Origin of the sequence: Pseudothioclava alba (genome assembly GCF_033100795.1) — a bacterium.
Taxonomy (GTDB): Bacteria; Pseudomonadota; Alphaproteobacteria; order Rhodobacterales; family Rhodobacteraceae; genus Pseudothioclava.
The window spans coordinates 91,425-314,087 of record NZ_JAWLVI010000001.1 but is presented as its reverse complement, the minus strand read 5'-3'; the positions used below and the strand labels follow the sequence as shown (position 1 = coordinate 314,087).

The window sequence follows — 222,663 nt, the reverse complement described above, 5'->3', positions numbered from 1 at the left end:
GTGATCGTGGGCACCTCGACGCCCGATTTCACCTTCCCCTCTGTCGCGACGATGGTTCAGGCCGGTCTGAACATGCGCAACGGCTTCGCCTTCGATGTGCAGGCGGTTTGCGCGGGCTTTGTCTTCGCGCTGGCGAACGCGAACGGGATGATCCTTTCGGGGCAAGCCAAGCGCGTCATGGTAATCGGTGCCGAGACGTTTTCGCGCATCATGGACTGGACCGATCGCGGCACCTGCGTTCTGTTCGGGGATGGCGCCGGGGCACTGATCCTCGAGGCGCAGGACGGCACCGGATCGACCGAAGATCGCGGCATTCTGGCGACCGATCTGAACTCGGACGGGCGCTACCGCGAGTTGCTTTATGTCGATGGCGGCGTGTCCACCAACGGCCAGTCGGGCCACCTGCGGATGCAGGGGAATCAGGTCTTCAAACACGCCGTGCAAAAGCTTGCCGAAACCGCGCATCACGCGCTGGAAAAGGTCGGGCTGTCGGGCGGAGATGTCGATTGGATCGTGCCGCATCAGGCGAACCTGCGGATCATCTCGGCCACGGCGGAACGGATGCAGGTGCCGATGGAGCGCGTGGTTGTTACCGTGCAGGACCACGGCAACACCTCGGCGGCCTCGATCCCGCTGGCGCTGTCGGTGGGCAAGCAGCGCGGCCAGATCAAACCGGGTGATTTGCTTGTGACCGAGGCCATCGGCGGCGGGCTTGCCTGGGGTGCGGTCGTTCTGCGCTGGTAATTCACCAATCTGACATATCAAAAGTGCCTTGCAAGCCATTGATATTGACTCGGGATTTGCGATGCCCCATCGTGGGTGCGTGTAATCCGGGGGGATGATATGACGAACAACACCTTGACCCGCATGGACCTCAGCGAGGCTGTGTTCCGCGAAGTGGGTCTGTCGCGTAACGAGTCGGCGCAGCTTGTCGAAAGCGTTCTGCAGCATATGTCGGACGCGCTTGTGCGCGGAGAAACCGTGAAAATCAGCTCTTTCGGCACGTTTTCCGTGCGCGAGAAGTCGTCGCGCATGGGGCGTAACCCCAAGACTGGCGAAGAAGTGCCGATCAGCCCGCGCCGCGTGCTGTCGTTCCGGCCTTCGCATCTCATGAAAGACCGCGTCGTCGAGGGCAACGCGAAGTAACGGAGGCGGCCCATGGCCAAATCTGCCGACGCCTTCCGGACGATTTCGGAAGTTTCAGAGCTATTGGACGTGCCGACCCATGTGCTACGGTTCTGGGAAAGCCGGTTCACGCAGATCAAACCCGTGAAGCGGGCGGGCGGGCGGCGCTATTACCGCCCGGCGGATGTCGAGCTGATCGCCGGTATCCGCAAGCTTCTGCACGAGGACGGGATGCCGATCCGCGAGGCGCAAAAGCTGCTTAAGGCCGAGGGCGTGCGCCATGTGGCGGCGCTTGGCAACCTTGAGGGCGATGCGATACCCCCTGCCGCCACCACGCCAGAGCCGCCCGCCATGCCCGCGCCAGACCTTTCGCCGCAATGGCCCGAATCCGCCACGCCCGAGCCGGAAACCGCGCAGGACAGCCCCTTCCCGCCCGACCCCGAAGATCTGCCGGAACAGGACGCCCCGGTTTCAGCGGGCAACTGGTCACAGCCCTCGCTTTTTGGCGAGGACGCGCCCGAAGCTCCGATGGCGGAGGATGTGTCTCACGAGGCCGCGCCTCGCTCCGAGGTGGTGAGTCTCAAACTGACAAAACCAGCGCCGAAGGAAAAAGCCGCCCCCACCACGGGCAACCGTCTGCGCGCGCTGACGCCGGACCTCTTTGATGCCGCCGGGATCGAGACCCTGCGCGCGCAGAAAAAGCGCCTTTCGGCCTTGCACGACAGGCTTCTTGCGCCGCCGCAGCAGTTGCAAGACTGACGCCCCTGAAACGAGTGGACGGAAAATGCGTTTTGTTGCTTGCACCTGCCCCCGCCTTGCGCCTATATGCGCCTCGTCGGGCCGTGGCGCAGCCTGGTTAGCGCGTCCGTCTGGGGGGCGGAAGGTCGCGAGTTCGAATCTCGCCGGCCCGACCATCTCGAAAACGCCCATCCCGTTTCGCGGGGTGGGCGTTCGCATATCCAAGGAGAGCTGAGCCATGATGCTGGGTGTCCTGCCCGATTCCGCCCTGAAAGAGATGATCGCGCGGGACGAGATTACCGCCAGCGAGCCGGTTATCCCCGAACAGATCCAACCCGCCAGCCTTGACCTGCGTCTTGGCCGCGTGGCCTACCGCGTGCGCGCCTCCTTTCTTGCGGGCAAGGGCCGCCGCGTCGAAGCCCGTCTTGCGGAATTCGAGATGCACCGGATGGACCTGTCGAATGGCGCGGTGCTGGAAAAGGGCTGCGTTTACCTTGTGCCGCTGATGGAGAGCTTGGCGCTCCCCCCCGGTCTGACCGCAGTCGCGAACGCCAAAAGCTCGACCGGGCGGCTGGACCTTTTGACCCGTGTCACCACCGATGACGGGACCGAGTTCGACCGTATCCCCGAAGGCTATGTCGGCCCGCTGTATGCCGAGATCTGCCCGCGCAGTTTCTCGGTGCTGGTGCGCCCCGGGATGCGGCTGAACCAGATCCGCTTCCGCGCAGGGCAAGCCGCGCTGACGGATGCCGAACTGAAGGCGCTCCATTCCGCCGAGCCGCTGGTCGATGGCGAGGCGGTGATCGACCACGGTCTTGGCTTCTCGGTCGATCTGAAACCGGCCGAGGGCGACCTTGTCGGCTACCGCGCGAAGCCCCATACCGGCGTGATCGACCTTGACCGGATCGCGCATTATCCGGCCTCGGAGTTCTGGGAAGAGATTCGCACCACCGACGGGCGCATCATCCTTGATCCGGGCGCGTTCTATATTCTGGTGTCGCGCGAAGCTGTAACCATCCCCCCCGATTTCGCCGCCGAAATGGCCCCCTATCTGGCGATGGTGGGCGAGTTCCGCGTGCATTACGCAGGCTTCTTTGATCCCGGCTTCGGGCATGGCGCGGCGGGCGGGCATGGCTCGCGGGGCGTGCTGGAGGTGCGCTGCCACGAGGCGCCGTTTGTGCTTGAACACGGGCAGGTTGTCGGGCGTCTGGTCTATGAACGCATGGCCGACCGCCCCGAGCGCCTGTATGGCGCGGACCTCAAGTCCAACTATCAGGGCCAGGGGCTAAAACTGGGCAAACATTTCAAAGCGGGCTGAGCAAGCCACAATCAGGCGCCTTCGGGCGCCTTTTTTGTCACCTAAAATAATAACCGATTTATTCACTCAGGTATTGACCGCGCGCCGCGAATCCTGTTTAAGCGCGTCAATATCCGAGTAAAGGAGTCAAATATGACTGCGCGCATTCTTCTGGCCTCTACCCTTCTGGCCGCCACCCCCGCCCTTGCCGACGTGAATGTCTATTCGCACCGCCAGCCCGAGCTGGTCGAGCCGCTGTTCAACGCCTTCACTGCGCAAACCGGCATCGCTGTTAACGTCGCTTTCGTTGACAAAGGTCTTGTCGAGCGCCTTGTGGCCGAAGGCTCGCGCTCGCCTGCCGATCTTGTGATGACGGTCGATATTGCGCGGCTCAATCAGGTGGTCGAGGCTGGCGTGACCCAAGCGGTTGAGGATGCCGCCCTTCTGGCCACCATTCCGCCCGCCTTCCGAGACCCGAACAACCAGTGGTTCGGCCTGACCACCCGCGCGCGCATCGTCTACGCCTCGAAAGAGCGCGTGGCGGATGGCGAAGTGACAACCTACGAAGATCTGACCGATCCGAAGTGGCAAGGCCGCATCTGCACGCGCTCTTTCACCTCGGATTATAACGTCGCGCTAACGGCGGCCTATCTGGCCCACCACGGTGAAGAGGCCACCCGCGCATGGCTTGAAGGCGTCAAAGCCAACCTCGCGAAAAAGCCCGAAGGCAACGACCGCTCGCAGGTGAAATCCATCTGGGCGGGCGAGTGTGACATCTCGCTTGGCAACACCTATTACATGGGCCAGATGATGGCCGACCCCGAGCAGATCGAATGGGCCAACTCGGTGCGCATCACCTTCCCGACCTTCGAGGGCGACGGCACCCATATGAATATCTCGGGAGTGGCGATGACCAAGGCCGCGCCGAACAAGGCCGAGGCACTGAAGTTGCTGGAGTTTCTGGTCTCCCCCGAGGCGCAGGAAATCTACGCGGAAACCAACCACGAATTCCCCGTGCGCGAGGGCGTGAAGCGCTCGGATCTGGTGGCAAGCTGGGGCGAGTTTGCGCCCGACAGCCTTGGCCTTGTCGATGTGGCGGCATTGCGTCCCGCAGCTCTGAAGCTGATCGAAGAAGTGAACTTCGACGGCTAAACATCTGGTATCAAACAAAAGCCCCGGAAAAATCCGGGGCTTTTTTCATGCCGCGACGACAGACAGGCGGGGCGGCACGCCGATCCGCACCATCGGATGCGCGGCAAACCTTTCAATTTCATGCGCGAACCGGCGCTGGAGGCGCACCGCGACCAGCGGATCAAACGCCGCCACCGGAGCGGTTTGCGGCAGGCGCGCGTGGAACTGCATCAGGCGGCGGATCTGGCGCGCGGGCGGCGTAACGCCATCTGCATATAGCCGCTGGAGCATCGCCAGCCCCGTCTCGGGCAGTTTGCGCACCGGCACCGGCGCAAGGTCCAACGCCGCCCCCGGAGCCAGTGCCTCGGCAGCCTCGGCCAGCGTCACTTCGCCCGTCAGCAAGATCAGCTCGCGCGGCTGGAAGGCCGCCACGATCTCGGAAATTGCCTCGATCCAGCCGCGTTGACGCTCGGCCAAGGCGGGCGCCAAATCGGCAAACGGCGCGACAGATTGCGCAGCGGCGAGGTCGCGCCACAGATGCGGATAGATCGCCTCGTAGCCCGGCAGCGGAATCACCAGCCGCCCCACGGGGCCGTTGATCTGCTCTTTAAAGGCCCGCGCCCGCGCGCCACAGCCGATGAAGAACCGCTCCAGCCCCTGCTCGGCCGAGCCGAAAACCGCCGCATCCAGATGCAGTCCGCCATGCGCCCCCGGCCCTAAAACCGGCTCGCCGTGGCCTGCGCGCCGCAGCGCCTTGCGCCCCGTGGAAAGGCTGCGCGCCAGCGCAGACATCAGCGGCGCGGTCATCGGCGTCGAAAGAAAGATATGATGCTCGGATCTGCCCATCCTTGCCCCCAATTGTTTCCGGGATTAGCCCGTGTCTTTAACCAAACTCTGACAATCAAATGTGGCCAAGTTAGGGCGCGCGTGTGGCTGGACATCGACGCGCAGGCTTGTCACTCTCGGCCCCGGACAGGAGGCTTCATGACGCGCAAAATCATTATCGACACAGACCCCGGCCAGGATGATGCGGTGGCCATTTGTCTGGCGCTGGCCAGCCCCGAGTTAGAGGTTCTGGGGATCACCTGCGTCGCGGGCAACGTGCCGCTGCCCCTGACCGCGCTGAACGCACGCAAGGTTTGCGAGCTGGCGGGGCGGCCTGACATCAAGGTCTTTGCGGGCTGTGATCGCCCGCTGGAACGCCCGCTTGTCACGGCGGAATATGTGCATGGCAAGACCGGCCTTGACGGGATCGAGTTGCCCGCGCCCACGATGCCCCTGCAAGACACCAACGCGGTCGAATTCATCATTCAGACGCTGCGCGAACACCCCGCCGGGTCGGTCACGCTGTGCCCCCTGGGGCCGCTCACCAATATCGCAACCGCGCTTCAGCGCGCCCCCGATATTGCGCCGAAGATTGCCGAGATCGTTCTGATGGGCGGGGCGTATTTCGAGGTTGGCAATGTCACTCCGGCAGCGGAATTCAACATCTACGTCGACCCGCAAGCCGCTGATATTGTGTTCAGATCAAGGGTTCCGCTGGTCGTGATGCCGCTGGATGTGACGCATCGGGCGCTGACCACCCGTGCACGGATCGAAGCCTTCCGCGCCCTTGGCACCCGCGCGGGGCAAGCCGTCGCAAGCTGGACTGATTTCTACGAACGCTTCGACATGGAGAAATACGGCTCGGACGGCGCGCCTTTGCATGACCCCTGCGTTATTGCCTATCTGTTGCAGCCTGCGCTCTTCACGGGGCGGCATGTGAATGTGACCGTTGAGACCGGATCGGAGCTGACCCTTGGGATGACCGTCGCGGACTGGTGGTATGTGACCGACCGCCCGGCAAATGCGATGTTCATGGGGCAGATCGACGCCGACGGATTCTATGCGCTTCTGACCGAACGGATCGCGCGGCTTTAGCCTTGGGCCACGGGGTCGTCCGCCCTATATCGGGAACAGGAGGCGCGCATGACCGCCAAATTCGATAACAGCTACGCCCGTTTCCCCGCGCGTTTCTTTGCCCGCCAGATGCCTGATGCCGCACCCGCTCCGCAGCGGATAGCGGCGAACGGGGCGCTGGCCGAGAGGCTGGGGTTTGGCGGCGATTGGATCGCTGGTCCCGAGGGGCTGGCGATGACCTCGGGCAATGCTATGCCCTCGGGTGCCGAGCCGCTGGCGCAGGCCTATGCGGGCCACCAGTTCGGCGGTTGGGTGCCGCAGCTTGGCGACGGGCGTGCGGTTTTACTGGGCGAGATCATTGCCCCCGATGGTGCCCGCTTCGACATTCAGCTCAAGGGGTCTGGCCAGACACCGTTTTCGCGGCGCGGCGACGGCAAGGCGTGGCTTGGGCCGGTTTTACGCGAATATGTGGTCTCCGAGGCGATGGCCGCGCTTGGTATTCCGACAACGCGCGCCCTGGCGGCGGTCCTGACCGGCGAGGCGGTCTACCGCGACGGCTTTGCCCGCCCCGGCGCCATTCTGACCCGCGTGGCCAGCAGTCATATCCGCGTCGGCACCTTCCAGTATTTCGCCGCGCGCGAAGACACCGAGGCGCTGCAATTGCTGACCGATCATGTGATTGCGCGCCACTACCCGCAGGCCGAAACGCCGCTGGAATTGCTCACCGCGGTCGTCGCGGCGCAGGCGCGGCTGATCGCGCGCTGGCTCTCGGTCGGCTTTATCCACGGCGTGATGAACACCGACAATATGTCCATCTCTGGCGAGACGATAGACTACGGGCCTTGCGCCTTTATGGACCATTATCACCCGTCCAAGGTGTTCTCCTCGATCGACGCCTATGGTCGCTATGCTTACGGCGCGCAGCCTCAGATTGCCGCCTGGAATCTGGCGCAGTTTGCGTCATGCCTGTTGCCGCTGATGGGCGAGCGCGAGGCCGCGATCGAGGCTGCAACCATCACCATCGGAGGCTTTACCGAGGTGTTTCAGGCCGAGTGGCTGGCGCTTTTCGGGCGTAAGATCGGGATTACGGCCCCGCGCCCCGAGGATCGCGCCCTGATCGAGGATCTGCTGAACCGCATGGCGGTGGAGCGCGCCGATTTCACCCGCACCTTCCGTGGCCTCTCAACAGGCACCGCGCGGGCCGAATTCACCGAGCCTCTGGCCTTTGACCAATGGTCCGAACGCTGGCAGACCCGCCTTGCCGAAGAGAGAGACCCTGAGGCGGTGATGGCCACCGCAAACCCCGTCCGCATTCCACGCAATCACCGGATCGAAGCGATGATCGCCTCCGCCGTGGAGGACGATTTCGCGCCGTTCGAAACCCTGATGGCCGCGCTGGCGGCCCCATTTGATCCCGCCCCCGAATTCGCCGCATTCGAGGCCGCCCCCCGCCCCGACGAAGCCGTCGCGCGCACCTTCTGCGGGACGTGAAATGACGCTGCGGATTGCCTCGTATAACCTGCACAAATGCGTGGGCACGGATCGGCGGCGCGATCCGGCCCGCGTGCTGGAGGTCATCAACCAGATCGGCGCGGATGTCATCGCGCTGCAAGAGGTGGACCTGCGCCTTGGGGCGCGCCCTGCCGCCCTGCCCGCAAGTCTGATTGCGGCGCAAAGCGACTATATCCGTCTTGAGGCGCACCCGCGCACTGGCCCCGACAGCCTAGGGTGGCACGGTCAGGCGATCCTGGTCAAACGCGGAATGCGCGTGCTGTCGATCGACGGGCTGACCTTGCCGGGGCTGGAGCCACGCGGGGCAATTGTCGCGCGGGTCTCGGCCGAGACCGGCCAGCCCTTCACGCTGATCGGCGCGCATCTGGGGCTGCGACGGATGGATCGGCGCGCACAATGGCGCAAGATCGCGGCGGAACTGGCCTCGGCGGCGCCCGCGCCCGCGCTGGCCATCGGGGATTTCAACGAATGGCAAAACGCGCGCGGCTTCGAAGCGCTGACGGGCTTTCACGTCCACTCGCCGGGCGCCACCTATCCCGCCCGCCTGCCCTTTGGCAAACTGGACCGGATCGTCACCTGCGGGAGGCTGCGCATCGTGCATATGGGCGTGTTTGACAGCCCGCTGGCGCGGCGCGCCTCGGATCACCTGCCGATCTGGGCCGATTGCGCGGGGATACTCACGCCCGCACGCCCCTTGCGCGGGTAATTGTCACTGGCACAATCGTCCCCTTTACGCGAGCTGCCACGCGGTCTAGGTCGCGTGTAGGGAGAGCCGTCAATTCGGGGTAAATACATGGAAAACCTGCGCGGAAGCCTATTGATGGTGCTCGCGATGGCGGGCTTTGCGCTAGAGGATATGTTCGTCAAATCCTTGTCCTCGCGCCTGCCCGTGGGCGAAGTTCTGGCGCTTTTGGGGGCGGGCGGCGCGACGCTGTTTGCCGCCTTTGCGATTGCGCGCGGGGATCGGCTGATCTCGCGCGATCTGATCGCAATGCCGGTGTTTCTGCGCAATCTGACGGAGCTTATTGGCACGATGTTCTTTGTCTGCGCGATTGCATTCACGCCTCTGGCGCAGGCCTCGGCCATCTTGCAGGCGACGCCCTTGGCGGTGACGCTGGGGGCGGCACTGTTTCTGGGAGAGCAGGTCGGCTGGCGGCGCTGGCTTGCGATTACCGTGGGCTTCGTCGGCGTGATGATCGTTGTGCGTCCCGGCACTGACGGGTTTTCGGTGCTGTCGCTTCTGGCGGTGGCTTCGGTCGTCGGGCTGGCGGCGCGCGATGTGGTGACGCGGCGCATCCCGAAAACCATCTCGTCAATGCAGCTTGCGACCTATGGCTTTGCCTCGGTCGTCCCCGCAGGCGTATTTCTGGTCTGGGTCAATGGCACCCCTGCCCTGATGCCCGCCTCGCGCGACTGGCTGGAGCTTCTGGGCGCAATCCTTGTCGGCACGGGCGGCTATTATTCGCTGATCGCGGCGATGCGGATTGGCGAGGTCTCGTTCATCACGCCGTTCCGCTATACGCGACTGTTGTTCGCCCTTGTCATTGGCGCGGTCGTCTTTGCGGAACCGGTGGACAGCACGACGCTCATCGGTGGCGCAGTCATCGTGGCGTCCGGCATCTACACGCTTCTGCGTGAGGCGCGGCTGAAACGACGTGCCCGTGCGGTCATTCCAGACAGCCTCTCACGCCCAGGCAGCTAAGCGCGCACAACCCGACACAAAAAATTCGCGCAGTTGCGGCGCTAACAAAGGTGTTTGCGCTAACAATCCTCTTTTCGTGCGGGTTCGCGCGGGCTATAGACCCTCACGGCCCAACCACGCAATTAGCGAAACCAAGGGAACGCCCATGAGCACCATCATCGACATTCACGCCCGCGAAATTCTTGACAGCCGCGGCAATCCGACCGTTGAGGTCGACGTTATCCTCGAAGACGGCACCATGGGCCGCGCGGCGGTGCCCTCGGGCGCCTCGACCGGCGCACACGAGGCCGTCGAGCGCCGCGACGGCGACAAATCGCGTTACATGGGCAAGGGCGTTCTGGACGCCGTGATGGCCGTGAACGGCGAGATCGCAGAGAACCTTGTCGGCGAAGACGTCACCGAGCAGGTCGAGATCGACCGCATGATGATCGAGCTGGACGGCACCGAGAACAAAGGCCGCCTCGGCGCGAACGCAATTCTTGGCGTGTCGCTGGCCTGCGCGAAAGCCGCCGCCGACTACACCACGCAGCCGCTTTACCGCTATGTCGGCGGCACCTCGGCCCGCGTTCTGCCGGTTCCGATGATGAACATCATCAACGGCGGCGAACATGCCGACAACCCGATCGACATTCAGGAATTCATGATCATGCCGGTGTCCGCTGGCAACATCCGCGACGCGGTGCGCATGGGGTCTGAAGTCTTCCACACGCTGAAGAAAGAGCTGTCTGCGCAGGGTCTGTCGACCGGGCTTGGCGACGAAGGCGGCTTTGCGCCGAACCTTTCTTCGACCACCGCCGCGCTGGACCTGATCCTCGCCTCGATCGAAAAGGCTGGCTACAAGCCGGGCGAAGACATCTACCTTGCGCTGGATTGTGCCTCGACCGAGTATTTCAAGAACGGCAAATACGAGATGAAGGGCGAAGGCCTTTCGCTCAGCTCGGAAGAGAACGCCGAATACCTTGCCAAGCTTTGCGCCGCCTACCCGATTATCTCGATCGAGGACGGCATGTCGGAAGACGATTGGGAAGGCTGGAAAATCCTGACCGAGAAACTGGGCGACAAGGTTCAGCTGGTGGGTGACGATCTGTTCGTGACCAACCCGCGCCGTCTGGCCGATGGCATCAAGCAAGGCGTGGCCAACTCGATGCTGGTGAAAGTGAACCAGATCGGCACGCTGACCGAAACGCTGGAGGCCGTCGATATGGCCCACCGCGCGCGCTACACCAACGTCATGTCGCACCGCTCGGGCGAGACCGAGGATGCGACCATCGCGGACCTTGCTGTTGCCACCAACTGCGGCCAGATCAAGACCGGCTCGCTGGCGCGCTCGGACCGTCTGGCGAAATACAACCAGCTTATCCGCATCGAGGAACTGCTGGGCGAAACCGCGATCTACGCGGGCCGCTCGATCCTGAAATAAGCCGATTTCAAAGCGTTACAAAAAGGGGCCTTTCGGGGCCCCTTTTTCATGCCGCATCTGCATCTGCGCCCAAAGTCGGGTCGGTCGTAAGACGCGACCCACCTTGGTCCCGATAGGCGCGCGCACGCCTGCCGCCTACCCTCCTGCGCAGCGCCGCAACGAGCGCATATAAGGGAGGGAAACATGAACCTGATTACCGCATTGGCGATTTCCATCGGCACTTTGGCCGCGCTCGCCACCTATCTTTGCCTTGGAACGGGGCTTGGCCTGCAGGTTTGGGCCTTGTTCATCGGCTGGGGCGCCTATTACCACACCGGCGGCAGCGCCGAGAGCCTGACGAAATGCGCCATCAACCACGCCTGGGGTGCCGTCGTGGCGACCATTGCGCTTTTCGTTGTCGCAACCGTTGGCGGCTCGGTCGCGGTGACTTCGGTTATCGTTGGCGTCTCGGTCGTGGGGCTGGTGCTTGGCGCGCATATCCCGCTTCTGGCGACGATCCCCGCCGCCGTTTACGGCTACGCCTCGACTGCGGCCTTCTGCCTGCTGACCGGCGTCGCCATCGGCGATCTGGCCGCATCGGTGCCCGCTGCCGGCATGGTTCTGGCCTCGCTGATCGTGGGCAACGTCTTCGGGTTTGCCTCGGAGAAAGGCGCGGGCGTGCTGACCAGGCCGCAAAAAACCGCCGAAGCCTAAGGCCCAGGCTTCCGGCCCGAACCTCTTGCTACCCTGTTTGGGCCGGAACCGCCCGGGCGCCTAGTCCGGGCGGGAGACCTGCCCGCCGCCGACTTGCGCCGCCACCCCCGTGGTCATCGGCCCCGAGGTCGGCAAGCCGCGCACCACACGCGCCGCCAGATGGGCGAAGGCCTGCGCCTCAAGCATATCCCCATCCAGCCCAAGATCCTCGACCGGCGCGACCTCGCAGGGCAGCCGCCGAGCCAGTTCAACCATCAGCGCCGCATTCAGCCGCCCGCCGCCCGCAACATAAACCGCCTGCGGAGGGTACGGGAAATGCTCGGCCCCGCGCGCCACCGAGGCCGCCGCAAACGCCGTCAGCACCGCCGCCGCATCGGCATCGCCCATCCCTGCCACCCACTCCATGACCGCGTGAAAATCATTCCTGTCCAGTGACTTGGGCGGCATTTTAAAGAAATACGGATGATCCAGAAAGCGCGAGACCAGCGCCTCGTCCACCCTCCCTTTTTCCGCCAGCTTGCCGCCCTCGTCATGCGACTTACCGCGCCGCACCTGCATCAGGTCATTCACCGGCGCATTGGCGGGACCAGTGTCAAACGCCAGAATCGCGCCCTCAGTGTCGGGACCGGGCAGCGCGGGATCAAGCCAGGTCACATTCCCCACGCCGCCAAGGTTCAGAAACACCACCGGATCGGAAAGACCCGCATATTTCGCGCAGGCAAAATGGAAATAGGGCGCAAGCGGCGCGCCCTGCCCACCCAGTTCAACGTCGGACGAGCGGAAATCCCACACCACCGGCACCCCCAAATAGGCCGCCAGCACCGCGCCATTCCCCGCCTGATGCGTGCCCCGCCCGCGCGGATCATGCGCAAGGGTCTGCCCGTGAAAGCCAATGTATTCGGGGCGGAAATCGGGGTGATCCGCGATCATGCGGGACAGCAGCTCGGCATGGGCGGCCTCGATAACCTCGGCCGCCTCGTCAACGCCCGCCTCGCCCGGCCAACGCCCAAGGGCTGCGCGCAAGACCGCCCGCTCACCCTCGTCATAGGCGCGATAGCCCACCGGCCCGAACCCTTCGATCCGGTGCCCGTCGGTCAGCACAAACGCCGCATCCACCCCGTCCAGCGAGGTTCCCGACATCGTTCCCAGCACCCATTGAGATTTGCGCATCGTCATGGCTTCCCCTTGCCCTGCCTGACCGATATAGACATGGGCGACAAGAAGGGACAAGCACGATGACCTACCATCCGAAATCAGACTTCATGCGCGTGATGATCGAGCGGGGCTTTCTGGCCGACTGCACCGACTATCAGGGGCTGGACGAGGCTTTGGCCAAAGGCACCGTGCCCGCCTATATCGGCTTTGACGCGACGGCGAAGTCGCTTCATGTCGGCTCGCTGATCCAGATCATGATGCTGCGCTGGCTGCAAAAGACCGGCCACCAGCCGATTACGCTCATGGGAGGCGGCACCACGAAGGTGGGTGACCCCTCGTTCCGTTCGGACGAACGCCCGCTTCTGGGACCGGAACAAATCGACGCGAATATCGCGGGCATCAAGCAGGTCTTCGCGAAATACCTTGATTACACCACCGAGGCGCCGAACAAGGCGCTGATGCTGAACAATGCCGAATGGCTGGACGGGCTGAACTACCTTGATTTCCTGCGCGATATCGGGCGGCATTTCAGCGTCAACCGGATGCTGTCGTTCGAAAGCGTAAAATCGCGCCTTGATCGCGAGCAATCGCTCAGCTTCCTTGAATTCAACTATATGATTTTGCAGGCCTATGACTTCCTGGAGCTGAACCGCCGCTACGGCTGTCTGTTGCAGATGGGCGGCTCGGACCAGTGGGGCAATATCGTCAACGGTATCGATCTGACGCGCCGTGTGCTTGACCACGAGATTTACGGCCTGACCTCGCCTTTGCTGACCACCTCGGACGGCAAGAAGATGGGCAAGTCGCAAAACGGCGCGGTGTGGCTGAACGAAGATATGCTCTCGGCCTATGAGTTCTGGCAGTTCTGGCGCAATACGACCGACGCCGATGTTGGCCGGTTCCTCAAGCTTTACACCGAGATGCCGCTGGATGAATGCGAGCGTTTGGGCGCGCTGGAAGGCTCCGAGATCAATGCCGCCAAGATCATCCTCGCCAATGAGGTGACGGCGCTGTGCCACGGGCGCGCCGCCGCCGAGGCCGCCGAGGCCACCGCGCGCGAAGTCTTTGAAAAGGGTGGCGTGGGCGATGACCTGCCAACGCTGAGCCTTGGCGCGGACGAAATCGGTGACGGGATTTCCTTTGCGCAGCTTGTCGTGCGCTCGGGGCTGGCGAAATCGGGCAAGGACGCCAAGCGCCTGATCGGGGAAAACGCGGTCAAGGTGAATGACGAAACCTGCGCCGATGCGGGCCGGATGTTCACCGCCGCAGACCTGTCCCCGCCGCTGAAGCTTAGCGCGGGCAAGAAACGCCACGCTCTGGTGGAACTGGCCTAACAAAAAGGCGCCCCTTGGGGCGCCTTTCCTTTATCCGACAAAGGGTTACCCCTTATTCTTCAACCGTCGCGGAAACGATATAATCGGGGTCATCGCGCACGACACCGTTCATTGCCGACGGGCCTTTCTTGATCTGATCGACCACTTCAAGCCCCTCCAGAACATGCCCGACGATCGTGTATTGGCCGTTCAGATGCGGTGCCGCTTCATACATGATGAAGAACTGCGAGTTGGCCGAATTCGGGTCCATCGCCCGCGCCATCCCGACCATGCCACGCTCGAACGAGCGGGTCGAGAACTCTGCCGGAAGGTCGTCATAATCCGACGCCCCGACACCCGCCATCTGGAGCTGGCCACCATTACGCTTGCCGAACTGCACATCGCCGGTTTGCGCCATGAAGCCCTCGATCACGCGGTGGAATACCACGTCATCATAGGCGCCTTCCTTGGCAAGCTGCACGATCCGCGCGACATGCTTGGGGGCGACGTCGGGCAAAAGGTCGATCACGACCTTGCCCGAGGCGCTCCCGCCGATTTCCAGCGTCAGGTTCGGACCGGCAGTATCCGCAACGCCCGATCCTTCGGCCAAAGCCCCCGTCCCGACCAGCGCAATCAGCGCCGAGGCAACAAACTTACGCATCGGCAGCCACCTTGACCGAGACCATGCGATCGGGGGATTTCGGCGGCTCGCCGCGAACGATTTTGTCGACATGCTCCATCCCCGACACGACGCGACCGTAAACGGTGTATTGGCCGTTCAGGAAGTGGTTGTCCGCGAAGTTGATGAAGAACTGCGAGTTGGCCGAGTTCGGGTTCATCGAGCGCGCCGCGCCAAGCGTGCCGCGATCATGCGGAATGCGCGAGAACTCTGCCGGAAGATCGGGGTATTGCGAGCCGCCCGTGCCAGCGCGGCCCGGGTTGTAATCCTTTTCCATATTGGCGTTTTCCACGTCGCCGGTCTGGGCCATGAAGCCGTCGATGACGCGGTGGAAAGCCACGTTGTCATAGGCGCCATCGCGGGCCAGTTGCTTCATCCGCTCGCAATGCTTGGGCGCGATGTCAGAAAGCAGTTCGATGACCACGGGGCCGTCTTTCAGCTCGATGATGATGGTGTTTTCGGGGTCCTTGATCTCGGACATAGGGTATCCTCCAGATGAATTGCGAGGACATTAGGCAAGACGCGCGGGATTCGAAAGCCGAAAACCCCGATCTGACGTTGACGCCCCCCTCGCATCGGGGCAAGTTTGCGTGAGCTGCGAGGCGGACGGCCCTGCCCTCGTGCGCTGCCAACTTCAGGAGATATGCGAATGGCTTGGAAAACGCTCGACGAGATGGATCTTGCGGGCAAGGTGGTGCTGACCCGTGTCGACATCAACGTGCCCGTCGAAGACGGCAAAGTGACCGACACGACGCGGATCGACAAGATCGTGCCCACCGTGAAGGATATTCTGGCAAAAGGCGGCAGGCCGGTGCTTTTGGCGCATTTCGGCCGCCCGAAGGGCAAGGTCGTGCCCGAGATGAGCCTTGCGCCGCTGGTTCCCGCGCTTGAGGCCGCTTTGGGTGTGTCGGTGAACTTTGCCACCGATTGCATCGGCGGTCCGGCCAAGCAGGCGGTTGCCGCGCTTGGCGAGGGCGAGGTGCTGCTCTTGGAAAACACCCGTTTCCACGCGGGCGAAGAAAAGAACGACGCAGAACTCGCGGCCTCGATGGGGGCGCTTGGCGAGGTCTATGTGAATGACGCGTTTTCGGCGGCGCACCGCGCCCATGCATCGACCGAGGGCATTGCGCATATCCTGCCCGCAGCCGCAGGTCGTCTGATGGAGGCGGAACTCAAGGCGCTTGAGGCCGCACTTGGGGCGCCCGTGCGCCCGGTGACCGCTGTCGTCGGCGGGGCCAAGGTCTCGACCAAGCTGGACCTTCTGGGCAACCTCGTGACCAAGGTCGATAACCTTGTGATCGGTGGCGGCATGGCCAACACCTTCCTTGTGGCGCAGGGCGTGGACGTGGGAAAATCGCTGGCCGAACACGACATGGCCGACACCGCCAAAGAGATTTTGGCCAAGGCCGATGCGGCGGGCTGCAAGATCGTGCTGCCCTCGGACGTGGTTGTCGCGCGCGAGTTCAAGGCGAATGCCGCAAACGAAACCGTTGCGGCGGATGCCTGCCCGTCGGATGCGATGATTCTGGACGCTGGTCCCGAGGCCGTGGCCGAGATCGCGCGCACCTTCGAGGCGTCGAAAACGCTGATCTGGAACGGCCCGCTCGGGGCTTTCGAGATCGCGCCCTTTGATACGGCCACCAATGCCGCCGCCGCCAAAGCAGCCGATCTGACCGAGGCGGGCAAGCTGACCTCGGTCGCAGGCGGAGGTGACACGGTCGCGGCGCTCAACAAGGCGGGCGCAAGCGCGAAATTCACCTATATCTCGACCGCCGGGGGCGCCTTCCTTGAGTGGATGGAGGGCAAAACCCTTCCCGGCGTCGCGGCGCTTGAGAAAAACTGATGCATGGGCGGCCTTTGGGCCGCCTTTTTCCTTTGCCCTGTTAGCGTTACCGCAATTGAACGCCTGCGCGCGAACGGCTATCGGGGGGAAGAGCGGGCCGAAAACGCCCATGACCCAAGACAGTTTCGAGGATCATTCCATGTCGAACGCCAAACAGACCGAACAGATGCAAAAAGGCGCCGGTTTCATTGCCGCCCTTGACCAGTCGGGCGGCTCGACGCCGAAAGCTCTGCGCCTTTATGGCATAGACGAGAGCGCCTATTCGAACGAGGTCGAGATGTTCGACCTGATTCACCAGATGCGCGCGCGGATCATCAAATCCCCCGCCTTCACTGGTGATAAGGTCGTTGGCGCGATCCTGTTCGAACAGACGATGGACCGCGAGATCGACGGCACCCCCACCGCGACCTACCTTTGGGAAACCCGCGGCGTTGTGCCCTTCCTGAAAATCGACAAGGGGCTTGAGGCCGAGGTCAACGGCTGCCAGTTGATGAAACCGATGCCCGAGCTGGACGCTCTGCTTGCACGCGCGGCTAAGGCTGGCATCTTCGGCACCAAAGAGCGTTCGGTCATCTCGGCAGCGAATGCAGACGGGATCAAGGCGGTTGTGGCCCAGCAGTTCGAGGTTGGCGCACAGGTTCTGTCGCATGGCCTCGTGCCGATCATCGAACCCGAGGTGACAATCTCGATCACCGACAAGGCCGAAGCCGAGGCACTTCTGCGCGATGCGATCCTTGCCGCACTGGATACTGTTCCGGCGGATAAGCAAGTGATGCTCAAGCTCTCGCTGCCGAGCGAGGCGAATTTCTACAAGCCCCTCGTGGACCATCCGCGCGTGATGAAGGTTGTGGCTCTTTCGGGCGGGTATTCGCGCGACGACGCCAACGCGATGCTGGCCCAGAACTCCGGCATGATCGCGTCGTTCTCGCGCGCTCTGACCGAAGGGCTGTCGGCACAACAAACCGATGCAGAATTCGATGCGATGCTCGGCTCGGCCATCGACAGCATCCACGCAGCCTCGATCGCGGGCTGATCCGCCCTGCCCTGAACTTTGAACGCCCGCGCCGAACCCGCGCGGGCGTTTTATCAAAAGAAATCGGCCAGATAGCCCTTTTCGGGGATTCACATTTCGAATCACCTGTGGCATGATTCATGCTAGACGCCCGCAAGAGGCGCAAAGGCAGGACAGACAGGCATGCGCAAACGGCCCCAATTCGGACCGCTGGTTTTTTTCTCACTGGCACTCGTGCTGTGCGGATATTTCGCCTTCGCGGCGATCCAAGGATCTTACGGGATTTTCCGCCGCGTCCAGATCGACGCCGAGATCGAAACCCTCGCGGCCGAGCGCGACGCCCTGCGTGCAGAGGTCGAGAAAATGGCCAATCTGACGCATCGCCTCTCGGACAGCTACCTCGACCTCGATCTTCTGGACGAGCGCGCACGCGACGTTCTGGGCACGCTGCGTTCTGACGAAATCGTTATCCGCTAAGCCCCGCGCCACCGCCGCAGCCAGCCGCCCGATGGGCGGCTTTCGTCGTTTCACACGCTGCGGAAACCTTTGGATTGCAAGAAAACGCGTGATGCGCTATTAGATGGTTTAACGTTGAACTATCTGGCCAGACCGGGAGGGCGCCACCATGGCTGCACGGAAGGGAGAAGCGGCGAAATCGACCGCAAAACCCAATGTTTCAAAGGAAGAACTGCTTTCCTATTATCGCGACATGCTGCTGATCCGCCGCTTTGAAGAGAAGGCAGGGCAGCTTTACGGCATGGGGCTGATCGGGGGGTTCTGCCACCTGTATATCGGTCAGGAAGCCGTTGTGGTGGGCCTTGAAGCCGCAGCCGAGGAAGGCGACAAGCGCATCACCTCGTATCGTGACCACGGGCATATGCTTGCCTGCGGCATGGACGCCAAGGGCGTGATGGCAGAACTGACCGGCCGCGAGGGGGGCTACTCTAAGGGCAAGGGCGGCTCGATGCATATGTTCTCGAAAGAGAAGCATTTCTACGGTGGTCACGGCATCGTCGGCGCGCAGGTTCCGCTTGGTGCGGGCCTCGCCTTCGCAGACAAGTATAACGAGAACGGCCGCGTGACCTTTGCCTATTTCGGCGATGGCGCCGCCAACCAGGGCCAGGTCTACGAGACCTTCAACATGGCCGCGCTTTGGAAGCTGCCGGTGATCTTCGTGATCGAGAACAACCAGTATGCAATGGGCACCGCGCAGCGTCGCTCGACCTCGACCCCCGATCTGTATACGCGCGGCGAAGCCTTTGGCATCAAAGGCGAGGTTGTTGACGGGATGGACGTTCTGGCCGTCAAGGCCGCCAGCGAACGCGCCGTGGCCCAGTGCCGCGCGGGCGATGGCCCCTATATTCTTGAGGTCAAAACCTACCGTTACCGTGGCCACTCGATGTCGGACCCGGCGAAATACCGCACCCGCGAAGAAGTGCAGAAGATGCGCGACGAGCGTGACGCGATCGAACACGTCCGCGAGCTTCTGCTGACCGGAAAGCACGCGACCGAAGACGACCTCAAGGCCATCGACAAAGAGATCAAGGCCATTGTGAACGAAGCCGCCGAATATTCGAAAGAGAGCCCCGAGCCCGCGCTTGAAGAGCTCTGGACCGACATTTACGCAGACGCCTGAGGGGGAGACAAAACAGATGGCTACCGAAATTCTCATGCCCGCCCTCTCCCCCACGATGGAAGAAGGCACGCTGGCGAAATGGCTGAAAAAAGAAGGTGATACGGTCTCGGCCGGTGACATCATCGCGGAAATCGAAACCGATAAGGCGACGATGGAATTCGAAGCTGTGGACGAAGGCGTCCTTGGCAAGATCCTGATCGCCGAAGGCACCGCCGGTGTGAAAGTGAACACCCCGATCGCTGTTCTGGTGGAAGAGGGCGAAAGCGCCGATAGCGTGGCTGCGGCCCCTGCGGCAACAGCGGCCCCCGAAGCCCCGGCAGCCGCTCCGGCAGTCGCGGCGGCACCCGCCGCAGCCCCCGTTGATCGCTCACCCGACTGGCCCGAAGGCACCGAGATGAAAACCATGACCGTGCGCGAGGCTCTGCGCGAGGCCATGGCCGAAGAGATGCGCTCCACCCCCGAGGTCTACCTGATGGGGGAAGAGGTTGGCGAATACCAGGGCGCCTATAAAATCTCGCAAGGGCTTTTGGATGAATTCGGCGAGAAGCGCGTGATCGACACCCCGATCACCGAGCACGGCTTTGCCGGTATCGCCGTGGGGTCTGCCTTTGGTGGTCTCAAGCCCATCGTCGAGTTCATGACCTTCAACTTCGCGATGCAGGCGATCGACCACATCATCAACTCTGCCGCCAAGACGCTTTATATGTCGGGCGGCCAGATGGGATGCCCGATTGTGTTCCGTGGCGCGAACGGCGCGGCAGCCCGCGTGGGTGCGCAGCACTCGCAAGACTACGCTGCATGGTATGCGCAAATTCCGGGCCTCAAGGTCGTGCAGCCCTATTCTGCTGCTGACTGCAAGGGTCTGCTGAAAACCGCGATCCGCGATCCGAACCCGGTGATCTTCCTTGAGAACGAAATCCTTTACGGTCGCTCGTTCGAGGTTCCGGTTCTGGACGATTTTACCATTCCGTTCGGCAAGGCCCGTATCTGGCGCGAAGGCTCGGATGTGACGATTGTCTCCTTCGGGATCGGCATGGCACACGCGCTTGAAGCGGCAGACAAGCTTGCCGCCGAGGGGATTTCGGCCGAGGTCATCGACCTGCGCACCCTACGCCCCATCGACTATGACACGGTTCTGGCCTCGGTGATGAAGACCAACCGCTGTGTCACCGTCGAAGAGGGGTTCCCCGTTGCCTCGATCGGGAACCATCTGAGCGCGGTCATCATGGAGCGCGCCTTTGACTACCTCGACGCGCCGGTCATCAACTGCACGGGCAAAGATGTGCCGATGCCCTACGCGGCCAACCTTGAAAAGCTCGCGCTGATTACCTCGGACGAGGTGGTCGCCGCGGTCAAGCAAGTCACCTATCGTTAAGGGAGAACGTCTTATGGCAACCGAAATTCTGATGCCCGCGCTCTCGCCCACGATGGAAGAGGGCACGCTGGCCAAGTGGCTGGTAAAAGAGGGCGATACCGTCAACTCGGGCGACATCATTGCTGAAATCGAGACCGACAAAGCGACGATGGAGTTCGAAGCGGTGGACGAAGGCGTGATCGGCAAAATCCTGATCGCCGAGGGCACCTCGGGCGTGAAGGTCAACACCGCAATCGCCGTGCTGCTCGAAGAGGGCGAGGACGCTTCGGCGGCGGTGACGCCCGCTGTCGCTCCGGCTGCGGCGCCCAAAGCCGAAGCGGCGGCCCCTGCCCCCGCACCGTCCGCAGCCCCTGCACCGGCAGCGCCCAAAGCCGCTGGTGGAGAGCGTATTTTCGCCTCGCCGCTCGCGCGTCGCATCGCCGCTGAAAAAGGGCTTGATCTGGCGGGCATCGCTGGCTCTGGCCCGAAAGGCCGCATCGTCAAAGCGGATGTCGAGGGTAAGACCGCAAGCGCCGCTCCTGCCCCCGCAGCTGCCGCGAAAGCAGCCCCCGCACCCGCGACCGGCCCCTCGGCCGATATGGTTGCGCGCATGTATGAGGGCCGCACCTACGAGGAAGTCACCCTCGACGGGATGCGCAAGACGATTGCCGCGCGCCTGACCGAGGCCAAACAGACGATCCCGCACTTCTACCTGCGCCGCGAGGTTTCGCTCGACAACCTGCTCGCCTTCCGCGCGCAGTTGAACAGCCAGCTCGAAGGGCGTGGCGTCAAGCTTTCGGTCAACGACTTCATCATCAAGGCCTGCGCACTGGCGCTGCAACAGGTGCCGGACGCCAACGCCGTCTGGGCGGGCGACCGTGTGCTCAAGATGAAGGCCTCGGACGTGGCCGTTGCCGTGGCCATCGAGGGCGGGCTGTTTACGCCGGTTCTGAAGGACTCCGAGGCGAAGTCGCTTTCCGCGCTGTCGAACGAGATGAAAGATCTCGCCAAACGCGCCCGCGACCGCAAGCTGGCCCCGCATGAATACCAAGGCGGCAGCTTCGCGATTTCGAACCTCGGCATGTTCGGCATCGACAATTTCGACGCCATCGTGAACCCGCCGCATGCCGGTATTCTGGCTGTGGGCGCTGGCGTGAAAAAGCCTGTGGTCAAGGCCGATGGCTCGGTCGGCGTGGCGACGATGATGTCGATGACCATGTCGGTCGATCACCGCGTCATCGACGGCGCGCTTGGCGCGCAGCTTCTGGCGGCGATCGTCGAGAACCTCGAAAACCCGATCGCGATGCTGGCCTGACCGGCCGAATTGCAGCAGAAAAACAACCGCCCCGCAGATGTCCTGTGGGGCGGTTGTTTTACAAGGAATTTGTTGATGGAGACGGACCTATTCTACGGATAAACCGACGTCAGTTTTCAATCCGATGCGAAGCGGGCAATATACTCCGCAGACTGTATGTGACCAAACTTGCGGGCCTCTTCCTCGGCCGTAGCATCATCATCACACAGGGTCGTAATGCTGCGATCTGCACCTGCGACCAACAGCATATGCATTGATCTTTCATCATCATTTAGCGCAGCCAAATGCAGAGGCGTCCAACCATTGATGCCCCTTTCGTTGATATCAGCACCGGAAGCAATCAACGCCCCCAAAATTTGATACTTTTCCTCACTGTCCCGGTTGTCGATGCAGGCGAGAACAGGCGGATATCCATCCGTGGACTCAGGCCGCAGATTTACGCCTTTCTCGATCATCCAATTTACCACCGAAACGCGCCCACAATATATGGCCCGCACTATCCAAGGTGTACCGAAGTATCCATCCCAGTGTTGCGGAAAACTATCTACAACCTGAGATGCGAATTCGAGCTGTTCCAGATCACCCGCGGAAAGCCATTCTCCAATCTCGAGCATCTCTTTATAGGCGGGGTCGTCGGTCATCTTATATCCGTGATCGAACCAGTCTTTCCTAGCCAATGTCAGACCTCCCACCAAAATGAACTCACAAAATTTAGCCTATTTTGCCATAGCGTTTTCTGAAGCTCTACCCCTCGCCCATAGCGCCGCCTCCACGGGAGCCGTCCGTTACAAAACCTTCACTTGGCGGGCGTCACATTATTTATTATTCCATGAAATATGGAAAAAGAGATTCCCGACCAGTTGTCCACCCTCGGCCACCCGCAGCGACTCGCGATTTTCCAGCTGCTGATGCGCCGCTACCCCGATCGCGTTCCGGCCGGGGAGATCGCTTCGGCGCTCTGCGTCAAGTCGAGCACCATGTCCACCTACCTGTCCGCACTGACGCGGGACCAATTGGTGGACCAGCAGCGGGCGGGCACGTCGCTTCTCTACTCGATCAACATGACCACTGTGCAACGGCTGTTCGGTTATCTGTTCAGCGACTGCTGCCGTGGCCGTCCCGACATCTGCATGCCTTTCAGCACAGGAACCACCCCCATGTCTGACCGCAAATACAACGTTCTCTTCATCTGCGTAGGCAATTCCGCGCGGTCTATTTTTGCCGAGTCGATCCTGCGCAAGGCTGCGGGCGACCGGTTCGAGGCTTACTCGGCGGGAACCCGCCCCGGATCGCAGCTCAACCCCTTCGCGGTGCAGGTCCTGCACGACAAGGGGCATGACGTTTCCGTCCTGCACTCGAAGGGCGCGTCCGAGTTTTCCCGCCCCGACGCGCCGCATTTCGACTTCGTCTTCACGGTCTGCGATCAGGCCGCGAATGAGGAATGCCCCGCTTGGGAGGGGCAACCGGTCAGTGGTCATTGGGGTATGTCGGACCCGGTTAAGGTTGAAGGCTCCAATGCGGAAAAGGCGCTGGCCTTCCAACAGGCTTACGGGGCACTCAAGCACCGGATCGATGCCTTTGTCGCCTTGCCGATCGACACCCTGAACCGCATCGCACTGCAACAAGCCGTCGATGACATCGGCCGCATCAGCCCCGAGACACTGGCATGACCTCGGGGCGCCTGACCGATCAGACAAACGAGGCGACTACATGAGTATTTTCGAACGCTACCTGACCGTCTGGGTCGGGCTGGCAATGATTGCCGGCGTCCTGATCGGCCAGAGCGCACCCTGGCTGGTGCAGGCCATTGCTGCGACCGAGGTCGCGAGCGTGAACCTCGTCGTGGCGGTACTGATCTGGGCCATGGTCTACCCGATGATGGTCGGCGTGGACTTCGGCGCGGTGGCCGGTGTCGCGCGCCAGCCAAAGGGGCTCCTGGTGACGCTGGCGGTGAACTGGCTGATCAAGCCCTTCACCATGGCGCTTCTTGCCGTTCTGTTCTTCGACCATGTCTTCGCGCCGCTGATCTCACCCGAGGATGCCGCTCAATATACGGCAGGGCTGATCCTGCTGGGCGCAGCGCCCTGCACGGCGATGGTCTTCGTCTGGTCGCAACTTACCAAGGGCGATGCCACCTACACGCTGGTGCAGGTCTCGGTGAATGATCTGGTCATGGTCGTGGCCTTCGCGCCGATCGTGGTCTTTCTTCTGGGCGTGACGGACCTCTCAGTGCCCTGGGAAACGCTGGTGCTGGCCACCATACTCTATGTCGTCCTGCCGCTCGCAGCCGGTCTGATCACCCGCCGCAAGCTTGGTTCCAAAGCGGCGATCGATGCGTTCTCGGCCCGCGTGAAGCCTTGGTCCGTGGTCGGATTGATCGCAACCGTCGCCATCCTCTTCGGGCTTCAGGGGGAAACGATCCTCGCCAAGCCGACGGTGATCCTGCTGATCGCGGTGCCGATCATCATTCAGAGCTACGGCATCTTCGCCCTGGCCTACGGGGCGGCCTTCGCTCTCAAGGTGCCGCACCGGATCGCCGCGCCCTGCGCCCTGATCGGGACGTCGAATTTCTTCGAGCTGGCGGTTGCCGTTGCCATCTCGCTTTTCGGCCTGAACTCCGGCGCGGCGCTGGCCACGGTGGTCGGCGTCTTGGTCGAGGTGCCCGTCATGCTGTCGCTCGTGGCCTTCGCCAACCGCACCCGCGCGCACTTTCCCGCCTCTGCGGCATGAGCATCGCCATCCCTCACAATCCGGACTGGGCACATCCCGCAATGTCCTGGCATTTTTTCGGGCGACAGGCGAAGAGCCGGTCGTCATCGAATATCTGAAAGAAGGTTGGACGCGCCCTCAACTCCTGGCGCCATTCGCTGCGGCAGGGCTGCTCGCCATTCCGAACCAGTCCTCGGTTGCCAAGGCTTGGAACGAATTCGAAGAGAACGGGCGGATGAAACCCTCGCCCTATTACGACCGCATCGTCGACGTGATGGAAGAGCTGGTGAAGTTCACCCTTCTGACGCGCGACATCCGCAATCATCTGGTCGACCGCTATTCCGAGCAGAAAGAAAGTCATCCCGAACTGTCGGCACAGGTGAACCCCAAGACAATCTAATGCGACGGTGGCAGAAATAGATGTTGACGCCCATGAGATTTGGCGCGCATCTATTTCCATGAACATCGAAACAGCTTCCTGCCAACTCCACGCCCTCGGCAACGCGACACGTCTGCGCATCTACCGGACACTCGTGCACGCCGGGGACAGCGGCGCTCCGGTTGGTCGCGTGCAGGACACTCTTGGGCTTCCGGCATCGACCCTGTCGCATCATCTGAAAAAGCTGCTTGATGTCGGTCTGATCCGCCAGGAGCGCAGCGGTAACACGCTCCACTGCCACGCCGAATATCCTGCGATGAAGGCATTGGTGGGTTTCCTGGTCGACGAGTGCTGCACGGATGAGGACGCATCAGGCAAATGACTCTGTCACGCGCAAAAGTCGTGTCATCGCTCGGGACCGTCCAGATTTTTACCTGGGGCAGCAGCTATTACTTGCTGGCACCTCTGGCTGGTAAGATCGCAGAAGATACCGGATGGGGTCATGCCCTGATTTCTGCCGGGGTATCGGTTGCCTTGCTCATGTCAGGCTTGGCCGCCCCAAAAGTTGGCCACTGGATCGGCCAGAGCAGCGGAAGAGCGGCCCTCAGCCTCGGTTGCGCCCTCATGGCCATTGGTCTGTTCCTTCTCAGCATCGCGCACGCCCCTTGGGTCTATCTGCTCGCCTGGAGCATCCTCGGTTTCGGGATGGCTGCCGGGCTCTACGACGCCGCCTTCTCCGTCCTGGGTGCAGCCTATGGACGTGATGCGCGATCGGCGATCACGCAACTGACCCTCTGGGGCGGCTTTGCCAGCACCGTTTGCTGGCCGCTTTCGGCTTGGCTGGTCGAAAGCATCGGTTGGCGCTCAACTTGTCTGGTCTATGCTGGCATCCACATCTTCGGAACACTGCCCCTTTGCTGGTGGGCCTTGCCGCACGCTTCCGCGGCGCACACAGCAAGGGCGGATGAACCGGTGCGGCAATCGGAAGTTGGCGTTCGCCGTGCTGATATCAGGTTCCTCTGTATCGTCATCGCAGGCGTCACGCTGACTCTTCTTACGACCATCTGGTCCATTCACATGGTGACGATCCTGACGACCGGGGGCTACACCACGGTCGCAGCGATCGCGGTTGGGACTCTGATCGGGCCATCCCAAGTCGGTGCCCGCGTCGTCGAAATGATGGGAGGGGGCCGACATCACCCGCTATGGACCATGCTTGCAGCGACCATGCTCGTTTTCGTCGGCTTCCTGGGCCTGCAGATGGGATTTCCGGCTGCCGCCGCTCTCGTCGCATACGGGGCCGGAAATGGACTCTGGTCCATCGCGCGCGGCGCTCTTCCTCTCGCGCTTTACGGTCCAGAGCAATATGCGGCACTGATGGGGCGTTTGGCGCGTCCGATGCTGTTGGCTGGCGCAGCCGCCCCGACGCTTGGGGCATTGCTCATTGACAAGGTTGGTGCCGAAACGACGATGGCCCTGCTTGCCGTAACTGCCATCCTCCCATTCTCGATGGCGCTGTTGATCCATGTGGACTTGATGCGGAAGCGGCGTATCGGAGAATTCCTATAGCGGATGCTCGACGCAATCGGTCCTATGTCGCAGGAGTTAAAAATGCCGCGGATGCTAAAAGCTCTGGGCCGAGGCAGGAACCGTAACCGGCGCTGTTTTCGAGTTCTCGCTGGAGGATCGCCACCTGCTGCGATCCATTGACCGTTTTGTCGAGTTGAGCAGTGTCCGTGCCCACCTTGTTGATTTCTACAGTCACACCGGCCGCCCATCGGTCGATCCCGAGTTGCTGATCCGAATGCTTCTGGTCGGATAGGCGGACTTCGCGTGGGATGCAGAAAACGATCAATACATCAGCCCCGAAAGACACGAGCTGAAGCAGTTCCGCCGGAACTATTCCGCCCCGAACCGAGGGCCGACGGGCAAGGGCATCGCAAAATATCGTTGCCTGAAGCTCACCTGCCAAGTCTGCCCCGCAAAGTCACGCTGCTGCCCGCCAGGTCGCCCGCGACATCGCCAAGACCAGGCAATACGTCATCTCAATGCGCCTGCGCAAAAAGGTCGAGATGCTCTTTGCTCACCCCCAACGCATCCTCGGCCTCAGCCTCCTCCGATTACGTGGCCCATGCGGTGCAAATGATGAATTTCTGCTTGCCGCAACCGCCCAAAACCTCCGCAAACTGGCCAAGATCTTTCCAGCACCGCAGCAAACGCGAAAAGCGTGACAGGAAAGACGCTTACGCCAAATTCAGAACAGCTGTTTCTGCGCTCGCAAACACGCGTTTTCAACAGGATTGGTGGGAAGCTGCCATTATTCTATCAGCCCTTACCCTCCGATCTCGCGTTCATCACCCTACCCCTTCGCGCCGATCTCGCGCATGTCGCGGTCGTGCATCAGGATCTCGCCGTGTTTTCTTTGGCTTAGAAGCTCGCGCGCTTTGGCGTATTCGGGGTCGTTCCAGAACATCAGGCAGCCGTTGCAGCCGCGCCCGCAGCAGCCTTCGACGCCCTTGCGCGAGGTGCGCCCGCGGGTTTCCATCGCCTCGGTGCCAATCGCCTCTTGCAGCTGTTCGACCTGACGGCGGTAGGCGGTTTCGCGGCCCGCTTCGCCCATCTCGATCTTCTGCGCGGTGCGGTCCAGCTTAAGCCGGCGCCATTCGTCCTCGGCCAGCATCGCCTCTTTGCGCACGATGGTGAAGGGCGGGAAGGCGCGCTTCACGGCCTCGGGGTCTTCGCGATCAAAGGCCGAATAGGGAATGAAAATCTTGTCGCCCCGGCTGCCGAAAACGCTTTCATGCGCTTCTTCAGGTTTGCCATCAAGATAGAATTCATAAAGCCGCAGCAGCACCGGTTCGGCGTTCGGATCGGGCGGCAGGAACTCCATCACATCGCCCGCATCCATCCGGTTTTTGAGCGCCAGAACCATGCCGTCGTCGCGGGTTTCCGAGATCACGCCCGCAAATTCCCACGGCGCGATGGCCTTGGTGTGGTCGTAGTTATGGGCGAAGTTCTGCAAGCGCCCCTCGTGGAAGGCGATAGTGTAGCCGCGGTTCGACACGGCATCCAGTTCACGCAAATACGGCTCGGCCGACCAGTTTTCCGGATCGCGATACCATGCATCAATCGCGCGCCGATAGGCCCGCGCCACCGTCGCCACATAGAACGGGCTTTTGTTTCGCCCCTCGACCTTGAGGCTATCGACCCCGATCCGCAGCAGATCGGCCAGCTTCGGCATCAGACACATATCCTTGGAGTTCAGGATATACGAGCCGCGCGCGTCTTCCTCGATCGGCATCAGCTCGCCGGGTCGGGCGCCCTCTTCGAGCACAAATTCAAAGAGTTCAAGGTTTTCTTCGGTCAGCGGCAGTTCCTTGATCGTGCCGTCCTTGAGGCGCATGTGCACCTTGTATTGCCAGCGGCACGAGTTGGCGCAGTTGCCCTGGTTCGCACCGCGCTCGGCCATGAAATTGGACAGCAGGCAGCGCCCCGAATAGGTCATGCACATCGCGCCATGCACAAAGCTCTCAAGCCGAATGTCCGGGCAATGCTCGCGGATTTCGGCCATCTCGGCGAAGGTCACTTCGCGCGCCAGAACAACCAGCTCGGCACCCTGATCCTTCCAGTAGTCCACCGTCAGCCACGAGCAGACATTCGCCTGCGTCGAGATATGCAGGTTCAGCTCGGGCGCGTGCTTGCGCAGGAAGTTAAAGACGCCGGGGTCAGCCACGATCACACCATCGGGGCGGATGTCGCGCAGCGTTTCAACGTAGTCCGCCAGCTTCGCGATGTCCTTGTTATGGGTGAACAGGTTCAGCGTCAGATAGACGCGCACGCCATGCGCATGGGCGAATGTGATGCCCTTTTTCACATCTTCTAGCGAGAACTTGGACTTGGTGCGCAGCGACATATCGGGCGTGCCAAGATAGACCGCATCCGCCCCGTAAAGCACCGCGACCTTGAGCCGTTCAAGCGAGCCCGCCGGCATCAGCAATTCGGATTTGCGCGTGATCTGGTCTTTCATGGCAGCCCCCTTCGCGCCGCGCATGGGCGGCATTTCCTGTTCGCCCGCGCGCCATACACCATTGACGCGCCTGCGTCCAATCCTGCGGGGGTTACTTGCCGTAATAGTCGCGGAACCAGGCGACGAATTTGGCGATCCCGTCGCGCACATCGGTTTGCGGCCGATAGCCGGTCAGGCGCTGCAGAAGCGAGGCATCCGCCCAGGTTGCCGGAACATCGCCCTTTTGCATCTCCATATAGTTGCGCGTGGCCTTTACCCCGACCGCATCCTCGATCGCATCGACGAAATCCAGAAGCCGCACCTTGTCGGAGTTGCCGATATTCACCACGCGGTAGGGCGCGACGGGCGAAAGGCTATCGCCTTCAGGGATCTCCTCGCCCTCGGCGGGGCGCACGGGCGGTGTGTCGATCAGCAGGCGAATACCGCGCACGAGGTCTTCGACATAGGTGAAATCGCGGAACATATCGCCGTGGTTATAAACGTCGATCGGGCGCCCTTCGAGGATCGCATCGACAAACTTGTACAGCGCCATATCGGGGCGCCCCCAAGGCCCGTAGACGGTAAAGAAGCGGAACATCGTGGTGGGGATATTCCACAGATGGGCGTAGGAATGGCCCATCGCCTCGGTCGCTTTTTTAGTGGCAGCATAAATGGTTAGCTGCGTGTCGGCCTTGTCGGTTTCGGCATAGGGCATCTTGGTGTTCGCGCCGTAGACAGACGAGGTCGAGGCCATCAGAAGGTGGTCAACCTCGTGGCGGCGCGCGGCCTCCATCACGTTGAAGGTGCCGACCACATTGGCCTCGATATAGGCGCGGGGTTGTTCCAGCGAATAGCGCACGCCAGCCTGAGCCGCGAGGTGCACGATGATGTCAGGCGCGAATTCATCGACCATCGCGTCAAAGGCGGCCAGATCCTCCAGCATCGCCTCGGTCGCGGAGAAATTAGGCGATTGCATCAGCATCTGGTGACGGCGCTGTTTCAGCGAGACATCGTAATAATCGGTCATCCCGTCGAAGCCATGCACCCGGAACCCCTCGCGCAGCAAGAGCGCGCTGAGGTGATAGCCGATAAACCCGGCCGAACCGGTGACGAGAACCTTCTTCATAATCTCACGCTCCTACCTGCCTGATGCCTGCGCTATGCCACAGGAATGGCGCGCTGCCAATGCGTCAGACCCCGTCGTCGGGCGGCGCAAAGCTGTCAGACCCCGCACGGTTCCAGCGCGAGAGGAACCCGAAGCCCACATCCTCGCCGCGCAGCAAGAACCCGACAGGTTGATAGGGATAGACCTCGGAGCCGACCACCATATCGCGGTCTTTCTCGCGCACGAGCAGGTGGTGGGGCAGGAATTTGCCAGGGTGGTCCAGCCCCGCCGCCCCCGTCATCTCGGCCAGCGCCTTTAGCGTGTTGCGGTGGAAATTATAGACCCGCTCGGCCTTGACCGGGACCACAATCGCGCGCTGGCGGGCGGGATCTTGGGTCGCGACCCCCACGGGGCAGCGGTTGGTGTGGCACGCCTGCCCCTGGATACAGCCGATCGCGAACATGAACCCGCGCGCCGAGTTCACCCAATCCGCGCCAAGCGCGATGATGCGGGCAATATCGAATGCGGTCACCAGCTTGCCCGAGGCACCGATACGGATTTTGTCACGGATCGCCGCGCCGCGCAGCGTGTTATGAACGAAGGTCAGCCCCTCGACCAAGGGCATCCCGATGTGGTTCGAAAACTCCAAGGGCGCCGCGCCCGTGCCGCCTTCTTTCCCATCCACCACAATGAAATCGGGCAGAATACCGGTTTCTAGCATCGCCTTGACGATACACATAAATTCGCGCCGATGCCCGACGCAAAGCTTGAAGCCCACGGGCTTACCGCCCGACAGATCGCGCAGCTGGCCGATAAACTGGCACAGACCAAGCGGCGTATCAAAGGCGCTGTGCGCCGCAGGTGAAATACAATCCGTCCCCACCGGAACACCCCGCGCCTCGGCAATTTCGGGCGTGACCTTGGCGCCCGGCAGCATCCCGCCATGCCCCGGCTTTGCCCCTTGGCTGAGCTTGATCTCGATCATCTTGATCTGCGGATCATTGGCGGTTTGCGCAAATTTCTCGGGCGAGAACTGCCCGTCCTCGGTCCGGCAGCCAAAATAGCCCGAGCCAACCTCGTAGATCAAATCGCCGCCCTGACGGTGATAGCGGCTCACGCCCCCCTCGCCCGTATCATGGGCGAACCCACCCTTGGCCGCGCCCATATTGAGCGCCGAAATTGCATTTGCAGACAGAGCGCCAAAGCTCATCGCAGAGATATTATACAACGAAATATCATAGGGTTGCGTGCAATCCGGGCCGCCCACAGTGATGCGGAAATCGTGGTTCGTGATATGCTTGGGCTGCACCGAATGGGTGATCCACTGATAGCCCGAGTCATACACCCGCTGCCGCGTGCCGAAGGGGCGCGCGTCTTCCACATTTTTGGCGCGCTGATAGACGATCGAGCGTTCCTCGCGCGAGAAAGGTTCCTCGTCCTGATCGCTTTCGATCAGATACTGGCGGATTTCGGGGCGGATCCCCTCGAACAGAAAGCGCATGTGGCCAAGCACCGGATAGTTGCGCAACACCGCATGGCGCGTCTGGAGCATGTCGGAAACGCCCAAGACCCCGAGCGCGCCAAAAATCACAACGCCCATCCAGAACCAGGGGCTGAAAACCACGCAAACAGCGGAAATCAGCGCCAGAAGCACCGCGAGAACCAAAGGAAGATAGCGGGAATATTGATGCAGCATCTGACACCTCTTCGCTCAGCCGAACCCGCCGTCATGCTGGCAGGAAACTATTCACATCAGATGAACAGCTTACCGCGCTACACGCTCATGTCGAGGGGGGGTTAGCTGCACCTGTTTTTGCGATTGAACCGGATCGAGGAAATCAGCGCAAACAGGATCAGCCCCGCCCCCAGAAGCCCCGTAATCAGCTCGTGCACAGGTTGGAGCGTCTGCACGAACATCACGACCGAGAGGATCAGGATCGACCAGAACGCTCCGTTTTCAAGAAAGCGGAACTCGGCCAGCGTGTTGCGCTCGACCAGCATGATTGTCATCGCGCGCACATAAAAGGCACCGATGCCAAGACCGATAGCGATCAAAAACAGGTTCGGCGTCAGCGCGAAAGCCCCGATCACCCCGTCAAAGCTGAACGAGGCATCCAGCACCTCAAGGTAGAGAAACGCGCCGAAACCGCCGCGCGCGGCCTCTTTCATCAGCACGCCACGGTCAAGGATCTGGCCCAGAACCTCGACGCCCAGAAATGTCACCAGCCCCGCGACCGAGGCAAACAGGAAGCTGTGACTTTCATGCGCGGGCAGAACGGCGGTGAACACCATCACAATCGCCAGCACAAAGGCGACCTCCAGCCCGCGCACCGAGGCGCAGGCGCGCAGCCGCCGCTCCAGCGCCTTGATCCAGTCCACGTCCTTGCCTTCGTCGATGAAATAGGTCAGCGCCACCATCATCAGGAAGGCGCCGCCAAACCCCGCGATCGAGACATGCGCCCCCGCGATGATCCGCGCGTATTCGGCGGGCTTCGAGACCGCCAGATCAATCGCCTCGAACGGGCCGATATGGGCCGCGATCACCACGATCAAAAGCGGGAACAGCACACGCATCCCGAAGACCGCGATCACGATCCCCCATGTCAGAAAGCGGCGCTGCCACAAAGGGTCCATCGTCTTAAGCTTATTGGCGTTGACGATGGCGTTATCGAACGAGAGCGAGATCTCCAGCACCGCCAGAACGCCCGCGATAAACAGGAACGACAGCGCGCCGCCAAGCGTGCCGGAATAGCTCCACCCCAGCCATGCAGCAAGCGCGAGTCCAAGCACCGTCCAGATCAGCGGCCAGCGAAAATAATGGATCATGGCCCGCCCCTTCCAGCACGACACCGGCCCGAGATAGGAAAGCACCCCGCGCACCACAAGCCCCGCGCGCCCGTCATGCGCGCCCGTGACCTTCGCGCAACATCACTCACGCAGCCCCGCCGCGCGAAGCCACCCCTCGACGCGGTCGCGGTTCACGCCGAAATCCGAGCGCCCGTAAACCAGATGCCCCGAGACATGCAGGCGCTCCTCCGCAACCCAGATATTCGTGACATCAGGAAAGCCCCAAAACGGCGTGCGGGTGACAAGGCTGATATGTCCCGCGCCCACCTCGCCCGCCAGAACGCGGGTGCGGGGTGCTGCCTGCGCGATGGCAACCACAGACGTTAGCGCGGCTTGCGCATCAGGCACGGCCAAAACAGCGGTAAAGCCGCCCTTTTCGGGCCAGTCGCCCGCGGTCTCTGGGCCGGACACGCGATGCAATTGCGCCGCGTCCAAGGGCGCAAACCGCACCCATGCCTCGCCCACCAGCACCAGAGAAACCAGTGCCAGCACGCCGATGATAAACAGAACCACCCTCATCCGCGCCGCGTCCAGCCGTAAAGCGCGATCAGCTCCATCGCGACATGGGCGCCCGCAATCGCCGTGGCCCCCGTCGTGTCATAGGGCGGCGAGACCTCGACCACATCGCCGCCGACAAGGTTGACCCCCGCAAGCCCGCGCATCAGGGCCGCCGCCTGCCAGCTTGCCAGACCGCCCCAGACCGGCGTGCCGGTGCCGGGCGCGAATGCCGGATCAAGGCAATCGATGTCAAAGGTGATATAGGTCGGTCGATCCCCCACCACCGCGCGGATGCGCGCAAGCGCCGCCTCGACCCCCTGCGCATGGACCGAGGGAGCGTCGAGGATCGTCACCCCCAGCGTATCGGGGTTGTCCGTGCGGATGCCGACGGAAACGGTCGTCTCGGGCAGAACGACGCCCTCTTTGATCGCCTTATACAGAAACGTTCCGTGGTCGATCCGCGCAGGGTCGTCATCGACCCATGTGTCCGAATGCGCGTCAAACTGGATCAGCGCGACGGGACCGAACTTTTCGGCATAGGCGCGCAGGATCGGCAGGGTCAGGAAATGGTCGCCGCCAAAGGTCACGCTACCCGCGCCCGCGGCGAGTATCCCCGCGATATGCGCCTGAACGCGGGCGGGCACCTCGGCCACATTGGCGTAGTCAAAGGCCATATCGCCATAATCCACGATGTCGAGCGTGCTCATCGGATCATAGCCCCAGCCGTAAGGCGCATCGAACGCCTGAAGCGCGCTCGCCTCGCGGATCGCGCGCGGCCCGAAGCGCGCACCCGGCCGGTTCGTCACCGCCTGATCGAAGGGAAGCCCCGTCAGCGCCAGATCGACGCCCGTCAAATCCTTGGTATAGCGCCGCCGGAAGGCACTCAACGCCCCACCGAACGCATTTTCAAAAGCCAGCCCGCGCTTATCCTCGCGGGTAAAGGCCATATCGACCTGCGTCTTTGCATCTTCCAGCGCCATCGGGCACTCCCCTTTCCAAAGGCTTTCCCGATTGCTGGCCTGCCCGCCCGTCCGCGTCAAGAGGCGGCAGAGCCAGACATGCGACAGCGCGCCACATCTAGAATTATTCTAATTCTGATCCAGATCAAATTCCTCACGCCCCCATGATTTTAGAAAGATTCTACCTTTCGGAGCCAACGGAGGATTTTCTCATGAAACGGTATAGCGCTGCGACCCTTTTTGCATCGGTGGTCTTAGTAACCCCCGCCCTTGCAGATGATGCAGCCCTGCGGGAAACGGCCAAAGATTTCTTTGAGCCGATCCCGCTTCAAGCCCCCACGCTTGAAAACAACGTCATCACCCGCGACCGCGTCGACCTTGGGGCCAAGCTCTTCTTCGATCCGCGTATGTCGAAATCGGGGCTTTTCTCGTGCCAGTCGTGCCATAACGTCGGGATCGGCGGTGTGGACGGGCTGGAAACCTCGGTCGGGCACGGCTGGCAGGCAGGCCCGCGCAACGCGCCGACCATGCTGAACGCGGTGTTCAACGTGGCCCAGTTCTGGGATGGGCGCGCGCCCGACCTTGCCGAACAGGCCAAAGGGCCGGTGCAGGCAGGCGTCGAGATGAACAACACGCCCGATAACGTCGTGGCTACGCTGAAATCCATGCCGGGCTATGTCGAGGGGTTCGATGCGGCCTTCCCCGGCCAGCCCGACCCGATCAGCTTTGACAACTTCGCCCTTGCGATCGAGGCGTTCGAAGCAACCCTCATCACGCCGAACTCGCGCTTTGACCAGTTCCTGATGGGCGAAGACGGCGCGCTTACGGATCAGGAAAAGAACGGCTTGCAGCTTTTCGTCGATACCGGCTGCGCGTCTTGCCACGGCGGGATCAACTTCGGCGGGCAGGATTACTACCCCTTCGGCGTGGTCGAAAAACCCGGCGCCAATGTTCTGCCCGAAGGTGACAAGGGCCGCTTTGCGGTCTCGGAAACGGCGGATGACGAATATGTCTTCCGTGCCGCCCCGCTTCGCAACATCGCGATCACCGCGCCCTATTTCCACTCGGGCAAGGTCTGGGATCTGAAAGAAGCCGTGTCGATCATGGCCAACTCGCAGCTTGGTGCAGAGCTGAGCGAGGCGGAAGTCGATGACATCACCGCCTTCCTGACGACGCTGACCGGCGAGCAGCCGGAGGTCGTGCACCCGACCCTTCCGGTGCGGACCTCCACGACGCCCCTGCCCGCACCGATGTAAGAAAACGGCAAAGGCGGGGCCAGCACCCCGCCTTTGTCATTCATTCCGGCTGACAGATCTCGCCGCGTGCTATCGCCAGAAGCGTGCGCCCGACCAGCCCCGCGATCAGCACCGCCAGCACCACAAGCAGCCCCGCCCCAAGCGTAAGATGCACGCCTGAATGGGCGTTCTCCGCATAAAGCAGCGTCGCAATCGTCAGCGAGGCGACGGGAAAGCTGAGCGCCCAGAACGACATCGCAAACGGCAGCCGCAAGATGCGCGGCAATTGCACGGCTACCAGCGCGGCGAACAGATAGCCAAGCGACAAGAGGATATGGGCGAAAGCGTCCACCTCACCCACCAGCCGCAGCCAGGCGACAAAGGCCACCGCAGGCGGCGCAACCATAATCACCAGCGTCGGCTGCAAGCGCCCGGGCAGCGGGTCATGGAACACCAGCCGGTTGAACACCAGCGTCAGCAGAACGACCCAGAACATCATCCCCGCCGAGAAGAACAGCCACGAGATCTCAACAAAACCAAGCTGCGCCCCCGCGACAGGCACAATCACATTCCCCACCGCCGGAATGAACCAAGCGGGGTTCAGCGCCCCGTGCTGAAAGCTGCGGGTGCCAATCCAGTTCGACACAATCGCCAGCGTCAACGCCCCTTGCAAGCCCGTTCCGACCATCCACAACGCCAGCGCCGCAGGCTTTGATATCGTCAGCAGAGCGGTCGCCAACAGGAGCATCGAGACCGATGCCGTCGGATAAAAGCTAAGCCGCACCGGATGGTTCCACTCGGCCTTGACCGCGTGCCATTGCCGCATCGCTTTCGCCGCATATCCGATTGACACCAAAGAAAAAACCAGAACCGTAATCCAGAAACCAACCAGATACAGCCCTTTCGGCAGCCCCAGAACTGCCTCCCCCGCGCGTAGCGCAAGCGTGAACCCGCCAAGCCCCATTGTGGTGGCGAAAAACGTTATCGGGAAATGTTCGAGCCGGCTATGCGCGGGCGCATCCGGCGTCTGATCGAGGCTTGTCATCTGGGTGATCCTGTAATTCACATTCAATTCACGGAATATATTTGATTTCCAGAAAACGCAAACGCGACAAATTGTGCATCTGGGATATCTGATCTGGGTCAAATCCCCGCGCGCCGCTATGCTGTAGAAAGGGCGCAACAAAAAGGACAGCCCCCATGCGATTGACGACCCGCACAAATCTGGCCATGCGCGTGCTGATGTTCTGCGCAGTTAACCCCGAGAAAACCGTGCGAAAGCATGAGATTGCGGATGCCTGCAATGCCTCGGAAAACCACCTTGCGCAGGTGGTCAATACGCTGGCGCAGCGCGGGTTTATCGCGACTCAGCGGGGTCGCTCGGGCGGATTGCGGCTTTCGCGGCCAACCTCTGAAATTTGCGTAGGTCAGGTGCTGCGCGCCTTCGAGGCGGACCTGCCTTTTGCCGAATGTTTCGATCTGGAAACCAATACCTGTCCGCTGCACGAGGCGTGCATGTTCCGCGATGCGCTAATGGACGCGCTTGAGGCATTCTATGCAACTTTGGATCGCAAGTCATTGAAAGACCTTGTGGAAAACAACGAGGCGCTGGAGGCACTGCTGCAACTTCCCTCGGCGCGGTCGATCCCGATCTGCGGCGCGCGCGCGCGGCCACCACAGCTTGAGGCCGCGCAATAGACAGACTTGCTTTTGGCCTGACCAACGCGTCATGATGCCCCAAAGAGCGGGAGCATCATGACGGAATTGACCACAATCAAAGGCATTGGCCCTGCGATGGCCGAAGGGCTGATCCGCGCGGGCATCCCCGATGCCGAAACGCTGCGCAAGATCGGCGCGGATGCGGCCTATGCGGCCAAGTTGCGCGCGGGCATCCGCCCCCATTTCATCGCTTATTACGCCCTCGTCATGGCGCTTCAGGGGCGCCCGTGGAACGATTGCAAGGGCGCCGAGAAGGCCGCATTGCGCAAACGCTTTGACGCGCTCACATCCGGTGCCGGCCCGTCTGAAACGGAAAAGGGCCACCTCCGGCTGGAGGCGGCCCTTTCTGAAATCGGGCTTATCCGGAAGGATTAGCCGACGAGCTCGAGGCCCGAGAAGAAGAACGCGATTTCCTGAGCAGCGGTTTCCGGCGCATCCGAACCGTGGACCGAGTTTTCGCCAACCGACAGAGCGAACTCTTTGCGGATGGTGCCTTCGTCAGCCTGGGCCGGGTTGGTCGCGCCCATGACTTCACGGTTTTTCAGGATCGCGTTTTCGCCCTCAAGAACCTGCACGACGACCGGCTCGGACGCCATGAATTCGCACAGTTCGCCGTAGAAGGGGCGCTCTTTGTGGACTTCGTAGAACTTGCCAGCCTGTTCCATCGACAGCTTGATGCGCTTTTGTGCGACGATGCGCAGACCAGCTTCTTCGAATTTGGCGTTGATCTTGCCGGTGAGGTTGCGCTTGGTTGCGTCCGGCTTGATGATCGAGAGCGTGCGTTCGGTGGCCATGTCAGTGCCCTTTCCATAAAGGGGCGGCCCCGCCGCCCGCGTTTTATATTCTGGCGCGCTGCTATCACGGGTCTGTAACGAAGAAAAGACCCCGTGTCGGGACCATCCGCGCACAAACGCGAAACCCCGCTTGACGCGTCGCGCGCGCTCGGGCAAGCCACGCCCATGCTCAGGATCACCGACATCACATTCGCGATCGAAGGCCGCCCCCTGTTCGAGGGCGCGTCCGCCACCATTCCCAACGGCCACAAGGTTGGCCTTGTGGGGGCGAACGGGGCTGGAAAAACCACGCTATTCAAGCTGATCCGTGGCGAATACGCGCTCGAAAGCGGGGCGATTTCTCTGCCGATGCGCGCCCGCATCGGCGGTGTCGCGCAAGAGGTGCCATCGTCCGCCACCAGCCTTCTGGACACGGTTCTGGCCGCCGATACCGAGCGTGCGGCACTTCTGGCCGAGGCTGAGACCGCCCATGACCCTGCCCGCATTGCGGAAATCCAGACGCGGCTCAGCGACATCGACGCATGGTCCGCCGAGGGGCGGGCATCCGCCATCCTCAAGGGGCTTGGCTTTGACGCCGAGGCGCAGCTTCGTCCCTGTTCGGATTTCTCGGGCGGCTGGCGGATGCGGGTGGCGCTTGCCGGTGTTCTGTTCGCGCAGCCCGACCTTCTGCTGCTGGACGAACCGACCAACTATCTGGACCTCGAAGGTGCGCTCTGGCTTGAGCAATATCTCGCGAAATACCCCCATACGGTGATCGTGATTTCGCACGACCGCGATCTGCTGAACCGCGCGGTGGGGTCGATCCTGCATCTCGAAGAGCGCAAGCTGACGCTCTATCAGGGCGGTTATGACACCTTCGCCCGCACCCGCGCCCTGAAACGCGAGGCACAGGCGGCAGCGGCGAAAAAGCAAGAGGCACGGCGCGCCCATCTGCAAAGCTTTGTGGACCGTTTCAAGGCCAAGGCAACCAAGGCCGCGCAGGCGCAATCGCGCGTGAAGATGCTGGAAAAGATGGTGCCGATCACCGCGCCCGAAGAGGCGGCAAAGCAGGTCTTTACCTTCCCTGAGCCGGAACAGCTTTCGCCGCCGATCATCGCGCTCGATGGGGCATCGGTCGGCTATGGTGAGCGGGTGATCCTGCGGCGGTTGAACCTGCGGATCGACCAGGATGACCGGATCGCCCTGCTGGGCCGCAATGGCGAAGGAAAATCCACCCTTTCCAAGCTGTTAGCCGCCAAACTTGAAGTAATGGATGGCAAAATCTCGCGCTCGACCAAGCTGCGGATCGGTTATTTCGCGCAGCATCAGGTGGACGAGCTGGACCTGAACGCAACGCCCTTGTTGCACCTTCAGCGCGTCCTCCCCGAGGAAGGCCAGGTCAAGCTGCGCGCCCGTCTGGCGGGGTTTGGCCTTGGTGCGGATCAGGCCGGAACCGAGGTGCGCAAGCTCTCGGGCGGGCAAAAGGCGCGGCTGTCCTTGCTGCTGGCGACCTATGACGCGCCGCATCTGTTGATCCTCGACGAACCGACGAACCACCTTGACATCGAAAGCCGCGAGGCGCTGGTCGAGGCGCTGACCGCCTATTCGGGCGCGGTGATCCTTGTCAGCCACGACATGCACCTTCTGGGGCTGGTGGCGGACCGGCTTTGGCTGGTCAAGGGCGGCGCGGTCGCGCCCTATGCGGGCGACCTTGAGGCCTACCGCGCCGAGCTTCTGGCAGGCGACCCCGAGGACAAGCCGAAAAGCGAGGCCAAGCCCAAGCCCGCCAAGCCCGGACGCGAGGCACTGCAAGCGCTGCGCTCCGAGGTCCGCAAATGCGAAGATCGCGTGAACAAGCTCTCGGAAATGATTGAAAAGCTTGACGCAATTCTGGCTGATAGCGCGCTTTACGAGGCCGGCAAAACCGCTGAAGCCGAGAAGTGGATGAAGAAACACGCCGAGGCGCGCGAGGCGATGGACCGCGCCGAGGCGCTTTGGATGGAAGCGCTGGAGAAGCTGGAACTGGCGGAAGCGGGTTAAAGCCTGCGCGTGAGACGCGCGGCCTTGCGGGCGCGCTTGGCCAGTTCGCGGGCGTTTTGCGCCTCTTGCCGTTCGGCCTCGGTCATCTGTGCGGGTGCCTTGCCTTTGCCCGCGGCAAGGTCGATGCCCTTGTTCACACCCCAGTTCACCCCGCGCCGCAGCAATATCCGCAGCACCATATTGATGATCTGATTAAGGTTCATCCGCCCCTACCCCTTACTCTTCAAACAGTTGCGCCTGATCGTCGGCCTCCGCCTCGTCGTCGTCATCCTCGCGGCCCGGCATCAGGCGCGCATCCAGAAGCCCGGCCTGACGCAGCTCTTTCAGCCCCGGCAGGTCGCGCGCGCTTTCAAGGCTGAAGTGGTCCAGAAACTCTTGCGTCACGACAAATGTCACCGGACGGCCTGGTGTCATGCGGCGGCGGCCAAAGCGGATCCACTCCATCTCCAACAACTGGTCGATGGTGCCGCGCGACACCGCCACGCCACGGATTTCCTCGATCTCGGCGCGGGTGACGGGCTGGTGATAGGCGATGATCGCCAGCGTCTCGATCGCGGCGCGCGAAAGCTTTTTCTCTTCGACCGTTTCCTTTTGCATCAGAAACCCAAGGTCGGGCGCGGTGCGGATCGCCCATGCCTCGTTGATCTGCATCACACGCACGCCGCGCCCGTCATAGCGTTTGCGCAAGTGTTCAAGCGCGGCTTTGGGATCGCACCCATGTGGCATACGTTCTTCCATCTCGCGCAGCGTCACAGGCTCGGCCGAGGCAAAGAGGATCGCCTCCACCATCCGTTCCTGTTCGGCCAAAGGCGGCGCCTCGAACAGGCTGTCGCGCACGGGTTTGTCGTCGGTCGTGTCGGTCATTGCTTCCTGCGGATCGAGATCGGTGAGAAGGTTTCGCTTTGCCGGATCTCGATCTGGCCCTGTTTGACCAGTTCCAGAGAGGCGGCAAAAGTGGCTGCGGTGGCCGAGCGGCGGCGTTTCGGGTCGCGGCCCCAGCCCTCGGGCAGATAGCTGACGATGTCGGTCCATTCGCCCGCGAAACCAATCAGCCCGCGCATCCGGTCCAGCGCCTCTTCCATCGTGAAAACATTTGTGCGGTCAAAGGCATAGGGGCGGAACTCGTCACGGGTGCGAATGCGGGCATAGGCCTGCATGATGTCCAGAAGCGAGGCAGTATAGGTGATCTTGCGCACCCGTTGCACCTCTTCGGAGAGGCCACGGACGAACACATCGCGCCCCAGCCGGTCGCGCGCCATAAGCTGTGCCGCCGCCTCGCGCATCGCCTGCAGGCGCTCAAGCTGAAACGCCAGGTGCGCGGCCATATCCTCGGCCGAGGGGCCGTCGGCCTCGGGGTCGGGCGGCAAGAGAAGCCGCGATTTCAGGAACGCCAGCCAGGCCGCCATCACCAGATAGTCAGCCGCCAATTCGATCCGCAACTGCTTGGCGCGTTCGACGAAACCCAGATATTGCTCGGCCAGTTGCAGCACCGAAATCCGCCGTAGATCGACCTTTTGCGTGCGCGACAGCGTCAGCAGCAGATCGAGCGGACCTTCGAACCCGTCCACATCGACAATCAGCGCCTCGGCCTCAAGCCGTTCGGCAACGCTTTGCGGCTGGAAAAGAGTGTCGGGTTCGGCCATGGCTCCTCGCGCTTAGCGACAGGCCCCAAGTTCGGCCTCAAGCGCCGCTATGTCAATGGTTTCGGGCGGTTTGCGTAGGGCAAGCGCACGATCCGCGCGGATTTGCGCCGCCTGCCCCATCTGGCCCGCCTCGGCCACGATGGCCTCCATCTCGGGCAATTCACCGTTGCAGTGCAAAACCAGATCGCAGCCCGCCGCCAACGAGGCCCGCGTGCGCGAGGTCAGATCGCCCGAGAGCGCCTCCATCGAGATGTCATCGGTCATCAACAGCCCGTCAAAGCCGATCTCGTCGCGGATCAGCCCGATCATCCGCGCGCTTTGCGTCGCGGGCGCATCATCCAGTGCGGTAAAGCGGATATGCGCGGTCATGCCCATCGGCAGATCGGCCAACGCCTTGAAGGGCGCGAAATCACTGGCGGACAGCTCGGCATGGGTGGCCTCGACCACCGGCAGGTTCTTGTGGCTGTCGGCGGTGGCGCGCCCGTGGCCGGGGATATGCTTGATGATGGGCAGAACGCCGCCCGCCAGTAATCCTTCGGCACTGGCGCGGGCCGCGTCAATCACCACCTCGGGCTTGGTGCCGAAACAGCGGTTTTGCAAAAACGGATGGGTCAGCGGCCCCGCTATATCGCAGGTGGGTGCGCAGTTCACATCAATGCCGACCGCGCGCAACTCATCAGCAATAATCCGGTAGCGCAGCCAAAGCGCCCGCGTCCCCAGATCCCCCGCTGCGGTCAGTTGCTCCAAGGGCGGCAACCACTCGCGCCAATGGGGCGCGCGCATCCGCTGGACGCGGCCACCCTCTTGGTCGATCAGAACGGGCGCGTCCCGCCCCACAGCCTCACGTAAGGATGAAGTAAGGCGCGCAACCTGTTGGGGATTATCGATATTTCTGGCAAAAAGGATAAACCCCCAAGGGTTCGCCTCGCGGAAAAACGCGGCCTCTCGCGGGGTCAGCTCCAGCCCCTCGCAGCCGAAAATCGCGGCCCCTTGCGCCATAGCTTAGCGCACCTGAGCCGGAATACAGTTGGTCCGCTCGGCCTGAAGCGCGGCACAGAAACGACGCGCATCCGAGACATCGGCAAAGCCCTCGACGCGCAGCCGGTAGAAGGTGCGCCCACCCGAAGCGGCCTCCTGGATGATCCGTTTTTTGCCGTTCATCAGCGCGTCAAAGCGCGCGGCGACACGGGTCCATTCGGCCTTGGCATCGTCAGGCGTATCGAAGGCGCCAAGCTGCACAAGGCGCGTGCCAGCCGCCAGCGTGGTCGGGTCAACGTCGATCGAACCGCCGACCGACCCGCCGCCCATTGCAGCAGCAACCGCCAGCGCAGCCGCCTCGGCCGCCAGATCGCGGCGCGGATGCGGCAGCGGGAAGGGAGAGACCGTCACACCCGGCACAGAGGTCGCGACAACGTTGGGCGCCCCCGCATCAGGGGCCTTGGCAGTCAGCACATCCTCTTCGGTGGCAGGCACGGTATAGGCCACCTCGATCGGCGCATCGCTTGCCGCCTCGACCAAAGCCTCGTCAACAGCCGGACGCGAATTTGCGATCAGCCCCATGACACCCATCGGCAGATCTTCGTCACTCAGCCCCATCGCTTCGGGCGCAAGCACCACCTGATCGGGCGCAGCCGCAGCCGTTCCGGTTCCGGCGACATCATTGACGGAAAAGCCCACATGCTGCGCGAATTCACCGCCCGGATCGGCAGGCGCAATCCGCGCCGGCCCTTCGGCGGCGCGCACCACCGGCACCCCCGAAATATCGCGCACAGCCAGCTTGTAGCCCCAGACCACCAGCCCCAGCATCAGCGCGACCGACGTTGCCGCGCCCGCAAGATTGATCCAGCGCTGCATCGGCACAGGCGGCGCGCCATGGGGCGCCTGCTCTGCGTATTGCGGATGACCGAAATGCTGATGGGGCGCGGATGCGCCCTCATAGCCATAGCCCCCGCCGGTGCGGTAATTGATGCTCGCCATATCTGCCTCGCCGCCGGTTCTCCGGCTTGTCTGCCTCGGGTCCGGCGCGGCGCGCTTTAGCGCATCTCTTCTGCCGGAGTTACGCCCAGAATACCAAGACCTGCGGAAATAACAACGGCGCAGGCGCGTGCGAGGGCGATTTTCGCCGATGAGGCGGCCTCATCCCCCTCTTGGTAGAAGCGCAGCGATGTTTCCTCGTTGCCACGGTTCCACAGCGCGTGCAGATCCGACGCGATTTCATAGAGGAAGAACGCGATCCGGTGCGGCTCGTTCGCGCGGGCCGCGATTTCGACGTGGCGCGGCCATTCGGCAACCTTCTTGGCCAGCGCAAGCTCTGCCTCGTGGGTATTGCCCGACAGATCCGCCGAGGCCAAACGAGCATCCGACATATCCCAGCCCGCCTCGGTCGCCTTGCGCAGAACCGAACACACCCGCGCATGTGCGTATTGCACATAGAACACGGGGTTGTCCTTGGATTGCTCAAGCACCTTGTCGAAGTCGAAATCCAGCGGCGCGTCGTTCTTGCGCGTCAGCATGTGGAAGCGCGTCACATCGGCGCCCGCCTGCTCGACCACATCGCGCAGGGTAACAAAGGTGCCCGCGCGTTTCGACATTTTGAAGGGCTCGCCGTTCTTGAACAGCTTGACCAGCTGGATCAGCTTGATGTCAAGCGGCACGCGGTTCTCGGACAGCGCGGCAACCGCGGCCTTCATCCGCTTGACGTAACCACCGTGATCGGCGCCGAAAACGTCGATCAGCATGTCAAAGCCGCGCTCGACCTTGGTCCAGTGATAGGCGATGTCGGGTGCGAAATAGGTCCAGGCACCGTCCGATTTCTTCACCGGACGATCGACGTCATCGCCAAACTGGGTCGATTTGAACAGCGTCTGCTCGCGCTCTTCCCAATCCTCGGGCAGCTTGCCTTTCGGCGGCTCAAGGACACCTTCGTAGATCAGGCCAAGGTCTTCAAGACGCTTCAACGCGGCCTCGATCTGGCCCGTGCCATAAAGCGACTTCTCGGAATAGAAGACATCCATCTTCACGCCCAGAAGCGCCAGATCCTCGCGGATCATGTCCATCATGGCTTCGGTCGCGAATTCGCGCACATCGGCCAGCCAGTCCTCTTCGGGCTTGTCCAGGAGGCTTTGCCCGTATTTCGCCTTCAGCGCCTCGCCCACGGGGATCAGGTAATCGCCGGGATACAGCCCTTCGCGGATTTCCGGCTCCAGACCGTTGGCCTCGCGGTAACGCTCAAACGCCGAGCGCGCCAGCACGTTGACCTGCGCACCACCGTCATTGATGTAATACTCGCGCGTCACATCGTAGCCCGCGAAATCCAGAAGCGACGCCAGCGCATCGCCAAAGACCGCGCCGCGCGTATGGCCGACATGCATCGGTCCCGTCGGGTTGGCCGAGACATATTCCACATTGACCTTCACGCCCGCGCCAAGCGCGGCACGGCCAAAATCCTTGCCCGCAGCCAGCGCCGCACGGGTCACATCGGCCCAGACAGCCGGATCAAGACGCAGGTTGAGGAACCCCGGCCCCGCCACCTCGGCGCTGGTGATGCGCGCGTCAGCCGCCAGCTTCGCAGCCAGTGCCTCGGCAATATCACGCGGCTTGGCGCCTGCGGGCTTCGCCAGCACCATCGCGGCATTGGTGGCCATATCGCCGTGCAGCGCGTCGCGCGGAGGCTCAACCGCCACGTTCGAATAGTCGAGGCCCGCAGGCAGCGCGCCTTCGGCCACAAGGTCATTCAAAGCGGTAAGGACCGCGTCGCGGATATCAGCAAACAGGTTCATAGGTCAGGATCCTTTGTTGCCGCCTCCCTGCCAGAGCGGGCGCGCGGCGTCAACAGGGATGGCGGCGCGCCCTAGCCCGCCGCCGTTTTGGGCGGCAAAAGCGCGACGATGCGCGCGCCAGCCTCGGCCCGCAGGCTCTCGCGGTCGCGAACGAAACGCAGCGCGCCATCGGGTTTGATCCGCAAAACGGGGACCGCCAGCGGGCGTTCGGCGGCCCATGTCTCGGCGGTGTATTCCCCGGACAGGCCCGTAACCCCAAAGCGCCAGCCCTCGACAACCCGCGCCTCAAGCTGGTCAAAGGTCAGCCCGCCGCCAAAGGGACGCCCGCCCAGTTGCGTGGGCAAAGCATGGCGCGGGCGGTCGTCGCGGGCGCGGGCAACCTGCCAGACGGCCTCGCGCCCGATTTCGGGGCCGAAATCGGTGGCGACCAGCGTGTTGTAGGCGTCATTATCGGTCGCGGCGAGGACGGTGCCATAGGTGATCAGCGCGACCATATCCTCGGCCGCCTCGCCCAGAATGTCGCCGTAAAACGTATCTACTCCCGCCGCGCGCGGGCGGATCAGATGCGCGTGGTTCGGGTCGCTGAGCAAGACGGGAACACCCGCCTCTTTCAGCGCGACCCCCAGCCCCGTGGTGAAGCGCGAGCCACCCACGATCAGCAACCCCGGCGCAGCCTTGGACGCCAACCCAAGCGCGCGCCCAAGCGGCGCCAGCGAGAACCCGTGCAAGACCACCGTCACCAGCACCAGCGCAAAGGCCAAAGGCCCGATCCGCGCGCCATCCGCAATGCCAGCTTCGGCCAGACGCTGGCCAAACAGCCCCGCCACCGCCACCAGCACAACGCCCCGCGGGCCGGTCAGCGCGATAAACAGACGTTCGCGCATCGGCAGCCTGGAGCGCATCAGCGACACCAGCACCGTTACAGGCCGCGCGATCAGAACAATCGCCGCCACAAAACCAAGCGCGCGCCAGTCGAGCGTGCGCAATTGCGCAACCGATAGCTCCGCCGCCAGCAGGATAAACACCCCCGACACCAGCAGCACGGTTGCATGTTCCTTGAACCGGCGCAGCTCGGTCATCGAGGGCAGATCGGCATTAGCAATCACCAGCCCCATCACCGTCACCGCCAGAAGCCCGCTTTCATGCAGCACATGATCGGCCAGCGCAAAGACCACCAGCAGCGCCACAAACAGAACCGGCACCTTCATGAACTCGGGCACGCGGGCGCGCCTGAAGGCCCAGGCCGTGCCAAACCCCGCTATCAGCCCAAGCACCGCCGCAAACCCGATCCCAAGCGCCAGATCCAGCAGCGCCGATCCAAGCGTGTGCCCCGCGTGCAAAACCAGCACGACCTCGAAGGCCAGCACGGCGGCCAAGGCGCCAATCGGATCGTTGACGATTGCCTCCCATTGCAGCAGCTGCGCAGGCCGCCGCGCCAGCCGCGCCGAGCGCAGCAAAGGCGCAATCACGGTCGGCCCTGTCACAATCATAATGCCGCCAAAAACCGCCGCCGAAGCCCAGCTTAGCCCCGCGACATAAACCAGCACCAGCGTCGAAGTCAGCCAACCAAGCGGCGCGCCAATCACCACAAGGCGCATCACGCCCTCTTTCGCATCCCCCAGCCGGTGCAGGTCCAGCGACAGCCCGCCCTCGAACAGGATCACCGCCACCGCCAGCGAGATCAGCGGCCCCGTCAGCGCCCCAATGTCGCGCGCAGGAACGAACAGCCCCGTCACCGGCCCGACCAGCAATCCCACCGCCAGCATCAGCACAATCGCAGGCAGCCTAAGACGCCACGCAAGCCACTGCGCCCCCACCCCGCACAGCCCCACAAACGCAAATGCCGCCACCGGATCAAGCGCTTGAACTGTCGCCATCATCCATGCCCCCTCGTTACCACACCCGCAGGAAGGCAGCATCCGCGCCCGGACGCAACCCCTACATGGCGCCCCCAAAAGCGCGAACGCACGGGTTTATTGACGTTTTTGTCGCAATGCAGTAGGTCACGCGCACCGCAATCCGGCGGCTTAACGGGGCGCCCGAAACCTTGCGTCCCTTGGAACCCCCGCGGCCCGACGCCGCCACACAGGACGCACATGACCAAATTTTCCGACCTCAACCTTAATCCCAAGGTTCTGAAAGCCATTGAAGAAGCGGGTTACGAGACGCCGACGCCGATTCAGGCGGGCGCCATCCCCCCTGCCCTCGAAGGCAAGGACGTGCTCGGGATTGCCCAGACGGGCACCGGCAAGACGGCCTCTTTCACGCTGCCGATGATTACCCTTCTGGCCCGTGGCCGCGCCCGCGCGCGGATGCCACGCTCGCTGGTCCTGTGCCCGACGCGCGAACTGGCAGCTCAGGTTGCGGAAAACTTCGACGTCTACGCCAAGCATACCAAACTGACCAAGGCGCTGCTCATCGGCGGTGTGTCATTTGGCGAGCAGGACAAGCTGATCGACAAGGGTGTCGACGTGCTGATCGCGACGCCCGGCCGCCTCTTGGACCATTTCGAGCGCGGCAAACTGATCCTGACCGACGTGAAAGTCATGGTCGTGGACGAGGCCGACCGGATGCTCGACATGGGCTTCATCCCCGACATCGAGCGCATCTTCCAGCTCACGCCGTTTACGCGCCAGACATTGTTCTTCTCGGCCACGATGGCGCCCGAGATCGAGCGCATCACCAACACCTTCCTGCACACGCCGACCCGGATCGAAGTGGCCCGTCAGGCGACGACCTCGGAAAACATCACGCAGCGCCTGATCGAGGTGACGCCCGCGCGGCGTGACCAGACCGCCAAGGCAAAGCGCGAGTTGCTGCGCTCGTTGATTGCGCAAGAGGGCGAGGCCTGCACCAACGCCATCGTGTTCTGCAATCGCAAGGTTGACGTGGACATCGTGGCGAAATCGCTGAAAACGCACGGTTTCAACGCGGCCCCGATCCACGGCGATCTGGACCAGTCGCAGCGGATGCGCACGCTGGACGCCTTCCGCGATGGCAGCCTGCAAGTGCTGGTCGCCTCGGATGTGGCGGCGCGCGGGCTTGATATTCCGACCGTGAGCCATGTGTTCAACTACGACCTGCCCAACCACGCCGAGGATTACGTCCACCGCATCGGGCGCACGGGGCGCGCAGGCCGCAAGGGCGCGGCTTTCTCGATCGCGACGCCCTCGGACGAAAAATACCTGACCGCTATCGAAAGCCTTGTCGGCAACCCGATCCCGCGCGGCGAAACTCCCGAAGGGTTCGAACTGTCGGAAGCGGCGAAAAACGCCCCGCGCCAGCGCGATGACGACAAGAAAAACGGGCGCGGGCGCGATGGCCGCCGTTCGGGCCGTGGCCGCGATCGCGACCGCGAGCGCGCCTCGAAGCGCGAGGAAACGCCCTCCGTCACCGAAGTGGTGGCCGTGGCCGAGCCGGAAACCACCCTCGTTGCGACGCCCGAGCGTGAAGAACGCCCCGCGCCGCAACCGCGCCGGGATCGCGGCCCCCGTGGCGGGCGCGGCAACGGGCGCGATCCGGTTGTCGTCGGCATGGGCGACCATGTGCCGGACTTCCTGAATATTACCTTCCGCTCGGTCAAAGTGACCGAGGAGGACAGCGCCGACGAGGCTCCCGCACCAAGTGAAGACAGTGCGGACGCCTGACATCAAAAACGCCTGCCGCTAGAATCGGCAGGCGTTTTCCTTTGTGCCTCGGTCAGGCGGCAAACAGCCGCAATTGCTGATCGAAAAGCCGCATCCCCTCGGGCAGCAAATCCACCCGCCGCCCACCAAGGCTCCAGCGGATCGCCATCCCCTGCACCAGTGAAATCAGCAGAACCGCCGCATCCTCGACCGGCAGATCCGCGCGCAACGCTCCAACGTCGCGCAGCGCTGAAAGGGTCGCGACCAGATGCGCCTGATAGGCGTGCATCACCCCCTGCACCGCGTCGCGCAGCCCCGGATTCTCGACGTTCAACTCGCGCGAATGCAGGATCAGCGGCAGCGCGGGCGAGGCATGGATCACACGGAATTGCGCCTCGACCAAGGCGCGCAACCGCGCCTGCGGGTCGGGCTGCGCCGCCGCTACCGCCTCCCACTCCGCATGGAGCCGCGCGCTGACATCCGCCGCAACCGCCAGCCACAAATCGGCCTTCGTCGGGAAGTGGCGAAAAATCGCGGGCTGAGTGATGCCGACCCGATGCGCCACGTCATTCGTCGTCAGCCGGTCCGGCCCGATCTCATCGGCAAGCGCCAGCACCGCCGAGATAATCTTGGCCTTGCGGTTTTCGGCTGACATGCGTTTGGCCATGTGTTGCCCCTTTAGTTATCCATTGATAACTATCATCACCTGCGCTATCTCACAAGCCAAAGTGTATTACCAAAAGGAGTCGCTCCGATGCCCACCCCCACCGGATATTCACGCACCCAGATCATTCTGCATTGGGTCGCGGTTCTGCTGATCGCGCAGCAATATGTTTTCGGCGATGCCATCGGCCATGCCTGGCGCAGCTTCAAGGACGGTCAGGAGATCGCCTTCAACCCGCTGATCCTTGCCCATGTCGCGGGCGGCGCGGTGGTTTTGCTGCTGACGCTGTGGCGCCTCAGCCTGAAAGCCAAGCTGGGTATCCCCGCTGAAATCGGTGACAACGCCCTGCAAAACCTGATCGCGAAAGTGACGAAACTGGCGCTTTACGGGCTGATGCTGCTCATGCCGATCAGCGGCTCGCTGGCGTGGTTTGGCAATGTCGACATCGCAGCCACGGCCCATAACGTGCTGAAAGTGCTACTTCTTGCGCTGATGGCGCTGCATGTGGTCGGCGCGCTGTTCCACCAGTTCGTGCTGAAGGACAACCTGATGGACCGGATGCGCACACCGCGCTAAGCCAGCCAGTCCACCGCAATCAGCCCGCGCAGGCTGTTGCCCGCAAAAATCGCCCGCGCGGTCGCAAGATCGGCGGGCGTAATTACGCCCTCCTGCCAACCGTCGCGAAGCAGGGTTTCGCGCAGCACACCGGGCAAAAGCCCGCACGCCAGCGCAGGCGTCACGCGCCGCCCCTCCGCCAATTCTGCAAAGACCGAGGTGATCGTGCCCTCGCATATCTCGCCGCGTTCATTGAGGAAAAACAGCTCGTCTAAGCCTGCAGGCAGCGCCGCCCGCGCCGCGTCATAAAGCGCGCGCTGCGTGGTTTTGACCCCAAGCCAGTCGTCGCCAGAGTTCAGACGCGCGTCAGCCAGCCCCACCCGCCAGCGCGCAGGCGTCGCCCCCAAGGCAGCACTGGTCAGATCAAGCCCGCCGCCCGCATCCAGCGTCAGGCGGCAGCGCAAGGGATGGTCCGCCTCGATGCCCGCCACAATCGCCTCTGCCCGCGCCCCATCCAGCGCAAAGCCAAGCCGAGCCGCCGACGCGCGCAGCCGCGCCAGATGCAACGGCCAGCGCCGTGCGCCCTCCTCCGGCCACCAGCCGAAGGTCTCGATCAGACGGGTTCCGTCGGGGATAGTTGCGCAAAACGGCTTTTCCATAGCGCCTCTTCATATTCTGCGGGGGCGGTGCTGTCCCAGACCACGCCGCCGCCCACATTCAGCACGCCCTGCCCGTTCTCGACCAGAAGCGTGCGGATCGCCACGTTGAATTCGGCGCGCCCGTCTGGCGCGGCCCAGCCGATTGTGCCGCAATAGACCTCGCGCGGGAAGGGTTCGAGATCGGCCAGAATTTCCATCGCACGCAGCTTCGGCGCGCCAGTGATAGAACCGCAGGGAAACAGCGCCTGAAATATCTCCGCCAGCCCCGCGTCGGGACGCAGCCGCGCGCGCACGAGGCTCGTCATCTGGTGCACGGTGCGATAGCTTTCAATGTGGAACAGTTCGGGCACATGCACCGATCCGGTTTCCGCCACGCGGCTTATGTCGTTGCGCAAAAGATCAACGATCATAAGGTTTTCCGCGCGGTTCTTCACGTCATTTTGCAGCCAGTCTCGATGCGCCTGATCCTCGGAGGGCGTCTGCCCGCGCGGCATCGTGCCTTTCATCGGGCGGGTCTCGATCATCCGGTCCGCGGCCACACGAAAGAACAGCTCGGGAGAGCGGCAAAGGATGTCGGGCAGCCCCGCGTCCTGACGCACCAGCGCGCCGTGGCCCACGGGTTGATGCGCGACAAGCGCCGCATAAAGCGCCTCGACCGGGCCTTCGGCCTGACAGGTCACAGGGAAGGTGAGGTTCGCCTGATAAATATCGCCCGCACCGATGTAATCATGCACCGCAGCAAACGCCTGCGCGTAACGTTCGCCCAACCATTGCGGCGCCAATGCACCAAGATGACCGCCCGCGGGGGGAAGCTGCGCCGCCACCGACGGCCCAGCATATACCCCAAAGCGGATCAGCGGCAAACGCCGGCCCTCGGGCATCCGCGCGTGCAGACGCGGCTCCAGCGCATAGCCAAGTTCGTAGCTGGCATATCCAGCGACCCAATGCCCCTCGGCGCGCGCGCCATCCAGCGCGGCCAGCGCGGGCGCGACCTCTTCGATGCGATGGGCCTCGATCAGCCGCAGCGGATCGGCAAACGCCGCTGCTTCAGACCCTTCCGGCCCGCGATCAAAGCGGATCTCCACCAGCGAACCTCCTCGCGCAGTCATTCTCTCGCCCCTAGTAGTGGCAGCCACGCACCAGAGCAAGATAGCGCGATCATGCCAGAGCCCCTTGCATCGGGGCGCACCAGAACCGACACTTCCGCGACAGCCACCGAAGGACAAAACCGATGATCGGATACCTGACCCTGATTTTCACCTGCCAGCTACTTGGCGAACTGACGGTCCGGCTGTTGGGCCTGCCCCTGCCCGGCCCAGTTGTGGGGATGGTGCTGCTATTCATCTTTTTGCTGCTGCGTAAATCCGTTCCCGAGGGGCTGGATCAGGCCTCGGGTGGGCTTTTGAAGGCGATGTCGCTTTTGTTCGTGCCGGCCGGAACGGGGGTCATGCTGCATTTTCGCGCCTTGGGAGAGGCGCTTGTTCCCCTCGGGCTTGCGCTTGTGGTTAGCACGTTCCTGACGATCCTGGTGACCGCGAAGATGATGCAGTGGCTCACGAAGGGGAATGCCGATGAATAACCTTCAGGACACATGGGTTTATCTCAGCGCCTCGCCGCTGTTCCACCTGACGCTGACGCTTTTGGCGTTTCAGGCCGCGAACTGGCTGTTCGAGAAAGGCGGGCGCAAGCCGTGGCTGAACCCCGTTCTCGGGGCCGTGCTGGTTGTCGTTGCGGTGCTGACGCTGACGGGCACCGATTACGCCACCTATTTCCAGGGCGCGCAATTCGTGCATTTCCTGCTTGGCCCCGCAACAGTGTCGCTGGCGGTGCCGCTTTATCGGCAATGGCATCGCGTGCGCCGCTCGGCCGTGGCGATTATCGCGAGCCTCCTTGGCGGGTCGCTGGCCGCGATCCTCTCGGCGGTGGGGGTGGCGTGGGTTACAGGGGGCGCGCCCGAGATCCTTGCCTCCATCGCGCCGAAATCTGTCACTGCCCCCGTCGCGATGGCGATCTCTGAACAACTGGGCGGGCTGCCCTCGCTCACCGCCGTTCTGGTGATTGTTACAGGGATTTTGGGGGCGATGTTCGGGCCGATGGTGCTGAATCTTGCGGGCGTGACCGACTGGAGCGCGCGGGGTCTTGCCATCGGAACAGCGAGCCACGGCATCGGCACCGCGCGCGCCTTGCAGGTGAACGAAACGGCGGGCGCTTTTGCGGGGCTGGCGATGGGGCTGAACGCGCTGGCGACGGCGCTTTTGTTGCCGCTGCTTTGGGGAATGCTGTTCTAAAAACTGGGCGGTGTGCAGGCGCTAACCACGCGGCAGGGGGCTGCGCCCGCATTGCGAAACCTGTGCGGCAGGTGGCTTTCGAACGCATAGGCATCACCCGGCCCCAGCACTTTGCGGCTGCCATCCACCGTCACCTCAAGCCGTCCCGAGAGCACCAGCCCCACCTCCTCGCCGGTATGGCTGAGCGGCGTGCGGCCCGTGTCGGCGCCCGGCTGATAGGTCTCGTCCAGCATTTGCAGCGCGCGCCCCGCCCCGCTTTCCCCGATCTGCCGATAGGAAACCCGTCCCTTGCCGATCTCGCGCAGCTCTTCGGCGGCAAAGAAATAGCGTCGCGGCGCCTCTGGCTCGAAGGCGAAAAACTCGGCCAGCCCGACCGGCAGCCCGTCCAGAATACGCTTGAGCGCCCCGATCGTCGGATTAGTGCGCCCCGATTCAATCAGCGAGATCGTCGAATTGGGCAACCCCACGCGACGCGCCAGTTCGCGCTGCGAGACCCCGCGCGCAATCCGCAACAACCGCAGCCGCCCGCCAACATCAACCTCCATCGCGCCCTCCGTTAGGGGTGTTCAGTAATTCGCAACACTGAACATCACATCATTATTTTTCAACCCATTACGCCAACAAGATAAAGGATTGTTTGATTCAGGGGAATAGGGCGAAATAGCGAAAACCGGTATCACCCAAGGAATTCGCCCATGCTTTCGAACGATATGCGCCATGTGACCGAGGCCGACCGCGCCCATGTCTGGCATCACCTTTTGCAACACAAATCGCTTGAGACAAGCGACCCGCGGATCATCGTGCGTGGCAAGGGGATGCGGGTCTGGGACCAGCATGGGAAAGAGTTTCTGGACGCGGTTTCGGGTGGGGTCTGGACGGTAAACGTGGGCTACGGGCGCGAGAGTATCGCCAACGCCGTGCGCGACCAGCTGATCGAGCTGCCCTATTTCGCGCAAAGCGCGGGTTCCATTCCGGGCGCGATCTTTGCCGAGCGCCTGTTGGAGAAAATGCCGGGGCTGAGCCGCGTCTACTATGCGAACTCGGGGTCCGAGGCGAACGAGAAGGTGTTCAAGATGGTGCGCCAGATTTCGGCGCGGCTGCACGGCGGGAAGAAGTCGAAAATCCTGTTCCGCGAGCGCGACTACCACGGTGCGACCATCGCCACCCTTGCCGCCTGCGGCCAGCCCGAGCGCGCGCTGCAATACGGTCCCTTCACCGATGGCTTTGTCGAGGTGCCGCACTGTCTGGAATATCGCAAGCAATGGGATGTCGAAGACTACGGTCAGCGCGCGGCGGATGCGATCGAAGAGGTCATCCTGCGCGAAGGCCCGGATACCGTCGGCCTTTTGTGCCTCGAACCCGTCACTGCGGGCGGCGGCGTGATCACCCCGCCCAAGGGCTATTGGGAGCGCGTGCAAGAGATCTGCCGCAAGTATGACATTCTGCTGCATATCGACGAGGTCGTCTGCGGCATGGGGCGCACGGGCGAATGGTTCGGCTATCAGAACTACGGCATCAAACCCGATTTCGTGACGATGGCCAAGGGCGTGGCCTCGGGCTATGCGGCGATTTCGTGCACGGTGACAACCGAAGCCGTGTTCGAGCAGTTCAAGGACGCCTCGGACCGGCTGAGCTACTTCCGCGACATCTCGACCTTTGGCGGTTGCACTGCCGGCCCCGCCGCCGCGATCGAGAACATGCGCATCATCGAGGACGAGGGGTTGCTTGCAAACACCAAGGCGATGGGTGCGCGGATCACCGACAACCTGCGCGGGCTGATGGAAAAGCACCGCGTCATCGGTGATGTGCGGGGCGCGGGGCTGTTTGCGGGCGCCGAGCTTGTAACCGACCGCACCAGCAAAGAGCCGATCCCCGAAGCGCTTGGCCAAAAGGTCGTGGCCGAGGCGGCCGCGCGCGGCGTGCTGATCGGCATCACCAACCGCTCGCTTACGGGGTTCAACAATACGCTGTGCTTCAGCCCCGCACTGATCTCGACGCCCGACGACATCGACCAGATCACCGAAGCCGTCGATAGCGCCCTGACCTCTGTCTTCGGCTAAAGAAAAAGGCCCCCTTCGGAAAGAAGGGGGCCAGTCTCGTCGATCAGGCTCATTCATTGACCGCCCGAGCCATTCTTTGCCTGGGCCTTCTCGACGTCCGGGACGAGCGCACCCGCCCCCGATCCCTTTAGTTCAGGCGCACGGGCTCGCCCGCGCAAAGCAGCGTCACCGTGGTGCTGGCGCCCTGCATCCGGATGTCGGTCACATCCAGCGGACGGCGATCCAGATCACCGCCCCAGACCTCGATCGAGGCGCCCCCGAAGGTCGCGTCAATCACCGAGGCCAGCGCCTCGCCCGCAAGCTCTGCCTCGATCCCGCCGGGGATCCGTTGCATCGCCATCGGCTGCACGCGCTTGTTTCCGACAATAAGCTCCATCGGGAGCCTCCTTTCCTTATGGCCCGCGGGTCTGCGCGCAGGCCCGATCCCTTAGCTGCACCCAGACGTCGCGCCGCAGGTGTTGCACTTCATGCAGGTGCCGTTGCGCACCAGCGTGTAATTGCCGCAATCGCCGCAGGCCTCGCCCTCATAGCCCTGCATCTTGGCCTTGGTGCGCGCGTCCATCGTCACAGCCCCCGAGGCGACCGAGGTCGAGCAAGCCGCTGCCGCTTTCGCGGTCTCGGGCACCAGCGTATTGAGCGCCGTCACCGGATCGGCCGCGCCCCCGAAGGCCACAGCCCCTGCCCCGCCTTGCAGCACCACAAGCTCTTGCGGCAGGCGCTTGCGCAGATAGCCGGTCGAGGAAATCTGACGCAGCACCTCAAGCGACTTCGACGCGGCCGCCTCGCTTGGCGCCTCGACGTTGCGCTTGCCCTCGTCCTTGCCGCCGCCCAGATCGTCGAACGACGCGCCTTGCGGTTTGACATGCGCCAGATCGGTGCGATCGAGGTAGGAAATCGCCAGCTCGCGGAACACATAGTCAAGGATCGAGGTCGCGTTCTTGACCGAGTCATTGCCCTGCACCATGCCGGCGGGTTCGAACTTGGTGAAGGTGAAAGCGTCAACGAACTCTTCCAGCGGCACGCCGTATTGCAGGCCCACCGAAACTGCGATGGCGAAGTTGTTCATCATCGCACGGAAGCCCGCGCCCTCTTTGTGCATGTCGATGAAGATCTCGCCAAGCGCGCCGTCATCGTATTCGCCGGTGCGCAGATAGACCTTGTGCCCCCCCACAACCGCCTTTTGCGTATAGCCCTTGCGGCGCGAGGGCAGCTTTTCGCGGTGGCTGCGGACGAATTCCTTGACGATCACCTTCTCGATGATCTTCTCGGCCAGCACCTGCGCCTTTTCCTGCGGCGTGCCGGTGGCAAGGATTTCCTCGGCCTCTTCATCATCCTCGATCAGTGCCGAAGCGAGCGGCTGCGACAGCTTCGAGCCGTCACGATACAGCGCATTCGCCTTGATGCCGAGCGACCACGACAGCTCATAGGCCGCCAGCGTTTCCTCGATCGTGGCCGAGTTCGGCATATTGATCGTTTTGGAAATCGCGCCCGAGATGAAGCTTTGCGCCGCCGCCATCATGGTGATGTGGCTGTTGACCGACAGGTAACGCTTGCCCTTCTTGCCGCAGGGGTTGGCGCAATCGAACACGGTCAGATGCGCGGGGTCCAGATGCGGCGCGCCTTCCAGCGTCATCGTGCCGCAAACATGGTCGTTGGCCGCGTCGATCTGCGCCTTGGTGAAGCCAAGATGGCGCAGCATGTCGAAGCTCGGATCGTTCAGCTTTTCGGCCGGAATTCCCAGCGTTTTGGTGCAGAACTCCTCGCCCAAGGTCCACTGGTTGAACACGAAGCGGATGTCAAAGGCAGTCGGCAGCGCCGCGTCGATCTTCTCCAGCTCGCGCGGGCCGAAGCCGTGGCCGATCAGCGCGGTGGTGTTGATGGCGGGGCAATTGCCGATCGAGGCATGGCCGACCGCATAGGAGATGATCTCTTCGATCTGTGCCGAGCCATAGCCTAGCGCCTCAAGCGCGCCCGGAACCGAGCGGTTGATGATCTTGAAATAGCCGCCGCCAGCAAGTTTCTTGAACTTCACCAGCGCGAAGTCCGGCTCGATGCCGGTGGTGTCGCAGTCCATCACAAGGCCGATGGTGCCCGTCGGCGCGATCACCGAGACCTGCGCGTTGCGGTAGCCGTGCTTCTGGCCAAGCTCCAGCGCCTCGGTCCAGGCGTCCTTGGCCAGTTCAACCAGAGCCGGATCGGGGCAGTTTTCGTGGTCAAGCGGCACCGGCAGCACGTCCAGCCCCTCGTAGCCCGAGGTCTGCGCAAGGGCCGCGGCACGGTGGTTGCGGATCACGCGCAGCATGTGGTTGGCGTTTTTCGCATAGCCCGGGAAGGCGCCAAGCTCTGCCGCCATCTCGGCCGATGTCGCATAGGACACGCCCGTCATGAGAGCAGTCAGCGCGCCGCACAACGCGCGCCCCTCGTCCGAGTCATACCCCAGCCCCATGTTCATCAACAGGCCGCCGATATTCGCATAGCCAAGGCCAAGCGTGCGGAAATCATAGGACCGCTGCGCGATTTCCTCGGAGGGGAACTGCGCCATCGTCACCGAGATTTCCAGCGTCACCGTCCAAAGCCGCGTCGCATGCATATAGCTTTCGGCGTCGAACTTACCGTCCTTGAAGAAGGTCAGCAGGTTCATCGAGGCAAGGTTACAGGCCGTGTCATCAAGGAACATATATTCCGAGCACGGGTTCGAGCCGCGGATCTCGCCATCCTCGGGGCAGGTGTGCCACTGGTTGACGGTATCGTGGAACTGGATGCCCGGATCGGCGCAGGCCCAGGCGGCATGGCCCACCTGATCCCACAGCTCGCGCGCCTTCACGGTTTTCGCGACCTTGCCGTCGGTGCGGCGGATCAGCTCCCAATCGGCATCGTCCTTGACCGCCTTGAGGAACGCATTGGTCACCCGCACCGAGTTGTTCGAGTTCTGGCCCGACACGGTGACATAAGCGTTCGAATCCCAGTCGGTGTCATAGGTCGGAAACTCGATGCTGGCATAGCCTTGGCGGGCGTATTGCAGCACACGGTTGACATAGGTCTCGGGGATCATCGAGCGTTTTGCGCTACGGATCGCCTCTTTCAGCGCAGGGTTCTTTGCCGGATCGACCGAGCCCTCGTCCGAGCCGTCAAAGGCGCGGATTGCCTCGAAAATCTTGTTCAGCTCGCGCTCGTGCATCTTCGAGCCAGCCACCAGTGAGGCGACCTTCTGCTCTTCGATGACCTTCCAGTTGACGAATTCCTCGATGTCGGGGTGATCCATGTCAATGATCACCATCTTGGCCGCCCGGCGCGTGGTGCCGCCCGACTTGATCGCGCCCGCCGCACGGTCACCGATTTTCAAAAAGCCCATCAGGCCCGACGATTTACCGCCCCCCGAGAGCGCCTCGCCATCCGCGCGCAGCGACGAGAAGTTGGTGCCTGTGCCCGAGCCATATTTGAACAGGCGTGCCTCACGCACCCACAGGTCCATGATGCCGCCCTGCCCCACCAGATCATCGCGCACCGACTGGATAAAGCAGGCGTGCGGCTGCGGGTGTTCATAGGCCGAGGCCGATTTCGTCAGCTTGCCGGTTTTGAAATCGACGTAGTAATGCCCCTGCGACGGGCCGTCGATGCCATAGGCCCAGTGCAGGCCGGTGTTGAACCATTGCGGAGAGTTCGGCGCGGCCATCTGCTCGGCCAGCATGAAGCGCATCTCGTCATAATAGGCGCGCGCATCGGTCTCGGTGGAGAAATAGCCGCCCTTCCAGCCCCAATAGGCCCAAGCGCCCGCCAGACGGTCGAACACCTGCTTGGCCGAGGTTTCGCCGCCGAACCGTTCGTCCTCGGGAAGTTTGGCCAGGATGTCTTCGTCAGGGACCGAGCGCCACAGGAACTCGGGCACGCCCTTTTCACGCACCTTCTTCACCGCCGCCGGAATGCCCGCTTTGCGGAAGTATTTCTGGGCGAGCACATCGGACGCCACCTGGCTCCAGCCTTTCGGCACCTCGACGGCCTCGTTGCGGAAGACGATCTTGCCGTCAGGATTGCGGATTTCCGAAACGGTGGTGGTAAATTCGATCTCGCCATAAGCTGCGGATTTTGCCGAGGTGAACTTGCGTTCGATTTTCATCTGCCCAGTCCCATAACTTTAAATCAACTTGGGCCGTGGACGGCAGGCACAGGAAAACCAGCCCCGAAAATCGAGGAGAGCCGGAGTGATCGAGGAATCGGCTGTTTGACTGGCTATGTCCCGCGCCCGCCATCGCCACTATATCTGGTGGCTTCACGGCTGACGAGACACAACCTGACGTAGGTTGCAAACGTGGTCAACAAATCTTTGACGCCGGAAACCCTGATTTTTTTGTTGACGCTTTCGGGGGTTGAAAAGGCTTTATTAACACTTCGATTCCTCCACATTGCGCCCTGTGGATAGATGCTGCACAGCCGCATCCCAAATCCCTTTATCTACAAGGCACTGCTGCGCTGCGGACCTGTTTTCTCCGCAAGACTATCCACAGACAGCCCGAAACACCCGCATCTGGCAGGAGTGACCGAAGGGCGCACCCGAGATATACTTAAGACACCCGCCATGAATGCCCAAATTTTAGGCACACCCACTATGCGCGGCGACTCGGGGACGAATCTGCACCACAGATCAGCAAACTTGCCGCGCGGATACACTATATATAGCGATAGAAGGAGAATGGTCGGGGCGGCGAGATTCGAACTCACGACCTACTGTACCCAAAACAGTCGCGCTACCAGGCTGCGCTACGCCCCGACGGTGCGCCCTCTCTATACGAAACAGCGGGGCAAGGGAAAGCCCTCATTCGCACGCAATCGCAGCCGTTTCGGCGGAGACCTCTGGATGCGCAAACGCGGCCCCCTTGGTGATGCGCAATTGCTTCGCCAGACCGCCGTTGATCTCAAGCACAAACCGCGCCGGCGCCCCGGACGGCAGCGGCGTCAGATCGAAGGGGCGCGCGTTTTCCTGCATCCCGACCAGCACACCGCGCGCATCGAAAAACAGGATGTCGAGGGGGATGATCGTGTTCTTCATCCAGAACGCGCGCGGCTTTTCGTCCGGATAGACAAACAGCATTCCCGACAGCCGCGGGAGTTTCGCGCGCTGCATCAATCCGCGTGCGCGTTCTTCTTCGGTGCGGGCAAGTTCGACCTGGAAGCGCGCTATCCCTGCCGGATAGCGCAGCGTCACATAATCTGTCTGACAAGAGATGGCGGGCGGAGCAACGGACAGCTGGTCCGCGCTCGCAACCCAAAGCGGGGCGACGGAGAGCCCCACTGCAACCGCAAAAGCGGCGGCAACCGCGCTTAGTCTTCGCTGCGCAGCGCCGAATCCCAAGACAACACCTGTGCAGCCATGCGGCCGCGCTTACCATCTACAACCCTAAGGCTCACCGCCTCGCCCGGAGCCAGATCGGCAAAACCGGAGCGGCGCAACACTTCCATATGAATGAACACATCTTCCGAGCGCGAGAACACATTGGCAAAGCCAAAGCCCTTGCTCTTCTCGAACCACTTCACCCGCGCCGGCTCCAGCGGCAACGCGAGAATTTCCTCGAGATCGGTTTCCGCAAGCGATTCAATCGGCGCGAGCTGATCTGCCTCGGGCGGTTCGATCGACAGAACCTCGACCGCCTGCACACCACGCGCAGTCGCCTGAGACATCACTTCGATCAGAGAGTTATCCGCAACCGACGACTGGCCGAAGTTGCGTAGCACATTTGCGTGAAGCAGGATGTCAGACCCACCTTCGGGGTCGATGATAAATCCGAATCCTTTGACCGGGTCGAACCATTTCACCCGACCGACGACTTTCACGAGCTTATGCAAATCTTGTTGCATGCCTATTTCCCATTCAAACAGCGCGCCCGTCCGTCGCCCCCCGGCCGCGCTCACATCACTACGCTTTCAGTGTCACACCATATCGGAAAGGATCAAGAGGAAAAGTAAGGTTTTCCTTACCTCTTCGTTTCACGAAGCGTGAAATATACGAAAGAACCGGAAAGTGTCAGGGGTTCAGGCGCGAAATAACCCATTGGTCAGTTGACGTTTCGCGGCTCCAGCGGAAGCGGTCGTGCAACCGGAACGCCCCGTCTGCCCAGAACTCGATTTCCAGGGGCGTGATCCTGATGCCGCCCCAGAACGGCGGGCGCGACGGGTTCGGCCCCTGCTTTGCGGTGACTTTCGCGACCTCCGCCATCAGTGACGCGCGCGAAGACAGCGGCTGGCTTTGATGCGAGGCCCACGCCCCCAGACGTGATTTCAGCGAGCGGGAGGCATAATAGGCATCCGCCTGCGGCCCCTCCTCTTTTTCGCAAATCCCGCGCACCCGCAGCTGACGGCGCTGGCTTTTCCAATGCATCACGAATGCGGCCTTGCCCGCGTGGTCGATCTCTTGCGCCTTGGCAGAACCGTAATTCGTATAGAAGACAAACGCCCCGCCCGAGGGTGCGTCGATATGCTCGATCTCTTTCAGCAGAACCATGCGCGCATTGGGCATCCCCTGCGCATCGACCGTGGCCAGCGCAATTGCGTTCGGATCGTTGATCTCGGTCTCGCTGGCCGCATCCAGCCAGTCTTGCGCGATGCGGAACGGGTCACTGCCTGCGAAAATACCGGTTCTGTCGCTCATTGGTGCCTCCTTGGTTGTGCCATAGATAGGCCGCCCGCGCGGATCAGGCCAGAGCGAAGAACGCCTGCGCCTCATGAACCGAAGTCTTGATGCGCCCCGCGCTTTCCCTTAAAGCTTTCGCACTTACTTTAGGGAAACGGGGAAGTTTCATGTCGAACAACCTGATGGCGGGCAAACGCGGCCTTATTATGGGCCTTGCGAATGACAAATCTATTGCCTGGGGGATCGCGAAAACGCTTGCCGATGCGGGCGCCGAGCTTGCCTTTTCGTATCAGGGCGATGCGCTGAAAAAACGCGTCGAGCCGCTGGCTGCGCAGCTTGGATCGGATTTCCTGGTCGAATGCGATGTGTCGGACGGCGAGTCGATGGATGCGCTGTTTGCGGAAATCGAGAAACGCTGGGGCAAGATCGACTTCCTCGTCCATGCGATCGGCTTCTCGGACAAGGCCGAGCTTCGCGGGCGCTATGTCGATACCTCGCGCAGCAATTTCGCGATGACGATGGACATCTCTGTCTATTCCTTCACCGCAGTTTGCGCGCGCGCCTCGCGCCTGATGTCCGAGGGCGGCTCGCTTTTGACGCTGACCTATTACGGCGCCGAGCAGGTCATGCCGCATTATAACGTGATGGGTGTGGCCAAGGCGGCGCTTGAAGCGTCGGTGAAATATATCGCCGAGGATCTGGGCAAGGACGGCATCCGCTGCAACGCGATCTCGGCTGGCCCGATCAAGACGCTTGCCGCGTCGGGCATCGGTGACTTCCGCTATATCATGAAGTGGAACGAGCTGAACTCGCCGCTGCGCCGCAACGTCACGCAAGAAGAGGTCGGTAAGGCCGCGCTTTACCTCTTGTCGGATCTCGGCTCTGGCACGACGGGCGAAAACCTGCACGTTGATGCGGGCTATCACGTTGTCGGCATGAAGGCGGTGGATGCGCCTGACATCGACGTCGTCACGGGCCGCAAGGAGTAACCCATCATGAGCCTCGCCGCCTTTGCTGCGATCTATTTCGTGCATCTGGCGGCGGCCATTTCGCCGGGGCCAGCCGTTCTGCTGGCCGCGCGCACCAGCCTGCGTGAAGGCTTTGGTCGCGGCGCATGGCTGGCGGTGGGGATCGGGCTTGGCGCCTGCATCTGGGCGGTCGCGGCCTTCTTCGGGCTGGCGGTTCTGTTCAAACTTGCGCCGCCCCTGCTGACCGGCCTGAAATATGTGGGCGCGGCCTATCTGCTCTATCTGGCCTATAAGATGTGGCGCCACGCCCCCGAGCCGATGTCGATGGACATCCCCGAAGGCCATGCCGCGCGCTCGCGCCTTGAGCTGGTCTGGCTTGGCATTGCGACCCAGCTTGCCAACCCGAAACCGGCGGTGTTCTTCGGCACGATCTTTTTGACCTTCGTGCCGCCTGCCGCGCCGGTCTGGGTCTATCTGGTGATCCTCGGGATCATCTTCTTCAACGATGCGGGCTGGAATGTGATCGTCGCGCGGATTTTCTCGCTCGAACGCACGCGGCGCGGCTATCTTAACCTGAAAACACTGATCGACCGGGTTTTCGGCGGGCTTCTTGGGATGCTTGGCCTGAAACTCGCACTGGACTGAGGAGAGACGGGATGACCGAATTCCTGCCCCACGAAAAAGGCTTTCACGTCAGCTGGGACCAGCTTCACCGCGACGCCCGCGCGCTGGCGTGGCGTCTGGATGGCAAAGGCCCGGATGATGGCGCGTGGAAGGCCGTTGTCGGGATCACACGCGGCGGGCTTGTTCCGGCGGCGATTGTGGCGCGCGAGCTGGACATCCGCGTCGTTGATACGATCTCGGTGAAATCCTACTCGCACCAGACCCAACGCGAGGCGATGGTCACCAAACAGCCTCAGGCCGATCTGATGGGCGACGGCACCGGTATTCTGGTCGTGGACGATCTGGTCGACTCGGGTAAAACGCTGGAGTTGGTGCGCAAGCTCTTCCCGAAGGCGCATTTCGCCACCGTTTATGCCAAACCCAAAGGCCGCGAGCAGGTGGACACCTTCATCACCGAGGTCAGCCAGGATACCTGGATCTTCTTCCCGTGGGACATGGCGCTGCAATACGTTCAGCCCTATCGCGGCACGGATTGATCCCTACCCTAAGAAAATGTCTTATGCGCCCCGATCTTCGGGGCGTATTCATTTGGGGCCGCGAAAGCGGCCTGCCCCGCGCAGAATTGATGCTCCTTCGTGCGGGGCGCGCGCGCCAAGCCTTGCGGCCATCCTGCCAAAGCCCTAAACACCCCGAAACGGCCTGAAATTGCGGGAGGAGCCCCTATGTCCAATAAGCTGCGCAGCCACGGCAAAAGCGCGATCGTCTGGGTTCTTCTGGCGATGCTGGTTCTGGGTCTCGGGGGCTTTGGCATCTCGAATTTCGGCGGGCGTCTGGCGGCGATCGGCTCGATCGGGGAAACCGATGTGACGGTCAACGATTTCGCCCGCGCGATGCGCAACCAGATGAACGCCGCCGCCCAGAACACGGGCCGCCCGATGACGCTGGACGACGCCCGCGCGGTGGGTCTTGACCAGCAGGTGAAGGCTGCTTTGTTTGGTGAGGCCGCGCTGAACGAGGCCGCGCGCCTCATCGGCATTTCCGCAGGCGATCAGGAGCTGCACAAGGAAATCACCAGTGCTGAGGCGTTTCAGGGGCTGGACGGCAAATTCGACCGCGAGACCTATCGCCTGACGCTGCGCCAACAGGGCTTTACCGAGGCACAGTTCGAAACCAATCTGCGTCAGGACATCGGCCGCTCGATCCTGCAAGGCGCGGTCGCTTCGGGCATTCCGGCGCCCTCCGCCGCCTCTGACGCCTATCTTGGCTTTATCGGTGAGACCCGCGATCTGGTCTGGGCCGAAGTGACGCAAGCCGATCTGACCGAGGCTCTGCCCGAGCCGACCGAGGACGAGCTGACCGCCTTCCATCAGGCACATTCCGATGCCTTCACCGCACCCGAAACGCGCCAGATCACCTATGTCTGGCTGACACCCGCGATGCTGCTGGATCAGGCATCCCCCGATGAGGCAACGCTGCGCGCCACCTATGACGCCCGCATCGACGACTATGTGCAGCCCGAAAAGCGCATCGTTGATCGCTTGGTCTATCCCTCGGCCGAAGAGGCCGCCGCCGCGAAAGCCCGCGTTGACGCAGGCGAAGCCACCTTTGCCGATCTGGCCGAGGCGCGCGGCCTGACGCTGGACGATACCGATATGGGCGAGGTCTCGAAGGCCGAGCTTGGCGCGGCAGGCGCGGCTGTGTTCGGTCTTGATGCGCCGGGCGTCGTTGGCCCGATCGACACCGATCTCGGCCCTGCGCTGTTCTCGATGAACGTGATTATCGCGCCGCAAGAAACCACCTTCGAGGAAGTCCGCGACGAACTGGCCGCCGAGGCCGGAAACGACCGCGCGCGCCGGATGATCGGTGATATGACCTCGGACCTTGAGGACCGTGTCGCGGGTGGATCGACGCTGGAACAGATTGCCGAAGAAACCGACATGCAGCTTGGCTGGATTTCGCTTGGGCCGAACAGCGAAGAGAAAATCGCGGGCTACGAGGAATTCCGCTCGGTGGCCCGGAAAGTCACGCAAGAGGACTTCCCCGAGCTGGCCAACCTGCCCGATGGCGGCCTTTTCGCGCTGCGCCTTGACGGCGTCACCGCAGCCGCGCTGATCCCGTTTGACGTGGTGCGCGATCAGGTGGCCGCAGCCTGGCGCGCCGATCAGCTTGCACAACGCAAAGCCGCCCGCGCCGAAGAGATTGCCGCCGGACTGTCGGCAGAGACCGCGCTTGGCACAACCGGCATGATCGTGACCAAAGTGACCGCGCTCAATCGTGGTGGCTTTGTCGAAGGCGCGCCGATGGGCTTTGGCGAGCAGGTCTTCGCGCTGGCCGCTGTTGGCGATGCAATCGTTGTGTCGGATGGCGAGACCATCGCTGTCGCGCAGCTTGTCTCGATCAATCCGGTCGATGCAGCAGATCCGAAGAACGCACAGATCCGCACCATGGTCGACACGCAGCTTGCGCAATCGCTTGCCGGCGATGTTCTTGATTATTACGCACGCGCCATTCAGGCCGAAGCGGGGCTGAGCCTCGACACGGCTGCGATCAACGCTGTGCTGTCGCAGATGCAGTAAGGAGGCCCGCGTATGGTAGCTCTGTCCCCCTCCTTCGAGGCGTTCGAGGCGGCCTGGACCAAAGGCGAGAACCAGCTTGTCTACGCGCGTCTGGCCGCTGATCTGGACACGCCGGTTTCGCTGATGCTCAAGCTCGCGGATGCGCAGAAAAACTCGTTCATGCTTGAATCCGTCACCGGCGGCGAGGTGCGCGGACGCTACTCGATCATCGGCATGAAGCCCGATGTGATCTGGGAATGCCGGGGCGAGGCCGCGCGGATCAACCGCAATGCGCGTTTCGAAGAGGTCTACGAAGACCTGCCCGGCCATCCGTTCGAAAGCCTGCGCGCCCTGATCGCTGAAAGCCGGATCGAGATGCCGGACGACCTGCCTTCGGCTGCGGCGGGGCTTTTCGGCTATCTGGGCTACGACACGATCCGTCTGGTCGAGCATCTGCCAAATGTGAACCCCGATCCGATCGGCGTGCCTGATGCGGTGCTGATGCGGCCTTCCGTCGTGGCGGTTCTGGATGGCGTCAAGGGCGATGTGATCCTTTGTGCGCCCGCGTTCCAGGGCTCGGGGCTGTCGGCCCGCGCGGCCTATGCACAGGCCGCCGAGCGCGTGATGGATGCGCTGCGCGATCTGGACCGCGCGCCCGCGCAAAGCCGCGATCTGGGCGAGGCTGCGCAAGTGGGCGAGATGCGCTCGAACTTCACCAAAGAGGGCTATATGGCCGCGGTGGAGAAGGCCAAGGACTACATCCGTGCGGGCGATATTTTTCAGGTCGTCCCCGCGCAGCGCTGGTCGGCAGATTTCCCGCTGCCGCCGTTTGCGCTTTACCGCAGCCTGCGCCGGACGAACCCCTCGCCGTTTATGTTCTTCCTCAATTTCGGTGGTTTCCAGATTGTCGGTGCCAGCCCGGAAATCCTCGTGCGGCTGCGCGAGAACGAGGTGACGATCCGCCCGATCGCAGGCACCCGCCCGCGCGGCGCGACACCGGCCGAGGACAAGGCGCTGGAAGAAGACCTGCTCTCGGACAAAAAGGAACTGGCCGAACACCTGATGCTTCTGGATCTGGGGCGCAACGACGTGGGGCGCGTGGCCAGGATCGGCACCGTCCACCCGACCGAAAAGTTCATCATCGAGCGGTATTCGCACGTCATGCATATCGTCTCGAACGTGGTGGGCGAATTGCGCGACGATCAGGATGGGCTGTCGGCGCTGCTGGCAGGTCTGCCAGCGGGCACCGTTTCGGGCGCGCCCAAGGTCCGCGCGATGGAGATCATCGACGAGCTGGAACCCGAAAAGCGCGGCATCTATGGCGGTGGCGTCGGCTATTTCGCGGCCAATGGCGAAATGGACATGTGCATCGCGCTGCGCACGGCGGTGGTAAAGGACCAGACGCTTTACATCCAGGCCGGTGGCGGGGTTGTCTTCGACTCCAGCCCCGAAGGCGAATACGAAGAAACCGTCAACAAATCCAAAGCTTTGCGCAAAGCAGCCGAGGATGCGGGGCTGTTTGCACGCGGCAATAACTGACCCGCTTAAGGCGACATGAAAACGCCCGCCATGATCGGATCATGGCAGGCGTTTTTTTCATTTCGCGGGCTTATTCGTCGCCCAGAACCAGCCCCGAGGCGGGCGCCAAGGTCACCACCCCTTCGGCGGCGGGCAGCCATTTCTGCAAGCCCGAAACGCTTTCGGGCCAGCCGCTAAGCATCACCGCGACCTGCCCGTCACGCTGCGCCTCAAAGGCGGCGCGCCCAAGCATCCGCTCGATCACGGTGTCGCGGTCGCGCGCGGCGTCGATCTCACGCCACAATTCGATATGCGGCACGCCCGCGCCTTCAGCCAGTTGCGCCGCCGCATTCAGCCCCTTTTGCTGCGTGATCAACCCCAACCCCTCGCGCGCGAGCACCGCGACCATCGCCTGCGCCAGCGGGCGTTTGTTCTGGAACACCGATTTCGGCCCGTCCATGATCGCAATCGCCTCGGGGATTTGCTGGCGCCACGCCTCGACAGCGACCTCTACATCGGTCGGGACGGCATTGGCGGGCAGATCCGAGGCGAGAATTGCAACCTCCAGCCCTGCGCGGCGATAATCAGCAGCCGCCTCGCGCGCATCGGGGCGCGAGGGATCAATCGCCACGGTCACCGGCGCACCAAGCGCTTTGAGGGTCTGCGGATCAAGCCCGCCCGCCGCAACGCCGACATCCACAAGCACCACCGAGAAAAGCGGCCCGCCATCCGTCGAAAGGAAATCCGTCGCATAGCGCTGCAAGGGCGATACCGTTTCCGACACCGGCTCCGTTTCCGGCTCCTCCGCTGTGGCATCCCCGATCCGCGGCAGGCGGTTGGTCACAATCGCGGGGTCGGCGCTTAAGCCGCCCACCTCTTGGCCCATCGGTTTGCTAGGCTCCTGCGCCGAGAACACGCGCGGCATTTCGGCAGCATCGGGCAGCCCGGCAGGCAGCTCGAGCGGTTTCTCCGACGGCAGCCCCAGCACAGCCGCGTCAGTCTCATTCAGGTCGGGCTGCTCGGGTGCGGTCACTTCGCCCGCCATCTGACGCGCAGCCTCCTCGGCGGACACGACCGAGCCATCGGGCATCAGCATTTGCGATCCATCCCCCAGAACAATCGGCATCTGGTCAGGGCTATCCGGCGCAGGCGCGATGTCCGGCTCGTTTGGGGTAACGACTTCGACCTCGGCAGAGCTGGCACTCTCTTCCACCCCGCCAAGCTGCGGCACCGTTACCTCACCGGGGGGCGGCACAGGCACCGGAGCCTCTGCCTCGGGCGGGGTCTCCATCGCTTGCGCGGGCGCCTCGGTCATCGGCTGGGGTGCGGGCTCTGGCACGGCTTCGGGGCGCGCGGCGGGGGCGGTATCGGCAATGGCAATCCGGTCGGGCGTATCCTCGGGCGGCGCAACACCGGGGGCCGAAGGGGCCGCAAGTGTCGGCGCCTGCGGCGGCGCGGGGCGTGCGGGTGCGGTATCGCCCTGTCCCTTGGCAAACTCGGACCCCGCCGGAACCTCGACAATCGTCGGAGCTGCCGCAACGGGTTCAACCTTCGCAGGCATCCGCGCGGCAGACAAGGCCGCCGCCAGATGCGCACCGGGGGTCTCGGGCAAGGGCAGCACCAGCGACATCGCCCCCAGACCAAGCGCAGCCAGCACGCCCCCCGTTCCAAAACCAGCGATCACACCACGCATCTTCTGCCTGCTCCCTCGGTTTCTTTGCCCATTTCCGCGCCCTTCGCGGGGCTTTCAGCCCTTGACCCCGACGCAGGGCTCTGACCATCTATAGCGCGACGAATTTTCCGGTTCACCCCCAAATGCCGGAGACAGCCCCGAAAAGCCCATCCGGGCCAAAGACGAAAGCCGAGAGCCATGCTTCTGCTCATCGATAACTATGACAGCTTTACCTACAACCTTGTCCATTACTTTGGCGAGCTTGGCGCGGATGTGAACGTCGTGCGCAATGATGCGCTTGATGTGCAAGAAGCGATGGGCATGGGGGCCGAAGCGATTGTGCTCTCGCCCGGGCCTTGCGATCCGGCGCAGGCGGGGATCTGCCTGCCGCTGACGCTGGCGGCTGCCGAGGCGGGTGTGCCGCTTTTGGGGGTCTGCCTTGGCCATCAGACGATTGGTCAGGCATTCGGCGGCAAGGTCGTGCGCGCGGGCGAGATCGTGCACGGCAAGATGGGCGAGATCATCCACGAAGGCAAAGGCGTGTTCCGCGGCCTGCCCTCGCCCTTCCTTGCGACGCGCTACCACTCGCTGGTGGTCGAACGCGAGACCCTGCCCGACTGCCTTGAGGTCACCGCCTGGCTTGAGGATGGCACGATCATGGGACTGCGTCACAAGACGCTTCTGATCGAGGGCGTGCAATTCCACCCCGAGTCGATTGCCTCTGAACACGGCCATCAGATGATCCGCAACTTCCTCGAAGAGGCCAAGGTAAAGGTGAGCGCATGAGCGACTTGATGAAACCCCTGATTTTCGCGGCCTCCGAAGGGCCGCTCAGCCGCTCGCAGGCGGAAGAGGCGTTCGGGTTGCTGTTCGAGGGTCAGGCGACGCCCGCGCAAGTGGGCGGCTTTCTGATGGCGATGCGCGCGCGCGGCGAGGCCGTGTCGGAATACGCTGCCGCCGCCGCGACGATGCGCGCGAAATGCGTGCCCGTCAAAGCCCCCGAAGGCGCGATGGATATTGTCGGCACCGGCGGCGACGGGATGGGGACGCTGAATATCTCGACCGCGACGGCCTTTGTCGTGGCGGGCGCAGGCGTGCCGGTCGCCAAGCACGGCAACCGCAATCTTAGCTCGAAATCGGGTGCGGCGGATGCGCTTGGCGCGCTTGGGATCGAGGTGATGAAGGGCGCAGAAACCGTTGAGCGCGCACTCGCCGAAGCCGGGATCGGTTTCATGATGGCGCCGATGCACCATCCGGCGATGAAACATGTGATGCCCGTGCGCCAAGAGCTTGGTTGCAAAACGATTTTCAACATCCTCGGGCCGCTGACCAACCCTGCTGGCGTCAAGCGGCAGCTGACCGGCGCTTTCGCGCCTGACCTGATTTACCCGATGGCCGAGACGCTGAAGGATCTGGGGTCGGAAAAGGCGTGGCTCGTGCATGGCGAGGACGGGATGGACGAGATTTCCATCACCGGCCCGACCTCGGTTGCGGTGCTCGAAGATGGCAAGATCAAGGGGCGCACCATCCACCCCGAGGATGCGGGGCTGCCCGTTCACCCCTTGCGCGATATTCTGGGCGGTGCACCAGCCGAGAACGCCGCTGCCCTGCGCGCTCTTCTGGAAGGCGCGACGGGGGCGTATCGCGATGCGGTTCTGTTCAACGCCGCTGCTGCGCTGATCGTGGCGGATAAGGTTTCCGACCTGAAATCGGGAGTCGAACTGGCTGCGGAAAGCATCGCTTCGGGTAAGGCGTTGCACGCGCTCGATACGCTGGTTCGCATCTCGCAGGAGGCCCAATGAGCAATATCCTCGACAAGATCAAAGCCTATAAGCTTGAGGAAATCGCCGCCGCCAAAGCCGCGCGTCCCTTGGGCGGGGTCGAGGCAGAGGCCCGCGCGCAAGACCCCACGCGGGGCTTTGCCAAGGCCTTGGCCGCAAAGGCAGAAACCGGCTACGGGCTGATCGCCGAGATCAAGAAAGCCTCGCCCTCCAAAGGGTTGATCCGTCCCGATTTCGACCCGCCCGCGCTGGCGCGCGCCTATGAGGCAGGCGGAGCGGCCTGCCTGTCCGTGCTGACCGACACGCCCTCGTTCCAGGGCGCGCCCGAGTTCCTGCGTGCCGCCCGCAGCGCCTGTTCTCTGCCCGCGCTGCGCAAGGATTTCCTCTATGACACCTATCAGGTCGCCGAGGCCCGCGCCTGGGGGGCAGATTGCATTCTGATCATCATGGCGTCGGTCGAGGATGCGCTGGCGGTCGAGCTTGAGGATGCGGCCTTCGGTTGGGGCATGGATGTGCTGATCGAGGTCCATGACCGCGCCGAGCTGGACCGCGCGCTGAACTGCCTGAAGTCCCCGCTTCTGGGGGTGAATAACCGTAACCTCAAGACCTTCGAGGTAACGCTGGATGTTACGCGCGAACTGGCCCCCGCAATCCTTGACGCGGGTCGCGATCTGGTTTGCGAAAGCGGGATATTCACGCCCGCCGATCTGGCCGATATGGCCGCTGTCGGCGCGCGCCGCTTCCTGATCGGCGAAAGCCTGATGCGCCAGACGGATGTTGAAACCGCCACCCGAACCCTGCTGGAGGTCGCATGAGCCTGACCCATTTTGACGCGCAGGGGCAGGCCCATATGGTCGATGTCTCGGACAAAGCCCATACCGACCGCGTGGCCGTGGCCGAAGGCGCGGTGATGATGCGCCCCGAGACGCTGGACTATGTGCTGCAAGGCACCGCCAAGAAGGGCGATGTACTGGGGATCGCGCGGATTGCGGGGATCATGGCGGCGAAAAAGACCTCGGATCTGATCCCGCTGTGCCACCCCCTGCCGATCACCAAAGTCGCGCTTGAGCTGACGCCTGACCCCGATTTGCCCGGCGTGCGGATTTCCGCGACCGTCAAAACCTCGGGTCAGACCGGCGTCGAGATGGAGGCGTTGACGGCGGTCTCTGCAGCGGCGCTGACCGTCTATGACATGCTCAAGGCGGTCGAGAAGTCGATGCAGATCGGCGGCATCCGCGTAACCCTGAAAGATGGCGGCAAATCAGGCCGTTACGAAGCATAACGAAGGTAGAAAAACAATGATTTCGGTGGAAGAGGCGCTGGCATTGGTTCTGGATCTGGTCGCGCCGCTCGGGTCCGAAAGCGTGCCGTTGCGGGCCGCTTTGGGCCGCGTGATGGCCGCGCCTGCCAAGGCTCGCCTGACACAGCCGCCGTTTTCTGGCTCTGCGATGGATGGCTACTGGCTGGCATCGGCGGACCACCAGCCGAATGCCACGCTGGCGGTTATCGGGGAATCCGCTGCCGGGCGCAGCTTTGGCGGAACGCTTGGCGCGGGTCAGTGCGTCCGCATCTTCACCGGCGCGCCCGCGCCCGCCGAGGGCGGCATCGTCGTGCTGCAGGAAAACGTCACCCGCGAGGGCGAGACGATCACCCTTGGCGCCGATCTTGATCCGCGCGACAACATCCGCCCGCGCGGTCAGGACTTTGCCGAAGGGCAAGAGTTCCACCCTGCTCGCCCGCTGACTGCCGCCGATCTGGGGCTTCTGGCCGCGATGAATGTCGCAAGCGTCGAGGTCCGCCGCCGTCCCGAGATCGCGATCATCTCGACCGGCGACGAGCTGGTGATGCCCGGAGAAGCCCCCGGGCCGGATCAGATCATCTGCTCGAACAACTTTATCGTGGGCGCCCTTGCTGAAGCTGCAGGTGCCACCGTGCGGATGTTGCCGATCGCGCAAGACACGCATGAAAGCCTGCGCACGGTTTTCGCGCTGGCCGAGGGCGCCGATCTGGTGCTGACCTCGGGCGGGGCTTCGGTTGGCGAGCATGACCATGTGGGCGAAGTCGCGGCAGAACTGGGCCTTGAGCGCAGCTTCTGGAAGCTTGCGATGCGCCCCGGAAAGCCCCTGATGGCGGGGCGTATGGGCAAGGCCGCGATGCTCGGCCTGCCGGGCAATCCGGTCTCTGCCGCCGTTTGCGCGCATCTGTTCCTGATCCCGATGATCCACCGGATGCTGGGGCTGGACGCGGGCCACCAGACGCGCGCCGCCGTTTTGGGCCGCGACACCGGCCCCACCGGCCCGCGCACCCACTACATGCGCGCGCGGCTGACCGAAGGCGCGGCCCTGCCGGTGATCACCCCCTTCGACAATCAGGATTCCGCCATGCTCTCGGTTCTGGCCGAGGCAGACGCGCTTCTGATCCGTCCGCTTGGCGATGGTCCGCGCAAAGCAGGTGACGAGGTGCAGTTTATCCCGTTACGCTAAGCCCGAGTTGACACGAAAGCGGAACAGCATTAGAACATCAAGTGAACTCTTGATGGTTTTCTTCGCGAGGATAGTCTCATGTTGACGCGCAAGCAGATGGAATTGCTGGAATTTATCCAAAAGCGGATGGCGAAAGACGGCGTTCCTCCTTCGTTCGACGAAATGAAGGACGCGCTGGATCTGCGCTCGAAATCGGGCATCCACCGGCTGATTACGGCACTGGAGGAACGCGGCTTCATCCGCCGCCTCGCCCATCGCGCGCGCGCCATTGAGATTGTGAAGCTCCCCGAGGCGCTGGAGGCCAAGGGGGCGCGCACGGGCTTCGCGCCCAAGGTGATCGAAGGCGACAAGACCGACCCGCCGCGCGGCGCGATGACGATCGAGGCCGCAGGCGCGCTTGAACTGCCGGTGATGGGGCGAATTGCCGCCGGTGTGCCAATCGAAGCGATTTCCGAGGTGTCACACCACGTCGCCGTGCCGGGGTCGATGGTGTCGGGCCGGAGCGAGCATTACGCGCTAGAGGTCAAGGGCGACTCGATGATCGAGGCGGGGATCAATGACGGCGATGTTGTCGTGATCCGCTCGCAAGGCACGGCTGATAACGGCGATATTGTTGTGGCTTTGGTCGAGGGGCACGAGGCGACGCTCAAGCGCTTCTACCGCCGCAACGGGATGATCGCACTTGAGGCCGCAAACCCCGCCTATGAAACGCGCCTTCTGCGCGACGATCAGGTCAAGGTTCAGGGCCGCCTAGTCGGGCTGATCCGCAGCTATTGACGCCCCCAAGGACGCGCGCCCGCGCTCTCGGTCGCGGTCAGCCAGCGCCCGTCGGGCATCAGGGCGGACGCCCCGGTCTTATCCAGCCGACGCTTGTCCCACAGGTCGCAACCTGACCAGTCCCCGCGCGGCGCATAGCGGTTCATCACCACAATCGCGCCGCCAGCGCAGGTTTCGGGCAGGTGATCCTCGGCGGTTTTTCCTGTCAGATGCACCACGGTGCGCCCGTTGAGGCTTGCCCGACGCAGCGCCTTTTCTCCGCTGAACCCCGCCCGCTTTGCAGCCCTTTCCGGCGCGGTCGCATCGCCATCCGCCTCTAGCCAGCGTCCCGCAACAAATCGCGCCACGGGTTTCGACAGCGTTAACCCCTCGGCCCCGCGCAGGGCGATAAGCTCTCCTTCGGGCGCGAGCAACAAATCTGGGCGCGGGGCGTAACCCCATTTCAATAAAGCGAAAATCAGCGCGGCAACCGCCCCCCCGCGCAGCACACGCCCGCCCAGAATTGCCCCTGCCGCCGCCAGAGCCAACACGGGCAGCACAAACCACGGCGGCGCGGGCACCGCAAAGACCGCGCCTTCCAGCCCCGCGACCATCTCGGCCACCCAGAGCATCCACGCGATGCCCTTGCCCATCACCCAAAGCGCCGCCCCTGACAGGCCAAGGGGCGCCAACAACCCCGCCAGAACGCCCGCAGGCATCACAACCGTCCCCATCAAGGGCACCGCCAGAAGGTTCGCCAGCAACCCGTATTCCGAAACCCGATGGAAATGCGCCGCCGTAACCGGCGCGGTCGCCAGCCCCGCCACGACCGAGGTCAGCACCAGCATCGCCACTGGCCGGATCACGCGTGGGATATGGGGCGCGACGCGCGACCAATGTTCAAACGCCACGATAAGCGCGACAGTCGCCGCAAAGGACATCTGGAACCCCGGCTCGACAAGGCTTTCGGGACGCCAGAGCAGGATCAGCAATGCTGCCAGAGCCACCGTCCGCAGGCTGATCGCGCGCCGATCCAGCATCACCGCCACCAGCATCACCGCCGCCATGATAAAGGCGCGCTGCGTCGCGACCTGCGCCCCTGCGACCCAAAGGTAAACACCCGCCGCGATCAGCGCCAGAACCGCCGCGATTTTCTTGACCGGCCAGCGCAACGCTATGGGTGGCACAAGCGCCAGCCCATAGCGCACCAGCCCGAAGACAAAGCCCACCACCAGCCCCATATGAAGCCCCGAAATAGCAATCACATGAAACAGGTTCGAATCGCGCATGATCTGGCGGGTTCGCTCGGAAATCCCCGAGCGGTCTCCGGTCAGAAGCGCCGCCGCGACCGCGCCCTCCTGCCCTGCAAGCCGCGCCTGAACCGCCGCAGACAGGCGCAAGCGCAACCGATACCCCGCCAGCAAGCGGTCATTCTCCGCCGCAGGCGCAGTAATCAGAACCGGCGCGCGGGTGTAGCCCAAACCACCAAGCTCCTGAAACCATGCGAGACGGCGGAAGTCGAACCCTTCGGGCGAGGCCGGACCGTTGGGGGGCTGCAAATGCGCGGTCAGCATGACGCGTTGTCCGGGGTCGGGCAACGCGGGTTGATCTCCGTAAAGCGCCACGCGCACCCGTGCAGGCGTAACCTCCGTCGCCACTGTGGGGAGATAGACCCCGTCCAGCGTCAGGCGCGGCGCATCCTTGGCCGAGCGGTCGATCGCGACAACCCGCCCCTCGACCGGCCCGTAATACCGCCCCTCCAGCACCGGCGCGGCTACCGATTGCGCGCGCAAGGCGGCCAGCAAAACCCCAAGCATCATCATCGCCAGAACCGCCGCCGGAAGCTGCCCCCAAACTGCGCCGCGCGCCCAAGCCCAAAGCGCAAGCAGCGCGACACAGGCCAACGCCATAAGCGCCCCGATCTCCGGCTCGACGGGCAGTGCAAAATACCCCCCGATTCCGCAGCCAAGCCCGATGGGCAGCCACAGCACCAGATCGGCGCGCGCCGCCGCCAGCGCACCCGACACGCGCCAAATCCACTGAAAAGGGGAATTTCCCGCCCGTAACGGCGCGACCTGCCCTCCGCCCGCTGTTCCCACGCTTGTTTCTCCGCGCAAGGCTGCTTATGCATCCACCCGAGAAAGCCTACGGGCTTATGGTTTCCGAAAGGTTAATGCGCCTTGGCAATCCCTAAGAGGCGTTAAGAAAGGCTGCCCCATGAGCGACCAGATCGTCACCCGCTTTGCCCCCTCGCCGACCGGCTATCTGCATATCGGCGGCGCGCGCACGGCGCTGTTCAACTGGCTTTACGCCCGTGGCCGTGGCGGCAAGTTCCTGCTGCGGATCGAGGATACCGACCGCGAACGCTCGACCCCCGAGGCGACGGCAGCGATCCTGAAAGGGCTGGACTGGCTGGGTCTCGATTACGATGGCGAGCCGCTAAGCCAGTTCGCCCGCGCACCCCGCCACCGCGAAGTGGCCGAGGCAATGCTGGCCGCTGGCCGCGCCTATAAATGCTTTGCCACGCAAGACGAAATTCAGGCCTTCCGCGATGAGGCCCGCGCCGACGGGCGCTCGACCCTTTACCAAAGCCCCTGGCGCGACGCAGATCCTTCTACCCACCCCGATGCACCCTATGCCGTGCGCCTGAAAGCCCCGCGCGACGGCGAGACCGTGATCCGCGACGAGGTGCAGGGCGAGGTCACGATTCGCAATGACCAGCTGGATGACATGGTTTGTTTACGCTCTGATGGTACGCCGACCTATATGCTGGCTGTTGTTGTCGACGATCACGATATGGGCGTGACCCACGTCATCCGCGGGGATGACCACCTGACCAATGCCGCGCGTCAGATCCAGATCTATAACGCGATGGATTGGGCGGTGCCCGTTTTCGCGCATATCCCGCTGATCCACGGCCCCGATGGCAAAAAGCTGTCGAAACGCCACGGCGCGGTCGGGCTTGAGGAATATCAGGCGATGGGCTACCCGGCGTCTGGCATGCGCAACTATCTGTGCCGCCTTGGCTGGAGCCACGGAGACGACGAGTTTTTCACCGATGCGCAAGCGACGGAATGGTTTGACCTGAAAGGAATCGGTCGCTCTCCGGCGCGTCTCGATTTCAAAAAACTCGAGAATATCTGCGGCCAGCATATCGCCGCGACAGACGATTCCGCGCTTTTGCCTGAAATTGAGGCATTTCTTGCTGCGGCTGCACGGCCCGCTTTGACCGAGGCGCAGCGTCGTATGTTGGCGGATAGTCTGTTTTGCCTGAAGGATCGCGCCAAGACCTTCCCAGATCTCCTTGAAAAGGCTCACTTTATCTTTGCGGAACGCCCCTTGGAAATCGAAGAGAAGGCGCTCAAAAACCTTGATCCAGTATCCCGTGGTATACTGAAAGAATTGACTGTGCAGTTGCAAAATGTTAGCTGGACGCGAGACGAGTTGGAGGCGGCCGCGAATGGTGTCGCCGAGGCGCATGAAATTGGCTTCGGCAAGCTCGCTGGCCCCTTGCGTGCCGCTCTTGCGGGGCGTGCAGCAACTCCCAGCGTCTTCGATATGATGCTGGTTCTGGGCAAAGAGGAAAGCCTCGCCCGGATCCAGGAGCAGGCGGCCTGAGGCCTGGTCGCCGGTGCCCACCCGGGGATGGCCCCGGACGGACATTCCCGGCGCGGCCCCGCCGGACTAGAGAGAGGGACTGCCATGGCTGATAACAGAACCGCAACGCTCACGTTTGACGGCAAGACGATCGAACTTCCGATCCTGTCGCCGAGCGTCGGGCCGGATGTGCTTGATATCCGCAAACTTTACGCTCAGGGTGACGTATTCACCTACGACCCGGGCTTTACCTCGACCGCGGCTTGCGACTCGGCGATCACCTATATCGACGGCGACAAGGGCGAGCTGCTGTATCGCGGCTATCCGATCGACCAACTGGCCGAGAAGTCGCATTACCTTGAGGTTTGCTATCTGCTGCTGAACGGCGAACTGCCGAACCGCCAGCAGATGGAGGATTTCGAGTTCCGCATCACCCGTCACACCATGATCCACGAGCAAATCCACAACTTCTTCCGTGGGTTCCGTCGTGACAGCCACCCGATGGCAACGATGGTGGGTGTGGTTGGCGCAATGTCGGCCTTCTATCACGACAGCCTCGACATCAACGATCCGTGGCAGCGTGAGGTTGCCTCGATGCGCCTGATCGCGAAACTGCCGACGATTGCGGCGATGGCCTATAAATACTCGATCGGCCAGCCCTTCGTTTACCCGCGCAACGACCTCGATTATGCGTCGAACTTCCTGCACATGTGCTTCTCGGTTCCGGCCGAGCCTTATCATGTGGAGCCTGCGCTGGCCAAAGCGATGGACCGTATCTTCACGCTCCACGCCGATCACGAGCAGAACGCCTCGACCTCGACCGTGCGTCTGGCCGGTTCGTCGGGCGCCAACCCGTTCGCCTGTATCGCGGCTGGTATCGCCTGCCTCTGGGGTCCGGCCCACGGCGGCGCAAACCAGGCTTGCCTTGAGATGCTGCGCGAGATTGGCACCGTCGATCGCATCCCCGAGTTCGTGGCCCGCGCGAAAGACAAGAACGATCCGTTCCGCCTGATGGGCTTCGGTCACCGCGTCTACAAGAACTTCGACCCGCGTGCGAAGGTCATGAAGGAATCGGCAGACGAGGTGCTAGAGCTTCTTGGCGTCCACAACAACGAGACGCTGCAAGTCGCTAAAGAGCTTGAGAAAATCGCGCTTTCGGACCCCTACTTCGTCGAGAAGAAGCTGTATCCGAACGTCGATTTCTACTCGGGCATCATCCTTGAGGCGATGGGCTTCCCCACCTCGATGTTCACGCCAATCTTCGCGCTCTCGCGCACCGTCGGCTGGATTTCGCAGTGGAAAGAAATGATTGGCGATCCGGCGGGCAAAATCGGCCGTCCGCGTCAGCTGTATACCGGCGAGACCATGCGCGACTACACCGACGTGGACGCCCGCTAAGGCTGCCTACAAAAGATCGAAAGGCCGGGTTTTTCCCGGCCTTTTCCTTTTAACAGAACGGGTTACACGCCAGAATGAAAGCACCGATCCGCTATCGCCCGCATCATTTTCTCTGTTCGCTCGGGTTTGAGGGAAAGGGCTACTCGCCCGATTTTACGGCGAATATGACGGCAATTGTGATGGGCAGGCTGCGCGTCCAAGACGGTGAATCGGCGCGGATCGTGGTCGTGACCGAGGCGGACGACATCTGCACGCCCTGCCCCTCGCGGCGCGGAAACAGCTGCGAGAGCGCGGGCAAGATCGAGGCGCTGGACGCGGCCCATGCCAAAGCCTTGCGGTTGAACGAGGGCGATGAGCTAAGCTGGGGCGAGGCGCTTGACCGGATGCGCGCCCTGCCCGACACGATCCTCGATGACATCTGCGGCCCATGCCAGTGGCGCGGATTTGGCATGTGCACGGCCGCCCTGAAACGGTTGAAAAGCCTGTAGCGCAACAAAAAACGCCGCCCCCAAAGGAGCGGCGTTTTCGTTTTGAAGTCGCTAACTTAGCGCTTGGCCAGAACCGACCAGCCGCCCGAAACCAGCAGAGCCGCCAGCACCGCTTTCACAGCGTCGCCCACGAGGAACGGAGCCATCCAGCCCGACACCAGCTCGGGCATGGTTTTGCCCATAACCGCCGCCGGATAGGCAAGGCCCGGAACATAAAGTGCAACCGAAGCGACAAGGCCAACCAGCGTCAGGCCGATCATCGACTTGATGCCGCGATCTGCGGCGGCGCCTGCGATTGCGACCATCATCAGGAAGCCGAGCAGGAAGCCAGCGGTCGGGCCAAAGAACGACGCGGTCGAACCGCCATTTGCCAGAACCGGCAGGCCAGCAAAAGCCTCGGCCAGCCATGCAGCGACGGTCACAAGACCAAGGCGCGAGCCGAAGGTCATGCCGATAGCCAGAACAGCCAGCGTTTGCAGCGTCATCGGGACCGGGAACATCGGCACCGAGATTTGCGAGGCGGTCGCCAGAACCGCCGTCCCGCCCAGAACCATGGCGGCGCGGGCAACGATCGAGTTGGAGGGCACAAGAGCCTTCGAAAGAGTCATGATTTGGACCTGTCCGTTGGTAAATCCGTCAGGCGCTATTTGCGCCAGCTTGCCCCAGTATGTCAACGTTATGACGCCTTGTCATGCGCGATATTGCAAACTTACCTAGCGTCGTATTTCGCTAATTTGCAAACCTGCCGGACTGCGCGTCTCGTCGCACCCGCACGCGCCCTCTTGCGCGAGGCTTTACGCTCTGCCAAAGACCGTTTTCATGAGCACAGTGACCACACCCGCCCCGCAAGACACCAAGAAAATCGCCCTGATCACCGGCGCGTCGCGCGGGCTTGGATCGGCTTTGGCCGAGGAACTGGCCAAGGCGGGCTGGCATGTGATGGCGGTCGCGCGCACCGTCGGCGCCTTGGAAGAGCTGGACGACCGGATTCAGGCGGCCGGCGGCACAGCGACGCTGGCGCCACTGGACATCAATGAGCGCGAGCAGATGGAGCATCTGGCGAGTTCTGTCGGCGCGCGTTGGGGCGGCGTCGATTTGTGGCTGCACACGGCGATTCACGCAGCCCCCCTGACGCCCGCTGGCCATATCGACAAATCCGACATGGAGCCGTCGATCAAGCTTAATATCGCGGCCACAGCGACACTTATCCCGCTGATCGAGCCGCTTTTGCGCGCGAAATCCGGCACCGCCATGTTCTTTGACGACGACCACGCAGGCGAGAAATTCTTTGGCACCTATGGCGCCACCAAAGCCGCGCAAATTGCGCTTGCCCGTAGCTGGCAGCGCGAGAGCGAAAAGATCGGTCCGCGTGTCATCATCGACTCCCCCGCGCCGATGCCGACCGCTGTGCGCGCGCGCTTTTTCCCCGGCGAGGACCGCTCGGCCCTGACCGACTGCCGCGTCGAGGCCGCGCGGATCGTCGCCTCGCTGTAACCCTGTTGCCGACAAGACTCGCACCGGGCGCGAATCGCGCCCGATGAGCTTTGCGCTTTACCCGCCCCGACCGCCCGCGCTAATCAGGCAGGGAACGTAATTTTCGGGGGTCTCATGCGCATTCTCATCACGAACGACGATGGTATCAACGCACCGGGGCTTGAGGTTCTGACCGAAATAGCGACCGATCTGGCGGGCCCCGAGGGCGAGGTCTGGACCGTCGCCCCCGCGTTCGAACAGTCGGGGGTGGCGCATTGCATCAGCTATACCCACCCGATGATGATCGCCCGCCTTGGCGAGCGCCGCTTCGCCGCCGAGGGCAGCCCTGCCGATTGCGTGCTGGCCGGCCTTTACGATGTGATGGCCGAGGCGCGCCCCGATCTGGTGCTTTCGGGCGTGAACCGCGGCAACAACGCCGCCGAAAACGCGCTCTATTCGGGCACCTTGGGCGGCGCGATGGAAGCCGCGTTGCAAGGCGTCCCCGCGATCGCCCTGTCGCAATTCATCGGCCCCGAGATCGTCCACGCCCCCGATATGTTCGAGGCCGCGCGCGTCCACGGCCCCACCCTTGTCCGCAAGATATGGGAGAACGGCATCTGGGACGATGGCGATTACCGCGTGTTCTACAACGTCAACTTCCCCCCCGTTCTGGCCCAGAATGTCAAAGGCACCCGCGTCGGGCCGCAGGGCTATCGCCGCGACAGCTTCTTCTCGGTCGAGGCGCATCATTCGCCCCAAGGCAAGCGGTTCTTGTGGATCAAAGGCGGCCCGCAGCATGAACCGACCGCAGCGGGCAGCGACGCAGCGCTGAACCTTGAGGGATATATCTCGGTCACACCGATGCGCGCCGATCTGACCGCGCATGACCTGCTTGGCGCGCTGAAGGATCGCATCGAATGACGGACGAGCCGGATATTCCGCTCAGCGCCGAGGAACTGGCCGAGCGCAAGATGCGCTTTTTGTTCAGCCTGCGCTCAAAGGGAATTACCGACGCGCGCACGCTTGGTGCGATGGAGCGGATAGACCGCGGGCAATTCGTGAAGGGGCTTTTCGCGGATCGCGCCTATGAGGACATGCCGCTGCCCATTGCTTGCGGGCAGACGATCTCGCAGCCCTCGGTCGTGGCACTGATGACGCAGGCGCTGGCAGTTGGCCCGCGCGACACGGTGCTGGAGGTCGGCACGGGCTCAGGCTATCAGGCGGCGGTTCTGTCTTGCCTCAGCCGCCGCGTCTACACCGTTGATCGCCACCGCCGCCTTGTGCGCGAGGCGGAGGCGCTGTTTTCGCGCCTTGGCCTGCCCAATATCACCGCGATTTCCGGTGATGGCTCGCGCGGGCTCCCGGATCAGGCGCCCTTTGATCGTATAATCGTGACCGCCGCCGCCGAAGACCCGCCCGGCCCCCTGTTGTCGCAGCTCAAGATCGGCGGTATCATGGTTGTGCCTGTCGGGCAGTCGGACGCGGTGCAAAGCCTGATCCGCGTCACACGCACCCAAGAGGGTTTCGATTACGAAGAGTTGCGGTCTGTTCGTTTCGTTCCTTTGGTTGAAGGTCTGGCTGCCGACTGACCACATAGCGAATGGTCCGGTAAACAGGGCCAGAAAACGAGAGGACGAGCGGAGAGATGATGAACCGGACAAGCGTATTGCGGCTGCTGGCCGCCTCCAGCGCCCTGATGGGACTGGCAGCCTGTGACCCGGACGGCACCTTTGATGCGGATCTGCGCAACTGGGGCCAGATCGGCTTTGATACGACCGATGCGGCGCGGCAAGCCAGCGCGAGCCGCCCCTCCCCAGATGCGCGCGGCGTGATTTCCTATCCCGGCTATCAGGTCGCGGTCGCGCGCAGCGGCGACACTGTGCAATCCGTCGCTGCCCGCGTGGGCGTCGATGCGCAAACGCTGGCAAGCTATAACGCGGTCGCCCCGAATGCGACGCTGAACAAGGACGAGGTTCTGGCCCTGCCCGTGCGTGTCGCCGAGCCCGCAACCAACGCTGGCGCGATCCAGTCGGGCGAGGTCGATATTACCTCGCTCGCAGGGGCCGCGATTGACCGCGCGGAGACGAGCCAGCCGAAAGCCTCGACCACCGCGCCGAAGCCCACGCCTGTGCAGGGCAAACCCTCTGGCCCCGAACCGATCCGCCACAAGGTCGCACGCGGCGAGACCGCCTATTCCATCGCGCGCTATTACAATGTGCCGGTGCGCAATCTGGCCGACTGGAACGGCCTGCCCGCCGATCTGAGCGTGCGCGAGGGCCAGTTCCTGCTGATCCCCGTCGCCAATGCCACCCCGCCGAAAGCTGCAGCCACCGCCCCCGGTGACGGTTCGACCACGCCCACCCCGCCGTCAGCCGCGAAACCCCTGCCCGCCGAGGTGCCGCCCAAAGCCTCGGCCCCCGTCGACAAGACGGCAGCACCGGATCTTGGCAAGCAGGTCACGGCCTCGAAGTCCAAGCTGGAAATGCCGGTCTCGGGCGCGGTGATCCGCCCCTATTCCAAGGGCAAGAACGATGGCGTGGATCTTTCGGCCACTCCGGGCGCGGCCGTCCATGCCGCCGAGGCCGGGACCGTCGCCGCGATCACCAAAGACACCGAGAACGTGCCGATCCTTGTGCTGCGCCATGCGGACGGGTTGCTGACGGTCTACGCCAATATCGACGCGATCACCGTGAAGAAAGGCGACAGCGTCAAGCGCGGCCAGAGCATCGCGAAAGTGCGTAACAGCTCGCCGGGCTTCATCCACTTCGAGGTGCGACAAGGCTTCGAGAGCGTCGATCCGATGCCGTATCTGCAATAAGGAAAGGGGCCGCGAAGGCCCCTTTTTCATCGCTTACAGGCTAATGCCACGCCGCCCTGCCAGATCGGTGAAATACTGCCACGCTACCCGGCCCGAGCGACTGCCGCGGGTGTGATACCACTCGACCGCTTCGGCGCGCATGTCTTCGGGCGAAATATCGACACCGTGCGCTTGACAATAGCCCTCGATCATCGCGAAGAACTCGTCTTGCGAACACGGGTGGAAGCCCAGCCACAGCCCGAAGCGATCCGACAGAGAAACCTTTTCCTCGACCGCCTCGGCAGGGTTGATCGCGGTGGAGCGCTCGTTCTCGATCATGTCGCGCGGCATCAGGTGGCGCCGGTTCGAAGTGGCGTAGAAGATCACATTGCGCGGCCGCCCCTCGATCCCGCCATCCAGAACCGCCTTGAGCGATTTGTAATGCTGGTCATCATGGCTGAACGACAGGTCATCGCAAAACAGGATAAACCGCGTATTGGGCGCCGCGCGCAGATGCGCCAGCAACCGCGACACCGTCGGCAGATCCTCGCGCGACAGCTCGACCAGTTTCAGGTTCGCCCCTTCGGCCAAAGCCGCCGCATGGACCGCCTTTACAAGCGAGGATTTCCCCATCCCGCGCGCGCCCCACAGCAGCGCATTATTCGCCGCAGCACCCCGCGCGAATTGCAGCGTATTGGCCAAAAGCGTATCGCGCGACCGGTCGATGCCCTGCAGAAGCGACAGATCCACCCGCGAGACCTCGGGGACAGGCACCAGACGATCGGGCGCGGTTTGCCACAGATAGGCGTCGGCCGCATCAAAATCGGGCGCGGGCAAGGGTGCTGGGGCAATCCGCTCCAGCGCTGCGGCAATCCGGTTCAATGCGGCCTCGTTCATGCCTTGTCCTCGTCTTCGTCGAATTCGGATTCAAGGTCTTCATCCTCGAACCACGTCCCTTCCGCGATCATCCGCTTTTTGCGTGCCGCCTCGATGCGGGCGACAAGCTGGATCGAAATCTCGTAAAGACCATAGACGACGGTGAACAGGATCACCTGCGAAATAACATCGGGGGGCGTTGCGACCGCGGCCACGACCAAAATCGCCACCACCGCATATTTGCGCACGCCCGCCAGACCGGCCGAGGACACCAGCCCCGCCTTGCCCATCAGCGACAGCAGCACGGGCAACTGGAAACATATCCCGAAGGCCATCACGAATTTGATCGTCAGCGACAGGTATTCCTGAACCGAGCCCTGGAACCCGATCGCCGCCATTTCATTCGCCGCATCCGCCGCATCAAGCCCGCCTTGCTGGAAGCCAAGGAAAAAGCTGAACGCCATCGGCAGAATGATGAAATAGGCAAACGCCGCACCAAGGAAGAACATCACCGGCGAGGCCAGAAGGAAGGGCAGAAACGCGTTCTTTTCGGATTTATACAGCCCCGGCGCGACAAAGCGCCAAAGCTGATAGGCAATCACCGGGAAAGACAGCGCGAAACCGCCAAGGAAAGAGATGTTGATCGCGACGAAGAAGCCTTCCTGAAGCTTGATCAGGTAAAGCCCGCATTGCTGCCCGCGATCGGCCAAAGCCAGACAGATCGGCTGGGTCAGGATGTTGAAGATCGGATTCCAGAAGCCGTAGCAGATCACCATCGCCACCACGAAAGCCGCGAGCGAATACAACAGCCGCGTGCGGAGTTCCGCCAGATGCTCGATCAACGGGGCCGAGCTGTCATCCAGATGCTCTTCGGCGCTCATACGTCACCCTTTTTCGCGGCAGGTTTCCTGGGGGCGGCCTTTTTCGGGGCGGCAGGCTTTGCCGCTGCCGGTTTGGCCGCCGGAGCCTTCTTCGCCGCAGGTTTGGCCACAGCCTTCTTTGCTGCGGGTTTGCGCGGCTCGGGTTCGCCCGCAAGCTCGTCAGCCGAAGGCGCATTCGAAGCCGGCGAGACCGAGGCGAGCTTGGGCTCCCATTTCTCGAACTTATCGGTCGCCTTTTCCAGCGCATCAAGGCCGAGCGATTTTTTCGACGCCAGCCCCTTGAGATCGTTCAGGTTGCTGGCCGCGTCCTTGATACCGCTTTCATTGGCCGCGTCCTCCATCGCGCGCGAAAACTCGCGCCCCATCGCACGGGCCTTGGCGGTCAGCCGCCCGAGCGTGCGGAACATGCCGGGCAAATCCTTTGGCCCCACCACGATCAGCGCCACAACGCCGATCAGCAGAAGCTCGCTCCAACCGATATCGAACATGAGTGTCCAGCCTTTCGTGGCACCTCAGGGGGCCGGGCGCCCCCCGCAATCCGCCGTTCGGATCAGGCTTTGTCTTTTTCGTCCGCGGGCGTCACGTCGCGCGCGTTCGCCGCTTCCTCGATTTCCTTGGTCTCTTCTTTCACGCCCTTCTTGAAGGCGGTGATGCCTTTGCCGACCTCGCCCATCAGCGACGAGATCTTGCCGCGCCCGAAAAGCACCAGCACCACGACAGCGATCAGAAGAAGCCCCGGAAGGCCGATGTTGTTAAGCATGTTTCTCTCCCCGTTGCGGGTTTCCCCCGCCGGTTGGTTATTCTGCCTTACCATTTAAGAAAAGCTGAGGCCCATTCAAAGCCCCAATCGACAAAACCACCCGAAATTTCGCGTGATCCCGGCACCATCTTCGCCCTTGCGCCAGCGCGCGGCGGTTGCGATAGCTGTCAGATGAACTGGCTCGAGTATCTCAATGCGTTTGTGACGCTTTTCGTGGTGGTGGACCCGATCGGTCTGGCGCCGCTTTTCCTTGCGCTGACCCAGGGCATGAGCCGCCCCGAGCGCCGCCGCGTGGCCCTGCGTGCGGTCATGATCGGCGCGGTGCTGCTGACGCTGTTTGGCCTCTTGGGCGACAAGCTGTTGCAGACCATCGGCATTTCCATGCCCGCCTTCCGCATCGCGGGTGGGGTTTTGCTGTTCCTGACCGCGCTGGACATGCTGTTTGAACGGCGCACGCAGCGGCGCGAAGGCCAGCAGGTCGACCCCGAGCACGACCCCTCGGTCTTTCCGCTGGCGACGCCCCTGATCGCAGGCCCGGGCGCGATGGCCACGATGATCCTGCTTGCAGGCGCGCCTGACGCGGACGCCATGCATATCGCGGCGATCCATCTGGTGATGCTCGGCGTTTTGGCCGGCGTGTTCTTCATGTGCATCCTCGCGACCTTCACCGAAAAGCTGCTGGGACGCACCGGCATCATGGTGGTTACGCGGCTTTTGGGGATGCTTCTGGCGGCGCTGTCGATCCAGTTCATTCTGGACGGGATGGCGGGGGCCGGGCTTTTTTCCCCGTGACAAAACGGGGGCCGCCACCCATATCGGGGAAAGGAGGCACCATGGACAATTTCGACACTGGCCGGCTTATCTATCTGATCTTGCTGCTGATCGCGGTTGGCGGCTATGTCATCAACGCGGTGTTCCGCTCCCCCCGCCGCTCGGCGCAGCATCTGCTGATCTGGGCGTTCATTTTCATCGGGGTCATGGGGGCGGTCGGGCTGTGGAAAGATGTCTCCAACACGATGATGCCCCGCCAGTCGGTGCTGGACAACGGCACGATCGAGACCCCTCTGGCGCCGGATGGCCATTACTACCTGACCGCAACCATCAACGGCGAGGACATCCGCTTCATGGTGGATACCGGCGCCTCGGATATTGTGCTCACGCGCGAGGATGCGGCCCGCGTCGGCATCAACCCCGCCACGCTGAGCTTCTTCGGGCAGGCGCAAACCGCGAACGGTGTGGTGCAGACCGCGCCGGTGCGGCTTGAGACGCTGGTGCTTGGCCCGATCCATGACCGCGACATCCGCGCTATCGTGAACGGCGGCGCGCTGGAGACCTCGCTTCTGGGGATGAGCTATCTGACGCGGTTTGCGAAGGTGGAACTCTCGCGCGATCGGCTCAAACTTGAACGCTAGGTCTTGGCATTGCCGCGAGGCCGCCTTTTTTCCGCCCCAATTGGAAAGTTAGTTAACCTTCGTAAACAGGAGGTTTCCCATGCCGAGCTTCGACACTATCGCCCTTGCGATCATCGCCTTTGTCGCCATCCGCGAAGCCGTCCGGCTCCTCGCCCCCGCGCGCGATACGCAAAACACCTGAGACCCGTCAGCCGCGGATCAGCACCGCCAGATCCGCCACATTCGTGCCCGTGCCGCCCGTCATCAGCAGCGCATCAGCGGCCATAAGCGCGGGATAGGAATCATTCTCGGCCAAAGCCGCCTCGGGGGAAAGTCCCGCCAGACGCATCCTCTCAAGGCTATCCGGCCCGACCACACCGCCCGCCGCATCTGTCGGCCCGTCGCGCCCGTCGGTCCCGCCCGACAAGAACACCCAGTCACCGGAAATGCCCGCCGCCTCGGCCGCGCAGGCGACCCGTAGCGCAAGTTCCTGATTGCGCCCGCCTCGCCCCTTGCCACGCAGCGCAACCGTGGTTTCGCCTCCGAAAACCAGCACCTCGCCAGAAGCCATTTCCGCAAGTAACGCGGCGATCCGCGGGGCCAGATTGTCCACCCGGCCAGCAAGCGCAAACGGCCCTTCTTGCGCCCCCGCCCGTAGCATCGCCGCAACCGAAAGCGCGTTGCCGCCGATCAGCACATTTTGTGCGGGCGCGGTGGGTCGCACGGCCTCGGCACCGGACAGGCGGGCCTGCACAGCGGCTGGCAGTTTTGTCCAGATGTCGAAATAGCGGCACAGATCTGCCGCCTCGTCCACACTGCCGATCCGCCCGACCGTCGGCCCCGAGGCGATCACCCGCAGATCATCGCCTGGCACATCCGACAGGATCAACGCCGTCACAGGGGCCGCAGTGTGTGCGCACCACCCCCCGCCCTTGAGCCGCGACAGATGCTGGCGCACAAGGTTCATCTGCACAATATCGGCCCCCGACCCCAGCAACGCGCGCGCGACCTCGGCCTTGTCGGCAAGCGTCACGCCCCCGACCGGCGCGACCGCCAGCGCCGAACCACCCCCCGAGATCAGCGCCAATAGCCTGTCTGCGGGCGTAAGTGCCTCAAGCGTTTCAATAATCGCGCGTCCCGCCGCAAGGCTTCCCTCGGCCGGAACAGGATGATCGCCCGCGATGACCCTTATCCCGTCGGGCGCCGATGCGGGCATATTCTCGGGATTGGTCACCACCAGAATCGCCGCCTCGGGCAGAGCCTCGCGCGCAGCCTGCGTCATCGCCAAAGCGGCCTTGCCAAGCGCGACAATCTGCCACCGCCCGCCAGCCCCCGGCGGATCGGTCAAAACCTCCGGCAGCGCAGCACGCACACCCCGCGCGGGGTCCGCCGCTGCGACCCCCGCCCGAAACAAGGTTTCCGCCCGTTTTCTCAATTTATCCACGCCCGCCTCCCCCTTGCTGGCACTTTGACTATCCACGCGGGCGCGTTTCTGCGCAAGCCGTCCGGCGTGCGGGCATGAAAAAGCGCCCGCGAGGCGAACGCGGGCGCCAGTTCGACGCTTCGGGTGGAGAGCCAAAAAGCGCCAGAGGTCCGGGGCTTGCCGCCCCGGTCAGGGTTAGTTCGACTGCGCCTCGATATAAGCGATCACGGCAGCAATATCCTCGTCCTTCTTCAGCCCCGCGAAGGACATCTTGTTCTTCGGGATAAAGTTTTTCGGATCTTGCAGATAAGCCGCAATATTCGCCTCGTCCCAGACCAGACCTTCGGCGGCCTTGTCCTTGAATGCAGGCGAATACTTGAAGCCCTCTTCCGAGCCAGCCGCGCGCCCGACCAGACCGTTCAGCACCGGGCCGACCTTGTTGACCGCGCCTTCACCGACCTGATGGCAGGCCTTGCACTTCTTGAAGACCTTTTCGCCCGCCGCAACCAGCGCGGGATCGACCGCCGGAGCAGCCTCGGCCACCGGTTCTGCCGCAGGTTCAGCAGCAGTCGCCTCTTCGGCAGGCACATCGCCCTCGCCCAGATCGGGCGTCACATCCAGAACCGCCGCGCGCATGGTGATCTCGACCGTTTCCTTGCAATTCTCCATGCAGCGGGTGGTGAAGACCGGATATTCGCTTTCCGCGCGGTCATCGACGATGAAGCCACCGGCATTCGGCATCTCGACCTCAAGGAAGTTCTCGTTCGACAGAACAAAGTCATCTTCGACGAGGTTGTTCGAATACAGGATGTAGGCGACGATTGCGTAGGTATCATCGACCGAGAGCGACTGCGCATTGCCAAACGGCATCGAGCGGTGCGCGTAATCCCACACCGTCGAGAGATGGGGCCAGTAGGAGCCCACCGTCTTGACCGGGTCCTTGTTTGCCAGTGTGCCATCACCGCCAGCAAGTTTCGGCCAGTTATCAACGCCTTCCGCAAATTCACCGTGGCAAACCGCGCAATTATCCGAGAACAGCATCTCGCCATCCTCGACCGAGCCGGCCCCGGGCGGCAACCCGGTGCCATCGGGCGAGACATCCCAGTTCCATGCCGCGATTTCCTCGGGCAGCGCCTCGCGGCCAAGGCCGGTCTTTTCGGCGAAGGCAGGGCTCGCCAGCGGCGCAATAAGTGCCGATGCGATCAGAAGATTACGAAACTTCGACATTCTCTGCCTCCCCGTTCGATTTGACCCACCAGGTCTGGATGCAGTTGTTGTGATAGACCGAGTTCTCGCCGCGAATTTCGCGCAGGCTGTTCTTGGTCGGCTGGACGTAGCCGGTGTCATCGACCGCGCGCGATTGCAGCAGCATCTCGGAGCCGTCCCACTCGACATCCAGATAGAACCGCGTGAGAGCCTTGTCCTGTCCGGGGTTGGCCAGACGGGCCTCGCGCCATGTTTTGCCACCATCAATCGACACATCAACCGCCGCGATCGCACCGCGCCCCGACCATGCCAGACCGGTGATGACCAGCGGCCCCGGCCCGTGTTTGATCGGCGATTGCGGCGAGGGCGAGGTGACAACGGATTTCGCATCCATCACCCATGTCCACTTGCGCGCCGTGCCATCAGCCAGCGTGTCGGTGTATTTCGAGGTCTCCTCGCGGCTCTCCACCGGGCCTTCCATGACCTCGACGCGGCGCAGCCACTTTACCCACATATTGCCTTCCCAGCCGGGCACACACAAACGCACCGGATAGCCGTGCTCTTTGCGCAGCGCTTCGCCATTGGCCTTGAACGCGACAAGCACGTCGTCCATCGCCTTTTCCAACGGCATCGAGCGCCCGTTCGACGAGGCATCTGCGCCTTCGACATAGACCCACTTGCCCTCGGGCTTGACGCCGGCCTCCTCCAGAAGCGTGCGCAGCGTGACGCCCGAGTATTCCATGTTATGGATCATGCCGTGGGTGAACTGCGCGCCGTTCAGCTGCGCGCCCGCCCATTCCATGCCCGTATTCGCCGCGCATTCAAGGAAATAGGTGCGGTTCACACGCGGGAACCGCTCAAGATCTTCGTAGGTAAACACCAGCGGCTTGTCGACGAGGCCGTGGATCATCAGGCGGTAGTCCTCTTTCGCCAGCTCGATCGCGCCCGAGTGGTGGCGCTCGAACGCGCAGCCAGCCGGCGTAATCGTTCCATCAAGCGCGTGGATCGGCGTAAAGTTGATCGAGGAAATCACATCCGCCGTCAGCCAGCCGACATTGCGGCGCACGACGTCGTCCTCGAACCGGATCGGCAGGCCGTAGGGCGTGGCATCCACCCCGTCGCCCCAGCCCTGCGCCCAGGGCTGCACGTCGGTAATCAGCGGGTCGGGGGTGCCAGCGGCTTTCGCTGCCCCGGCGCCAGCCGCCAGCGCCCCCGCAGCCGCGCCCGCGCGCAGAAAGCCACGGCGGTTCAGCGCGAGGTCGAGCGAGTGATCGGGCGGTGTTGCGCGGTCCTTCTCGTTCATTGTCTTCTCCTTGAACTTCAATCTCTTGCGAGAAACTTCTGATGTGACCGGCGTCAGACGCCGCTCACCACAACCGAGTTATTCGGGGTCAGCTTGACGGTGCCGATCTTGCGCACATGATCCTCGATCACATCCCAGATCTCCGGCCCTTCCGTGCCCTCGTTGACCGAGGCCCATCCCGCCACGACATAGCTGCGCGCGGGGTCGATACCGGAGCCGTCCTTCAGAAGCGTCATGTTCGATACACGCTGCCCGATCGGTTTCGAGACGTCGATATGGTAGCCCATGCCGCCGATGCGCACCATGTCCCCGCCCTGCTGATAATAGGGGTCGGTGTTGAAGATGTTGTCGGCCACATCTTCAAGGATCGTCTTGATCGTCTCGCCGGTCATCTCGGTGCGATAGCAAGCACCATAGGTCATCGAGGTGACGTTCAGAATATCCTCGCGGGTGATGTTGTCGCCCGGCAGAAGGGTCGTGCCCCAGCGGACACCCGGCGACATCGCGATTTCGGCGTCGCGCTCGGAGAGCATCGCCTCGCAGATCAGGTCATCCCAGGTGCCGTTGAAGTTGCCCCGGCGATACAGCAGGCTCTCGGTCTGGCCCACCACCTCTTCGAGTTGCTCCTTATAGGGCGCGCGGTCATTGTCGATCAGCGCTGCCATATCGGCGTCGGGCGCAATCACATCCGAGAAGATCGGGATCAGCTTGTGCCGGAAGCCCATCATCCGCCCGTCGCGCACATCCAGATCAAGGCGGCTGACGAATTTGCCATTCGAACCGGATGCAATCAGAATGGTATCACCCACGATCACCGGCTCGGGCACAGCATCGTGGGTGTGGCCGGTCAGGATCACGTCGATCCCTTTTACGCGTGCGATCATCTGGCGATCCACGTCAAAGCCATTGTGCGACAGGCACACGACCAGATCGACACCCTCGGCACGGACCTCGTCGACGACTTCCTGCATACGATCTTCGCGGATTCCGAAGGAATAGTCGGGGAACATCCATTTCGGGTTCGCGATCGGCATATAGGGGAAGGCCTGCCCGATCACGGCGATACGCACGCCGCCACGTTCGAAAATCTTGTAGGGTTCGAAGGCCGGCTCATCCCATTCGACGTCAAAGATATTCGCGCCAAGGAACGGGAAGGGCAGCGCGTCGACGATCTCTTTCACGCGGTCCTGACCGAAGGTCCATTCCCAGTGCGAAGTCATCGCCTCGGTGCCAAGCTGGTTCATGATGTTGACCATGTCCTGCCCCTTGGTCAGCAACGAGGTCATCGAGCCATGCCACGTATCGCCACCATCCAGAAGCAGCGCATCAGGGCGATCCGCACGGATGGATTTCACCACCGTCGCGACGCGGTCCATGCCGCCCATCTTGCCGTAGGATTTCGCCAGATCGACGAAATTATCATACGTCAGCGCATAGGCCTCGGGCGAGTTCGTCTTGAGATTGAACATATCAAGGAACTCTTTGCCGACCACATGCGGCGGGCGGCCTTTGGCATCGCCAACGCCAAGGTTGATCTCGGGTTCGCGGAAATAGATCGGCTTGGCCTGCGCGTGAATATCGGTGATGTGGATCAGCGTGACATTGCCGAAGGTATCAAACTCGAGCAACTGGTCTTGCGTCAGCGATTGCTGCGCCATGGCCCGCGACCAGCGCGACAGCCCCGTGCCCCCCAGAATGGTCGAAGCCGCAAGGCTTGCCTGAATAAATTCCCGCCGGGAAATCATGCCAACTTCTCCTTTTCACGCCTGAACAGCGCTTCGTAAGCCGATGTATTGCCTGATAAATCCTGACACATAGCGATATATGAATGCGACAGGACCGAAAAAACGGGAGCCGGACAAACCAGCCCCCGCGAAAGTGGTTACGGACGGACGCCCGCGCCTTCGATCTCAAGGCCCAGACCGCGCGAGGCGACGTAAAGCTCCAGCTCGCGGAACTCCTGGCTGCCGGGGCTAAAGGTCTCGGCGCGCGTGTCGCGGATACAGCCCTTGAAGCGGTTGTGGATCGACACAACGCCTGCGGTTTTCAGGCGATAGGTCGGGAAGCCCGAGATCTGCCCCTGGCTCAGGTGGTCGGCGCGGATATTGTTGCCGTAGTTCTCTTCGTGGCAATTCGCGCAGCTCAGCTCAAGCTGGCCATAGCGGGTGTAGTACATCTCTTTGCCACGCTTCCAGAATTCTTCGGCCGGGCCGTCGATCTGCACCGCAACCGGCATGCCGCGCGATTGCATCGAGATCGCCGTGATCATGTTGTTCATCGGCTTCTTATCAAAGCCCCAGGCGTCGGCGCCCATGCGGGTGGTGCGGCAATTGTCGATGTAATCCTCAAGCGACCAGAGCTGCCCCGCCTCGTTGACCTTCGGCATCGCGGCGCGCACGCCCTTCATGCCTTCGGCCATATCGCCGTGACAATCGGCGCAGGATTTTCCCTCGGAGCCATCGGCAGTGGCCCACGCCTCTTCGCCCGCTTCCGCAAACAGCAGCATCGGGTTGTCGAAATCGTCCATCTGCATGGCGCGGGTTTCGGGGGTGCGGAACAGCCAGCCCGAATAGACCGTGTCCAGATGCCCTTCCAGATGGGCGGCGGCGGGGGCTTTGGTGACGATAGTCACCTCGTCATTGACGACGAGTTCGTCCTCGACCGGATCGGCCGAAGCGGCGCCGAAACCGATAGCCAGAGCGGCCATCGCGGCAAATGTTGTGCGGCTCATGCGCTGCATCATTGAAATCCTCCCTGAGTGTCCCCCGCGCCCCAGTCTCTCCCCAAGGGCGCAGGTCTGTCTTGGATGGTGCGCTCCCACGCACCCCCCTCAATCGGGGGAATGGCCTCAGGCCACGGCGATGGCTTTGGTCTCTTTGTAGACAGAGCCGTCGTCGTCATACCAGGTGAACTGGAAATCGCCCGCAGCGTCCACCTTGGCGGTGAATTCGAAATACGGGTTGGTCGAGATCGCAGCTTCCAGCGTCACGTCGATCACATTCTGACCGTTCAGATCGCAGGTCAGCCGGTTGATGATCGAGCGCGGGATGACGTTGCCGTCCTTGTCCTTGCGCTGGCCCGATTCCATCGGGTGCGTGATCAGACATTTGATGGTGATGACCTCGCCCGACTTTGCGGATTTCGGCACTTTCACGCGCGGTTTGACATTATCTGCCATGATATATTCTCCTCGAAATCCTCAGATCAGCCGCCGCAGCCGCCGATGGTCACTTTGACGGTTGCCGATGCGCGCTTGAAGCTGCCGTCAGCCATTTTGGCGACCGCGACGACATCTTGCGTTTTCGACAGACGGATGCGGGTGGACGCGGATTGCGAGCCAGCCGCAGGGCCGAAGTTGAAGGTCACAACCGCGGGCGTCGGGTTGCCGGTTGCGAAAATCACGATCGACACGGCACCGGGCGCATCCACGCCAACCGGAACGCCGTTGCCGTTTTCAGCGATCTCGGGCGCGTCCAGCTTGATACCATCCGCCGAGGTTTCGGCACCGCCGGTGAAGGCCGCGATCGCATCGTCCGCAGCGCTTGCCATGGCCGCGAAAGGCACCATCGAGGCGGCTACGCCACCCATCGCAAGCACCAGCGCGTCACGTCTTGAAAGGTTCATCCTTGTCTCCTCTCGGGTTTCTCTTGTCGCGCCTGTGATCACTCTTTGAGCGTCATCAGGAAGGCGACCACATCTTCGACCTGCTGTGCGGTCAGAATGGGCGAAAGCTCGGCCTTGGGGGCTTTGCCGGTATAGGCGTCACCGGGGCGGATATAGGGGCCGGTCTTATACATGCCCGGCATCACCGTGCCCTCGAACGTGTGCTTGGCATCGACAACGATCCCGCGCAGCTGCGCTTCCGACCAGCGGTCAGCGGCGCCGTTAAGTTCGGGGCCGACATTGCCCTGAAAATCCGCTTTGAGCGCCGAGACCGCATGGCAGGCAACGCAATTCCCGAGCGGGCGGGTCGAGGCGACCTTTGCCCCCTCTTCGGCATTTCCGGCGACACCGGTCAGCGACTCTGCGACAGAGCCGTCGTCTGCGAAACTGACCGCCGTGGGGGCGATTTCGGCGAATGCCGCGCTCGCGACGAATATGGCGGAACAGGCCACCGCAATATGGCTTTTCATAGAAGACCTCCCTCTTCTTCTCCCGAATCCATTTGTAAGCGAGTGCGACAGATTGGCGCAATAGATAAATTCAAATATTCGAATACCTATGCTGCAGCGCAGAAGAGACCCTACGTCAGACCTTCAGGAAAAAGTCGGGCGCGCGGCGGAAAAGTAGATTAACTTTATCAAGTATATGTTTGTTTTAGCTTCTATTTCGCGTTCATTCTGTCAGCGACATATTTCTGGAAGTTCACACCGCTTTCATAGCCATGCTCTTGCACCCAGGTCAGCAAAGCCCCCGTCGTCCCTTTCCCGAAAGCTCCGGGCATCTGGGCGACGGCAGCGCGATTGGCGGGGGTGCCCTCTTCGACGGACTCGGGGAAAAACATCATCGTAGGCGTGAACATCACCCCCCATTTCATCGCCATCTCTTTTTCGCGCAGGGTCTCGCCGTCGAAGTCCGTCACCTCGATATCGCCGAACAGGTTCATCTGCACGACGAAGTAGCCCTCCTCGATCTGCTGCCGGATGGCGGGGTCGGAATAGACCTCTTCGTGCATCTTGGTGCAGTAGATGCAGCCGCGCTGTTCCCAGATCAGCATGAGGCGTTTACCTTCGGCATTCGCCTCGGCCAGATCCTCTTTCATGTCGCGGAAGGTCTCGCGGAACCACGGTTCCTTGTGCAGGCCGTCCTCACCAAGTTCAGAGGCCGAGAGCGGCAGCGCAAGACCAAGAACGGTCAGCGCCGACAGAATGAATTTACGCATTTCCAAACTCCTTCATCATCACCCGAGCGACGTAATATTCGGGAAAAGCCGGATCATGAGATCGGCCAGATAACCCATTCCACCGGTTGCGATGAGAATGGCAAAAATCAGCAGCATGACCCCCATCGCCTTTTCGACATAGGCAAGCTTGGCACGGTGGCGCGCCATCAGGGCAAGGAAGGGCCGCGCGAACAGGGCCGCCAGCACGAAGGGCGCGGTCATGCCAACGCCATAGAAGAACAGTAGCAGCCCGCCCCGCGAAATATCCCCCATCCCCGACGCAACCATCAGAATCGCCGCCAGCGCCGGTCCGACGCAGGGCGTCCAGCCAAAGCCGAAGGCCAGCCCCATGACATAGGCGCCGAACAGCGTGCTAGGGTCGGTTTTCGCCTCGATCCGCGCCTCGCGGTAAAGGAACGGGATACGCATGATGCCCAGAAAATGCAGCGCAAAGATTGCCAGCACCGCCGCCGCCACATAGGACAGCGGGCCCATCCAGGCGCGGAAAGTCTGCCCTAGCGCCGTCGCGCCCATCCCCATCAGCATGAAGATCGTCGTCACACCCAGGGCAAAGGCCACCGCCGAGACGAACAGGCGCCGCTGCGCGCCGGGCGCGATCTGCCCGTCTCCGCGCAGTTCGGCCATCGAAATCCCCGCCATATAGGACAGGTAGAACGGCACCATCGGCAAGATGCACGGCGTCAAAAAAGACAGAAGGCCCGCCAGCAGCGCGCCCCCGAATGTCGGGTCCAAGATCATTTGTCCTCCCTCGGGGCTCCCTAAGCGGATCGATTCCTTGATCCGCACCCCTGAACATATTACGATCTTTATATGTAATAGCGGGTCCGTCAATCATGAGCTTGGTCTTTCTTTCGCGCATCGCAGTCATCCTCGCCTTTGTCATTGGACTGGGTGGCGCAATCGCGCAGGCTACCGAGGCGCCCTCGCCCGCCCCCTTCCGCCTTGTGATGGTCGAGCAGGACGGCTGCGCCTATTGCGCGCTCTGGAACAAACAGATCGGCCCGATTTATCCCAAAACACCCGAAGGATTGCTGGCGCCGCTGGAGCGCGTGCACCTGCGCTCGGACTGGCACGAAGGGCTTGAAATCGGCCCCGCGCCGGTCTTCACCCCGACCTTCGTGCTGATCTCGGAGGGGCACGAGGTCGGCCGGATCGAAGGCTATCCGGGCGAGGATTTCTTCTGGGGATTGCTGGGGATGGCGCTACGCGACGCAGGTGCCCTGCTTCCCCTCGTCCAATAGTCCGACAGGGGCGCGATAGGCTTTGCCTTTCGAATCGGACATGCTATTGCAACAGGACTTTAACAGTCGGGCTGAAGGCCTGACCGATGCGGCACAAGGGATACACAGGTTCGATGTCACCCGACGGCAGAGAAGCGCCGATGGAAAGCGGAGCACCCGATCAGGCAAACTGCGCGACGATCGACGCGGAGGAGCTTTTGGGGCGCGCGCGCGATGCGTCGAACCTGCTCAAGGCGCTGGCACACGAAGGCCGGCTGATGATCCTGTGCCATCTGACTTCGGGCGAAAAATCGGTGACCGAGCTGGAAAACCTGCTCGAATCGCGTCAGGCTGCGGTCAGCCAGCAACTCGCGCGGCTGCGCCTTGAAGGGCTGGTCAGCCATCGCCGCGACGGCAAAGCGATCTACTATTCGCTCAGCGACCCACGCGCACGCAGGGTTGTGCAACTCGTCTACGAGATGTTTTGTTCTCAGGATTGATTTTTTGCGCCCTCAGGGAGAACGGGGCGCCCATAGGGGGGAAACCGCATGGAGACTGTGCCGGTTGAGCTGATCGCCACACTCGTCGGGCTGATCGGTGGTCTTGTGTTGGGCCTCGCCGCGAGGCTGGGTGATTTCTGCACGCTTGGCGCCCTGGAAAGCGCAGCCTACGGGCGCGACCAACGCCGCTTGAGGCTCTGGGGCGTGGTTCTGTCGGTCGCGATTGCGGGGGCTTTCGGGGCCGAGGCTTTGGGCTACGCCGATCTGACGCAGACCTATTATCACTCGATCGAATGGATGCCCTTGGCGTCGATCGTCGGCGGGCTTGTGTTCGGCTATGGCATGGCGCTTGCAGGGAATTGCGGCTTTGGCGCGCTGGTGCGCTTTGGCGGCGGAGATCTGCGCTCGATGGTGGTGGTCGTGGTGATGGGGATTTTCGCCTTCGTCACCCTGTCCGGCCCGCTGGCCCCGCTGCGCGCGATGCTGTTCGCGCAAGAACCTGCATCCGGCGCACAGGGCATCGCGCATTGGCTTTCGGCCAGAATGGGGGTCTCGCCGCTGATGATCGCCCTGCCAATCGCCGCACTTTTGCTGATCTGGGCGCTGTCCTATCGCCCGCTGCGCACCGACCTGCGCCGCGTTGTCTGGGGTGTGGCCGCGGGTCTGGCGGTCGTCTGGTGCCTTGTTGCGACCAGCTATCTGAACGCCGAAAGTCTTGGCACTGTCGCGATCGAAGCCCCAAGCTTCACCGCACCTCTGGGCCGCACAATCCTCTATTTCATGACATCGACCGCAGGCGGGCTGACCTTCTCGGTCGGTCTGGTTGGCGGCGTGCTGGCAGGGTCGTTCCTTGGCTCGGCGATCCGCGGCCTGTTCCAGTGGGAAGCCTGCGACGACCCGCGCGAGCTTGGCCGCCAGGTCACGGGGGCGGCGCTGATGGGCATCGGCGGCACGGTGGCTCTTGGCTGCTCGGTCGGGCAAGGCGTGTCGGCCATGTCGGTTCTGGCCTTCTCGGCCCCCGTCACGCTGGCGGCGATCATCGTCGGCGGCCTTCTGGGCCTACGCCATATGATCCACGGCTATCTGCCAAACTGATCCAGCAACGGATACAAAAGAAAACGCCCCGAAACCGGGGGCGTTTTTGTTTGCGCGGATCGGCTGATCAGGTTTTGAATATCCGATAAATCGCAGGGATCACCAGCACCGTCAGCAGCGTCGAGGTCAACAGCCCGAACAAAAGCGAGATCGCAAGCCCCTGGAAGATCGGGTCGGCCAGAATGACCACCGCGCCGATCATCGCCGCGACTGCCGTCAGCAGGATCGGCTTGAAACGGATGGCGCCAGCCTCGATCAGGATGTCGATCTTGGTCTTGCCGGTCTCGTCCGCGTGGCGGATGAAATCGACCAGCAGGATCGAGTTGCGCACGATAATCCCTGCCAGCGCGATGAAGCCGATCATCGAAGTCGCCGAGAACGGCGCGTCAAAGATCATATGGCCCAGCATGATGCCAAGGAAGGTCAGCGGGATCGGCGTCAGGATCACCAGCGGCAGGCGGAACGAGCCGAACTGCGCCACCACAAGGATGTAGATGCCCAGAAGCGCCACACCGAAGGCCGCGCCCATGTCGCGGAACGTGACCCAGGTCACCTCCCATTCACCGTCCCATAGCAGAGTGACCTTGCCCTCGTCGGCGGGCTGACCATGCAGGCTGATTTCGGGCTTTTGGCCCTCGGCCCAGTCGATGCCGTCAATCGCGTCACCCACGGCGATCATACCGTAAAGCGGCGCCTCATAAGCTCCGGCCAGTTCAGCCGTGACCATCTCGGCTTCGCGCCCGTTGTGGCGGAAGATCGGGAAGGAGGCTTTCTCTTCGCGCACGCTTACCACGTCGCCAAGTTCAACCACGCCACGCGCGCCGGGCAAAAGGTTTGCAGGGATCGGGGTCGAGAGCGTCGCCTCATCCATCACCTTCGCGCCTTTGGCCCGCTCCATCACGATCGGCAAAGGCGCACGCCCCTCGCCACGATGCGAGTAACCAACGGTGGTCGAGCCGTTCAACAGGCCAAGCGTATCGAATACATCACCCTCGGAAACCTGAAAGAAATCAAGGTCATCCGAATTGGTCGTGGCGCGCAGGCGGCGTGCCTGCTGGCCAAAGCTGTCGTCCACATCCACGATGAACGGCACGCTTTCAAAGGCTTCGCGGATCTTCGCGGCCGAGGCACGACGGGTTTCCGCGTCGGGACCATAGACCTCGGCCAGAAGGGTCGCGATCACCGGTGGGCCGGGCGGCGGTTCGACCGTTTTCAGCGAGGTGCCCTCGGGCATCTCGATCTGGTTGATCAGGTCGCGAACCTCCAGCGCAATCTCGTGCGAGCTGCGCTCGCGTTCGCTCTTGGGCGACAGGTTGATCGAAACTTCGCCCTGCCACGGATAGGCGCGCAGATAGTAGTGGCGCACCAGACCGTTGAAATTGAAGGGCGAGGCCGTGCCCGCATGGGTCTGCACGCTCACCACCTCGGGCAGGCGCGTGACCACCTGGGCCACACGCTGCGCGACCATATCGGTGGTCTCGACAGCGGCGCCTTCGGGCAGGTCAATCACCACCGCCAGTTCCGATTTGTTATCGAAGGGCAAGAGCTTAACCGTCACGTCCTTGGTATACAAAAGCCCGAGCGAGCCGAACGACAGCCCCGCCGTGATCAGCAAGAACATCCCCGCCGACCATTTCGAACGCAGCACCGGACGGGCAACCTTCGCATAAATCGCCCCCAGCTTGCCGCCGTGTTCATGCGAACCATAGGTATCGTCATGACCATGCGCCGACATATCCGCGCGGCCCGCGATCTTTACCATCAGCCACGGCGTGATAATTACCGCCACGAAGAACGAAAAGATCATCGCCGCCGAAGCATTCGCCGGAATCGGCGACATATAGGGCCCCATCAGCCCCGACACGAAAAGCATCGGCAGCAGGGCCGCCACAACCGTCAGCGTTGCAACAATCGTCGGGTTACCGACCTCGGCCACAGCGGCAATCGCCTTGTCGACGCGGCTCCCCGGCCCTTTCATCCCCCAGTGCCGCGCGATATTTTCGATCACCACAATCGCATCATCCACCAGAATACCGATCGAGAAGATCAGCGCAAACAGCGACACACGGTTGAGCGTGTAGCCCATCACATGCGCCGCAAAGAGCGTCAGCAGGATCGTCACCGGAATCACAATCGCCACCACGATGGATTCGCGCCAGCCGATTGCAAACAGAACCAGCGCGATGATCGACACCGTCGCCAGACCAAGGTGGAACAGCAGTTCGTTGGCCTTTTCGTTGGCAGTCTCGCCGTAGTCGCGGGTGATCTGCACCTCGATGCTTTCGGGGATCAGCGAGCCATGCAACTCTTCGACGCGGTGGAGGATCTGCTCGGCCACGACCACAGCGTTCGCCCCTGCCCGCTTGGCAATCGCCAGCGTAACGGCGGGCGCGCGGTGCAGGTTCAGGTCAGCATCGCGCGCGACATTCGCCACGATATGTTCCGTTGTATCCGGCACATAGGACACCGTCGCGACATCGGCCACATAGACCGGGCGGCCATCGCGCGCGGTCAACAACAGCCCCGCGATCTCGGCCGGAGCGGTCAGGGTTTCCCCCGCCACCAGATCAATCTGCTCACCCTTGTCGCGCAGCTTGCCGGTCGAGAAAGACCGGTTCGCCTGTTGCACCTTATAGCTGAGCTGTTGCAGCGTAATGCCATAGAGCGCGAGCTTTTCGGGGTCCGGCTCAATCCGGATCACCTCACGCGCCTCGCCCACCAGATAGGTCAGGCCGACGTTCTCGATCTTGGTGACTTCGGTCTGCAATTCACGCGCAATCCGCGTCAGGTCATTGGCGGGAATATCCATCCCCTCCTTGCCCGACAGCGTCAGCGACACAATCGCCACGTCATCAATGCCACGGCCCACGATCATCGGCTCGGGGATGCCCCGCGGGATACGGTCCATATTCGCGCGCACCTTTTCATGCACGCGCAGGATCGCCGCATCCGACGAGGTGCCCACGATAAACCGCGCCATCACCAGCGCGTAATCGTCCGAGGTTTGCGAATAGACGTGCTCGACCTCGTTGATCGAGGTGACGATCGTCTCCATCGGCTCGGTCACAAGCTTCATCGCGTCTTCGGCCTTCAGCCCCGGCGCCTGAATGTGAATATCCACCATCGGAACCGAGATTTGCGGCTCTTCTTCACGCGGAAGCGAGACCAGCGCCACAAGACCCACGGCGAGCGCCGCAAAGATCATCAGCGGCGTCAGCGCCGATTGGATAAAGGCGCGCGTCAGTTTCCCCGCGATCCCGAGTTTCGCATCGGGGGTGCCGTGTTCAGTGCTCATGGGAAACCACCGTCTCGCCGCCTTGCAGCCCCGTCAGAATCTCGACCATATCGGTGCCATCAACCACGCGATGCCCGCCCGGAATAACCGCGCGTTCGACACGGGTGCCGTTTTCCTCGACCAGCACGAAATCAAGCCCCGAATGCTGGCGAACCAAAGCCGCCGGAACTTCGACCGCCTCGCGCGAAGCCATCGGCAGGCGCACCAGAACGCGGGCGTTCACAAAGCTTGAATCCAGTTCTGCGACCTCAACATCTGCGACAACACGCCCATTCTCGATCGTCGGATAAACCTTGGCCAGCGTGCCTTGTTTGTCCCCTTTAGGCGTCTCGATGGTGATCGTGTCGCCTTCATGGAGCGCGCCTGCGTGGCGTTCCGGCACCGCGAGCGTCAGGAAAAACCCGCCACCGCCCACGGTCGCGACCGGCTCTCCCATCATCACGACGGCACCTTTCGCCACCGGAACCGACAGCACCCGCCCCGAGATCGGCGCCAGAACCTGCCCCTCGGCCGCCTGTTGTTCGACCACGCGACGCTGCGCCTTTTGCGCCTCGATCTGGCCGGTCACAACATCGACCTGCGTGCGCAACTGATCCAGCCGCTGCGTCGTCGTCACGCCGCGTTTCAGCAATTCCTCGCCGCGCGTCAGCTCGGTATTCGCATTGGAAAGCTGTGCGTTCAGCGCTTCAAGTTGGGCATCTATCGCATTCAACTGAAACGCAATTTTTTCATCCACGATCTGACCGAGAACTTGGCCCGACTGCACCTGCACGCCCTCGGCAACAACCAGATCAACCAGCGTTCCGCCCAAGCGCGCACGCGCCGCGATGGTATCCTTCGCCTCGACCGTCCCGAAGACGGATTTCCAGTCAGTGACCTCGGTTTTGGCCACCTGATAGCTCTCCTGGGCCAAGGCCGCGAACGGCAAGCCAAGCGCAATCAGCGCGAGCGGCAGGATCGTGGATTTCATCTGTCTCGTTCCTTCCTTCCGGCGAAGTGTCGGGAGTAACATTCCGCTTTTTGAATGTGTGCACATCTACTCAAAATTCAACCCACTAGCAAGCCTTTCCGCCTTGATTTGCATCAGAGCGCGCGCGGGGCTTTCATGGCGGATGGTGATGCGTTAAAGCGTCAGATACAAGAGACGAGGTTCCAAGATGCACGATATCCGCGCGATCCGCGAAAACCCCCAGGAATTTGACACGGCCCTGACGCGTCGGGGCGCGGAACCGCTGTCGTCGCAAGTGCTTGCGCTTGACGAGGCCCGCCGTGCCGCGATCCACGCAGCCGAAACCGCGCAAGCCGCACAGAACGCCGCCTCCAAGCAGGTGGGCGCGGCCAAAGCCTCGGGTGACGAGGCCGAGTTTGAACGCCTGCGCGCGCTGGTGGCCGAGAAAAAGGCCGAGGTGGCGACCATGCAGGCTGAAGCATCGGCCAAGGATGTCGAATTGCGCGACATTCTGCTGATGATTCCCAACAGCCCGCTGACCGAAGTCCCGCAAGGCGCGGACGAGGACGAGAACGTCGAGATTTCGCGTTGGGGCGAGCCGCGCGCGTTCAACTACAAACCGAAAGAGCATTTCGAGCTTTCGGGCGTCGGCTCCGAAATGGATTTCGAAACGGCGGCCAAGCTGTCCGGCTCGCGTTTCGTGGTGCTGCGCAATGGCGTGGCGCGGGTGCACCGCGCGCTGGCGCAATATATGCTCGACCTGCACGTCGACCAGCACGGGCTGACCGAGAATATCACCCCCGTTCTGGTGCGCGACGAGGCGATGCTTGGCACCGGCCAACTGCCGAAATTCGCCGAGGACAGCTATCAGACCACGAATGGCTGGTGGCTGATCCCCACCGCCGAAGTGACGCTGACGAACTTTGCCTCGGGCGCGGTTCTGGATGATGCCGCCCTGCCCCTGCGCATGTGCGCACATACCAACTGCTTCCGCTCCGAGGCAGGGTCTGCGGGCAAGGATACCTCGGGGATGCTGCGCCAGCACCAGTTCGAGAAGGTCGAGATGGTCACCATCTGCCGCCCCGAAGACCACATCGCGGAACACGAGCGCATGACCGATTGCGCCGAAGCCGTGCTCAAAGGTCTGGACCTGCCCTTCCGCCGCATCGTGCTGTGCACCGGCGACATGGGCTTTGGCGCGCAAAAGACCTATGACCTTGAGGTCTGGCTGCCCGGACAGGACAAATACCGCGAGATTTCCTCGGTCTCGACCTGCGGCCAGTTTCAGGCGCGCCGCATGAATGCGCGCTTCAAGCCGGCAGATGGCGGCAAGCCCGAGTTTGTGGCGACGCTGAACGGTTCGGGGCTTGCGGTCGGGCGCTGCCTGATCGCGGTTCTGGAAAACGGTCAGGAAGAAGACGGCTCGGTCACGCTGCCGACGGCGCTTCACCCCTATCTGGGCGGCAAGACCCGCCTGGTCGAAGGGCGTCTGGTCTAAGCGCGACACAGCGTATCGGGGCGCCCCTGCCCCGATCCCTCCGTCAACCATCGGGGGTATTATCCCCACCTGCCGCACTTCGGACGGCGGGGCGATGACTTGCGGTTAATTTTCTGTTACCTTCTGCGGGTGCTGCTCGCCCAACCCAGGAGGTTCCGATGCCCCGGACCCAGATCCCGAATGCGCGGCAAATCCTTGCCATGCCGCGCGATGCCTTGCCTGATCTGATCACCACCCTGCGCGCCAACCGCTGCCTGTCTCCGATGATGGAGCGGCTGAACGACGGGCTTTTGTCTGACGATGACGACCGGCGCCTGCGCTCAAGCGCGGCGCTCGATCGTCTGGGGTTCCTCTGCGACGCGTAAGCCGCGCGGATTACGCGTCGTTACTTTTGCGGGTTCTGCGCACTGCGGCCGCATCTTTGCGCGCGGCGTGCTTCTTGGCATCGACGTGTTTTTTCAGACGCGACGGGATAGATTTTTTCTTGTCTTTATAAGGGTTTGCCTTGCCCTGATCGCGCAGATAGATGCGGATCGGCGTGCCCGGCATATCGAAATCCGCGCGCAGCCCGTTAATCAGGTAACGCTCATAGCTTTCGGGGATTTTATCCGTGTGCGTTGCCTTGATCACAAAGGCTGGCGGGCGCGTTTTCGCCTGCGTGATATAGCGCAGCTTGATCCGACGGCCACCGGGAGCGGGCGGCGGGTGCGCCTCGGTCATGGCCGAGAGCCAGTTGTTCAGCTTGGCGGTCGGCACACGGCGGTTCCAGACCTCATGCGCCTTGAGAATCGCGGCATGGAGCCGGTCCAGCCCCTTGCCCGTCTTGGCCGAAACCGTCACCAGCGGCGCACCACGAAGCTGCGGCAGCAGGCGCTCGAACGACTCGCGCAGCTCTTTCAGCTTCTCGGGCTTGTCCTCTTCGAGATCCCATTTATTCGCCGCCACGACAACCGCGCGGCCTTCGGTCTCGGCGAAATCGGCGATCCGCAGGTCTTGCGTCTCGAACGGGATGTTCACGTCCAGCAGCACGACCACGACCTCGGCAAAGCGGACCGCGCGCAGACCGTCCGCGACCGACAGCTTCTCAAGCTTGTCACTGACGCGGCCCTTTTTGCGCATCCCCGCCGTATCCCAGATCCGCATCGGCGTGCCCATGTAATCGGCCGTTACCGAGATCGCATCGCGGGTAATCCCGGCCTCGGGGCCGGTCAGCAGGCGGTCTTCGCCAAGGATCTTATTGATAAGGGTCGATTTCCCCGCATTCGGGCGGCCGATCACAGCCAGTTGTAGCGGCTTTTCAAGGGTGGGTGCCTGATAGACGCCCTCTTCCTCGGAATCCTCTTCGATCTCGACATCGACCTCGGGAATATCGGCCGCACGCTTTTCCGCGAACTCGTCAGCCAGGGGTTTCAGGACCGTATACAGGTCATCCAGACCCTCACCATGTTCCGCCGAAATGCGCAAAGGCTCGCCCAGACCAAGGCTCCACGCCTCCAGTGCACCGGCCTCGCCCGCGCGGCCCTCGGCCTTGTTGGCGGCCAGAACCACATGGGCGTTCTTGCGGCGCAGAATATCGGCGAAAATCTCGTCAGCGGGCGTGATACCGACGCGTGAATCCACCAAAAACAGGCAGATGTCGGCCTCTTCCACGGCGCGCTCGGTCAGGCGGCGCATCCGTCCCTGAAGGCTGTCATCCTCGGCCAGTTCCAGACCCGCCGAGTCGATCACGATGAATTTCAGATCGCCAAGGCGCGCGTCACCCTCGCGCAGATCGCGCGTCACGCCCGGCGTGTCATCGACCAGCGCAAGGCGCTTGCCAACCAGACGGTTGAACAGGGTCGATTTGCCAACATTCGGGCGGCCGACAATGGCCAGAGTAAAGCTCATGACAGCCTCCATAGGGTGCGGGCGAGAGATTCGAGCCGCCCCCTCTACACTGGTTTTCCCTTAACGGAAAGCCAGAAGCTTGCCGTTATTGGTCGGGACATACAGCACCCCGCCCGCAACAACCGGGCTGGTGGCGGCGCCACCGGGCAAATCCACCTCGGACAAAAGCGCGCCGGTCTTCGGGTCGAACACCCGCAGCCGATCGTCAGACGAGGCCACGAACAGCTTGTTCCCCGCCAGAACCGGACCAAGATGGGCGTGGATTTCCTGCTGCTTCTTGATCTTGTCTTTCAGATAATAGGGCAGAGCAACCGACCAGATTTCCTCGCCCGTGGCCGCGTCAAGCCGCACCAGATGCGCCTCGTCCGAAACAAGGAACACCGAACCGCCAGCAACCTGCACCGGCGCGGTCGCGCCTTCGGTCGCGGTCCATTTGCGTTCGCCCGAGGCCAGATCAATCGCCGAAACCTTCCCCGCCGAGGTCGCCGCATAGATCGTGTCACCGACAATCACCGGATCGCCCGTCACGTCGCGCACAGACGCATAGCCCCGCCCCGGGCGCTGCCCCGGAACCGAGGATTGCCACAGTTGCAGCCCGCCTTTTTTCAGCGCCGCAACCAATTGCCCGCCCGCATAGGGGAAGATCACCGACTTGCCGCTGACCGCAGGCGCGGAAACGCCGGTCATTGCCGAGGGTCCGGGGGCCGCGTCAAGCTGCCAGATCACTTTGCCGTCGCTCTCGCGAAGCGCCCAGGACGAGCTGTCGCGTGCAACCACATAGACCATCCCGTCCGAAACCGTCGGCGCACCGCCGACCGCGGTGCCGAACTTCTGCCGCCACGCCACCTTGCCCGAGGCCGCATCCAGCGCGACCAGCTCGGCAAAGCCGGTGGTGACAAAAATCTTGCCATTCGCGAAGGCCAGGCCACCGCCCGAAGCATCGTCGGCATTGTCGCTCGCAGGCGTCAGATCGGCCTGCCAAATCGTCTGCCCGTCGGTGCCGGTCGCGGTGACGCGCGCGCGGCTATCAAGGGTAAAGATGCGCCCGCCGGCCACGACCGGCGTCGCGGTGATCCGGTGGCGGCGATCCGCGCCCTGCCCGATCTCGGTCGCCCACTGAAGCGCGGTGCCAGCCCCGATCGCGGCATTGACCAGCGCATGATCGGCCCCGCCTGCACGCTGCGCCCAATCAGCGTTCGAGACCTGCGCCGGCAAGGACAGCGCGACATCCCGCGCCGGAGCCTCTGCCGCGACCTCGCCCGCAAGCACATCGCGCGGGTCGATCCGCTCGCCCTGCAGGATGATCTCTTTTTCGCAAGCCGCCAGCGTGCCCGCCATGCCCAGAACAGCAATCGCGTGGATCAGTTTCACCGCTCTTGTCCCCCGCCCTTCTTCCGACGCTCAACGCGCCTTCACAATTATTGCGCCGACGGATCGGCCCCAAGGGCCACCATCAACTCAGATGCGCGTTGTTGCAAGCCCGGCGTGGTGCCTGCCTCGGCCAGAATCTGCGTCAAAAGCGCGATCGCCGCATCCTGATTGCCCGCCGATAGCTCTGCCAATGCCTGCTGCTCCATTGCCAGCGGGCGATAGGGCGCGCCGGGCACGGCCAGCTCGTCCAAAAGCGATGCGCGCGCAGCGGCATCCATCGTGTCTGCGCCAACCAGAACGGATTTCAGCTTGGCCAGATCCGACAGGCTTTTGGGCAGGCTTGCGTCATTCGCGACAGGGGCCAGCGCAGCCACCGCACCGGCACTGTTGCCCGCCATCTGCATCCGGCCCGCTTCCATCATCGCGCGGACGGCTTCTTGCGCACCCGGCTCGGCGGCAATAGCCCCGACCGCTGCCAGCGGATCTTCGGCGCTCATGGACGCCAGCATCGCATCACCGAACCCTTCGGCCTTGGCGCGCTCCTGCGCTTTGGTCCATTCGGTCCAGGCCGCGCCCCCCACGATCCCCAAAATCGCGACAACCCCGATCCAGCCATAGCGGCGCATCAGGGCAAACAGGCGGTCGCGGCGGACCTCTTCGGTGACTTCCTCGATGAAGCTGTCGGTTTCGCTCACGCGTGGCACCTTTCGTCTGGCCCCTCGGGGCGCGATTGTCTTGCGAACCTCTTACATGGGATGCGGCCCAGTGCCAAGGCCGCCGAGGCCCGCACACCACGCCCTTCGCGCGCGCACAGAATATTTCACAAGATATACCTTGAGTGCGCCACATGCCCGCCCTATTTTGAACCGCATCGTTCACTCTATTTCCACGCGGGTCCACGCGGCCCATCGCTGCAAGAGGTCGCCGCCCGATGAAGATTGTTCCCGTCGTCAATGCCATTCTGGTTACGAGTGCGCTTTACCTGCTGGTGTTCGAGCGCGACCGGCTGATGAGCTTTGCCGGACAAGACGCCCCCGCCCCCGAAGAGCAGGCCGCGCCCGCCGCCGTCGAAGGCGCCGTGGCAGTGCAGGTGCTGGCTTCGCAGGCGAAAGCCGTCGATCAAGGCGTTCTCGCCCGTGGCCAGACCGAGGCCGCGCGCCGTGTCGAAGTGCGCGCCGAAACCACCGGCAGCGTGACCACCGCGCCCTTGCGCAAAGGCACCTCGGTCGCAGCGGGCGATACGCTGTGCCAGATAGATCAGGGGACGCGGGCCGCGTCTCTGGCCGAGGCCGAGGCAAAACTCGTCGAGGCGCGTATCAACGCCAACGCCGCCGAGAAGTTGCAACAGGGCGGGTATCGCTCGGACAGCGCGGCGGCAGCGGCCAAGGCCGGCCTGCAAGAGGCCGAAGCCGGCGTGCTGGCCGCGCAAAAGGAAATCGACCGCACCACGATGAGCGCGCCTTTCGCGGGTATTCTGGATGACGACAGTGCCGAGCTTGGTGCGCTTCTGACCGCAGGAAGCCTGTGCGCCACGGTGATCGCGCTCGACCCGATCAAGCTGGTGGGCTTCGTCCCCGAGACCGAGCTGGACCGGATCGAAATCGGCGCGCTGGTTGGCGCGCGGCTGGCAACGGGGCGCGAAGTGGCGGGGCAAGTGACCTATGCTTCGCGCTCGGCCGATACGCAGACCCGCACCTTCCGTATCGAGGCGGAACTGCCCAACCCCGACCTATCTATCCGCGAAGGTCAGACAGTCGAGATGATTATCCGCGCGCAGGGCACGATGGGGCATTTCCTGCCCGCCTCGGCAATGACGCTGAATGACGACGGCACGCTTGGGGTGCGCCTTGCGGTGGACGGGGTCGCCCGCTTCGCGCCTGTTTCCCTGCTGCGTGACACCCGCCAGGGCGTCTGGATCACCGGCCTGCCCGACACCGCCGACGTCATTGTCGTCGGGCAGGACTATGTGACCGACGGCACCCCCGTCACCGCCCATCCCGCGCAAGATGTTCCGGGCTTCGGGGAGAGCGCGCAATGATCGCTATCGTCGACTGGGCCGCCGAGCGCGCCCGGATGGTTCTGGCCTTTGTGGCCATGACCATCATCGCAGGGATGACCGCCTATATCGGCCTGCCGAAAGAGGGTGAGCCGGACATCGAAATCCCGATGCTCTTCGTCTCGGTCCCCTTCCCCGGTATCTCGGCGGCGGATTCCGAAAAGCTGCTGGTGCAGGTAATGGAGACCGAGCTGTCGGACCTTGAGGGGTTGGACAAGATGTCGGGCATCGCGCGCGAGAATTACGCGGGCCTTATGCTTGAATTCGACTTCGGCTGGGACAAGACCAAGATCATCGCCGATGTGCGTGATGCGATGAATACCGCCGAGGGGAAATTCCCGTCGGGCTTCGAGAAATACTCGATCAACGAGATCAATTTCTCGGAGTTTCCGGTCGTTATCGTCGCCCTGTCCGGCAATGCGCCAGAGCGGACTTTGATTAACCTTGCCAAGACCTTGCAAGACGATCTTGAGGGGCTGGAGCCGGTTCTGGATGCGACCCTTGCGGGCCACCGCGACGAGATGCTCGAGGTCCAGATCGACCCGCTCAAGCTGGAAGCCTATAATGTCACGGCAGGCGAGCTTATCAATGTGGTTCAGGCCAATAACCAGCTTATTGCAGCGGGCGAGGTCGAAACCGACGCGGGCGCGTTCTCGGTCAAAATCCCCGCGTCGTTCGAGACCGCCGAGGATGTCTACCGCCTGCCCGTCAAAGTGAATGGCGAGCGCGTGGTGACGCTTGGCGATCTGGCCGACATCCGCCTGACCTTCGAGGACCGCACCGGCACCGCGCGGTTCAACGGTGAAAGCACGGTCGCGCTGCAGGTGGTCAAGCGCAAGGGCTATAACATCATCGACACGGTCAACCTTGTGCGTGAAACCGTGGCAAAGCGGCAAGCCGACTGGCCCGAGCCTTTGCGCAACGCCGTCAACGTCGGCATCTCGCTGGATCAGTCAAAGACCGTGGGCGCCATGGTCAGCCAGCTAGAAGGCTCGGTCCTGACCGCCATCGCGCTGGTGATGATCGTCGTTCTGGCGACGCTTGGCACGCGCTCGGCGCTGCTGGTGGGCTTCTCGATCCCGACATCCTTCCTGCTGACCTTCCTGCTTTTGGGCGGAATGGGGGTGGCGATCTCGAATATCGTGATGTTCGGCCTGATCCTTGCGGTGGGGATGCTGGTCGATGGCGCGATCGTGGTGGTGGAATACGCCGACAAGCGCATCTCCGAAGGCTCCGGCCCGATGCACGCCTATACCGAGGCCGCCAAGCGCATGTTCTGGCCAGTGATTTCCTCAACCGCAACAACGCTTTGCGCGTTCTTGCCGATGCTGTTCTGGCCGGGCGTGCCGGGCGAGTTCATGGGGATGCTGCCGGTCACGATCATCTTTGTGCTCTCGGCCTCGTTGATCGTGGCGCTGATCTATGTGCCGATCGTGGGGGGCGTCGCGGGCCGCCTGTCGCGGCGTCTGGACCAAGGCGCGCGCGTGATCGAGCATTGGCCCTACTGGCTGCGCGTAGCACTTGCGGTTGTCTCGATGGCGCTGGTGTTCCTTGGCGCGATGCTGATGCTGAACCCCGGCTATCTGTCGGGCGAACGCCTGCCCTCGGGCAGCTTTGCGGCCTCGGTTCCCGGTGCCGTGCTGTTTCTCATCGCGACGCTGCTAAGTTCAATCACGCTGACAGCCGCCAAACCGAAACGCGCGCCCCGCCCCATCGACGCGGGCTACAAGCGCCGCCCGTTTGGCCATGTCATTTCTTTCATCGTCGGTAATCCGGTGATGCCCGTGATTACCTTTGCCGCGATCATCGGCCTCGTGTTCGCGACCTTCGGCTATTACGGCAAGAACAACTACGGGACCGAGTTCTTCACCGATTCCGAGGTCGAGCAGGGCATCGTCTACATCCGCGCGCGCGGCAACCTGAGCCTTGCCGAGAAGGATACTTTGGTCAAACGCGCCGAAGCGGCGGTGATCGGCACCGAGGGCGTAGCGGCGGTGTTTTCCTTTGCGGGCGAAGGCGGGCTGAACCAGAACACCGGCGGCGCGGTAGCCCCGCGCGACACCATCGGTCAGGTTCAGGTCGAGATGGTCCGCTGGGAGGACCGCAAGGACCGCCCCGATCTGAAAGGCGCGTTGGTGATGGATCGGGTGATGGAGAAAATCCACCAGATCCCCGGCATCAAGGCCGAGTTTCTGGCACAGGACCGCGGACCATCGTCGGGCAAGCCGATCCAGCTTCGCCTGAAAGGGGACAGCTTTGTGCAGCTCGACAAGGCGGTCGAATACCTTGAAGAGAACCTAGTGAAATTCAAGGGCGTCACCGCGATCGAGGACACGCGCCCCCTGCCCGGCATCGACTGGAAGATCGACGTCGATGTGACCCGCGCGGGTCGCTACGGCGCCGATGTGGCGACTGTGGGCGGCATGGTGCAGCTGGTCACGCGCGGGATCTTGCTGGACACGATGCGGGTCGACAGCTCGGACGAGGAAATCGAGATCCGCGTCCGCCTGCCCGAGGAAGACCGGCTGCTGTCTACCCTCGACACGCTGAAGGTGCGCACCGCGCAAGGCCTTGTGCCGCTGGCGAATTTCGTCACCCGCACGCCCGAGCAAAAGCTGGGCCGGATCGACCGGATCGACCAGAAACGCTATTACGATGTGAAGGCGGGCGTGCTGGAGGGGCTGACCAATGACGACGGGCAGCCGATCAATGCGAACGAACGAATCGCCGTCATCGACACCTGGCTGAAAACCGAGGCCGTTCTGCCTGCGGGGGTCGAGTTCGAGTGGTCGGGCGATATGGTCGAACAGGCCGAGAGTCAGGACTTTCTGGCCAAGGCTTTCGCGGGCGCGCTGGCGCTGATGTTCGTGATCCTGCTGGCGCAGTTCAACAGCTTTTACAACGCGGTGCTGGTGCTGCTGGCGGTGATCCTGTCAACGGCGGGTGTGCTCTTCGGGATGCTGGTGATGGCGCAGCCCTTCTCGATCATCATGACGGGGGTCGGCATCGTCGCGCTGGCGGGGATTGTGGTGAACAACAACATCATCCTGATCGACACCTATCAGGAGTTCGAGCGCTACATGCCGCGCCTCGAAGCCGTGATCCGCACCGCCGAAGCGCGCCTGCGCCCCGTCGCGCTGACTACGATCACCACGATGGCGGGCCTCTCGCCGATGATGTTCGGCCTGTCGCTGGACTTCATCAACGGGGGCTTCTCGATCGACAGCCCGACCGCGCTTTGGTGGAAGCAGCTTGCGACGGCGGTGGTCTTTGGCCTTGGCACGGCGACGGTGCTGACGCTGGTTCTGACGCCCGCGCTTCTGGCGCTGCGCATCTGGTTCAACGCGGGCTCCTATCGCTCGATCAAGGCGCTTTCGGCACTGATGCAGGGCACGGATTCGCAAGCCTCGCGTGATCTGGCGCTGGAGCGCGCGGCGCGCAAAATGTCGGGAACGGAAGTGATCTGGATGGACGAGGCCGACCTGCCTGCCCCTCTGAAAACGGTTGATCGCGCCGCCGAATAAGCGGCGCGATCAGGTCTTTTATTCGGCTGCCTCGACGGCTTCGGCCTCTTCTGCGGATTGGCGCGCCCACATCTGCGCATAGCGCCCGCGGTGCGCCAAGAGCTCGTCATGGCGCCCGCTTTCGACCACCTCGCCCTTCTCCAGCACCACGATGCAATCTGCATCCACAATCGTCGACAGCCGGTGCGCGATGGTGATCACCGTGCGCCCCTTGCCCATCGCTTTCAGGCTGGTCTGGATGTCGCGCTCGGTCTGGGTATCCAGCGCCGAGGTTGCCTCGTCCAGCAGAAGGATCGGCGGGTTCTTCAGGATCGTGCGGGCAATGCCGACACGCTGCTTTTCACCGCCCGACAGTTTCAGCCCGCGCTCACCCACCGCCGTTTCATAGCCCTCGGGCAGGCTCATCACGAAGTCATGGATCTTGGCGGCCTTGGCGGCGGCGATGATCTCGTCCTCGGAGGCATCCGCGCGGCCATAGGCGATGTTGTAGCGGATCGTATCATTGAACAGCACGGTATCTTGCGGCACCACGCCGATCACGCCATGCAGGCTGTTTTGCGTCACATCGCGCAGGTCTTGCCCGTCGATGCGAATGGCGCCGCCCGTCACATCGTAGAACCGGAACAACAGCCGCCCGATGGTGGATTTGCCCGACCCCGACGGGCCGACAAGCGCAACCGTCTGCCCCGCCGGAACCGTCATGGAAATGCCTTTCAGGATCGGACGCGCCGCATCGTAGTGGAACTCGGTCGCGTCGAACGCGATCTCTCCGCCCGTCACGACCAGATCGCGGGCATCGGGGGCATCCTTGATCTCGGCGGGCTGGTGCAGCAGGTCGAACATCTCGCCCATATCGACCAGCGCCTGCCGGATCTCGCGGTAGACCGTGCCAAGGAAGCCAAGCGGCATGGTGATCTGGATCATGAAGGCCTGCACCATGACGAAATCACCGACCGTCAGCGTCCCCGCCTGCACCCCCATCGCCGCCATCACCATCACCGTCATCAGCCCCGCCGAGATAATCAGCGCCTGCCCGAAGTTCAGGAAGGCCAGCGACTGGCCGGTTTTCACCGCCATCGCCTCGTAGCCCACCATCGAGGCATCATAGCGTTCAGCCTCGCGGGCGGAGGCATTGAAATACTTGACGGTTTCATAGTTCAGAAGGCTGTCGATGGCCTTTTGGTTGGCCTGCGTATCGGCCTCGTTCATCTGGCGACGGATCGCGACGCGCCATTCGGTCACTTTGAAGGTAAAGGCCACATAGGCCCAGATCGTCAGCACCACCGCCAGCGCATAGCGCCAGTCGAAGGCGACGAAAAAGATCACCGCCACCATCGACAGTTCCAGGATCAGCGGACCGACCGAGAACAGCATAAAGCGCAAAAGGAAATCGACCCCCTTCACACCGCGTTCGATAATGCGGCTAAGCCCGCCGGTCTTGCGGGTGATATGGTAGCGCAGGCTGAGGCGGTGGATATGCGTAAAGGTCTCAAGCGCGAGCGAGCGCAGCGCGCGTTGCGCCACGCGCACGAAAAGCGCATCACGCAGTTCGCCAAAACCCACCGTCATCAGCCGCGCCACGCCATAGCTGATCGTCAGGAAAATCGCGCCCAAAGCCAGCGCCATCGCGCCCTTTGCCTCGCCCGCCAGCACGTCGACCGCCTGTTTGTAGATAAACGGTGTCGAGACCGAGATGATCTTGGCCGCAACCAGCGCGCACAGCGCCAGCACGACGCGGCGCTTCACCCACGGCGCCTCCGAGGGCCAGAGGTAAGGCAGCACCGCACGCAGCGTGCGCGCACCCCGCGCGCGCTCATCCGGGCCGGGTTTTCCGCCGACAGTAATCTGGGAGGGGGCCATGCATCGCCCTTTCGTATCATTCGCGCAATAGGAAACAGGCGCGAAGAGCCCCTCGCGCCTGCGGTTAAAATAGGTGTGCTTTCGGTGCTCTGCCAGCCCTATTCGGGTAAATCGAACACCTGCCCGGGATAGATCAGGTCCGGGTCGCGGATCTGGCTGCGGTTAGCCTCGAACACACGGACGTAGAGGAAGCCATCGCCGTAGGTCTCGCGGGCGATGGCCCAAAGCGTGTTGCCACGCTCGATGGTGATGCGGCGCACACCGGCGGGCGGCGGTTGATCTTGCTGGTCGGCAGGCACGGCCACCGCGGTGATAGCACCGCTTGCAGCACCGCTGACACCGGCCTGCCCCTCGGGTGCGGGTTGCCGCGCGGGGGCGGTCTGCGCCAGCTCTTCAGCCGCGCCCGTCACCTGCGTTTCGGCCCGCGCGATCACCTTGCCCGCCGCGTCCAGCGCATCGACGCGCAGGACATGCGCACCCGCGCCGATTTTCGGCAACTCAATCCGCCAGCTTCCATCGGGCGCAGCCGCCGCCAGCCCGACCTCGGCGTTATCCAGATAGGCCCGCACAAGCGCGCCTTCGGGCGCACCACGCCCCGAGATCACGCCACCGTCCGTCAGCGCCCCTTCGGCCAGCGTGTCGATCACCAGCTGCTCCGAGGCGCCCTCCAGCACCCGCGCGCCCTCGGCATCGGCCACAACGACCGGCGCCTGAATATCCGACGCCGCCACGACGATGCTTTCGCTGCCCTCGCGCGCAACACCATCCTCGCCCGTCACCCGCAGCGTCAGCATCCGGTCAACGATTGCGGCACCGGCATCCAGAAGTGCTGTGTATTCGCCGCTCGACGAGGCCCGCGCCTCGCCCACCTTCTGGCCATCGACCAAAAGCTCGACCAGCGCATTCGGGGTCGCCTGCCCTGCAACCACCATCGAGCCGTCCTGCTCGGCGCGGAACAGATCGAATTTCGTGGGGGCCAGATCGGCAACGATTTCAGCAACCGCTTCGGCCTGTTCCGAAACCCCGGCCACAACCTCTTGCGCCGCAGCTTCCGCGGGCTCCACTGCGGTTTCGGTCACTTGCCCGACCGCAGCGGCGACCTCGGCGGCAGCCTCCGCAACGGGCGTGGCCGCTTCGCCAATCGCCTGTCCGGCCTCTGCCGCAGCCGCCTCGACCGCAGGCTCCACCGCAGCGATGGCGGCAGCAGGTTCGGGGGCCGGAGCCGTTTCTTCTGCCTTGGTTTGCGCCGCCACAGGGGCCGGAGCCTCCGGCTCCCCCCCGCCATCGCGGTCGATGAAAAACCAGCCCAGAATGATGACCGCGACCAGCGCAACCCCACCCGTCAAGACCTTGGTCTTTTGCGACCCAGTATCGCCCGATGCCTCGTTCATCTTCGTTCCTTATGTCATATACGCGTCACGCGCCTTGAGGCACACTAGCAACGCAGCTATCACCACTCAAGAACCTGTGAATAGAACAAAAGGATGCCCCCAATGACCCAAGTGCTTCGTTCGGTATGTGTGTATTGCGGGTCGCGGGCGGGCCAGCGCCCCGCCTATACCGAAGCCGCGCGGGCAACCGGCACTATGCTGGCCACGCGCGGCTGGCGTCTGGTTTACGGCGCGGGCGATGTCGGGCTGATGGGCGAAGTGGCCCGCGCCGCGCAATCGGCCGGCGGCGCGACCTTCGGCGTTATCCCCGACCACCTGTTCCCGCGTGAGGTCGGCAAGCGCGATCTGTCGACCTTTATCGTCACCGAAAACATGCACGAGCGGAAAAAGGTGATGTTCATGAACTCTGACGCGACGGTGGTCCTGCCCGGTGGCGCAGGGTCGCTGGACGAGTTCTTCGAGGTGCTGACATGGCGCCAGATCGGCCTGCACAAGAAACCGATCTTCCTTTTGAATACCGATGGTTACTGGGCACCGCTCATGTCACTTCTGGACCATATCATCGCCGAAGGTTTTGCCGATGCCAGCCTGCGTGACATCGTCGTGCTGGCCGATGACGTCCCCGCCCTAGAAGCCGCGATCGAGACCGCGTTCGGTTAACGCCGAAAGCGCAGCGTCACAGCCGTATAAAGCGCGATGGCCAGCCAGATCAGCACCAAAGCCGCGACATGCCACGTCGTGACAGGCTCCAGAAACACCAGCGAGGCGGCAGCAAACTGCAAAGTGGGGTTGAGGTATTGCACCAGCCCCACCGTCGCCATCCGCACCCGCTGCGCCGCGTAAGAAAACATCATCAACGGCCCGCCGGTCATCACCCCCGCGAACGCCAGCATCGCCGAGCTTTTCAGATCATCGCCGAAATGCACCCCCGGCTCGCCGTGGTAATACCACAACACGCCAAGTGCGAACGGAGCCAGCAGAATGGTCTCGCTCAGCACCGAGGTCGCCGAACCAACCGAGAGCCGCTTTTTGAAAAGCCCGTAGGTTCCGAAAGTTACCGCCAGCCCGAGCGAAATCCACGGGGTCACGCCAAGCCCCACCCCAAGCACCGCAACCCCGACTGCAGCGATTCCGACAGCCAGCCATTGCGCACGGGTCATGGTTTCGCCAAAGGCAGCCCGCCCAAGCAAAACCATCAGCAGCGGAAAGATGTAGTATCCAAAGCTTGCTTCGATCGCGTGGCCATTATGAACGGCCCAGATAAAGCCGAACCAGTTGGCCGAGATAACCGCCGCCGCCGCGAACACGCGCAAAACCAGCCGCGATCCCAGCAATTGCGCAGTCAGCGCCAACCGCCCTTTGGCCAGCTGCACCAGACCGATAAAGACCATCGACCACAGCGTCCGGTGCGCCAGAACCTCAAGCGGAGCGACGCCCGACAAAGCCTTGTAGTAGATCCCGGACAGGCCCCAGACCACACAGGACAGGACCAGCACCCAAAAGCCTTTTGCTGCATCGCTCATCGCGTCTGACCTGTTTCTCAGCCCCTAAAAAAAGCCCGCCTGACGGCGGGCTTCATCATCTCTATCGCAGCTCGGATCAGAGGCGCGACGCAACGTTTTCCCAGTTGACCAGCTTGTCGAGGAAGTTGGTCAGGTAAGCCGGACGCTTGTTGCGGAAATCGATGTAGTAGGAGTGCTCCCACACGTCGCAACCCAGAAGCGCGGTCTGGCCAAAGCACAGCGGGTTCACGCCGTTTTCGGTTTTCGTGACCTTCAGGCCGCCGTCGGTGTCTTTCACCAGCCAGCACCAGCCCGAGCCGAACTGGCCCGCGCCCGCAGCGGCGAAATCGTCCTTGAATTTCTCGACCGAGCCGAAGCTTTCAACAATGGCTTTTTCCAGCGCGCCCGGCATGACCTTGCCGCCCGGACCCATCATTTCCCAGAACTGGGCGTGGTTCCAATGCTGGGACGCATTGTTGAAGATACCGTTTTGCGCAACCGCGCCAGCCTGGTAGGTGCCCTTGACGATGTCCTCAAGCGACTTGCCTTCCCACTCGGTGCCAGCGATCAGCTTGTTGCCGTTGTCGACATAGGCCTTGTGGTGCAGGTCGTGGTGATACTCGAGCGTCTCTTTCGACATGCCGAGATCGGCCAGAGCGTCGTGGGCATAAGGAAGATCGGGGAGTTCGAAAGCCATATCAAATGTCCTTTTATGGGTGTTCGCGTTTTCACATCCTATAGAAGGGCGCGGCGCGCCAAGGTCAAGGGCCGAGCCCCACAACCTTAGAAATCTTCTAGTTTTTCTTGCGCTCTTCGGCGGCGGCCTTCATCCGGGCCAGAAGCTCGGCCTTGGTCTCGCTTTTGCCGAAGGGGTTTTTCGCGCTGCCTTTGGCGTTGTGTTCGCTGTGGCGCGGCGCGTTCGAGCCCTTTTTCGGCACACCGTGTTTGGAATAATCAACCATGTCGCATTCTCCTGCTTTGCCCAAGAGATGCCCGAGCGCCCTGCCATTGGCAAGCCATCCGCAAAAGAAAGACCCCGAGGCCCAAACCTGACCGAAGTGCGGGATTGGAAAATCCTTCGGTCAGGCCATAAGGGCCTCGGGGCTTTGGGGCCGAAGCCCCGTGGTCCGGTCAGGAAATCTCGCCGCCTTTGCGCGAAGAAACCTCGAGCAACCCGAACATATAGCTTGCGACCGAACGGAAGCAGACCAGCGAGAGTTCCTCCGGACCAGAACGCCACAATGCAGCGGCGACCTGTGCGGCCCGCGTGCGACGCATCTCGCCCGCGGCCAGTTTCGGGAAATCGACGGGGCTGAGCTTCATCAGAACCTCATCCGCCTTCGCGCCCGAAACGGTAAACATGGCCCGCGCATCGGACACATTCGTCACCAGCGCGTGCTCTTTTGCCAGTGCCTCGGCGAGGGTTGCAGCGGTCGCAGCAGCCTCGTCATAGGCACAGATCAAGAGCAGTTCATCGGGGCTCATCCATGCGATCGCACGGGCCTCCCCCTCTTCGATCCGGCGCAGCGCAGGAACCGGAAGCCCCAGAGCCTTGAGCGCCTTTGCCAGCCCTTTCGAGGCCAGATCCGCGCGGATCGTGATCATGCCTTTGAGGCCAGCTTCGGCCACACGGGCGAAACCTTCAGCCGATTTGCCGTTCAGCGGCGAGACTGCGTTAGACATCCTGCTTCTCCCCTGCCTTGTCATAGAAGACCGCATCGACGATGCGCGCCTTGATTACCTTGCCCTCGTCGGCGGGGAAGTCGAGAACCTCGCCCATCCGGTCGGGACCATGCTTGACCAGACCCATCGCGATCCCCTTGCCAAGCGTCGGCGAATAGTAGGTCGAGGTCACGCGACCTTGCACATTGCGCTGGCCATTCGGGTTATGCCCCTCGGCCACCGCATAGACGCCATCGGGCAGAACCGAACCATCAAGCGTTTCCAGACCCACCAGTTTCCAGCGGCCGGGATCGGTCATGTGGCTGCGGGCCTGAGCGCGCTTGCCAAGGTAGTCCTCTTTCTTCTTCGAGATCGCCCAGCCAAGGCCAAGATCCTGCGGGATCACGGTGCCGTCGGTTTCGTCGCCGATCATGATGAAGCCCTTTTCGGCGCGCATCACGTGCAGACCTTCGGTGCCGTAGGGCATCACGCCGAACTCTTCGCCGGCCGCGTTGAGCGCCTCCCAGAAGGCCGCACCTTCGTTCGCCGGAACCGCGATTTCGTAGCTCAGTTCGCCCGAGAACGAAATCCGGTAGATCCGCGCGTTGAAGCCGCCAAGCACGCCGTCCTTGAAGGTCATGAACGGCAGCGCCTCTTTCGAGACATCCATCCCGCCCAGTTTTTCAAGCAGCATCCGGGCTTTCGGGCCGACAACGGCGACCTGCGCGAATTGCTCGGTCAGGTTGGCAGTATAGACCTTCCAGTCCCACCACTCGCATTGCAGCCAGTCTTCCATCCAGCCGTGGATACGATCCGCCCCACCCGAGGTGGTGTGGCACAGCCAGGTATCCTCGTCGATGCGCACGACCACGCCGTCGTCCGACAGGAAGCCGTTTTCGTTGCACATCAGACCGTAGCGGCATTTGCCGATGCCAAGGGTGCTCATCATGTTGGTGTAGAGCATGTCGAGGAATTTCCCCGCGTCCGGCCCTTTCACCACGATCTTACCCAGCGTCGAGGCATCCAGCAGACCCACGTTCGTCCGCGCGTTCAGGATCTCGCGGTTGACTGCCTCGCGGTGGGTTTCGTTGCCACGCGGATAGCAATAGGGGCGACGCCACTGGCCGACCGGCTCCCAATGGGCGCCACGGGCTTCGTGCCATGCGTGCATCGGCGTGCGACGCAGCGGCTGGAACAGCTCGCCCCGTGCCTCGCCGGTGATCGCGCCAAAGCTGATCGGCGTGTAGGGCGGGCGGAAGGTGGTGGTGCCGGTTGCCGGAATGGCCCGGCCAAGCGCATCAGAAAGAACCGCCAAGCCGTTGATATTCGACAACTTACCCTGATCGGTAGCCATGCCGAGCGTGGTGTAACGCTTGGTATGTTCGACCGATTCATAGCCCTCGCGCGCAGCCAGCTGCACGTCCGAAACCTTCACGTCGTTCTGGTAATCAAGGAAGCTCTTGAAGCGCAGCGCGGGCGGAGCACCTGCGGGCATAACCCAGACCGCCTCGATCGGGGCTTCCTCTTCCGAGGCGGCACCGATGCCAAAGCTGCCCATGATCTGCGACAGACCCAGATCACCATTGGCCGCGCCCACGATCTGCACCATCGCCTGACCGTCTGCACCCGTTGCCGGGCGGGTCTGGTCGGGGCGGAACATCGCGTTTGCCTCGTCCCAGTTCAGCTTGCCGCCGCAATGCGACCACAGGTGAACGATGGGGGACCAACCGCCCGACATCGCGACGCAATCGCAGGCGATCTCGTTGACGACAGTGCCCTCGCCCGCCTGACGGCAGATTTCGACCCCAGTGACCGACTTGCGGCCCTTCACCTTGGCGATGCCGTGGCCGGTCATCACCTTGACGCCACGCGCCTTGACGGCGGCGATCAATGCGCTGTTCACATTGTCACGCGCATCGACAACGGCCGGAACCTCAAGCCCCGCATCCAAAAGCGCGAGTGCCGTGCGATAGGCGTCGTCGTTGTTCGTGACGATAACCGTGCGCTTGCCCGGAGCCACAGCCCAGTTCACGACATAGTCGCGCACGGCAGAGGCCAGCATCACGCCCGGAATATCGTTGCCATAGAACGACAGCGGGCGTTCGATCGCGCCGTTGGCCGCAATCGTCATCTTGGTGCGGATGCGCCACAGGCGGTGACGCGGGCGGCCATCGCCGGGCGTCGTGTCGGCAACGCTTTGGTAGCCGACGATATAGCCGTGGTCATACTGGCCCGACATCATCGTGCGGGTCATCAGCGTGACGTTGTCCATACCTTCCAGCGCCGCAACAGCATCGCGCACCCAGCCTTCGGCATCATGGCCGTCAATCTGGCCGCCATCGACAACAGCGCGGCCACCCCAATGGGCGGTTTGCTCCATCACGATCACGCGCTTGCCAGCCTTGGCTTCGCGCAGCGCCGCGGCCAGACCCGACACACCGCCGCCCGCGACGACGACGTCACAGAAGGCATAGGCCTGTTCATAGCGGTCCGGGTCTGCCTCTTTCGGCACGGCGCCAAGGCCCGCCGACTGACGCACGATCGGCTCGAACAGGTGTTTCCACGCAAAGCGCGGGAACATGAAGGTCTTATAATAGAAGCCCGCCGGAAGCAGCCGGTAGAACTTGTCGTTGATCTCACCGACGTCGAACTCAAGGCTCGGCCAGTGGTTTTGCGACTTGGTCACCGCGCCCTCGAACAGCTCGGTCGTGGTGGTGCGCTGGTCGGGTTCAAAGCGGTCGCCCTGCCCCAGACCGACAAGCGCGTTCGGCTCTTCCACACCGCTGGCGACGATGCCGCGCGGACGGTGGTATTTAAACGAGCGGCCGACCATCGTCTGGCCCGCGCCCAGAAGGGCCGCCGCCAGCGTATCGCCCGCAAAGCCCTGCATGGACTTGCCGTTAAAGCTGAAGGAAAGCGGTTTCTTGCGGTCGATCAGACGCCCGCCGGTAGAAAGACGGTGGCTCATTTGTAGCCCTCCCAATCGGGGCGGCGCGCCTTGACGGCGGCAATGACATCAGGATGCGGGACGGAGTTCTGCGCCTTGTAGGTGCCGAACACTTCAAGCGTGGCGGTGCAGCGTGCGGCGAGGAACCACTTGCCGCAGCCATAGGCATGGCGCCAGCGTTCGAAATGCACGCCCTTGGGGTTTTTGCGCGCGAACATATAGCCTTCGAAGTCGGTGTCCGAAGAGCCGGGACCAAAGCGTTTCAGATGCGCTTCGCCGCCCGGAGCCAGTTCGGCTTCTTCACAATCGACGCCGCAATAGGGGCAATGGAGTATCAGCATGTCAGCGGGCCTTCTTGCTGGAGGGCATCGAGGCAACGCGCCCCTGTCCCTCGGAATGGTTCGTCCAGTTCAAGCGAAGAGCGGTCATCAGTGCGCCACCCCTGCCGCGACGCTTTCGTCGATGAAGCGGCCTTCGATAAAGCGGTTCAGGCCGAAATCGGCAGCCAGCGGCCCCGGTTCGCCCTTGGCGACCAGCTCGGCCATCGCCCAGCCGGACCCCGGGATCGACTTGAAGCCACCCGTCCCCCAACCGCAGTTGACAAAGATGTTTTCAACCGGCGTTTTCGACAGGATCGGCGAGCGGTCGCCGGTCATATCCACGATGCCGCCCCACTGGCGCAGCATCTTGAGGCGCGAGATCATCGGGAAGGTCTCGACCAGCGCGCGGACGGTCTCTTCGACATGGTGCCAGGAGCCGCGCTGCGTGTAGTTGTTGAAGCCGTCGGTGCCGCCACCGATAACCATCTCGCCCTTATCGGATTGCGACATATAGCCGTGCACGAGGTTCGCCATCACGACCACGTCCATGCAGGGCTTGATCGGCTCGGACACCCACGCCTGAAGCGCTGCGGATTCGATCGGCAGGCGGAAGCCCGCCATTTCGGCCAGAACCGAGCTATGCCCCGCAACGACCATCGCCAGCTTGCCGCAGTCGATTGAACCTTTGGAGGTGTCAACGCCGACAACCTTGCCGTTTTCGGTGCGAACGCCGGTCACTTCACATTGCTGGATGATGTCCATCCCCATGTTCGAGCAGCCGCGCGCATAGCCCCAGGCCACCGCATCGTGACGCGCGGTGCCGCCGCGCTCCTGATAGAGCGCACCCAGAACCGGATAGCGCGGCCCGTCGATATTGATGATCGGCACAAGGTCTTTGACCTCGTTGCGCTCGATCCAGCGGGTTTCGACGCCTTGCAGGTTGTTGGCGTAAACCGTGCGCTTGTAGCCGCGCATCTCGTGCTCGGACTGGGCCAGCATCAAAAGGCCGCGCGGGCTGAACATGACGTTGTAGTTCAGATCCTGCGACAGATCTTCATAAAGGCCACGGGCCTTTTCATAGATCGCCGCCGAGGGGTCTTGCAGATAGTTCGAACGGATGATCGTGGTGTTACGGCCCGTGTTGCCGCCGCCAAGCCAGCCCTTCTCGATCACGGCGACATTGGTGATGCCGTGGACCTTGCCAAGGTAATAGGCGGTCGCAAGCCCGTGCCCGCCCGCGCCGACCACAACCACATCGTAGCGCTTCTTCGGCTCGGGGCTTTTCCAGGCGCGCTCCCAACCGGCGTGGAAGCGCATCGCCTCCCGCGCCACCGCAAACATCGAATAGCGTCTATTGCCCATCGTCTGGCCCTCTGCTGCAAGTCCTGTCCGGTGCACGAATCTACCCTATCGCGCCACGGAACTGTTCTCTTTGTTGATGGACCCTGTCGCACGCAGAATTCTACCCCGAAGCGGCATACCACGGAAAAAACCGACATTGAGGCGCGACAATGCGCCCGCTCACGGCCTTGAGACTTTCCCAGCCGCGCGAACTCGCCTAAACGGGGCCAGAACATAGGAGACGTCATGCTGTTCTGGACCCTGATTGCCGCCCTTGTGGTGCTTGTTGCCGCGCTTTTCGTGCTGGCTCTTGTCCGCCGCCAACCCGAGGCCGCCCCGACTGCCGCGTATGACATGCAGGTCTATCGCGACCAGCTTCGCGACATCGAGAAAGACGCGGCGCGCGGCGTGATGGGCACCGAAGAGGCCGAACGCGCCAAGCTGGAGGTTTCGCGCCGGATGCTTGAGGCCGACCGTGAAGCAAAAGCGACCGAAGGCGCGACCCGCCCGCCGAAAGGCGCTTTGGCGGTTGGCCTTGGCCTGATCGCCTTGGCGCTTGGTGGATCGTTCTTCCTGTATGCCCGACTGGGCGCGCCCGGCTATCAGGACATGCCGATGGCCGAGCGTTTTGCCATGGCCGACGAGATCTATAACGAGCGCCCCGACCAGCCCACCGCCGAAGAACAGGCCGCCGAGGCCCGTGGCCCCCTGCCCGAACCCGACGCGCAATTCACCGATCTTATGGCGCGCCTGCGCCAGGCCGTCGAGGACCGCCCGAACGATCCGCGCGGACTGGAGCTTCTGGCGCGCAACGAGGCCGCTATGGGCAATTTCCGCGCCGGATGGGAAACCCAGCAACGCCTGATCGACGTCAAGGGCGATGCGGCGAGCGCGAATGATTACGCCTCTCTGGGCGAGTTGAAGGTGATCGCGGCAGGCGGGCTTGTGACGCAAGAGGCCGAAACCGCCTTCGCCACCGCGATGGAGAAAGACCCGCGCAACGGTCTAGCGATGTATTACCTTGGCCTGATGATGGCACAAAACGGCCGCGGCGACCGCGCCTTTGACATCTGGGATACGCTTTTGCGCCTCTCGACCGAGGACGAGCCGTGGGTGCCGATGATCCGCGCCAATATCGACGATCTGGCCTGGCTTGCGGGCGAGCGCAACTATACCCAACCCGCCGCCAAAGGCATTCCGGCAACGCTGGCCGACATTCAGGCCGCCGCCCGCGCACCGATGCCGCAAGCGCGCGAGATGATGCTGCGCGACAAGCTAGAGGCGCTGAATGCCAAGATGGCTGGCTCGGGCGGCCCTGTGGGCGATTGGGTTGTGCTGATCTCGGGGCTGAAACTGCTGGGCGAGGAAGACCGCGCCGCAGCCCTCTTCACCGAAGCCCAAAGACATTTCGAAACCTCGCCCGAGGCGATGGACGCGCTGCAACGGGCGGCGGATGGCGAAATCCCCGGCACCGACGGGTTGAAAGGCCCGACCGCCGAGCAGATGCAGGACGCCGCCGAAATGAGCGACGCGGACCGTCAGGAGATGATCCTTGGCATGGTCAACGGCCTCGTGGACCGGCTTGAGACCGAGGGCGGCTCGGGCGCGGAATGGGCGCGCGCGGTGATGTCGCTGTCCACGCTGGGTCAGGCAGACCGCGCGGCGGATCTTTACGCCAAAGGCAAGACCGCACTGGCCGATGACGCGGCCGCCCTTGCGGCCCTTGAAGAGGCGGCGCAAAACGCCGGCCTGTCGCAGTGATCTGCCCTGACATCGAAAGCTTCGCCGCAGCCATCCCGCGTATGGGCGCGGTGGCGGGGCTTGACCTTGGCACCAAAACAGTCGGCGTTTCCGTCTCGGATGCGCTGCGCTCGGTCGCGACGCCGCTGACCACAATCCGCCGCACCAAGTTCACGCAAGACGCCGAGGCATTGCTGAAAATCGTGGCGGAGCGTGACCTTAAGGGGCTTGTCCTTGGTCTGCCCCTGAACATGGACGGTTCCGAAGGCCCGCGCTGCCAATCGACCCGCGCCTTCGCCCGCAATCTGGAAAAGCTGACCGACCTGCCGATCACCTTCTGGGACGAACGCCTCTCGACGGTGGCGGCCGAACGCGCCATGCTTGAGGCCGACATGAGCCGCAAACGTCGCGCCGAGGTCATTGACCACGTCGCGGCCGGGTTTATCTTGCAAGGCGCCCTCGACCGTCTGGGCTATCTGGGACAAGGCCAATGAACGACGACATCTGGAAGCGGCAGGAAATCGAAAGCCCCTGCATCAAGATTTGCGCCATCCATCCGGTCGAGAAAATCTGCGTCGGCTGCTATCGCACCGGACCGGAAATCGGCCAGTGGTCGCTGTATGACGCCGAGACACGCCGCGCGATCATGGCCGACCTGCCCGCCCGCGCGCCCCGCCTGCGCAAGCGCCGCGGGGGGCACTCGACCCGCGTCAGCGAATAATCACCGCCCCTGACGGCGCGCCATAAAGGCCAGCCGCTCGAACAGGTGCACATCCTGCTCGTTCTTCAAAAGCGCGCCATGCAGACGCGGCAAAAGCGACGCGCCTTCGCGTTTCAGATCTTCGGGGTTCAGGTCTTCGGCCAGAAGCAGTTTGAGCCAGTCCAGCACCTCCGAGGTCGAGGGCTTTTTCTTCAGCCCCGGCGTCTCGCGGATTTCATAGAACTGCGTCAGCGCCTCGGTCAGAAGCGCGGGCTTGAGGCTCGGAAAATGCACATCGACGATCTGCTTCATCACCTCGGCATCAGGGAATTTGATGTAGTGAAAGAAGCAACGGCGCAAAAACGCGTCGGGGAGTTCTTTCTCGTTATTCGAGGTGATGATGACCACGGGCCGGTGGCGCGCGCGGATCGTCTCGCCGGTCTCGTAGACGTAAAACTCCATCTTATCAAGCTCTTGCAGCAGGTCATTCGGAAACTCGATGTCCGCCTTGTCGATCTCGTCGATCAGCAGAACAACCTTTTCATCGGCCTCGAAGGCCTGCCACAGCTTGCCCTTGCGGATGTAGTTTTTCACGTCATTCACGCGTTCGTCGCCAAGCTGGCTGTCACGCAGACGGCTGACGGCATCGTATTCATAAAGCCCCTGCTGCGCCTTGGTGGTGGACTTGATGTTCCACTCGACCATCCGCAGCCCTAGCACCTCGGCCACCTGACGGGCCAGCTCGGTCTTGCCGGTGCCGGGTTCGCCCTTGACCAATAGCGGACGCTCCAGCGCCACCGCCGCATTGACGGCCAGCGTCAGATCAGGGGGAGCGACGTAATCTTTGGTGGATTGGAACCGCAAGGGAGCCTCCGTTTTCAAGTAGCGGCGCCACCCTAGCCGCCCCCCAGACCCGCCGCAAGCAGCGCCCTGCCTTGGGGTAACCTTGACGCAGCGTGAAAGCAGGGCGTGACATCCCTTCCCGCATGGGGTAAGTGAGCGCCCGAGAAAGTGCCACAACGGGGCGTGTTCTGGCCCCGCTCATTTCGTGGCACGTCAGAAAGGGCAGTAATGAAAGCCGAATCTTTCCTTCCCGACGATTACCGTCCCGCCGAGGACGAACCGTTCATGAACGATCGTCAGCTCGAATATTTCCGCCGCAAGCTTCAGGCGTGGAAGCACGAGCTTCTGGAACAATCCGCTGAGACGCTTGAAGGTCTGGCCGAATCGGCGCGCAACGTGCCTGACATCGCCGACCGTGCATCGGAAGAAACCGACCGTGCGCTGGAACTGCGCACCCGTGACCGCCAGCGCAAGCTGGTCTCGAAGATCGACGCAGCACTGCGCCGCATCGACAACGGCGAATACGGCTATTGCGAAAAGACCGGCGAGCAGATCTCGCTCAAGCGTCTGGATGCGCGCCCGATCGCGACGATGACGCTTGAGGCGCAAGAACGCCACGAGCGCCGGGAACGGGTCCACCGCGACGACTGAAACAACCCGTCTGGTTGATTTCGCTCAAGGACAGGACAACGCCGGCGCCGCCAAGGTGCCGGTGTTTTCGTTTGGAGGAACCTCGAAGTGCTGATCGGAAAACAAATCACCGTTCTGGGGGCTGGCGTTGCAGGGCTGACGGTAGCGCGGGCTTTGGCGCTGCGCGGGGCGGATGTCACGATTTTCGAACAGGCCGAGGCAATCCGCGAAGTGGGGGCCGGTTTGCAGATTTCCCCGAACGGCGCGCGTGTGCTCCATGCGCTCGGGCTTGGGGATGCGTTTGCGGCGGCTGGTCCGCGCGCCGAAGCGGTCGAGCTGTGGGACGGCGAGACCGAGACCCGCGTCGCGCGTCTTGATCTGGCACGCCACAAGCCGAATGACGAATACCGCTTTCTCCACCGCGCCCGCCTGATTGATTTTCTGGCCGAAGGTGCGCGCGACGCAGGTGTGCATATCCGGTTGCTGCAGCAGGTCGATGCGGTTGACCTTTCGGGGCCGAAGCCGCGCCTGACCACGCATCAGGGCGCCGAACTTGAGACCGATTTCCTGATCGGCGCGGATGGGCTTCATTCCAAGGTGCGCAAGGCGCTGAACGGCGATGCGACACCGTTTTTCACCAATCAGGTCGCATGGCGCGCGCTGGTGCCGGCCCGCGATGATGAACCCAATATCGCGCAGGTGTTCATGGCACCGGGGCGGCATCTGGTCAGCTATCCGCTTGGCCATGGGCTGCGCAATATCGTCGCCATCGAGGAGCGCCGCCGCTGGGTCGAAGAAAGCTGGACGCTGCACGACGACGCGCTGTCAGTGCAGGCCGCGTTCGAGCATTTCGGCCCCACCGTTCAGGCATGGCTGGATCAGGTCGAGAACCCGTGGCTTTGGGGGCTGTTCCGCCATCCGGTCGCGCAGCACTGGTTCGGGCGCAATGCCGTCATTCTGGGCGATGCCGCGCATCCGACGCTGCCGTTCCTTGCCCAGGGCGCTGTCATGGCGATCGAGGACGCATGGGTGCTGGCACAAAGCCTTGCAACGCATGACAGCACCTCCACGGCGCTCGCCGCCTATCAGGCCGCGCGCCGCCCGCGCACCTGCGACATCGTCGAGGCAGCAAACCAGAACGCGCGAAACTATCACCTCTCGGGCGTAAAGCGCATGGTCGCCCATCTGGGCCTGCGTGCGATTTCGCACCTCGCGCCCGCCAAGTTGCTGGGGCAGTTCGACTGGGTCTATGACCACGACGTGACCAAGGGCTAGCCCGCCCCCCTCAGAGCGATTGCAAGGCGCCCAAAGGCAGGATAAAGCCTCGCGCATGACAAACAGAGCCGCTCTCCCGCCCGAAATCGCCCGCCGCCGGACTTTTGCGATCATCTCGCACCCCGACGCCGGCAAGACCACGCTGACCGAAAAGTTCCTGCTTTTCGGGGGCGCGATTCAGATGGCCGGTCAGGTCCGCGCCAAGGGTGAGGCACGCCGCACGCGCTCGGACTTTATGAAGCTCGAACAGGATCGCGGGATTTCGGTCTCGGCCTCGGCCATGTCGTTCGAATATCACGACTACCGTTACAATCTGGTCGACACCCCCGGCCACTCGGATTTCTCGGAAGATACCTATCGCACGCTGACTGCCGTTGACGCGGCCATCATGGTGATCGACGGGGCGAAGGGCGTGGAAAGCCAGACGCGTAAACTGTTCGAGGTGTGCCGCCTGCGCGACCTGCCGATCCTGACTTTCTGTAACAAGATGGACCGCGAAAGCCGCGATACGTTCGAGATCATCGACGAGATTCAGGAAAACCTGGCGATCGACGTGGCACCTGCTTCGTGGCCGATCGGTATGGGCCGCGATTTTCTGGGCTGCTACGACATCTTGCATGACCGCCTTGAACTGATGGACCGCGCGGACCGCAACCGCGTGGCGGAATCGATCAAGATCGACGGTCTGGACGATCCGAAGCTGGCCGATCACATCCCCGCCGATCAACTGGCCAAGCTGCGCGAAGAGCTGGAGATGGCGCGCGAACTGTTGCCCGCCTTCGACCGCCAATCCTTCCTTGAAGGCCATATGACGCCGATCTGGTTTGGCTCGGCGATCAACTCGTTCGGCGTGAAGGAACTGATGGACGGGATCGGCGAATTCGGCCCCGAACCGGAAGTCTTTAAAACGCTTGAGCGCGAGGTCGCCCCCGAAGAGAAAAAGGTCACGGGCTTTGTCTTCAAGGTGCAAGCCAATATGGACCCCAAGCACCGCGACCGCGTGGCCTTCGTGCGCCTTGTCTCGGGGCATTTCGAGCGCGGGATGAAGCTTTTGCATGTGCGGTCGAAAAAGCCGATGGCGGTGTCGAACCCGGTGCTTTTCCTCGCCGCTGACCGCGAGCTGGCCGAAGAGGCCTGGGGCGGCGACATCATCGGCATCCCGAACCACGGGCAATTGCGCATCGGCGACGCGCTGACCGAGGGCGAGACGCTGCGCTTCACAGGCATCCCGTCCTTCGCGCCCGAACTGCTGCAATCGGTGCGCGCGACCGACCCGATGAAGGGCAAGCATCTTGAAAAGGCGCTGATGCAATTCGCCGAAGAAGGCGCGGCCAAAGTGTTCAAGCCCGCCATCGGCTCGGGCTTTATCGTGGGCGTCGTCGGCGCGCTGCAATTCGACGTGCTCGCCTCCCGGATCGAGATCGAATACGGCATCCCCGTGCGGTTTGAGCCGTCGCAATTCACTTCGGCCCGCTGGGTGCAGGGCGACAAGGCAATCGTGGAAAAACTGGTGAACGCCAACAAGCAGCACATCAGCACCGACCACGACGGCGACATCGTCTTCCTGACCCGCCTGCAATGGGACATCGACCGCGTCGTGCGCGACTACGAAGGCGTGCGGCTGAGCGCGACGAAAGAGATGATGCAGTGACGGCTTTGGGCCACCCCTGCCCCGATTTTGGGACAGAGGTGGCCTGATCGCCTTCGGACTCGCGCGCGGTCGCCAGCGCTGCTAGGGTCGCGCCAAACCCGAGGAGATCGCCCATGACACCGCTTCCATCCGATCTGACCACGCTTCTGTGCCATCAGGCGAACGCGCCCGAGGGGATCACTTCGGTCGAGGCGCTGGCCGATTTGTGGCTGGCGGACCACCGCGAAGATCCGGGCGAGGATGCGGGCGAGCCGGTCTGGTCGGACCTGTGTGTCTTTGAACTCGACGCCCACCCCGAAGAGCTTTTGGCCTTTTGCCTGCGCGCGATCCGCAAGGCCGAAAACGGTTGGCAGGTCGGGCTGATTGCGGCCGGCCCCTTAGAGGAACTCCTGGGCGCGCATGGCCCCGCCGTCATCGCCCGGATCGAGGATCAGGCACGCCGCGCGCCGCGCATCGCCTATGCGCTGACCGGCCTTTGGCAGCCCGAAGACTGCGCCCCCGACGTCTGGGCGCGGATCGAGGCCGCCCGCACCCCGATGATGGATCGCGGGCTTGACGCGGGCGCGCCCTTGCCGCCCGCCTAAGCCTGTGGGTCGATCAGCCGCCCATATTCCTGAATAGCGAAGCGGTCGGTCATCCCCGCCACATAGTCCAGCACCACCCGCGCCAGCGCTGTGCGCCCGGATTCGGTCGTCAGATCGCCGCCCATCATGCGCGCGCGCGTGACTTCGTCCTGCCAATCATCGGGCAACAGCTCGGGGCGTTCCAGAAACAGCGGGAAAAGCGCATTCACCATCCCGGTCACCCGCTTGCGTTCCTCAACCACACTGGGCGCGCGATACATGCGGGTAAACAGGAAGCTCTTGATTGCCTTGATGTTTTGGTAAAGCGGCTTCGAGAAGCGGATGATCGGCCCCTCCATCGCGCGGATGTCATCGACGCTTTGCGGGTTAAGCGAGATCAGCCGGTTGGTCGCCACATGGATCACATCCTCGACCATCACGCCAAAGACACGCCGCAAAGCCTCGTGCCGGCGGCGCATCGGGTCGATATTGGTATAAATCCGGTCAACGGCGGCGAAACATTCGTCGATCGTCGGCAGCTCGCACAGGTCGGCTTCGGTGAACAGGCCCGCGCGCAGACCATCATGCAGATCGTGGTGATTATAGGCCACATCATCCGCAACCGCCGCCACCTGCGCCTCGGCGGACGCATTGGTTTCCAGCTCCAGATCCCACATCGCGTCAACCTCGGCCAGCGCATAAGGCAGCAATTCGCGCGTGGGCGCGGTATGCGATCCGCCGCTGTCCGAGATCACCGGGCCATTATGTTTTGCAATCCCTTCAAGGGTTTCCCAGGTCAAGTTCAACCCGTCAAAGTCGGCGTAATGCTTTTCCAGCCGCGTCACGATGCGCAAAGCCTGCGCGTTGTGGTCAAACCCTCCGTAGGGCGCCATCAGCACATGCAGCGCGTCCTCGCCCGTGTGGCCAAAGGGCGGGTGGCCAAGGTCATGGGCCAAAGCCACCGCCTCGGCCAGATCGGTGTTCAGCCCCAATGCCCCCGCGATCGTGCGCGCGACCTGCGCCACCTCGATCGTATGGGTCAGCCGCGTGCGGTAATAATCGCCCTCGTGTTCGACAAAAACCTGCGTCTTGTGCTTGAGCCGCCGGAAGGCCGAGGAATGGATGATCCGGTCGCGATCGCGCTGAAACGGCGAGCGGAAAGTCGAATAATTCTCGGGGCAAAGCCGCCCGCGGCTCGCCTCGGGGTGGCAGGCATAGGGTTTAAGCGTCACTGGACCTGTCCTCACATCCAAATCGTCGGGGGCGCCTTGTTGCGCCTCTTTCCCCCTCTATATAGGATCGGGACGCAAAGAACAGGTGAACCATGTCTCTGACCCTGCCCCCCAAAGTAACCGAGCGCGCTTTTGCGCGGCTGGCCGAAATCAATGACGGTGCCGACGCCCCCAAAGCGCTGCGCATCGCGGTCGAGGGCGGCGGCTGCTCGGGGTTCCAGTATGACATGCAACTGATTGACGAGGCCGACCCCGCCGACCTGATCCTCGAAGGCGCGGGCCAGCGCGTGCTGATCGACCCGATCTCGCTGCCATTTCTGGAAAACGCGGTGATTGATTTCTCGGACGAGCTGATCGGCGCGCGGTTTGTGGTGAACAACCCCAACGCCAGCGCATCCTGCGGTTGCGGCATCTCGTTTTCGATGTGACTTCCCTTCGCGCGACACGCCCCCTATCAAGACGCAAAGGGAGACGCCCATGAAAATCGCGACCTTCAACATCAACGGCATCAAGGCCCGCTTCGAGGCGCTGCAAGACTGGCTGCGCGAGGCGGAGCCGGATGTGGCGCTGTTGCAGGAGATCAAGTCGGTGGACGAGGGCTTCCCGCGCGAGATCTTTGAGAACATGGGCTATCACGTTGAAACCCATGGGCAAAAAAGCTTTAACGGCGTCGCCATCCTGTCGCGTTACCCGCTGGAGGATGTGACCCGCGGCCTTCCGGGCGACGAAAGTGACGAACAGGCGCGCTGGATCGAGGCCACGGTTGTGGGCGACCGGGCCGTGCGCGTTTGCGGGCTCTACTTGCCGAACGGCAACCCCGTGCCGGGGCCGAAATACGACTACAAACTTGCCTGGATGGAGCGGATGCGCCTGCGCGCGGCCGATCTGTTGGCGAGCGAAGAGCCGGTGGTGATGGCGGGCGATTACAACATCATCCCGCAAGACGAAGACGCCGCCAAGCCCGAGATCTGGCACGAGGATGCGCTGGCGCTCCCCGAAAGCCGCGCGGCCTTTCGCCGTATCCTGAACCTTGGCTACACCGAGGCCTTCCGCACCCGCGAACCGGCGGCGGGGCAGTATTCGTTCTGGGATTATCAGGCGGGCGCATGGCAGCGAAACAACGGCATCCGCATCGACCACCTGCTGCTTAGCCCGCAAGCCGCGGACCTGCTGCGCGAGGTTGGCATCGACAAGGAAATCCGTGGCCGCGAAAAGCCCTCGGATCACGTGCCTGTCTGGGTCCGGCTGGACGCTTAATCGCGCTTTTTGCGGAAGATCGTATCGCGCCCGACCCGCGCAAGCAAATCCGCTCCGGCCTCGGTCCCGAAATGCGGGCGGTGTGCAAGGTCCGGCAAACGCTCGGAAATTGCGGCGCTCAGTTCTTGCGGCAAAAGCGACAGCGTCGCCTCACTGACCAGCAGGCTTTCGCACGGAATCCCCTCGGCATAGACAATCTCGTGTTGGTCAAAAACCAAGGCGTAATAATCGACATAGCCGCCCTCACGCCGCCAGACATGCTCGCCATCGACCAGATGCTTGGCCTGCACCAGAATTTCCGAGGTATCCGCCAGCCGTTTTGCCCCGCGCCGGTAAAGGAAAATCCGGTGATGAGGCGAAACGACCAAGTCGCCCTCATTACCCAAGGTGCCCGCCGAAATCACCACCGGCGCAAAAGAGCCAAGCGCGCGCATCGTCGCCTTCGCGACCATCCGCAACTCGCGCGGGCCGGAATCGCGGGTCAGCACACGGTCCCCGGGTTGAAGCGTCTCGATCGGGCGCTGCGCCCCGCCCGCAAGGGTAATCATCGTGCCGGTGGTAAAAGCCACACAAACCAGATCAGAGAGCCGCACCTCGCCCGGGTCTTCATGCGCCTCGAGCAACGTATAGTCGATGCGATGGCCGACCGGCGACAGCGGCAAGGCGAACAACGCCGCACTTGCCTCGTGCCGGATCAGCAGGATGTCCACCTGATCGCCCTGCGGGTCCATGAACACATGGCGCGCGACAAGCGCTATCCGGTCTCCCACCGCACCAAAGCCCGACCCTGCCGCAAGATGCTGATTGCCCGCCCCCTGTGTCAGCACCAGCCTGACCGGCGCGGCATCGGGTTCCAGTTGATAAACATCGCCCGGAAGGCACAGCCCCGCCTCGTCCAGCCCGTCGCCCTGATTGGCGCCAGATGTCACCCAGAACAGATCCGCGTCATAGACGTGAACGATCTGGGCCGGCAGGACACGATCATCGGACATAGGCGAAACGACCTCGCGGGCTACAGATAATGGCGACATTGAAGGAAACTGTTTGAAACGGGGTTAATCAGGTCATTCCCCCTGCGTCAAGGCTCTGCCCCCGATGCCTTGCGCTAACATCTTCACCCTGTTATCCAGCCTCATCCTGAGAAATTTGATCGGAAAACCGCGTGTCCAGCCCTGCCCAATCCGGACTGCCCCCGGCGCCCCGCCTAGAAGTGCACAACCTCAAGCGCCTGTTTGATGGGCAGATGGTGGTGGATGATGTCTCATTCTCGATTCCTGCGGGGCAAGTGACCTGCCTTCTGGGGCCATCGGGCTGCGGTAAATCGACGACGCTCCGGATGATCGCGGGCGTTGACATGCAGGACTCGGGCAAGATTTTCGTCGATGGCGCGCTGGTCTGCGACACGGTGTTTCGAATCCCGCCAGAGCGTCGCGCTATCGGCTTGATGTTTCAGGATTTTGCGCTGTTTCCGCATCTGTCGGTCGCGGATAACGTGGCGTTTGGCCTGAAAGGCGACAAGGCGGCAAAGCGCGCGCGCGTGGCTGAATTGCTGGAGCGCGTGCATCTGTCGAAACACATCGACAGCTTCCCACATGCGCTCTCGGGCGGCGAGCAACAGCGCGTCGCACTCGCCCGCGCGCTGGCACCAAGCCCGCGTATCCTGTTGATGGACGAGCCCTTCTCGGGGCTGGATGAACGCCTGCGCGACGGTATCCGCGACGAGACGCTGGCGCTGTTAAAAGAAGAAGGCACCGCTGTTCTTCTGGTCACGCATGAACCGCACGAGGCGATGCGGATGGCGGACGAAATCTTGCTGATGCGCGGCGGAAAAATCGTGCAGCGCGGCGCGCCCTATAACCTGTATAACGCGCCCATCGACCGTGCGGCAGCGGCGTTCTTCTCGGATGTCAACGTGATTGCCGCCCGCGTCGAGGGGGCGCTGACGAAAACCGCCTTTGGCGATTTTCTGATGCCGGGCCATCCTGATGGCACGGCGGTTGACATCGTGATCCGCCCGCAGCACCTGAAAATCGACTTTGATCGCGCGGGCCGTGGCCCCAACCCCACCCCGCAAGACGGCACGCCCGCACGCGGCGTGGTCGAGCGCGCGCGGTTCATGGGGCGCGAAAGCCTTGTGGAATTCCGCATGGATTTCGACGGCTCGATACTGCGCACCACCGTGCCAAATGTCTTTCTGCCCAAACCCGGCACGGCGATGTGGCTGATGATCCGCCGCGACCGCTGTTTTGTCTTTCCAAAGAAGGGCTAAGGCCGCGCAATATCCCGCATGACGAATTCTCTATTCGGGGTGTCGTTTGCAGGCTTTGACTTGTCGCCTACTCAGCCTAGAAAAGCTCTAAGAAACGGGAGAGCGCAATGAGCGACGACGCATTGGTAATTTTCACGCCTTCGGGCAAACGGGGCCGTGTGGCCAAGGGCACTTCGGTCCTCGAGGCCGCACGCAAGCTGGGGGTCGACCTCGACTCGGTCTGCGGCGGGCGCGGGATTTGCTCGAAATGTCAGGTCGCTCCGGGTGTGGGCGAATTCCCCAAACACGGGCTGACGGTTGCCGAAGATGCGCTGTCCCCGATCAATGCCGTTGAAGAACGCTATGACCGCGTGCGTGGCCTGAAACCGGGCCGCCGCCTTGGCTGTCAGGCCTGTGTGCAGGGCGACATCGTGATCGACGTGCCGCCCGAAAGCCAGGTCCACAAGCAGGTGATCCGCAAATCCGCCACCGAGCGCGCGATGGAGATGGACCCGGCCACCCGCGCCTTTTTTGTCGAGGTGCCCGAACCCCGCATGGACGACCCGAAAGGCGATTTCGAACGCCTCGCCCGTGCCTTGGAGGACGACTGGGGCATCGAGGGGGTCGAGGCCGATCTGTCGGTGCTGCGCAAGCTTCAGCCCGCGCTGCGCAAAGGCGGCTGGAAAGTGACCGTGGCCGTCAATGACGCGCGTGACGGCAACCGCCCGCGTATCGTGCAAATCTGGCCCGACTACCGCGACGCGCCGCTGTATGGCCTTGCGATTGATCTGGGCTCGACCACCATCGCGGGCCATCTGGTCGATCTGACCGACGGGCGTGTGCTGGCCTCGGGCGGGGTGATGAACCCGCAGATCCGCTTTGGCGAAGACCTGATGAGCCGCGTCTCATATTCCATGATGAACGCAGGCGGTGCGGATGAAATGACCGCCGCCGTGCGGGCTGCCCTTGGTGATCTGGCGGCATCTTTGGCCGAAGAAGGCAGCATTGGGCCTGACGAGATCGTCGAGGCGGTCGTCGTGTGTAATCCTGTGATGCACCACCTTTTGCTGGGGATTGATCCGGTAGAGCTGGGTCAGGCACCGTTTGCGCTGGCGACCGGCACCGCGCTGGACATCGCCGCGACCGAGATCGGCATGGGCAACCTTGCCCCCGCCGCGCGCAGCTACATCCTGCCGCTGATCGCGGGCCATGTGGGTGCGGATGCGGCCGGTGTGGCGCTGTCGGAAGCGCCCGAAACCCGTGACGAGCTGTCGCTTATCGTCGATGTCGGCACCAACGCCGAGATCCTTCTGGGCAACCGCTCGCGCGTGCTGGCCTGTTCTTCGCCGACCGGCCCCGCGTTTGAAGGCGCGCAAATCTCGTCGGGTCAGCGCGCTGCCCCCGGCGCGATTGAACGCATCGAGATCGACCCCGTCACGAAAGACCCGCGCTTCCGTATCATCGGCAACGAGCACTGGTCGAATGAGCCGGAATTCGGTGATCCGCAAATCACCGGCATCTGCGGCTCGGGCATCATCGAGGCGGTCGCGGAAATGCGTATGGCAGGGCTTTTGGATGGCTCTGGCCTGATCGGCTCGGCCGAGCAGACCGGCACGCTGCGCTGCCAGCCGATGGGGCGCACCCATGAATATGTGATCCACGACGCCTCGCCCGATGGCCCGCGCATCACCGTGACCCAGGGCGACATCCGTGCGATTCAGCTTGCGAAATCGGCGCTTTACGCGGGCGCGCGCCTGTTGATGGACGAGATGGGTGTCGAGACGGTGGACCGCGTGGTTCTGGCGGGCGCCTTTGGCGCGCATATCAGCGCGAAACACGCGATGGTTCTGGGGATGATCCCCGACGCGCCGCTGGCAAATGTCAGCTCGGCGGGGAATGCAGCAGGCACCGGCGCGCGCATGGCGCTGTGCTCGGTCAAGGCGCGGCGCGGCATCGAACAGCAGGTGCGCCGCATCACCAAGATCGAGACCGCGATCGAGCCGCGTTTCCAAGAGCATTTCGTGGCCGCGAACGCCCTGCCCCACGCGACCGCCCCCTTCCCCGAGCTGTCGAAAATCGTCACCTTGCCGGATGTGAACTTCAACACTGGCGGCGGCGATGATGGCGGTCGGCGGCGTCGGCGGCGCGGCTAAGCGTCGCCCCTCGCGCAGGGGCAGCGACATTTCGCGCCCGCAGGGTTATCCTGCCTCCGGTGGAATACAGGAGGCAGGTATGACCGACAAAATTGTGCAACTCGGACCGATCGACCCCGAAAAACAGACCTCGCCGATCACTGACGAGCAAGCCACGGGTGAAGCACAGGAACGTGCGCCGTGCTGGTATAACAGCCAGCAATTCACTCAGGGCGCGCGCGTTTGCGGCGGTGGGCGCGTGATCGTGTGCCAGCAAAACGGCACATGGTGGAACACGCATGAGAAGTGCTGACAAAAACCCGCATTCCGGCGCTTGACGCCGGAGCGCGGGAGCCTTATCTGTCCGGCCACAGGCGGGTATGATGTAATGGTAGCCTGTCAGCTTCCCAAGCTGAACGCGCGGGTTCGATTCCCGCTACCCGCTCCAGATTTCCTTAAATCTATCGAATTGCACCGCCCCGAAGGGGCTGGGACTTATTTCGGCTTAGGCCGCCGCGGTTTCGCCGGCCAGCTTGCGGATGCGTTCGACCATCGCGCGCAACCCGTTCGAGCGCTGCGCCGACAGGTGCTCGTTCAGGCCAAGGCGCGCAAGTTCCGCCCCCGCATCGACCTTGATGACATCCGTGACGCGCAGCCCCGAATAAAGCGCGTGCAGCACCGCAATCAGGCCTTGCACGATCATCGCATCCGACTCACCGTCGAAATCAAACCGCGCGTCCGGACCCTGCCCTTCGATCCGCGGCAACAGCCAGACCTGGCTTGCGCAACCCTCAACCTTGATCGCGGGCACCTTCACCGCCTCGTCCAGACGCGGCAGTTCCTTTCCCAGTTCGATCACATGGCGGTAGCGGTCCTCCCAATCCTCCAGAAATTCGAAGGTCTCGGCGATTTCCTCGAAAGCCTCGGTGGCCATTGGTGTCTCCTTTGCCAATCTTGCCCCCTGCCTAGCCTTCCTGCGCGCGCGGGTCCAGACGCGGCTTTTCAAAACCGCGCCGATAGGCTACCCAAGAGGCGGGCGTGATGGTGCGCCCGCAGATCTCGGAGACCCCATGCGCAGCCCCCTTCTTGTGACGCTTGTTCTGGCTACCTCTGTTTCGGCCTGCGGCTTCAGTTCCTCCAAGCTCAACCCGTTCAACTGGTTCGGCAAAAGCGAAGAGGTCACGACGCTGGAACCCGAAGAGGGCTACGCCAAAGCGAAGGGCGATTTCCGCGTTCCGGTGGCGCAGGTGACGGCGCTGGACGTGAAGCAGACGCTGTCGGGGGCGATTATCTCGGCCACGGGGCTTCAGCCGACGCAGGGCTGGTGGGATGCGGAACTGATCGCGAAGAACGGCGGCACGCCCGAAGATGGCGTCCTGACCTATCGCTTCGTGATAGCCGAGCCGGACCCGCTTGCGCCTGCCGCGACGCGCGTCTCGACGCCGCAATCGCGCGAAGTAACGGTGGCGACCTATATCACCCGAACCAAGCTCGAAGGTGTGCGCAGCATCGTTGTCGAGGGCGCCGCGAACGCACGCTCGGTCCGCCGCTGATCGCTTAAGTCCTTTCTGCAACGGGAACGATCTGCGCTTTCCAGCGACGGATCAGGTCGTCGCGGCGCTTTGGGTATGTCTCCTCCAAAGCGGTCAATGAGCTGATCCTGTCAGTGCGGAAGTGACGGAAATCATTTCGTAATTCGCACCAAGCGGCAACAACCCGCGCCTGATCGAAAAACGCCAGAAACAGCGGCCAGATCACCCGTTCCGAGGGATCGCCCGCCTGATCCGCATAGTGGATCAAGAGCTTGCGGCGCTCCCGGATCGCACAACGCAGCGGGCGGCTGTCAAACCTTTCGGGCGCGCGCTTGTTGAAAGAGATCGGGCGAAGCGCATCGTCCAGCACGACGGGGCGCAAATCGGGCGGGGCCACCGAGGCCAGCTTTGCCACCAGGTCGCGCGCGGCGGATGCAAGCGAAGCATCCCCTTGCCCGGCCACCCAAGCAGCCCCAAGAGCCGCCACCTCCAGCTCGTCGATTGTCAGCATCAGGGGTGGCAGATCATATCCCTGATCCAGCACATATCCCGTCCCCGCCTCGCCGCGGATCGGCACGCGCTGCGCCACCAGTTCCGCCATATCGCGGTAAAGCGTGCGTAAGGAAACCTCCAGCTCATCCGCCAGCGCCCGCCCTGTTACCGGAGCCTTCCGCGACCGCAGTATCTGGATAATCTGGAACAAGCGCTCGGTTCTGCGCATTTTTCACCCCTTACAGACTGCTGACACAACGCTGTCAGCAGGGCACATTTATCAAGCTCTGGTAAGAGTAAACACGCAGGAGAACAACATGGAGAGAACCGGAAGCTGCGCCTGTGGCGCCATTCGTTTCAAGGTCACGGCCCCCTTTATCGGCAGCGGCGTCTGCCACTGCACAGATTGCCAGAAGGCCTCGGGCGGTGGGCCGAACTATGTGGCGCTTGCCCCGCGCGGCGCGATCACGCTTTTGTCCGGCACACCGAAGCGGTTCCAGAAGGCCGGAGATAGCGGGCAGCCTGCCACGCGGCTGTTTTGTGGCGATTGCGGGACGCCCCTGTGGAGCGAGCCTGCCGAGATGCCCTTCATGCCGGTCAAGCTTGGGGCGCTGGACGATAGTTCTGGCCTTGAACCGCAAATGCAGATCTATACCGGCTCCGCGCCCGCATGGCACCGGCTTCGCGATGACATCCCAGCCTTCGAGAAATCCCCGCCGATGAAACCCGCTGAAGGCTGATAGCCCTGCCCAACAAAACAAAGGGGGCGGCCGAAGCCACCCCCAAATCGTCGCCTGAAAGCGTGACGCCTTAGGCCAGAGCGATGTTGACCGCGGACTCGCGGCCATCACGGCCTGCTTCCAGATCAAAGGTCACAGCCTGACCGTCGTTCAGCTGACGGATGCCCGAACGCTCGAGCGCCGAGATGTGAACGAAAACGTCCTTACCGCCGGTTTCCGGTGCGATAAAGCCAAAACCTTTGGTCGAGTTGAACCATTTCACGGTGCCATTTGCCATCGTGGTGTCTCCTTAAATTATGCTATCCACACAGCGCGATAGCCCGGCCTAGAGTCGTCATATGATCTACTGAGGCCGCAAGGAAACAGAAGTCTTTAGAAGATGCTTAGCATGGCCTACCTAGTCGCTTGCGCGCATAAATTCAAGGGCTATTCCCTCACGCCCTCTTCTCCCACCGCATGTGCGCGTAATTTCGCCACATCAGCGATCATCGCGATGCTGCCCGAGATCGAGACGCCATAGGCCTGCAAGCGTGAGAAGCCGCGGCTCAGGCTTTCCGGCCCCATCCCCAGCATCCCCGCCAGCAGAAACTTGTCGACGGGGATCACCACATCGCAGGCCACAGCTTCAGGCGGCGTCAGGTCAAGCAGGTAGCTCGCAATCCGCTGCGTCGCCGTCTGCGCCTTGATCTGCGCGATCTCGCCGCTCAGGCGGGTGATATGGTCCAGAGTCGACGCAAGAAACGGGCCGATGATCTCGGGGTTGTCCAGAACCGCACGGCGCAAGAGCAGGCTGTCAAGGCAGATCAGCTGACAATCAGTGACGCATTGCGCCGAAACCGGATAGGGATCGAGGTTCAGCGCCGCAGGCTCGCCGAAACCCTGCCCGCGCCCATAGACGCCGACCACCACCTCGGCGCTGGTTTTCGAGATGCGGAACAGCTTGACCTGCCCCTCCAGCACAACAAAGGCCGTTTGCGCAGGCTCGCCTTGATAGAACAGCGTCGCCCCGCGCTTGAAACTGCGGATATGCGCCTGCTCCAAAAGCGCGCAACACACGTCCTCGGGGAGGTTTCCCAGCAGCACATTCTCGCGGATGATACCGCAAATATCGGGGAAATGCTTTGCATCCATAGGGCGTCACCGGAACGGTCTGGTGTGTCAGAGTGCTGCGGGGAAAATAATACTATCACAACGTGACAGAAGGAAAGCCGCCACCACCGGCATCGACCGGCGTCAATACAGATCACGGGCAGCAAGAGCGCACCGGACATTAATAAAAATCAACGGGATACAGAACTGATATAGAATAATTCCAGAACGACACCCTTGTCCACGCAAAGGTGGTATGACCCTGCGTCAAATCGCAAGATCACCTAAGCATCGGGCGTCTCAGACAACGAGCACCCGCACCGCGCCACCCTTTGCGCTCAGCGCAATCTCGCCCGAGGCCAGACGCAGCGCGTCCTTACCGAAGACCTCGTGCCGCCAGCCGGTCAGAGCCTCGACATCGTGTTTGCCCGCCGCGATCCGGTCCAGATCGGACGCCGAGGCAATCAGCTTGGCCGCGACACCGGCCTCGCTGCTTTTCGCCTTGAGCAGCACACGCAGCAGATCGGCCAGCGCGGTATTCACCTGCAGTTGCGCGTCATTCGAGGGCACCTTGGGCAGCGCCTCTTGCGGCACCGCCTGCCCCTCTTTCACCGCCTGCAAGATGCCGTCAGCGATGTCGCCACGGCGTGCCTCGCGCAGCAAAAGCCGCGACTTGCCCAACTCATCCAGCGAGGCCGGACGGGTCGAGGCCAGCTCCAGGAGCGCATCGTCCTTGAAAATCCGCGAGCGCGGAATGTTCTTGTTCTGCGCATAACCCTCGCGGAAACGCGCGAGTTCCCGCACCACGGCCAGAAACCGGCCCGAGTTGGTCCGCGTTTTCACCCGCAGCCACGCGTCTTCAGGGCGGTTGATATAGGTCTCTGGGTTCAGCAGGATCGCCTCTTCCTCTTCGACCCATGCGTCGCGGCCGGTTTTCTTCAACTCGGCAGCAAGGAATTCGTAGATCACGCGCAGATGCGTCACATCGGCAATCGCGTATTTCAGCTGTGCCTCGGTCAGCGGGCGGCGCGACCAGTCGGTAAAGCGCGAGGTTTTATCAAGGTTCTGGCGCGCGATCTTTTTGACCAGCGTCTCATAGCCCACCTGTTCGCCAAAGCCGCAGACCATCGCCGCGATCTGCGTATCGAACAGCGGATCGGGGAAGACGCCCGCCTCGATGAAAAAGATCTCGAGGTCCTGCCGCGCCGCGTGGAACACTTTGACTGTGTCGGTATGGCGGAACAGATCGTAAAGCGGCTCAAGCGACAGACCATCCGCCAGCGGGTCGACCAGAACCGCGTCGCCCGCATCCTTGCCCTCATTCGGCAGCGCAAGCTGCACAAGGCAGAGCTTGGACCAATAGGTGCGTTCGCGAAGGAATTCGGTATCTACGGTGACGTAGGCTTTGGTCTTGGCCTTCGCGCAGAATTCGGCGAGGGCGTCGGTCGTGGTGATCGTTTTCATGCACGCTTCCTTGGGCGCGGGGTCATCCCGCTGTCATATTCCCTTTAAGGCTGCGTGCACAGAAAGGAAAGCCCCGCGTCACCGCCCAAAGCGATGCGACGCGGGGGCAATCTGGGTCAGACGCCAAGGAACTCCAGATCCTCTTCCGGTGCATCGGCGGTTTGGACCTCTTCGGGCACCGGCACGGCGGGCATCTCGAACCCGTCGTAAAGGGTCACGATGTCGGACGCGCCCCAACCGACCAACGTCACGCTGTCATTGCCACTAAACCCGATCACGGCATTACCGTCCTCGTCGTCGTCCAGCGTCCAGTCGTCGGCGGCACCATCGGTCAACGAATGTCCGCCGATCATCAGCGTGTCCTGATCCGCGTCGAAATCCTCGATCACCGCATGGGCCTCGAAACGGTCGTCATCCTCCCCAAGGCGCAGGTCGAACCGGTCCGCCCCCGAGCCGCCCGACAGCACATGACCGCCACCTTTGGCGAGGCTGGCAACAAGGGTGTCGTCCCCCTGCCCGCCCTGCAATTCGGTCGTGCGCTTGCCGGCGTAAAGATAATCGTCCCCGCGCCCACCGATCAGAGTGTTCTCGCCATTGCGCGAATACATGATGTCATCGCCTTCAAGCCCGTTCGCAACATAGGCCGTGCCGTCGATATACATGGTCTCGGCGTCGGAGGTGCCAAAGATGCTTGCGTTGGCAGCCAAAAGCGCCTTGCTGCTCAGCCCTTGGAAGACAACCAGATCCGGGTCGCCGCTTTCATTCGCGATCGAGAGCGTCGCATCCCCCGCCGCATTATTTTCCAGCAGCATATTGGACGGCAGCTCGTGCGGATTGATCACCTGTCCGTCGATCTCAAGATGATCGCTGTTCGGATCGAAGTCGCGGATCAGGGCCGTTGCAACCTTCGCGTTGCCCCCCGCCCCGAACAGCGCGAAGGTGTCATCGCCCGCCCCGCCGGTCATGTCTTGCGTCACGTCTTTGGTCATGACGGCCCGCAGATCGTCCGATCCCTCGCCGCCATCCAAAACACCGCCACGCGCGCCGAGGACAAGCGCGTCGTCCCCCTCGCCACCGATCAGCGTATCGCCAACGCCAAATGCCAGGATCGTGTCGTTGCCAGCCAGACCGTTGACCGACACCGCATCGTCTTCGACACGGATGTAATCGTCACCTTCAGTGGCCACCGGCCCGGTTATTCCTGATTGAACTGTAGCAGCAAATTCAGCAGTCGCCGCTGCAGTCGCGGCGTTTTCAATTTGGTCCATCCCCATGCCCCGTAACAAACCATTAACCAGATACTATCGAAAGATTACAGAAATCACCTTTTGATGGAATAGGGCAAATTCAGGGCAATGTCCGCAGATTGGAGTCTATTACGACCTAGCGGGCCATTCGTTTCACTTACAGCGACAATGGACCACGTTCGCCTGCAACGAAGCGGCGCAATACGGCCGGATAAAGGCGGTGCTCTTGCACCAGAACCCGCGCGGCAAGGGTCTCGGGCGAATCCCCGGCCTCAACCGGAACGCGCGCTTGCCCCAGGATCGGGCCGTCATCCAGAACCGCCGTCACCTCATGCACAGTCGCGCCCGCCTCGGCGTCACCCGCCTCGATCGCGCGTTGATGCGTATGAAGACCCGGGTATTTCGGCAAAAGCGAGGGGTGGATATTCAGCATCCGGCCCTCGAAATGGCGCACAAAATCGGGGGTCAGCACCCGCATAAAACCCGCAAGGCACACGATGTCCGGCTTAGCTGCCAGAATGGGTTTCAAAAGCTCGGCCTCAAAGCCCGCGCGATCCTTGCCAAAGGGGCGGTGATCCACCGCAACCACCGGCACGCCCATCTTGGCGGCCTTCTCAAGGCCAGCCGCAGACGGGTCGTTCGAGGCCACCAGAACAGGCGTCGCATAGCCGCCCGCCTGCATATCCTCGACGAGGCGGACCATGTTCGACCCACCCCCCGAAATCAGGATCGCGACGCGCTTCACAAAAGGGCGCCCGTATAGGCCACGCCCTTGCCTTCGGTCACAGCGCCGATGCGGGTGACGGTTTCACCCTCAGCGGCCAGAAGTGCGGCTATGTCATCAGCCTTGTCGGCCGCAACAACGACGATCATGCCGATGCCCGAATTGAAGGTTTTCAGCAGTTCGGCCTCGGCCATGCCTGCGGTCTCGGCAAGCCAGCGGAACACCGGCGGCAGCTCCCACGCGCCCAGATCAATCGTCGCGCCCAAGCCTTCGGGCAGGACACGCGGCAGGTTCTCGGTCAGGCCGCCGCCCGTGATATGCGCCAGCGCATGAACGCCCCCCGCGCGCACCGCCTTGAGGCATTGCGTCACATAAAGACGGGTCGGCGCCAGCAGCGCTTCGCCAAGGCTGCCCTCGCCCCACGGACAATCGGCGTCCCAGCCAAGGCCCGAAATCTCGACGACCTTACGCACGAAGGAATAGCCGTTCGAGTGCACCCCGTTCGAGGCCAACCCAAGCAGCACATCGCCCGCCTGCACGCCTGCGGGCAGGTCCGAACCGCGCTCCATCGCGCCAACAGCAAAGCCCGCGAGGTCAAAGTCGCCCTTGTGATACATCCCCGGCATCTCGGCGGTTTCGCCCCCGATCAGCGCGCAGCCCGATTGCGCACAGCCCTCGGCAATCCCCTCGATGATGCGGGTCGCCTGATCCAGCTCCAGCTTGCCAGTCGCAAAGTAGTCAAGGAAGAACAGTGGCTCCGCGCCCTGACACACCAGATCATTCACGCACATCGCCACAAGGTCGATGCCGATCGTATCCACGACGCCCGTGTCGATCGCGATACGCAGCTTGGTGCCAACGCCATCGGTCGCGCCAACAAGGATCGGGTCCGAATAGCCCGCGTCCTTCAGATCGAACAGCGCGCCAAAGCCGCCAAGCCCCGACATCACGCCCGAACGCGTGGTCCGTTTCGCCGCCGGTTTGATCCGGTCAACCAGCGCATTGCCTGCATCAATATCGACGCCGGCGTCGGCATAGGTGAGGCTGGTCTTCTTCTCGCTCATGGCAGCTCTCCGCGATGGGGATTCCGTTTCGCCGCAGCGTTAGCGCAAAGGGACAAAATGGGCAACGCTGCAGTGGCAAACTACCCAAGGTTTCTTGACGCCGCCCTGTCCTGTGATAGGGAAGCGGTGCGGCAACAGGTGGGCCTGTAGCTCAATTGGTTAGAGCAGGGCGCTCATAACGCCTTGGTTGGGGGTTCGAGTCCCTCCGGGCCTACCATCCCCGCACCTGTTGTTGTGAGGCACACCATGTCTTTTCCGTGAATCACAGCATCCGTTTTCCGCGGCGCCACGAAAAGTTTCCAACTTATTGTAATTGAAAGACATTCAAGACGACGCAAAGCGCCCGCACCTGCCTGCTGTCAGATGCCAGGCAAAGACCACTTTAGGTCGCATTGCTGATCCAAAATGGAGAACCGGCCTTTCGCGCAGATCGCAACGGCTGGCAGGAACGACTTCGTCATCGCGAATGCTGCGCTTCGCCCCAATAGCGGCTATGCGCAGATAGCGGGCTTTGCAAAGTGTAGGGCCGAGATCAGGGTTAGCGTTCCGTCCGGCCCAGAGCGGCCATTGATCATAATGCCCCAAGCCGCAGCGTGGCTTCACTGGACCAGCCGTTCGTGCATCGTGCAGCATTTTGACGGCAGCGCGGCACAACGACGACCTCGCCGGTATGCACCTCCTAGGTGTCATCAAGCGATTCCGCCTTCAGCGTCGAAACGCTGGATGCGAAACCTTTGTTGTCCACCGTTCCAACTATGCCCGAATTGACGTGACACCCCCTGCAGTCTAGCCGGTCGGGGGTGCCGCATGGCGACCTTTGGGTCATTTCTTCCCCAACGGCACAAATTCAGTCGCCCCCTTAGGCGCTCAGGTCCACCTCCACATCCAGAAACGGAGCATATTGCTGCGCACCAAAGATGTCGCCATGGCCGGCGCTGCCCGAGGGACGCTCACGCAGGATCGTGAATTTAATCGCATAGGCCGGGTCATATTCCACGAAATCCGTCAGCCGCGCCGGATCGACCCCCAGCACCGCGCAAACGCTTTCGCGCGTGAGGGCTTTGGCGCGCTTGACCATCTCATAGGTGTCTTTCTCGCGGAAAATCACATCGAAGGTGATCTTGTCGGTGCCGGCGTTTTTCGAGCGGATCGTCTTGGCCAAATCGCCGAGTTTCTTGCGGGTGTTCATGGGACTCTCCTCAGCCGATCATCGTGGTATGGGTCGGGAACAGTTCAAGCGGATCGTCCACCGCCATCGTGTGATTGAGCGTCCAGCGATATGCCGGACTCGCCTGCATCACCTCGTCGAGCACAAACGAAACACCGCCAGCCGTGCCCTTCACATCGGGTAGCCGCGCGTAAAAGAGCTGGCGGGTGCCTGTCATGGTCACTTCTTCCGCCATTTCGCGGGTAGGCGCGACGCCTTGCACGACAACACAGAGCTCGTGGCCTGGCTGGTCTTTGAGTGGCTCCATGTCTCCCATCACACCATTGCGACCAAAGACAGAGTAGTGTAATTCCCAGCCATCCGGGCCAAAGCGCTCTTCGGTTTGGCGCCGCGCCCATGCGATGACCTCATCCACATGCGCGATCGTGTAGGGGTCGCGGATGCCCGCCATGCCGACGAAGCGTTCGCCAACCTTGCCCGAGCCTTCAAGCTTGACGCGAAACTGCTCCGCCGGAACAAAGCTCATACCGGTCACGCGGGTGGTTTTTTCCGTGGCCTGCTCGTAATGGCAATGCGTCATGTCGAGCATTCCGCCCGCCACGAACTCATGGAATGGGTTTGAGCGTTCATCCATACGCTCGAATTTCCGGCTCTCGATCAATACGAGGCCGAGGTCACCAATTTTTCCAAAGCCATCCGGGGCGAGGACGCCCCCTATTTCGATCTGGCCGATGCCCGCGCCAACGCAGCCGTTTGTGACGCCATCTTTGCAGCGGCGGAAAGCGGAACCTGGGTCACGGTCAAAGGAGCCTGAAATGACTGTCAAACTTGCTCTTATTGGTGCCGGACGTATCGCCAATGTCCACGCCGACGCGATTGCTGTGCGCCGCGATGCCGCGCTTGTCGCCGTTGCCGACGCCCTACCCGAGGCTGCGGCGGCTCTGGCCGCACGCACTGGTGCCAAAGCTGCCACCATTGACGAAATCGCAACCGATGCCGCGATTGACGGAGTGCTCGTCTGCACCCCCACCGATACGCATGCCGATCTGATCGAAAAATTCGCCCGCGCGGGCAAGCATGTGTTTTGTGAAAAGCCTGTCGATCTTGAGATCACCCGCGCGCAAGAGGTGGTGGACATCGCGCATGAGGCGGGCGTCAAGCTGATGCTCGGTTTCAACCGGCGTTACGATCCGGGCTTTGCCGCCGCGCGCAAAGCCATCACTGATGGCAAAATTGGAAAAGTCGAGATGGTGACAATCACCTCGCGCGATCCCGGCGCTCCCGATATGTCCTATGCCGCGCGCTCGGGCGGGATTTTCCGTGATATGACTATCCACGACCTGGATATGGCTCGCTTCCTCTTGGGTGAGGAACCCGCCTTTGTCTCGGCTCATGCAGCTGTATTGGTGAAGCCCGAGCTGTCCGAAATTGGTGATTATGACAGCGTCACAGTAATCTTACAGACAGCGACGGGAAAGCAGGCCGTCATCACGAACTCACGCCGGGCGACCTATGGTTATGATCAGCGGATCGAGGTGCACGGAGAGCTTGGGGTCGTCGACGTCACCAACCATTTGGAGAACAACCTGCGCATCGGGCTTGCGGACGGCTATCAGACGGCGCCATTGATGAATTTCTTCATGACGCGTTACCTGCCCTCCTATGCGGGCGAAATTGTGGAGTTCATTTCCTGCATCAGCGAAGATCGCGCACCCGCGACGACTGGCATGGACGGGGTGATTGCGCTGCGTATTGCGAACGCCTGCCTTGCTTCGGTCGAGACCGGACAACGCATCGCGCTATAATCTCTTCTCGCAAAGTGACACATGAGAAAGGGCGCCTAAGCGCCCTTTCTCATTATCTTTCTCCGGGCGTCAATCCTGCCAGTTGATCCGCACTGGCGCATTGATCACGCTCGCTTGCTGGATCGCATCCAAGACTTGTGCCGCACGATATCCATCTTCGATCGAGCCATTCTCGAACGGCTTGCCCGCGTCGATTGCGCTCAGGAATTCGTGGATCATAAAACCGAACACCTCGGCATAGCCGATCGAGACCAAGTCGTGCGGCACGGCAGCCAGTGCCCCAACCGACGGCGAGGAAGGCCGGTTAGGAACGCGCGCAAAATTCGCAGGCCCTGTCCCATCCATCAGCGCAATTTCGTAATGTGAGGGCTGTTCGGTCGAAAACCGTGCCGTCCCTTTGGTGCCATGCACTTCGATGGCCAGACGGTTTCCCGAGCCCACGGCTACCCGGCTGGCCGACACATATCCCTGCGCCCCATTTGCAAAACGCACTAGGCCCGACATCACATCGTCATTGTCGACCTTCTCTTTTTTCTTCGACAGCTCGACATGACCGTGCCCCACCGCCGTCCCAAGGGGCAGATATCGCTCGCCAATCGAAATCGTCGAGGCAGCCCCCACGACCTCGGCAACATCGCCGAACAGAAAGCGCATTGCATCAACCGCATGCGTTCCCAGATCCAAAAGCGCCCCCGGCCCTGCCTTGTCGAACTTGTAGCGCCACGAGTAGGGCAAAAGCGGATCGGCTGCATAGTCACACTGGAACAACACCGAAATCTGGACAGGCTTCCCCAGATCTCCGGCGGCAATCCGTTGCTTGATCTGCGCAAGTGCCGGAATACGGCGGTAGTTGAACACCGTCCCCGAAATACAGTCGGCCGCGCGAGCGGCCTCGTGGACAGGCCGTGCATCATCCGCATTCAGCGCCAGCGGCTTCTCGCAAAGCACATGCTTGCCTGCTGCCAGCGCCCTCATCGTCACTTCAGTATGAAGCATATTTGGCAAGCAGACCGAAACCACTCCTACTTCGGGATCAGCGAGGACCTCCTCCCACGAACTGGAAACACCCTCAAAGCCGAATTTATCGGCCAGATCCTGCGCGAGCTTCGGATTCATATCGCAAACCGTGCGCAGCCTAAGAGCGCCACCTGAAAAGCGATGGGCAAACTGTCGATAGGCTGAGGCATGCGCCGCCCCGATCATTCCCGCCCCGATAATCGCAATCCCCATCTTGGGCATAGAAACCTCCTCCAATTCTCTGGTGAAGGAAATCTATCGGAACTCCGAAAGGTTTCAGCGCGGTTGGTGATGCTTTTCAATCAAGGGAGCGGCGCGGCTTGGCGCAGGTTTTCCGCCGCCTGGCGATCAAATCTATTTTTGCAAACTCGTCATGCTAATCTAGGGCGACCGACTTCCGCCCTCCTCTGGTGCGATGGCCTGACGAACGCCGTTTCGGACCGGCCTGCATTTTGCGCAGGGCTTCAACTGGCGCGTCCTTCAGGTCTTCAAGCGATTTCGCGATATCCGGGGTCGGCGCTCTGTTGATCTGCCTCGCTCCGATCAATGTCACAACCATCAGGCCCGCGCCGACGGCGCAGCCTATGATTACGGCAAGAGTGTCAGTCGACATCGGGCCTCCCCTTTCGAGGGCATTCTGCGCCAAAGCAACCGGTTTGTCAGGCGTCGATACGGGTTGATTGGTCGCAACAGCGTTCGGCTCCTCCTACCCGATATACCCCCGCCACGAAGTATCCAGCCGAGGCGCGTGCACCCAATCTTGAGGGTAGCCCACCGAGACATTCGTCAGCTGCGTCTGCCCGATCCGGAATGACGCCTCATTATGCGTATGGCCAAAGAACCAGTGCGCGGGCTGATGATGCTCGATCAAGGCGGTCAGATCCGAGGCATAGGCCGCGCCGACCTCGGCATCGGGCGCGAGGCTCATCGGGTGTGGTGCGTGATGCGTGACCACGATCGTGCGGCCATCGAACGGCGTGCTCAGGCGCTCGTCCAGCCAGCCAAGGTGCTGCGCGTGAACCTCGGTCGTGTGATGCGGCCGGAGCTTGCGGTAATGCTCGCGCTCGACGCGGATGCAGCGGTAGTCATTCATCCGCTCCATCGCCCCGGCGCCGTTGCGCCCGCGATTGCCGCCGAGCATCATGTCGGTCCAGAGCGTGCAGCACAGGAGCCGCGTGCGGCCGAGGACGATCTCGCGCTGTTGCACAAAGCGGGCGCCCATCCCCTGCGCGATGGCCTCGAGCTTATCCTCGCGGTCCAGCCGCCCGTCGTAATAGTCGTGATTGCCCGGAAAGAGGCAGACCTTCGAGAGGTCGATGTGCCGGCCAATGCTCGCCAGCGCATATTTCCAGCGCACATGGGCCTTGTTGCTCAGGTCGCCCGCGATCAGCAGAAGATCAACCCCCGAGAAATCCGCGTTCGCCAGCGGGTCCTTTCTTGCCTCTTGCCAGAAGTCGTGATGCAGGTCCGCAAGGATCAGGATTTTCGGCATGGGGGCTCATTATCCAAGTAGATCAGGAAAGCCTAACAGCTACCTCTCCCATACAATGCCCGCAATGCGAGGATCATCCGCAAACGCCCCGGGCGGAAACTCGACCCCAAGACGCGGATACTCGCGAATGGCCTGCGCTCCGGTCCGATTGATACGGATACGCCAGGTCTGGAGTGAAACCGGCGCGGGGCTTTGAAAGGCACGGCAGGTCAGGACAGCCACATTCGCCGCCCCCGCCGGATCGCGCACAGAGGCGTAACGGATCGCCTCCACTCCGATTTCACGGGCGGCATCGGCGAGGCTCTGACAGGCGCCATAGTCGGTCGGGTGGCGCCATCGGGCCGCATCCTGCTTCAGGGCTCCAGTGGTCAGATCCAGCGCAACGGGGCACACCAGATCGACCGCGAATGCCGTGTATTCCGCCACACCATCCGGAAAGGGCGTTGTCGGGCTTTCCGCATAAAAGAGGAAGCGATAGAAGACCATTTCGGCGACCGCCGTCTCGGGCTTCCCTGCCCCATACCAAACCCCCGGCGTCATCCCCGCGCGACGAAATCGCGACCCATAGGGATAAGGCCGGTAGCGAAACGGCGTCGAAAGCAGGTAGTCAAGATGTCGGCATTCCGGTGGCACGGGCGGCTTGGTCTCTTCCAGAATGGCCTCAAGCACATCCTGCTCGCCAAGCGTATCGACAAGCTTGAGTGTCGAGACCTGATGCTGCGCCTCGACCAGCCGCCAGGCCACCCCCTCAAGCGGCCCCGTCTCAGAGCGGAGCGCGTCGGGCGTCCAGATAGGCAACGACATCCACAAGTCCTTGAACAGAGGCGATCCGCTCGGCGGGGCGCGCGCCAAGAGCCGAATTGGGCGCGTCAAGCCACGCGCGCGCAACGCTTTCATTTCCGCCCGTTATCGCATCCAGCGACCGGAAGGCGCGCACCAGAAGCGCTGCAAGCTCGAACGGTTTGCTATGCTCCGCCAGCAAAGATGCACCGCTTCTGAAACGGGAAACCTGTGCCTCGGAGACCCCTAGCACCTCAGCCAACAACCGCCCGGAAATATCGAGCCTCTCAGCCGCCCGGATGGCAGCTTTGGTCAGGATCGCCGCGCGATCCGTAGCGGCGGCCTGTCTGTGAGTATTCAGCATGACGCCCTCCTGTTTCTGAGGGAATAATAATGCATCAACATTTCTATGGAAAGGTTAAATCGTCATCTCTGATGCGACCTCCAGAGAATGAACACGCCCAATCCCACCATGGCGAGTTTGGTTATGATGTCGAAGCCCAGGGTAATTTCGTGCGGGAAAATGTGATTTTTTCGTTCCGCTGGGGCTATTTAAGACTGAGAATTTTTCGCAAAATCGCAGCCAGCACCTGCGGGAATTCCGATAGAATATCCCCCTTCCCTGGCGCGATCAAAAGGCGAAAGCCATGCTACCCCTCGCCCATTCCAGCTCCTCAAAATAGGTTATCCACAACTCTTTTTTCGCAAAATCAATACATTTTTCGCATATAAAACAAATGGTTAACTAAAACCAATCTATGATCGAGAAGGACGCCGTGATTTTTTTCACTTTGGGTTTTCATCTGAATGCCCGAAATTATGGTCAGTCGCGATCACGCAACGAAGAAAAGCGGGGTCAAGAAAAAACGCGCGCCAAATGCGGCGCGCGCCCAGAGTTGGGGTGCGAAGCACCCGGTAGTTACTTGTCACCCTAGAGACCAAAAATGGTCCTGGCAAGCGAGCTCCGCACCCCGAAACAGTAAATGCAACTTCGGAGACCCAGTCTCCGGAGAACGGAGACGTCATGGCGGGACACAACTGTCATAGCACCACAGGCGGTGGTGATCGGTTTGCAGGTAAAATGCCGTTTGCGGCAGTGCCTGTTCAGGCGATGGAGAAGGATCTATCGGCCGACCATGAAGCGTCCATCTGCAGTGCTCGCCCACCTTCCGGAGTGGACTTGTCGCTTGAAAAGCTCGATCTGATGCTCCCCTATGACGGCCTGCGCAATACGGTCCGGCGCAGCCAGTCCGCCAAAACCGGCATGTTTGTGGGGCGCACCGAGGAAGATCAGGGGCGCCCGCGCCCGATCGGTTTTGAAAGCGGCCTCGAACGTGCCGTCGCGATTTCCTGTCTGCTCCATCCCCAGACGGTCGGGCTGAAATGCCAGCCCTTGACCGTTCATTTTGATCCCCCCGTCAGCGGCACTAGATCCCACACTCTCGACTATCTCCTCTCGCAGCGGTGCGGTGCTCAAACATTCATCTTTGTCAAAAACGAAGAGGCACTGGCGCGGCCGAAGATGGAGGCGCTGACACGCGCCATCCGAGTGGCACTGCCTGACGGCTTCCGGTTCGCAGTGATTTCCGAAGCGTCGTTTCCAGTCCCGAATAGTGACTGATGAGTGACCTTAGGTTACACAATCGACCATCAGCCAACGAAACTAGAGCGAAAAATGCAGAACATCGCCAAACCTTCTGTTCAGTCCTTGCTTCTGCAAATGCGGTTCAAGGGCCAACCGCTCTCCACCGGAACTGGCTTTGTATCGATCTCTGCAAAAGGTCCACTCTTGATCACCAACCGACATAACCTCACCGGACGACGTAAGTGACCTGCCACTGATCTTTCATCCAGCCGCGACCGGAGCCCGGTTTCTGTTTTCGCCATTTGGCGCGGGGTTAGCAATCGCCCGGCGCGCGGAGCTTTCATCTCGCGCGAGCCAGGGCGGGCGATTGCGGTGGTCAGGGTTCGCGCGTAGTCAGCCGGGGTTTGGTAATCCAGGGCCGAATGGGGACGCTCGGTGTTGTAGTCGGCGTCCCAGGCCGCGATCACGACGCGGGCATCGGCCAGGTTGCGGAACATCGTCTCATTGAGCAGCTCGTCGCGCATCCGACCGTTGAAGCTCTCCACGAAACCATTCTGCATCGGCTTGCCCGGCGCGATGTAATGCCATTCGATCCGGTGCCCGGAACACCACCGCAGGATCGCGTTACTGGTCAGTTCCGCCCCGTTATCGCCAACAATCATGCCCGGCTTTCCGCGGCGCTCGATCAGGGCCGTCAGTTCACGGGCAACACGCCGCCCCGAGATCGAGGGTCGCCCCATGCGGTCGACGGATCGCAGCCAGGCATTCACGGGCGACGTCATCGACCACGTTGAGCCCCCGGAAGCGCTGGCCACTGGCGAACTGGTCATGGACAAAATCCAGCGACCAGCGCGCATTGGGCCGCGCTTCGACCAGGCCCGGATCCCGATGGCCTTGCGCCGGGCCTTTCGCTTGCGCACTGTCAATCCTTCATCGCGGTAGAGCCGATAGATCCGGTTGATCCCCGAGGGTTCAGGATGCCGGTGATCTGTTCGTCCGTGAACCTCGTTCGCTTCATTGTCCGTCCTCAAGTTGGATCGGACTCTAATCCACGGTGGAGGAAAAATCCCATGGCAGGCCAGAAGGTTCCCAATCATCCGGATTGGGACCGGAAACCGGAAAGGAGTTCCCCACACCGGTTGCGGGGCTACAGCGAAATCTTCCCTATAAAATCGACGACTAAGGCCCGCGTTACCGAAAAGTTATGTTGGTCCTGACATCAGTGCCCGCCCATCCCCTTGCGGATTTTCCGGATCATCAGCCAGACACCGAAAATCACCGCAGGCGTTGCCCCGGCCAGAACGATCTCTTTTGACGCGCCAAGCTGTTTTGCCAGCGGATAGAGCAGATAGCCCGCAAGGCTGACCGCGTAATAGCTGATCGCGACGACCGACAGCCCCTCGACCGTGTGCTGCAGCCGCAATTGCAGATCGGCGCGCCGGTCCATACTTTCCAGCAGGCTCTGGTTCTGCGCCGAGCGTTCGACATCCACCCGTGTGCGCAGCAACTCGGCAGCCCGCGCGGCGCGCTCCAGCATCGCGCTGAGACGTTTTTCGGCGGAATGCACCGTGCGCACCGCCGGATCGTAGCGCCGCGTCATGAATTCGGACAGCAACTGGCGCCCGTGAAAGCGTGCCTCGCGCAGCACCGCGACACGCTCGCGCATGATCGCCTCATAGGCGCCCGTCGCGCCGAAACGGAACGAATGCTGCACCGCCAGCGCCTCCAGCTCGCCCGAGATCGCCAGAAGCTGGTGCAGCGTACCTTCGGGTTCGATCTCGGCCCGCGACATTGCCTCGACCAGTTCCGAGAGCTGCGGCTCCAGCAGATTCAGGCGCTTCATCAGGCTGCGGGCGCGGTCCAGCCCCAGCATGGACACCGCGCGGTAGGTCTCGATCTCGCAGATGCGCTGGACGATCCGGCCGATCCGCCCTGCCCCCGTGTCCTTACGCACAAAGACCGCAAAGCGCATCTGTCCCGCCGCATCCAGACGGAAGTCCCCCGCGATGACGGCAGCGCCCTCAAGGATGCTGGAACACACAAGGCTTTCGGCCACGAACCAATCGGCCAGCAGCGGCGCGATGTCTTCGGGATCATCGGGCAGAGTTTCGATGCGAATATGGATCGCGGCAACCCGCCCGCCCGGCGCCTCTGCGATCCAGTCATTTGGAAAGACGGACGTCTCCAGCGGGTCGAACGGCACCGACGAATAGCCCGGCGCATGGGCGAGATAGGTCACGAACTCGGTATGGCTTTCCCATTTCAGCTTGTGCCGCCCGATATGGCCGGTGAAATGCGTCACGCCTTCCGAGGGCATGTTCGGCGCCCCCTTGCGGGTCAGCAGATCGCACAGATGCGCAAAGTCATGCGCCCGGTCACGGTTGGCCGCGTCATTTGGCTCTTTGAAAGCCGCATAGACGACATGCGCGGGCACCCCGATTTTCGGATAGGGGCGCGCGTGCAACTCGTTCACAAGCGTGTAACGCAAAGGGTGTTCGTAAACCGGGGCCATAGCTTACCTTTCGCCAGAAGGCTTCTGGATAACGGATGCGCGGCGCAAGTAAACAAAAATTTCCAGCGATAACAGAGCTTTAACGGCATACTTTGGTGCACAACGCCCGCTATGGCACAACTGCAACGCAAAAGCCCCGCCGTTTCGGGCGGGGCTTTTGACGAGTTTCAGGCTTGGATCAGCTGCGGATGAGGTGGAGCAGTTCGTCCATGGATTTGCGCGCGTCGCCGTAATACATGCGCGTATTTTCCTTGTAGAACAGCGGGTTCTCGATGCCCGAGTAGCCCGTGCCCTGCCCGCGTTTCGACACGAACACCTGCTTGGCCTTCCACACTTCGAGAACCGGCATCCCCGCGATGGGCGAGTTCGGATCGTCCTGTGCGGCCGGGTTCACGATGTCGTTCGAGCCGATCACGATCACCACATCCGTTTCCGGGAAGTCGTCGTTGATCTCGTCCATTTCCAGAACGATGTCGTAAGGCACCTTCGCCTCGGCCAGAAGCACGTTCATGTGGCCCGGCAGACGCCCCGCAACCGGGTGGATCGCAAAGCGCACCGTCTTGCCACGCCCGCGCAGCATGGTGGTCAGTTCCGACACCGCGTTTTGCGCCTGTGCCACGGCCATACCATAGCCCGGAACGATGACGACGCTGTCGGCCTCGTTCAGCGCATCGGCCACGCCTGCGGCGTCGATCGCCACCTGCTCGCCCTCAACCTCCATCGCCGGACCCGTGGCATTGCCGAAGCCGCCAAGGATCACGCTGACGAAGGAGCGGTTCATCGCCTTGCACATGATGTAGCTCAGGATCGCGCCCGACGAGCCGACCAGCGCGCCCGTCACGATCAGAAGGTCATTGCCAAGAGAGAAGCCGATCGCAGACGCCGCCCACCCCGAATAGGAGTTCAGCATCGACACCACCACCGGCATATCGGCGCCGCCGATACCCATGATCAGGTGGTAGCCGATGAAGAAGGCGAGAACCGTCATCACGACCAGCGTCCAGATGCCAGCGCCGTTCATGAACATGATCAGCAGGATCAGCGAGCCAAGCGCCGCACCCGCGTTAAGCATATGACCACCCGGCAGCTTCACCGCCTTCGAGGTCACCTTGCCTGCCAGCTTGCCAAAGGCCACGACCGAGCCGGTAAAGGTCACAGCACCGATAAAGACGCCAAGGAAAACCTCGACCTTCAGGATGGCCTGCTCGACCCCGTCCTTATGCGCCAGAACGCCCGCAAAGCCGGTCAGCGCGTGGCGCTCTTCTTCCGACATCGCCAGCACGCGGCCAAGCTCCAGATAGGCGTTGTAGCCGATGAACACAGCCGCCAGACCCACGAAGGAGTGCAGCGCCGCGACCAGCTGCGGCATTTCCGTCATCTCGACGGTCTTTGCCACATACCAGCCCAGAACCGAGCCGCCCGCGATCATCAGCAAGATCACAAGCCAGTTGCCCACGCCCGGCCCGAAGACCGTGGCCGCCACCGCAAGGCCCATGCCCACGATGCCATACCACACGGCGCGTTTCGCGCTTTCCTGCCCCGAAAGACCCCCCAGCGAGAGGATGAAGAGAACGGCAGCCGCGATATAGGCGGCAGATACGATACCGATCGAAAACATTGTCAGCACCCTCCCCGATTACGATTTCTGGAACATGGCAAGCATGCGGCGCGTCACAAGGAAGCCGCCGACGATGTTGACCGAAGCGATCAGCACCGAGATGGCCGCAAGGACCATCACCAGCCAGCTACCCGAGCCCACCTGCAACAGCGCGCCAAGAATGACGATCCCCGAGATCGCGTTGGTCACGGCCATCAAGGGCGTGTGCAGCGAATGCGACACATTCCAGATCACCTGGAAGCCGACGAAGCAGGCCAGCGCGAAGACGATGAAGTGCGCCATAAAGCTTGCCGGCGCGACCGAGCCGACCAGCATCAGAACCAGCGTGCCAATGGCCAGAATCCCGACCTGCTGCTTCGTGGCGGCCACGAATTTCGCGTGCTCCTGGGCCTTGCGCTCTTCGGGCGTCAGTTCAGGCGCCTTCTCCTTCGGCTTCTGCGCCGCGATTGCCGCGATTTTCGGCGGCGGCGGCGGGAAGGTGATCGCGCCCTGATGGGCCACCGTCGCGCCACGGATCACATCGTCTTCCATATTGTGATTGACCACGCCGTCCTTGCCGGGCGTGAGGTCGGTCATCATGTGACGGATGTTGTTCGAATAGAGCGTCGAGGCCTGCGTCGCCATCCGCGAGGGGAAGTCGGTGAAGCCGATGATCGTCACGCGGTTGTCAGTGACAACCTTCTCGTCCATCTTCGTCAGTTCGCAGTTGCCGCCGCGCTCGGCCGCAAGGTCCACGATCACCGAGCCGGGCTTCATCGCCTCGACCATATCCTTGGTCCACAGAACCGGCGCATCGCGGCCCGGAATGAGGGCCGTGGTGATGACAATATCGACCTCGGGGGCCAGCTCGCGGAACTTTTTCAGCTGCGCTTCGCGGAACTCGGGGCTGGAAGGCGCCGCATAACCGCCCGTCGCCGCGCCATCCGTCTGCTGCTCTTCGAAATCGAGATAGACGAACTCGGCGCCCATCGATTCAATCTGCTCGGCCACTTCGGGACGCACGTCGAACGCATAGGTGATCGCGCCAAGCGAGGTCGAAGCCCCGATAGCCGCAAGACCAGCGACACCCGCCCCCACGATCAGCACCTTCGCCGGAGGCACCTTGCCCGCAGCCGTCACCTGACCCGTGAAGAAGCGGCCAAAGTTGTTGCCCGCCTCGATCACCGCGCGGTAGCCCGCGATGTTCGCCATCGACGACAGCGCATCCATCTTCTGCGCGCGCGAGATCCGCGGAACCATGTCCATCGCGATCACATTCGCGCCGGTCTTCTCGGCCGCTTTCAGAAGCTTCTCGTTCTGCGCCGGATAGAAGAACGAGATCAGCGTCTGCCCCGCCTTCAACCGCTTGAGTTCCGTATCAATCGGCGGGCGCACCTTGACGACAAAATCGACCTCTTTGAACAGCGCCGGCGCGGTCTTCATAACCGTCACCCCCGCCGCCTCATAGGCCGCATCGTCAAACCCAGCCGCATGGCCAGCACCGGCCTCGACAAAGCACTCATGACCCAGCTTCTGCAGTTGCAAAGCCGAGTCGGGCGTCATCGCAACACGCGCTTCGCCCTCGAATATCTCCTTAGGAGCGCCAATTTTCACGTTCCAATCCCCCTAGTCACGCCCCTTCAAGACCAAAGTCTTCCCGCGGGGCAATTGTGGCGAGGATTTCCTTAGCATCGCGCAATAAAGTTTCACAAGCGCCGATAGTTCGTAAAACCTTGTTAAATGGTCGCATCCAAGACAGTATACAAATGCATACAGACGGACATCAGGACTATCCATTCTTTATTCATTTATTATCAATGCATTAAAAGCAACCAAACAACAGGTTTGCAAGAAATCTACACCAAATTAAAACTTGATTGCAAAGTTGCAAATTTTGTTGCGCCGCAGCATTCCGCGGCACCCAAAGCGCTTAGAGCCAGCGGCGGGTTGCGCGGCAATAGTCCTCATAGACCGCGCCAAAGCGGCGGCGCAGGCGGTCTTCCTCGCCCAAGACAAAGCGCCGCGTGATGATCGCCATAAAGAGCGGCACCAGCCAGAGCATATAGGCCGCCTCAAGATACAACAGCGCCCCTGCCAGCATCAGCGCGTCAGCGACGTAGATCGGGTTCCGGCTGATCGCAAAACAGCCCGATGTCACAAGCGCATTCGGATCACGGCGCGGGATCACGGTCGTGCGGCGCAACAGCATCTGCCCCGCCGCCAGCACCATAAACACGGCCCCGATGGCAAACAGCATCATGCCGATCTGCTGCCCGCCGAAAAACGACACAGTCCAGAGGCGCGATACGCCCCAACCGATAACAATAGCCCCCGCCAACCAGACGGGGGGAAGTTCAATCTCGCGAAGCATGGGCAGCATCCAGTCTTTAATCTCGATAAACAATCAATTCGGGTAAATCCGTCAGGGACAGTTCTAGCACACGCATAGCGGGAAGGGAAAGCTGGCTTCCGGCGCCAGCTTCACCCGCCAGCGGCAACAGGGTCAGTTGCACCGATTTCCCCGATAAGGTCTCGACATGCCCCTGCGCCTCGACGCTGACCAGAGGCGTCTTTAGCCAGAACCCCGGATCGGTCGGGTCGCCAAGGCTGGCCAGCGTGGTCCCCAACCGCGCGCCCCCCGTGGTCGAGGCCGCCGCGGCAACGCGCTCGGCCTTGGTGGTGGTGTCGAACTGTTCAACCGTGCGGGCATCAGGCTCGGGCACTGGCGCCTTTTCAAAACCAACGAACAAGGGCAACTCATCAACGGTTTCCGGCGAATGTGGCAACAGCTTTGCACAGCCGCTGGCACCCAGCACCACGATCATCCCCCAGACACCAATACGCCGCATACCCATCGAAACCTCCGCAACCAATGCGCCGATCCTATCGCGTGCGGGGCATTCCTTCAATTGAGCAACCGTGTCCCCCTTGCCGCCTGCCCCCTCTCGGCTTAGGTATTCGCTTATGGAAACCGCGCCGCTTATCGACCCCTTTGCCCGTCCGATCACCTACCTTCGGGTGTCGGTGACGGATCGGTGCGACTTTCGCTGCACCTATTGCATGGCCGAGCACATGCAATTTCTGCCAAAAAAAGACCTGTTGAACCTTGAGGAACTGGACCGGCTGTGTTCGGCCTTTGTCTCGCTTGGGGTGAAAAAGCTGCGGATCACCGGCGGCGAGCCTTTGGTGCGGCGCGACATCATGACGTTTTTCCGCCGCATGTCGCGCCATCTGGACAGCGGCGCGCTGAACGAGTTGACGCTGACGACCAACGGCTCGCAGCTTGGCCGGTTTGCGCCCGATCTGGCGGCCCTGGGGATGAAGCGCGTCAACGTGTCGCTTGATACGCTGGTGCCCGAGAAATTCGCAGAGATCACCCGCTGGGGGCGCCTTGATCAGGTGCTTGAGGGGATTACGGCGGCGAAAAAAGCGGGGCTGCGCGTCAAGATCAACGCGGTCGCGCTCAAGGGCTTTAACGAGGACGAGCTGTTCCCGCTGATCGACTGGTGCGGCGGCGAAGGTCATGACCTGACCTTCATCGAGGTCATGCCGATGGGCGACATGGGCGAGGAAGCCCGCGTCGGTCAGTATTGGCCGCTGTCGGACGTGCGCGCGCGACTGGCCGAGCGGTTCTCGCTGACCGAGCTGGACGAAAGCTCGGGCGGGCCTGCGCGCTATGTGCGGCTCAATGAAACCGGCCAGAAGATCGGCTTCATCACGCCGCTCACACATAATTTCTGCGAAAGCTGCAACCGGGTGCGCGTGACCTGCACGGGCGAATTGTTCATGTGTCTGGGCCAAGAGGATAACGCCGATCTGCGCGCGCCCTTGCGCGCCCATCCCGACAGCGACGCCGCCCTGATCGACACGATCCGCGCGGCGATTTCGCGCAAGCCCAAGGGCCACGATTTCGACTATTCGCGTCAGGGCATCGTCGGGCAGATGAGCCGCCACATGAGCCATACGGGCGGCTGATGCAGATCGGGACGCGGCGGCTGATCCTTGCGGTGCTCGCGGCCCTGATGGCGACCCTTATCCTGATCGTCTCGCTCTGGCTGCATGTCCTGACGGGCTTTGGCGCCGCTTTGATGGGACAGCCGCAGGCGCTTGATCCGGCACACGCACATTCCGCGCTAAGCGTGCTGGCGGTCGTCACCCGTGCCGCCCTGCCCTTTGCCCTGCCGATGGCGGTTCTTTACGCTTTGTCAGGGCCGTGGCCGATCCGCCTGATAGTGCTTCTGGTCTTTGCAGGCGGCTGGTATTGGGCGGCGGACCGAACTGCGGGCGCTTTTGCCGCCGATGTCGGGGCAACCTGGCTGGCCGGAGAACCCTTTGGCGCGCTGTTTTTCGACCTCCTGCTCACGCCCCTCTTTCTGATCACCGCATTGGCGCTGCAAGTGCCTTTGCTAAAATGGATAAATCGCGCGGCGACCTGACTTGCATCAAGGCGCACGAGGGCCGCTTGCAGGACTATTCAGATAACGAAAGGAGCCATCCGATGTATTCGAATATTCTTGTCCCCCTCGCCCTTGACGAGGACCATAACCCCGATGCCGCGCTGAATATCGCGCGCGCTTTGGCCGCGCCTGATGCGCGTGTAACGCTGCTGCACGTCATGGATGAGGTGCCGGGCTTCGCGATGACCTATATGCCCGAGGGCTATCACAGCGAGCTCAAACGCGCGATTTCCGCCGATCTGGAAAAGCACGCCGCCGAGTTCGAGGACGGCGTCAGCGTGATCCGTCAGGGCCAGTCCGCGCATGAGATCATCGAATACGCGCGTGAGGCCGGATGCGATTGCATCGTCATCGCCTCGCACCGTCCGGGGATCGGCGATTACCTGATCGGCTCGACCGCCGCGCGCGTCGTGCGCCACGCGCCCTGCGCCGTGATGGTGATGCGCTAAGACAGACGTCGCGGAGGCCGGTTACGCGGCCGGCATCCGCGCCTCGACCATCCCCGCAAGCCAGCTTGCGCCGTAAGGAATGGCGTGATCGTCGAACACATAGGCGGGGTGATGCAGCGCCGCCGTGTCGCCATTGCCCAGGAAAATATAGGCACCGGGGCGTTCGTTCAGCATAAACGAGAAATCCTCGGCCCCCATCAGGGGTGCTGTGTCGGGATCGACGCGCCCGCCCGAGACCGCCTCGGCCACGGCAAGCGCGTGATCCACCGCACCCGCATCATTCACCGTCACCGGATAACCGCGCCGATAGGTCACCTCGGCATGGGCGCCGTAAACATGGGCTGTTGCCTCGGCCACTTCGGTCACGCGCGCCTCGATCTGCGCCTGAAGCTCCGCGTCCATCGTGCGCGCCGTGCCGCGCAGCAAGACCCGCGCGGGGATCACGTTATGCGCCTCGGACGAGGTTTTGACCGTGCAGACAGACACCACCGCCGATTTAAGCGGGTCGGCATTGCGGCTCACGATGGTTTGCAGCGCCAGCACGATATGCGCCGCCACCACCACCGGATCGACGCAATGCTGCGGCATGGCGGCGTGCCCGCCCTTACCGTGCACCTCGATGTCGAACTGGTCCGCCGCCGCCATGATCGCGCCCTTGCGGATGCCAAAACTGCCCACAGGAATCCCCGGCATATTGTGCAGCCCGTAGATCTCTTGGATGCCGAAGCGCTCCATCAGCCCGTCGCGCACCATCGCCCGCGCGCCGCCGCCGCCCTCTTCGGCGGGCTGGAACACCACGACCGCCGTGCCGTCGAAATTGCGCGTCTCGCACAGGTATTTCGCAGCGCCTAGCAACATCGAGGTATGCCCGTCATGGCCGCAGGCGTGCATCTTGCCCGGCACGGTCGAGCGATAGGCCAGATCGGTCTGCTCTTCGATCGGCAGCGCGTCCATATCAGCCCGCAGCCCGATCACGCGGCCCTTCGTATCGCTGCGGCCCCGGATCAGCGCGACAACGCCGGTCTCGCCGATCCCCTCGACCACCTCGTCGCAACCAAATTCGTGCAGTAGCGTGGCCACCCGCCCGGCGGTCCGATGCACCTCATACAGAAGTTCGGGGTGGGCGTGGAAATCATGCCGCCATGCGACGATCTCGGGCAGCAGTTCGGAAAAGCGGTTCTTGATCGGCATTCGGGCACCCGAGGCTGGCTGGACGCCCGACCATCCTACATGCCCCGCACGGGCGCAAGGGTCAGCGCTTGAAACTGATCGAAAGGTTGAACGTATAGGCAGCCTCGGTCAGCGCCTTGGGGGCGGAGGGGAACTTGCCCGCCGCCTTGACCGCCTGCACAGCGGCGCGGTCAAGCGCGGCGCTCCCCGACGAGCGGGCAACCCCCACCGATTGCAGCGCGCCCGAGCGTGCCACGCGCAATTGCACCGTGACCTTGCCCTGTGCGCCGCCCGCCCCCGTGGGGTAGCGTTTCTTACGCTCGATCCGGCTGCGGATCTGCGCGCCCCATTCGGCCCACAAAGCCTTGGCCTGCGCTTTCGAGGTGCCCGCCTGCGCAGCCCCCTTCGTGCCGGACGCTTGCGCGCCGCCCTGCCCTTTGGCCACCTGTTTTTGTGCCGCAACCGAGGGCTTGGCGGGCTTCACAGCCGCCTTCGGTGGCTGCGGTTTTGCGGGTTCCGAGGGCTTGGGCAGCGCCATCGGCTGGGCCACAGCCGAAGGGGCCGGCGGCGGTTTCATCTGCGGGCGGGTATCCGGCGCGGCATCCGTCACGGGGGTATCTTCTGGCGGTGCAAGCTCTGGGGTGTCCGGCGCCTGAACCACCTCGGGCGGGCGCTCCCACTCGGCCACAAGCGCCGCAACCGAGGCCGAGCTAGCCGCCAGCGTCACCAGATCCGCGCCGCCCGCACCTGCCGCTTCGGCACCGCCAGTTTCCGCACCACCCCACAGGGCAAAGCCCGCCAGATGCAGCCCGAAGGCCGCCGCGACCGCCAGCGCATATGTGGGCTTGCCGCTCATCTGGCGCGGCTCAGCAGGCTGACACGGGCGACACCTGCCTCGGCCAGACGCGGCAAAAGCGCAGCCAGTGCCGCCCCCGAAACCCCGCCATCCGCGCGCAAGACCAGCGCTGCGCAATCGGGGGCACAGGCGCGCCGATCCTCGGCCAACACAGAGAGCGCTGCCTCATCCCGCGCCGCGCCATAGGCCATCTGCCCATCCGCACCAAGGAAGAACACGCCCTCGGGCAAATCCTCGGGGCGCTCTCCCGCGGCTTCGGGGGGCGTGATCGGGAATGGCTCCGGCCCTGCAAGTTTCGCCGCGATCAGAAAGAAAATCAGCAGCAAAAACACGACGTTGATCATCGGCAAAAGCTGCTCGGCAGGGCGTTTTCGGGGCGGATCGGGGAAACGCATCGGCTATTCCACCAGCACGAGGTTCGAAAACCCGCCCGCGCGCAAGGCCTCCATCACATCCAGAAGGCGCTGCAAATCGGCGCCATCAGAGCGCAGGATAATCGGCGCGCTCGCCTCGGGCATCAGGGGCGCCATACGCAGGGCCACGTCGGCCAGCGCGACATCGGTGCCATTCAGGCGCAGCACCTCTGCCCCAACCGACAGCAATCGCGGCGCCCCCTGCCAGTCGCCACCGCCTGCGCCCGTTGCCAGACCGATCTCGATCACGCTTTCGCCACCAAAGCGCGACGCCAGCATGAAAAACACCAACAGCAGAAACACCACGTCGATCATCGGCGTGAGCGAGGGGCGACGCGCAGGGCGCGCTTCGCCGAAGGAGAACATTACTCGGCCGCGGCCCGAGCAGACCGCGCCTCCTGCAAGGTGGGCGCGCGGGCGAAAATCCGTGTTGCCGCATCCTCCATATCGTGACGCAGACGGTCCACGACCGCTTCGAACCAGGTCAGCGCGACCTGCGCGGGGATCGCTACGGCCATGCCTGCGGCGGTGGTCAAAAGCGCCTCCCAGATGCCACCGGCAAGGGTCGCGGGGTCAGCGTGATTGCCCGCGACTTGGAGCGCCTGAAACGCCGCAATCATGCCTGTAACAGTTCCCAGAAGCCCAAGGAGCGGCCCGATTGTCACTGCGAGTTCCAGCCCGCGCAAGCCCGCCCGTCCGCGTGCCAGAAGCGCACGCGCCACGCGGGCGGTCTCGGCCTCGGCGGCCGCGCGGCTAAGTCCGGTGTCTCGTAGGGCCGCAATCGCGGCACGCGCCAGTTGCGCGCGCAGGCTTTGGCGGCCCGCAAGCTCGGCCTCGGCGGCGGCAATATCGCCCGCCGACCACGCCTCAATCGCCGCTTGCGTATGCCTGCCCCCCGACCAGGCGCCCGCCGCCAGAAGGTCGATCACCTTCCACAGGATCAGCGCCAGCGTCAGCACCGACAAAAGCGCAATCGCCCACATCGCAGGCCCGCCCATTTCCAGCGCGGCCAGCAAGCGTTCGGTGAAAGCCGGTTCGTTCATCGCATCCCCCGTTTCGGCAAGGCACCCTTGCGAGGGGAAATGCCTCGCACAACATCGCGAGCGAGGCAAGCCTCGGGCGCGGCAGATTGTGAACCGAAAGCGAAGCCTAGCCGCGCAGCACCCCACGCGCGGCACGCGCAATCACGATTTCCTCATTCGTCGGGATGGTCAGCACCCGCACGGGACCATGCGCGATTTCGCGCGCGTTAGCGGCGTTGGCCCCTGCATCCAGCGTGATACCCAGCCACTCCATCCCCTCGCAAACGCGCGCGCGGATATGGGCCGAGTTCTCACCGATACCGCCACAGAAAACGAGCGCATCAATCCCACCCAAAGCCGCCGCCAGACCGCCCAATTCGCGCCGGATGCGGAAGGTGAAATAGTCGATTGCTTCTTGCGCATGAGGGTCGTTTGACGCCTCCAGCTCGCGCATGTCATTGGAAATCCCCGACATGCCCTTCAGCCCGCTGTCCTTATACAGAAGGTCAGAAATCTGCGCGCTGCTCATGCCCTCCTGATCCATCAGATAGAGCAGAACACCGGGGTCGATCTGCCCCGAGCGCGTCCCCATAGGCAGCCCGTCCAGCGCCGAAAACCCCATCGTCGAGGCTATCGACTGCCCGCCCTTCAGTCCGCACATCGACGCGCCCGATCCCAGATGCGCGACCACAACGCGGCCCGCATGAAGCGCGGGTTCGCACGCAGCCAGCTCGCCCGAGATGTAATCATAGCTCAGCCCGTGAAAGCCGTAGCGGCGCACGCCCTTTTCGTAGAACCGCCGCGGAAGCGCAAAACTATCGTTCACAAACGGGTGGTTACGGTGGAAAGCTGTATCAAAACAGGCGATCTGCGGCGCCTGCGGAAACGCCTCCAGCGCGGCGCGAACACCCGCCAAATTATGCGGCTGGTGCAAGGGCGCGAAGGGCGCAAGCTGCGCAAGTTCCGCCATCAGGGTTTCGGTCACGCGCTCGGGCGCGGCATGATGGATGCCGCCATGCACGACACGGTGCCCGACTGCGACAACCTCAAGCGCGGGAAACGCGCCGCGAAAGGCCGTCAGCGCCGTTTGCAGCGCGGCCGCGTTGGTCGCGAACCCCTCGGGGCCAGCCTCGGGCACCGGCAAAGCGCCCCCCGCCCCGTCGGTCAGCTTCAACCCGCCTGCCCCGCCGATCCGGTCCACATGGCCCATCGCCAGCGTCTCCAGATCCTCGGAGAACAGACCCAGTTTCAGCGAGGACGAGCCCGCATTCAGCGTCAGGATCGCACGCATCAGCCCCTCCGGCAGCGGTTCTGGTGGATCGAGGCCACAGCCGCCGACGCAAGCCGCGCCATCGAGCTGTCAGAACGCGAGTTCAGGATCACCGGCACCCGCGCGCCCAGAACCAGCCCCGCGCCTTCCGCGTGGCTGATATAGGCAAGCTGCTTGGCCAGCATATTGGCCGCGTCGATGCCCGGCGCGACCAGCACCTCGGCATGGCCCGCAACCGCGCTACGCAGCCCCTTGGTGCGCGCCGCCGCAATATCGACCGCGTTATCCATCGCGAGCGGCCCATCGACAAACCCGCCCTTGATCTGCCCGCGCTCGGCCATTTTCGACAAAAGCGCGGCATCCAGCGAGGACGGGATCGCGGGGTTGACCGTTTCAACCGCCGACAGAACCCCGACCTTCGGCTCGGCAATCCCGATCGAGATCGCCACATCAATCGCGTTTTGCACGATGTCGACCTTGGTCTCCAGATCGGGGGCGATGTTGATGGCCGCATCGGTCACGATCATCGGATGCGCGACGCCCGGCACATCCATCACGAACACATGGGTAAAGCGCCGCCCGACGCGCAGGCCGGTCTGTTTGTCCAGCATCGGTTTGAGCAGGTCGTCAGTGTGCAGATGCCCCTTCATGATGCATTCCGCGCGGCCCTCATGCACCAATTGCACCGCCAGCCGCGCCGCATCGCGATGCGTCAACGCAGGCAGGATTTCATACTCCGACAGGTCTTTGCCGATCTCCTCGGCCGAGGCCGCAATCAGCGCGGGGTCGCCGATCAGCAAGGGCTTGATGATACCGTGTTCCGCCGAAATCAGCGCCCCCTCCAGCGCATGGGCCTTTTCGGGGCAGACAACGGCGGTTGCCAGTGCGGGCAACGCCTGCGCGCGCTCCAGCAAAATGCTGAAATGGCGGTGCCGCTGCGAAATCAGCCCCGGAGCCTCCAGCGCGTCAAACCGCATGTGTTTCGAGGGCGCGATCACCTCGGCCTCGCCGGTCACGATCAGCGCCTCGTCCGAACAGCGCACAACCTCGGTCTTCATCCGCACGATGCCACCGACCAGCTTTTCCAGCACCTCGACGCGGGCACACAGCTCTTCGCCCGCATTGGCGCGCTGCACGAACTCAAGCGTTTGCGAACGATAGAGCGTCCCCGGCCCCGGCAGCACATTCCCCAGCACCGCCGTGATCAGCGAGGCGACAAACATCCCCGGCGCATAGGCCTCTTTCTGGCCATCGCCATCCCCGTCTTCCTCCTCAAGATGGACGGGGTTGTAATTGCCCGAGGCGGCCGCGAAGACGTAAAAATCATCCGCCGTGCACAGCCGTTTCAGCTCGGCCTTCATACCCGGCTGTAGCTCCTCCCACATCCGGTTCTCAAGTATCATCGTTCACTCCTTGGGTTCGCGCGCTTTTGCGGCCTGTTCTGCCGCCCGTTTACGACCAGATAATGACCGCCTCCTTGACCCACGACAAATGAAAGATGTTTTTCGCGGCCTCTTTCCGTTTTCGCATCAAAGGCCTAGAAATCCTACAGACATTCGGAGGATAGCATGAGCATTGACGTCGCGTTCGCCGCCCTTGAGGCATTGCTGGGATCCCGCTTTTCCCGTTCCGAGGCCGAACGGACGCTGCACGGGCAAAACGAGACATGGTTTCCCGTCACCCTGCCCGATGCGGTGGCATGGCCCGAAACCACGGCAGAAGTGTCCGAGATTTTGAAGATCTGCCACGCCCATAACATTCCGGTCACGCCCTGGGGCGCGGCCAGCTCGCTTGAGGGCCACGCGCTGGCGGTGAAAGGCGGGATCAGCCTTGATACGGGCCGGATGAACAAGATCCTCGAAACCCGCCCCGAGGATATGCTGGTCGTGATCCAGCCCGGCCTGACGCGCGAAGAACTGAACACCGATCTGCGCGCGACGGGGCTGTTCTTTCCGGTTGATCCGGGCGCGAATGCATCCCTTGGCGGGATGGCCGCGACGCGGGCGTCGGGCACGACGACGGTGCGCTATGGCTCGATGCGCGACAATGTGGCCGCGCTTGAGGTGGTGCTGGCCGATGGCACGATCATTCGCACTGGAAGCCGAGCGGCGAAATCCTCGGCGGGCTATGATCTGACAGCGCTGATGCTGGGGTCCGAGGGCACGCTGGGGGTGATTACCGAACTCACGCTGCGTCTGCATGGTCAACCCGAGGCGGTGTCTTCGGCGGTTTGCGCCTTTGACAGTTTCGAGGCGGCGGTCGAGACCGTGCAGATGACGATCCAGATGGGCATTCCGATGGCGCGGATCGAGTTTGTCGACGAACAGGTCGCGCGCGTCTTCAACGCCGCCAACGGCACCACTTTGCCCGAAAAGCCGCATTTGATGGTTGAATTCCACGGCTCGGACGCCTCGGCCAAGGAAGACGCCGAGCGCTTTGGCGCGGTGGTCGAGGATATGGGAGGCGCGGATTTCGCCTGGTCCACCAGCACCGAAGAGCGCAACCGCCTGTGGAAGATGCGCCACGGCGCCTATCCCGCCTGTCTGGCGGCGCGGCCGGGCTGTATGGGACTGGTGACGGATATTTGCGTGCCGATCTCGCGTCTGGCCGAGGCGGTGGCGGAAACGCGCGCCGATATTGCCGAAGCGGGCCTGATGGGACCGATCCTTGGCCATGTGGGCGACGGGAATTTCCACGCGATCCTCCTGCTCGACCGAGAGGACGCCGATGAACTGACCCGCGCGAAAGAGGTGGCGGGCCGGATGGCGAAACGCGCGTTGGCGATGGGGGGAACCATTACCGGCGAGCACGGCGTCGGCATGGGCAAGCGCGGTTATATGGAGGCCGAGCACGGCGCAGGCTGGCAGGTGATGGGCGCAATCAAGGCCGCGCTCGACCCGAAAGGCATCCTGAACCCCGGCAAGATCGTGCCGTAACTCAGGCTTTCAGCAGGTCGTCCGCTGCTGCGCGGGCGGCCTCGGTCACTTCTGCACCCGAGATCATCCGCGCGATTTCATCACGGCGTTCATCGGCACTTAGCGCCACGACCTCGGAGGTCGTCATCCCGTCGCTAACCGATTTTTGCACGCGGAAATGGTGCCCGCCGCGCGCAGCCACCTGCGGGCTGTGGGTCACAACCAGAACCTGCGCGCCCTCGGCCAGCTTGGCCAGACGCCGCCCGACCGCATCAGCCGTTGCGCCGCCGACGCCGCGGTCGATCTCGTCGAAAATCATCACCAGCGCATCGGCGCCTTTGGACAGAACCACTTTCAGCGCCAACAAAAAGCGCGACAATTCCCCGCCCGAGGCGATCTTATTGAGTGCCCCCGCAGGCGCGCCGGGGTTGGTCGCGACCGTAAAGGCCACCGCGTCCGAGCCTTCCGGCCCCGCCTCGCCCGCCCTGATCTGCGTCTCGAACACCGCGCGCTCCAGTTTCAGCGGCGCAAGCTCTGCCGCCATCGCCGCATCAAGGCGCTTGGCCGATGCGTGGCGCGCCGCAGTCAGCGCCTTGGCGGCAGCGCTGTAGTCCGCATCCGCTTGCTTCACCGCCGCCTGCAAATCGCCAATCCGCCCCTCGCCCGCATCCAGCGCCGCCAGACGCGCGCGCAGATCGGCGGCCAATCCGCCCAGATCATCGGCCAGAACCCCGTGCTTGCGCGCAAGCCCGCGAATGGCAAACAGCCGTTCTTCACAAGCCTCCAGCGCGCGCGGATCGAAGGACAGCGCATCGAGCGTTTCCTCGACCCCCTGCGCCGCCTCGCCCAGTTCGATCAACGCGCGTTCCAGCGCGGCCAAGGGCGCCTCAAGACGACCTTCGGCCTTATCAGCGGCGCCTTGAAGCCAGCGGTCAGCCTCGCGCATCAGCCCTTCGGCGCCTTCCATCCCAAGCGCCTGAAGCCCGCGCGCGACGTCCGCGCGGATACGCTCGGCACCTTGCATCAGGCGGCGCTCGGCATCGAGTTTTGCCTCTTCGCCGGGTTCCGGGTCCAGCTTGTCCAGCTCGGCCACGGCATGGCGCAGGAACTCCTCTTCGCCCTTGACGGCCGCAAGTTGCGCCTCAGCCTCGGCCAGCGCTTTGGCGGCGCGCGATTTGGCACTCCACGCCCCACGCACCGCCGCCAGCAGGTCATCATGCGCTGCGAAGGCATCCAGCATCGCGCGATGCCCGCGCTCGTTCAAAAGCCCGCCGTCATCCTGCTGGCCGTGCAATTCGACCAGCGTATCGGAAAGCGCGCGCAGCACCTCTCCGCTCGCACGGCGGTCGTTGATAAAGGCGGTCTTGCGGCCATCGCGCGCATTCACGCGGCGCAGGATCAGTTCATCTCCGCCAGGCAGCCCCGCCTCGGCCAGAACCGCATGGGCCGGATGCCCCGCAGGCAGCGTAAACACCGCCGTCACCTCGCCCTGATCGGCACCTTTGCGCACCAGTTCGGCCCGACCGCGCCAGCCAAGCACAAAGCCCAGACAGTCAAGCATGATGGATTTACCCGCGCCGGTCTCGCCGGTCAGCACATTCAGCCCGTTGCGAAAATCAAGCTCAAGCCGCTCGATAATCAGCATGTCACGGATATCGAGACTGCACAGCATGTCAGACCCCGTCGGGACCGGTCAGAGCCATTCGCCCCGAACGACCTGGCGATAGATTTTCGAGAGCCACGAATTGCCCTTGGCCTCTTCGGTCAGGCCGCGCTTGACCAGAAGATTATGCGCGTCCTCGTAGAAGGGCGAGGATTGATAGTTATGCCCCAGAATCGCCGCCGCCGTCTGCGCCTCGTCGGTGATGCCAAGCGCGAGATAAGCTTCGGTCAGGCGCATCAGTGCCTCGGGCGTGTGGGTCGTGGTCTGGAAATCCTCGACCACGACGCGGAAGCGGTTGATCGCAGCGGTGTAATGGCCGCGCTTGAGGTAATAGCGCCCGATTTCCATCTCTTTCGAGGCGAGGTGATCGAAGGCCAGATCGAATTTCAGCACGGACGAGCGGGCATAATCGCTGTCAGGATATTGCTCGATCACTTCGCGCAGCGCCTGAAGCGCCTGGAAGGTCAGCCCCTGATCGCGACCAACCTCGTCGATCTGGTCGTAATAGGACAGCGCGAGCAGGTATTTCGCATAAGACGCGTCGTCATCGCCCGGATAGGTGTCGATAAAGCGCTGCGCCGAGGCGCGCGCGGCCTCGTAATCCTTGGAGCGGTGCTGCGCGAAAGCCTGCATGATCAGCGCGCGCTTGGCCCATTCGGAATAGGGATAAAGCCGCTCGACCTCGGCAAAGTAATGCAGCGCATTGACGGGACGGCGCGGGTTACCGACCTCAAGCTCGTATTCGCCACGCTTGTAAATCTCTTCGGCAGTGAAATTCTCCAGCGGAATTTCCTTGCTGTCAGTGCCGCTGCAGGCCGCCAACATCGAAACCAGCACCAGACTTCCCAACCGAGTCGCCAGCGATCTGCCCAGTGCCATGCCTGCCCATTCCCAAGTTTTGTCCGGCAAAATACGCCGGAAAGTCCAGTTCCTCGCGCGCGGTTAACGCACGGCTATGATCCCTCTAGCACAGAAAAATCGCGCTGGCAAAACGCCTTTCACACCTATCCGGTGACGCAAACACCTCTGGCGGAAATCAGTGAGCGTTCAGCGCCACGGTGCGGCAAACACCAGCGCCGGGAAGCGTGTAGGCCTGCCCCTCGGTGCAGGTTTCCAGAACCCATGCCTCGGGGTCCGCAAACAGCGCGCGCAAGAGTTTATTGGTCAGCGCGTGACCCGCGCGCGCGCCTTTGTAGCGCGCCAGCAGGGGCGCTCCGGCCAGCGCCAGATCGCCAAGCGCATCCAGCATCTTGTGGCGCACAGGTTCGTCCGCGCGGCGCAGACCACCGGGGCTAAGGATCTTGTCGCCATCAAAGACGACCGCATTTTCATAGGTGCCACCAAGCGCCAGCCCGTGCTCGCGCATGAGATTGACATCCGCCTGACGGCAGAAGGTGCGGCAATCCATCAACTCGCGCACAAAGGCGCCATTCGCCATCGAAAGACGCTTTGCCTGCTTGCCGATCGCCTGATCGACAAAATCAATGCTGAAATCGATCTCAAGGCCAGCAGCCGGTTCAAGCCGCGCCACAGCCTCGCCTTCCGACACTTCGACCGGCTTGAGAACCCGGATCGCGCGCACCGGCGCGTCAAGCTCGCGCAGGCCAGCCGCGCGCAGCCCCGTCACGAACTCCGCCGACGAGCCATCAAGGATCGGAACTTCGGGGCCGTCGATCTCGATCAGGGCGTTATGCACGCCGCAGCCGACCAGAGCGGCCATGATATGTTCAATGGTGGAAACCGAAACGCCATCCGCATTCTGGATCAGCGTGCAGAGCTTCGAGGGCACAACATGGTCCCAGATCGCGGGAATATCCGTCGCGACGCCCGCAACATCGGTGCGTCGGAACACGATGCCAAAGCCGACCTTGGCCGGTTTCACCACCATCCGCGCAGGCAGACCGGAATGCAGGCCAACGCCAACAAACTCCGCCGATGTATCAATGGTTGTCTGCACCTGAGCCTCGGTTCTGGCACCCCTGGCGGGGCAATCATGCGGGCAGCCAAAGAACCTTGGGCTTTCCCGCAGCTTCACTTAGTCAGAGGGGGCGCGGGATACAATTCACTCTTTGTAACGGACTGAAACAATAGAAACACAAACTGGCAGAACCCTGCCTAGATGCAATCAACCAATTGTTTTAAATACAAAAAGGGCCAGCCAAGGCCAGCCCTTTTCGATCATTTCGTGAAGACTTAATTTGCCTGACGACGCAGGAAAGCCGGGATTTCGATGCGGTCGTCGGCGGCAGCATCCTCGTCCTCATAGCTGGCCTGCTGCGGCGCGGGCTGGTGTTGGCGCGCGGTCGCCGGACCGCCTTGCTCGGGGCCGTGGCCGGTCATCCGGTTGATCAGCGAGTTGATGCCAAAGCGCGGGCGCTCGGCCTGCGGCGCCGGAGCAGGTGCTGCCGGACGGGCCGGAGCTGCCATCGGGCGCTGTGCCATCGGTGCGGCGGACGGCTGCTTGCTGACAGCCGCCTGCAAACGGGCCAGAGCTTCGGGCGTCGGCGTGCCAGGTGCACGCGGACGCGGCGCGACATAGGCCGAAGGGTCTTCGTCGACATGAAGGCTGGGCGCCTCGGCGCGCGGCTGGTAGGCGGGCGGCGGCATATCGTCATGCGCTGCCGGAGCCGGTTGCGGCGCGGGCGCGTCAAAAAGCGTCGGCGCGACAGGTGCCTGAACCGGCTGTGCGCTGGTCACGGTCAGCGCGGGCTTGGCTTCGGCGGCAACGGGTTGCGCGACGGGCGCCGGAGCCGGCTCGATCACGACTTGCTCTGCCGGCTTCAACGGCTCGGCCAGCGAACGGCGCGGCACAGGGGTTTCGGCAACCTGGATCGAGGCATCAATGCCCGTCGCCACGACCGACACGCGCATCGAGCCACCCAGATCGGGGTCGAGGGTCGAACCGACGATGATATTCGCGTCCGGATCCACCTCTTCGCGGATACGGTTCGCGGCTTCGTCCAGTTCGAACAGGGTCAGATCGTAGCCGCCGGTGATATTGATCAGAACGCCCTTCGCACCCTTGAGCGAGATCTCGTCCAGCAGCGGGTTGGCGATGGCCTTCTCGGCAGCCTGAATGGCGCGATCGTCGCCCTCGGCCTCGCCGGTGCCCATCATTGCCTTGCCCATCTCGTCCATCACGGCGCGCACGTCCGCGAAGTCGAGGTTGATCAGACCCGGACGGACCATCAGATCGGTCACTCCCTTGACGCCCTGATAGAGCACGTCATCGGCCATCGCGAAGGCTTCGGTGAAGGTGGTCTTTTCGCTCGCCAGACGGAACAGGTTCTGGTTAGGGATGATGATCAGCGTGTCGACGACCTTCTGGAGGGCTTCGATCCCCTCTTCGGCCTGACGCATACGCTTGGCGCCTTCGAACTGGAAGGGCTTGGTCACCACACCAACGGTCAGCACGCCCAATTCACGCGCGGCCTGCGCGATGATCGGGGCCGCGCCGGTGCCGGTGCCGCCGCCCATGCCAGCGGTGATAAAGCACATATGCGCGCCCGCCAGATGATCGACGATGGTTTCGATGCTTTCCTCGGCTGCTGCCGCGCCGACAGCCGGACGCGCGCCCGCGCCCAGACCTTCGGTCACCTGGATGCCCATCTGGACACGCGCCTGCGACTTCGACTGCTGAAGCGCCTGAGCGTCGGTATTCGCAACGACGAATTCGACCCCCTCAAGCGCTTGCTCGATCATGTTATTGACCGCGTTACCCCCTGCGCCACCGACACCGAATACGGTGATCCGAGGCTTGAGGTCCTGGTGCTCCGACATCATGAGGTTCAAGGTCATTGGTTCCGCCTGTATGTTGTTGTTTGCCCGGCCTGTCCCGACCGGAAATCCCCGAAAATTAGACCGATTTTAGCAGATTCATCGGATGCGTCACCCAAAAAACGCAGCCTGCACACAAAATCTGGCGTTAAGCACGCCAATATGAGCGGTATTTCGCGCGTGCAACCAGTTATTGCGGGCCTGACCCGCAATAACTCAGGCAGTTGAGACAGCCTGTCTTACCAATTTTCCCTGAACCAGCGGATCGCGCGCTTGAACGAACGCCCTCCAAGCCGGTCCTGAGGCACTTCGAAATCCCACCATTCGTCTTGCGGGCGCGCCGCGAAACAGGCCAGCCCGACCACCGCCGAAAAACCCGCCCCCGTCGCGGCTTGCGGCAGACCCTGCACCCGAAGCGGACGCCCAAGACGCACATTCTGCCCCAGTATCCGCGCCGCCAGCCCGTCAAGGCCGGGGATCAGGCTTGCGCCACCGGTCAGCACGATCTGCTGCGCGGGAAGATGCTCGAACCCGGCCGCGTCCAGAATGGCGCGCACCTCTTCAAGTATCTCTTCGACACGCGGGCGCATGATGCCGATCAGCTCGGTGCGCGAGACCTGACGGCGGTCTTTCTCCCAGTCGCCCGAGTCCCCCTCCAGCTCGATCATCTCGCGGTCATCCATGCCGGTTGCATGAACGCCACCGTGGAAGGTCTTGATCCGTTCGGCCACGGTCACCGGCACCTGAAGCCCCGCCGCGATGTCGCGGGTGACATGATCGCCGCCAAGGCGCACCGCATCGGCAAAAATCATGTGCTTTTTCATAAAGATCGACACGCCCGTCGCGCCGCCCCCCATATCGACACAGGCCGAGCCAAGTTCCTGCTCGTCCTCGACCAGCGAGGAAATCCCCGCGACATAGGCCGAGCTGGCAATCCCCGCCAGCTCAAGATCACAGCGCCGGATGCAATAGATCAGGTTCTGGATCGCGGCATCATCGACCGTCAGCATATGCATATCGGCAGCCAGACGCTCGCCCACATGACCGCGCGGATCGGCAAGGCCGGTGCGGTGGTCGATGGCGAAATTCACCGGCTGCGCGTGCAGAACCTCGCGTCCTGCCCCGATATTTGGCATGTCGCAGGCGGCCAGAACGCGGCCCACATCGGCTTCGGTGACATGCGCGCCGCCGATCTCGACCTCGCCCGCCAGACCGTAAGAGCGCGGGCTTGCCCCCGAGAAACAGGCGATCACATGATCCACACGGGTATTGGCCATTTTCTGCGCGGCCTGAACGGCGGTGCGGATGGCACGCTCGGTCTCGGCCATCGCGTCGATCTCGCCAAAGCGCACCCCGCGCGAGCGCGTCGTCGCCGCCCCGATCACCCGAACCGACGCCTGCCCCGCCAGCGGCCCAAGGCTTTCGGCATCGCGCAAGCCCTCGTCCGAGCCATCGAACCGCAGCACCAGACAGGCAATCTTGAAGGTGCCAATATCCAGAAGCGCGATCACACCGCGCTGCATCGCCGCCTTGCGCATCGCGCGCATCGCACGTTGGGTTTCGTAAAGATCGGTCATTGGCCAGCCTTGGTTTGGGTGAGACGCGCGGCAAGCCCGTGGAACTCGTCCAGCGAATGCTGCGAGAGACGGATTGTCGGGCGCTCGGAGTTGCGCAGGTCAAGATGGGTGAAATCGCGAGACAACAAATCTTCGGCCTTATCGAGCGCAAGGATGCGGTCGAGGGCACGCACGGGGGTTTCTTCGGGCAGCATCAGGCGCTGGTCGCGGTCAAGCACGATGTCCCAGCGACGCTCGCCCACACGCTCCAGCCCGCGGATGCGCGGCAGGATCGGGCCGGAGGCGCGCAGGATCGCCATCGCCTCGGGCACGGCGCGGTCGGCGCCCTCGCCCGTCACAAGCGGCAAGTCCGCGCGCACATCGCGCGAGACGATATTAGCAACGCGGTGGCCGGTTTCGTCCAGCATCTCAAGCCCCGACCAGGTGCGCCAGAGCACGACGGGCTGACGCTCCGTCACGGCGACCTCAAGCGTATCGCCATTGATCACAAGACGCGCATCCGCCACCGCATCAAGGCGGCGGATTTCGCGGCGATAGTCATTCAGGTCCAGATCGAAAGACGAAGCCGGAAGGTCGGCAGGCACCATCATGCGGATCGCGGCGTCCACCTCGGGCGAGGCGCCCTCGATTTTCAGCAGCGACACCATGAAGGCGGGCTGGTGTTCAACGCGGTCACGCAGGCTCTCGAACCCGCCGATCAGATCGGCGCGGCGGGTATCATCGCCAAGCCACGCTCCAAGCCCCAGCACCACCGCAAAGACCGGAAGGCCAATGCGCGTGAGCGAGCGCACGACCGGCGTCAGCCAGAGGCGCTGCATCCGGTAGGCCAGACGCGAAGGCGCCGGATCGCGGCGCGTGGCGGCGATGCGCGAAGGCTCGGGCGCGAAGGCGGGACGGTGCGGATTGGCGGATTTTTCGGGGTGAACCGGACGCTGCGGATGCGGGTGCATCGACGGCTCGGCGCGCAAAGCGGGCGCAGGTTTCGCGCCGACATAGCCGACATGATGCACCGCGCGCGGCTGCATCTGCGGATGAGAATGGGCGTAGCGGACCTTTTGGCCCGCCAGATGATCCTGCGTCGGACGGTTCGCCTCGGTCTGGGCGGGTTCCACAGCGGCCGCGCGCTTGGGGATATAGGGCGGGTTCACCTGTTGCACGAGGCATCCTCCACCATCCACGCGACCAGCTCGGGGAAGCCGATCCCGACATGCGCCGCCTGTTCGGGCGCCAGCGAGGTGGGCGTCATGCCCGGTTGCGTATTCGTCTCCAGCAGGATCAACCCGTCAATCCCGCGCGTCTCGTCCCAGCGGAAATCGGTGCGCGACATGCCACGACAGCCAAGTGCATGGTGCGCGCGAACCGCGTAATCAAGGCAGGCTTCGGTGATCTCGGCGGGCAGATCGGCGGGCAGCACATGGCGCGAGCCGCCCTCTTTGTATTTCGCGTCATAGTCATACCAGCCCGAGGTGATGATCTCGGTCACGCACAGCGCACGATCCCCCATCACGGCGGTCGTCAGCTCGCGCCCCGGCGCATAGGTTTCGACCATGACCATCTCGGGCATCGCGTCGGAAAGCTGCGGCGGGCGATTGGCCCCGTCCATCACCAGATAAACACCCACCGACGAGCCTTCGTTATTCGGTTTGACGACATAGGGCGCGGGCATCACATGGCCCGCCATCACATCGGCCTTAGCGGCAATCACGCTTTCGACAAAGGGCAGCCCCGCCTCGCGGTAAGCCGCCTTGGAGCGGGTTTTATCCATCGCCAGAGCCGAGGCCAGAACGCCCGAATGGGTATAGGGAATATGCAGCCACTCCAGAATGCCCTGAACGCAGCCATCCTCGCCCCAACGCCCGTGCAGGGCATTGAACACACAATCCGGCTTCAGATCATCCAGAACACGCGCAAGATCGGGGCCAGCATCGACCTCGATCACCTGAAAACCCGCCACCCGCAGCGCCTCGGCGCATTCACGCCCCGAAGAGAGCGACACTTCGCGCTCAGCCGAAGGTCCGCCCATCAATACCGCCACGCGATGGGATGCCCTGCTCGACATTCCCGCCACTTTTCGCCTCTTCGCGGGGTTGTCCCCGTCAAAATTGTTAATTCGCGCGCAGATCTTACCGCTTGAATTCGCCTACACGCATGATTTCCCACTGTAGCGAAATTCCCTGCGTCTGCAAAACCTTTTTGCGCACTTCTTCGCCCAAAACCTCAAGATCTTGTGCCGAGGCGTCTCCGGTGTTGATCAGGAAGTTCGAGTGTTTCTCGGACATCTGCGCGCCACCTACGCGCGCGCCGCGCATTCCGGCGTCGTCAATCACCTTCCACGCCTTGAGGTCATGCACATCATCCGCCCGCCCCGTCGAAGAAAACCCCGCCGGATTGCGGAAGGTCGAGCCAGCCGAGCGGTCCTTGGTGGGCTGGCTCGCGTCGCGCCTGGCGATCTGGTCGTCCATCCGCGCCTCAAGCGCAGCCGGATCAGCGGCGTCCGCACGAAACACGCCCGCAGTCAGCACCCAGCCCTCGGGAAGCGACGACTGGCGGTATTGCAAATCAAGATCAACCGCCGGAATGACCACGGTTTCACCGCTGCGCGTAATCGCATGGGCCTCGATCAGGTGATCCGCGACATAAGAGCCATAGCAGCCCGCGTTCATCCGGATCGCGCCCCCAATGGCGCCCGGAATGGTGCGCAGGAAGGTCAGGTCGCGCCCCGCTTGCGCGGCCTTGCGCGCGACATGGGCGTCAAGGGCCGCAGCCCCAGCGGTCACGCGATCGCCCGCAACCTCGATCCCGTTGAAGCCACGCCCCAGACGGATCACCACCGCGCGAAGACCGCCATCGCGCACGATCAGGTTCGAGCCCACACCCATCGGGAACACCGCCACATCCGCCGGAAGCCCCGCCAGAAAGGCGGCAAGGTCGTCTGTATCGGCGGGCTGGAACAACCAGTCGGCAGGCCCGCCCACGCGCAGCCATGTCAGGTCCGCAAGCGGACGGTTCGGCGTCAGCACGCCACGCGGAGTATAAGAAGACGGGTTCTGGTTCATGCCGCGTTAGGTAAACCGAGCGCAACACACAAACAAGAGGCCTAAAACCGCTCACGAATGGCGCGCAGCGCGTATCTCACCGGCCAGCGCAGCACGCTCATCCCGCCCGCCAGCACCAAAAGCCCCCAGATCGGTCCGTTCTCATAGGTCACCCAGCCCAGAAGCGGCACACCGATCGCGATCAACGTCCAGGCCGCAGGCCAGTGAAACCGGCTTGGCGCCAGGGCAATAATGGTCGCAAGAACAGCCCAGAGACAGGCCGCGATCAACGAAGAACTCATACCACCCCCCAAATCGCGAACCCAAGAGCCATCGCCGATGCCAGCCCGCCAAAGACCGGCACTGCCATCGGCACGCGAAAAGGTGCCTCGGGCGCACGCCGCTTGAGAAAGACAAGCGACAGGTTCACCAGCACGAACACCGACAAAAGCGTGACCGAGGTCGCCTCGGCCAGTGCCGAGACAGGCAGCATCAGCGCCGCGATCAGCATCAACCCACCCGCCAGCACCGTCGCCAGAACCGGCGTGCCAAGGCGCGGATGGGCGCGGTGGAAAACCGCCAGGCTCTCGGCGCGTTTGCCCAGACCGAAAAGCACCCGCGCGGCCATCACCACCTGCGCCAGCACGCCGTTCAAAGCCGCCGCCACCGCGATCGCGGGCAAGATCCCCGCCGCCAGCCCCGAAGTCGCCCAGACCAACGCGAGCGGGCTTTCCGATCCGGCCAGAGCGCCTTGCGGCACAGCCCGCACAGCCGCCGTGGAAACCGTCAGATACAGCACCGTCGTGATCGCCAGAGCCGCCAAAATCGCGCGAGGCATGGTGCGGGTCGGATCGCGCACCTCCTCGGCCATGTTCACAATATCCTCGAAGCCGATGAAGGCGAAAAACGCCAGCGCCGTCGCGGACGCCACCCCCATCCACGGGATCACCGGAGGCGCCAGATAGCCCGCCACCGCAGGCGCCGAGAACCCCGCCCAGACAACCAGCACAAGCCCTGTGATTTCGATCAGCGTCAGGATCGCGGCAAAGGCTACCGATTCAAGAACCCCCACCAGCGCGACCCCTGTCAGCGCCAGCCCGAGCCCAAGGATCGCGGCTTCCTGCCCGACAGGCGCGACCAGCGTCAGATAGCCCGCGCCGCCCCGCAGCACAGCCGCCGCCGAGATGATCCCCGCGGCAACAATTGCCAGCCCCACCAAAACCGAAAGCCGGTGCAGCCGCAGCCCCTCTTCGACATAGGCGACCTCGCCCGCCGCTTCGGGCAGGCGCACGGATAATTCGGCATAGGACAGCGCCGAGGGCGCCGCGATCAGCCCCGCTGCGACAAAGGCCAAAGGTGCCCAGATACCCGCCTCGGCCGCGACCGCCCCCACAAGCACATAGATGCCCGCGCCAACCATGACGCCCACGCCATAGGCGGTTAGCAGAAAGGGGCCAAGGCGTCGCTTCAGCCCCTCCCCCATCGGATCAGTTCCCCAGCTTCGCGGGCAGACCGTTCGCCCAGGCCGAAATCGTGCCCGCGCCAAGGCAGACGACAATATCGCCGGGCCGCGCCTGTTCACGCACCAGACGTGCGAGGTCATCCTCGACCAGAAGCGCGCGGGCGTGACGGTGGCCGTGCTGGATCAGTCCAGCCACCAGATCGTCGCGCGTGGCGCCCTGGATCGGGTCTTCGCCGGCGGCATAGACCTCGGCGATGGCAACGACATCTGCCTCGTTGAAACAGGTGCAGAAGTCTTCAAACAGCGAATGCAGGCGGGTGTAGCGGTGCGGCTGATGCACGGCGATCACGCGCGCGCCCGGAGTGCCCGCAATCGCCTGACGCGCGGCCTTCAGCACAGCGGCAATCTCGACCGGGTGGTGGCCGTAGTCGTCGATCACGGTGACGCCGCCCAGAACCTCGCCCACTTTGGTAAAGCGCCGGTTCACGCCCCCAAAGCCCGCCAAAGCCTCGCGGATTTCATCCTTTTTCATGCCCAGATGGCGCGCCACCGCAACGGCGGCCAACGCGTTGGAAACATTGTGATCGCCCGGCATCGGCAGAGTGCAGCCCTCGATCACCGAAGGCTCCTCTTCGCCTTGCAGAGCAATGTCGAAATGGGCCACCCCCGCCTCGTAGCGCAGATTCAGCGCGCGCACATCGGCCTGCGCGTTAAAGCCGAAGGTCACGACACGCCGGTCCGTCACACGGCCCACCAGCGATTGCACCTCGGGGTGGTCGGTGCAGCACACCGCCAGACCGTAGAACGGGATATTCGAGACAAAATGATAGAACCCGTCGCGCAGCTTGTCGAAATCGCCCCAGTGCTCCATGTGCTCGGGGTCGATATTGGTGACAATGGCGATGGTCGCGGGCAGGCGGTTGAACGAGCCGTCGCTTTCGTCCGCCTCGACCACCATCCATTCGCCCGCCCCCGCCCGCGCGTTCGAGCCATAGGCGTGGATGATGCCCCCGTTGATCACGGTCGGGTCGAAATGGCCCTTGTCCAGCAGCGTCGCCACCATCGTTGTGGTCGTGGTTTTGCCATGCGTGCCGCCAATCGCGATGTTCGAGCGAAGCCGCATCAGTTCGGCCAGCATCTCGGCGCGGCGCACCACCGGCAGACCGCGCTTGCGAGCCTCTTCCAGCTCGGGGTTGCCCGGTTTGATCGCGGTCGAGATCACCACAACCGCCGCATCGCCGATGTTCTCGGCGCGCTGGCCTTCGAACACACTCGCGCCAAGCGCGGCAAGACGGTCGGTGATTTTCGACGCCTTCGCATCCGACCCCTGAACGCGGAAACCTTGCGTCATCAGCACCTCGGCAATGCCCGACATGCCGATCCCGCCGATCCCGATAAAGTGGATGGGGCCAAGTTCAACGGGCAGTTTCGTGGCGTTCATGCGTTCGTCTTTCCGGCAAGATCTTCGACAAGGGCGACAAGGCGGGTGCTGGCGTCGGGGATGCCGTAGCCAAGGGCCGCACGGGCCATTTGCTCGGCTCCGGCGGGATTGTCCAGCACGCGCAGGATTTCACGGGTCAGCGTTTCGGGCGTCAGCTCGCGTTCGGGGATCACAATCGCCCCCCCTGCTCCGGCCAGCCCCTTGGCGTTGGCGCTTTGATGGTCGCCCGCAGCCGCCGCATAAGGCACAAGGATCGCGGGCCGCCCGACGACGGAAATATCCGCGACCGATGACGCCCCCGCGCGCGAGACCACCAACTGGCACTCGGACAGGCGGCGCGGCACATCGGCAAAGAAGGGTTTGACCTCGGCGTGGATGCCAGCGGCGGCATAAGCATCGGTCACGCGCAAGCCATCCTCGTCGCGCGCCTGATGGGCCACACGCAAATTGGCCAGCACCGCGCCGGGCAGCGCGGCAATCGCAGCGGGCACGACATCCGACAAAATACGCGCCCCTTGCGAGCCACCGATCACGAGGATCGACATCGGATAATCGCCGGGCGGAATATAGGGCGAGGCCTGACGCGCCAACACAGCGCCGCGCACGGGGTTTCCAGTGTGTTCGCCCTGCACCCCCTCGGGCAGATCGGTCGGCCAAGTGCCGCAGGCAAAGCGATCGACATGGCGGGCAAAGACGCGGTTCACCCGCCCCATCACGCCGTTTTGTTCGTGGATCGCGCGCGGCACCCGCAGCAGCCAAGACGAGGCCATCGCGGGGATCGTCGGATAGCCGCCAAACCCCACCGTCACCGTCGGGCGGTCGATCATGTTACGCACCACCGCGCTGGCTATGCCAGCCAGAATACGAAACGGCACAGCAAGCTTGGCCAGCGGGCCGCCCCGCGCGAATGTCGCCGAGGCCACCTGCTCGATCTGCACCGCCGACGGAAAGCCCCCCGCATAGCGCGCGCCACGCGCATCCGTTGACAGCTTCACCCGCCAGCCCTTCGCGGCCATTTCCTCGGCCAGGGCTTGGGCTGGGAACATATGCCCCCCCGTGCCACCAGCGGCGATCAGAAGAAGGGGGGAAGACGTACGCGTCATCGGAGTTACCTTTTACGAGAGAGAATATCGGACAACTGGCCCTGTGGCCGGGTGCGGGTCAGCGCCAGCAACATGCCAAGCGCAATCCCCGAGGCAATAACGGACGAGCCGCCATAGCTGACAAACGGCAGCGTCATCCCCTTGGCGGGCAACAGGCGCACCGCCACCCCCATGTTGATAAACGCCTGAATACCGAACGCCACCGCAAGGCCGGTGCCTGCAAGGCGGGTGAAGGGGTCACGCTCGCGCATCAGGCGCAGGAGCGAACGCACCACGACCACCGCATAAAGCGCGATAATGCACAAGACGAGGATCAGGCCGTATTCTTCGGCGGCGACGGCAATGATGAAATCGGTATGCGCGTCGGGCAGCGACCACTTCACCGTGCCCTCGCCCACGCCGACACCAAAAAAGCCGCCCTCTTGAATGGCGTTGGTCGCATAGCCGATCTGGGTGCGCGGGTCGATCTCGGTCGAGAGGAACCCGTTGATCCGGCGAGCAAAATGTTCCGAGGTGTTATAGGCGAAAAACCCGCCCATCGCGGTCAGCCCCGCGATCCCCGACAACAGGAAGATCGGCGCACCGCCCACGAAATACATCACAGCCCAGCAAAACAGGATCAGCGAGGCCTGACCGAAATCGGGCTGAAGAGCCAGAAGCACCACGATAATCGCGGTCAGAAGAAACGAATAAAGCCGCCCCGGAGGGCCAGCGACCTCATGCGCGGCGGCCATGAACCACGCCGCAACGATCACGAAACCGGGCTTCAAAAACTCGGACGGCTGCACCGAGGCAAACCCGAACGACAGCCAGCGCACCGCCCCCTTGCCGAAATCCGTGCCGATCACCGGCAGCGCCAGAATGGCGATAAACGCGCCAACAAAGCCGATGACACCAAGGCGGCGCACCTGCTTTGGTCCCATCATCGAGATGCCCACCATCACCGCAAGCGCCAGCCCGCCGAAAAACGCCTGCCGCTTGACGTAGTAAAAGGCTTCAAGGCCGTTTTTCTCGGCCAGAGGCACGGACGCCGCCAATCCCAGAAGCATTCCCACGCCAAACAGCGCCAGAATGGCCGAAAGCGTCCATCGGTCGATGGTGCGCCACCATTTGGGAAGAACAGGTTCACCCGCGCGCACCGGAACGGTGCCGAAAGCCATTTCCGTCATGGGATAATACCGCCTATCTGCCTCAAAATCTGCCCGTTTTCCGGGTCTGGGTGGCAGAATAGCCCAAAATCTTGTCCCTGCATAGGGGAAGAACGCGGCCAATTTGCCGGCACGCACAGCAATTTGAAAAAGGTAAACCCCGGCCGATCCGACCGGGGTTTATGCCTCGTGATATGAGGGCGCTTAGTGGCCGCCGTCTGCCGCCAGCGCGGCATCTTTTGCCTGATCGTCATCCGCCTCGGAGGCACCGTTGAAGAAGAAGTTCAACGCCACAGCCGAAAGCGTGGCCAGAAGGATGCCCGAGTCCACCAGCGGATGGATCGCATGGGGCAGCCACATCTTGAAGTCGGGCGCGACCAGCGGGATCATCCCGAAGCCAAGCGAGATCGCCACGACGAACAGGTTGAAACGGTTAGTCTTGAAATCGACGCCGCCCAGAATGCGCACGCCCGTTGCCGCCACCATACCGAACATCACCAGCCCCGCGCCGCCCAGAACGGCGGTCGGCAATGCCTCGACCAGCGCGCCCATCTTCGGGATCAGGCCAAGCACGACCATGATCGCGCCGCCCGCCACGCAGACATAGCGCGAGCGGATGCCCGTCACACCGACAAGCCCCACGTTTTGCGAGAACGAGGTATAGGGGAAGGTGTTGAACAACCCGCCGATCAGCGTGCCAAGTCCATCGGTGCGCAGACCCGCCGTCAGCATCGGGCGCGTGACCTTGGTGCCGGTGATCTCGCCCAGGGCCAGGAACATCCCCGTCGATTCAATCATCACGACGATCATCACCAGAACCATCGTCAGGATCATCACCGGATCAAAGATCGGCATCCCGAAATGGAAGGGCGTAATCATCGCGAACCATTCGGCATTCGCGACCTTGCCGAACTGCATCATGCCGAACATGGCCGCAGCCAGCCCGCCGACCGCAATCCCGACCAGCACCGCGATATTCGCCAAAAAGCCCTTGGCATAGCGCGCCACCGCCAGCACGGTCAGCAGCACCAGAAGCGACACACCGATATTGGACGGGTTCGCATAGGCTGCGTTAGGCGCGGTTGCCGCCAGCGACAGCCCCTTGGGCAGTTCGGGCACCGCGCCCGTTGCCACCAGATCCTTGACCGAGTTCAGCCAGGCCGCGTGCTCGGGGTTGACCAGCTTCGGTGCCGTTGGCCCAACGGGCAGACCGAAAATCCAGTTGATACCGATCCGCATCAGCGTCACCCCGATCACCAGAATGATCGTCCCCGTCACCACCGGCGGGAAATAGCGCAGCATCCGGCTGACCAAGGGCGCGATCAGCATCGCGATGACGCCTGCCCCGATAATCGCGCCGAAAATCATCCGCGCCCCCTCGGCGCCCGGATGGGCAATCGCGATCGAGATCATCGGCCCGACAGAGGCAAACGTCACCCCCATCATCACCGGCAGACGGATACCAAACAGGGGCGATGCGCCAAGCGACTGGATGATCGAGACAATCCCGCAGACGAACAGGTCCGCCGAGATCAGAAAGGCTACCGATTCAGGATCGAGTTTCAGCACACGCCCGATGATAAGCGGCACCGCGATGGCGCCGGCATACATCACCAGCACATGCTGTAGGCCAAGCGTGAACAGCTTGGCTGGCGGCAACATCTCGTTGACCGCGCTCCCGTTGGGTTCAGACGACATTACATTCCTCCCTCTGTCTTGTCGTATCCCTATGAAGCCGCAGACTGATCCGGTTTCTTTTGACCAGATTGTCGGGCTGCGACTGGCGTGAACCATCGGGCAAACCCGATGGCCTGTAATCCGTCCGCGTCTTTCGCGCGGGTATCGGTTTCGTGCGGGCAAAGCCCGTTATGCTTGCGTCACCCCCGTCGCGACAGCCCAGCGCCGGTCAGCGGCATGTGGCGATTGACGTCTTTGAAAAGCAGATAGCGGAATGGCCCCGGCCCGCCCGCGTAACAAGCCTGCGGGCAGAAAGCGCGCAGCCACATGAAATCGCCTGCCTCGACCTCGACCCAATCCTGATTGAGCCGGTAGACGGCTTTCCCTTCCAGCACATACAGCCCGTGCTCCATCACATGGGTTTCCGCAAAGGGGATCACGCCGCCAGGCTGAAAGGTCACGATCGTCACATGCATGTCGTGGCGCATATCCGCCGGATCGACAAAGCGCGTCGTGGCCCACGCACCGTTCGTGTCAGGCATCGGGGTCGGCGCAATGTCGCGTTCGTTGGTGACAAAGGCTTCGGGCAAATCAATCCCGTCCACCGCCTGATAGGCTTTGCGTATCCAGTGAAAGCGCACTGGCGCCGCCGAACGGTTCCAGAGCGACCAGTCGCACGCGGGCGGCAGATAGGCATAGCCGCCCGCCTCAAGGTGATGCACCGCCCCCCCGAAGGTCAACTCCAGCGCCCCCTCGACCACAAAGATCACCGCCTCGGCGCCCGCGTCCTGTTCGGGCGCATCGCTCCCGCCCCCCGGCGCCACCTCGGCGATATATTGCGAGAAGGTCTCGGCAAAGCCCGACAGGGGACGCGCGATCACCCAGAACCGCGCATCCTTCCAGAACGGCAGATAGCTGGTGACAATATCGCTGAACGTGCCCTTCGGGATCACCGCATAGGCATCGGTGAACATCGCCCGATCCGTCAGGATCTGCGTCTGCGGCGGAAGGCCACCCGTCGGGGCGTAATAAGGGGTCTTGGACATCGGCGCGGGCCTTTTCAAAAGCGTTGCCAGATGAAACGCCCTGCGGCGTCACTTTCCAACAATTTTGTTAACCGGAATTTTCTGAAGAATTATCGCGCAAAACAAGATAATCCCAAACGCTACCCTTCCGGCGCCCCTTGAACCCCCCTACGCGCGCCAATACCCTCGCGCCGCAAATCAGCGCGAAGGAACCATCATGACCGACAGCACGATCCGCCTGTCCGACTACCGCCCCTACCCGTTCGAGATAGATCAGGTCGAGTTGCGCTTCTGCCTTGCGCCGCAGGCGACGCGGGTCCATGCGCGCCTGACGATCTCGCCCTCCGAGGCGGGGCACCCTTTGCGCCTTGATGGCGAGGAGTTGCGGCTGATTTCCGCGCGGATCGACGGCGCGGCGTTGACTGGCTCGGATTACCTGCTGAGCAAGACGGGGCTGACGATCCACCCCGCCGCCCTTCCCGAAGGGCGCTTTACCCTTGAGACAGAGGTCGAGATCGCGCCCGAAAGCAATACCGCTCTGGAGGGGCTGTATATGTCGAAAGGCATGTATTGCACCCAGTGCGAGGCAGAGGGCTTTCGCAAGATCACCTTCTACCCCGACCGCCCCGATGTGATGGCCCCCTTCCGCGTGCGGATCGAAGGCGCGCAGCCCGTGCTTTTGTCGAACGGCAACCCTGTGGCCTCGGGCGATGGCTGGGCCGAATGGGACGACCCCTGGCCCAAACCCGCCTATCTGTTCGCGCTTGTGGCCGGCGATCTGCGCGAGGTCGCGGGCGAGTTCACCACGATGGAGGGCCGCAAGGTCCATCTTGGCATCTGGGTGCGCGAGGGCGATGAGGACCGCTGCGATTTCGCGCTTGAGGCGCTGATCCGTTCGATGGAGTGGGACGAAGCCGTCTGGGGCCGCGCCTATGATCTCGACATCTTCAACCTCGTTGCCGTTGATGATTTCAACATGGGCGCGATGGAGAACAAGGGGTTGAATATCTTTAACTCCAAGCTGGTTCTGGCCTCCCCCGAAACCGCGACCGACCTTGATTACGAACGCATCGAAGCCGTGATCGGGCATGAGTATTTCCACAACTGGACGGGCAACCGCATCACCTGCCGCGACTGGTTCCAGCTTTGCCTGAAAGAGGGGCTGACGGTTTATCGCGACCAAAGCTTTACCGCCGATGTGCGCAAAGGCGCGGTCAAGCGGATCGACGATGTGATGGCCCTGCGCGCGCGCCAGTTCCGCGAGGATCAAGGCCCGCTTGCGCATCCCGTTCGCCCCGACGCCTATATCGAGATCAACAACTTCTACACCGCCACCGTTTACGAAAAGGGCGCCGAGCTGATCGGCATGTTGCGCACCCTGATCGGGGACGCGGCTTGGGAGCGTGGCAAATCGCTTTATTTCGACCGCCACGACGGGCAGGCCTGCACGATCGAGGACTGGCTTAGCGTTTTCGAAGCGGCCTCGGGCCGCGATCTGGCGCAGTTCAAGCGCTGGTATACGGATGCGGGCACGCCGCGCCTGATCTGGTCGGAAAGTTGGCAGGATGGTCGCTTTACCCTGACCTTCCGCCAGTCCACCGCCCCCACCCCCGGTCAGCCCGACAAAGCACCCCGCGTCATCCCGATCCGCGTGGCCCTACTGCGCGCGAACGGTGGCGAAGCCCTGCCCGAGCAGGTGCTGGAGCTGACCGAAGCCCGGCAAAGCTTCACCTTCGACGGTCTGGCCGCGCGCCCTGTGCCGTCGGTTCTGCGTGGGCTCTCGGCCCCCGTCATGCTTGAGGCCGAGGCGGACACACCCGACCACCGCGCGTTTCTCTTTGCCCATGATACCGATCCGTTCAACCGTTGGGAGGCGGGCCGCGCGCTGGCCCGCGAGGCGCTGGAGGCTCTCGCACAAGGCGCGGCCCCGTCCACCGCGCGCCCCTTCATCGACGCCTTTGGCGCCCTTCTGGCCGACCCTGCGCCCGAGCCTTCCTTCCGCGCGCTTTGCCTTGCGCTTCCGGGCGATGATGAGATCGGAAAATCTCTGTTCGACAAAGGGATAACGCCCGATCCTCAGGCGATTCACGCGGCCCGCATGGCGCTTACCCGCGCTCTGGGTGAGGCGCATGAACCCGCGCTAACGCGGCTTTACGCCGATAACGCGCTCGACGGGGCCTTTTCACCCGCCGCTGAGGATGCTGGCAAGCGCGCGCTGCGTCTGGCCTGCCTGCGCTATCTGACGGCGCTGGATGGCGGCGCGCTGGCGCTCGCCCATTTCGAGGCGGCTACCAACATGACCGATCAGATCGGCGCGCTTGGCCTGTTGATCGCAGCGGGCAAGGGTGCTGCCCCAAGTGCGGCTTTCTACGAGCGCTTCAAGGGCGACCGCCTGGTGATGGATAAATGGTTCATGGCCGAGGTCGCCTATGCCCCCCCCGAAACCGCGCCCGAGCGTGCCGCCGAACTGGCCGCGCATCCGCTGTTCGACTGGAAAAACCCCAACCGCTTCCGCGCCCTTCTGGGCGGTCTGGCCGCCAATCAGGCGGGTTTCCACCGTGCCGACGGGGCGGGGTATCGCTTCTATGCCGACTGGCTGATCCGGCTTGACCCGCTCAACCCGCAAACGGCGGCGCGCATGTCCACGGCGTTTGAGACATGGGCGCGGTTCGATGCGGACCGACAGGCCAAAATCCGCGCCGAGCTGCACCGGATCAGCACACTTGAAGGGCTGAGCCGAGACCTCTCGGAAATGACCGCGCGACTTCTGGGATAGCGAATCGGCGGGCGGTAGACAGCAACACCGCCGCCCGCCGATGCGACCCTTTGGCCGATCATCCGCACCATTGAAACAAAGCGCACGGGCGGCAAATTCTGTCCGGCCCTGAGCACCAATCCGCCCAGCAAACCGTGGATCGGCGCGCGGAAATCATGGTAAATTCCGCCCATGATGATGGACAGCTTCGAATATCGCCTGCAGGCTCGCCGCCCCGCCAACTATCTTGCGCTCGGGTTTGGGCTGTTTACCGCCTGCGCCGTTTTGCTGGCGCAAGCCGCGCTTTGGGCGTGGGTGCCGGTGGGGCTGTATCTGGCGATTGTTCTTTGGCAATTGATGCGCAACCCTTCGGACGGGCTAAGCCTGCGCGGCGGCTCGATAGATATTTACTCGGATAACAAATTGATCCGCCGCATCCCGCTGGCGTGGATCCGCAGCGCGCAGATCCGCAGCGGCGTTTTTGCCCCTGACGAATGCACGCTTCTGATGAGCGACGGCAACCGGATCGAACTACCGTCGGCGGCGCTTCCGCCCGCGCGTCGCCTGAAACGCGAACTGCAAGCGCGTGGTGTCTCGCTCGCCTGAGGCTTGCCCCCGCCGCGCCCCTGCCCTAGAAGCGTCTCAACCCGTTTCAAACAGGATCAGGACATGCTCGACCATCTCGCTTTCGAGGCCCCGAAGCCCAAAACCATCGCCGGTGCAAAATCGGACTGGGAACTCGTGATCGGTATGGAGATCCACGCGCAGGTCAGCTCGAACGCGAAGCTCTTCTCGGGCGCCTCGACGACCTTCGGTGCGGAACCCAACTCGAACGTGGCCTTCGTGGACGCGGCCATGCCCGGCATGTTGCCTGTCATCAACGAATATTGCGTCGAACAAGCCGTGCGCACGGGTCTTGGCCTGAAGGCGGGGATCAACCTGTTCTCGGCCTTTGACCGGAAGAACTATTTCTACCCCGACCTGCCGCAGGGCTATCAGATCTCGCAACTCTACCACCCCATCGTGGGCGAAGGCGAAGTGATCGTCGATATGGGCCCGGGTGTCGCGCGCCGCGTGCGGATCGAACGCATCCACCTTGAGCAGGACGCGGGCAAGTCAATCCACGACATGGACCCGCATATGTCCTTCGTCGATTTCAACCGCACCGGTGTGGCGCTGATGGAGATCGTCTCGCGCCCCGACATCCGTGGCCCCGAAGAGGCCGCCGCCTATGTCGCCAAGCTGCGCCAGATCATGCGCTATCTGGGCACCTGCGACGGCAACATGCAAAACGGCAACCTGCGCGCCGATGTGAACGTGTCGATCTGCAAGCCGGGCGACTATGAGAAATTCATCGAGACCGGTGATTTCGGTGTGCTTGGCACGCGTTGCGAGATCAAGAACATGAACTCGATGCGCTTTATTCAGGCCGCCATCGAATACGAGGCACGCCGCCAGATCGCCATCGTCGAGGATGGCGGCAAGGTCGTGCAGGAAACCCGCCTTTACGACCCCGACAAGAACGAGACACGCTCGATGCGCTCCAAGGAAGAGGCGCACGACTATCGCTACTTCCCCTGCCCCGACCTGCTTCCGCTGGAGATCGAGCAAGCCTGGGTGGACGACATCGCCTCGGATATGCCCGAACTGCCGGACGAAAAGAAATCGCGCTTCGTCAGTGTCCTTGGCCTGTCGGAATATGACGCCTCGGTGCTGACCGCCGAGGTCGAGAACGCCGATTACTTCGAGCAGGTCGTGGCTGTCTGCGACGACGGCAAGGGCGCGGCCAACTGGGTCATCAACGAACTCTTTGGCCGCCTGAAAAAGGAAGGCCACGAGATCGGCGAAAGCCCTGTCTCGCCCGCGCAGCTTGGCGGCATCGTGGCGCTGATCAAATCGGGCGACATCTCGGGCAAGATCGCGAAAGACCTGTTCGAGATCGTCTATACCGAGGGCGGTGATCCGGCGAAGATCGTCGAAGAGCGCGGCATGAAGCAAGTCACCGATACCGGCGCCATCGAGGCCGCCGTGGACGAGGTAATCGCCGCCAACCCGCAGCAGGTCGAAAAAGCGCAGCAGAACCCCAAGCTTGCAGGCTGGTTCGTGGGGCAAGTGATGAAAACCACCGGCGGCAAAGCCAACCCGGCAGCGGTCAACGCGCTGGTCTTGCAAAAACTCGGCCTCTAAGCCTCCGCAGATCAAAAACAAAGGCGCCCCAGCAAGGGCGCCTTTGGCGTTTTCGGGGCTAGAACCCGCTGCGGCCCGCGCCTCTACAGAAGAAGCTTGAAGATCACTGCGACCAAGTCATACACGGCTGTCAGCCCCGAGCGGAAACTTCCGACAAACCGGATCGCCTCGATCACGTCCGCACCCACCCGCGCGAGCCGCTCCGACAGACGCCAACCCGCAGCGATCCGCTCAGAGGTGCCCGCCTGATCGTCAGTGACCAGTTCGGCGTCCTCGATAAACTCTTCCCCCAATTCGTTATCGGAAATCTCGGCTGCCGCCTGATCTCGCTTGCCGCGACCATGCTGCCCTCATACGCACTCAACCGGAGGCAACTATCGGCGGGTTTTGCCCCTCTCGCAAGCGCTTGATCTTGACCTGTGCCCCCTATCCGCTAAACCCCTTGCCCAAAGCAGGAGGCTTCATGGCTTACGAATATCATGTGATCCCCGCGCCCGCGCGCGCTGGCAAGGTCAAGGGCGCGAAAACCGGGGCCGAGCGCTTTGCGCAGACGCTCGCCGGGGTGATGAACGAGCAGGCAAAGGACGGCTGGGAGTTCGTCCGCTCCGAGACGCTGAGCGCCGAAGAGCGCACGGGGCTGATGAAAACCAAGACCGTTACGCACAGCCTTCTGGTGTTCCGCCGCGAGGCGCGCGCCGTTGACGCCGCGCCCAAGGTCGAACCGGCCGAGGCTCCGCGCGCACGGCTGAGCACGCAGGCCGAAGAGGGCCGCGCCCCCTCGCTGCGCGCCAGCACTGAGGGTTAAGCCTCTACCTCGATCGCAAGCGCATGGATGCGGGCAATCAGATCGGGGCCGATCGCCTCGTGGATCGCGCGGTGCCGGGCCAGTCGTGACATCGGCGCAAGGGCGGCGGCCTTGATCTTGATGCGGAAGTGGCTTTCGCCGCGACGCGCCTCGTGCGAGTGGCCCGCATGGTGGGCGGACTCGTCGATCACCTCAAGGTGGTCTGGCGTAAACGACTGAAGTTTCTGCGTAATCTGATCTGCGACCGACATTTTTGCCTCCTTCGTTTCTTCGGGCTCTTCCGTCCGGCGTGTTTTCCTCTAAACTGTGGCGCCCGAGTCGGCAAAGCCCTTCGGCGCAGACAGACCATCAAGAAAGGCGTGGCATGAGCACCAGCGACCCCTTCGGCTTCAACATCTCGGCAGCCGCCGACAAGAAACGCCGCCAGAAGACGCGGCGCGGCATGTCTGGCGCGTTCGAGACCTCGACGCGGCTATGCGACAAACAGGGCTGCGAAGAGGCAGGCCAATACCGCGCGCCCAAAAGCCCGAAAGTGCTGGATGACTATTTCTGGTTCTGCAAAGACCATGTGCGCGAATACAATTTGAACTGGAACTATTTTCAGGGCCAGTCGGAAGAGGAATTTCAGGCGTTTCTGGATAACGCCACCGTCTGGGAGCGCCCGACCAAGCCCTTCAACCGTGCCAATGACGAAAAGCTGGGCTGGTCGCGCCACGGGATTTCGGACCCGCACGAGATGCTGGGCGATAACGCGACCAAAAACAAAGGCCGCACCGTCTCGGGGCGCAAGCTGCCCCCGACCGAGCGTAAAGCGATCGAAATCCTTGAAGCGCGCGACACCATGACAAAGGCGGAAATCCGCAAAAGCTATAAGGCGCTGATCAAGGTGCTGCACCCCGATATGAACGGCGGCGACCGCTCGCAAGAAGAGATGCTGCAAGAGGTCGTCTGGGCCTGGGACCAGATCAAGGACAGCCGCAACTTCAAATAAAAAAGGGGCCGCGCGGCCCCTTTTGCTTAGGATTTCGAAAACACCGATAAAAGCGGGTCGATCACCTTCGCGACCAGCGGGATAAGCAAAAGCCCAAGAACCACCCCGAACACCCCGTCGAAAAACGCGGTCACGGCCCAGCCGACAGCACCGTGAAGCGCGGGCGGCACCAGCGCGGCGGCGAACTCGGCCTGATGGTGGACCCAGTCATAAGGCGCGTGCCAGCCGATCTCGGCCAGCCCGTGCAGCACGATCGAACCGCCAACCCAGATCATCGCCGCCGTGCCGACAACCATCAGCAGATTCATAAACCCCGGCATCATCGCCACCAGCCCGCGCCCAAGCGCGCGCGTCGCGCCCAACCGTCCAATCCGCGCCAGCCACAGGCCGAAGTCGTCAGCCTTCACGATCAGCGCAACACCGCCGTAAACCAGAACGGTAATCCCCACCGCCACAAGCGCCAGCGCCATCCCCTGCATCCAAAGCGGCTGCCCCGTGGGCAATGCGGCCAGCGCGATGGTCATGATCTCGGCGGACAGGATAAAATCGGTTTTGACGGCGCCTGCGACCTTCTCGGCCTCAAGATGGTCGGGCGCCTTGTCCTGCGGCAAATGCCCGTCAGCATAGGGCGCGTGCGGGCGGAACAGGTGATAGACCTTCTCGGCCCCCTCAAAGCACAGGTAGCCCCCGCCCAGCATCAGAAGCGGCATGATGACCCAAGGCGCAAAGGCCGACAGGATCAGCGCGGCAGGCAAGAGGATCAACAGCTTGTTGCGGATCGACCCTACCGCGATTTTGCCAATGATCGGCAGTTCCCGCGCAGGCGCAAAGCCATGCACATATTTCGGCGTCACCGCCGCATCGTCGATCAGCGCGCCTGCCGCCTTGGCCCCCGCCTTGGCCGCCTGCCCCGCAATATCGTCGACCGAGGCCGCCGCCACCTTGGCGATCCCCGCCACATCGTCCAAAAGCGCCAGTAACCCGCTCATTTTACCCCCGGTAATTTTACCCAGCCCAACCTAAGCGGCTATAGTGCCCCAGACAACCCGCAAGGGTGCCGCAGAACCGGCCGTTTTGTTCGGTTACAATGCAGCCCCTTGCACGCCCTTCACCGATGGTTCACAAATCCGCAGACGATACGCGAAAAGGATGCCTCCCATGCTCGAACAGAACGCAAAACCGACCGAAGACATTGATGTGCGCGAGGTGTTCGGCATCGACAGCGACATGAAGGTCAAGGCGTTTGCCGAGCGCACGAGCCGCGTGCCGGAACTCGACCCGACCTACAAGTTCGACCACGACACGACGCTCGCGATTCTGGCAGGTTTTGCCTACAACCGCCGCGTGATGATTCAGGGCTACCACGGCACCGGCAAATCGACCCATATCGAGCAGGTCGCCGCGCGCCTTAACTGGCCCTGCGTGCGGGTGAACCTTGACAGCCACGTCAGCCGGATCGACCTGATCGGTAAGGACGCTATCAAGCTGGTCGATGGCAAGCAGGTCACCGTGTTCCACGAAGGCATCCTGCCCTGGGCGCTGCGCAACCCGACAGCGATCGTGTTCGACGAATACGATGCAGGTCGTGCGGATGTGATGTTCGTGATCCAGCGCGTGCTGGAGGCCGACGGCAAGCTGACACTGCTTGACCAGAACGAGGTGATCACGCCGAACCCGTGCTTCCGACTGTTCGCCACCGCGAACACCGTGGGCCTTGGCGATACCACCGGCCTTTACCACGGCACGCAGCAGATCAACCAGGGCCAGATGGACCGCTGGTCGCTGGTCGCCACGCTGAACTATCTCAGCCACGACGCCGAGGCCGCGATCGTTCTGTCGAAGAACCCGAACTACAACACCGAAGAGGGCCGCAAGATCATCTCGCGCATGGTCCATGTCGCGGATCTGACCCGCACCGCCTTCATGAACGGCGACCTCTCGACCGTCATGAGCCCGCGCACCGTCATCGCATGGGCGCAAAACGCACGCATTTTCAACAACGTAGGCTATGCGTTCCGGCTGACCTTCCTGAACAAATGCGACGAGCTGGAGCGTCAGACCGTGGCCGAGTTCTACCAGCGCCTCTTCGACGAGGAACTGCCTGAAAGCGCGGCGGTGATGGCGGGGCGGTAATGGGCAAACCCTCCGACAACCCAGCCGATCCCTTCAAGAAGGCGCTGGCAGAGGCGACCAAGACGCTTGCCGATGCGCCCGACATGACGGTGACCTATACGGTCGATCCTTCGGGTCAGGCGGGCGATGTGATGCGTCTGCCGCAGGTCTCGCGCAGACTGACGCGCGACGAGGTCTTGCTCGCGCGTGGCACGGCTGACGCGCTGGCGCTGCGTCACCGCTATCACGACGCCAAGGTCGCCGCCCACTATCAGCCGCGCGGCGAGATGGCGCAGGCTTTGTATGAGGCGATGGAAGGCGCGCGTTGCGAGGCGCTTGGCGCGCGCGACATGCCCGGCACCCTGACGAATACCGACGCGAAAATCGCCCATGACGCGGCGCGCAAGGGCTTTGGCCAGATCCGCAACCGCGAGGCCGCGCCCTTGTCGGTGGCGGCGGGCTATCTGGTGCGCGAGATGGCGACGGGGCGCAAGCTTCCGGCGGATGCCGATAACGTGCTTGGCCTCTGGCGCGACTTTATCGAGGGTCAGGCTGGCGGCGATCTGGAAAGCATCGGGGATGCTCTGGCCGATCAGGCCGCGTTTGCCCGCCTTGCCCGCAAGGTGATTGCCGATCTGGGCTATGCCGATCAGTTGGGCGACGACCCCGACGAGGAGCGCAACGACGAGGCCGACAGCGAAGACGAGGCCGAGCAGCAGGAAGAGGCAGGCGACAACCAGTCCAGCGACGACGAGCAGGATCAGGACGCCGAGGCCAGCCCCGAATCCTCGCAAGAGCAGCAGCAGGACCAGACCCAGACCACCGTGTCAGCCGACGATATGGCCGATGACGAGACGGGCGACGAGATCGACGCCCCCGAGGCCGAGGCTCCGAAAGAGCCACCTCCGCCCGTGATCTCGGACGCAGACCCGACCTATACGGTCTTCACCACCGAGTTCGACGAGGAAATCGCCGCCGAAGATCTGGCCGAACCCGCCGAACTGGAACGCCTGCGCGCCTATCTCGACCAGCAGCTTGAACCGCTGAAAGGCGCCGTGTCGCGCCTTGCCAACAAATTGCAACGCCGCCTGCAAGCGCAGCAAAGCCGCAGTTGGGAGTTCGACCGCGAAGAGGGAATGCTCGACGCAGGCCGCTTGGCCCGCGTTGTCGCCAACCCGACAACGCCCCTGTCCTTCAAGATCGAAAAGGACACTGAATTCCGCGATACGGTTGTCACGCTGCTTCTGGACAACTCCGGCTCGATGCGCGGCCGCCCGATCTCGATCGCGGCGATCTGCGCCGATGTGCTCGCGCGCACGCTTGAGCGCTGCTCGGTCAAGGTCGAGGTTCTGGGCTTCACCACCCGCGCATGGAAAGGCGGCCAGAACCGCGAGCGCTGGCTGGCCGAGGGCCGCCCGCAGCAACCCGGACGCCTGAACGACCTGCGCCACATCATCTACAAACGCGCCGACGCCCCGATGCGCCGGACGCGGGCCAATCTGGGCCTGATGATGAAAGAAGGCCTGCTGAAAGAAAACATCGACGGCGAAGCCTTGGAATGGGCGCACCGCCGGATTTTGGCCCGCCCCGAGGCACGCAAAATCCTGATGGTGATCTCGGATGGGGCGCCGGTTGACGACTCAACTTTGTCCGTCAACCCCGCGATTTTCCTTGAGAAACACCTGCGCGACGTGATCGCCATGATCGAGAAACGCCGCGCGGTCGAACTTATCGCGATCGGCATCGGCCATGACGTGACGCGCTACTATCAGCACGCTGTCACCATCACCGACGCCGAACAACTGGCAGGCGCGATGACCGAGCAGCTAGCCTCGCTGTTTGACAGCGACCCCCGCGCCCGCGCCCGTGTTCTGGGGATCAAGAAAGCCATCTGATGTTTCAGGAATTCACCTCGCGCAGCGCCCCCGAAAACGGCCCGCCCCGACTGGCAGCCCTGCGCGAAGGGTTATCGCGCGAGGGGCTTTCGGGCTTTATCGTGCCGCGCGCTGACGCCCATCAGGGCGAATATGTGGCGGACTGCGACGCCCGTCTGGCGTGGCTGACGGGGTTTACCGGATCAGCGGGCTTTTGCATCGCGCTGATGGATCGCGCGGGCGTTTTCGTGGACGGGCGCTACCGCGTGCAGGTCCGCGCCGAGGTGGACCCGCGCAGCTTTACCCCCGTCGACTGGCCCGAGGTGAAAGCGGGTGTCTGGCTGAAATCCGCGCTGCCGCAAGGCGGGCGTGTGGGCTTTGATCCGTGGCTTCATACCAGCGCCGAGATTGCCGAGATCGAGGCCGCGCTGACCGGCACGGGCATCACGCTTGAACCCGTTGACCACAACCCCATCGACGCAATCTGGACTGACCGCCCCGCGCCCCCGATGGCGCCCGCGCGCGTCCACCCGGCGGCTCTTTCAGGAAAAACCAGCGGCGATAAACGCGCCGCCTTGGCCGAGGGTCTGAAGGCGCGCGGCGTTCGCGCCGCCGTGCTTACCCTGCCCGATTCAATCTGCTGGCTCCTGAACATCCGCGGCGCGGACCTTGCGCGCAATCCGCTGATGCAGGGCTTTGCGGTTCTGCATGACACCGGCCACCTGACGCTTTACGCCGAAGCCGCGAAATTCGATGCCGAAACCCACGCGCATCTGGGTAACGAGGTGACGCTGCGCCCCGTGTCGGCCTTTGCGCCGGGGCTGCGCTCGCTCACGGGGCCGGTGCTGGTCGATCCGGCCAGCGCACCTGTGCAGGTTTCGCGCGAACTCTCCGAGGAAGGCATCGCGGTCTTCACCGCGCAAGACCCCTGCCTTTTGCCCAAGGCGCGCAAGAACGCCGCCGAGGTTGCCGGGATGGACGCCGCCCATCAGCGCGATGCGGTCGCGATGGCCGAGTTTCTGGCCTGGCTCGATACCGAAGCGCCGAAGGGTGATCTGACCGAGATCGACGTCGTCAAACGGCTTGAGGCCTTCCGCGCCGCGACCGGATGCCTGACCGATATTTCCTTCGACACGATCTGCGGCGCTGGCCCGCATGGCGCAATTGTCCATTACCGCGTGACCGAAGCCACCAATCGCCGTGTCATCCCGGGCGAGCTGTTGCTGGTGGATTCGGGTGCGCAATACCCCAATGGCACGACCGACATCACCCGCACCGTCGCGGTGGGCGCGGTTCCACCCGAGGCCCGCGCACCCTTTACCCGCGTGCTGCAAGGGATGATAGCGATCAGCCGTGCGCGCTGGCCGCGCGGACTGGCGGGGCGCGACCTTGACGCGCTTGCCCGCGCGCCACTTTGGGCGGCGGGGTGCGATTACGACCACGGCACGGGTCACGGCGTGGGAGCTGCGATGTGCGTCCACGAAGGGCCAGCGCGCCTGTCGCGGGTCTCGATGGTGCCGCTTGAGGAAGGAATGATCCTGTCGAACGAGCCGGGCTATTACCGCGAGGGCGCCTTTGGCATTCGCATCGAAAACCTCGTGCTGGTCGAGGCCGCGCCCGCGATGGGCGACAACCGCGACCAACTGGCCTTCCGCACCCTGACATGGGTGCCGATCGACCGCCGCCTGATCGACGCGGATATGCTTTCGCCAGCCGAGCGCGACTGGATCGACACCTATCACGCCGAGGTTCTGGCCCGCGTGGGCGAGGCGGTCTCTCCCGCCACCCGCGACTGGCTCCAGGCCGCCTGCGCGGCCCTTTAAAAAATATCCTCGGGCGAGGCACCGATACTCAGCGCCAGCGTGCGGCTGATATTGTTCAGGCTCTCGCCCGATTGCGCGGCCCAGTCGTTGAAAGCCGCCTGCACTGCCGCCATGTCTTTTTGGGATTTCGGCACCTGCGCGACAACGCCCTCGGCAATCAGCCGGAGCACCACATCGCCCGACAGAACAAACGTATCGCGCCCCATCATCCGTAGCACCCGCTGGCCCGTGTTGCCCCCCAGATGCCCGCCGGTCTTTGCCATAACCTGCATCAGCCCGACTTGATCGTCAGCAGGCCATTGCGCGAAAAACCGCGCCGCAGTGCCATGCGCCGCGGCCAGATCGACCAGCATCCGCGCATTGCGCAGGACCGCATTCACCTTGGCGCCATTGCGCACGATCCGCGCGTCGGCCAGCAGGCGGTCCAGATCTACCTCGCCATAACGGGCCACGCGGGCCGGATCGAACCCCTCGAACGCCTCTTCGAAACCGGGCCATTTTGCCTCGATCACACTCCAGCTAAAGCCCGCCTGAAAGATGCATTTCGCCATCGCCGAGAGCCACCGGTCATCCGCCAGGCCACTGAGTTCATTTGCAGAAAGCGGCGGGTCCGGCATCAGCGCAGCCAGCGCCGCCTCGCCACCTTTGCGCCTTAGTGCGATCTCTCGAAGCTCGGAATAGCTGCGCATCACTGCCCTCCTGAATACCGCCTGATGAAACGATACCCGGCCCATCCGACAGAGCAAGTAAAAGCGGTCTGGCAGGAATTTTTACGGAATGAATTGCTGTCTGAAATTTTTATTGATAGAAATTTTATGAATCAGCGATGCAATCAGGATTTTATAGATAATATGAGCAAAGCCCCAAATTGGACCCGGGACACCGCCGCCGCCGTGCATGATCTTCCGCTGATGGATTTGCTTTACAAAGCGCATTCCATTCACCGCGACGCGTTCGACCCGAACCGCATCCAGATGTCAAAGCTGCTGTCCATCAAGACCGGCGGCTGCGCCGAGGATTGTTCGTATTGCTCGCAATCGGCGCGCAATGGCGCGAAACTCCCTGCCTCCAAACTGGTCGAGGTCGAACGCGTGATCGCGGGCGCCCGCAAGGCCCGCGCAGAGGGCGCGACACGCTATTGCATGGGCGCGGCCTGGCGCGAGCCGAAAGAGCGCGACATGGACACGCTGGTCGCGATGGTCGAGGGGGTCAAGGCGCTCGGGCTTGAGACCTGCATGACGCTTGGGATGCTGGACGACGGGCAGGTGGTAAAGCTGCGTGACGCGGGGCTGGACTATTACAACCACAATATCGACACCTCCGAGCGCTTTTACCCGCAGGTCGTCACCACCCGCCGCTTTGCCGACCGGATAGACACTTTGGCGCGGGTGCGAGACGCGGGGATCAAGGTCTGCTCGGGTGGCATTCTGGGGATGGGCGAGGCTGCCGCCGACCGCATAGACATGCTGGTGACACTGGCCAACCTGCCCGAGCCGCCGGACTCGGTGCCGATCAACATGCTGATGCCGCAGGCCGATACGCCTCTGGCCGATGCGCCGCTGCTTGACCCGATCGCCTTTGTCCGCGTGATCGCGACGGCGCGGATCATGATGCCGCGCTCTTATGTGCGGCTCTCCGCCGGGCGCAGCGCGATGAGCGACGAGATACAGGCGCTGTGCTTTTTTGCGGGCGCGAACTCGATCTTCGCGGGCGAGACGCTGCTGACCGCCGAGAACCCGGGCGAAAGCGCCGATATGGCGCTGTTTGCCAAACTCGGCCTGAAACCCACCGAATGCGCGCCGGCATGAGCGCGCCCGAACGGCTGTCAGACGCGCTGGCGGCTTTGGCCGCGCGGGGGCGGTTGCGCCATCTTGCTCCGGCGGGGGGGCTCGATTTCGCCTCGAACGATTATTTGGGGCTGGCAGGCTCGCATCTTCTGCGCGTTGCCGCCGCCAAGGCGCTGGCCCGCGAGGTGCCGCTCGGGTCCGGCGGCTCGCGGCTTTTGCGCGGCAATCACCCCGAGCACGAGGCGCTGGAGGCTGAGGCGGCTGCCTTTTTCGGCACCGAGGCCGCGCTGTATATGGGCGGCGGATTTCAAGCCAACCAGGCGATTTTCGCAACGCTCCCCGCGCAGGGCGACCTCGTGCTGCACGACGCCCTGATCCATGCCAGCGCGCATGAGGGGATGCGGCTGGGGCGCGCCGAAACCCGCGCCTTCCCCCATAATGACGTGGCCGCCGCAGGCACGCTGCTGCGCGACTGGCGCAGGGCCGGAGGCCGTGGGCAGGTCTGGATCGCGGTTGAAAGCGTCTATTCGATGGAGGGCGATCTGGCGCCGCGGGCCGATTTCGCGGCGCTCGCGCGCGAGGATGGCGCCATTCTGGTGGTGGACGAGGCGCACGCGACCGGCGTTTTTGGCCCCCAGGGGCGCGGGTTGGCGCAGGGGCTGAACGCGCGGGTTCTAAGCCTGCATACCTGCGGCAAGGCGCTTGGCGTTTCAGGCGGGCTGATATGCGGCGCGCGGGTGATGATCGACACGCTGGTCAACCGCGCGCGCCCGTTTATCTTTGCCACCGCCCCCGCGCCGTTCTCGGCCGCCCTCGTGCGCGCGGCGCTGGCCGCGCTGCAAGAGCACCCCACGCTTATCCGCGCGGCACAGGACCGCATCGCCTTTGCCCGGACCGAGGCGCAGCGGCTTTGCGGCCTTGCCCCCCCGAACAGCCAGATCATCCCCGTTCTGACCGGGACCGACGCACGCACCATGACCCTCGCGCACGCCCTGCAAGCGCAGGGGTTCGACGTGCGCGGCATCCGCCCGCCGACAGTGCCACGCGGGACCGCACGCCTGCGCATCTCGATCACCGGAGGCGTGGAACGCTCTGACATCACCGCGCTTTTCACTACCCTCGCCGCGCTACAGGACACCACCCCATGAGTGCGCTGGTTGTCACCGGAACCGATACGGATGTCGGCAAGACCATCGTCGCGGCAGGGCTGACGGTGGCTTTGGGCGCGACCTATTGGAAGCCGGTTCAGGCGGGGCTGATCTCGCCCACTGACCGCGAGACGGTGGCACGCCTCAGCGCGCGCCCCACCCTGCCCGAGCGGTATAGGTTGCGCCTGCCCGCCTCGCCGCATCTGGCTGCCGAGGCAGAGGGGGTCACGATCGACACTGACGCGCTCTCGCTGCCGGACAGTGACGCGCCACTGATCGTCGAGGGCGCTGGCGGCGTGATGGTGCCGCTCACCCGCGACACGCTGTTTCTGGACCTTTTCGCGCGCTGGAATGCGCCCGTTGTGCTGGTCGCGCGCACGGGGCTTGGCACGATCAACCACACCGGCCTTTCGATCCGCGCTTTGCGCCACGCGGGCTGCGCGCTGGCGGGCGTCATCTTTAACGGCCCGCCCGAGACCGCCGCCGAAGAGTCCATCACGCAGATGTGGCAGGTGCGCCACCTCGGGCGGGTCGCGCCGCTTGAGGGCTTCACCCCCACCGCCCTGCGCCGCGCATTCCACGGGGTCGACACCGCCCATCTGCGGAGGCTCCTGTGACCCCTCTCGAATTCGATGCCCGCCACCTGTGGCACCCCTATACGAACGTCACCGAACCGGGGCCGATGCACCTGATTGATCAGGCCGAAGGCGTCTGGCTGACGCGCGCGGATGGCACACGCATGATCGACGCGATGTCGTCGTGGTGGTGCGCGATCCACGGCCACCGCCACCCGGCGATTGTGCGCGCCATGCACCAACAGCTTGACTGGATGCCGCATGTGATGTTCGGCGGGCTGACGCATCAGCCCGCGATTGATCTGGGCGAACGGCTGGTCGCGATGCTGCCCCCGGGGCTTGACCGGATTTTCTATAGCGACAGCGGTTCGGTCGCGGTCGAAGTGGCGCTGGAGATGGCGGTGCAGGTCCAGCGCGCGCGAGGGCATGGGGCGCGCTCGGAATTTGTCACGATCCGCGGCGGCTATCATGGCGACACCTGGAAGGCGATGAGCGTGTGCGACCCCGTAACCGGGATGCATTCGCTGTTCTCGGGCGCGCTCTCGATCCAGCATTTCCTGCCCCGCCCGACGCTGCGCCCCGAGGAGAACTGGCCCGAGGACCCCGCGCAAAACGGGCTGGCGGCGCTCGAGGCGCTTTTGCGCGCCAAGGCCGACCGCATCGCCGCACTGATCGTTGAACCTGTCGTGCAGGGCGCGGGCGGGATGCGCTTTTACCACCCCGCATGGCTGCGCGGCGCGAAAGCGCTGTGCGAGGCTCACGGGGTTCTGGTGATCTTCGACGAGATCGCCACGGGGTTCGGCCGCACGGGGCAGATGTTCGCGATGGATCATGCGGGCGTCACACCCGACATCCTGTGCCTCGGCAAGGCGCTGACCGGCGGGCATATCTCGTTCGCGGCAACGGTGGCTTCGGGGGCGGTGGCAAAAAGCATCGGGCAAAGTGCCGCGGGCGTCTTCATGCACGGGCCGACCTATATGGCGAACCCGCTGGCCTGCGCGGCAGGCGCAGCCAGCCTGTCCCTGCTGGCAGAAGGCGCATGGCAGCGGCAGGTCCGCCAGATCGAGGCGCAATTGCGGGCAGAATTGGCGCCTGCCCGCGCCCTGCCCCAAGTCCGCGAGGTCCGTGTGATGGGCGCAATCGGGGTCATCGAGATGGCGCATCCGGTCGATCCGCGCATCGCCCACGCCCGCGCGCCCCGCTCGGGCGTCTGGCTGCGGCCGTTCGGACGGAATATCTATTGCATGCCGCCCTTCACCATCGCACCCGATGACCTAAGCCGCGTCAGCGCCGAGATGAACGCCCTCGCCGGAGGCGCCACATGAAGACCCATTGGCTTTGCCACAAAGGCACACCCGATCTGATCCTTGCCTTTGCGGGCTGGGGTCTTGGCACGGGGGTGTTCGCACCCCTCGCAAGCGAAACCGACGTCTTGTGCGTTAGCGACTACCGCGCGCTGGATTTGCCACCGGACCTCGTGCGGCGCTACGCCCGCGTGCACCTGCTGGCGTATTCTTTCGGCGTCGCGTCCGCGCTGCACTGGCTGGCGCGGACCGGGGTTACCCCCGCGCGGATGGTTGCCGTCAACGGCACCATCACCCCCGCCAGCACCAAGCGCGGCATTGATCCGGCGATGATCGAGGCGACCGCCGCAGGGCTGACGCCCGCAACCCTTGCCGCTTTCGCGCGCCGGTCGGGCCACAGCGCGCCGCCAGCCGCCCCCGACATCCCCGCCTTGCAAGACGAGCTGCGCCGGATCGCCGCCCGAGGTTCCGCCCCCGAGCGCCCCTTCGACCGGATCTGGATCTCCGCGCGCGACCGGATCATCCCGCCCTCCGCGCAAGAAACCGCATGGGAAGCCCAAAGCGCAAAAATCACGCGGATCGACACGCCCCACCAGCCATTTCGGGCAGGCCAGCGATGGGAGGACTGGTTCGCATGAGCCTGAGCACACGGATCGCCCGCAGCTTCGGGCGCAGCTTCGAAAGCTACGATCAGGCCGCAACCCCGCAGTTGCGGATCGCCGAAAATCTGGCGGAACGGCTGTCCCGCGCGGGCGCCCCCACGCGCTTTGCCAAAGGGTTCGAGTTCGGCTGCGGCACAGGGGCGCTTACCCGCGCACTTGGTGCGCGCTTCGCCTTCGACGCGCTTTGCCTGAACGACCTGACCATGCAGGCGGCGACAACAGCACAGAGCGTGGGCGCGGGTTTCATCGCAGGCGATATTCGCGCGATCGACTGGCCCGAACGCCCCGATCTGATCGCCTCCTCCTCGGTGCTGCAGTGGATCGAAGCACCCGAAACCCTTATCCAACGCCTTGCAAAAGCGTTGAATAAGGCGGGTTGGCTGGCTTTATCAGGGTTTGGCCCCGCGCAGTTTCAGGAACTCTCCCGGCTTGGCTGTCCACCACAGGCACCGGGCCTGCGCGACGCGCAAGCAATGCGAGACGCTCTCGCCGCGCTGCCCGACATCACCGTCTTCGACTGCGCTCAGACGCAACAGACGCTCTGGTTCGACACCCCCCGCGATGCCCTGCGCCACCTGCGCGAGACCGGTGTCAACGCCGCCGCCTCGCGCACATGGGGCAAACGCGATTTGCACGATTTCAGCGCGCGTTATATTAGGCGCTTCGGCCAAAACGGGCGTGTTCCGCTCAGCTATCATCCGGTCTGGCTGATCGCGCAGAAACGCGCCTAGATCAGCCGCGCGAGATGGCGCTGCAACACCGCGCCCGCGCGCGCGACATCGCGATCACGGATCGCCGCCAAAATCGCCAGATGGTCCGCATCGACCCTCTGCCGCCAGCGCCCCGCGTGATGGGCCAGAAAATGGCGCGCATACAAAAGCTGGAGGTTGCTGATTTCCTGCGTCAGGCGCGGCATCGCACAGCCCGCGATAATCGCATTGTGGAAATCGCGATTGGCCTCTTCCCAGTCATGCACATTGTCGGCCGCGTCGCAGCGAAGACGCGCGGCTTCTGCCGCCTCGATCTGATCCGTGCTCAGATGCGGGATGGATTGCGCCAGGGCTACGGGTTCGAGCGCCTGCCGCATCACGCGCAATTCGTGCACCGCGCGCTGGTCAAGCGGTGCCACACACACACCGCGGCGCGGCAGGCTGACCGCCAGCCCCTGCGCCACAAGCAGCAACAACGCCTCGCGCACCGGCACATGGCTGGTGCCGAACTCGCGCGCGATCTGGTCCTGACGCAGCTTTTCCCCCGGCGCAAAGTCACCACGCACAACACGCGCCGCCAAAACGGCAGCGATCTGGTCGGATTTCTTGCTGGCAGGATCGGTCATAGGCCCAACGTTTCGGTTCAAGCTCTTGAAATACCAAAGTTTCGAACGGGTGAAAAGCCTAGCCCGTCACATGCACCTCGGTGCCCCATTCGGCGCAGCGTTTGGCCAAAGCCTCGGGCAGCGGCTGGTCGATGAACAGCGCGTCCAGCGTCTCGAGCGAGGCCAGCCGCACCGGCGCCGAGCGTGCCAGCTTGGAGGCATCCGTCACCAAAATGCGTTTGCGCGCCTGCTGCAGGATCGTCCGGCTGACACGGATTTCGGCCAGATCATAATCCAGAAGGTCGCCCTCTTCATCCAGCGCCGAGGCGCCGATCACTGCGTAATCCACCTTGAACTGGTTCATGAAATCCGCAGTCAGATCACCGACAAGCCCGCCATCCGACCGCCGAAGCGTCCCGCCCGCCACCATGATCTCGCAGCTTTCATTGGCCATCAGGATATTGGCCACGTTGATATTGTTGGTGACCACCGTGATGTTGCGATGGTTGCGCAGCTCGCGCGCGACGGCCTCGGTCGTGGTGCCAAGGTTCAGGATGATCGAGCAGTTATCAGGGATCATCCGCGCACAGGCCCGCCCGATTGCGGCCTTTTCCGCCTCGTGCATCCGGCGGCGTTCCTCATAGGCGAAATTCGCGACCCCCGTGCGGATCACCGCGCCGCCATGCACGCGGTCCATCAGCCCCGCGTCCGACAGCTCCGACAGATCGCGCCGGATCGTTTGCAGCGACACATTGAACCGCTCGGCCAGATCCTCGACCACCACACGGCCTTCGTTTCGCGCGATTTCGAGAATTTCGTTCTGCCTGATGTTAAGCGCCATATTTCCTCCTATCCCCCTGCTGCCACAGCTTTCTTTGCTTGTCACCCAAGAGTTTTGCCTGATTTCGAAAGCTGCGCAAAATGGGCGCGTTATGGCGCGTTTATATTCGTTTTGAAAAAAAACGAAACTTATTAATTGACATTTCGCGGCGACTCGCGCCTTTTACGATCACAGCGAAGGGAGGAGCGTCTGTGACTTCGGAACAATCCGACATCGAACCGGTCGATATTTTTGTGATCGGCGGCGGCATCAACGGCTGCGGGATAGCCCGCGACGCTGTCGGGCGTGGCCTGTCGGTGACACTGGCCGAGATGGGCGACCTTGCGCAGGCGACCTCGTCGGCTTCGACAAAACTGTTCCACGGCGGGCTTCGCTATCTGGAGTTTTTCGAATTCCGCCTTGTGCGCGAGGCGCTGCGCGAGCGCGAGGTCCTGCTGGAGGCGATGCCGCATATCAGCTGGCCGATGCGCTTTGTGCTGCCCTACCACCCCGATATGCGCTTTGAGAACGACACGCCCACCTCGCGGCTATTGTCTTTTGTCATGCCGTGGATGAAGGGGCGTCGGCCCGCGTGGCTGATCCGGCTGGGGCTGTTTCTTTATGACCACATGGGCGGGCGCAAGATTTTGCCGGGCACCCGGACGGTTGACCTGACGCAGGATAATGCAGGCGCGGCGCTGAACCCGAAATTCGGCTTTGCCTATGAATATTCCGATTGCTGGGTGCAGGATGCGCGGCTTGTGGTGCTCAATGCCCGCGATGCCGAGGCGCGCGGCGCGCATATTCTGGTGCGCACCAAGGTCATCTCTGCCGAGCGTCAGGGCGGTCTTTGGCGCATCGTGACCGAAGACGCCAGTGGCCAGCGCACCCATCTTGCACGCGCCCTGGTCAACGCGGGCGGCCCCTGGGTCGAAGATGTGATCCGCAACACGATCAAGCTGAACACCCGTGAATCGATCCGGCTTGTGCGTGGCAGCCATATCGTGACGCGCAAACTCTATGACCACGACCGCTGCTATTTCTTTCAGGGCGAGGACGGGCGGATCATCTTTGCGATCCCCTACGAGCAGGATTTCACCCTTATCGGCACCACCGATCAGGACCATCAGGGACCGGCCGGTGAGGCCATCTGCACCGAGGCCGAGCAAGACTATCTGTGCGCCTTTGCCTCGCGGTATTTCCGCCAGCCGGTGACGCGCGACGACATCGTCTGGACCTATTCGGGGGTGCGTCCGCTCTATAACGATGGCGCGTCTTCGGCGACGGCGGCCACGCGCGACTATGTGCTTTCGCTCGATGCGGATGGTGGCGCGCCGGTGCTGAATGTCTTTGGCGGCAAGATCACCACCTACCGCCGTCTGGCCGAAAGTGCGCTGGAAAAACTTGCGCCGTATTTCAAAGGGATGTCCGGCGATTGGACAGCGCGCGTTACCCTGCCGGGCGGCGGGTTCCGCCCGCAGGACACGGCACAGGTCATCGCCGATTTGCGCCGCGATTACCCCTGGCTTGGTGACGCGTGGTCACTGCGGCTGGTGCGTCATTACGGCTTGGACGCGCGAAAAATTTTGGGCAATTCTGTGAGCGCTAACGACCTGGGGCGCGACTTCGGAGCAACGCTGACCGAAGCCGAGGTGTCGTGGCTGATAGACAAGGAATGGGCGCGCACGGCGGAGGACGTGATCTGGCGCCGGACCAAGCTTGGGCTGCGCCTGAGCGCGGAACAGATCGCCGCGCTTGGGGTCTTCATGGCCGCGCGCAACGAGGAGAACACCGCAAGGGGCGCCGCCCCCGCAGCGGAGTGAGGGAGAGAGAATGACACTGGAACTCAAAGGCGTTTCCAGTTCGGTTGACGGGCGGGTCCATATCCACCCCACCGACCTGACGCTGCAAAAGGGCACGATGAACGTGCTGCTGGGGCCGACGCTGGCGGGGAAAACCTCGTTGATGCGGCTGATGGCGGGGCTGGACCAGCCGACCACGGGGCGGATCTTCTGGGAGGGCGCGGATGTCACCGGGCAGCGCGTGCAGGACCGCCGCGTCGCAATGGTCTACCAGCAGTTTATCAACTATCCGGCGATGAGCGTTTACGACAACATCGCCTCGCCGCTGAAACTGATGGGGGTGAACAAGCCCGAGATCGAGCGCCGCGTGCGCGAGACCGCCGAGATGATGCAGCTTACGCCCATGCTCGCGCGCAAACCGCTGGAGCTGTCGGGCGGACAGCAGCAGCGCTGCGCCTTGGCGCGGGCTTTGGTCAAGGGGGCGGGTCTGGTTCTTTTGGATGAACCGCTGGCGAACCTCGATTACAAACTGCGCGAAGAGCTGCGCGTCGAAATCCCAAAGATATTCGAGGCTTCCGGCGCGATCTTCGTCTACGCAACCACCGAACCCGAAGAGGCGCTGCTTCTGGGCGGCAACACAGCGACGCTTTGGGAAGGCCGTGTGACCCAGTTCGGCCCCACCGCCGAGGTCTACCGCCAGCCCGCCGATATGGTCACCGCGCGCGTCTTCTCGGACCCGCCGATGAACTTTATTCAGGTCGAAAAACGCGGCCACCGGCTGACCTTTGGTCAAGGCGCGAATGCGCCTGCGGACGGGGCTTTTGCCGCGCTGGCGGACGGGCGCTATATCGCAGGCTTCCGCCCCAACCACCTTGAACTGGCTGGCCATCACAACGGCACCGCCGTCGAGTTCGACTGCGATCTGGCAGGCACCGAGATCACCGGATCAGAGACCTTCCTGCACCTGCGCATCGGCGCGCAGAAATGGGTGGGGCTCGTGCACGGTGTCCACGCTCTGGCGCATGGTTCGCGCCAGAAAGTCGCGATTGATCCGGCGTTTATTTACCTCTTTACCGAGGACGGGCAGCTTGCCGCCCCCGCCTCTTATGCCTTCGCGGCCTGAGGGGGGACGACATGGCACAGATCACTCTGAAAAACCTCGCGCACAGCTACTATCCGAACCCGGCGTCCGAGGCGGATTATGCACTCAAAGAAATGGATCACGTCTGGGAAGACGGCGGCGCCTATGCGCTTCTTGGGTCTTCGGGCTGCGGGAAATCGACGCTGCTGAACATCATCTCGGGGCTGTTGCGCCCCTCGCACGGGCGGGTTCTGTTTGGCGACCGCGATGTCACCGACGCGCCCACCGCCGAGCGCAACATCGCGCAGGTGTTCCAGTTTCCGGTCGTCTACGACACCATGAGCGTGCGCGACAACCTTGCCTTCCCGCTGCGCAATCGCGGGATGGATGCGGGCTATATCAAGGCGCGCGTCGACCAGATCGCCGCGATGATCGGCATGGAGGCCGAGCTGTCGCACAAGGCGCGCGGGCTGACAGCGGACGCCAAGCAGAAAATCTCGCTCGGACGCGGGATGGTGCGCGAGGACGTGAACGCGATCCTCTTTGACGAGCCGCTGACCGTGATCGACCCGCATATGAAATTCGAGCTTCGCACGCAGCTCAAGGCGCTGCACCGCGAGTTCGGCCATACGATGATCTATGTCACCCATGACCAGACCGAGGCGCTGACCTTCGCCGACAAGGTCGTGGTGATGTATGACGGGCGCGTCGTGCAGATGGGAACGCCCGAAGAGCTGTTCGAGCGCCCCGCCCATAGCTTTGTGGGCTATTTCATCGGTTCGCCGGGGATGAATTTCTTTGACGCCGAAGTCACCGGATCTCGGGCCGTTATCAACGGCTTCGAGGTGCCACTGGGTGCGGCCCACGGGCCGATTTCGGGCCGCACCCAGATTGGCATCCGCCCCGAGTTCTGCGTGCTGGGTCGCGAAGGCGGCCTGCCCTTCACCATCCGCCGCATCGAGGACGTCGGCCGCCACCGGATCATCCGTGGCGAGGTCATGGGCGCCAGCGTCAACCTGACCGCCCCCGAGGGGATGGAGATCGAGGCCGACGCAACGCGCATCCTCTTCGCGCCGGAAAAAATCAACGTCTATGCCGATGACTGGCGTGTCGCACCGCTCGGGGAGGAGAAGTGATGGACAAGACGCTTAACAACAAAGCCTGGTTTCTGGTGCTGCCGGTTCTGGTGCTTGTCGCTTTCTCGGCGGTGATCCCGCTGATGACGGTGGTGAACTATTCGATCCAGGACACCTTCGGGAATAACAAGTTCTTCTGGGCGGGCCTCGACTGGTTCGACGACATGCTGCATTCGCAGCGCATGTGGGACGCGCTTGGACGGCAGGCGATCTTCTCGGCGGTCATTCTGGCGCTGGAGGTGCCGCTTGGTATTTTCGTCGCGCTGAACATGCCGAAGAAAGGCTTCTGGGCCTCGGTCTGCCTTGTGATGATGGCGCTGCCGCTGTTGATCCCGTTCAACGTGGTCGGCACGATCTGGCAGATTTTCGGGCGCGTCGATATTGGCCTTCTGGGCTATGCGCTGGCGCAGCTTGGCATTGACTACAACTACACCGCCAATGCGTTCGACGCCTGGGTCACGGTGATCGTGATGGATGTCTGGCACTGGACCTCGCTGGTCGCGCTGCTGGCCTATGCGGGCCTGCAATCCATCCCCGAGGCCTATTATCAGGCCGCCAAGATCGATCAGGCAAGCCGCTGGTCGGTGTTCCGCTTCATCGAACTGCCCAAGATGCAAGGCGTGCTGCTGATCGCGATCCTGCTGCGCTTCATGGACAGCTTCATGATCTACACCGAACCCTTCGTGCTGACCGGCGGTGGCCCCGGCAACTCGACGACGTTCCTCTCGATCGACCTTGTGAAGATGGCCATCGGGCAGTTCGACCTCGGCCCCGCCGCCGCCTTCTCGCTGATGTATTTCCTCGTGATCCTGCTCGTCAGCTGGGCCTTCTACACGGTCATGACCAACCTTGAGAAAGCGGAGGGCCAGAAATGAAGATCAAGACCCAACCCGTTGTAATGGCTCTTTATATCCTGTTCCTCATGCTGCCGATATACTGGCTGGTGAACATGAGCCTGAAAACCAACACCGAGATCACCTCGACCTTCACGCTCTGGCCCGATGATCTGACATTCGCCAATTACATCACCATCCTGACGGACCCGAGCTGGTATATGGGTTACGTTAACTCGCTGATCTATGTGGTTCTGAACACAGCGATTTCCATCGCGGTTGCCCTGCCTGCGGCCTATGCGTTCTCGCGCTACCGCTTTCTGGGCGACAAGCACCTGTTCTTCTGGCTGCTGACCAACCGGATGGCGCCGCCCGCGGTCTTTGCGCTGCCCTTTTTCCAGCTTTACAGCTCGGTCGGACTGTTCGACACCCATATCGCGGTGGCGCTGGCGCATTGCCTGTTCAACGTGCCGCTGGCGGTGTGGATCCTCGAAGGCTTCATGCGCGGCGTGCCCAAAGAGATCGACGAGACCGCCTATATCGACGGCTATTCCTTCCCCGCGTTCTTCGGCAAGATTTTCCTGCCGCTGATCGCAAGCGGTGTCGGTGTCGCGGCCTTCTTCTGCTTCATGTTCTCGTGGGTGGAACTGCTGCTGTCGCGCACGCTGACCTCGGTCAACGCCAAGCCCATCGCCGCCACGATGACCCGCACGGTCTCGGCCAGCGGCATGGACTGGGGCGTGCTGGCGGCGGCCGGTGTGCTGACCATCATCCCCGGCGCGCTCGTGATCTATTTCGTCCGCAACTATATCGCCAAGGGCTTTGCCCTGGGCCGCGTGTAAGGAGGCTCGACCCATGGACTGGATGGCCTGGACCGTTCCCACCGCGATTTTCTTCGCCACCATCGCCTGCCTGCTGATCATCTTCACGGTGCTGGCGATCAAATCCCCCGAGACCCCGCGCCTTGGCATTCTCCGGATCGAGACCACACGCGGCGATCGTCTTTTCATCAGCCTTCTGGGCTCGGCCTTCATCAATCTGATCTGGCTGGCCCTGATGGGGCCGCCCCTTTGGGGCGCGCTCATCCTGTGCCTGGTCTATGCCGCAGCGGTCTTCCGCTGGGTCTGACCCCCGCACGTCACACCAAGTAACGCAGTCCACAATTCTCAGGGAGGAGATCATGAAACTGCACTTTACCACGGCTATGGCGCTTGCGCTGATGGCCACCACCCCGGCTTTCGCAGGCATGGAGGAGGCCAAGGCTTTCCTTGATGGCGAGATCGGTGATCTGTCGGCGCTCTCGCGCAGCGATCAGGAGGCCGAGCTTCAGTGGTTCGTCGATGCGGCCAAGCCTTTTGCTGGCATGGAAATCAAGGTGGTTTCTGAAACCATCGCGACGCATGAATACGAATCCAAGGTGCTGGCACCCGCCTTCACCGCGATCACCGGCATCAAGATCACCCATGACCTGATCGGCGAAGGCGATGTCGTCGAAAAGCTGCAAACGCAGATGCAGTCGGGCGAGAATATCTATGACGCCTATATCAACGACTCCGACCTGATCGGCACCCACTGGCGCTATCAGCAGGCGCGCAACCTGACCGACTGGATGTCGGGCGAAGGCAGCGATGTCACCAACCCCGGCCTTGATCTGGCCGATTTCGTGGGCACCTCGTTCACTACCGGCCCCGATGGCAAGCTCTACCAGCTTCCCGACCAGCAGTTCGCGAACCTTTACTGGTTCCGCTACGACTGGTTCAACGATGCCAAGACCAAAGCCGACTTCAAGGCCGAATACGGCTACGATCTGGGTGTTCCGGTCAACTGGTCGGCCTATGAAGACATCGCCAAGTTCTTCACCGGCCGCGACATGAGCTATCTGGGCGGTCCGGCCAAGGTCTATGGCCACATGGATTACGGCAAGAAAGACCCCTCGCTTGGCTGGCGCTTTACGGACGCCTGGCTCTCGATGGCGGGTGCTGGCGACAAGGGTGAACCGAACGGCCTGCCGGTCGACGAATGGGGCATCCGTGTGAACGAAAACTCGCAGCCCGTAGGCTCGTGCGTGGCCCGTGGGGGCGCGACCAACGGTCCGGCAGCGGTCTATTCGATCGCCAAATACATCGACTGGCTGAAGAACTACGCCCCGCCGGCAGCAGGTGGCATGGTCTTCTCCGAGGCAGGCCCGGTTCCGGCGCAGGGTGAAATCGCCCAGCAGATGTTCTGGTACACCGCCTTTACCGCCGACATGGTCAAGGATGGCCTGCCGGTCGTGGCAGAGGACGGCTCGCCCAAGTGGCGCATGGCGCCCTCGCCGCATGGCGCCTATTGGGAAGAGGGCATGAAGGTCGGTTATCAGGACGCAGGCTCGTGGACGCTGATGGAATCGACGCCCGTGGACCGCGCCAAGGCCGCATGGCTTTACGCGCAATTCGTGACCTCGAAGACGGTGGACGTGAAGAAATCGCATGTCGGCCTGACCTTCATCCGCGAATCCTCGATCCAGCACCCGTCCTTCACCGAGCGCGCGCCGAAACTGGGCGGTCTGGTCGAGTTCTACCGCTCGCCCGCCCGCGTCCAGTGGTCGCCCACCGGCACCAACGTGCCTGACTATCCGAAACTCGCGCAGCTTTGGTGGCAGAACATCGGTGATGCGTCCTCCGGTGCGAAATCGCCGCAAGAAGCCATGGACAGCCTCTGCGCCGAGCAGGAAAAGGTGCTCATGCGTCTGGAACGCGCAGGCGTTCAGGGCGATCTTGGGCCGAAGCTCAACGACGAGATGGACCCGGACTACTGGCTGAGCCAGCCGGGCGCGCCCAAGGCGAAGCTTGCCGATGAGCGCGAAGAGCCGAAAACCGTCGCCTATGACGAGCTGATCGCATCGTGGCAGTAATCTGACCAAACCGGAGGGGCGGGGTTGCACCCGCCCCTTTTCTTGCGTCTTCTTCGACAAGCCCCTCGCGCGGGGTTTTTCAAATAAGACCGGCGGCGCGCCGTCACATGGGGGGAGAGATATGACCTACGTTCTGGCGATTGACCAAGGCACGACATCCTCGCGCGCGATCCTGTTCGATGCCGCGCTCAAGCCCGTGGCCTCGGCACAGGAAGAATTCCGCCAGATATTCCCCGCCTCGGGCTGGGTTGAACATGATCCCGCCGATCTTTGGTCCACCGTCGCTGCCACTTCGCGCGCGGCGATCGAACGCGCAGGGATAGACGCGCAGCAAATCGCCGCGATCGGCATCACCAACCAGCGCGAAACCACCATTGTCTGGGACAAAACCACCGGCCAGCCGGTCTGTAACGCCATCGTCTGGCAAGACCGCCGCACGGCAGAGTTCTGCGCGAGCCTGCGCGCCGAAGGGTTCGAAGAGGCCGTGACCTCAAAAACCGGCCTGCTGCTGGACCCCTATTTCTCGGGCACGAAACTGCGCTGGATATTGGAGAATATCGAGGGCGCACGCACCCGTGCCGAGGCGGGGGAACTTTTGTTCGGCACGGTCGATTGCTTCCTGATCTGGAAGCTTACCGGCGGGCGCGTTCATGCGACCGACGCCACCAACGCCGCGCGCACGATGCTTTATGACATCGCCAAGGGGCGCTGGTCCGCGACGATCTGCGACCGGCTTGGCATCCCGATGGCGATGCTCCCCGAGGTCAAGGATTGCGCCGCCGATTACGGCACGACACGCGCCGATCTGTTCGGGCATGAGATCCCGATCATGGGCGTTGCGGGAGACCAGCAGGCGGCCACCGTCGGGCAGGCCTGCTTTGAACCGGGTATGATGAAATCGACCTATGGCACGGGGTGTTTTGCGCTGCTGAACACCGGCGATCAGATAGTGCGCTCGCAAAACCGGATGCTGACCACCATCGCCTATCAGCTGGACGGAAAACCGACCTATGCGCTGGAAGGCTCGATCTTTATCGCAGGCGCGGTGGTGCAATGGCTGCGCGACGGGCTGAAGATCATCCGCGAGGCCAAGGAAACCCAGCCGCTTGCCGAAAGTGCCGACCCCGCGCAAGGGGTGGTTCTGGTGCCCGCCTTTACCGGCCTTGGCGCGCCCTATTGGAACGCCGAATGCCGGGGCGCGATGTTCGGCCTGACGCGCAACACCGGCCCCGCCGAGATCGCGCGCGCAGCCCTTGAAAGCGTGGGCTACCAGACCCGCGACCTGTTGGAGGCGATGCGCGCCGACTGGGCCTCATCCGGCACGGCGGCAACGCTGCGGGTGGATGGCGGCATGACGGCCTCGGATTGGGCGATGCAGTTTCTGGCCGACATCATCGGCGCCCCCGTTGACCGCCCCGAGGTGCTGGAGACCACTGCACTTGGGGTGGCGTGGCTGGCGGGCTACCGCGCGGGGCTTTACCCCGAACCCGCAAAGTTCGCGCAAAACTGGGCGCTGGAGCGCAAGTTCTCCCCCGCGATGGAGGCGCCAGACCGCGAGGCACGCTATGCGCGCTGGAAAAAGGCCGTCGCCGCAACCATTGATTTTGTCTGAGGCACGCATGACGCCCTTCTCGCTTCTTTGTCCGCAACGCACGCTCTTCGGGCGCGGAACGCGGGCCTCTGCGGCGCCCGCCATTCGCGCCCTTGGGCAAAGGATCGTGCTGGTCGCCAGCCGCTCGGTCGGCTGGCGCAGCGAGCTTGAAGCGGCGCTGCAGGCCGAAGGGGCAGAGATCGCGCAGATTTTCACCCAAGGAGAGCCGAGCCTGCCGCAACTTTTGGCCGCGCTGGACGATCTGTCCGGTTTCGGGGCCGAAGCGGTTGTCGGGCTTGGCGGCGGGTCGGCGCTCGATCTGGCCAAGGCGCTGGCCGCGCTTTTGCCGGCACAAGGCAATGTGCTGCGCCATTTTGAAATCGTCGGCGACAGCGCTCCGCTTGACGCAGCCCCCCTGCCCTTTATCGCTATTCCCACCACCTCGGGCACAGGCGCTGAGGCCACGAAAAACGCGGTGATTTCGATGCCCGACCATCACCGCAAGGTCAGCCTGCGCGACGACCGGATGATGGCGGCGCTGGCCGTTATCGACCCTGCGCTGACCGATCATTGCCCGCGCGCGGTGACGCTGGCCTCGGGGCTGGATGCGGTGACACAGGTGATCGAACCCTATCTGTGTGTCCGCGCCAATCCGCTGACCGATGCGCTGTGCCGCGAGGCGATCCCCACGGGGCTTTGCGCCCTCGTCACGCTGATGGCGGGCGAGGACGCCCCCGCCCGCGATGCCCTGTCAAAAACCAGCTATTTCGGCGGGATTGCGCTGGCAAACGCGGGGCTTGGCGCGGTGCATGGGCTGGCGGGCGTTCTGGGGGGCGTCTCGGACGCGCCGCATGGTGCGATCTGCGGGCGGCTGTTGCCCGAGGTCTTGCCGCTCAACCGCCAGACACTGCACGAGCAAGGGCGTGATACCCGCCGCTTCGACGAGGTGGCCCACTGGATCGCCAGCGCCTTGGGCGGCGCCCCCGAAGACGCCTTCGCTACCCTTGGCGCGCAGATCGACATCTGGGGGCTGCCGCGCCTTTCCGCTTTCGGCATCGCCGCGCAGTCATTCCCCGCGATCGCCGAGGCCGCCAGATCCAGCTCCTCGATGAAGGCGAACCCCGTCGCCCTGTCCACCGATCAGCTAGTCACCATACTGGCCCGCGCCGCCTAGCGACCAAACGCCTAGCCGTTTTTCCGCGATAAAGCGTCGGCGGCGTTTGGAGTAAAGTGCCGCCAATTTGGCATTCTCCCGTCAGTTTCCCGGGCCTGCCCCGCAAACCCCGGGCCAATCGACACGCAAAGAGGTGCCCCGATGCCGAAGTTCCACGATCACCGCGTCATCGACGGAAAGGCCGTTCAGGCGCGGATTTTCGATCAGGTCAGGGCCGAGCTGGAAGAGGCCGCCGCGACTTATCCGATCGGCCACCTTGTCTCGATCTCGATCGGCCCCTCGCCCGAGATCGACGTCTATGTGCGCAATCAGGCGCGCGGCGCGGCCAAGGTCGGCCTGCCCTTCGATCAACAGGTCTGGCCCGCCGATATATCTCAGGATGAGTGCAAACAGCGCATCGCGGCACTGAATGACAGCGCCGAGGTTCTGGGCATCATCCTGCAACGTCCCGTGCCCGAACATATCCATGTGCGTTCGCTGCAATCGGCGATCCACCCGCTCAAGGACGTCGAGGGGATGAACCCCGCCTCGATCGGCAATATCGTTTATAACGACGTCGCGCTGGCCCCCTGCACCGCCGCCGCCGCAGTCGAGCTGATCCGCGAAACCGGCCTTGAGATGCGCGGGCTGGAGGTTGTTGTCATCGGCCACTCGGAGATCGTCGGCAAGCCCACGGCCTTCATGTTGATGGCCGAAGGTGCGACCGTCACCGTCTGCCACCATATGACCCGCTCGGTCGCGATGCATTCGCGCCGCGCCGATGTGGTTGTGGTCGCGGTCGGCAAGGCGCATCTGATCGGCCCCGAGATGATCAAACCCGGCGCGGCCGTCATCGACATCGGCATCAATCAAGTCACCACGGACGACGGCTCGGTGCGGATTCTGGGCGACGTCGACACGGACGCCGTGCGCGAAGTCTGCGGCTGGATCACCCCGGTTCCCGGCGGCGTCGGCCCCGTCACCGTCGCGATTCTGATGCGCAACGCCCTTGTCGCGCACAAACGCCAGATCGCCTCGGGCTGGATCGCGACGAAATAACTCAGCGGTTTGTCGCGGCTAGGCGACCAGTGCGGCCCCGCCTTTGCCCAGCACCTTCACAAGCATTGTTTGGCTGGGGAACTGCGATTGCAGAACCTTGGGGACCCGCCGCCTGTAATTCAGGTTGCCTGTCCTTGGGTCTTTTTGGGCGTATTTCACGGCGATCACCGACACGAACTCTTTTCCCCTTGTGAACACGGATGTGAACACAATACAACCCAACTACAGCAGAAAATCTTTCAATATCAGTATGTTACATGATATTTTGTGGTGCCGGCAGAGGGTTTTCTGTTCCTGCTACAGGCTGCGTTTACGGTTTCTGGCGGAACTGGGGTCGCCTTGAACTCAGGCGCATGTTGCTTCCGTTTCGACATCTCTGATCTCCTTCTCGTCGAAGACCAGCAGACAACAAATCGTAGCTTACGCCAGCGTCCGAATTTCGGGGGCTAGCTCAAAGCAATCAGCGCCCCGCCTTGGCGACCTGCTTACCAAGTGTCCCTTAGGGTCCACCACGGGAAGCAAAGGGTCCATTCTCTCGGCCAGCGAATGAGATCGACCCAAGGTTCCTTTGAGGTCAAGCCAAAGGGATGAAGCCCGAGAGCCGGCATGAGCTGAATGCCAGAACATAACACCAAAGTGTCAGATCCCGGTGAAAAT

At 62.9% G+C, this 222,663-nt stretch carries 214 protein-coding genes, 4 tRNA genes and 5 pseudogenes (1 of these 223 cut by a window edge); 110 read left to right on the top strand and 113 right to left on the bottom strand.

The window, feature by feature from the left end; translation table 11 throughout:
* The 6 genes from RYZ20_RS01545 to RYZ20_RS01520 form a co-directional block, all read left to right on the top strand.
* Positions 1-744, top strand: partial view of a beta-ketoacyl-ACP synthase III gene (locus tag RYZ20_RS01545; RefSeq protein WP_317670114.1) — the 3' portion only. 231 nt of this gene lie to the left of the window's left edge; 744 of the gene's 975 nt are visible here — the last part of the coding sequence; its start codon lies beyond the left edge, outside the window; it ends in the stop codon at positions 742-744.
* Positions 745-843: 99 nt separating this feature from the next.
* Positions 844-1,146 (top strand): integration host factor subunit alpha, encoded by a 303-nt coding sequence (gene ihfA, locus RYZ20_RS01540; RefSeq protein ID WP_317670113.1) that lies wholly within the window; start codon positions 844-846, stop codon positions 1,144-1,146.
* Between the two features lie 12 nt (positions 1,147-1,158).
* Positions 1,159-1,884, top strand: coding sequence for a MerR family transcriptional regulator (locus RYZ20_RS01535; RefSeq protein WP_317670112.1), 726 nt, complete (start codon positions 1,159-1,161; stop codon positions 1,882-1,884).
* 77 nt (positions 1,885-1,961) lie between these two features.
* Positions 1,962-2,039: transfer RNA gene (locus tag RYZ20_RS01530), tRNA-Pro, on the top strand.
* A 65-nt stretch (positions 2,040-2,104) separates the two neighbouring features.
* A complete protein-coding gene (locus RYZ20_RS01525) occupies positions 2,105-3,181 on the top strand; it encodes a 2'-deoxycytidine 5'-triphosphate deaminase (protein ID WP_317671292.1) in 1,077 nt (358 codons plus the stop codon).
* Positions 3,182-3,313: 132 nt separating this feature from the next.
* Positions 3,314-4,312 carry a Fe(3+) ABC transporter substrate-binding protein gene (locus RYZ20_RS01520; protein WP_317670111.1) on the top strand — a complete coding sequence of 333 codons (999 nt, stop codon included), beginning with the start codon at positions 3,314-3,316 and terminating at the stop codon, positions 4,310-4,312.
* Between the two features lie 45 nt (positions 4,313-4,357).
* Here the strand turns inward: RYZ20_RS01520 and RYZ20_RS01515 are convergent, their stop codons facing one another.
* Positions 4,358-5,137 carry a hypothetical protein gene (locus RYZ20_RS01515; RefSeq protein ID WP_317670110.1) on the bottom strand — a complete coding sequence of 260 codons (780 nt, stop codon included), beginning with the start codon at positions 5,135-5,137 and terminating at the stop codon, positions 4,358-4,360.
* A 138-nt stretch (positions 5,138-5,275) separates the two neighbouring features.
* Between RYZ20_RS01515 and RYZ20_RS01510 the strand changes: the two genes are divergently transcribed.
* The 6 genes from RYZ20_RS01510 to RYZ20_RS01485 all read left to right on the top strand — a co-directional run bounded on the left by RYZ20_RS01510 (position 5,276) and on the right by RYZ20_RS01485 (position 11,517).
* Complete coding sequence (locus RYZ20_RS01510; protein WP_317670109.1) at positions 5,276-6,211, top strand: nucleoside hydrolase; 936 nt, start codon at positions 5,276-5,278, stop codon at positions 6,209-6,211.
* A gap of 48 nt (positions 6,212-6,259) precedes the next feature.
* Positions 6,260-7,681 (top strand): protein adenylyltransferase SelO, encoded by a 1,422-nt coding sequence (locus tag RYZ20_RS01505; protein ID WP_317670108.1) that lies wholly within the window; start codon positions 6,260-6,262, stop codon positions 7,679-7,681.
* A 1-nt stretch (position 7,682) separates the two neighbouring features.
* Positions 7,683-8,408, top strand: coding sequence for an endonuclease/exonuclease/phosphatase family protein (locus tag RYZ20_RS01500; protein ID WP_317670107.1), 726 nt, complete (start codon positions 7,683-7,685; stop codon positions 8,406-8,408).
* A gap of 87 nt (positions 8,409-8,495) precedes the next feature.
* Complete coding sequence (locus RYZ20_RS01495; RefSeq protein WP_317670106.1) at positions 8,496-9,404, top strand: DMT family transporter; 909 nt, start codon at positions 8,496-8,498, stop codon at positions 9,402-9,404.
* 145 nt (positions 9,405-9,549) lie between these two features.
* Positions 9,550-10,824 carry a phosphopyruvate hydratase gene (gene eno / locus RYZ20_RS01490; RefSeq protein ID WP_317670105.1) on the top strand — a complete coding sequence of 425 codons (1,275 nt, stop codon included), beginning with the start codon at positions 9,550-9,552 and terminating at the stop codon, positions 10,822-10,824.
* 183 nt (positions 10,825-11,007) lie between these two features.
* The gene (locus RYZ20_RS01485) at positions 11,008-11,517 is read left to right on the top strand and encodes a DUF1097 domain-containing protein (protein WP_317670104.1); all 510 of its coding nucleotides are present in this window, start codon (positions 11,008-11,010) and stop codon (positions 11,515-11,517) included.
* A gap of 60 nt (positions 11,518-11,577) precedes the next feature.
* On the opposite strand, the gene RYZ20_RS01480 is transcribed toward RYZ20_RS01485, so the two are convergent.
* Entirely contained in the window at positions 11,578-12,693 is a 1,116-nt protein-coding gene (locus RYZ20_RS01480) for an anhydro-N-acetylmuramic acid kinase (protein ID WP_317671290.1), read from the bottom strand.
* Between the two features lie 59 nt (positions 12,694-12,752).
* Between RYZ20_RS01480 and tyrS the strand changes: the two genes are divergently transcribed.
* Entirely contained in the window at positions 12,753-14,006 is a 1,254-nt protein-coding gene (tyrS, locus tag RYZ20_RS01475; RefSeq protein WP_317670103.1) for a tyrosine--tRNA ligase, read from the top strand.
* Between the two features lie 52 nt (positions 14,007-14,058).
* Here the strand turns inward: tyrS and RYZ20_RS01470 are convergent, their stop codons facing one another.
* Together RYZ20_RS01470 and RYZ20_RS01465 are read right to left on the bottom strand one after the other, a co-directional pair.
* Positions 14,059-14,646, bottom strand: coding sequence for a peptidylprolyl isomerase (locus RYZ20_RS01470; protein ID WP_317670102.1), 588 nt, complete (start codon positions 14,644-14,646; stop codon positions 14,059-14,061).
* Positions 14,639-15,145, bottom strand: a complete 507-nt coding sequence (locus RYZ20_RS01465; RefSeq protein ID WP_317670101.1) for a peptidylprolyl isomerase — start codon at positions 15,143-15,145, stop codon at positions 14,639-14,641. The genes RYZ20_RS01470 and RYZ20_RS01465 overlap by 8 nt, the downstream gene beginning before the upstream one ends.
* Before the next feature lie 168 nt (positions 15,146-15,313).
* On the opposite strand from RYZ20_RS01465, the gene RYZ20_RS01460 reads away from it, so the two are divergent.
* The 6 genes from RYZ20_RS01460 to RYZ20_RS01435 all read left to right on the top strand — a co-directional run bounded on the left by RYZ20_RS01460 (position 15,314) and on the right by RYZ20_RS01435 (position 21,824).
* Positions 15,314-16,507 carry a phosphoglycerate kinase gene (locus RYZ20_RS01460; protein ID WP_317670100.1) on the top strand — a complete coding sequence of 398 codons (1,194 nt, stop codon included), beginning with the start codon at positions 15,314-15,316 and terminating at the stop codon, positions 16,505-16,507.
* A 139-nt stretch (positions 16,508-16,646) separates the two neighbouring features.
* A complete protein-coding gene (locus RYZ20_RS01455; protein ID WP_317671288.1) occupies positions 16,647-17,540 on the top strand; it encodes a fructose bisphosphate aldolase in 894 nt (297 codons plus the stop codon).
* A gap of 162 nt (positions 17,541-17,702) precedes the next feature.
* Entirely contained in the window at positions 17,703-17,996 is a 294-nt protein-coding gene (locus RYZ20_RS01450; RefSeq protein WP_317670099.1) for an FtsB family cell division protein, read from the top strand.
* A 148-nt stretch (positions 17,997-18,144) separates the two neighbouring features.
* Positions 18,145-19,155: a pyruvate dehydrogenase (acetyl-transferring) E1 component subunit alpha gene (pdhA, locus tag RYZ20_RS01445; RefSeq protein WP_317670098.1), complete on the top strand. Its 1,011-nt coding sequence runs from the start codon at positions 18,145-18,147 to the stop codon at positions 19,153-19,155.
* A 16-nt stretch (positions 19,156-19,171) separates the two neighbouring features.
* Positions 19,172-20,530: a pyruvate dehydrogenase complex E1 component subunit beta gene (locus RYZ20_RS01440; RefSeq protein WP_317670097.1), complete on the top strand. Its 1,359-nt coding sequence runs from the start codon at positions 19,172-19,174 to the stop codon at positions 20,528-20,530.
* Between the two features lie 13 nt (positions 20,531-20,543).
* Entirely contained in the window at positions 20,544-21,824 is a 1,281-nt protein-coding gene (locus tag RYZ20_RS01435) for a pyruvate dehydrogenase complex dihydrolipoamide acetyltransferase (protein WP_317670096.1), read from the top strand.
* 116 nt (positions 21,825-21,940) lie between these two features.
* Here the strand turns inward: RYZ20_RS01435 and RYZ20_RS01430 are convergent, their stop codons facing one another.
* The gene (locus tag RYZ20_RS01430) at positions 21,941-22,465 is read right to left on the bottom strand and encodes an ankyrin repeat domain-containing protein (protein WP_317670095.1); all 525 of its coding nucleotides are present in this window, start codon (positions 22,463-22,465) and stop codon (positions 21,941-21,943) included.
* 195 nt (positions 22,466-22,660) lie between these two features.
* Between RYZ20_RS01430 and RYZ20_RS01425 the strand changes: the two genes are divergently transcribed.
* From RYZ20_RS01425 to RYZ20_RS15840, 8 genes and pseudogenes are all read left to right on the top strand, one after another.
* Positions 22,661-23,494 carry an arsenate reductase/protein-tyrosine-phosphatase family protein gene (locus tag RYZ20_RS01425; RefSeq protein WP_317670094.1) on the top strand — a complete coding sequence of 278 codons (834 nt, stop codon included), beginning with the start codon at positions 22,661-22,663 and terminating at the stop codon, positions 23,492-23,494.
* Between the two features lie 40 nt (positions 23,495-23,534).
* Positions 23,535-24,554, top strand: a complete 1,020-nt coding sequence (gene arsB, locus RYZ20_RS01420; RefSeq protein WP_317670093.1) for an ACR3 family arsenite efflux transporter — start codon at positions 23,535-23,537, stop codon at positions 24,552-24,554.
* Positions 24,551-24,705 (top strand): annotated as a pseudogene (locus RYZ20_RS15905) (thioredoxin domain-containing protein); the annotation flags it as partial. The gene arsB and the pseudogene RYZ20_RS15905, both read left to right, overlap by 4 nt.
* Positions 24,703-24,933, top strand: a pseudogene (locus RYZ20_RS01410) (arsenical resistance protein ArsH); the annotation flags it as partial. The pseudogenes RYZ20_RS15905 and RYZ20_RS01410, both read left to right, overlap by 3 nt.
* 58 nt (positions 24,934-24,991) lie before the next feature.
* On the top strand, positions 24,992-25,294 hold the full coding sequence (locus RYZ20_RS01405; protein ID WP_317670092.1) for an ArsR/SmtB family transcription factor: 303 nt from the start codon (positions 24,992-24,994) through the stop codon (positions 25,292-25,294).
* A complete protein-coding gene (locus tag RYZ20_RS01400; protein WP_317670091.1) occupies positions 25,291-26,481 on the top strand; it encodes an MFS transporter in 1,191 nt (396 codons plus the stop codon). The genes RYZ20_RS01405 and RYZ20_RS01400 overlap by 4 nt, the downstream gene beginning before the upstream one ends.
* 109 nt (positions 26,482-26,590) lie before the next feature.
* Positions 26,591-26,731 (top strand): annotated as a pseudogene (locus RYZ20_RS15900) (transposase); the annotation flags it as partial.
* A 6-nt stretch (positions 26,732-26,737) separates the two neighbouring features.
* Positions 26,738-27,143 (top strand): annotated as a pseudogene (locus RYZ20_RS15840) (IS5/IS1182 family transposase); the annotation flags it as partial.
* Positions 27,144-27,271: 128 nt separating this feature from the next.
* Here the strand turns inward: RYZ20_RS15840 and RYZ20_RS01385 are convergent.
* The 6 genes from RYZ20_RS01385 to speB form a co-directional block, all read right to left on the bottom strand.
* Positions 27,272-28,939, bottom strand: a complete 1,668-nt coding sequence (locus tag RYZ20_RS01385; protein ID WP_317670089.1) for a U32 family peptidase — start codon at positions 28,937-28,939, stop codon at positions 27,272-27,274.
* 91 nt (positions 28,940-29,030) lie between these two features.
* A complete protein-coding gene (locus tag RYZ20_RS01380) occupies positions 29,031-30,044 on the bottom strand; it encodes an NAD-dependent epimerase/dehydratase family protein (protein ID WP_317670088.1) in 1,014 nt (337 codons plus the stop codon).
* Between the two features lie 64 nt (positions 30,045-30,108).
* On the bottom strand, positions 30,109-31,719 hold the full coding sequence (locus tag RYZ20_RS01375) for an FMN-binding glutamate synthase family protein (protein WP_317670087.1): 1,611 nt from the start codon (positions 31,717-31,719) through the stop codon (positions 30,109-30,111).
* A gap of 101 nt (positions 31,720-31,820) precedes the next feature.
* Complete coding sequence (locus RYZ20_RS01370) at positions 31,821-32,849, bottom strand: DUF475 domain-containing protein (RefSeq protein WP_317670086.1); 1,029 nt, start codon at positions 32,847-32,849, stop codon at positions 31,821-31,823.
* Positions 32,850-32,951: 102 nt separating this feature from the next.
* Positions 32,952-33,389 (bottom strand): DUF1499 domain-containing protein, encoded by a 438-nt coding sequence (locus RYZ20_RS01365; protein WP_317670085.1) that lies wholly within the window; start codon positions 33,387-33,389, stop codon positions 32,952-32,954.
* Positions 33,386-34,348 carry an agmatinase gene (gene speB, locus RYZ20_RS01360; protein WP_317670084.1) on the bottom strand — a complete coding sequence of 321 codons (963 nt, stop codon included), beginning with the start codon at positions 34,346-34,348 and terminating at the stop codon, positions 33,386-33,388. The genes RYZ20_RS01365 and speB overlap by 4 nt, the downstream gene beginning before the upstream one ends.
* A gap of 191 nt (positions 34,349-34,539) precedes the next feature.
* Here speB and RYZ20_RS01355 point away from each other — a divergent pair, with 191 nt between their 5' ends.
* A complete protein-coding gene (locus RYZ20_RS01355) occupies positions 34,540-35,583 on the top strand; it encodes a cytochrome-c peroxidase (protein WP_317670083.1) in 1,044 nt (347 codons plus the stop codon).
* Positions 35,584-35,623: 40 nt separating this feature from the next.
* Here RYZ20_RS01355 and RYZ20_RS01350 read toward each other — a convergent pair whose 3' ends face one another.
* Positions 35,624-36,607 (bottom strand): SLAC1 anion channel family protein, encoded by a 984-nt coding sequence (locus RYZ20_RS01350; protein WP_317670082.1) that lies wholly within the window; start codon positions 36,605-36,607, stop codon positions 35,624-35,626.
* A 155-nt stretch (positions 36,608-36,762) separates the two neighbouring features.
* Here RYZ20_RS01350 and RYZ20_RS01345 point away from each other — a divergent pair, with 155 nt between their 5' ends.
* A complete protein-coding gene (locus tag RYZ20_RS01345; RefSeq protein ID WP_317670081.1) occupies positions 36,763-37,260 on the top strand; it encodes an RrF2 family transcriptional regulator in 498 nt (165 codons plus the stop codon).
* A gap of 57 nt (positions 37,261-37,317) precedes the next feature.
* Complete coding sequence (locus tag RYZ20_RS01340) at positions 37,318-37,656, top strand: TfoX/Sxy family DNA transformation protein (protein ID WP_317670080.1); 339 nt, start codon at positions 37,318-37,320, stop codon at positions 37,654-37,656.
* Here RYZ20_RS01340 and ndk read toward each other — a convergent pair.
* Positions 37,653-38,075 carry a nucleoside-diphosphate kinase gene (gene ndk / locus RYZ20_RS01335; RefSeq protein ID WP_317670079.1) on the bottom strand — a complete coding sequence of 141 codons (423 nt, stop codon included), beginning with the start codon at positions 38,073-38,075 and terminating at the stop codon, positions 37,653-37,655. The two genes, RYZ20_RS01340 and ndk, sit on opposite strands and share 4 nt — an antisense overlap.
* Before the next feature lie 165 nt (positions 38,076-38,240).
* Here ndk and RYZ20_RS01330 point away from each other — a divergent pair, with 165 nt between their 5' ends.
* Complete coding sequence (locus RYZ20_RS01330) at positions 38,241-40,094, top strand: ABC-F family ATP-binding cassette domain-containing protein (protein WP_317671286.1); 1,854 nt, start codon at positions 38,241-38,243, stop codon at positions 40,092-40,094.
* Here RYZ20_RS01330 and RYZ20_RS01325 read toward each other — a convergent pair.
* The 7 genes from RYZ20_RS01325 to RYZ20_RS01295 all read right to left on the bottom strand — a co-directional run bounded on the left by RYZ20_RS01325 (position 40,091) and on the right by RYZ20_RS01295 (position 47,393).
* Positions 40,091-40,297: a hypothetical protein gene (locus RYZ20_RS01325; protein WP_317670078.1), complete on the bottom strand. Its 207-nt coding sequence runs from the start codon at positions 40,295-40,297 to the stop codon at positions 40,091-40,093. The genes RYZ20_RS01330 and RYZ20_RS01325 overlap by 4 nt on opposite strands.
* Before the next feature lie 13 nt (positions 40,298-40,310).
* Complete coding sequence (scpB, locus tag RYZ20_RS01320; RefSeq protein WP_317670077.1) at positions 40,311-40,958, bottom strand: SMC-Scp complex subunit ScpB; 648 nt, start codon at positions 40,956-40,958, stop codon at positions 40,311-40,313.
* Positions 40,955-41,737, bottom strand: a complete 783-nt coding sequence (locus RYZ20_RS01315) for a segregation and condensation protein A (RefSeq protein ID WP_317670076.1) — start codon at positions 41,735-41,737, stop codon at positions 40,955-40,957. The genes scpB and RYZ20_RS01315 overlap by 4 nt, the downstream gene beginning before the upstream one ends.
* A gap of 12 nt (positions 41,738-41,749) precedes the next feature.
* A complete protein-coding gene (gene nagZ / locus RYZ20_RS01310; protein ID WP_317670075.1) occupies positions 41,750-42,736 on the bottom strand; it encodes a beta-N-acetylhexosaminidase in 987 nt (328 codons plus the stop codon).
* 3 nt (positions 42,737-42,739) lie between these two features.
* Positions 42,740-43,714, bottom strand: coding sequence for an SPOR domain-containing protein (locus RYZ20_RS01305; protein WP_317670074.1), 975 nt, complete (start codon positions 43,712-43,714; stop codon positions 42,740-42,742).
* Positions 43,715-43,770: 56 nt separating this feature from the next.
* On the bottom strand, positions 43,771-45,516 hold the full coding sequence (argS, locus tag RYZ20_RS01300; protein WP_317670073.1) for an arginine--tRNA ligase: 1,746 nt from the start codon (positions 45,514-45,516) through the stop codon (positions 43,771-43,773).
* 71 nt (positions 45,517-45,587) lie between these two features.
* Positions 45,588-47,393, bottom strand: coding sequence for a cation:proton antiporter (locus tag RYZ20_RS01295; protein WP_317670072.1), 1,806 nt, complete (start codon positions 47,391-47,393; stop codon positions 45,588-45,590).
* A 219-nt stretch (positions 47,394-47,612) separates the two neighbouring features.
* Here RYZ20_RS01295 and RYZ20_RS01290 point away from each other — a divergent pair, with 219 nt between their 5' ends.
* Positions 47,613-49,163: a DEAD/DEAH box helicase gene (locus RYZ20_RS01290; RefSeq protein ID WP_317670071.1), complete on the top strand. Its 1,551-nt coding sequence runs from the start codon at positions 47,613-47,615 to the stop codon at positions 49,161-49,163.
* Positions 49,164-49,215: 52 nt separating this feature from the next.
* Here RYZ20_RS01290 and RYZ20_RS01285 read toward each other — a convergent pair whose 3' ends face one another.
* Positions 49,216-49,809 carry a TetR/AcrR family transcriptional regulator gene (locus RYZ20_RS01285; RefSeq protein ID WP_317670070.1) on the bottom strand — a complete coding sequence of 198 codons (594 nt, stop codon included), beginning with the start codon at positions 49,807-49,809 and terminating at the stop codon, positions 49,216-49,218.
* A gap of 87 nt (positions 49,810-49,896) precedes the next feature.
* Here RYZ20_RS01285 and RYZ20_RS01280 point away from each other — a divergent pair, with 87 nt between their 5' ends.
* On the top strand, positions 49,897-50,382 hold the full coding sequence (locus RYZ20_RS01280; protein ID WP_317670069.1) for a cytochrome b: 486 nt from the start codon (positions 49,897-49,899) through the stop codon (positions 50,380-50,382).
* On the opposite strand, the gene RYZ20_RS01275 is transcribed toward RYZ20_RS01280, so the two are convergent.
* A complete protein-coding gene (locus tag RYZ20_RS01275; RefSeq protein WP_317670068.1) occupies positions 50,379-51,020 on the bottom strand; it encodes an aminotransferase class IV family protein in 642 nt (213 codons plus the stop codon). The two genes, RYZ20_RS01280 and RYZ20_RS01275, sit on opposite strands and share 4 nt — an antisense overlap.
* Positions 50,975-52,105, bottom strand: a complete 1,131-nt coding sequence (locus RYZ20_RS01270) for an aminodeoxychorismate synthase component I (RefSeq protein WP_317671284.1) — start codon at positions 52,103-52,105, stop codon at positions 50,975-50,977. The genes RYZ20_RS01275 and RYZ20_RS01270 overlap by 46 nt, the downstream gene beginning before the upstream one ends.
* Before the next feature lie 146 nt (positions 52,106-52,251).
* Here RYZ20_RS01270 and RYZ20_RS01265 point away from each other — a divergent pair, with 146 nt between their 5' ends.
* Both RYZ20_RS01265 and RYZ20_RS01260 read left to right on the top strand, forming a co-directional pair.
* Positions 52,252-52,599 (top strand): CidA/LrgA family protein, encoded by a 348-nt coding sequence (locus RYZ20_RS01265; RefSeq protein ID WP_317670067.1) that lies wholly within the window; start codon positions 52,252-52,254, stop codon positions 52,597-52,599.
* Positions 52,592-53,308 (top strand): LrgB family protein, encoded by a 717-nt coding sequence (locus RYZ20_RS01260; RefSeq protein ID WP_317670066.1) that lies wholly within the window; start codon positions 52,592-52,594, stop codon positions 53,306-53,308. The genes RYZ20_RS01265 and RYZ20_RS01260 overlap by 8 nt, the downstream gene beginning before the upstream one ends.
* On the opposite strand, the gene RYZ20_RS01255 is transcribed toward RYZ20_RS01260, so the two are convergent.
* A complete protein-coding gene (locus RYZ20_RS01255; RefSeq protein ID WP_317670065.1) occupies positions 53,305-53,853 on the bottom strand; it encodes a cupin domain-containing protein in 549 nt (182 codons plus the stop codon). The genes RYZ20_RS01260 and RYZ20_RS01255 overlap by 4 nt on opposite strands.
* 150 nt (positions 53,854-54,003) lie before the next feature.
* Between RYZ20_RS01255 and RYZ20_RS01250 the strand changes: the two genes are divergently transcribed.
* Complete coding sequence (locus tag RYZ20_RS01250) at positions 54,004-55,368, top strand: aminotransferase family protein (protein ID WP_317670064.1); 1,365 nt, start codon at positions 54,004-54,006, stop codon at positions 55,366-55,368.
* 127 nt (positions 55,369-55,495) lie between these two features.
* Here RYZ20_RS01250 and RYZ20_RS01245 read toward each other — a convergent pair whose 3' ends face one another.
* The 6 genes from RYZ20_RS01245 to pdxH all read right to left on the bottom strand — a co-directional run bounded on the left by RYZ20_RS01245 (position 55,496) and on the right by pdxH (position 62,008).
* On the bottom strand, positions 55,496-55,744 hold the full coding sequence (locus tag RYZ20_RS01245; protein ID WP_317670063.1) for a hypothetical protein: 249 nt from the start codon (positions 55,742-55,744) through the stop codon (positions 55,496-55,498).
* Between the two features lie 51 nt (positions 55,745-55,795).
* Positions 55,796-59,482 carry a vitamin B12-dependent ribonucleotide reductase gene (locus RYZ20_RS01240; protein ID WP_317670062.1) on the bottom strand — a complete coding sequence of 1,229 codons (3,687 nt, stop codon included), beginning with the start codon at positions 59,480-59,482 and terminating at the stop codon, positions 55,796-55,798.
* 574 nt (positions 59,483-60,056) lie between these two features.
* Positions 60,057-60,133, bottom strand: a tRNA-Pro gene (locus tag RYZ20_RS01235).
* Positions 60,134-60,178: 45 nt separating this feature from the next.
* Positions 60,179-60,568: a DUF192 domain-containing protein gene (locus RYZ20_RS01230; RefSeq protein WP_317670061.1), complete on the bottom strand. Its 390-nt coding sequence runs from the start codon at positions 60,566-60,568 to the stop codon at positions 60,179-60,181.
* Between the two features lie 116 nt (positions 60,569-60,684).
* Positions 60,685-61,218, bottom strand: coding sequence for a cold-shock protein (locus RYZ20_RS01225; protein ID WP_317670060.1), 534 nt, complete (start codon positions 61,216-61,218; stop codon positions 60,685-60,687).
* Positions 61,219-61,384: 166 nt separating this feature from the next.
* Positions 61,385-62,008 (bottom strand): pyridoxamine 5'-phosphate oxidase, encoded by a 624-nt coding sequence (gene pdxH, locus RYZ20_RS01220; protein ID WP_317670059.1) that lies wholly within the window; start codon positions 62,006-62,008, stop codon positions 61,385-61,387.
* A gap of 149 nt (positions 62,009-62,157) precedes the next feature.
* Between pdxH and fabI the strand changes: the two genes are divergently transcribed.
* The 5 genes from fabI (at position 62,158) to trpE (ending at position 67,676) form a co-directional block, all read left to right on the top strand.
* The gene (fabI, locus tag RYZ20_RS01215; protein WP_317670058.1) at positions 62,158-62,979 is read left to right on the top strand and encodes an enoyl-ACP reductase FabI; all 822 of its coding nucleotides are present in this window, start codon (positions 62,158-62,160) and stop codon (positions 62,977-62,979) included.
* Between the two features lie 6 nt (positions 62,980-62,985).
* The gene (locus RYZ20_RS01210; RefSeq protein WP_317670057.1) at positions 62,986-63,603 is read left to right on the top strand and encodes a LysE family translocator; all 618 of its coding nucleotides are present in this window, start codon (positions 62,986-62,988) and stop codon (positions 63,601-63,603) included.
* Between the two features lie 11 nt (positions 63,604-63,614).
* On the top strand, positions 63,615-64,118 hold the full coding sequence (gene gpt, locus RYZ20_RS01205; RefSeq protein ID WP_317670056.1) for a xanthine phosphoribosyltransferase: 504 nt from the start codon (positions 63,615-63,617) through the stop codon (positions 64,116-64,118).
* Between the two features lie 186 nt (positions 64,119-64,304).
* A complete protein-coding gene (locus RYZ20_RS01200) occupies positions 64,305-66,158 on the top strand; it encodes a peptidylprolyl isomerase (protein ID WP_317670055.1) in 1,854 nt (617 codons plus the stop codon).
* A gap of 12 nt (positions 66,159-66,170) precedes the next feature.
* Positions 66,171-67,676 carry an anthranilate synthase component I gene (gene trpE, locus RYZ20_RS01195; RefSeq protein ID WP_317670054.1) on the top strand — a complete coding sequence of 502 codons (1,506 nt, stop codon included), beginning with the start codon at positions 66,171-66,173 and terminating at the stop codon, positions 67,674-67,676.
* Between the two features lie 70 nt (positions 67,677-67,746).
* On the opposite strand, the gene RYZ20_RS01190 is transcribed toward trpE, so the two are convergent.
* Positions 67,747-69,348 (bottom strand): divergent polysaccharide deacetylase family protein, encoded by a 1,602-nt coding sequence (locus RYZ20_RS01190; protein WP_317670053.1) that lies wholly within the window; start codon positions 69,346-69,348, stop codon positions 67,747-67,749.
* Between the two features lie 177 nt (positions 69,349-69,525).
* Here RYZ20_RS01190 and RYZ20_RS01185 point away from each other — a divergent pair, with 177 nt between their 5' ends.
* The 6 genes from RYZ20_RS01185 to lexA all read left to right on the top strand — a co-directional run bounded on the left by RYZ20_RS01185 (position 69,526) and on the right by lexA (position 74,368).
* Positions 69,526-70,113, top strand: coding sequence for an anthranilate synthase component II (locus RYZ20_RS01185; RefSeq protein ID WP_317670052.1), 588 nt, complete (start codon positions 69,526-69,528; stop codon positions 70,111-70,113).
* Entirely contained in the window at positions 70,110-71,129 is a 1,020-nt protein-coding gene (trpD, locus tag RYZ20_RS01180; protein ID WP_317670051.1) for an anthranilate phosphoribosyltransferase, read from the top strand. The genes RYZ20_RS01185 and trpD overlap by 4 nt, the downstream gene beginning before the upstream one ends.
* Positions 71,126-71,923, top strand: a complete 798-nt coding sequence (gene trpC / locus RYZ20_RS01175; protein WP_317670050.1) for an indole-3-glycerol phosphate synthase TrpC — start codon at positions 71,126-71,128, stop codon at positions 71,921-71,923. The genes trpD and trpC overlap by 4 nt, the downstream gene beginning before the upstream one ends.
* Positions 71,920-72,390 (top strand): cyclic pyranopterin monophosphate synthase MoaC, encoded by a 471-nt coding sequence (gene moaC / locus RYZ20_RS01170; RefSeq protein WP_317670049.1) that lies wholly within the window; start codon positions 71,920-71,922, stop codon positions 72,388-72,390. Before trpC ends, moaC begins: the two co-directional genes overlap by 4 nt.
* A gap of 16 nt (positions 72,391-72,406) precedes the next feature.
* Positions 72,407-73,591 carry a molybdopterin molybdotransferase MoeA gene (locus RYZ20_RS01165; RefSeq protein ID WP_317670048.1) on the top strand — a complete coding sequence of 395 codons (1,185 nt, stop codon included), beginning with the start codon at positions 72,407-72,409 and terminating at the stop codon, positions 73,589-73,591.
* A 78-nt stretch (positions 73,592-73,669) separates the two neighbouring features.
* Complete coding sequence (gene lexA / locus RYZ20_RS01160; RefSeq protein ID WP_317670047.1) at positions 73,670-74,368, top strand: transcriptional repressor LexA; 699 nt, start codon at positions 73,670-73,672, stop codon at positions 74,366-74,368.
* On the opposite strand, the gene RYZ20_RS01155 is transcribed toward lexA, so the two are convergent.
* Positions 74,362-76,374, bottom strand: a complete 2,013-nt coding sequence (locus tag RYZ20_RS01155; protein WP_317670046.1) for a ComEC/Rec2 family competence protein — start codon at positions 76,372-76,374, stop codon at positions 74,362-74,364. The two genes, lexA and RYZ20_RS01155, sit on opposite strands and share 7 nt — an antisense overlap.
* A gap of 190 nt (positions 76,375-76,564) precedes the next feature.
* Here RYZ20_RS01155 and gltX point away from each other — a divergent pair, with 190 nt between their 5' ends.
* The 3 genes from gltX to RYZ20_RS01140 all read left to right on the top strand — a co-directional run bounded on the left by gltX (position 76,565) and on the right by RYZ20_RS01140 (position 79,830).
* Complete coding sequence (gene gltX, locus RYZ20_RS01150; protein ID WP_317670045.1) at positions 76,565-77,965, top strand: glutamate--tRNA ligase; 1,401 nt, start codon at positions 76,565-76,567, stop codon at positions 77,963-77,965.
* A gap of 84 nt (positions 77,966-78,049) precedes the next feature.
* Positions 78,050-79,342 carry a citrate synthase gene (gltA, locus tag RYZ20_RS01145; RefSeq protein WP_317670044.1) on the top strand — a complete coding sequence of 431 codons (1,293 nt, stop codon included), beginning with the start codon at positions 78,050-78,052 and terminating at the stop codon, positions 79,340-79,342.
* Positions 79,343-79,416: 74 nt separating this feature from the next.
* Entirely contained in the window at positions 79,417-79,830 is a 414-nt protein-coding gene (locus tag RYZ20_RS01140; protein ID WP_317670043.1) for a DUF1284 domain-containing protein, read from the top strand.
* A gap of 56 nt (positions 79,831-79,886) precedes the next feature.
* Here the strand turns inward: RYZ20_RS01140 and RYZ20_RS01135 are convergent, their stop codons facing one another.
* Entirely contained in the window at positions 79,887-80,438 is a 552-nt protein-coding gene (locus RYZ20_RS01135) for a biotin transporter BioY (RefSeq protein WP_317670042.1), read from the bottom strand.
* Positions 80,439-80,649: 211 nt separating this feature from the next.
* On the opposite strand from RYZ20_RS01135, the gene RYZ20_RS01130 reads away from it, so the two are divergent.
* From RYZ20_RS01130 to RYZ20_RS01115, 4 genes are all read left to right on the top strand, one after another.
* Positions 80,650-81,324: an SDR family NAD(P)-dependent oxidoreductase gene (locus RYZ20_RS01130; protein WP_317670041.1), complete on the top strand. Its 675-nt coding sequence runs from the start codon at positions 80,650-80,652 to the stop codon at positions 81,322-81,324.
* 114 nt (positions 81,325-81,438) lie between these two features.
* The gene (gene surE, locus RYZ20_RS01125) at positions 81,439-82,224 is read left to right on the top strand and encodes a 5'/3'-nucleotidase SurE (RefSeq protein WP_317670040.1); all 786 of its coding nucleotides are present in this window, start codon (positions 81,439-81,441) and stop codon (positions 82,222-82,224) included.
* Positions 82,221-82,892 (top strand): protein-L-isoaspartate(D-aspartate) O-methyltransferase, encoded by a 672-nt coding sequence (locus RYZ20_RS01120; RefSeq protein WP_317670039.1) that lies wholly within the window; start codon positions 82,221-82,223, stop codon positions 82,890-82,892. The genes surE and RYZ20_RS01120 overlap by 4 nt, the downstream gene beginning before the upstream one ends.
* Before the next feature lie 56 nt (positions 82,893-82,948).
* Complete coding sequence (locus RYZ20_RS01115; RefSeq protein ID WP_317670038.1) at positions 82,949-84,121, top strand: peptidoglycan DD-metalloendopeptidase family protein; 1,173 nt, start codon at positions 82,949-82,951, stop codon at positions 84,119-84,121.
* A 33-nt stretch (positions 84,122-84,154) separates the two neighbouring features.
* Here RYZ20_RS01115 and RYZ20_RS01110 read toward each other — a convergent pair whose 3' ends face one another.
* The 4 genes from RYZ20_RS01110 to tatA form a co-directional block, all read right to left on the bottom strand.
* Positions 84,155-84,997, bottom strand: coding sequence for an ATP-binding protein (locus tag RYZ20_RS01110; RefSeq protein WP_317670037.1), 843 nt, complete (start codon positions 84,995-84,997; stop codon positions 84,155-84,157).
* The gene (tatC, locus tag RYZ20_RS01105; protein WP_317670036.1) at positions 84,994-85,857 is read right to left on the bottom strand and encodes a twin-arginine translocase subunit TatC; all 864 of its coding nucleotides are present in this window, start codon (positions 85,855-85,857) and stop codon (positions 84,994-84,996) included. The genes RYZ20_RS01110 and tatC overlap by 4 nt, the downstream gene beginning before the upstream one ends.
* Entirely contained in the window at positions 85,854-86,345 is a 492-nt protein-coding gene (gene tatB / locus RYZ20_RS01100; protein ID WP_317670035.1) for a Sec-independent protein translocase protein TatB, read from the bottom strand. The genes tatC and tatB overlap by 4 nt, the downstream gene beginning before the upstream one ends.
* A 62-nt stretch (positions 86,346-86,407) precedes the next feature.
* Positions 86,408-86,617, bottom strand: a complete 210-nt coding sequence (tatA, locus tag RYZ20_RS01095) for a twin-arginine translocase TatA/TatE family subunit (protein WP_317670034.1) — start codon at positions 86,615-86,617, stop codon at positions 86,408-86,410.
* A 171-nt stretch (positions 86,618-86,788) separates the two neighbouring features.
* Here tatA and RYZ20_RS01090 point away from each other — a divergent pair, with 171 nt between their 5' ends.
* Together RYZ20_RS01090 and RYZ20_RS01085 are read left to right on the top strand one after the other, a co-directional pair.
* Complete coding sequence (locus RYZ20_RS01090; RefSeq protein ID WP_317670033.1) at positions 86,789-87,409, top strand: MarC family protein; 621 nt, start codon at positions 86,789-86,791, stop codon at positions 87,407-87,409.
* Positions 87,410-87,450: 41 nt separating this feature from the next.
* Entirely contained in the window at positions 87,451-88,029 is a 579-nt protein-coding gene (locus RYZ20_RS01085) for a retropepsin-like aspartic protease family protein (RefSeq protein ID WP_317670032.1), read from the top strand.
* Between the two features lie 187 nt (positions 88,030-88,216).
* Here RYZ20_RS01085 and RYZ20_RS01080 read toward each other — a convergent pair whose 3' ends face one another.
* The 10 genes from RYZ20_RS01080 to RYZ20_RS01035 all read right to left on the bottom strand — a co-directional run bounded on the left by RYZ20_RS01080 (position 88,217) and on the right by RYZ20_RS01035 (position 97,581).
* The gene (locus RYZ20_RS01080) at positions 88,217-89,452 is read right to left on the bottom strand and encodes a glycerate kinase type-2 family protein (RefSeq protein ID WP_317670031.1); all 1,236 of its coding nucleotides are present in this window, start codon (positions 89,450-89,452) and stop codon (positions 88,217-88,219) included.
* Positions 89,453-89,626: 174 nt separating this feature from the next.
* On the bottom strand, positions 89,627-90,658 hold the full coding sequence (locus RYZ20_RS01075; protein ID WP_317670030.1) for a c-type cytochrome: 1,032 nt from the start codon (positions 90,656-90,658) through the stop codon (positions 89,627-89,629).
* Positions 90,642-91,940 carry a sulfite dehydrogenase gene (soxC, locus tag RYZ20_RS01070; RefSeq protein WP_317670029.1) on the bottom strand — a complete coding sequence of 433 codons (1,299 nt, stop codon included), beginning with the start codon at positions 91,938-91,940 and terminating at the stop codon, positions 90,642-90,644. Before soxC ends, RYZ20_RS01075 begins: the two co-directional genes overlap by 17 nt.
* A gap of 53 nt (positions 91,941-91,993) precedes the next feature.
* Positions 91,994-93,685 carry a thiosulfohydrolase SoxB gene (gene soxB, locus RYZ20_RS01065; RefSeq protein ID WP_317670028.1) on the bottom strand — a complete coding sequence of 564 codons (1,692 nt, stop codon included), beginning with the start codon at positions 93,683-93,685 and terminating at the stop codon, positions 91,994-91,996.
* Positions 93,686-93,822: 137 nt separating this feature from the next.
* Complete coding sequence (gene soxA, locus RYZ20_RS01060) at positions 93,823-94,680, bottom strand: sulfur oxidation c-type cytochrome SoxA (protein ID WP_317671282.1); 858 nt, start codon at positions 94,678-94,680, stop codon at positions 93,823-93,825.
* 108 nt (positions 94,681-94,788) lie between these two features.
* Positions 94,789-95,118, bottom strand: a complete 330-nt coding sequence (gene soxZ / locus RYZ20_RS01055) for a thiosulfate oxidation carrier complex protein SoxZ (protein ID WP_317670027.1) — start codon at positions 95,116-95,118, stop codon at positions 94,789-94,791.
* 26 nt (positions 95,119-95,144) lie between these two features.
* Entirely contained in the window at positions 95,145-95,564 is a 420-nt protein-coding gene (gene soxY / locus RYZ20_RS01050) for a thiosulfate oxidation carrier protein SoxY (RefSeq protein ID WP_317670026.1), read from the bottom strand.
* 38 nt (positions 95,565-95,602) lie between these two features.
* A complete protein-coding gene (soxX, locus tag RYZ20_RS01045) occupies positions 95,603-96,073 on the bottom strand; it encodes a sulfur oxidation c-type cytochrome SoxX (protein ID WP_317670025.1) in 471 nt (156 codons plus the stop codon).
* 191 nt (positions 96,074-96,264) lie between these two features.
* The gene (locus RYZ20_RS01040) at positions 96,265-96,822 is read right to left on the bottom strand and encodes a thioredoxin family protein (RefSeq protein ID WP_317670024.1); all 558 of its coding nucleotides are present in this window, start codon (positions 96,820-96,822) and stop codon (positions 96,265-96,267) included.
* An 18-nt stretch (positions 96,823-96,840) separates the two neighbouring features.
* Positions 96,841-97,581, bottom strand: a complete 741-nt coding sequence (locus RYZ20_RS01035) for a cytochrome c biogenesis CcdA family protein (RefSeq protein WP_411572303.1) — start codon at positions 97,579-97,581, stop codon at positions 96,841-96,843.
* A gap of 95 nt (positions 97,582-97,676) precedes the next feature.
* Between RYZ20_RS01035 and RYZ20_RS01030 the strand changes: the two genes are divergently transcribed.
* The 3 genes from RYZ20_RS01030 to RYZ20_RS01020 all read left to right on the top strand — a co-directional run bounded on the left by RYZ20_RS01030 (position 97,677) and on the right by RYZ20_RS01020 (position 99,658).
* Positions 97,677-98,084 (top strand): thioredoxin family protein, encoded by a 408-nt coding sequence (locus RYZ20_RS01030; protein ID WP_317670023.1) that lies wholly within the window; start codon positions 97,677-97,679, stop codon positions 98,082-98,084.
* A 140-nt stretch (positions 98,085-98,224) separates the two neighbouring features.
* A complete protein-coding gene (locus RYZ20_RS01025) occupies positions 98,225-98,563 on the top strand; it encodes an ArsR/SmtB family transcription factor (RefSeq protein ID WP_317670022.1) in 339 nt (112 codons plus the stop codon).
* Positions 98,564-98,611: 48 nt separating this feature from the next.
* The gene (locus RYZ20_RS01020; protein WP_317670021.1) at positions 98,612-99,658 is read left to right on the top strand and encodes a YeeE/YedE family protein; all 1,047 of its coding nucleotides are present in this window, start codon (positions 98,612-98,614) and stop codon (positions 99,656-99,658) included.
* A gap of 67 nt (positions 99,659-99,725) precedes the next feature.
* Here RYZ20_RS01020 and RYZ20_RS01015 read toward each other — a convergent pair whose 3' ends face one another.
* The gene (locus RYZ20_RS01015) at positions 99,726-102,953 is read right to left on the bottom strand and encodes an efflux RND transporter permease subunit (protein ID WP_317670020.1); all 3,228 of its coding nucleotides are present in this window, start codon (positions 102,951-102,953) and stop codon (positions 99,726-99,728) included.
* Positions 102,943-103,923, bottom strand: a complete 981-nt coding sequence (locus RYZ20_RS01010; RefSeq protein ID WP_317670019.1) for an efflux RND transporter periplasmic adaptor subunit — start codon at positions 103,921-103,923, stop codon at positions 102,943-102,945. The genes RYZ20_RS01015 and RYZ20_RS01010 overlap by 11 nt, the downstream gene beginning before the upstream one ends.
* 187 nt (positions 103,924-104,110) lie before the next feature.
* On the opposite strand from RYZ20_RS01010, the gene serS reads away from it, so the two are divergent.
* Both serS and RYZ20_RS01000 read left to right on the top strand, forming a co-directional pair.
* Positions 104,111-105,400, top strand: a complete 1,290-nt coding sequence (gene serS / locus RYZ20_RS01005) for a serine--tRNA ligase (protein WP_317670018.1) — start codon at positions 104,111-104,113, stop codon at positions 105,398-105,400.
* A gap of 158 nt (positions 105,401-105,558) precedes the next feature.
* Positions 105,559-105,765: a hypothetical protein gene (locus RYZ20_RS01000; RefSeq protein WP_317670017.1), complete on the top strand. Its 207-nt coding sequence runs from the start codon at positions 105,559-105,561 to the stop codon at positions 105,763-105,765.
* Between the two features lie 10 nt (positions 105,766-105,775).
* Here the strand turns inward: RYZ20_RS01000 and der are convergent, their stop codons facing one another.
* From der to RYZ20_RS00985, 3 genes are read right to left on the bottom strand one after another with little or no spacing between them, the layout of a single operon-like run.
* Positions 105,776-107,287: a ribosome biogenesis GTPase Der gene (gene der, locus RYZ20_RS00995; protein ID WP_317670016.1), complete on the bottom strand. Its 1,512-nt coding sequence runs from the start codon at positions 107,285-107,287 to the stop codon at positions 105,776-105,778.
* Between the two features lie 60 nt (positions 107,288-107,347).
* On the bottom strand, positions 107,348-108,658 hold the full coding sequence (locus RYZ20_RS00990; protein WP_317670015.1) for a PQQ-like beta-propeller repeat protein: 1,311 nt from the start codon (positions 108,656-108,658) through the stop codon (positions 107,348-107,350).
* Positions 108,659-108,705: 47 nt separating this feature from the next.
* Positions 108,706-109,353, bottom strand: a complete 648-nt coding sequence (locus tag RYZ20_RS00985) for a hypothetical protein (protein ID WP_317670014.1) — start codon at positions 109,351-109,353, stop codon at positions 108,706-108,708.
* 236 nt (positions 109,354-109,589) lie between these two features.
* Here RYZ20_RS00985 and RYZ20_RS00980 point away from each other — a divergent pair, with 236 nt between their 5' ends.
* Both RYZ20_RS00980 and RYZ20_RS00975 read left to right on the top strand, forming a co-directional pair.
* Positions 109,590-110,696, top strand: a complete 1,107-nt coding sequence (locus tag RYZ20_RS00980; protein ID WP_317670013.1) for an efflux RND transporter periplasmic adaptor subunit — start codon at positions 109,590-109,592, stop codon at positions 110,694-110,696.
* Complete coding sequence (locus RYZ20_RS00975) at positions 110,693-114,238, top strand: efflux RND transporter permease subunit (RefSeq protein ID WP_317670012.1); 3,546 nt, start codon at positions 110,693-110,695, stop codon at positions 114,236-114,238. Before RYZ20_RS00980 ends, RYZ20_RS00975 begins: the two co-directional genes overlap by 4 nt.
* An 18-nt stretch (positions 114,239-114,256) precedes the next feature.
* Here RYZ20_RS00975 and RYZ20_RS00970 read toward each other — a convergent pair whose 3' ends face one another.
* Together RYZ20_RS00970 and RYZ20_RS00965 are read right to left on the bottom strand one after the other, a co-directional pair.
* A complete protein-coding gene (locus tag RYZ20_RS00970; protein WP_317670011.1) occupies positions 114,257-116,098 on the bottom strand; it encodes an ABCB family ABC transporter ATP-binding protein/permease in 1,842 nt (613 codons plus the stop codon).
* 98 nt (positions 116,099-116,196) lie between these two features.
* Positions 116,197-117,489 carry a LysM peptidoglycan-binding domain-containing protein gene (locus RYZ20_RS00965; RefSeq protein ID WP_317670010.1) on the bottom strand — a complete coding sequence of 431 codons (1,293 nt, stop codon included), beginning with the start codon at positions 117,487-117,489 and terminating at the stop codon, positions 116,197-116,199.
* Positions 117,490-117,582: 93 nt separating this feature from the next.
* Here RYZ20_RS00965 and RYZ20_RS00960 point away from each other — a divergent pair, with 93 nt between their 5' ends.
* Complete coding sequence (locus tag RYZ20_RS00960; RefSeq protein ID WP_411572302.1) at positions 117,583-118,149, top strand: LOG family protein; 567 nt, start codon at positions 117,583-117,585, stop codon at positions 118,147-118,149.
* On the opposite strand, the gene rarD is transcribed toward RYZ20_RS00960, so the two are convergent.
* The 7 genes from rarD to RYZ20_RS00925 form a co-directional block, all read right to left on the bottom strand.
* Positions 118,146-119,012, bottom strand: coding sequence for an EamA family transporter RarD (gene rarD, locus RYZ20_RS00955; RefSeq protein WP_317670008.1), 867 nt, complete (start codon positions 119,010-119,012; stop codon positions 118,146-118,148). The genes RYZ20_RS00960 and rarD overlap by 4 nt on opposite strands.
* Positions 119,013-119,088: 76 nt before the next feature.
* The gene (locus tag RYZ20_RS00950; protein ID WP_317670007.1) at positions 119,089-119,688 is read right to left on the bottom strand and encodes a superoxide dismutase; all 600 of its coding nucleotides are present in this window, start codon (positions 119,686-119,688) and stop codon (positions 119,089-119,091) included.
* Between the two features lie 97 nt (positions 119,689-119,785).
* Positions 119,786-119,953, bottom strand: coding sequence for a hypothetical protein (locus RYZ20_RS00945; RefSeq protein ID WP_317670006.1), 168 nt, complete (start codon positions 119,951-119,953; stop codon positions 119,786-119,788).
* Between the two features lie 169 nt (positions 119,954-120,122).
* The gene (locus tag RYZ20_RS00940) at positions 120,123-120,674 is read right to left on the bottom strand and encodes a sarcosine oxidase subunit gamma (RefSeq protein ID WP_317670005.1); all 552 of its coding nucleotides are present in this window, start codon (positions 120,672-120,674) and stop codon (positions 120,123-120,125) included.
* Complete coding sequence (locus RYZ20_RS00935) at positions 120,667-123,621, bottom strand: sarcosine oxidase subunit alpha family protein (protein WP_317670004.1); 2,955 nt, start codon at positions 123,619-123,621, stop codon at positions 120,667-120,669. Before RYZ20_RS00935 ends, RYZ20_RS00940 begins: the two co-directional genes overlap by 8 nt.
* Positions 123,618-123,941: a sarcosine oxidase subunit delta gene (locus RYZ20_RS00930; RefSeq protein WP_317670003.1), complete on the bottom strand. Its 324-nt coding sequence runs from the start codon at positions 123,939-123,941 to the stop codon at positions 123,618-123,620. Before RYZ20_RS00930 ends, RYZ20_RS00935 begins: the two co-directional genes overlap by 4 nt.
* Positions 123,942-124,028: 87 nt before the next feature.
* Positions 124,029-125,282, bottom strand: a complete 1,254-nt coding sequence (locus tag RYZ20_RS00925) for a sarcosine oxidase subunit beta family protein (protein WP_317670002.1) — start codon at positions 125,280-125,282, stop codon at positions 124,029-124,031.
* Positions 125,283-125,507: 225 nt separating this feature from the next.
* Here RYZ20_RS00925 and ccmI point away from each other — a divergent pair, with 225 nt between their 5' ends.
* From ccmI to RYZ20_RS00910, 3 genes are read left to right on the top strand one after another with little or no spacing between them, the layout of a single operon-like run.
* Positions 125,508-127,022 (top strand): c-type cytochrome biogenesis protein CcmI, encoded by a 1,515-nt coding sequence (gene ccmI, locus RYZ20_RS00920; RefSeq protein WP_317670001.1) that lies wholly within the window; start codon positions 125,508-125,510, stop codon positions 127,020-127,022.
* Complete coding sequence (ruvX, locus tag RYZ20_RS00915; RefSeq protein ID WP_317670000.1) at positions 127,019-127,495, top strand: Holliday junction resolvase RuvX; 477 nt, start codon at positions 127,019-127,021, stop codon at positions 127,493-127,495. Before ccmI ends, ruvX begins: the two co-directional genes overlap by 4 nt.
* Positions 127,492-127,722 (top strand): DUF1289 domain-containing protein, encoded by a 231-nt coding sequence (locus tag RYZ20_RS00910; RefSeq protein WP_317669999.1) that lies wholly within the window; start codon positions 127,492-127,494, stop codon positions 127,720-127,722. Before ruvX ends, RYZ20_RS00910 begins: the two co-directional genes overlap by 4 nt.
* Here the strand turns inward: RYZ20_RS00910 and RYZ20_RS00905 are convergent, their stop codons facing one another.
* On the bottom strand, positions 127,723-128,565 hold the full coding sequence (locus tag RYZ20_RS00905) for an AAA family ATPase (protein WP_317669998.1): 843 nt from the start codon (positions 128,563-128,565) through the stop codon (positions 127,723-127,725). It abuts the gene before it with no gap.
* A gap of 207 nt (positions 128,566-128,772) precedes the next feature.
* Between RYZ20_RS00905 and dksA the strand changes: the two genes are divergently transcribed.
* The 4 genes from dksA to RYZ20_RS00885 all read left to right on the top strand — a co-directional run bounded on the left by dksA (position 128,773) and on the right by RYZ20_RS00885 (position 132,684).
* The gene (gene dksA, locus RYZ20_RS00900) at positions 128,773-129,195 is read left to right on the top strand and encodes an RNA polymerase-binding protein DksA (protein WP_317669997.1); all 423 of its coding nucleotides are present in this window, start codon (positions 128,773-128,775) and stop codon (positions 129,193-129,195) included.
* An 87-nt stretch (positions 129,196-129,282) separates the two neighbouring features.
* Positions 129,283-130,449, top strand: a complete 1,167-nt coding sequence (locus tag RYZ20_RS00895) for an FAD-dependent monooxygenase (protein WP_317669996.1) — start codon at positions 129,283-129,285, stop codon at positions 130,447-130,449.
* 55 nt (positions 130,450-130,504) lie between these two features.
* The gene (locus RYZ20_RS00890) at positions 130,505-132,100 is read left to right on the top strand and encodes a peptide chain release factor 3 (RefSeq protein ID WP_317669995.1); all 1,596 of its coding nucleotides are present in this window, start codon (positions 130,505-130,507) and stop codon (positions 132,098-132,100) included.
* 113 nt (positions 132,101-132,213) lie between these two features.
* Positions 132,214-132,684: a DUF6869 domain-containing protein gene (locus RYZ20_RS00885; RefSeq protein WP_317669994.1), complete on the top strand. Its 471-nt coding sequence runs from the start codon at positions 132,214-132,216 to the stop codon at positions 132,682-132,684.
* Here the strand turns inward: RYZ20_RS00885 and RYZ20_RS00880 are convergent.
* Positions 132,681-133,895, bottom strand: a complete 1,215-nt coding sequence (locus tag RYZ20_RS00880) for a deoxyguanosinetriphosphate triphosphohydrolase (protein WP_317669993.1) — start codon at positions 133,893-133,895, stop codon at positions 132,681-132,683. The two genes, RYZ20_RS00885 and RYZ20_RS00880, sit on opposite strands and share 4 nt — an antisense overlap.
* 92 nt (positions 133,896-133,987) lie before the next feature.
* Here RYZ20_RS00880 and RYZ20_RS00875 point away from each other — a divergent pair, with 92 nt between their 5' ends.
* Together RYZ20_RS00875 and xth are read left to right on the top strand one after the other, a co-directional pair.
* Positions 133,988-134,323: a HesB/IscA family protein gene (locus tag RYZ20_RS00875; RefSeq protein ID WP_317669992.1), complete on the top strand. Its 336-nt coding sequence runs from the start codon at positions 133,988-133,990 to the stop codon at positions 134,321-134,323.
* 49 nt (positions 134,324-134,372) lie between these two features.
* Positions 134,373-135,152, top strand: a complete 780-nt coding sequence (xth, locus tag RYZ20_RS00870) for an exodeoxyribonuclease III (RefSeq protein WP_317669991.1) — start codon at positions 134,373-134,375, stop codon at positions 135,150-135,152.
* Here the strand turns inward: xth and RYZ20_RS00865 are convergent.
* On the bottom strand, positions 135,149-136,144 hold the full coding sequence (locus RYZ20_RS00865) for a Hint domain-containing protein (protein WP_317669990.1): 996 nt from the start codon (positions 136,142-136,144) through the stop codon (positions 135,149-135,151). The genes xth and RYZ20_RS00865 overlap by 4 nt on opposite strands.
* 251 nt (positions 136,145-136,395) lie before the next feature.
* On the opposite strand from RYZ20_RS00865, the gene RYZ20_RS00860 reads away from it, so the two are divergent.
* The 4 genes from RYZ20_RS00860 to RYZ20_RS00845 all read left to right on the top strand — a co-directional run bounded on the left by RYZ20_RS00860 (position 136,396) and on the right by RYZ20_RS00845 (position 139,980).
* Positions 136,396-137,421 carry an ABC transporter ATP-binding protein gene (locus RYZ20_RS00860; protein WP_317671278.1) on the top strand — a complete coding sequence of 342 codons (1,026 nt, stop codon included), beginning with the start codon at positions 136,396-136,398 and terminating at the stop codon, positions 137,419-137,421.
* 107 nt (positions 137,422-137,528) lie between these two features.
* Positions 137,529-139,553, top strand: a complete 2,025-nt coding sequence (locus tag RYZ20_RS00855; RefSeq protein ID WP_317669989.1) for an ASKHA domain-containing protein — start codon at positions 137,529-137,531, stop codon at positions 139,551-139,553.
* 79 nt (positions 139,554-139,632) lie between these two features.
* Positions 139,633-139,845, top strand: coding sequence for a DUF1496 domain-containing protein (locus tag RYZ20_RS00850; RefSeq protein WP_317669988.1), 213 nt, complete (start codon positions 139,633-139,635; stop codon positions 139,843-139,845).
* Positions 139,846-139,906: 61 nt separating this feature from the next.
* Positions 139,907-139,980, top strand: a tRNA-Gly gene (locus tag RYZ20_RS00845).
* Positions 139,981-140,037: 57 nt separating this feature from the next.
* On the opposite strand, the gene RYZ20_RS00840 is transcribed toward RYZ20_RS00845, so the two are convergent.
* Complete coding sequence (locus RYZ20_RS00840) at positions 140,038-140,466, bottom strand: SufE family protein (protein WP_317669987.1); 429 nt, start codon at positions 140,464-140,466, stop codon at positions 140,038-140,040.
* Positions 140,467-140,602: 136 nt separating this feature from the next.
* Here RYZ20_RS00840 and RYZ20_RS00835 point away from each other — a divergent pair, with 136 nt between their 5' ends.
* Positions 140,603-141,085: a hypothetical protein gene (locus RYZ20_RS00835; protein ID WP_317669986.1), complete on the top strand. Its 483-nt coding sequence runs from the start codon at positions 140,603-140,605 to the stop codon at positions 141,083-141,085.
* Between the two features lie 4 nt (positions 141,086-141,089).
* Here the strand turns inward: RYZ20_RS00835 and RYZ20_RS00830 are convergent, their stop codons facing one another.
* Positions 141,090-141,785: a helix-turn-helix transcriptional regulator gene (locus tag RYZ20_RS00830; RefSeq protein ID WP_317669985.1), complete on the bottom strand. Its 696-nt coding sequence runs from the start codon at positions 141,783-141,785 to the stop codon at positions 141,090-141,092.
* A gap of 88 nt (positions 141,786-141,873) precedes the next feature.
* Here RYZ20_RS00830 and RYZ20_RS00825 point away from each other — a divergent pair, with 88 nt between their 5' ends.
* Complete coding sequence (locus RYZ20_RS00825; protein WP_317669984.1) at positions 141,874-142,296, top strand: GFA family protein; 423 nt, start codon at positions 141,874-141,876, stop codon at positions 142,294-142,296.
* A gap of 70 nt (positions 142,297-142,366) precedes the next feature.
* On the opposite strand, the gene RYZ20_RS00820 is transcribed toward RYZ20_RS00825, so the two are convergent.
* The 6 genes from RYZ20_RS00820 to purM all read right to left on the bottom strand — a co-directional run bounded on the left by RYZ20_RS00820 (position 142,367) and on the right by purM (position 147,884).
* Positions 142,367-142,573 (bottom strand): cold-shock protein, encoded by a 207-nt coding sequence (locus RYZ20_RS00820; RefSeq protein WP_317669983.1) that lies wholly within the window; start codon positions 142,571-142,573, stop codon positions 142,367-142,369.
* 149 nt (positions 142,574-142,722) lie between these two features.
* The gene (locus RYZ20_RS00815) at positions 142,723-143,427 is read right to left on the bottom strand and encodes a Crp/Fnr family transcriptional regulator (protein WP_317669982.1); all 705 of its coding nucleotides are present in this window, start codon (positions 143,425-143,427) and stop codon (positions 142,723-142,725) included.
* 258 nt (positions 143,428-143,685) lie between these two features.
* Positions 143,686-144,849, bottom strand: coding sequence for a ribonuclease D (gene rnd / locus RYZ20_RS00810; protein ID WP_317669981.1), 1,164 nt, complete (start codon positions 144,847-144,849; stop codon positions 143,686-143,688).
* A gap of 116 nt (positions 144,850-144,965) precedes the next feature.
* On the bottom strand, positions 144,966-146,036 hold the full coding sequence (locus RYZ20_RS00805; protein ID WP_317669980.1) for a calcium-binding protein: 1,071 nt from the start codon (positions 146,034-146,036) through the stop codon (positions 144,966-144,968).
* Between the two features lie 217 nt (positions 146,037-146,253).
* Entirely contained in the window at positions 146,254-146,841 is a 588-nt protein-coding gene (gene purN / locus RYZ20_RS00800) for a phosphoribosylglycinamide formyltransferase (RefSeq protein ID WP_317669979.1), read from the bottom strand.
* Positions 146,838-147,884, bottom strand: a complete 1,047-nt coding sequence (gene purM, locus RYZ20_RS00795) for a phosphoribosylformylglycinamidine cyclo-ligase (RefSeq protein WP_317669978.1) — start codon at positions 147,882-147,884, stop codon at positions 146,838-146,840. The genes purN and purM overlap by 4 nt, the downstream gene beginning before the upstream one ends.
* A 140-nt stretch (positions 147,885-148,024) precedes the next feature.
* Here purM and RYZ20_RS00790 point away from each other — a divergent pair.
* Positions 148,025-148,101: transfer RNA gene (locus RYZ20_RS00790), tRNA-Ile, on the top strand.
* 642 nt (positions 148,102-148,743) lie between these two features.
* Here the strand turns inward: RYZ20_RS00790 and RYZ20_RS00785 are convergent.
* Both RYZ20_RS00785 and RYZ20_RS00780 read right to left on the bottom strand, forming a co-directional pair.
* The gene (locus RYZ20_RS00785; RefSeq protein WP_317669977.1) at positions 148,744-149,073 is read right to left on the bottom strand and encodes a DUF4387 domain-containing protein; all 330 of its coding nucleotides are present in this window, start codon (positions 149,071-149,073) and stop codon (positions 148,744-148,746) included.
* Positions 149,074-149,083: 10 nt separating this feature from the next.
* Entirely contained in the window at positions 149,084-149,713 is a 630-nt protein-coding gene (locus RYZ20_RS00780; protein WP_317669976.1) for a hypothetical protein, read from the bottom strand.
* Positions 149,714-149,867: 154 nt separating this feature from the next.
* Here RYZ20_RS00780 and iolG point away from each other — a divergent pair, with 154 nt between their 5' ends.
* A complete protein-coding gene (gene iolG / locus RYZ20_RS00775) occupies positions 149,868-150,857 on the top strand; it encodes an inositol 2-dehydrogenase (RefSeq protein ID WP_317669975.1) in 990 nt (329 codons plus the stop codon).
* A 69-nt stretch (positions 150,858-150,926) separates the two neighbouring features.
* Here the strand turns inward: iolG and RYZ20_RS00770 are convergent, their stop codons facing one another.
* From RYZ20_RS00770 to RYZ20_RS00750, 5 genes are all read right to left on the bottom strand, one after another.
* Positions 150,927-152,096, bottom strand: coding sequence for a Gfo/Idh/MocA family protein (locus RYZ20_RS00770; RefSeq protein ID WP_317669974.1), 1,170 nt, complete (start codon positions 152,094-152,096; stop codon positions 150,927-150,929).
* 154 nt (positions 152,097-152,250) lie between these two features.
* Positions 152,251-152,487: a hypothetical protein gene (locus RYZ20_RS00765; protein WP_317669973.1), complete on the bottom strand. Its 237-nt coding sequence runs from the start codon at positions 152,485-152,487 to the stop codon at positions 152,251-152,253.
* 93 nt (positions 152,488-152,580) lie between these two features.
* Entirely contained in the window at positions 152,581-153,366 is a 786-nt protein-coding gene (locus RYZ20_RS00760) for a metallophosphoesterase (protein WP_317669972.1), read from the bottom strand.
* A 39-nt stretch (positions 153,367-153,405) separates the two neighbouring features.
* Positions 153,406-154,170, bottom strand: a complete 765-nt coding sequence (locus tag RYZ20_RS00755) for an RES family NAD+ phosphorylase (protein WP_317669971.1) — start codon at positions 154,168-154,170, stop codon at positions 153,406-153,408.
* Positions 154,130-154,510, bottom strand: a complete 381-nt coding sequence (locus tag RYZ20_RS00750) for an antitoxin Xre/MbcA/ParS toxin-binding domain-containing protein (protein ID WP_317669970.1) — start codon at positions 154,508-154,510, stop codon at positions 154,130-154,132. Before RYZ20_RS00750 ends, RYZ20_RS00755 begins: the two co-directional genes overlap by 41 nt.
* 660 nt (positions 154,511-155,170) lie before the next feature.
* Between RYZ20_RS00750 and RYZ20_RS00745 the strand changes: the two genes are divergently transcribed.
* Positions 155,171-155,767 carry a hypothetical protein gene (locus RYZ20_RS00745; protein WP_317669969.1) on the top strand — a complete coding sequence of 199 codons (597 nt, stop codon included), beginning with the start codon at positions 155,171-155,173 and terminating at the stop codon, positions 155,765-155,767.
* 225 nt (positions 155,768-155,992) lie between these two features.
* On the opposite strand, the pseudogene RYZ20_RS00740 reads toward RYZ20_RS00745, so the two are convergent.
* From RYZ20_RS00740 to RYZ20_RS00715, 6 genes and pseudogenes are all read right to left on the bottom strand, one after another.
* Positions 155,993-156,687, bottom strand: a pseudogene (locus RYZ20_RS00740) (integrase core domain-containing protein); the annotation flags it as partial.
* A gap of 263 nt (positions 156,688-156,950) precedes the next feature.
* Positions 156,951-158,243 (bottom strand): DUF3422 family protein, encoded by a 1,293-nt coding sequence (locus RYZ20_RS00735; RefSeq protein ID WP_317669968.1) that lies wholly within the window; start codon positions 158,241-158,243, stop codon positions 156,951-156,953.
* A gap of 178 nt (positions 158,244-158,421) precedes the next feature.
* Entirely contained in the window at positions 158,422-159,861 is a 1,440-nt protein-coding gene (locus RYZ20_RS00730) for an NAD(P)(+) transhydrogenase (Re/Si-specific) subunit beta (RefSeq protein ID WP_317669967.1), read from the bottom strand.
* 18 nt (positions 159,862-159,879) lie between these two features.
* Positions 159,880-161,454, bottom strand: coding sequence for a Re/Si-specific NAD(P)(+) transhydrogenase subunit alpha (locus tag RYZ20_RS00725; RefSeq protein ID WP_317669966.1), 1,575 nt, complete (start codon positions 161,452-161,454; stop codon positions 159,880-159,882).
* 316 nt (positions 161,455-161,770) lie between these two features.
* The gene (locus RYZ20_RS00720; protein WP_317669965.1) at positions 161,771-162,211 is read right to left on the bottom strand and encodes a methyltransferase family protein; all 441 of its coding nucleotides are present in this window, start codon (positions 162,209-162,211) and stop codon (positions 161,771-161,773) included.
* 16 nt (positions 162,212-162,227) lie between these two features.
* Entirely contained in the window at positions 162,228-162,695 is a 468-nt protein-coding gene (locus tag RYZ20_RS00715; RefSeq protein WP_317669964.1) for a D-galactarate dehydratase, read from the bottom strand.
* 109 nt (positions 162,696-162,804) lie between these two features.
* On the opposite strand from RYZ20_RS00715, the gene moaA reads away from it, so the two are divergent.
* Genes moaA through RYZ20_RS00700 form a run of 3 tightly spaced genes read left to right on the top strand, consistent with a single transcriptional unit; the run spans position 162,805 to position 164,746 of the window.
* Positions 162,805-163,815 (top strand): GTP 3',8-cyclase MoaA, encoded by a 1,011-nt coding sequence (gene moaA / locus RYZ20_RS00710; RefSeq protein WP_317669963.1) that lies wholly within the window; start codon positions 162,805-162,807, stop codon positions 163,813-163,815.
* The gene (locus tag RYZ20_RS00705) at positions 163,815-164,276 is read left to right on the top strand and encodes a hypothetical protein (RefSeq protein WP_317669962.1); all 462 of its coding nucleotides are present in this window, start codon (positions 163,815-163,817) and stop codon (positions 164,274-164,276) included. Before moaA ends, RYZ20_RS00705 begins: the two co-directional genes overlap by 1 nt.
* Complete coding sequence (locus RYZ20_RS00700) at positions 164,252-164,746, top strand: universal stress protein (RefSeq protein ID WP_317669961.1); 495 nt, start codon at positions 164,252-164,254, stop codon at positions 164,744-164,746. Before RYZ20_RS00705 ends, RYZ20_RS00700 begins: the two co-directional genes overlap by 25 nt.
* 21 nt (positions 164,747-164,767) lie before the next feature.
* Here the strand turns inward: RYZ20_RS00700 and RYZ20_RS00695 are convergent, their stop codons facing one another.
* From RYZ20_RS00695 to RYZ20_RS00665, 7 genes are all read right to left on the bottom strand, one after another.
* Positions 164,768-165,937 carry a M20 aminoacylase family protein gene (locus RYZ20_RS00695; RefSeq protein ID WP_317669960.1) on the bottom strand — a complete coding sequence of 390 codons (1,170 nt, stop codon included), beginning with the start codon at positions 165,935-165,937 and terminating at the stop codon, positions 164,768-164,770.
* Positions 165,938-165,998: 61 nt separating this feature from the next.
* Positions 165,999-166,772, bottom strand: coding sequence for an energy transducer TonB family protein (locus RYZ20_RS00690; protein WP_317669959.1), 774 nt, complete (start codon positions 166,770-166,772; stop codon positions 165,999-166,001).
* Positions 166,769-167,167 (bottom strand): ExbD/TolR family protein, encoded by a 399-nt coding sequence (locus tag RYZ20_RS00685; protein ID WP_317669958.1) that lies wholly within the window; start codon positions 167,165-167,167, stop codon positions 166,769-166,771. The genes RYZ20_RS00690 and RYZ20_RS00685 overlap by 4 nt, the downstream gene beginning before the upstream one ends.
* A 3-nt stretch (positions 167,168-167,170) precedes the next feature.
* Entirely contained in the window at positions 167,171-167,551 is a 381-nt protein-coding gene (locus RYZ20_RS00680; protein WP_317669957.1) for an ExbD/TolR family protein, read from the bottom strand.
* Positions 167,551-168,228, bottom strand: a complete 678-nt coding sequence (locus RYZ20_RS00675; RefSeq protein ID WP_317669956.1) for a MotA/TolQ/ExbB proton channel family protein — start codon at positions 168,226-168,228, stop codon at positions 167,551-167,553. The genes RYZ20_RS00680 and RYZ20_RS00675 overlap by 1 nt, the downstream gene beginning before the upstream one ends.
* Before the next feature lie 106 nt (positions 168,229-168,334).
* A complete protein-coding gene (locus RYZ20_RS00670) occupies positions 168,335-169,498 on the bottom strand; it encodes an acetate/propionate family kinase (protein WP_317669955.1) in 1,164 nt (387 codons plus the stop codon).
* A complete protein-coding gene (locus tag RYZ20_RS00665; protein WP_317669954.1) occupies positions 169,498-170,880 on the bottom strand; it encodes a bifunctional enoyl-CoA hydratase/phosphate acetyltransferase in 1,383 nt (460 codons plus the stop codon). The genes RYZ20_RS00670 and RYZ20_RS00665 overlap by 1 nt, the downstream gene beginning before the upstream one ends.
* Before the next feature lie 165 nt (positions 170,881-171,045).
* Here RYZ20_RS00665 and RYZ20_RS00660 point away from each other — a divergent pair, with 165 nt between their 5' ends.
* Positions 171,046-172,413, top strand: coding sequence for an FAD-binding oxidoreductase (locus RYZ20_RS00660; protein ID WP_317669953.1), 1,368 nt, complete (start codon positions 171,046-171,048; stop codon positions 172,411-172,413).
* A 1-nt stretch (position 172,414) separates the two neighbouring features.
* On the opposite strand, the gene recN is transcribed toward RYZ20_RS00660, so the two are convergent.
* The 15 genes from recN to RYZ20_RS00585 form a co-directional block, all read right to left on the bottom strand.
* Entirely contained in the window at positions 172,415-174,064 is a 1,650-nt protein-coding gene (gene recN / locus RYZ20_RS00655; RefSeq protein WP_317669952.1) for a DNA repair protein RecN, read from the bottom strand.
* 21 nt (positions 174,065-174,085) lie between these two features.
* Positions 174,086-174,934, bottom strand: a complete 849-nt coding sequence (locus tag RYZ20_RS00650; protein WP_317669951.1) for an outer membrane protein assembly factor BamD — start codon at positions 174,932-174,934, stop codon at positions 174,086-174,088.
* A gap of 157 nt (positions 174,935-175,091) precedes the next feature.
* Positions 175,092-176,012, bottom strand: a complete 921-nt coding sequence (gene lpxC, locus RYZ20_RS00645; RefSeq protein WP_317669950.1) for a UDP-3-O-acyl-N-acetylglucosamine deacetylase — start codon at positions 176,010-176,012, stop codon at positions 175,092-175,094.
* A gap of 236 nt (positions 176,013-176,248) precedes the next feature.
* Positions 176,249-177,853, bottom strand: coding sequence for a cell division protein FtsZ (gene ftsZ / locus RYZ20_RS00640; RefSeq protein ID WP_317669949.1), 1,605 nt, complete (start codon positions 177,851-177,853; stop codon positions 176,249-176,251).
* A 218-nt stretch (positions 177,854-178,071) separates the two neighbouring features.
* Positions 178,072-179,409: a cell division protein FtsA gene (ftsA, locus tag RYZ20_RS00635; protein ID WP_317669948.1), complete on the bottom strand. Its 1,338-nt coding sequence runs from the start codon at positions 179,407-179,409 to the stop codon at positions 178,072-178,074.
* Entirely contained in the window at positions 179,406-180,566 is a 1,161-nt protein-coding gene (locus RYZ20_RS00630; protein WP_317669947.1) for a cell division protein FtsQ/DivIB, read from the bottom strand. The genes ftsA and RYZ20_RS00630 overlap by 4 nt, the downstream gene beginning before the upstream one ends.
* Positions 180,554-181,468, bottom strand: coding sequence for a D-alanine--D-alanine ligase (locus tag RYZ20_RS00625; RefSeq protein WP_317669946.1), 915 nt, complete (start codon positions 181,466-181,468; stop codon positions 180,554-180,556). Before RYZ20_RS00625 ends, RYZ20_RS00630 begins: the two co-directional genes overlap by 13 nt.
* A gap of 64 nt (positions 181,469-181,532) precedes the next feature.
* On the bottom strand, positions 181,533-182,465 hold the full coding sequence (murB, locus tag RYZ20_RS00620) for a UDP-N-acetylmuramate dehydrogenase (protein WP_317669945.1): 933 nt from the start codon (positions 182,463-182,465) through the stop codon (positions 181,533-181,535).
* Between the two features lie 41 nt (positions 182,466-182,506).
* Positions 182,507-182,746 carry a DUF2484 family protein gene (locus tag RYZ20_RS00615; RefSeq protein ID WP_317669944.1) on the bottom strand — a complete coding sequence of 80 codons (240 nt, stop codon included), beginning with the start codon at positions 182,744-182,746 and terminating at the stop codon, positions 182,507-182,509.
* Complete coding sequence (locus RYZ20_RS00610; protein WP_317669943.1) at positions 182,743-183,927, bottom strand: APC family permease; 1,185 nt, start codon at positions 183,925-183,927, stop codon at positions 182,743-182,745. The genes RYZ20_RS00615 and RYZ20_RS00610 overlap by 4 nt, the downstream gene beginning before the upstream one ends.
* A gap of 4 nt (positions 183,928-183,931) precedes the next feature.
* Entirely contained in the window at positions 183,932-185,347 is a 1,416-nt protein-coding gene (gene murC, locus RYZ20_RS00605; protein ID WP_317669942.1) for a UDP-N-acetylmuramate--L-alanine ligase, read from the bottom strand.
* Complete coding sequence (locus tag RYZ20_RS00600) at positions 185,344-186,450, bottom strand: UDP-N-acetylglucosamine--N-acetylmuramyl-(pentapeptide) pyrophosphoryl-undecaprenol N-acetylglucosamine transferase (protein WP_317669941.1); 1,107 nt, start codon at positions 186,448-186,450, stop codon at positions 185,344-185,346. Before RYZ20_RS00600 ends, murC begins: the two co-directional genes overlap by 4 nt.
* A 5-nt stretch (positions 186,451-186,455) precedes the next feature.
* Positions 186,456-187,619, bottom strand: a complete 1,164-nt coding sequence (locus RYZ20_RS00595; RefSeq protein ID WP_317669940.1) for a peptidoglycan glycosyltransferase FtsW — start codon at positions 187,617-187,619, stop codon at positions 186,456-186,458.
* Between the two features lie 183 nt (positions 187,620-187,802).
* Positions 187,803-189,296, bottom strand: coding sequence for a nucleobase:cation symporter-2 family protein (locus RYZ20_RS00590; protein WP_317669939.1), 1,494 nt, complete (start codon positions 189,294-189,296; stop codon positions 187,803-187,805).
* Positions 189,297-189,475: 179 nt separating this feature from the next.
* On the bottom strand, positions 189,476-190,321 hold the full coding sequence (locus RYZ20_RS00585; RefSeq protein ID WP_317669938.1) for a bifunctional allantoicase/(S)-ureidoglycine aminohydrolase: 846 nt from the start codon (positions 190,319-190,321) through the stop codon (positions 189,476-189,478).
* 196 nt (positions 190,322-190,517) lie between these two features.
* On the opposite strand from RYZ20_RS00585, the gene pepN reads away from it, so the two are divergent.
* The 3 genes from pepN (at position 190,518) to gatB (ending at position 195,242) form a co-directional block, all read left to right on the top strand.
* Entirely contained in the window at positions 190,518-193,076 is a 2,559-nt protein-coding gene (pepN, locus tag RYZ20_RS00580) for an aminopeptidase N (protein WP_317669937.1), read from the top strand.
* A gap of 171 nt (positions 193,077-193,247) precedes the next feature.
* On the top strand, positions 193,248-193,661 hold the full coding sequence (locus tag RYZ20_RS00575) for a hypothetical protein (protein ID WP_317669936.1): 414 nt from the start codon (positions 193,248-193,250) through the stop codon (positions 193,659-193,661).
* 63 nt (positions 193,662-193,724) lie between these two features.
* On the top strand, positions 193,725-195,242 hold the full coding sequence (gene gatB / locus RYZ20_RS00570) for an Asp-tRNA(Asn)/Glu-tRNA(Gln) amidotransferase subunit GatB (RefSeq protein WP_317669935.1): 1,518 nt from the start codon (positions 193,725-193,727) through the stop codon (positions 195,240-195,242).
* Positions 195,243-195,325: 83 nt separating this feature from the next.
* Here gatB and RYZ20_RS00565 read toward each other — a convergent pair whose 3' ends face one another.
* A complete protein-coding gene (locus tag RYZ20_RS00565) occupies positions 195,326-195,535 on the bottom strand; it encodes a hypothetical protein (RefSeq protein ID WP_317669934.1) in 210 nt (69 codons plus the stop codon).
* 170 nt (positions 195,536-195,705) lie between these two features.
* Between RYZ20_RS00565 and RYZ20_RS00560 the strand changes: the two genes are divergently transcribed.
* On the top strand, positions 195,706-196,047 hold the full coding sequence (locus RYZ20_RS00560) for a DUF4177 domain-containing protein (protein ID WP_317669933.1): 342 nt from the start codon (positions 195,706-195,708) through the stop codon (positions 196,045-196,047).
* Here the strand turns inward: RYZ20_RS00560 and RYZ20_RS00555 are convergent.
* Positions 196,044-196,298, bottom strand: a complete 255-nt coding sequence (locus RYZ20_RS00555; protein WP_317669932.1) for a BolA family protein — start codon at positions 196,296-196,298, stop codon at positions 196,044-196,046. The genes RYZ20_RS00560 and RYZ20_RS00555 overlap by 4 nt on opposite strands.
* Positions 196,299-196,411: 113 nt before the next feature.
* Between RYZ20_RS00555 and RYZ20_RS00550 the strand changes: the two genes are divergently transcribed.
* Positions 196,412-197,038 (top strand): J domain-containing protein, encoded by a 627-nt coding sequence (locus tag RYZ20_RS00550; protein WP_317669931.1) that lies wholly within the window; start codon positions 196,412-196,414, stop codon positions 197,036-197,038.
* A gap of 26 nt (positions 197,039-197,064) precedes the next feature.
* Here the strand turns inward: RYZ20_RS00550 and RYZ20_RS00545 are convergent, their stop codons facing one another.
* Positions 197,065-198,027, bottom strand: coding sequence for a DUF808 domain-containing protein (locus RYZ20_RS00545; protein WP_317669930.1), 963 nt, complete (start codon positions 198,025-198,027; stop codon positions 197,065-197,067).
* Between the two features lie 169 nt (positions 198,028-198,196).
* On the opposite strand from RYZ20_RS00545, the gene cobS reads away from it, so the two are divergent.
* Genes cobS through RYZ20_RS00530 form a run of 3 tightly spaced genes read left to right on the top strand, consistent with a single transcriptional unit; the run spans position 198,197 to position 202,847 of the window.
* The gene (gene cobS / locus RYZ20_RS00540; protein ID WP_317669929.1) at positions 198,197-199,171 is read left to right on the top strand and encodes a cobaltochelatase subunit CobS; all 975 of its coding nucleotides are present in this window, start codon (positions 198,197-198,199) and stop codon (positions 199,169-199,171) included.
* Complete coding sequence (gene cobT / locus RYZ20_RS00535; RefSeq protein ID WP_317669928.1) at positions 199,171-201,045, top strand: cobaltochelatase subunit CobT; 1,875 nt, start codon at positions 199,171-199,173, stop codon at positions 201,043-201,045. Before cobS ends, cobT begins: the two co-directional genes overlap by 1 nt.
* Complete coding sequence (locus tag RYZ20_RS00530) at positions 201,045-202,847, top strand: aminopeptidase P family protein (protein WP_317669927.1); 1,803 nt, start codon at positions 201,045-201,047, stop codon at positions 202,845-202,847. Before cobT ends, RYZ20_RS00530 begins: the two co-directional genes overlap by 1 nt.
* Here RYZ20_RS00530 and RYZ20_RS00525 read toward each other — a convergent pair.
* Positions 202,844-203,536, bottom strand: coding sequence for a DNA-3-methyladenine glycosylase I (locus RYZ20_RS00525; protein ID WP_317669926.1), 693 nt, complete (start codon positions 203,534-203,536; stop codon positions 202,844-202,846). The two genes, RYZ20_RS00530 and RYZ20_RS00525, sit on opposite strands and share 4 nt — an antisense overlap.
* 162 nt (positions 203,537-203,698) lie before the next feature.
* On the opposite strand from RYZ20_RS00525, the gene bioB reads away from it, so the two are divergent.
* From bioB to RYZ20_RS00495, 6 genes are read left to right on the top strand one after another with little or no spacing between them, the layout of a single operon-like run.
* Positions 203,699-204,655 carry a biotin synthase BioB gene (bioB, locus tag RYZ20_RS00520; RefSeq protein WP_317669925.1) on the top strand — a complete coding sequence of 319 codons (957 nt, stop codon included), beginning with the start codon at positions 203,699-203,701 and terminating at the stop codon, positions 204,653-204,655.
* Complete coding sequence (locus RYZ20_RS00515; protein WP_411572316.1) at positions 204,652-205,782, top strand: 8-amino-7-oxononanoate synthase; 1,131 nt, start codon at positions 204,652-204,654, stop codon at positions 205,780-205,782. The genes bioB and RYZ20_RS00515 overlap by 4 nt, the downstream gene beginning before the upstream one ends.
* Entirely contained in the window at positions 205,779-206,399 is a 621-nt protein-coding gene (gene bioD, locus RYZ20_RS00510) for a dethiobiotin synthase (RefSeq protein WP_317669923.1), read from the top strand. Before RYZ20_RS00515 ends, bioD begins: the two co-directional genes overlap by 4 nt.
* Positions 206,396-207,682, top strand: coding sequence for an adenosylmethionine--8-amino-7-oxononanoate transaminase (gene bioA, locus RYZ20_RS00505; RefSeq protein ID WP_317669922.1), 1,287 nt, complete (start codon positions 206,396-206,398; stop codon positions 207,680-207,682). Before bioD ends, bioA begins: the two co-directional genes overlap by 4 nt.
* Positions 207,679-208,299 carry a pimeloyl-ACP methyl esterase BioG family protein gene (locus RYZ20_RS00500; protein WP_317669921.1) on the top strand — a complete coding sequence of 207 codons (621 nt, stop codon included), beginning with the start codon at positions 207,679-207,681 and terminating at the stop codon, positions 208,297-208,299. The genes bioA and RYZ20_RS00500 overlap by 4 nt, the downstream gene beginning before the upstream one ends.
* The gene (locus RYZ20_RS00495; protein ID WP_317669920.1) at positions 208,296-209,054 is read left to right on the top strand and encodes a methyltransferase domain-containing protein; all 759 of its coding nucleotides are present in this window, start codon (positions 208,296-208,298) and stop codon (positions 209,052-209,054) included. The genes RYZ20_RS00500 and RYZ20_RS00495 overlap by 4 nt, the downstream gene beginning before the upstream one ends.
* Here RYZ20_RS00495 and RYZ20_RS00490 read toward each other — a convergent pair.
* Positions 209,051-209,659 carry a GntR family transcriptional regulator gene (locus RYZ20_RS00490; RefSeq protein ID WP_317669919.1) on the bottom strand — a complete coding sequence of 203 codons (609 nt, stop codon included), beginning with the start codon at positions 209,657-209,659 and terminating at the stop codon, positions 209,051-209,053. The genes RYZ20_RS00495 and RYZ20_RS00490 overlap by 4 nt on opposite strands.
* 58 nt (positions 209,660-209,717) lie before the next feature.
* On the bottom strand, positions 209,718-210,479 hold the full coding sequence (locus RYZ20_RS00485) for a DeoR/GlpR family DNA-binding transcription regulator (protein WP_317669918.1): 762 nt from the start codon (positions 210,477-210,479) through the stop codon (positions 209,718-209,720).
* Between the two features lie 191 nt (positions 210,480-210,670).
* On the opposite strand from RYZ20_RS00485, the gene glpD reads away from it, so the two are divergent.
* The 10 genes from glpD to RYZ20_RS00435 all read left to right on the top strand — a co-directional run bounded on the left by glpD (position 210,671) and on the right by RYZ20_RS00435 (position 222,006).
* Complete coding sequence (gene glpD, locus RYZ20_RS00480) at positions 210,671-212,281, top strand: glycerol-3-phosphate dehydrogenase (RefSeq protein ID WP_317669917.1); 1,611 nt, start codon at positions 210,671-210,673, stop codon at positions 212,279-212,281.
* A 10-nt stretch (positions 212,282-212,291) separates the two neighbouring features.
* A complete protein-coding gene (locus RYZ20_RS00475; protein ID WP_317669916.1) occupies positions 212,292-213,383 on the top strand; it encodes an ABC transporter ATP-binding protein in 1,092 nt (363 codons plus the stop codon).
* An 11-nt stretch (positions 213,384-213,394) separates the two neighbouring features.
* A complete protein-coding gene (locus RYZ20_RS00470; RefSeq protein WP_317669915.1) occupies positions 213,395-214,477 on the top strand; it encodes an ABC transporter ATP-binding protein in 1,083 nt (360 codons plus the stop codon).
* Positions 214,477-215,352 carry a carbohydrate ABC transporter permease gene (locus RYZ20_RS00465; protein ID WP_317669914.1) on the top strand — a complete coding sequence of 292 codons (876 nt, stop codon included), beginning with the start codon at positions 214,477-214,479 and terminating at the stop codon, positions 215,350-215,352. The genes RYZ20_RS00470 and RYZ20_RS00465 overlap by 1 nt, the downstream gene beginning before the upstream one ends.
* The gene (locus tag RYZ20_RS00460; RefSeq protein WP_317669913.1) at positions 215,349-216,152 is read left to right on the top strand and encodes a carbohydrate ABC transporter permease; all 804 of its coding nucleotides are present in this window, start codon (positions 215,349-215,351) and stop codon (positions 216,150-216,152) included. The genes RYZ20_RS00465 and RYZ20_RS00460 overlap by 4 nt, the downstream gene beginning before the upstream one ends.
* Positions 216,153-216,165: 13 nt before the next feature.
* Entirely contained in the window at positions 216,166-216,438 is a 273-nt protein-coding gene (locus tag RYZ20_RS00455; protein ID WP_317669912.1) for a DUF2160 domain-containing protein, read from the top strand.
* 52 nt (positions 216,439-216,490) lie between these two features.
* On the top strand, positions 216,491-218,203 hold the full coding sequence (locus tag RYZ20_RS00450; protein ID WP_317669911.1) for an ABC transporter substrate-binding protein: 1,713 nt from the start codon (positions 216,491-216,493) through the stop codon (positions 218,201-218,203).
* Positions 218,204-218,324: 121 nt separating this feature from the next.
* Positions 218,325-219,815: a glycerol kinase GlpK gene (gene glpK, locus RYZ20_RS00445; protein ID WP_317669910.1), complete on the top strand. Its 1,491-nt coding sequence runs from the start codon at positions 218,325-218,327 to the stop codon at positions 219,813-219,815.
* Positions 219,816-219,822: 7 nt separating this feature from the next.
* Complete coding sequence (locus RYZ20_RS00440) at positions 219,823-220,968, top strand: iron-containing alcohol dehydrogenase (protein ID WP_317669909.1); 1,146 nt, start codon at positions 219,823-219,825, stop codon at positions 220,966-220,968.
* A gap of 141 nt (positions 220,969-221,109) precedes the next feature.
* Positions 221,110-222,006, top strand: a complete 897-nt coding sequence (locus RYZ20_RS00435) for a bifunctional 5,10-methylenetetrahydrofolate dehydrogenase/5,10-methenyltetrahydrofolate cyclohydrolase (protein WP_317669908.1) — start codon at positions 221,110-221,112, stop codon at positions 222,004-222,006.
* Positions 222,007-222,663 lie beyond the last annotated feature (657 nt).

Excerpts from the sequence above, each read along its gene's own strand:
- RYZ20_RS00680 (WP_317669957.1), bottom strand. The coding sequence starts at position 167,551 with ATGTTCTCCTTCGGCGAAGCGCGCCCTGCGCGTCGCCCCTCGCTCACG.
- RYZ20_RS01110 (WP_317670037.1), bottom strand. The coding sequence starts at position 84,997 with ATGAACGAGGCCGCATTGAACCGGATTGCCGCAGCGCTGGAGCGGATT.
- RYZ20_RS01525 (WP_317671292.1), top strand. The coding sequence starts at position 2,105 with ATGCTGGGTGTCCTGCCCGATTCCGCCCTGAAAGAGATGATCGCGCGG.
- RYZ20_RS00910 (WP_317669999.1), top strand. The coding sequence starts at position 127,492 with ATGAACGACGACATCTGGAAGCGGCAGGAAATCGAAAGCCCCTGCATC.
- RYZ20_RS01000 (WP_317670017.1), top strand. The coding sequence starts at position 105,559 with ATGCCCCGGACCCAGATCCCGAATGCGCGGCAAATCCTTGCCATGCCG.
- RYZ20_RS00940 (WP_317670005.1), bottom strand. The coding sequence starts at position 120,674 with ATGTCTAACGCAGTCTCGCCGCTGAACGGCAAATCGGCTGAAGGTTTC.
- RYZ20_RS00820 (WP_317669983.1), bottom strand. The coding sequence starts at position 142,573 with ATGGCAAATGGCACCGTGAAATGGTTCAACTCGACCAAAGGTTTTGGC.
- RYZ20_RS01200 (WP_317670055.1), top strand. The coding sequence starts at position 64,305 with ATGTCCAATAAGCTGCGCAGCCACGGCAAAAGCGCGATCGTCTGGGTT.
- RYZ20_RS00885 (WP_317669994.1), top strand. The coding sequence starts at position 132,214 with ATGACACCGCTTCCATCCGATCTGACCACGCTTCTGTGCCATCAGGCG.
- RYZ20_RS00440 (WP_317669909.1), top strand. The coding sequence starts at position 219,823 with ATGACGCCCTTCTCGCTTCTTTGTCCGCAACGCACGCTCTTCGGGCGC.
- RYZ20_RS00450 (WP_317669911.1), top strand. The coding sequence starts at position 216,491 with ATGAAACTGCACTTTACCACGGCTATGGCGCTTGCGCTGATGGCCACC.
- RYZ20_RS00515 (WP_411572316.1), top strand. The coding sequence starts at position 204,652 with ATGAGCGCGCCCGAACGGCTGTCAGACGCGCTGGCGGCTTTGGCCGCG.
- RYZ20_RS00970 (WP_317670011.1), bottom strand. The coding sequence starts at position 116,098 with ATGGCCCCCTCCCAGATTACTGTCGGCGGAAAACCCGGCCCGGATGAG.
- RYZ20_RS01035 (WP_411572303.1), bottom strand. The coding sequence starts at position 97,581 with ATGATCTTGGACCCGACATTCGGGGGCGCGCTGCTGGCGGGCCTTCTG.
- RYZ20_RS01370 (WP_317670086.1), bottom strand. The coding sequence starts at position 32,849 with ATGATCCATTATTTTCGCTGGCCGCTGATCTGGACGGTGCTTGGACTC.
- RYZ20_RS00735 (WP_317669968.1), bottom strand. The coding sequence starts at position 158,243 with ATGGCCCCGGTTTACGAACACCCTTTGCGTTACACGCTTGTGAACGAG.
- RYZ20_RS01225 (WP_317670060.1), bottom strand. The coding sequence starts at position 61,218 with ATGCAACAAGATTTGCATAAGCTCGTGAAAGTCGTCGGTCGGGTGAAA.
- moaA (WP_317669963.1), top strand. The coding sequence starts at position 162,805 with ATGGAAACCGCGCCGCTTATCGACCCCTTTGCCCGTCCGATCACCTAC.
- RYZ20_RS01350 (WP_317670082.1), bottom strand. The coding sequence starts at position 36,607 with ATGACAAGCCTCGATCAGACGCCGGATGCGCCCGCGCATAGCCGGCTC.
- RYZ20_RS01140 (WP_317670043.1), top strand. The coding sequence starts at position 79,417 with ATGAAAGCACCGATCCGCTATCGCCCGCATCATTTTCTCTGTTCGCTC.
- RYZ20_RS01510 (WP_317670109.1), top strand. The coding sequence starts at position 5,276 with ATGACGCGCAAAATCATTATCGACACAGACCCCGGCCAGGATGATGCG.
- RYZ20_RS00455 (WP_317669912.1), top strand. The coding sequence starts at position 216,166 with ATGGACTGGATGGCCTGGACCGTTCCCACCGCGATTTTCTTCGCCACC.
- RYZ20_RS01515 (WP_317670110.1), bottom strand. The coding sequence starts at position 5,137 with ATGGGCAGATCCGAGCATCATATCTTTCTTTCGACGCCGATGACCGCG.
- RYZ20_RS00685 (WP_317669958.1), bottom strand. The coding sequence starts at position 167,167 with ATGCGTTTCCCCGATCCGCCCCGAAAACGCCCTGCCGAGCAGCTTTTG.
- ftsA (WP_317669948.1), bottom strand. The coding sequence starts at position 179,409 with ATGACCGATCTTTACGAAACCCAACGTGCGATGCGCGCGATGCGCAAG.
- RYZ20_RS01245 (WP_317670063.1), bottom strand. The coding sequence starts at position 55,744 with ATGGAGCTTATTGTCGGAAACAAGCGCGTGCAGCCGATGGCGATGCAA.
- RYZ20_RS00650 (WP_317669951.1), bottom strand. The coding sequence starts at position 174,934 with ATGGCACTGGGCAGATCGCTGGCGACTCGGTTGGGAAGTCTGGTGCTG.
- RYZ20_RS00745 (WP_317669969.1), top strand. The coding sequence starts at position 155,171 with ATGGCGGGACACAACTGTCATAGCACCACAGGCGGTGGTGATCGGTTT.
- RYZ20_RS01075 (WP_317670030.1), bottom strand. The coding sequence starts at position 90,658 with ATGTCGAAGTTTCGTAATCTTCTGATCGCATCGGCACTTATTGCGCCG.
- RYZ20_RS01400 (WP_317670091.1), top strand. The coding sequence starts at position 25,291 with ATGACTCTGTCACGCGCAAAAGTCGTGTCATCGCTCGGGACCGTCCAG.
- RYZ20_RS01260 (WP_317670066.1), top strand. The coding sequence starts at position 52,592 with ATGAATAACCTTCAGGACACATGGGTTTATCTCAGCGCCTCGCCGCTG.
- RYZ20_RS00545 (WP_317669930.1), bottom strand. The coding sequence starts at position 198,027 with ATGAGCGGGTTACTGGCGCTTTTGGACGATGTGGCGGGGATCGCCAAG.
- RYZ20_RS01135 (WP_317670042.1), bottom strand. The coding sequence starts at position 80,438 with ATGACTCTTTCGAAGGCTCTTGTGCCCTCCAACTCGATCGTTGCCCGC.
- tatB (WP_317670035.1), bottom strand. The coding sequence starts at position 86,345 with ATGTTCGATATCGGTTGGAGCGAGCTTCTGCTGATCGGCGTTGTGGCG.
- RYZ20_RS00670 (WP_317669955.1), bottom strand. The coding sequence starts at position 169,498 with ATGCGTGCGATCCTGACGCTGAATGCGGGCTCGTCCTCGCTGAAACTG.
- RYZ20_RS01275 (WP_317670068.1), bottom strand. The coding sequence starts at position 51,020 with ATGGAAAAGCCGTTTTGCGCAACTATCCCCGACGGAACCCGTCTGATC.
- RYZ20_RS01325 (WP_317670078.1), bottom strand. The coding sequence starts at position 40,297 with ATGAACCTTAATCAGATCATCAATATGGTGCTGCGGATATTGCTGCGG.
- RYZ20_RS00935 (WP_317670004.1), bottom strand. The coding sequence starts at position 123,621 with ATGAGCCACCGTCTTTCTACCGGCGGGCGTCTGATCGACCGCAAGAAA.
- tatC (WP_317670036.1), bottom strand. The coding sequence starts at position 85,857 with ATGAGCGCCGAAGAGCATCTGGATGACAGCTCGGCCCCGTTGATCGAG.
- RYZ20_RS01430 (WP_317670095.1), bottom strand. The coding sequence starts at position 22,465 with ATGACCGACGACCCCGCCTATAAAGAGATGCTCGAGATTGGAGAATGG.
- RYZ20_RS01470 (WP_317670102.1), bottom strand. The coding sequence starts at position 14,646 with ATGCGTAAGTTTGTTGCCTCGGCGCTGATTGCGCTGGTCGGGACGGGG.
- RYZ20_RS00730 (WP_317669967.1), bottom strand. The coding sequence starts at position 159,861 with ATGTTTTCGATCGGTATCGTATCTGCCGCCTATATCGCGGCTGCCGTT.
- RYZ20_RS00930 (WP_317670003.1), bottom strand. The coding sequence starts at position 123,941 with ATGCTGATACTCCATTGCCCCTATTGCGGCGTCGATTGTGAAGAAGCC.
- RYZ20_RS00470 (WP_317669915.1), top strand. The coding sequence starts at position 213,395 with ATGGCACAGATCACTCTGAAAAACCTCGCGCACAGCTACTATCCGAAC.
- der (WP_317670016.1), bottom strand. The coding sequence starts at position 107,287 with ATGAGCTTTACTCTGGCCATTGTCGGCCGCCCGAATGTTGGCAAATCG.
- pepN (WP_317669937.1), top strand. The coding sequence starts at position 190,518 with ATGACCGACAGCACGATCCGCCTGTCCGACTACCGCCCCTACCCGTTC.
- RYZ20_RS00755 (WP_317669971.1), bottom strand. The coding sequence starts at position 154,170 with ATGTCGTTGCCTATCTGGACGCCCGACGCGCTCCGCTCTGAGACGGGG.
- RYZ20_RS01130 (WP_317670041.1), top strand. The coding sequence starts at position 80,650 with ATGAGCACAGTGACCACACCCGCCCCGCAAGACACCAAGAAAATCGCC.
- RYZ20_RS01495 (WP_317670106.1), top strand. The coding sequence starts at position 8,496 with ATGGAAAACCTGCGCGGAAGCCTATTGATGGTGCTCGCGATGGCGGGC.
- RYZ20_RS00890 (WP_317669995.1), top strand. The coding sequence starts at position 130,505 with ATGACAAACAGAGCCGCTCTCCCGCCCGAAATCGCCCGCCGCCGGACT.
- RYZ20_RS00960 (WP_411572302.1), top strand. The coding sequence starts at position 117,583 with ATGCCCCCAATGACCCAAGTGCTTCGTTCGGTATGTGTGTATTGCGGG.
- RYZ20_RS00625 (WP_317669946.1), bottom strand. The coding sequence starts at position 181,468 with ATGTCGAGCAGGGCATCCCATCGCGTGGCGGTATTGATGGGCGGACCT.
- gpt (WP_317670056.1), top strand. The coding sequence starts at position 63,615 with ATGACCGAATTCCTGCCCCACGAAAAAGGCTTTCACGTCAGCTGGGAC.
- RYZ20_RS01010 (WP_317670019.1), bottom strand. The coding sequence starts at position 103,923 with ATGAAATCCACGATCCTGCCGCTCGCGCTGATTGCGCTTGGCTTGCCG.
- trpD (WP_317670051.1), top strand. The coding sequence starts at position 70,110 with ATGAGCGACTTGATGAAACCCCTGATTTTCGCGGCCTCCGAAGGGCCG.
- RYZ20_RS00945 (WP_317670006.1), bottom strand. The coding sequence starts at position 119,953 with ATGGTTGATTATTCCAAACACGGTGTGCCGAAAAAGGGCTCGAACGCG.
- moaC (WP_317670049.1), top strand. The coding sequence starts at position 71,920 with ATGAGCCTGACCCATTTTGACGCGCAGGGGCAGGCCCATATGGTCGAT.
- dksA (WP_317669997.1), top strand. The coding sequence starts at position 128,773 with ATGAAAGCCGAATCTTTCCTTCCCGACGATTACCGTCCCGCCGAGGAC.
- nagZ (WP_317670075.1), bottom strand. The coding sequence starts at position 42,736 with ATGGCGCAAGGGGCCGCGATTTTCGGCTGCGAGGGGCTGGAGCTGACC.
- RYZ20_RS00750 (WP_317669970.1), bottom strand. The coding sequence starts at position 154,510 with ATGCTGAATACTCACAGACAGGCCGCCGCTACGGATCGCGCGGCGATC.
- speB (WP_317670084.1), bottom strand. The coding sequence starts at position 34,348 with ATGGCGCTGGAAGATGCAAAGACGCAGGTCGATATGGCCTTTACCCGC.
- RYZ20_RS01485 (WP_317670104.1), top strand. The coding sequence starts at position 11,008 with ATGAACCTGATTACCGCATTGGCGATTTCCATCGGCACTTTGGCCGCG.
- RYZ20_RS00475 (WP_317669916.1), top strand. The coding sequence starts at position 212,292 with ATGACACTGGAACTCAAAGGCGTTTCCAGTTCGGTTGACGGGCGGGTC.
- RYZ20_RS01290 (WP_317670071.1), top strand. The coding sequence starts at position 47,613 with ATGACCAAATTTTCCGACCTCAACCTTAATCCCAAGGTTCTGAAAGCC.
- RYZ20_RS00610 (WP_317669943.1), bottom strand. The coding sequence starts at position 183,927 with ATGGGGGAGGGGCTGAAGCGACGCCTTGGCCCCTTTCTGCTAACCGCC.
- RYZ20_RS01455 (WP_317671288.1), top strand. The coding sequence starts at position 16,647 with ATGTCGAACGCCAAACAGACCGAACAGATGCAAAAAGGCGCCGGTTTC.
- RYZ20_RS01025 (WP_317670022.1), top strand. The coding sequence starts at position 98,225 with ATGGAAAGCGGAGCACCCGATCAGGCAAACTGCGCGACGATCGACGCG.
- RYZ20_RS00490 (WP_317669919.1), bottom strand. The coding sequence starts at position 209,659 with ATGACCGATCCTGCCAGCAAGAAATCCGACCAGATCGCTGCCGTTTTG.
- RYZ20_RS00435 (WP_317669908.1), top strand. The coding sequence starts at position 221,110 with ATGCCGAAGTTCCACGATCACCGCGTCATCGACGGAAAGGCCGTTCAG.
- RYZ20_RS00595 (WP_317669940.1), bottom strand. The coding sequence starts at position 187,619 with ATGACGGAAATGGCTTTCGGCACCGTTCCGGTGCGCGCGGGTGAACCT.
- serS (WP_317670018.1), top strand. The coding sequence starts at position 104,111 with ATGCACGATATCCGCGCGATCCGCGAAAACCCCCAGGAATTTGACACG.
- RYZ20_RS01405 (WP_317670092.1), top strand. The coding sequence starts at position 24,992 with ATGAACATCGAAACAGCTTCCTGCCAACTCCACGCCCTCGGCAACGCG.
- RYZ20_RS01440 (WP_317670097.1), top strand. The coding sequence starts at position 19,172 with ATGGCTACCGAAATTCTCATGCCCGCCCTCTCCCCCACGATGGAAGAA.
- RYZ20_RS00975 (WP_317670012.1), top strand. The coding sequence starts at position 110,693 with ATGATCGCTATCGTCGACTGGGCCGCCGAGCGCGCCCGGATGGTTCTG.
- murC (WP_317669942.1), bottom strand. The coding sequence starts at position 185,347 with ATGAACGCCACGAAACTGCCCGTTGAACTTGGCCCCATCCACTTTATC.
- RYZ20_RS00690 (WP_317669959.1), bottom strand. The coding sequence starts at position 166,772 with ATGAGCGGCAAGCCCACATATGCGCTGGCGGTCGCGGCGGCCTTCGGG.
- cobT (WP_317669928.1), top strand. The coding sequence starts at position 199,171 with ATGGGCAAACCCTCCGACAACCCAGCCGATCCCTTCAAGAAGGCGCTG.
- soxB (WP_317670028.1), bottom strand. The coding sequence starts at position 93,685 with ATGATTTCCCGGCGGGAATTTATTCAGGCAAGCCTTGCGGCTTCGACC.
- RYZ20_RS01085 (WP_317670032.1), top strand. The coding sequence starts at position 87,451 with ATGGACAATTTCGACACTGGCCGGCTTATCTATCTGATCTTGCTGCTG.
- lexA (WP_317670047.1), top strand. The coding sequence starts at position 73,670 with ATGTTGACGCGCAAGCAGATGGAATTGCTGGAATTTATCCAAAAGCGG.
- RYZ20_RS01285 (WP_317670070.1), bottom strand. The coding sequence starts at position 49,809 with ATGGCCAAACGCATGTCAGCCGAAAACCGCAAGGCCAAGATTATCTCG.
- RYZ20_RS01015 (WP_317670020.1), bottom strand. The coding sequence starts at position 102,953 with ATGAGCACTGAACACGGCACCCCCGATGCGAAACTCGGGATCGCGGGG.
- cobS (WP_317669929.1), top strand. The coding sequence starts at position 198,197 with ATGCTCGAACAGAACGCAAAACCGACCGAAGACATTGATGTGCGCGAG.
- RYZ20_RS01185 (WP_317670052.1), top strand. The coding sequence starts at position 69,526 with ATGCTTCTGCTCATCGATAACTATGACAGCTTTACCTACAACCTTGTC.
- RYZ20_RS00840 (WP_317669987.1), bottom strand. The coding sequence starts at position 140,466 with ATGGCCACCGAGGCTTTCGAGGAAATCGCCGAGACCTTCGAATTTCTG.
- RYZ20_RS00950 (WP_317670007.1), bottom strand. The coding sequence starts at position 119,688 with ATGGCTTTCGAACTCCCCGATCTTCCTTATGCCCACGACGCTCTGGCC.
- RYZ20_RS00830 (WP_317669985.1), bottom strand. The coding sequence starts at position 141,785 with ATGCGCAGAACCGAGCGCTTGTTCCAGATTATCCAGATACTGCGGTCG.
- soxA (WP_317671282.1), bottom strand. The coding sequence starts at position 94,680 with ATGCAGCGCATGAGCCGCACAACATTTGCCGCGATGGCCGCTCTGGCT.
- RYZ20_RS01365 (WP_317670085.1), bottom strand. The coding sequence starts at position 33,389 with ATGAGGGTGGTTCTGTTTATCATCGGCGTGCTGGCACTGGTTTCTCTG.
- RYZ20_RS01190 (WP_317670053.1), bottom strand. The coding sequence starts at position 69,348 with ATGCGTGGTGTGATCGCTGGTTTTGGAACGGGGGGCGTGCTGGCTGCG.
- RYZ20_RS01280 (WP_317670069.1), top strand. The coding sequence starts at position 49,897 with ATGCCCACCCCCACCGGATATTCACGCACCCAGATCATTCTGCATTGG.
- RYZ20_RS00855 (WP_317669989.1), top strand. The coding sequence starts at position 137,529 with ATGAGCGACGACGCATTGGTAATTTTCACGCCTTCGGGCAAACGGGGC.
- RYZ20_RS01465 (WP_317670101.1), bottom strand. The coding sequence starts at position 15,145 with ATGTCCGAGATCAAGGACCCCGAAAACACCATCATCATCGAGCTGAAA.
- RYZ20_RS00720 (WP_317669965.1), bottom strand. The coding sequence starts at position 162,211 with ATGCTTCGCGAGATTGAACTTCCCCCCGTCTGGTTGGCGGGGGCTATT.
- RYZ20_RS00465 (WP_317669914.1), top strand. The coding sequence starts at position 214,477 with ATGGACAAGACGCTTAACAACAAAGCCTGGTTTCTGGTGCTGCCGGTT.
- rarD (WP_317670008.1), bottom strand. The coding sequence starts at position 119,012 with ATGAGCGATGCAGCAAAAGGCTTTTGGGTGCTGGTCCTGTCCTGTGTG.
- RYZ20_RS00765 (WP_317669973.1), bottom strand. The coding sequence starts at position 152,487 with ATGTCGACTGACACTCTTGCCGTAATCATAGGCTGCGCCGTCGGCGCG.
- RYZ20_RS00860 (WP_317671278.1), top strand. The coding sequence starts at position 136,396 with ATGGTGGTGGATGATGTCTCATTCTCGATTCCTGCGGGGCAAGTGACC.
- arsB (WP_317670093.1), top strand. The coding sequence starts at position 23,535 with ATGAGTATTTTCGAACGCTACCTGACCGTCTGGGTCGGGCTGGCAATG.
- RYZ20_RS00825 (WP_317669984.1), top strand. The coding sequence starts at position 141,874 with ATGGAGAGAACCGGAAGCTGCGCCTGTGGCGCCATTCGTTTCAAGGTC.
- RYZ20_RS01265 (WP_317670067.1), top strand. The coding sequence starts at position 52,252 with ATGATCGGATACCTGACCCTGATTTTCACCTGCCAGCTACTTGGCGAA.
- pdhA (WP_317670098.1), top strand. The coding sequence starts at position 18,145 with ATGGCTGCACGGAAGGGAGAAGCGGCGAAATCGACCGCAAAACCCAAT.
- RYZ20_RS00770 (WP_317669974.1), bottom strand. The coding sequence starts at position 152,096 with ATGCCCAAGATGGGGATTGCGATTATCGGGGCGGGAATGATCGGGGCG.
- RYZ20_RS00850 (WP_317669988.1), top strand. The coding sequence starts at position 139,633 with ATGACCGACAAAATTGTGCAACTCGGACCGATCGACCCCGAAAAACAG.
- RYZ20_RS00660 (WP_317669953.1), top strand. The coding sequence starts at position 171,046 with ATGAGCATTGACGTCGCGTTCGCCGCCCTTGAGGCATTGCTGGGATCC.
- fabI (WP_317670058.1), top strand. The coding sequence starts at position 62,158 with ATGTCGAACAACCTGATGGCGGGCAAACGCGGCCTTATTATGGGCCTT.
- rnd (WP_317669981.1), bottom strand. The coding sequence starts at position 144,849 with ATGAAAACGATCACCACGACCGACGCCCTCGCCGAATTCTGCGCGAAG.
- soxY (WP_317670026.1), bottom strand. The coding sequence starts at position 95,564 with ATGAACCTTTCAAGACGTGACGCGCTGGTGCTTGCGATGGGTGGCGTA.
- RYZ20_RS01345 (WP_317670081.1), top strand. The coding sequence starts at position 36,763 with ATGCGATTGACGACCCGCACAAATCTGGCCATGCGCGTGCTGATGTTC.
- purM (WP_317669978.1), bottom strand. The coding sequence starts at position 147,884 with ATGAGCGAGAAGAAGACCAGCCTCACCTATGCCGACGCCGGCGTCGAT.
- pdxH (WP_317670059.1), bottom strand. The coding sequence starts at position 62,008 with ATGAGCGACAGAACCGGTATTTTCGCAGGCAGTGACCCGTTCCGCATC.
- RYZ20_RS00815 (WP_317669982.1), bottom strand. The coding sequence starts at position 143,427 with ATGGATGCAAAGCATTTCCCCGATATTTGCGGTATCATCCGCGAGAAT.
- tatA (WP_317670034.1), bottom strand. The coding sequence starts at position 86,617 with ATGCTTAACAACATCGGCCTTCCGGGGCTTCTTCTGATCGCTGTCGTG.
- RYZ20_RS01375 (WP_317670087.1), bottom strand. The coding sequence starts at position 31,719 with ATGCTGCATCAATATTCCCGCTATCTTCCTTTGGTTCTCGCGGTGCTT.
- RYZ20_RS00500 (WP_317669921.1), top strand. The coding sequence starts at position 207,679 with ATGAAGACCCATTGGCTTTGCCACAAAGGCACACCCGATCTGATCCTT.
- RYZ20_RS01380 (WP_317670088.1), bottom strand. The coding sequence starts at position 30,044 with ATGAAGAAGGTTCTCGTCACCGGTTCGGCCGGGTTTATCGGCTATCAC.
- RYZ20_RS01355 (WP_317670083.1), top strand. The coding sequence starts at position 34,540 with ATGAAACGGTATAGCGCTGCGACCCTTTTTGCATCGGTGGTCTTAGTA.
- RYZ20_RS01040 (WP_317670024.1), bottom strand. The coding sequence starts at position 96,822 with ATGCGTAAATTCATTCTGTCGGCGCTGACCGTTCTTGGTCTTGCGCTG.
- RYZ20_RS01435 (WP_317670096.1), top strand. The coding sequence starts at position 20,544 with ATGGCAACCGAAATTCTGATGCCCGCGCTCTCGCCCACGATGGAAGAG.
- RYZ20_RS00760 (WP_317669972.1), bottom strand. The coding sequence starts at position 153,366 with ATGCCGAAAATCCTGATCCTTGCGGACCTGCATCACGACTTCTGGCAA.
- tyrS (WP_317670103.1), top strand. The coding sequence starts at position 12,753 with ATGACCTACCATCCGAAATCAGACTTCATGCGCGTGATGATCGAGCGG.
- gatB (WP_317669935.1), top strand. The coding sequence starts at position 193,725 with ATGCTCGACCATCTCGCTTTCGAGGCCCCGAAGCCCAAAACCATCGCC.
- RYZ20_RS01520 (WP_317670111.1), top strand. The coding sequence starts at position 3,314 with ATGACTGCGCGCATTCTTCTGGCCTCTACCCTTCTGGCCGCCACCCCC.
- argS (WP_317670073.1), bottom strand. The coding sequence starts at position 45,516 with ATGAACCTGTTTGCTGATATCCGCGACGCGGTCCTTACCGCTTTGAAT.
- gltX (WP_317670045.1), top strand. The coding sequence starts at position 76,565 with ATGAGCGACCAGATCGTCACCCGCTTTGCCCCCTCGCCGACCGGCTAT.
- RYZ20_RS00460 (WP_317669913.1), top strand. The coding sequence starts at position 215,349 with ATGAAGATCAAGACCCAACCCGTTGTAATGGCTCTTTATATCCTGTTC.
- RYZ20_RS01340 (WP_317670080.1), top strand. The coding sequence starts at position 37,318 with ATGACGGAATTGACCACAATCAAAGGCATTGGCCCTGCGATGGCCGAA.
- RYZ20_RS01385 (WP_317670089.1), bottom strand. The coding sequence starts at position 28,939 with ATGAAAGACCAGATCACGCGCAAATCCGAATTGCTGATGCCGGCGGGC.
- RYZ20_RS00865 (WP_317669990.1), bottom strand. The coding sequence starts at position 136,144 with ATGTCCGATGATCGTGTCCTGCCGGCCCAGATCGTTCACGTCTATGAC.
- RYZ20_RS00590 (WP_317669939.1), bottom strand. The coding sequence starts at position 189,296 with ATGTCGTCTGAACCCAACGGGAGCGCGGTCAACGAGATGTTGCCGCCA.
- xth (WP_317669991.1), top strand. The coding sequence starts at position 134,373 with ATGAAAATCGCGACCTTCAACATCAACGGCATCAAGGCCCGCTTCGAG.
- bioD (WP_317669923.1), top strand. The coding sequence starts at position 205,779 with ATGAGTGCGCTGGTTGTCACCGGAACCGATACGGATGTCGGCAAGACC.
- RYZ20_RS01535 (WP_317670112.1), top strand. The coding sequence starts at position 1,159 with ATGGCCAAATCTGCCGACGCCTTCCGGACGATTTCGGAAGTTTCAGAG.
- RYZ20_RS00555 (WP_317669932.1), bottom strand. The coding sequence starts at position 196,298 with ATGTCGGTCGCAGATCAGATTACGCAGAAACTTCAGTCGTTTACGCCA.
- RYZ20_RS00560 (WP_317669933.1), top strand. The coding sequence starts at position 195,706 with ATGGCTTACGAATATCATGTGATCCCCGCGCCCGCGCGCGCTGGCAAG.
- soxX (WP_317670025.1), bottom strand. The coding sequence starts at position 96,073 with ATGAAAAGCCATATTGCGGTGGCCTGTTCCGCCATATTCGTCGCGAGC.
- ndk (WP_317670079.1), bottom strand. The coding sequence starts at position 38,075 with ATGGCCACCGAACGCACGCTCTCGATCATCAAGCCGGACGCAACCAAG.
- RYZ20_RS00875 (WP_317669992.1), top strand. The coding sequence starts at position 133,988 with ATGTCTCTGACCCTGCCCCCCAAAGTAACCGAGCGCGCTTTTGCGCGG.
- RYZ20_RS01020 (WP_317670021.1), top strand. The coding sequence starts at position 98,612 with ATGGAGACTGTGCCGGTTGAGCTGATCGCCACACTCGTCGGGCTGATC.
- glpK (WP_317669910.1), top strand. The coding sequence starts at position 218,325 with ATGACCTACGTTCTGGCGATTGACCAAGGCACGACATCCTCGCGCGCG.
- RYZ20_RS00665 (WP_317669954.1), bottom strand. The coding sequence starts at position 170,880 with ATGATACTTGAGAACCGGATGTGGGAGGAGCTACAGCCGGGTATGAAG.
- soxZ (WP_317670027.1), bottom strand. The coding sequence starts at position 95,118 with ATGGCAGATAATGTCAAACCGCGCGTGAAAGTGCCGAAATCCGCAAAG.
- RYZ20_RS00485 (WP_317669918.1), bottom strand. The coding sequence starts at position 210,479 with ATGGCGCTTAACATCAGGCAGAACGAAATTCTCGAAATCGCGCGAAAC.
- RYZ20_RS01115 (WP_317670038.1), top strand. The coding sequence starts at position 82,949 with ATGATGAACCGGACAAGCGTATTGCGGCTGCTGGCCGCCTCCAGCGCC.
- RYZ20_RS01295 (WP_317670072.1), bottom strand. The coding sequence starts at position 47,393 with ATGGCGACAGTTCAAGCGCTTGATCCGGTGGCGGCATTTGCGTTTGTG.
- ftsZ (WP_317669949.1), bottom strand. The coding sequence starts at position 177,853 with ATGACCTTGAACCTCATGATGTCGGAGCACCAGGACCTCAAGCCTCGG.
- RYZ20_RS00675 (WP_317669956.1), bottom strand. The coding sequence starts at position 168,228 with ATGAACGAACCGGCTTTCACCGAACGCTTGCTGGCCGCGCTGGAAATG.
- RYZ20_RS00585 (WP_317669938.1), bottom strand. The coding sequence starts at position 190,321 with ATGTCCAAGACCCCTTATTACGCCCCGACGGGTGGCCTTCCGCCGCAG.
- RYZ20_RS00835 (WP_317669986.1), top strand. The coding sequence starts at position 140,603 with ATGCGCAGCCCCCTTCTTGTGACGCTTGTTCTGGCTACCTCTGTTTCG.
- trpE (WP_317670054.1), top strand. The coding sequence starts at position 66,171 with ATGGTAGCTCTGTCCCCCTCCTTCGAGGCGTTCGAGGCGGCCTGGACC.
- soxC (WP_317670029.1), bottom strand. The coding sequence starts at position 91,940 with ATGAACGAGAAGGACCGCGCAACACCGCCCGATCACTCGCTCGACCTC.
- RYZ20_RS01250 (WP_317670064.1), top strand. The coding sequence starts at position 54,004 with ATGCTTTCGAACGATATGCGCCATGTGACCGAGGCCGACCGCGCCCAT.
- RYZ20_RS01165 (WP_317670048.1), top strand. The coding sequence starts at position 72,407 with ATGATTTCGGTGGAAGAGGCGCTGGCATTGGTTCTGGATCTGGTCGCG.
- RYZ20_RS01090 (WP_317670033.1), top strand. The coding sequence starts at position 86,789 with ATGAACTGGCTCGAGTATCTCAATGCGTTTGTGACGCTTTTCGTGGTG.
- surE (WP_317670040.1), top strand. The coding sequence starts at position 81,439 with ATGCGCATTCTCATCACGAACGACGATGGTATCAACGCACCGGGGCTT.
- RYZ20_RS01240 (WP_317670062.1), bottom strand. The coding sequence starts at position 59,482 with ATGAAAATCGAACGCAAGTTCACCTCGGCAAAATCCGCAGCTTATGGC.
- recN (WP_317669952.1), bottom strand. The coding sequence starts at position 174,064 with ATGCTGTGCAGTCTCGATATCCGTGACATGCTGATTATCGAGCGGCTT.
- murB (WP_317669945.1), bottom strand. The coding sequence starts at position 182,465 with ATGAACCAGAACCCGTCTTCTTATACTCCGCGTGGCGTGCTGACGCCG.
- eno (WP_317670105.1), top strand. The coding sequence starts at position 9,550 with ATGAGCACCATCATCGACATTCACGCCCGCGAAATTCTTGACAGCCGC.
- RYZ20_RS01305 (WP_317670074.1), bottom strand. The coding sequence starts at position 43,714 with ATGGCGAGCATCAATTACCGCACCGGCGGGGGCTATGGCTATGAGGGC.
- RYZ20_RS01315 (WP_317670076.1), bottom strand. The coding sequence starts at position 41,737 with ATGGCCGAACCCGACACTCTTTTCCAGCCGCAAAGCGTTGCCGAACGG.
- RYZ20_RS01210 (WP_317670057.1), top strand. The coding sequence starts at position 62,986 with ATGAGCCTCGCCGCCTTTGCTGCGATCTATTTCGTGCATCTGGCGGCG.
- RYZ20_RS00980 (WP_317670013.1), top strand. The coding sequence starts at position 109,590 with ATGAAGATTGTTCCCGTCGTCAATGCCATTCTGGTTACGAGTGCGCTT.
- RYZ20_RS00695 (WP_317669960.1), bottom strand. The coding sequence starts at position 165,937 with ATGCCGATCAAGAACCGCTTTTCCGAACTGCTGCCCGAGATCGTCGCA.
- RYZ20_RS00575 (WP_317669936.1), top strand. The coding sequence starts at position 193,248 with ATGATGATGGACAGCTTCGAATATCGCCTGCAGGCTCGCCGCCCCGCC.
- RYZ20_RS00530 (WP_317669927.1), top strand. The coding sequence starts at position 201,045 with ATGTTTCAGGAATTCACCTCGCGCAGCGCCCCCGAAAACGGCCCGCCC.
- RYZ20_RS00700 (WP_317669961.1), top strand. The coding sequence starts at position 164,252 with ATGGATAAATCGCGCGGCGACCTGACTTGCATCAAGGCGCACGAGGGC.
- scpB (WP_317670077.1), bottom strand. The coding sequence starts at position 40,958 with ATGACCGACACGACCGACGACAAACCCGTGCGCGACAGCCTGTTCGAG.
- RYZ20_RS01500 (WP_317670107.1), top strand. The coding sequence starts at position 7,683 with ATGACGCTGCGGATTGCCTCGTATAACCTGCACAAATGCGTGGGCACG.
- iolG (WP_317669975.1), top strand. The coding sequence starts at position 149,868 with ATGACTGTCAAACTTGCTCTTATTGGTGCCGGACGTATCGCCAATGTC.
- RYZ20_RS00925 (WP_317670002.1), bottom strand. The coding sequence starts at position 125,282 with ATGGGCAATAGACGCTATTCGATGTTTGCGGTGGCGCGGGAGGCGATG.
- RYZ20_RS01425 (WP_317670094.1), top strand. The coding sequence starts at position 22,661 with ATGGAAAAAGAGATTCCCGACCAGTTGTCCACCCTCGGCCACCCGCAG.
- RYZ20_RS01460 (WP_317670100.1), top strand. The coding sequence starts at position 15,314 with ATGGCTTGGAAAACGCTCGACGAGATGGATCTTGCGGGCAAGGTGGTG.
- gltA (WP_317670044.1), top strand. The coding sequence starts at position 78,050 with ATGGCTGATAACAGAACCGCAACGCTCACGTTTGACGGCAAGACGATC.
- RYZ20_RS00785 (WP_317669977.1), bottom strand. The coding sequence starts at position 149,073 with ATGAACACCCGCAAGAAACTCGGCGATTTGGCCAAGACGATCCGCTCG.
- RYZ20_RS01480 (WP_317671290.1), bottom strand. The coding sequence starts at position 12,693 with ATGACGATGCGCAAATCTCAATGGGTGCTGGGAACGATGTCGGGAACC.
- RYZ20_RS00705 (WP_317669962.1), top strand. The coding sequence starts at position 163,815 with ATGCAGATCGGGACGCGGCGGCTGATCCTTGCGGTGCTCGCGGCCCTG.
- bioB (WP_317669925.1), top strand. The coding sequence starts at position 203,699 with ATGAGCAAAGCCCCAAATTGGACCCGGGACACCGCCGCCGCCGTGCAT.
- ccmI (WP_317670001.1), top strand. The coding sequence starts at position 125,508 with ATGCTGTTCTGGACCCTGATTGCCGCCCTTGTGGTGCTTGTTGCCGCG.
- RYZ20_RS00495 (WP_317669920.1), top strand. The coding sequence starts at position 208,296 with ATGAGCCTGAGCACACGGATCGCCCGCAGCTTCGGGCGCAGCTTCGAA.
- RYZ20_RS00615 (WP_317669944.1), bottom strand. The coding sequence starts at position 182,746 with ATGAGTTCTTCGTTGATCGCGGCCTGTCTCTGGGCTGTTCTTGCGACC.
- RYZ20_RS00965 (WP_317670010.1), bottom strand. The coding sequence starts at position 117,489 with ATGAACGAGGCATCGGGCGATACTGGGTCGCAAAAGACCAAGGTCTTG.
- RYZ20_RS01505 (WP_317670108.1), top strand. The coding sequence starts at position 6,260 with ATGACCGCCAAATTCGATAACAGCTACGCCCGTTTCCCCGCGCGTTTC.
- trpC (WP_317670050.1), top strand. The coding sequence starts at position 71,126 with ATGAGCAATATCCTCGACAAGATCAAAGCCTATAAGCTTGAGGAAATC.
- RYZ20_RS01030 (WP_317670023.1), top strand. The coding sequence starts at position 97,677 with ATGAGCTTGGTCTTTCTTTCGCGCATCGCAGTCATCCTCGCCTTTGTC.
- ihfA (WP_317670113.1), top strand. The coding sequence starts at position 844 with ATGACGAACAACACCTTGACCCGCATGGACCTCAGCGAGGCTGTGTTC.
- RYZ20_RS01450 (WP_317670099.1), top strand. The coding sequence starts at position 17,703 with ATGCGCAAACGGCCCCAATTCGGACCGCTGGTTTTTTTCTCACTGGCA.
- RYZ20_RS00600 (WP_317669941.1), bottom strand. The coding sequence starts at position 186,450 with ATGACGCGTACGTCTTCCCCCCTTCTTCTGATCGCCGCTGGTGGCACG.
- RYZ20_RS00550 (WP_317669931.1), top strand. The coding sequence starts at position 196,412 with ATGAGCACCAGCGACCCCTTCGGCTTCAACATCTCGGCAGCCGCCGAC.
- RYZ20_RS01330 (WP_317671286.1), top strand. The coding sequence starts at position 38,241 with ATGCTCAGGATCACCGACATCACATTCGCGATCGAAGGCCGCCCCCTG.
- RYZ20_RS01255 (WP_317670065.1), bottom strand. The coding sequence starts at position 53,853 with ATGGAGGTTGATGTTGGCGGGCGGCTGCGGTTGTTGCGGATTGCGCGC.
- RYZ20_RS00525 (WP_317669926.1), bottom strand. The coding sequence starts at position 203,536 with ATGCGCAGCTATTCCGAGCTTCGAGAGATCGCACTAAGGCGCAAAGGT.
- RYZ20_RS00715 (WP_317669964.1), bottom strand. The coding sequence starts at position 162,695 with ATGGGTATGCGGCGTATTGGTGTCTGGGGGATGATCGTGGTGCTGGGT.
- RYZ20_RS01120 (WP_317670039.1), top strand. The coding sequence starts at position 82,221 with ATGACGGACGAGCCGGATATTCCGCTCAGCGCCGAGGAACTGGCCGAG.